The following is a 230,686-nucleotide window of genomic DNA, read 5'->3' on the forward strand; positions in this document are numbered from 1 at the left end:
TCTTATCTGTCCGATTCCCGGTCGAAGCGGGTCAAGCAATTTTCGCTTTCCAGTTCTTCGCTTTCGCGTTTCCCTTTCCGGCGAGTCCGACTCTATCAGATCCTTTCGGGCCTGATTCCCAGTCAGCGGGCCTGTCCTCCGGGCCGTTGCGGGCCCTTCCGACGTCCCAAACCCTAGCGGTTCTTCCCGGCGGCTCATAATCGGGCCTTCGAAATGAATTCCGGCACGCCGAAATTATCCCGAGTGGAAGTTCGTACAGGGTTTGGTTGCCGCTGTCCGCGGCGGGATCGGCTGTCCCGGAACCTTCCGGCTCCCTGACAACTCGGAGAACTTTACGGATCGGGGGGTGCCGTGTCAACCCTGGCCCGCGAGGCCGAGCGAGCTCGGCGACTGCACCGCCCGGGGCACTCTCGGGGGAGTCAGGAGAGGTCGGTGAGCCGGCCGTCCGCGTCCGGCTGGGCTTCCTCCACCCGGCGCAGCAGCCTGATCAGGAGATCGCTGAGGACTCCGCGTTCGCCGCCGGAGAGGTCCTGGAGGACGTCCTCCTCGAAGACGGTCGCCATGCGCATCGCCTCCAGCCACTTCGCACGGCCCTCGTCGGTGACCTCCACGATGACGCGTACCCGGTTGTTCTCGTCCCGGTCGCGGGTGACGAGGCCCTCGGCCGCCATGCGGTCGATGCGGTGCGTCATGGCGGCGGGGGTGAGTCCGAGGCGCTTGGCGAGTTCGCCGGGGCCGAGGCGGTAGGGGCTGCCGACGAGCACGAGGGTCTTGAGGACCTCCCACTCGGCGTTGCTGATGCCCAGGGCCGCGAGCTGTCTGCCGTACGCGACGTTCATACGGCGGTTGAGCCGGCCCAGGGCCGAGACAACCTGCTCGACCTGCGGATCCAGGTCGCTGAACTCGCGCTGGTAAGCGGCGATCTGCTCGTCGAGGCTCGGCTCGTCGGGATCCGGCTCGGGGGTTTCGGACATGGCGGGCAGTATCGCACGCAAGTCCACACCCTTCGAAGTCCTTCGAGGTTCATTGTTGAAGTTCTAACTTTAGTGTTAAAGTCTTCGGGTCTGTGTAGTTCGAGGGCGCACCGTGTTGCCCCGTGATCATGAGGTAGGTGAGTGTGACCAGGGAGATGGGCGCAGCGCTGCGGCGGATCCAGCTGGGAAGCGCGCTGAGCGCGTTCGGCACGGGGTTCACCGTTCCGTATCTGTACGTCTACGTGGCGCAGGTACGGGGTCTCGGCGCCGGTACGGCTGGAGTCGTGCTGGCGGTCTTCGCGATGGCAGCGCTGGTCGTCCTGCCGTTCACCGGGCGGGTCATCGACCGGCGCGGTCCGCTGCCGGTGCTCATGGGTGCCTCGGTCGTGGCGTCGGCCGGCGTCGCGTCGCTGGGGTTCGCGGGCGGGGTGACGGCGGCGGTGGCGTCGGCCGCCGTGCTCGGGGCCGGGGCCGCCGTCATGCAGCCGGCGCTGGCCACGCTGCTCGTCCGCTCCTCCACCAGCACGACCCGTACCCGCGCCTTCGCCATGCAGTTCTTCCTGCAGAACCTGGGCATGGGCATCGGCGGGCTGGTCGGCGGGCAGATCGTCGACACGGACCGGCCGGGGACGTTCACCCTGCTGTTCGTCGTGGAGGCCGTGATGTTCCTGGTGCTCGGCGCCGTCGTGAGCACCGTGCGGCTGCCGCACGTCCCCGCCGTGTCCCCTTCCGTCGACGGGGTCCGCACTGCCGCGGCCGGACCGGGTGGGCTGCGGGCTCTGGTGTCGCACCGGGCCATGGTCCAGCTCTGCGTCCTGGGCTTCGTGGTGTTCTTCGCCTGCTACGGCCAGTTCGAGTCGGGGCTCGCGGCGTACGGCACCGAGGCGGCCGGAATCGAGCCGTCCGCGCTGGGGCTGGCGCTGGCCGCGAACACCGCCGCCATCGTCGTCGCGCAGTTCGTCGTGCTGCGGCTGGTGGAGCGGCGCAAGCGCAGCCGGGTGATCGCCGGAGTCGGCCTGATCTGGGCCTTCGCCTGGGTCGTGGCCGGTTACGCGGGCCTCGGGCACGGCAGCCAGACGATGGCGACGGCCGCGATGATCTCCACGTACGCGCTCTTCGGGCTCGGCGAGTCGATGCTGTCGCCGACCGTGGCCCCGCTGGTGGCCGACCTGGCGCCGGAGTCGATGGTCGGGCAGTACAACTCGGCGTTCGCCCTGTGCAAGCAGCTCGCGCTGGCGGTCGGACCCGCCGTCGGCGGTCCGATGGGAGCCTCGCTGCACGCCCCGTACATCGTGACGTTCGTCGTGGTGTCGCTGGGGATCACGGTGCTGGCGATGCGGCTGGGCCGACGGCTCACCCCTGTGCAGGACCAGCCCTCGCTCGCCGTGCACTCTCGGGTGGTCGCGGTGTCCGTGCCGGAGAGCGCCGTCCCCGTACCGGCAACGGCCCACTGAGGTAACGGGTCCGCGCCCGTCACCGGGGCAGCGCGAACTCGCACCAGACGGCCTTGCCCCCGTCGGGAGTGCGGCGGCTCCCCCAGGACGAGGCGACCGCCGCGACGATCGCGATGCCACGGCCCGACTCGTCCCCGGGCTCCGCTCTCCGGCGGCGCGGCAGGTGGTCGTCCCCGTCCGTCACCTCGATGATCAGCCTCCGGTCGGTGCGCCGCAGTCCCAGGCGCGTCGGCGGGGTGCCGTGTTGGAGCGAGTTGGCGACCAGCTCGCTCGCGGCGAGCACCCCGCGGTCGCGCAGCTCGTCCGGGAAGCGCCAGGAGGTCAGCACCCCGGTGGCGAAGGCGCGGGCGCGCGGCGCCGCCTCCACGCCCCCGAGCAGATCGAGCGAGGCGTTGTGGAACAGCTCCGCGTCCGCTCCCTTGCGGGCGGGGTGCTGGACCACCAGGACCGCGACGTCGTCGTCGTGCTCGGCGGTCACTCCGAGGGAGCGGATCAGCCGGTCGCAGACGACCTGGGGGGACCCCTTCGCGCCGGACAGCGCCCGGCCGAGTGCGGCCACCCCCTCGTCGATGTCCTCGCTGCGGCGCTCCACCAGGCCGTCCGTGTAGAGGACGGCGGTCGAACCGGGCGGCAGCGCGATCGTGCCGGAGGTGTGGATCCAGCCGCCCGTACCGAGCGGGGGACCGGTCGGCTCCTCGGCCACGCGCACGGTCCCGTCCTCGTCGGACACGAGGATCGGCAGGTGTCCGGCGGAGGCGAACACGAGGTGGCCCTCGTTGGGGTCGTGGACCGCGTAGACGCAGGTGGCGATCTGGGTGGCGTCGATCTCGGCGGCCAGACCGTCGAGCAGCTGGAGCACCTCGTGCGGGGGCAGGTCGAGGCGGGCGTACGCGCGCACGGCCGTACGCAGCTGGCCCATGACGGCGGCGGCACGGACCCCTCGGCCCATCACGTCGCCGATGACGAGGGCGGTACGGCCGGCACCGAGGGTGATGACGTCGTACCAGTCGCCGCCGACCGCCGCGTCCGTGCCGCCGGGCTGGTAGGTGGCGGCGATCCTGAGGTCGTCCGGCTGCTCCAGCTCCTGCGGGAGCAGCGACCGCTGGAGGGTGACGGCCATCTCGCGGTGGCGTCGTTCACTGGTGCGGAGGCGTTCGGCCGCCTCCGCGTGATCGGTGACGTCGGCGGCGTGCACCAGCACCCCGCCGCGCGGTCCGCCGTCCGGGGAATCGGCGCCGTCGGTGTCCCAGGGGGCGACGGGGGTGCAGGTCACGGTGTACGAGCCGCCGCCGAGGGTCCGGCGCGACTTGACCGTACGCGGGGTGCCGCTGCGCAGGACCTGGTCCATCAGCGGCAGCACGCTGAGTTCGGCCAGCTCGGGCATGGCCTCGGCCGCGGGCGCTCCGCAGGAGCGGGGGCCGAAGGCCGCCTCGTAAGCGGCGTTGACGTACGCCACCTGGTGGTCGGGCCCCTGGAACAGCGCCACGGGCGCGGGGAGCCGGCCGAGGATCTCGCGGGCGGGCAGGTCGTCGAGGATCGGCACGGTGTCGGACGCACCGGCGGACACGCCGACGGGCGTGGTGCCGGACGGTGAGCTGCCGGACGTGGTGCCGGACGGTGAGCTGCCGGACGTGGTGCCGGACGGTGAGCCGACGGGCGTGGTGCCGGACGGTGAGCCGACGGGCGTGGTGCCGGACGGTGAGCCGACGGGCGTGGTGCCGGGAGGCGGCGGCGGGCCGGTGGGCGACGATTCGTCGGGGGTCTGCAGGACGGCGGCGTCCCCCGGCGCGGCGGCGCACTCCGACCGCGCGTACTCGGCCCGGGCGGCGGGGACGGAACCGCGGTCGGCCCGGGCCGCGGCGCGACGCTGCGTTCCGGGAAAACGGGCGCTCCAGCGCGTGAAGTTCACGTATCTCTGGCCTCGTATGTCGGTCTGGTCCGCTCGGGCTGGCTGCTTCTGCTGCATCTGCTGCGTCCGTGCTCCGCGTCCGCCACGTCGTCGGCCCTGCGGCGGTGTGCCGGTGCTCACGCGTCCGCCGCATCCGGTTCGGCGTCCTCGGCCGGGGTCAGGGGCGGGGGCGCGGCCCGGGGGAAATCACGGCAGGGCCTTGTCGTGCTGTCGATGCGACGTCGCGGGTCACCGGTGGCCGCACAGGTGCCCGCCGGGTTGGGGCCGGCGTTCACCTCTGATCGCGGTCGACCGGGTCACTCTGTGCAGATGTGGACGTACCTATGGTCACACGTCCAGTGTGACGGAGCGTACTGACAGTCGTCATTCGGCCGTCGGTACGGGTCCGCGGCACGTCCGCCCGCCCGGTGCTTCCGGACGGGGTGACGCGTGCGCCTGCCTCGGGCGTTCCGGGGCCGGACAGGGTGGCGGGCTCGTGCTCGTACCGACGCGGTAGGCGCTGGTCCGGCATCGGTACGACGTGATCTCATGCCTCCCCGGAAAGAGGGACGGCGTGGGACCCACACGTGGGGTCGGGCGGTCAGCCCGGCGGCTCGTGGGGTTCGTGGGGTTCGTCGCCGGTACCGGCGGGCCGCCGGGGAGGCGGGGTGCGGTGGGGGCCCGCGCCCCCGGCCGCCAGCTCGAACTCCGCGCGGGGATGCTCCAGCGACCCGAGGGAGACGATCTCGCGGGCGAAGAGCCCGGACAGGATCCATTCGGCAAGGACGCGCGCCTTCCGGTTGAAGGTCGGCACCCGGCTGAGGTGGTAGGCCCGATGCACGAACCAGGCGGGGTAGCCCTTGATTCTCCGCCCGAAGACGTGGGCGACTCCCTGGTGCAGGCCGAGGGAGGCCACCGATCCGGCGTACGCGTGCCGGTAGTCGGTGAGCGGGCGCCCCTCGAGAGCCGCTACGACGTTGCCCGCCAGAACCTTCGCCTGGCGGACGGCGTGCTGGGCGTTGGGCGCGGCCAGGGCACCCGGGTCCGGCACCGTGAGATCGGGGACGGCCGCCGCGTCGCCCGCGGCCCAGGCGTGCCGGGTACCGGCGATCCTGAGGTCGGCGGTGCAGCGCAGCCTGCCCCGTTCGGTGACCGGAAACCCGGTGGTGGCGATGAGCGGCGCCGGTTTCACCCCGGCCGTCCAGACGAGCGTGCGGGTGGGGAATCGGGAGCCGTCGCTCAGTACGGCCACGCGGTCCTCGCAGGACTCCAGACGGGTGTCGAGACGTACGTCGACATTCCGTCCGCGCAACTCCCGCACGGCGTAGGCGCTCATGGCCTCGCCGACCTCCGGGAGAATGCGTCCGGTCGCCTCGACGAGGATCCATCTCAGGTCGTCGGGACGGATGTTGTGGTAGTACCGCGCGGCGTAGCGGGTCATGTCCTCGAGTTCGGCGAGTGCCTCCACGCCGGCGTACCCCCCGCCGACGAAGACGAAGGTGAGAGCCGCGTCGCGGAGGGCCGGATCGCGGGTGGCCGAGGCGATGTCCATCTGCTCGAGAACGTGGTTGCGCAGCCCGATGGCCTCCTCCACCGTCCTGAACCCGATGCCGGACTCGGCGAGTCCGGGGACCGGGAGCGTCCGCGCCACGGAGCCGGGGGCGAGGACCAGCTCGTCGTACGGCATCTCGACCGCGCCGTCGCCGTGCTTGCCCGTGGCGAGGGTGCTCACGGTGGCGGTCCGCGCGGCGTGGTCGATGCGGTGCACCTCACCGATGACGATGCGGCACAGGCCCAGGACGCGGCGGAGCGGGACGACGACGTGCCGGGGCGAGATGGACCCGGCGGCCGCTTCGGGGAGGAACGGCTGGTACGTCATATAGGGGTCGGGCGTGACGACCAGGATCTCGACCTCGCCGCTTCTCAGCCCGCGCTTCAGCTTCCTCTGGAGGCGCAGCGCCGTATACATCCCGACGTAGCCTCCACCGACGACGAGAATGCGCACACCTGGCCTGCTGCCGGGGGCCGTTCCCCGGGAATCTGGAGCCATCACCACCCCATGACGCACCGGAGTCGCGGGTTTGTCCACAGGCCCCGCAAATTGTGTGACCACCAAGCTCCGGCGCGCGGGCTCACTACCCGTCAGGTAGGACGGCGTAGCCCCGCAGGTCAGGCAGGGAAGGAGGGGGCGCGCGCAAGGGCTGAAACAGGAACGATCGGGTCCTTGCTCCGATCGAGGGGCGCTCCGTGCGGAACTGCCCCTTCTGAATTGCCCCCCGCTCAACTATGTTCGTAGCCGATCGGGGTGGGGATGGGGAAGTTCGTCACTCCTCTTCTCCGGTCCACATGGTGGGGAAGTCTCCGGGGGGAGACGTCATAACCGGGGGAAGTCATGCACATTCAGGATTCGCATGGGCAGGTTGCCGTCCCGGCCTCGACCGAGGCCGTGGCACGGCTCAGCACACCGGGAGGACTCGCCGTCGTCGAGTCGTCCCGCCCGACCGGTGGAGCGGGCTCCGGCCCGGGTGCGACCGGCGGAGTCGTCGCGTCGCTCGGTTCGGTGACCGCCTCTGTGACCAGTCCGGCCGCCGGTTCGGCGACTGGTTCGGCAGGAGGTCCGGTGACCGGTGCGGTCACCGGACCGGCAGCGGGTTCCGTGACGGGTTCCGCCCTCGGGACGCCGACTCGTTCGGCGCCGCTCCGCGTGGACGCGCAGCGGAACCTGGAGCACGTCCTGCGCGCGGCGCGGGAGGTCTTCGGTGAACTGGGGTACGGCGCCCCGATGGAGGACGTGGCCCGCCGCGCGCGGGTCGGGGTGGGCACCGTCTACCGCCGGTTCCCCAGCAAGGACGTCCTGGTACGGCGAATAGCCGAAGCCGAGACGGCTCGGCTGACGGAGCAGGCACGAGCCGCGCTCGGCCAGGAGGACGAGGCCTGGTCCGCGCTCTCCCGCTTCCTCCGGACGTCGGTGGCGTCCGGAGCAGGCAGGTTGCTGCCGCCGCAGGTGCTGCGGGTCGACGCCTCCTCGAAGGCCGAAGAGGTCCTCCGCGCCGCCGGGGACGGCGGGGACGGGACGCGGGTGCCGCAGCAGCGGCAGGTCGCCGCTTTGACGGAGCTTCGCCCGGTGCCACAGCGCACGGACGCGTCGGTGGCCGAAGAGAATGCGGGAACCGGCGAGTTGCTCGACGTCGTCGGCCGACTCCTGGAGCGTGCCCGGGATTCCGGCGAGTTGCGCCCCGATGTGACGGTGGCCGACGTGCTGTTGGTGATCGCCACCTCCGCGCCCTCCCTGCCGGACCCGGCCCAGCAGGCCGCCGCCTCGGCACGGCTGCTCGACATCCTGCTGGAAGGACTGCGTTCGCGGCCTGCGTGAAGGCGGAGGTGAGGGGAGCGGGAGGGGCGTAAGCCGGCCGGTGAGCCGGTGAGCCGGTGAGCCGGTGAGCCGGTGAGCCGGCGGGTTGAACGGCCCGGGTGACGGCCCTCGGAGGCTCCGGCCGGCCGGGGGCGGAACCGTCCCGTTCGGATGACCTCTCGCGCTCCCATTCGGTCGGACACCCCGGACGAGTGGAAGGTGGGGCTGAACCAGCGCGGAGCGCAAGGGCCGTGTGGCAGTGTTGCCCGGAATCGGGTTCACGGCAGGTACGGGGGCTTCCGCGATGAGCGGTGACGGCACGCGGGAAGAGCCGCTCGACGGCGTCTCGACCGAGGGCTCCGCCGTGGAAGGGACGGTCCCGCCACCACGCCGGGCCCAGGTTCCCCCGCAGGGTGGCACGGAGAGGCTGCCCGGCAGCGGTTCGCCGGGCGCGAGTCGGCCGGGGACGGGTTCGCCGGAAACCGGTGCGCCCGGCGCACGTTCGGCAACCGTTTCCGGAGTACCGGGAGTACCGGGAGCACCGGGAGTACCGGGAGCACCAGGAGACGATGGGGAGGCTCCGGCGGGGGGCGGTTGCGGCACCGTGCTGCCGGGTCCCTGGTCCGTGCCTCCGCAGCGTACGGCGCGAGGGGCCACGACCGGGCTCACCGTGTCGGACGCCGAGCTCATCAGGGGTATGCGGTCCGGTGACGACCGGGCGTACGAGGAGTTGTTCCGGCGCCACTCCGGCGCCGTCCGACGCTACGCGCGTACCTGCTGTCGCGACGCGCACACCGCGGAGGACCTGACGGCCGAGGTGTTCACCCGGACCCTGCAGGCGGTTCGTGGCGGAAAGGGGCCCGAAGAAGCAGTCCGCGCCTATCTGATGACCGCGGTCCGGCATGTCGCCGCCGCCTGGACGAAGAGCGCGAAGCGCGAACATCTGGTCGACGACTTCGCGGTGTTCGCCGCCGGGGCGGCGCGTGCCTCCGAGCTGTCCGACGACGACACCCTCGACCCGGGCGCGGACGTCCGGGCGATGCACGAGGCCGAGCAGTCCATGGCCCTGCAGGCGTTCCGCAGTCTGCCGGAGCGCTGGCAGGCCGTGCTCTGGCACACAACCGTGGAGGAGGAGTCGCCGAGCGAGATCGCCCCGCTCTTCGGATTGTCCGCCAACGCCACGGCGGTGCTCGCGGGCAGGGCCCGGGAGGGGCTGAAGCAGGCATACCTCCAGGCGCACGTCAGCCAGGCCCTGGTGGCGGGCGGTGACTGCGCGCGGTACGCCGACCGGCTCGGCGCGTACGCGCGGGGCGGCCTGCGGATGCGGGCGGAGCGCGGACTCCGCAAGCACCTGGACGAGTGCGCCAAATGCCGGGTGGCCGCAGGTGAGTTGCAACAGGTCAACGCGGGGATTCCCGCGCTCCTGCCGATCGCCGTCATCGGCTGGTTCGCCGCCGCGTACTCGCTCAAGGCCGCAGGAGTCGTGGCGGGCGGCACGCTGGGCCTCGCCGGGGCCGGGGCGGCAGCCGCCGCGACCGGGACCGGCGCGACCGCCACCGGCGCGGCCTCGGGAGCTGCCACCGGCGCGGCCTCGGCGGGCGGTACAGCTGCGGGCGGTGCCGGTGGTGGTTCGGCGGCCGGAGGCGCTGTCGCGGAGGGGCTCGGCGCGCCGGTCAAGGTGGGCGTCGCGGCCACGGTGGCCATCGCGGCGGCGGCGGGACTGGTGTGGGCCCTGGCCGGTGACGAGCAGCCGGAGCCGGTGGCCAAGCCTCCGGTGGCGGTGGCCTCCATTCCGTCCGTCGCCCCCTCGCCCGAGCCGCCCGCCCCGACGCCACCGCCCCCCGCACCCCCGCACCCGGCGGTGCCGGAGCCCTCCCCGACGGTCGCGCCGACTCCCTCGCCGTCCCCGCCCGCCCCGAGGCCCTCCCCGAAACCCTCCGCCCCGGCCGCACCCGCTCCTCGTGCGCCGTCGCCCACCCCGCCCGTCGAGGATCCCCCTGTCCCGGAGCCCGTCCCCTCTCCCACCGAGGTACCCGCGCCGAAGGCGCCCGCGCCCGAGGTCCACCGGTTCAGCGAGCTGCGCTACGACCTCCTGGGGGACGGGTCCGGGCCCACGGTGAAGCTGCGCGGGAGCAGCCCGATCTGGCAGCGCCGGAACCTGTCGATCGCCTCCACCCCGTACACGCACGGTGTGACGGTGGGCGGCCATTCGTCGGTGGTCGTCCTGCTGGACGGGCGCTGCACCCGCTACGAAGCGATGGCCGGGATCGACGACCGGGCCCTCGGCCTGGGCGCGGTGCGCTTCTCCGTCCTCAGTGGTGAAGGCGGCGAGGGGGACGGCGCGGGCGCGGTGCTGTGGACCTCCGGGACCGTACGGGCGGGTTCCCCCGCCGTACCGGTGAGCGTGCCGCTGCACGGGCTGACGGCGGTGCGCCTGGTCGTCGAGGCCGCGTGGCCGTTCGGCGGGGTGACGATGGCCGACTGGGCCGACTCACGTTTCACCTGCGGGTGACTCGACCCGCTTTCGGGGCACCGGGTGGCGCACCGCTCACGGGACATGTCCTCCGGACACCCGCTCCCACGGCACCGCACGAGGACCCCCACACGGGGGCCGCACACGGGGGGCCGCACACGGGGGCCGCACACGAGGGCAGCCGCACGGAGGCCGCCCACGGGGCCGCCACACGGGGTCGCCACAGGGGGCCGCCGCACGGAGGCCGCGTACGGGGGCCGCCGCACGAGCGGTCCTTCGAGCGGCGGCGGCGGCCCTCACGCCTGGAGGGAACGGCGCGCGGCCGGCAGGACACCTCCCGCGACGGCACGGCTGCGCGCCGCCGTACCGGTCCAGCAGGTACCCCGGCGCCCCATCAGGCGGCGGAGCCAGAGTTCCGTGGAGGCGAGGTCCGCGAGCCCGTCGAGGGGCAGCGGTTCTCCGTCGGCGGCCGCGCGCAGCGCCTTGCGGACCACGCGGGCCTCGATCAGTCCGGCGTCGGCGAGCAGCGGAGCCTCGAACAGGTCCATCAACTCGGGCAGTGCCAGGCGGAGTCCGGTGCGGTTCGCCTCCGTCGACCGCACCAGCGACGGAGCGCCCCAGCCGGCGGGCAGTTCATGGATGCCCGCGCCCGACAGGACCCGGCGCAGAATCGCGGCGCGCGCGCCCGGCTGGACCCGGAGTGACTCCGGCAGCGCACGTGCCGCCCTGACCACCTGGTTGTCGAGGAAGGGCGCGTGCAGCCGCTGGCTGCGGATGTCGGCGGCCTGCTCCAGGATGCGGTGGCCGGCGGCGGCCCGGGCAAGGGCGGCGCCCGCTCGGGCCTCGCCCGGGCGCTGTGCGGTGGCGGGGCGGATCGCCGCCTCCTGGAGCCGGACCGCCACCTGGGCGAGCGCCTCCCCGGTGAGCCAGCGTGCGGCGGGTCCGGGCCGGGACCAGGTGAGGGCGGCCAGTGAGGCGTCGGCGGGGGTGCTGCCGCGACCGGGGCCGGCGGGGTGCCGGTTCGCCTCGGGCAGCAGCCCGGCCGCCGTCTCCAGGCCGGTGCGGTAGGAGGTGCGGGCCAGCCGGCGGGCGGCCCGGTAGACCGCGAGCGGCACGAACAGCGAGTGCCCGGAAGCACCTTCGGCCCGGGTGAGCGCCGCGACGGGTCTCAGCAGGTCGCGGCGGCGACGGTCCATGAGGAGGTCGGCCAGGCGGGCCGGGTGCGCGTCGAGCACCTGCCGGGCGCCGTACCCGACCAGGTGGTCCGCGCTGCCTGCGGCGAGCCGGCGGCGGTGGCGTTCGGCGACGACGAGCGAGGGCGACGGTTCGTCGGTGATCACCGCGTTCTCCACCGAGAGGTCCGCGTAGGGGAGGGCTTCCTCGCCCGCGGGGACCACCACGTGGTGCAGGCGCGGGTTGGCGGCGATGGCGCGGGCGCGGGCGAGTTCGTCCTCGTCGCCACGGGTGGTGAGGTCGTTGAAGGTGACGGCGAGGAGCCGCTCCCCCGCGCCGGTGCCGTGGCCGAGGACCGTACCGGGGAGGCCGGGCAGTCCGGCGGCGAGGAGGGCGAGGGTCGCGGAGGCGCTGCCGCCGGAGAGGTCGGCCCCGATGCCCGGGACCGGACCCCGGCCGCGGGCGGCCCGGCGGTCGGCGGGCCCCATGCCGGGTACGGGTCCGGGGTCCTGCGGCCCGGCCTCCGGGGCATGGCGGGGGGCAGTGAGCCGGGCTCGTACGGCTTCGACGAGGGCGTCCCGTACGCCTTCCACCGCGTGGACGGGATCGGCCTGCGGGGCGGCGACGGCGAGGGAGGCGACAGGTTCGTACCCGGTGATCTCGCGGGAGCCCTCGCGGAGGATGAGCGCGTGGCCGGGCGGGATGCGCTTCACACCGGCGTACGGGGTGCCGTCGCCGAGGGCCTCCGGGGTCTCGGGGCAGGCCAGCAGGGCGGCCAGGTGGCCGATGTCGAGCTGGGCCTCGATGAGGTCGGCGAGCGGCAGTGCGGCGGTGGCGTACGCGGTGCCGCCTGCCCAGGGGGTGTGGAAGACGGGCCGGGCGCCGGCGAGATCCCCGGCGACGGTGATGCGCCGTCCTGTCTGCACGACGACCGTGTAACTGCCGGGCCAGGCGGTGAGATGGCGCAGGGCGCCGCCGCGCGCTGAGAGGAGTCCGACGCGCAACTGCTCGTCGGTCGCCCCGCAGCAGCCGAGTACCGCGAGCCGGGTGGTGGGTGCGCCGACCGTGGTCGCGGCGTCGATGAGACGGATCTCGTCGGGGCGCCAGTCGCCGACCGCCCAGAGCGGGTCGGGGTCTCCCCACAGGAGTTGGGAGCCCACCGGATGGACCGTGCGCCCCTCGCCTCCCGCGCCGACCCCGCCCACCGTGCCGAAGCTCGCGGCGACGCTGCTCCACCCCACCAACCAACGCATCGCCGCCTCCACAGGCTGTGGACTGACGGCGCACATGGTCCGCTGGAGCGCCGCTGCGGGACATGCTGCCACGACTGCGACGGCCGGGAGGGGGTACGCGCGGCGCACGCCGGAAGAGCATGCGCCCCTGGCATGAGCCGGAAGCCTCGGACGAGGCCGTCCCGCCCAACGGAACAACACCTTCCGCTTGTTGGGAACCTGGCGGCACGACCATCGAGCCCACCGGCACAACCACCGTGGCCCGGCGACGCGACCACCGGAACCGGGACGTGCGACCGCCGCCCCCGACGGCGCGCCCCTCGCCACCGCACCACCCCGGACCGCTCCGCGCCCGCCGCTCCGCGCCCGCCGCCCCGCGCCCCTCGCCCGAGCCCCGCCGGTACCCTCCGCCGGGTCACCGGGGCGGTCCCGCCTCTGCACCCTCAGTCACATTCAAGCCACCGGAGGAGCGCTCTCGCGGTGGATTCCAACGGATCAACGACCGTCGAGAATCGGCCATTCTTAGCCGGTCCGGCGTCGGCCGGGTGTCGGTAGCGCCCCGTACCCGCACCCCCGTACCGCCGCTCCGCGCACCGCTCCGGCGCGCGTACCCGGCGCACGCCCCGGAGGATTCGCGCGTCCCCCGCGCCCGCCGGACGGCCCCCGAGGGCCCTGTCCGGCGCTCGGCCCGGGAGATGGCGCGCACCTCCCGGGCCGGTCCGCCGCCCGCGGGGAATGGGGCGGCAGTGTCCCCCAGCCCGCCGAGTCCAGTGCGGCGGGCCGACCCACGCAAGGTCCATGGAAGCGCTTCGACACCGGCCCGGCGAGAGCGCACGGCCGGGCGCACGGCCACACGGCCGGGGCACATCCGGCCCCCTCCCCCGCCCCCTCCGGCCATCCGGGCAGCCCCCGGACGACACCCGGCGCGGGCCACAATCCCGCCATCCGAACCCATGCCCCTTAACGGTAGGGATGCGGAGAACTACGCTGGGTTTACCGATGGTCCCAGCACGGCGGCATATTCCTCGGGGTTCGGCCACATGCGTGTGCGCCGGGCCTCACGGGAGTCCACCGCGAGGAGATCCCGGTACGAATGCCGCGCGCCGCCCCCGGTGACGCGGCGGCTGTCTGTGTGTCGAGGGGTGGCGCATGTCCAGGGAGCAACGCGGGCCGAACGAGAAGCTCGGCACGGTTCTCGCCCTCGCGGGAATCAGCAACGCCGGGCTCGCCCGGCGGGTCAACGACCTCGGAGCACAGCGCGGTCTGACACTTCGCTACGACAAGACCTCGGTGGCCCGATGGGTCGCCAAGGGCATGGTGCCGCAGGGCGCGGCGCCGCATCTCATCGCGGCCGCGATCGGGGCCAAGCTGGGCCGGCCGGTCCCGCTGCACGAGATCGGTCTCGCCGACGCCGACCCGGCGCCCGAGGTCGGTCTCGCCTTCCCCCGCGACGTGGGCGAGGCGGTGCGCTCCGCGACGGAGCTCTACCGCCTGGACCTCGCCGGCCGCCGCGGCGGCAACGGCATCTGGCAGTCGCTGGCGGGGTCCTTCTCGGTGAGCGCCTATGCGACACCCGCGTCGCGCTGGCTCATAACCCCCGCCGACCCGTCGGTCGCCCGGGACTCCACGGCGGCGCGGACCGCGCTCCTCGGCGGCCCGGCAGCGGCCCGCCCCGCGGCGGCTCCGGCGCCGGGCGGTCCGTTGCTGCCCGGTGGGCACGGGGCGGTCCCGGTGCAGCCGGGGCCCGAGTCCGTGGCGGACGCCTCGCCGCTGCGGGTCGGCCACAGCGATGTCGCCAAACTGCGCGAGGCGGCCCAGGACGCGCGCCGCTGGGACTCCAAGTACGGTGGCGGGGACTGGCGTTCGTCGATGGTCCCGGAGTGCTTACGGGTGGACGCGGCTCCGCTGCTGCTCGGTTCGTACAGCGACGAGGTGGGCCGTGCGCTGTTCGGCGCCTCCGCCGAACTGACCCGGCTGGCCGGGTGGATGGCCTTCGACACCGGCCAGCAGGAGGCCGCCCAGCGGTACTACATCCAGGCGCTTCGGCTCGCCCGGGCCGCGGCCGACGTCCCGCTCGGCGGGTACGTCCTGGCGTCGATGTCGCTCCAGGCGACGTACCGGGGCTTCGCCGACGAGGGGGTCGATCTCGCGCAGGCGGCGGTCGAGCGCAACCGGGGTCTGGCGACGGCCCGGACGATGAGCTTCTTCCGGCTGGTCGAGGCGCGCGCCCACGCGAAGGCGGGGGACGCCCCGGCGGCCGGGGCGGCGCTGCGGGGGGCGGAGAGCTGGCTGGAGCGGTCGCGGCCGGGGGACGCCGATCCCTCGTGGCTCGGCTTCTACTCGTACGACCGGTTCGCCGCCGACGCGGCCGAGTGCTACCGCGACCTCAAGGCGCCCCGCCAGGTGCGCAGGTTCACGGAGCTGGCGCTGTCGAAACCCACCGAGGAGTTCGTCCGCTCGCACGGGCTGCGGCTCGTCGTCTCGGCCGTCGCCGAGCTGGAGTCGGGCAACCTCGACGCCGCCTGTGCCGCCGGGACCCGTGCGGTGGAGGTCGCGGGGCGGATCTCCTCCGCCCGGACGACCGAATACGTGCGCGATCTGCTGCACCGCCTCGAACCGTACGGGGACGAGCCGCGCGTCGCCGAGCTGCGCGAGCGGGCCCGGCCGCTGCTGGTGGCCCCCGCCTGACGGCCCGGTGCGGGCCCCGTCGCGAGCCCGCCCGCCGAAATCCGCGCCACGTCCCCGCCCCGCCCGGGGTTTGATCCGGTTGTCAGCGGGTCAGTGCACTATCGGGGTGGGAGGTGGCGTGATGAGGACGCACGCGGACTACGACTGCGACGTGCTGGTGATCGGCGGCGGGATCGTCGGTCTGTCGACGGCGTACGCGCTCACGCGCGCGGCGCCGGGCACCCGGGTCACGGTGCTGGAGGAGGCGTACGACCCTGCCGACCACCTCGCGGGACCGGGCGGCGGGCTGATCCACAGCGGTGTCCACCACCGCCGGAGCTCCCTCACGGCCCGGTTCGCCGCGCGCGGCGGCGGCGAGATGACCGAGTTCTGCACCCGGCACGGCATCGCCCACACCGTCGCCGGGAAGCTGATCGTGGCGACCGACCGCTCCGAGCTCCCCCGCCTGCACGCGCTGGCGCAGCGTGGCCGGGAGCACGGGCTGCCGGTGCGCGAGCTGGGCCCGGCGCAGATCGCGGAGTACGAGCCCGGGGTGCGCGGGCAGGCGGCGATCCGGGTGTCCACCACCGGGGTCTGCGACGCGGCGGGGGTCCTCGCGGCGCTCACGGGCGAGGTCGCCGCCGCCGGGTCGGTCGTCCGGTGCGGGGCACGGGTGACCGCCGTGGACCGGCGGCCCTGGGGCGTCGCGGCCCGCACCGCGGACGGGACGGTGGTCCGCGCCCGGGTCCTGGTCAACGCCGCGGGCCCGCAGAGCGCCCGGGTGGCGCGGCTCGCCGGCGACGAGCCCGGCGTACACGTCGTACCGGTCCGGGACACGTACTACGAGCTGCGCAGACCTGAGCTGGTACGCGGAGTGGTCCATCCGGTGCCGTCCTCGGGGCACCCGTTCCTCGGGGCGCAGTCGATCGGCGGCATCGTCCGGTCCGTCGACGGCACGGTCCACGTCGGACCGGTCGGCGCGACGGCGCACGGGCGGCTCGTGCCGCCGGTCCACCCCGGCGGGCTGCTCTCCGCGCTGACCCGGCCCGCCTCCTGGCGGACCGCGCGCCGGCCGGAGGGGTACGCCCGGGACGGGGTGCCCTTCGCCGGGGCGGGTGCGGTGCTGTCGGCGGAGCGGACGGACGTGATCGGGCGGACCGCTCGGGACGGGCGTCCCTGGCAGACCGGGCGTCCCTGGCAGGCTGGGCGGGCTGCTCGGGCGGGTTCGACGAAGGCGGTGGCGGCGACCGCGCTGCGGCGGCTGCTGCCCGACGTCACCGAGGAGGACCTGGGCCCGGCCCGCACCGGGATGCGGACCCGGACGGTCCACCCCGACGGCACTCCGGTCGAGGACTTCCTGATCCACGAGGCCCCGCACACCGTGCACGTGCTCCACACCCCTGCGGACGCCGCGCTGGCCACGGCGCTGCCGGTGGGGCGGGAGATCGCCCGCCGGGTGCTGGCGCTGGCGCAGGGGGCGGGGTGGAGGCCGCCCGCCGTAGAATCGGGGCATTGTGTCTGAGCAGCCCCTGAACCCCAGTACGGAGCCCGGCGCGCGCGACGAGACCGCCGAGGCCCCCGCCATCGATGCAGCCGTGAACGCGGATGCGCACGCGGACGTGAACGCAGCCGCGAGCACCACCGAGGACACGGCCGACGTGGCGGTCTCCGGCGCGGAAGCTTCCGACGCGGAAGCCGACGCCGCCGCCCGCCGGGCCGCCTCCTTCGACCGGCAGCGCCGGTTGCGCCAGGAGCCCCGTTTCCCCGGTGGACCGGCCGCCGATCCGGCCGGCTCGCACCACGAGCGCCGCATCCGCAGCTTCCAGCCGCGCCGCAGCCGGGTCACGGTGGGCCAGCAGGACGCGCTGGAGCGGCTCTGGCCACAGTGGGGCTTCGACATCGACGGCCTGAGCGTGCTGGACCTGGACCAGATGTTCGGCGGGCTGCCGGTCGTGCTGGAGATCGGTTTCGGCATGGGCGAGGCCACCGCCCAGATGGCGGCGGACGACCCGGCCACGGGCATCCTCGCCGTCGACGTGCACACCCCGGGCCAGGGCAACCTCCTGCGCCTTGCCGACCTGGCCGGTTCGACCAACGTGCGGGTCGCCAACGGCGACGCGATCATCCTGCTCCGCGAGATGCTGAAGCCGGAGTCCCTCGACGGCCTGCGGGTGTACTTCCCCGACCCGTGGCCCAAGGTCCGCCACCACAAGCGGCGGCTGATCCAGCCGGACTTCCTGGACCTGGTGTCGGGGCGGATGAAGCCGGGCGCGGTGATCCACTGCGCGACCGACTGGGAGCCGTACGCGGAGCAGATGCTGGAGGTGCTCACCGCGCACCCCCGGTTCGAGAACACCCGGCCCGACGGCGGCTACGCCCCACGTCCCGCGTTCCGGCCACTGACCCGGTTCGAGGGGCAGGGCCTGGACAAGGGCCACGTCGTCCACGACCTGCTGTTCGCCAGGGTCTGACAGCCCGTCGGCCTCGACGGGGGCCTGACGGGAACCTCCTGGTCGTTTGTCGGTCCCGCTCGTTAGGGTCGGAACATGTCCGCCGGGCCAGAGCAGTACCAGCAGTCCCAGCCCGCCGTCCCCGTGCTCGAGGAGCAGCGGATCGGCGAGATCCTGGGCGCCGTCCCGGAGCGTGCCCACTGGCGCTACCGCCCGCGCCGCGTCGGGATGGTGTGGCGCAGCAAGGCGTTCCGCGCGGGCGCGGTGATCGTCACGCTGGCCATCTGCGGGCTGCTCATCCTCGCGCTCGTGCGCAGGGAGACCGGCACCGAGGGGTTCCTCGTGGGTCTCGGGCTCGCCGTGCTGCCGGTGCCGCTCCTGATGGCGGCGTTCCGCTGGCTGGACCGGGTCGAGCCGGCGCCCTGGCGGAATCTGCTGTTCGCCTTCGCCTGGGGTTCGTGCGCGGCGGCGCTGGTCGCGATCGTCGCGAACTCCTTCGCGACGTACTGGATAGCGAACCTCTCGGCGGACCCCTCCGGCGCCGACACCCTGGGCGCCACGGTCGTCGCGCCGATCGTCGAGGAGAGCGCCAAGGGCGCCGCCGTGCTGATGCTCTTCCTGTTCCGCAGACGGGAGTTCGGCGGGGTCGTCGACGGGATCGTGGCGGCGGGCTTCACCGCGACCGGATTCGCGTTCAGCGAGAACATCCTCTATCTCGGCAGTGCCTTCGGCGAGGACCGGCAGCTGGGGACGGTCGGAATCGCCTCGGTGACGGTCGGCACCTTCTTCGTACGGATCGTCCTGTCGCCCTTCGCGCACCCGGTGTTCACGGCGCTCACGGGCATCGGCTTCGGTCTCGCCGCCGCCGGGCGCCGCCGCAGGTTTCGCCGGATCGCGCTGCCGCTGCTGGGGCTGGTGTGCGCGATGGGCATGCACGCCCTGTGGAACGGTTCGGCGGCCTGGCGGCCGTACGGCTTCTACCTGGTCTACGGCGTCGTCATGATGCCGGTGTTCGGACTGCTGACCTGGCTGGCGATCTGGTCGCGCAGGCGGGAGCTGCGGACGCTCGCCGCCGAGTTCCCGGCGTACGCGGTGGCCGGCTGGCTCACCCCGGCCGAGCCGCTCGCACTGGGCTCGATGCGCGCCCGGGGCATGGCGCGTGACCTGGCCCGGCACTGGCACGGCGCGTCGGACCGGGCCAGGGGCCGGGCGGCGGCCCGTGCCGTCGCCGAGTACGAGTCGTTCGCGACCTCGCTGGCCGCGCTGCGGCGGGACGCCCGGCGCGGTGCGGTGGGCGCCGACTTCGCGGCGCGCGAGCAGGAGTTGCTGCACCACCTGTGGGCGCGCCGGGAGTTCGCGGCCCCCGCGCTGAGCCAGGCGGCCCGCAGCGTGTTCCGCCCGGCCGTCCGCCGCCCGGTGCCCGTCCCGTACGGCCGCCGAGCCCACGGTGGACACGGCGGTGTCCACGCGGCGCACGGAACCCACGCCGCGCACGGAGCCCACGCGGCGCACGGAGCCCACGCGGCCGGGGGCTACCCGCCCCCGGCGCCGTACGGAACCGGTCCGGCGTCCCCGTACGGCCCCGAGCCGCAGGCCTCCCCGGGCCCGGCTCCGGAGCCGCAGGCCCCCCGGGCCCGGCTCCGGCCCCCCACCAGCCGCCGCACCGGGAGTACGGGGGGCACAATCCCTATCTGCACCCGCCGCAGTAGGGCTTCTCGTCCGGATCACGCTGGGCTCGCGGGGCCCCGATCCGGCCTGGTCAAGACCGATCCGAACGAAAGACCCCGGTCCGCGCTCAGGCGGAGGCTTCGGTGAGCCGGTCCAGTTCCTGGTCGCTCAGCGCGAGGTCGGCGACCGCGAGCAGCGCGGGGAGCTGTTCGGGCGTACGGGCTGAGGCGATCGGCGCCACGACCGTGGGGCGGGACGCGAGCCAGGCCAGCGCGACGGTGGCGGTCTCGGCCCCGTGGGCCTCGGCCACGGCGTCGAGCGCGCTCAGTACCTTCTGCCCCCGCTCGGACTCCAGGTGTGCTCCGGCCTTCTCGGCGCGGGCGCTGTCCACCTGCGTGCCGGGCCGGTACTTGCCGGTGAGGAAGCCGGAGGCCAGCGCGTAGTACGGGACCGCGCCGAGACCGGTCTCGGCTGCGAGGTCCTGGGCGGGGCCCTCGTAGGTGTCGCGGGAGACCAGGTTGTAGTGCGGCTGGAGGGCGACGTACCTGGCCAGTCCCTCGCGCTCGGAGAACGCGAGCGAGGCGCGCAGGCGCTCGGGGCTGATGTTGGACGCGCCGATCTCGCGGACCTTGCCCTCCTTCACCAGCTGGTCGAGGGCGGTGACGATCTCCTCCACCGGGACGCTCTCGTCGTCGTAATGGGTGTAGTAGAGGTCGATGTAGTCGGTGTCGAGCCGCCGCAGGGACTCCTCCACCGCACTCTTGATCGTGCCGGTGGCGAGCCCCCGGTACGCGGGGTGGGCACCGACCTTGGTGGCGACGACGACGTCCGCGCGGTTGCCGCGGGCCTTGAGCCACTTGCCGACGAGGGTTTCCGATTCACCGCCCTGATTGCCCGGGACCCAGGCCGAGTACGCGTCGGCGGTGTCGACGAAGTTGCCGCCGGCCGCGGCGTAGGCGTCGAGAACCGCGAAGGACTCGGCCTCGTCGGCGGTCCAGCCGAAGACGTTGCCGCCGAGGGCGAGGGGGAAGACCTCGATGCCGGACGTGCCGAGCTTGCGGAGAGAAGAAGTCATGAGGGGTTCAACGAAACGGGCTGAGGGCCGTATTCCGGTCAGCGGCTCCGAATCGTGGCCGGTCGCCGTCCCGGGGCGCGCTCCTCGCTCGTACTCCGCGTCCGTGCTCGGGGCGCAGGGCGCCCGTGCCCGGGGCGGACGGGCAACCGTCGGCGGAGAGAGAACCGCGGGAGGAGAGAAACGAGGGTGGGCGGAGAACCGGCAGCCCTGACGTCCTGGGGGGGTAGAGCGTCAAGGCTGCCGGGGTTCAGGGGCTCGGCGATACGCCGAGCGTCAGACGGTGAGGCCCTTGCCGGTCAGCCAGGCCATCGGGTCGATGCCGGCGCCGTCCGGGGTGTGGATTTCGAGGTGGAGGTGCGGGCCGGTGACGTTGCCGGTGGCTCCGACGCGGCCGATGGTGTCGCCCGTGCTGACCTGCTGGCCGACGACCACGTCCATGGAGGACTGGTGGCAGTACCAGACCTCCGTACCGTCGTCGAGCTCCAGGACCGTGCGGTACCCGTACGAGCCCGACCAGCCCGCGGACTTGACCGTTCCACCGTGCACGGCCTTGACCGGGGTGCCGGTCGGCGCGGCGAAGTCCAGGCCGGTGTGCTGCCCGGAGGCCCACATCGTGCCGGCTTCTCCGAAGGTGGAGGTGATCGTGTACGCGGAGGTGGGGAGCGAGTAGCTGGCGGCGAGCTTGGCGAGCCTCTCGGCCTCGGCCTTCTTCGCCGCGGCCTCCTCGGCCGCCTTCTTTTCCGCGGCGGCCTTCGCCTCCGCCTCGTCCTGCTGCTTCTTCGCCTCGGTGGCGGCCTTGGTGGCGGCCGCCGCCTCCTCGGCCGCCTTCGCGTCCGCGTCGGCGGCGGACTGCTGCTGCTCGGCCTGCTGGAGGATGCGGGCGCGCAGGGCCTCGCCCGCGTCGGTGGCACCCTGCTCGGTCTCCGCCGTGGTGAGCCCGGCGGTGGTGAACGGCGCGGCCGCGGCGACCGGGGCGGGGGTGTCGTGGGACTCGACCGCGGTGATCAGAGCGCCCAGCCCGGGCACGGACGTGGCGTCGGGGAGGTTGTCCGCGAGCGCATCGGGAAGAGAGATGGAGACCGGCGGCTTGCTCTGCGCGGTGGCCATGCCGCCCGCACCGACGGCCGCGATGACGCCGACCCCGAGGACGGTGGAACTACGCGCGAGACCACGCTGCTTGGCCACGCGGTGCCGGCCGCGGACGGGGCGGAGGGAATCCTCGGTGGGGTTCCATTCCTCCCACGCCTTGTCGGAGTCGCCGGGGGAGCCGAAACCGTCGAGGGTGGCAAAGGGCGACGGGGCCTCTGGGGCAGGCTGGTTGGACGCCACGGGGGCGCACTCCTTTCCTTCCTTCTCGCCTACCGGGTTAGCTGACGGGTTCGGAGCAGGAAGGTCTCCTACGGACGCCTGACGTCTCTGATCGAGACACAGGTGTCCGATTCACCCCAAGAAGGTGGTTCCCCGGTTCCCTTGCGGAATTCGGCGCTCGCGCACGGCGCCGTCTCTGACGACGGCTGGGACGACCGCGCTGCGTTATCGAACGTTAATAGACAGACGGCTTCGATTCCAAGCCGTCCCCCTTGATCATTCCCACTTCAGGGCGGTATTTACCACCGCATATCACCACTCAACAGGGCGACTTGCGGACAATCGGTGCGCCCCGACTTTTCTGACGGTGTGTCATATGTTATCGAGCGGCACCGGTCTGCTACGGAACGTCGCCACACTCGTCCGACGCCCTCGGGGGAGGTCGGAAGGGCCTCGGGACGGCGGCCCGCACCACCGCGTCAGCCGTCCCCCCGGCCGACGATCGGCACGGTGGTCCGGCGCTCCGGCTGGTCCTCCGCCGGCCGGGCGACCGCGAGCAGCGCCAGGTCGTCCGTCGAGCGGCCACCGGTGTGCAGCCGGACGTCGTCGGTGAGCGCCGTCAGCAGCTCGTCCGGACCGGGGAAGATCCGCCCGCGCAGCCGCTCCGCCGGGTCGTAGAACACGCCCGCCCGGTCGCGCGCCTCGGAGAGCCCGTCCGTATAGGTCAGCAGGGTCGCGCCCGGCGGCAGATCCCACTCGTCCACCTGGTCCGGCCAGACGCCCAGCGCCATGCCGAGAGGGAGTGCGGGCATGCTCGGCCGCAGCACGTCCAGCTCTCCTCCGGCATGGAGCAGCAACGGTTCGGGGTGGCCCCGGTTGACGATCCGCAGAGTCGCGGAGCCCTGCGGGATCTCGGCGAGCACCGCGGTGACGAACCCCTCCACCGGGTCCAGCCCCCCGCGCCGCGCGGCGTCCCTGGCCAGCGCCCGCTCCAGCCGTTGCGCCACGCCGTCCAGCGTCTCCTCCTGCTCGGCGGCCTCCCGGAAGGCGCCGATGATCACCGCCACCGCCTCGACCGCGTCGAGCCCCTTGCCTCGTACGTCACCGAGCACGAGGCGTACGCCGTACGGGGTGTCCGCGACGGCGAAGAGGTCGCCGCCGACGTACTCGTCCGCCTGCGCCGCCTCGTACCGCGCGGCGACATGGAGCCCGCCGACCCGGTCGGCCGGCACGGGCAGCACCGCGCGCATGGCGGTCTCCGCGATGATCCGGGCGGAAGCGAGCTGCTCGTTGCCGCGCCGTACGACGCCGTTGATGACGAGCGCCAGCACAGCGGCGGTGAAGACGGTGAGCGTCTCGATGATCGGGACGATCTGCCCGATGGTGCCCACGTACACCCGCATCGCGATGACGGCGGTCAGCGAGGCGACACCGATCCGGATGGTCCCCGCCCGGGAAGCGAACGGAGCGGCGATGAGCGGGGCGGCGACGAACAGGGGCACCGCCGTGAAGCGGGGCGGCGAAGCGATGTCGAAAGCGAGTCCGCCGACGATGAGCAGGGCAGGCAGCATCCGCACGAAGCGCCGGGCACCCACACCCCCGGCCATCCAGCCATGCTCGTACAGCGGTTTCCCCACCTCTGCGCTTCTCCTGCCCTGTCCCGCCACGGCTGCGGAACCTACCGCGCCCCGCCCAGGCTGGCCCGAACCGCGCCGCGCGGCGACTCCTCGTCGTCCATAGGGGGGAGCGCGCGACTCCCCTTCGAGCGCCCCCACCGCCGGCGTACGCCGGGCGGTCAGGACCGGCGAAGCGATGGGTTCCACGCCGCGAGCCCAAGCGCGCCGCAGGCGGAACCGGCGGACCGGTTGCCCCGGCCTTCCCGGGCGCCCGCCCACGCAGGCGGTCGGACGACAACGAACCGCGCAGGCGTGCGAGACATTTCCTGGATGGACCACTTCATGCCCGGTTCGGCAGATCGTTATGCCGCAGGATCGCGTACGCGAGCGAGTCCAGGGCCGAGCGGGCGCGCGCCCACGGAAACGACTCGGGCCCGGCGCGCTGTGCGTGCCGGGCCCGGGCCTTCAGTAGCGGGGACAGGATTTGAACCTGCGACCTCTGGGTTATGAGCCCAGCGAGCTACCGAGCTGCTCCACCCCGCGTCGTTGAACACAACTCTACGCCATCCTGAGCGGGCTCTTGACCACCCCGGCGTACGACCGCCCGGGAGACGGCAGGAAGCGGGCGCCGCGGAGTCGGCTCGGGCCGGCCCGAGCCCCGCCGGGGCCACCCGGTGAGGCGTGGGGGCGACAGTGCGCGAACAGGCGCAGACCGGAAGCCCGCGGACTGCGGAGAGGTGCCAAGCCCCCTCTCCACCGCGTGGTTTGGGTCTCACGTGCCCCTGCTCCCACACCACCACGGGCGCGGAACAGCACAGTTGAGGACGACGTGTCGCAGCGCGTTGCACAACGGTGCTTCTGCCTCGGGCAGTTGCCATGCGTGCACTTCTGGCCAAGGATGTGGCTGCATCCCCCAGAACCGGCGGGCTGCCCGTGAGGACGCGTGCCCCCGAGGCGGCGGTTTTCGCCTGCCCCGGCGCCGGCCACGCGCCCCGGTCCCGCAACGCAGCCCCCTCTGGAGGACTCCGCCATGACCACCTCTGCCACTTCCACCCCTTCTGCACCTGCCCCTTCCGCTCCGCCGGAGGCATCTCTCGGGACCCGGGTACGCACGTCGGCGGCGAGCGCGATCATCGGCGGCCTCGCCGGGGCCGTGATGAGCGCGGTGGTGGTCTACTTCCTCATCGGCATGCCGGACGGCGAGGGCACCAATGCCCTGAACAACGCGATATCCGGCCTGATCAGCGGCTTCCTGGCCGGCTTCATCGGCCTGATGATCCACCAGGGCAAGGCGGCAGCGGCGACCCGCGCGGCGGCGGCCGAGGCCGTCATGACGGCTACCGCGGCGACCTCCACGACGGCCGACCCCGCGAGACCGGCGGCTGCCGCTGAGGCGGTCGCCACCGAGGCAGTCACCGCCGAAGCGGCCGAGACCAAGGCCCCGACCGTCGCCTGACGCGCGCCCCGGAGCGCGGAACGACCGCCCCGGTCCGGCCGCACGGCAGGGCGGGGGCGGCGTCACTTCCACGAGCCCCCACGTCGCACAGCAGACGCCGGCCAGCAGACGCGCGGCGCGGCGCCGGGCAGCAGCGGCCGGCAGGCAGGCGCGCGGCGCCGGGCAGCAGACACGCGGCGTCGGGCAGCAGCGGCCGGCAGGCAGGCGCAGTCGGGCAGGCAGGCAGCGCACCGTGAACTCCCCTTGCGCCACGCACGTTCGGCGCGGTGACCGGTGGCGCTCCTACGCGCGCCGCTCGACGGCGATCTCGTACGCGATCTCCCACCGCACGTCCGGCACCACGATGTCCGCGGTCTCGACCGGGCGGCCGTCGATGTCGTAGAAGGTGCGCTCCATCTCGGTGATCAGGCCTCCGATGCTGATGCCGAGGAGGTTCGCCTGCTCCTGGTCGGCACGGGCCGGGCGCGGGATCTCGACGGCGCGCACCACGACGACGCCGATCGACCGCATCCGTTCGACCACGCCGATCCCGGCGTGCGGGCCCATCTCGGGGAGCACGACCGGGGTGTCCCCGGTGATCGCCATCGGTTCCCAGCTCCTGGAGAGCTGGACGGGCAGCCCTTCCATGAGGAACTCGTAGTCGGTGACGACACAGAGGTCGCCGGGCTCGATGTCCAGCCGCTCCGCGATGCGTTCGGGCGCCGGAGTCCGTGCGGCGGACCGCGACTCCCATTTCCCCTCGTGGTCCTGGGCGTTGAGGGCCGCACGGAAGGGCGAGGTGGCGTAAGGGCGCCTGGTGCGGATCATGCGCCCGCGCTCACGCGGCCTGCGGACGTAGGTCCCGGACCCGGCGCGGCCTTCGAGGATGCCCTCGATGGTGAGTCGCTCCATGGCGCGCTGCGCGACGGACGCGCCGACCCCGTACTCCTCGGCGATCCGGGCGCGGCTGGGCAACTTGTCGCCCACGGCCCACTCGCCCGACCGAATCCGGTCGCGGAGAGCGTCGGCCACCTGAAGGTAAGGGGTGTCGCGAGGCATGTGCACAGCTCCCAGCCGTGGAAGTCGGACATTGACAAAGCTAACCCATCAGGTCGAAGCTGAATATTCAGCATCACGAACCGTGATGAACTCATCCAGGGGAGAGCCATGCCCTCCGTGCCGCCGCGGGTTGTCGCCCTTGCGGGCATGCTCGCCGCCGCGACCGGCGCCGAGCCGCAGGTGACGGAGACTCCCGGCGCCTTCCGGGTCTGCGCGCCCCTCCCCTCCCCCCTGAGCAGCGCCATCCACAGCACGATCCTCATGACGCTGGCGCACGGCGACCGCTTCGGCCACGAGGCCGGCGCCGACGGCATCGCCCGGGTGTGGGCCGAGATCGACCACCCCGCTCCGAGACGAAGGAGAACCGACATGGCAGTACCGGCCGGGGGCGCCGCCCCCGGAGACGCGGAGTACCGCACGCTGATCACGCACACCGCGGAATGCACGGCCTGCCGTTCGGAGCGGTTCGAGTGCGAGGTCGCGGCCCGCCTCAGCCGCGCATGGCGGGCGGCCCGCCGGTGATCCCCCACATCTGCGTCGACTGCGACCGTGCCATCACCGGCCCGGCCGTGATCACTGCGGAGGGCCACTCGGCCTCGGGCGCCCGCCCCGACGCCTACGCCCACCCGCAGGACTCCCCGGAGTGCCGGCCCCCGGCGGGCAGCCGTGGCCACCGCATCAGGAAGGCCCTCGCGGAGCGCCAGGTCCGGCACTGACGCGCGGCGCACCCTTCCTTGAGAGCCCGGGGCGGGCCCGGCGCTGAGAGCGGGGAGTACCCGGCCTCCGCCCGCCCACGGACCGGACTCCACCCATCCACACCGCACCCACAGGTACATAGGGTGGCCGGAGCAGTAGGCGTGCCGCATCGGGTCGCACACCACCGCTTCCAGCCATCCGGAGTCCGCCTTGCTTCGCCGCGCCCTTTTCCTCACGTTCGCCTGCACCGCCCTGCTCGCGGGGGGTTGCAGTACGTCCACCCCGGCGGACAGGTCGGGCGCGGCGGAAAGCCGCTCACCCTCGCCGGGCGCGAGCGCCGACCCCACGAAGACCGTCCTGGCCGCCCTCGACGCGACCGGCCGTACGACGGCACGCATCGCGCACCGCACGGAGATGGGCGCGGGAGAGGGCACGACGTACCTCATCTCCGGCAATGGCTCCTACGACTTCGCCCACCACCGGGGCACCACGAACGTCAGTGTGGCGTCGGCGGCCCGGTTCGACGAGGTCTTCACCGACGGGAAGCTCTACATGCGGGGCACGACCGGGGCCGAGACGATGGAGTGGACGGCAGTCGACCGGTCCGGCGTCGAAGCCCAGCACGTGCTGAGGTCCCCCGCGAACGACCCGGAGTACACGCTGGAGCAGGCCTCCATGGCCACCGACTTCACCAGAACGGGCCCGGAGCGGGTGGGCTCCGTCCCGGCCACTCACTTCCGTGGCCAACTTCCCTATGAAGCACTGACGTTGAAGCTGGCGAAGAAGCCGCTGGAGACCACGGGGAAGCTGCGCGACCTGCTGGGCGGCGAGATCTTCGTACCCGTCGACGTATGGGTGGACGGGCAGGGTCGGGCGGTCCGCATACGGATGTCCCTGCAGATGGGGGCCACCGCGTCCTCCGTCAGTACGCTGACCCTCACCGAGCTGGGACGCCCCGTCGAGGTCACGGTCCCGCACGCCGAAGTGGAGGTCGGGAGCGACGAGATGGGAATGCTCGCCTGACGGACGGACGGGGGCCCGGCCGGCCGGGGGCGGGAGACTGCCCGGAGCGAACGGCAAGACCTCGCAGGACCCTCGTACGGTACGCACGAGCGAACTCGCCGATCCTCAGGACTCCGGCAGCCCAGGAACACGGCGCACGACGACGCCACCGCGGTCTTCTGCCGGCCGCGGACCTGGTGATCAGGCGCGTACGCGGTGCCCGGAAACGACCCCCGGAGATGGCGGAGCGCCCCGACCGGCCGGAGCCGGTCGGGGCGCTTCGCTGCAGGCCGGAGGAGATCGCTCCCCGCCCTGCGATCGGTAGGCCGTGTGGGACTCGAACCCACAACCAACGGATTAAAAGTCCGCTGCTCTGACCAATTGAGCTAACGGCCCCTACCGGATCACCCACGAGCATAGCCCGCCCGGACCCGCGAGCCGATCCGGTATCCCGTGATGGGCCGCTGCGCCGGGAAAGCGGGCCGCCGGAGCACCGCAGGACGGGCGGATCGTGACCTTGTGAACGGCCGTACGGATACGGGCCCCGCACCGCAGCCCGCACCGCGGCGCCCGCAGCCCCGGCCTCGCGGCGCCCGCAGCCCGCGAGCCCGCCGGCGCCCCCGTACACGCGCCAGGGCCCGTACACCACCTCACGGTGTGTGTACGGGCCCTGGCGTCGGATCGGACGGCTCACTCGGCCGTCAGGTCGCAGGTCCGCCGGTCGGCGGTCCGGACGGCCGGTCAGCCGTTGCGCTTCCAGCGGGGCTTGTCGTCGCGGCGGCCGAAGCTGCCGGTGTTCGTGCCGGTGTTGCCGCGGTGGTCGTCACGACGGCCCTGCGGGCGGTCGCTGGTGCCACCGGCGCGGAAGCCGCCGGCCGGGCGGTCGTCACGACGGTCGCGGTTGAACGGACGGTCGCTGCCACCGGAGCGGAAGCCGCCGGAGGGGCGGTCGTCACGACGGTCGCCACCGGAGCGGAAGCCGCCCGACGGACGGTCGTCACGACGCTCGAAGGAACGGCCACCACGGTCGTCACGACGGTCGCTGCCACCGGAGCGGAAGCCGCCGGAGGGGCGGTCGTCACGACGGTCGCCACCGGAGCGGAAGCCGCCCGACGGACGGTCGTCACGACGCTCGAAGGAACGGCCACCACGGTCGCCGCCACGGTCGTCACGACGGTCACCGCCGGAGCGGAAGCCACCGGACGGACGGTCGTCACGACGGTCGCGGTTGAACGACGGACGGTCGTCACGACGCTCGAAGGAACGGCCGCCACGGTCCCCGCCACGGTCGTCACGACGGTCACCACCGGAGCGGAAGCCACCGGACGGACGGTCGTCACGACGGTCGTTGCCGCCGCGGTAGCCGCCACGGTCGCCACCGCGGTTGTCGCGGCGCTCGTAGTTGCCCCGCTCGTCACGGCGCTCCTCGCGGACCGCCGACTGCGGCTCCGGCACGGCGACGGCGGCCTCGACGGCGGCCTCCGCCTCGGCGACGGCCTCGGCCACCGCCTGCTCCGGGTCGTCGCCCCGCTCGCGCGCGGCGCGGGCCACCAGGCGGTCGGCCTCCTCGCGGAGCTCACCGGCGCGACGCTGCACGTGCTCCAGCTGCTTGGTCAGCTCGGCGACCTCGCGCTCGGCCTGCTTGGCGGCGTTGTTCGCGGAGTCGGCCTGGACCTCGGTGAGCGAACGCGCACCGGTGATCTCGGCGACCTCGGGCTCGAAGACGCCCGCGCCCTGGACGATGTGACGCGAGGCGTCGACGCCCGCGTCCTCCATCAGGCGGAAGATCTGGCGACGCTGGTGCGGGAGCGCCAGCGAGACGACGACACCGGACTTGCCGGCACGGGCGGTACGGCCCGAGCGGTGCAGGTAGTCCTTGTGGTCGCCGGCCGGGTCCACGTTCAGCACCAGGTCGATGCCGTCGACGTGGATGCCTCGGGCGGCGACGTCGGTGGCGACCAGGGCGTTGACGTAGCCCTTCTTGAAGTCTTCGAGGACGCGGGTACGGGCGCCCTGCGTCATGCCGCCGTGCAGCGCGTCGGCCTTCACGCCGGACTCGATGAGCTGCTCGGCGATGCGGTCGGCGCCCAGCTGGGTGCGGACGAAGATGATCGTGCGGCCCTTGCGGGCGGCGATGGCGGCCGTGACCGGCGCCTTGTCCTTCGGCTTCACGACGAGGACGTGGTGCGACATGGTCGAGACGTTGCCCTGGGCGCTGTCGACCTCGTGCGTGACCGGGTTGGTCAGGTAGCGCTTGACCAGGGTGCCGATCTCGTTCTCCATGGTGGCGGAGAAGAGCATCCGCTGGCCACCGCCGGGGATCTGGTCGAGCAGCTCGGTGACCTCGGGCAGGAAGCCCAGGTCGGACATCTGGTCGGCCTCGTCGAGGACGGCGACCTGGACGTTCGCGAGCGAGCAGGCGCCGCGGTTGATGATGTCGCGCAGACGGCCCGGGGTGGCGACGAGGACGTCGACACCGCGCTCCAGGGCGTAGATCTGGTTGCCCATGGACGTACCGCCGCAGACGACCTTCATCTTGAGGCCGAGCACGTCGCCGTACGGCTGGAGCGCGTCCGCGACCTGCATCGCGAGCTCACGGGTCGGCGTCAGGATGATCGCGCGGGGCTTCTTCTTCTCGGTGTGCCCACCGGCCAGCGCGGCCAGGGTCGGCAGACCGAAGGAGAGGGTCTTGCCGGAGCCGGTACGGCCACGGCCCAGGATGTCCTTGCCGGCCAGGGCGTCCGGGATGGTCGCGGCCTGGATCGGGAAGGGGCTGGTCACGCCGTTCTGCGCCAGCTTGCGGACGATGCCGTCGGGCAGGCCCAGCGAGGCGAAGGTGAGGCCCGGCTCGGCGTCCTCGCCGGACTCGGTGGAGGCGGCCTCGTCGGAGACGGCCTCGTCCGAGACGGCCTCGGTGGAAACGGCCCCGTCGGACTCGGTCTCGACGACGGGGGCGACGGCCTCGGCGGCCTTCTCCTCGGTCACCTCGGCGGCGACTGGAGTTGCCTCGGCCACGACGGCCTCGGCGGCGAGCTCGGCGTTCTGCGCGAGCTCGGTGTCCACGTCTGCGGACATGACGGTGTGGTCAGAACTGGAAATTGACATGCGAAATGCGAAACCTTCCGGAGTCTCGGCACGCGCCCGTAACTCCGTGTTTTCGCAATTTCGACCGCCTCAATGCGGTCCAGCCACGGCAAGGGAGAGTACGCGCCACACGGCGCTCTTCTGTGTCGGCGCCGGGCAATGGGATCAAACGATCTACTACCATACGCACCCTCCCCCCCATTGCGCAAACCGACCTTCTTCGGCACTCGGTCAAACCGCCTCCGACCTGCGGTGATGCCCCGCATCGGCGGCACTCGGCGGAGTGGTCATTCCGCCGGGGACGCGGCCGGCGGGGACGGGTCCTGCGGCGTGACCGGAGACGGGGCGGGCTGCCCCGGACCACCGCCCGCGTCGCCGCCCGGGGCCGGCTCGGTGGCGGCCGGCGGCGTCGGGTCGGGCGTGACGGGCGCGGCAGTGACGACGGGGCCACCGGGTCCCGCGGTGACCGCCGGTGTGACCACCACCACCGGGTCGCTCCCCCGGGGCGTCGGCAGGCCGGGTCCCTGGCCGGCCGACGAGGGACTGGGCGAGGCGGGGTCACCGGAGTGCTCCGGGTCCGGCTTCCCGTCCTTGCCCCGGTCGGTGTGGTGGCCGCCGCCGCCCGCGCCGGGGCCTGAACGGCCGGACGCGCCGGCGACCCCGCCGGTCCGCTCCTCGGCGGCCCCGGCCGCCCCGGCGGACTTCGTGGGGCGGGGGCCGGTCTTCTCCGCGTCCACGCTCACGCACCCGAGGGAGGCGCCCAGGATCAAAGCGGTGAGGACCGTCCAGCGGACGGGAACGGGGAACGGGCGCACGGGGCACCTCCGGGACGGGAACGCGGGAACGCGGGAACGGGTGCGTGGTACCCAACTCCCTGGACCCCGCCGGGGACACGCCCGCCGCGCCACCGGTGGACGACCGGCGGGCGTCAGCCCCCGAACCCGGCGCCGCCCGCCACCTCCGCACCGAGGAACACCGCGCCGAGCCCCGTCAGGACCGAGGCCGCCACGTTCGCCCCCGCGAGGAAGGCCCGCCCGGTCTCGGCCAGCCGGAGCGTCTCGTACGAGAAGGTCGAGTACGTCGTCAGCGCCCCGCAGAGCCCCGTGCCGAGCAGGGCGTACGTCGGCGCGGAGACGGCGGCCCCGGTCAGCACCCCGAGCAGCAGGCTGCCCGCCGCGTTGACCGCGAAGGTGCCCCAGGGGAAGACGTACGGCAGCCCCGCCCCGGGGTACCGCCGCACGAAACGGTCCGTCAGGTACCGCAGCGGGGCGCCCACCCCAGCGCCGATCGCCACCAGCAGCCAGTTCACCGCACACCCCCCGCCATCGTCAGCGGCCCCTTCACCGCACACCCCCGGCCCTCACCAGCGGCCGACGCCACCCCACACCCCCGGCCCTCCCCAGCGGCTGGCGCCACCGCACACCCCCGGCCCTCCCCAGCGGCCGGCGTCACCGCGCACCCCCGGCCCTCACCAGCGGCCGGCGTCACCGCGCACCCCCGGCCCTCACCAGCGGCCGGCGTCACCGCGCACCCCCGCGCGCACGCCGCGCACGGTCCACGCACGCCCGGGTCAGGGCGGCCCCCGCCCACACCCCGGCGAGCGCCACCACCACCGTGCCGGCCGCGTAGACCATGGCGGTCGGCACCTCCTGGCGGGCCAGCAGCTTCGAGACGTCGGCCGCGTACGTGGAGAAGGTGGTGAACCCGCCGAGCACCCCGACACCGAGGAACGGGCGCACCAGAGGGCGCTCGACGACGGACCGTTCGACGGTCAGCACCATGAGGACGCCGATCAGCGCGCAGCCGACCGCGTTGACGAGGAAGGTCGTCCAGGGGAAGGCCCCCACGGCGGCCGGCCGGGCCAGGGTCGCCGCGTAGCGGGCCAGCGCGCCGATCACCCCGCCGGCCGCGACCACCCCGAGCACCGCCGCCTCGCGCGGCCCGGACGCGGGGATCGCCCCGGCCCGGGCGGACCCGCCCGGCACGCCCGCACCGGAACCGCTCACGCGTACCCCAGGGCGTGCAGTCGCGCGTCGTCGATGCCGAAGTGGTGGGCGATCTCGTGGACGACGGTGATCTCCGTCTCCGCGACCACGTCCTCGCGGGTCTCGCACATCCGCAGCGTCGGCCCCCGGTAGACGGTGATCCGGTCCGGCAGGACGCCCGCGTACCACTCGCCCCGGTCGGTGAGCGGGGTCCCCTCGTAGAGCCCGAGCAACTCGGGTTCGCCGGGGTCCGGTTCGTCCTCGACGAACACCGCGACGTTGTCCATCAGCCGCGTCAGCTCCGGCGGAATCCGGTCGAGCGCCTCGCTCACCAGCTCTTCGAACTGCTCGCGCGTCATCTCCAGCACCCCGCCATTGTCACGCACCCCCGCCCCGGCGCACCCGCCCGGCCGCCACCCGCCCCGTACGCCCTCGCAAGCCCCCTAAGCCCCCGTAAGCCCCAGAAGGCGCCGGAGAGGGATCGTCCGCCCCCGGGTGCGTCCCCGTACGCGGGCAGGCACGGGTATCGCCGCATGTCCGGAGCGCGGACCGGGCATACGGGCCCAATGGCGCGTGTCCCGTTCCGTCCGTTCCGTTCCGCCTCCGACCCCGTCCGTGACAGCCGAAGCCGCACCTCCCGGACCGCCCCGATGCCGGTGCCCGCGCTCGCCGGGGCCCGGCCGCGCCCGCTGGTGCGGGTGCTCGTGATGCTCTCGGTGGTGGTGCTGGGTGCCTGGCTCGGGCTGCTGGTGGTGGGGGACGTGAAGACCCCCGTCGGCCCCATGGACACCACGATGGCCCTGCGCCCCTCGCTCACCGGGGGCACCCGGGTGGACGTCTCCCCGCTCGGCGCGCTGGAGCTGGACTCGCACGTCGCGCCCCTCCGCCTCGACGTGGACGTGGACCGCCTGGACCCCGAGCGCTCCCAGCGGCTGGTGGAGCAGCCCGCACGTTTCTCCGGGCTCCAGGACGAGGTCACCCGGGACGTCGCGGACGGCGCCCGGGAGCTGGCGGTGCGGTCGGTGGTGGCCGTGCTGACCGGGGCGACCGTGCTCGGGCTGATCGTCTACCGGCGCCCCCGCCCGGCTCTGGCCGCCGGCGGGCTCGCGCTGGTGCTGCTGGCCGGGTCGGGCATCAGCGCGTACGCCACCTGGAACCCGAAGTCGGTGCTGGAGCCGAAGTTCTCCGGACTGCTCTCCAGCGCACCGTCGGTGGTCGGTGACGCCCGCTCGATCGTCACCGAGTTCGACGTCTACCAGCAGGAGCTGGCCCGCCTGGTCACCAACGTCTCCCGGCTGTACGACGCCACCTCCACGCTCCCCGTCTACCAGCCGGACCCGGGCACCCTGCGGGTCCTGCACGTCTCCGACATCCACCTCAACCCCGCGTCCTGGCACATCGTCGCCTCGCTCGTGGAGCAGTACGGGATCGACGTGATCATCGACTCCGGCGACACCATGGACCACGGCACCACCACCGAGAACGGCTTCCTCGCCCCGATCCGGGACCTCGGCGCCCCGTACGTCTGGGTGCGCGGCAACCACGACTCGCAGGAGACGCAGAAGTACCTGCGGGGCTTCAAGAACGCGCACGTCCTGGACGAAGGAAGCGCGGTGACCGTCGCCGGGCTGCGCGTCGCGGGCACCGGCGACCCCCAGTTCACCCCCGACCGGACGCTGGCCCGGGGCGGCGGGGCGGCGGAGCGGATGGCCGGTCTCCGCCTCGCCTCCGCCCTCCGCGACCAGACCCGGGCCGGCACCCCGGTGGACATCGCGGTGACGCACGATCCGCAGGCGGCCCGGGAGACGGACGGCACGGTTCCGCTGGTGCTCGCCGGCCATGTCCACCACCGGGTCAACGAGGTGCTCCCGCTCGGCACCCGGCTGAAGGTGGAGGGCTCCACCGGCGGCGGCGGGCTGCGCGCGGTGCAGAACGAGAAGCCGGAGAAGGTGCGCGCCTCGGTCCTGTACCTGGACCGCGCGACCCGGCGGCTCCAGGCCTGGGACGAGATCACCCTGGGCGGGCTCGGCCTGACGACGGCCGAGGTGAGCCGCCATCTGCCGGAGGAGAACTCCCCCACCGCGTCGCCGTCGCCGAGCTCACCGACCTCACCGGCCGGCCCGTCACCGACCCCGGTCGGCGCCTCGTCGGACACCTCGTCCGGCGCCTCTCCCCGTACCTCGGCCAACAGGTCGCCCGGAGCGCCCGGCCCGGTGCCGTGACCCGGCCGGGAAACCGTTTTGGCGTTAGCTCCGCCATCACATATGCTTCTGACGTCCCCGACGCGCTGGAAAGCGAACCGGCGGGCCTTTAGCCCTCATCGTCTAGTGGCCCAGGACGCCGCCCTTTCAAGGCGGTAGCACGGGTTCGAATCCCGTTGGGGGCACGCATTACCGTGTGCGAGACTTGTCTCGCACATAGCTTGGTCCTGTGGAGCAGTTTGGAGTGCTCGCCACCCTGTCAAGGTGGAGGCCGCGGGTTCAAATCCCGTCAGGACCGCTGCAGTTCTCAGGAGCTGCGTGGCTGGGTAGCTCAGTTGGTACGAGCGATCGCCTGAAAAGCGATAGGTCGCCGGTTCGATCCCGGCCCCAGCCACCTCACGAAAGCCCCATCCCCGCGGATGGGGCTTTCGCCGTTTCAGCCGACGTCCGGCGTCACCCGGCCGGGTTCCCCACCGGGGTGACGCTCTCGGTCGGGGCCGCGCTGCCGGTACGGGCCGCCTCGGCGGCCTCCTCGATGGCCGAGGCGAAGGTCGCGTCCGGCTGGGCGCCCGCGAGCGGGCGGCCGTTGACCAGGAACGACGGGGTGGCGCTGGCGCCGAGCCCGTACGCCTCGGCCTGGTCCCTGCTGACCGACTCCGACGCCCCCACGCTGTCGAGGTCGGCGCGGAACTTGTCGAGGTCCTTCACACCCGCTTCCTTCGCCAGCGCGGTGAGCCGGTCGGGGCCGAACCCCTTCTCCTTGGCACCCTTGGCGTACGCGGCCCGGTGGAACTCCCAGAAGCGCTTCTGGCGGCCCGCCGCCCAGGCGGCGCGGGCGGCGGCCTCGGACTCCGCGCCGAAGACCGGGAAGTTGCGCCACTCGATGCGCAGGGTGCCGTCGCCGACGTAGGCGTCGATCAGCTCCGGCTCGGTGTCCCGGGCGAACGTGCCGCAGGAGCCGCACTGGAAGTCGCCGTACTCGACGAGGACGACGAGGGCGTCCGTACGGCCGAGGGCCAGCGGGTCGCCGGGTTCGCGGCGGGCGAGCTTCGCGGCCTCCTCGTACTCCCCCGCGTCGGGCCGGGCGGACACGCCGACCGCGGCGGGGGACGGTCCGGGGGCGGTGGCCCGGTAGGAGGCGTAACCGAGCAGAGCTGCGGCGAGGACCACGACGGAGCCGTACAGCAGGGGCTTCTTCGACCGGCTCTTCTGGGGCAGGGGCATGCGGCACTCCGGGAGCGTCGTACGGATGCGGGGCGGCGGGGAAGAGGGACCTGCGCGCGGGACGGCGGCTCTACCGGCCGGGCGCGCGGTGGGCGGCGGCTATTCGCCTGCCGGAGCCGTACTCGCGAGAAGCGGTCCGTGGTGCCGGGGACGTCGTACGGGACAAGGCGAGGGCTCCTTCCCGGACGGTCTCGGCGGTCGACTGCGGAAATGCTAAGGGGTGTCCCGCGATTCGTGGTGGACCAGTGTGCGGCGTCAGATGCGGTGCATCCCAAGGCGGAGGACTTCCCGTGTACTGGCCGTACACGGCAGGCGCCCCGTGCACGGGCGGCGCCCCACGGGAGTGGTCGGCACCACCCGGCCGGGGCGTCCGCCACGCCGGTGCCCGGCCCGGGGCGCGGTCCGCGCGAAATCGGTTCGCCACTCTCCGGGCGCGGGTGAGATCCTGGGGTCCGTATGTCTACTTCCTTCGCTGATCTCCAGTCCCAGCTCGGACAGCTCTCGCTCCGTGACGCGCACCGGCTCGGCCGGCGTCTCGAAGGAGCGCGTCGCATCCGCAAGCCCGAGGCCCGTCAGTCCGTCGTGGACGAGATCGCGGCCGAAGCGGGCAAGGCCGCCGAACGGCTCGCCACGCGCGCCTCCCGGCTGCCCACCGTGTCGTACCCGGACCAGCTTCCGGTCAGCCAGAAGAAGGACGTGATCCTGGAGGCGATACGCGACCACCAGGTCGTGATCGTCGCGGGCGAGACCGGCTCCGGCAAGACCACCCAGATCCCGAAGATCTGCATGGAGCTGGGGCGCGGGGTGCGCGGCATGATCGGGCACACCCAGCCCCGCCGGATCGCGGCCCGTACGGTCGCGGAGCGCGTCGCGGAGGAGCTCGACACCCCGCTCGGCGAGACCGTCGGCTGGAAGGTCCGCTTCACCGACCAGGTGAACCCCGAGTCGACCTTCGTGAAGCTGATGACGGACGGCATCCTGCTGGCCGAGATCCAGACGGACCGCGAGCTGCTCGCGTACGACACGATCATCATCGACGAGGCGCACGAGCGGTCGCTCAACATCGACTTCCTCCTCGGCTACCTGGCCCGGCTGCTGCCGAAGCGCCCGGACCTGAAGGTCGTCATCACCTCGGCGACGATCGACCCGGAGCGGTTCGCCCGGCACTTCGGGGACGCCCCGATCGTCGAGGTCAGCGGGCGTACCTACCCCGTCGAGGTCCGCTACCGCCCGCTCCTCGAAGAGGGCGGCGAGGACGCCGACCGCGACCAGATCACCGCGATCTGCGAGGCGGTGGACGAGCTCCAGTCCGCCGGCCCCGGCGACGTCCTGGTCTTCCTCTCCGGCGAGCGCGAGATCCGCGACACCGCCGACGCGCTCGGCAAACGCAACCTCCGGCACACCGAGGTGCTCCCGCTCTACGCGCGCCTCTCCCACGCCGAGCAGCACCGGGTGTTCCAGCGGACCCCCAGCGGCATCAGCCGCCGCATCGTGCTGGCGACCAACGTCGCCGAGACCTCGCTGACCGTCCCCGGCATCAAGTACGTGATCGACCCGGGCACCGCCCGCATCTCCCGCTACAGCCACCGCACCAAGGTGCAGCGGCTGCCGATCGAGGCGATCTCGCAGGCCAGCGCCAACCAGCGCAAGGGCCGCTGCGGCCGTACCTCGGACGGCATCTGCATCCGGCTGTACTCCGAGGACGACTTCCTCACCCGGCCGGAGTTCACCGACGCCGAGATCCTGCGCACCAACCTCGCCTCCGTCATCCTCCAGATGACCGCCGCCGGGCTCGGTGACATCGAGAAGTTCCCGTTCATCGACCCGCCGGACCACCGGAACATCCGCGACGGCGTGCAGCTGCTCCAGGAGCTGGGCGCGCTGGACCCGGCGGAGAAGGACGCGCGCAAGCGGCTGACCCCGCTCGGCCGCAAGCTCTCGCAGCTCCCGGTGGACCCGCGCCTGGCCCGTATGGTCATCGAGGCCGACCGCAACGGCTGCGCCCGCGAGGTCATGGTCATCGCCGCCGCCCTCTCCATCCAGGACCCGCGCGAGCGGCCCTCGGACAAGCAGACCCAGGCCGACCAGCAGCACGCCCGGTTCAAGGACGAGACCTCCGACTTCCTGGCGTACCTGAAACTCTGGGAGTACGTCCGCGAACAGCAGCGGGAGCGCGGTTCCGCCAGCTTCCGCCGGATGTGCAAGCAGGAGTACCTGAACTTCCTGCGCATCCGCGAGTGGCAGGACATCTACTCCCAGCTGCGCACGGTCGCACGGCAGATGGACATCAAGGTCGAGGAGCCCGCGGCGGACGCGGGCATCCCCGAGCAGGCGGTGCACACCTCACTGCTGGCCGGTCTGCTTTCGCACATCGGGCTCAAGGACACCGAGAAGAACGAGTACCTGGGAGCGCGCAGCGCCAAGTTCGCGATCTTCCCGGGCTCCTCGCTCTTCAAGAAGCAGCCCCGGTTCGTGATGTCGGCCGAGCTGGTGGAGACCTCCCGGCTCTGGGCGCGCGTGAACGCGAAGGTCGAGCCGGAGTGGATCGAGCCGGTCGCCCAGCATCTGCTGAAGCGCACCTACAGCGAGCCGCACTGGGAGAAGGACCAGGCGGCGGTGATGGCGTACGAGCGGGTCACGCTCTACGGGGTACCGATCATCGCCCAGCGCAAGATCAATTTCGGCCGAATCGACCAGGAGGCGTCCCGGGACCTCTTCATCCGGAACGCGCTCGTGGAGGGGGACTGGCGGACGCACCACCAGTTCTTCCATGACAATCGCAAACTACTGGGCGAAGTCGAGGAGTTGGAGCACCGAGCCCGACGCCGCGACATCCTCGTGGACGACGAGACGCTCTTCGATTTCTACGACCAGCGCGTCCCCGAGCACATCGTCTCGGGCGCGCACTTCGACTCCTGGTGGAAGCACAAGCGCCGGGACGAGCCGGACGCGCTGGACTTCGAGCGCTCCATGCTCATCAACGAGAAGGCCGGGGCCGTCACCAAGGACGACTACCCGGACTCCTGGCGGCAGGGGAAGCTCAAGTTCAAGGTGACGTACCAGTTCGAGCCCGGCGCGGACGCGGACGGCGTGACCGTCCACATCCCGCTCCAGGTGCTCAACCAGGTCACCTCCGAGGGCTTCGACTGGCAGATCCCGGGGCTGCGCGAGGAGGTCGTCACCGAGCTGATCCGTTCGCTGCCCAAGGCGATCCGCCGCCACTACGTACCGGCTCCGAACTACGCGGACAAGTTCCTGGAACGGGCCGTCCCGCTGCAGGAGCCGTTGCCCGCCACGCTCGCCCGCGAACTCCAGCGGATGGTCGGCGTACCGGTCACGGCGGACGACTTCGACCTGGGGCGCGTACCGGATCACCTGAAGATCACCTTCCGGATCGTCGACGAGCGGCGCCGCAAGGTCGCCGAGGACAAGGACCTGGAAGCGCTCAAGCTCCAGCTGCGCCCGAAGGCCCGCCAGGCGCTCTCCAAGGCCGCCGCGGCGACCGCGGGGCCCTCGGGCGTCTCCATCGAGCGTTCGGGCCTCACCGGCTGGTCCATCGGCACGCTGGAGCGCGTCTTCGAGACCCGGCGGGCCGGGCAGCCGGTCAAGGCGTACCCGGCACTGGTGGACCAGGGCGAGACGGTGGCCGTCCGGCTCTTCGACACCGAGGCCGAACAGCAACAGGCGATGTGGCGCGGCACCCGGAAGCTGATTCTGCTGAACATCCCGGTGAACCCGGCGAAGTTCGCCTCGGACAAGCTCACCAACCAGCAGAAGCTGGCCCTCTCGCGCAATCCGCACGGCTCGGTGCAGGCGCTCTTCGACGACTGCGCGACCGCCGCCGCCGACCGCCTGATCGCCGCCCACGGCGGCCCCGCCTGGGACGAGGCCGCCTTCAGGACCTTGTACGACAAGGTCCGCGCCGACCTGGTGGACCTCACGGTCCGCACGGTCGGCCAGGTCCAGCAGATCCTGGCCGCCTGGCAGGCCTGCGAGCGCCGCCTGAAGGCCACCAACAGCCTGACGCTGATGAACAACGTCGCCGACGTGACGAAGCAGTTGGCACGGCTCGTACCGGCCGGGTTCGTCACCGCGACCGGCCTGCGCAGGCTGCCCGACCTGATGCGCTACCTCGTCGCGGCCGACCGCCGGCTGCAGCAGATGCCGACCTCCGTCCAGCGCGACACCACGCGCATGGAGAAGGTCCACGAGATGCAGGACGAGTACGCCTGGCTGCTGGAGCAGCTGCCGCAGGGTCGGCCGGTGCCTCAGGAGGTCCTGGACATCCGCTGGATGATCGAGGAGCTGCGGGTGAGCTACTTCGCGCACGCGCTGGGGACGGCTTTCCCGGTGTCGGACAAGCGGATCGTGAAGGCGATCGACGCCGCCGCGCCGTAAAGGCCGCCCCGTGGCCGACCCTTGGCTGCCCCGTGGCTGCCCCGTGGCTGCCCCGGAATTCCTGGTGGATCGGTGCACGGCGGCGGATGCGGTCCACCGCGCGGCCGAGGGGCGTCCGCATACGGGATGTATGCGGACGTTCCGGCGTCGCCGCGCGGTGCCGTGGCCGCCGCCGCGCACCCGCCGCACACCCGCCGGACATAGCGGGACGCCCTGGGGAACGGCCTGCTCACACCCCTCGCCGGGACGTGAGCGAGCCGTCACCCCGAGTGAATTCGACCTGGCCCGCCAACCTCCTGTACAGTCCTGTTTCGCAGCCGGACGAGAGTACGGAAGCGAAGAACAACAGCAAGGTCCTGTGGAGCAGTTTGGAGTGCTCGCCACCCTGTCAAGGTGGAGGCCGCGGGTTCAAATCCCGTCAGGACCGCAGTAGTCGAAAGCCCGGATCATCCTGATCCGGGCTTTCGCGCGTTCCGGGCCGCTTCGACCGGGCTTCGGAACTCCCCCCGGGACGGCGGTCGAACACCTCCGGGGCGCGCCGGCCGGCTTCTGGGGCGCACGGGCACGGCACATCGCAGCCGCCCACGGGTACGACCCGCACCCGTCGCCCGCGGGCACAGGCGCAGGCACGGGCACAGGGACGGGCGCAGGTACGGGCACAGGTACGGGCACGGGTGCGGGCACAGGCACAGGGACGGGCACGGGTGCGCGCACGGGCACAGGCGCAGGCACGGGTGCGGGCGCGGAACGATCGGGTCCGGAACGAACGGGGCATGCCGTTCCCTTCGCCGGAGGAGGTCGCCCCGCCGGTCCCCGGCCCCGCGTCGCCTCCCGTCGGCCACCTCCACCGGCCCCCCGCACGCGCCCCCGGCGGCCACCGGCGCCTCCGGCGGCCACCGGCGGGCTCTCCGGGGCTCCGGAGCCCCGGTATCCGCCCCGGAGGCGACCCGGGGAGCCCGCCGGGCCCCGACCGGCCCCGGTTCCGGCCCCTGGGGCCGTCCGGCCCGCGAGAGCACCCCCCGCAGGGCCGCACGGGCACCCCGTCCGGGTCGGCGCGTCCGCGCGGCGGCCCCCGCAGCGCCCTCGCGGACCCCCGGGGAGGGCACGGAGGCCACCCGGGCGGAGGACGAAAGTCCCCACGGACGGTGACCACCGGCGAAGCTTTCCGGCTTCCCGAAGTGGCAGGCTGGATGTTGGCAAGCGGCAGGGAGTGTGACGGGAGTCACCAGACCAGTTTTTGGACAGGGCAGCTTTACCCTCCCCATACAACAGCCGAATTTAATATGTGCAATTGCACCTCCCTCCAGGGCTCTCACGGAATCCATCCCTCCGGTTTCTCCCGACCCGTACGGGTAGCTCCCCCGCCTCCGGACAGACTCCTTCACCGGGTCACACAGAGAACCCCACACCTGCCCACACCCCCCACCCGCACCGGCCCGGAAAGCGGCATGGCAGGCTGGACGGAGAAACCCGGGAAGCGACCGGAAAGGCACCCGGAAAGCGCCCCGACGAGGCATCCGGGGCCTGCCGGAGCGGGTCCGACGGCCGCACCGGCCGCATCCGCCGGCCGCATCCGCCGCCCGCGTGTTCCGGGCGCACACCCCGGTCGGCCATGACGGCAGCACATGCCTCCCACCCGTGCCGGCAGGGCATTCAGCGGCCGTTCGGGCACAAAAAAAGATCGCGCTGGACCCGGCGGAGTCCAGCGCGATCTTCACGACGCACCCGTGCGTCGCACAGGTATGGCGCCCGTTGGGGCGGGCGCCCGTCGTATGGAGCTATGGGTGAGCGGCTGCGGTTGGGGGGCCGTCAGCTGCCCGGTCGTGATGCGGCGACAGGGGTTTCTCAGGCCTCGCTGCGCTGCTGCGGAATACCCGCAAGCAGCGCGCGGACCTCTGCCTCGCGGTATCGGCGATGTCCACCGAGCGTACGGATGGACGTGAGCTTGCCAGCCTTGGCCCAACGGGTGACCGTCTTCGGGTCCACGCGGAACATCGTGGCAACCTCAGCCGGGGTCAGCAGCGGCTCGGCATCAGGGGTGCGAGCGGTCATGAGCGGCCTCCTCGGGAGAACCGAACCATCTCGGTTCTTTCCTCTAAATTCTGCACCTTGGCCCACGTTGCCCGAAATGGCGGACGGGGGCCGAGTCGGTTATAGGACGAACGGCTTGTCCTCGGCACTACAACTACACCATCCGTCCAGCCACGTCGGCCAAACCGATGGAATTGCCCTCCCAGGTGTTCATCAGCGACGGAAGCCGATGGACCATGCCATAGCGGACAGTCACGCGTCAGTAACGATCAGTCACAGAGCGATCAGGAGTCACTGGACCCCCCATAGTGCGCAATGCAGAGCAATCCGCCCATAGTTGGACGGACAGAGTCCTCCCCGGACTCCTTGTCCTATTTTGGCACGAGGGGTAGGGATGGACGCAAGGGCGCCCTTAGTGCCGTCCGTCACGCTTGCGGCCATTGAACCGGTTCAGGACCTAAGACCTAGGCCGAAGGGCGTAGCCTTCCGTCCCACCGGTCCCGCGGGCCTCAGGAGTCGCATCCCACGGGCCGTCAGCCGGGCGTCGATGCCCGTCCGGTCCCGCCGGATCACCTCCCGGCCCAGCACCTCTCGACCCGCCCCGTGGGTTCGCGTGCGTGCTCGCACATCTCCTCGGCGATCATCGGCTCCCTCAACCCCCTTCCGGGTCACGGCCACCCGTCCGGGCCGGCCTTCCTGGCGGAGGAGGCGGTTGGCGCACCTTGGCACGATTCCATCCGGTTGGCCTGCTTGCGACCGCCTCGGCATGAGGTTGCCCCGGTTCGGACCTTTCATGCCGTCGTAGCCCGATTCGCATCCATTGGTGGTGTGGTGCGACGACACATGTTGACGCCGGACAGCCCCTTGCCCGTTCACTTCACGAAGCCGCCGGCCCGCGGGACCCTCCGATCGCTCCGAGCCACCGGAGGGCGAGCGCCTCCGTCGGCGGGCCCCCGCCGGTCAGTTGGCGGACCGGAGGTCCCGCACAGCCCCCCACCGTTCCGCGAGCCGCCCGTACGCCACCGCGGCGCGGTCGTTGTCGCCCGCGCGCAGCGCCGCGAGGCCCTCGGCCACGTCCGCCGCCGACCGGTCCTCGGCGAGCCGGGCCGCCGGCACCGCGTGCACGAGCCCCCCGTAGTCCAGTTCGACCAGGGACCGGGGGTGGAACTCCTCCAGCCAGCGGCCCACGTCGACCAGCCCGTCCGCCAACGGGCCGTCGTCCACGGTCTCGCGCAGGGTCCGCAGCCCGCGCGCCAGCCTGCGCCGCGCCTGCGCCATGGGCGTCCGGTACCGGAGCGAGACCGGTCCGCCCGCACCGTCCGGCGCCCCGTACTCCCGCTCCTCGTCGGTGAAGAGCACGAACCAGCGGACCGGTACGTGCCACACCGCCGTCCTGATCCAGGGCCGCGCGTCGGGGTTCCGGCGCTGCCACCGTTCGTGGTCGGCGGCCTGCTGGTCCCGGACCACCGGAGGCAGCACCGCGTCCAGCACATTGGCCGGAAACAGACCCCCGAGCTCCTCCAGGGCCAGCCACCCGCGCAGCCGGGTCCGCCACGGGCAGACGCAGACCACCCCGTCGATCTCCGCGACGAAGGCGTCCGCACTCTCGTGGGGACTCACCCCGACCGGTGGCGTGGGCACCAAGTCGGCCAGTGAGCGGCGGAGTTCGTCCTGGGCCGTGGGGAACTCGGCGCGTCGCGCGTAGCGCGCCCAGTGCGCGCGCTCGGCCTCCGGGAAGGCGGCGAGGGGCTCGTACACCCGCAGATAGGACGTGTAAGGGACGAGCACTGAAGACACCACCGGCATGAAGCTGATCGTGTCACGTCCGTACTCCCTCAGGGGGTGATCCCCCGGGACGGAGGCGATCCGCGCGGGAGCAGCGCCTACGCTCTGGAACGGACGGGCCGGTCCGCCGGCCCGCCGGGGCCTTCCCACCCGCAGAAGTCCCCTTCCGCCGCTTCGTACTTGGGAGTCACCACCGTGACCGATGTGACCGGCGCGCCCGTCGACGTGCTGCGCACCCTGTTCCACTCGGACCAGGGTGGACACGAGCAGCTCGTCGTCTGCCAGGACCGGGCCAGCGGCCTCAAGGCCGTCATCGCCCTCCACTCCACCGCCCTGGGCCCCGCCCTCGGCGGCACCCGCTTCCACCCGTACGCGACCGAGGCGGAGGCCGTCGCCGACGCGCTGAACCTCGCGCGCGGGATGTCGTACAAGAACGCCATGGCCGGGCTGGACCACGGCGGCGGCAAGGCCGTCGTCATCGGCGACCCGGAGCTCGTGAAGACCGAGGAACTCCTGCTCGCCTACGGGCGGTTCGTGGCTTCGCTCGGCGGACGGTACGTCACGGCCTGCGACGTCGGCACGTACGTCGAGGACATGGACGTCGTCGCCCGCGAGTGCCGCTGGACCACCGGCCGCTCCCCCGAGAACGGCGGCGCCGGGGACTCGTCGGTGCTCACCGCGTTCGGTGTCTTCCAGGGGATGCGGGCCTCGGCCCAGCACCTGTGGGGCGACCCGACCCTGCGCGGCCGGAAGGTCGGCGTCACGGGTGTCGGCAAGGTCGGCCGGCACCTCGTCCGGCACCTGCTGGAGGACGGGGCCGAGGTCGTCGTCACGGACGTGCGCGAGGAGTCGGTGCGCCGGATCACCGACGCCCACCCCGAAGTCGCCGTCGCGCCGGACACCGACGCGCTGATCCGCACCGAGGGACTCGACATCTACGCCCCCTGCGCGCTCGGCGGCGCGCTGGACGGCACCACGGTGCCGGTGCTCACGGCGAAGGTGGTGTGCGGCGCGGCCAACAACCAGCTCGCGCACCCGGGAGTGGAGAAGGACCTCGCGGACCGCGCGATCCTCTACGCCCCGGACTACGTGGTGAACGCCGGCGGGGTGATCCAGGTCGCCGAGGAACTGCACGGCTTCGACTTCGAGCGGGCCAGGGCGAAGACGGCGAAGATCTTCGACACCACCCTGGAGCTGTTCGCACTCGCGAAGGCGGACGGGGTTCCTCCCGCCGCCGCCGCGGACCGGATCGCCGAGCGGAGGATGGCCGAAGCCCGCCGCTCCCGGCGCGCCTGAGCAGGGCGGCGGGCCGACCCGAACCGGCCGGAGTCCCGCCCCTTCCGGGGCTGCTCCGGCCGACGGGCGTGGGCACGGCACCCGCGAGACAAGACTCACGCCGGTCGGCGGGTCGTACGCCGAGAAGAGGTTAAAATCGCAGTTGACCAGCGAGGACGGAGCTCCTCCTTGGTCCTGTACCGGGGTGCAAGACGCGGGCGGCGTACCGTATGGCCACGGAAGCAGGTACCGTTGAAGCTCTACGGGCACGGGCTCTCATCCGAGGGGCCGTCCCGAAACATGAACGCGTGTCAAGACTCTGGGGCCGTCGAGCCCCGTCACCGAGGGGGTCGAGCCATGGGGCGCGGCCGGGCAAAGGCCAAGCAGACAAAGGTCGCCCGCCAGCTGAAGTACAGCAGCGGCGGAACCGACCTCACACGTCTGGCCAATGAGCTGGGCGCATCACCTTCGAGTCAGCCACCGAACGCCGAGCCGTTCGAGGACGACGACGAGGACGATGACCCGTACGCACAGTACGCGGATCTTTACAACGACGACGAGGACGAGGACGACGAGTCCGGTCCTTCGTCGCAGCGCCGCGGCGCTTGACCTCGCGCTGACACAACAACCCGGTCCGGGCCTGTCCCGGACCGGGTTCTGTGCTGTCCGGTCACGGTCGGGCCGCGCTGTTCCAAGCCGTTCTGGTCCAGGCCGTGGTGTTCGGGCCCGCCTGCGCGCGGTCCGGGTCCGGGTCGGTGCGACGGCACCGCCGGTCCTCCGCCGGGGGAGGCGACCACCGTGCGGAGCACGGACCCCGCCGGCGGGCGGGCGGACGGTCGTCGAGCCGCCCTGCCCCGCCCTGCCCCGGCGGTTTCGCGTGTGATCAGCGGGCGTAGTCGCCGGTCAGCTCGGCGCCCGTGGCGTGGTCGCCGCGGTCGGTGATCTCGCCGGCGACCCAGGAGTCGACCCCTCGGTCGGCCAGCGTCGTCAGGGCCACGTCCACGGAGTCCGCCGGGACGATCGCGATCATGCCGACGCCCATGTTCAGCGTCTTCTCCAGCTCCAGCCGCTCGACCTTGCCGGCCTTGCCGACCAGGTCGAACACCGCGCCCGGGGTCCAGGTGGACCGGTCCACGGTGGCGTGCAGCCCGTCGGGAACGACCCGGGCCAGGTTGTTCGCCAGGCCGCCGCCGGTGACGTGACTGAAGCCGTGCACCTCGGTCGTACGGGTGAGGGCGAGGCAGTCCAGCGAGTAGATCCGGGTGGGCTCCAGGAGCTCCTCGCCGAGGGTCCGGCCGAACTCCTCCACCTGGCGGTCCAGGGTCCAGCCGGCCCGGTCGAACACCACGTGGCGCACGAGCGAGTACCCGTTGGAGTGAAGACCGGACGAGGCCATGGCGATGACCGCGTCACCCTTGCGGATGCGCTCGGGGCCGAGCAGGCGGTCGGCCTCGACCACGCCCGTACCCGCGCCGGCGACGTCGAAGTCGTCCGGGCCGAGAAGCCCCGGGTGCTCGGCCGTCTCGCCGCCGACCAGGGAGCAGCCGGCGAGGACACAGCCCTCGGCGATGCCCTTCACGATCGCCGCGACACGCTCGGGGTGCACCTTGCCGACGCAGATGTAGTCGGTCATGAAGAGCGGTTCGGCGCCGCAGACCACGAGGTCGTCGACGACCATGCCCACCAGGTCGTGGCCGATGGTGTCGTAGACGCCCATCTGCCGCGCCAGGTCGACCTTCGTACCGACACCGTCGGTCGCGGAGGCCAGCAGCGGACGCTCGTAGCGCTTGAGAGCGGAGGCGTCGAAGAGTCCGGCGAAACCGCCGAGCCCGCCGAGACCCTCGGTCTCGGGGCGCTTGGTCTTCTTCACCCACTGCTTCATCAGCTCGACCGCGCGGTCGCCGGCCTCGATGTCGACGCCGGCCGCCGCGTAGGAAGCACCTGTTGTCTCAGACATTGCCCGGGATCTTTCGTGTGGGAATACGGGGCTGGTGGGAACGCAGGTCGGTCCGGATCACGGACGACGCAGCGCGTCGGCCGCCGCGGTGGCGGCGGGGCCGGCGGCCAGCTCGGTCTCCAGCAGCTGCTTGCCGAGCAGCTCCGGGTCCGGAAGCTCCATCGGGTATTCACCGTCGAAGCAGGCGCGGCAGAGGTTGGGCTTCTGGATCGTCGTCGCCTCGATCATCCCGTCGAGCGAGATGTACGAGAGCGAGTCGGCACCCAGCGACGTGGCGATCTCGTCGACGGACATGCCGTTGGCGATGAGCTCGGCGCGGGTCGCGAAGTCGATGCCGAAGAAGCAGGGCCACTTGACCGGCGGGGACGAGATCCGGATGTGGATCTCGGCGGCACCGGCCTCGCGGAGCATCCGGACCAGCGCGCGCTGGGTGTTGCCGCGGACGATCGAGTCGTCGACGACCACCAGGCGCTTGCCCTTGATGACTTCTTTGAGCGGGTTCAGCTTCAGCCGGATGCCCAGCTGACGAATGGTCTGCGAGGGCTGGATGAAAGTCCGGCCGACGTAGGCGTTCTTGACCAGGCCGGCGCCGAACGGGATACCGCTGGCCTCGGCGTAACCGATCGCGGCGGGGGTGCCGGACTCCGGTGTCGCTATGACCAGGTCCGCCTCGACAGGGGCCTCGGCGGCGAGGCGCCGGCCCATCTCGACGCGGGAGAGGTAGACGTTCCGCCCGGCGATGTCGGTGTCGGGGCGGGCCAGGTAGACGTACTCGAAGACGCAGCCCTTGGGCTTCGCTTCCGCGAATCGGGAGGTGCGCAGACCGTTCTGGTCGATGGCGACGAGTTCGCCCGGCTCGATCTCGCGGACGTAGCTGGCGCCGCAGATGTCGAGGGCGGCCGACTCCGACGCGACGACCCAGCCGCGCTCCAGGCGGCCGAGGACGAGCGGTCGGATGCCCTGCGGGTCCCGGGCGGCGTAGAGGGTGTTCTCGTCCATGAAGACCAGCGAGAAAGCGCCGCGGACCTCGGGAAGCACCTTGGTGGCGGCTTCCTCGATCGTGAGCGGTTTGCCCTCCTCGTCGGTCTGCCCGGCGAGCAGCGCGGTCACGAGGTCGGTGTCGTTGGTCGCGGCGACCTGGGTGGCGCGGCCGTCCTTGCGCGGCAGGTCGGCGACCATCTCCGCGAGCCGGGCCGTGTTGACCAGGTTGCCGTTGTGGCCGAGGGCGATCGAGCCGTGCGCGGTGGCACGGAACGTCGGCTGCGCGTTCTCCCACACCGAGGCACCGGTGGTGGAGTAACGGGCATGACCGACCGCGATATGGCCCTGGAGCGACCCCAGAGACGTTTCGTCGAAGACCTGCGAGACCAGTCCCATGTCCTTGAAGACCAGGATCTGCGACCCGTTGCTCACTGCGATGCCCGCGGACTCCTGTCCACGGTGCTGCAGGGCATACAGTCCGAAATAGGTGAGCTTGGCGACCTCTTCGCCGGGAGCCCAGACACCGAAGACGCCGCAAGCGTCCTGGGGGCCCTTCTCGCCGGGGAGCAGGTCGTGGTTGAGTCGTCCATCACCACGAGGCACGCCACCGAGTGTAGGCGAGGTCGACCACTGGTCCGAATTGGGGACGGGCCCCGCACCGGCGCCCGGAGCCGCCCGGACGTGCGCGGACGCGAAGCGGGAAGTCCGTTTCCGGGGGGTCTCGTTGATCACCGGGAGTGATCACCGCTCGATCCCGGAGAACGGCCCCTGGGCGGCCTGACCGCCGGAGCCCAGCACTGCGGCCTCTCCCGGCCGACGGGGGTGCCGCGGCGACCGTCGGCGGCCCGCCCCGTCCGTCGCTCTGGGTGAGGCGGGCCCGGAGGCGGGCGGAGGCCCACTCCGGGCGTCCGTTCCGTGGCGAGCCTCACACTGCACGGCGCCGCAGACGGGCGCCGAGGACCGTGCCGACGCTCCGAGCGGCGCTCCGAGTCCGGATAGCGGTACGCCCGTCCGTACCGCGAGACGATCATTGACACGGGCACGTCCAGACGGCAGGCTCCGGGGCCATGCAGCCCCTCGGTGATCTCTCGGTCACGCTCGTGGAGCGCCGCCACGTCGATCTGGGACGCCTGGCGAGCGCCATCTGTCGCTGCTCCTGAGCGCCCGCGCCGCCGAGCTCCTGAGTCCCCGGACCCAGGGACGCCCGGGCTCGTGAATCCCTGAGCGCGCTGCCCGCACCGCATGTGCGGGCCCCCTCGCGTACCCCTCGGCAGTGGATCCCTCCCGGGCCCACCCGTGCCGTCGGGTGTCCGCACCGCCTTCCCCCTCTGCTTCCCGCCCGCTTCCGTACGGGTCCGGGTGCGCCCGTGCGCGCCCGGCTGCCCCGCGGAGGCCCCGTGCCCGGAGTCGCCATGTCTTCCGCCCCGAACCAGAACGAGAACCAGAGCCGCAACCAGGGCCAGAACCCGGACCGGAACGCCGGTGCCGACGGGCCGTCCGGTTCGCTCTCCCGCCGCGCCTTCGGCACCGCCGTCGGCGCGACCGCCGCCACCGCGGCCGTGGGACTGTCGGCCGGACCCGCGTCCGCCGCCCCGGCCGGCGCGTCGCCGAAGCCGGACGCCGGGGAGAGGCCGTTCCGGGCGGCGCGCGGCAGGCACTCCCGCCGTCCCAACATCCTCTACATCCTCGGCGACGACCTCGGCTGGGCCGACCTCTCCTCGTACGGCGCCCCGCACATCAGGACGCCGAACCTGGACCGTATCGGCCGCCAGGGCGTGCGGTTCACCGACGCGTACGCGGGCTCCGCCACCTGCTCGCCGACCCGCTTCAGCCTCTACACCGGCCGCTACCCGGGGCGCACCGCGGGCGGGCTCGCGGAGCCGATCGCGGACCGGTCGGTGGGGCTGGAGCCGACCCACCCGACGCTCGCCTCACTGCTGCGTTCCACCGGTTACGCCACCGCGCTGATCGGCAAGTGGCACTGCGGTTACCTGCCGGACTACAGCCCCACCAAGTCGGGTTGAGACGAGTTCTTCGGCAACTTCGGCGGGGCGCTGGAGTACTACTCCAAGCTCGGCCTCGGCGGCGAGTACGACCTCTACGAGGGCGACGCCGAGTACAAGGACCTCCGCTACTACACGCGCATCCTCACCGAGCGGGCGAGCGAGTACGTCCGGCGTGACCACGACAAGCCGTGGCTGCTGAACCTCAACTTCACCACCCCGCACTGGCCGTGGATCGCGGACGGCGACACCGAGGAGAGCGCGGAGGTCGTCCGGAAGATCAAGGCGGGCAATGCCGCCGCCCTGTTCCACAACGACGGCGGGTCGGTCGAGAAGTACAAGGAGATGGTCGAGGACCTCGACCGTTCGGTCGGAAAGGTGCTCGACGCGCTGAAGAAGTCGGGTCAGGAGGAGGACACTCTGGTCTTCTTCGCCAGCGACAACGGCGGCGAGCGCTTCTCGTACCAGTGGCCGCTCTCCGGCAACAAGAGCTCGCTCCAGGAGGGCGGCATCCGGGTGCCGGCGGTGCTGCGCTGGCCGGTCCGGATCGACGCCGGACAGGTCAGCGACCTGCCGGTGTTCTCGCCGGACTGGACCGCGACGCTGCTGGAGATCGCGGGCGCCCGCCCCGCCCCCGCGTACCCGCTGGACGGCACCAGCCTCGGCGGCTATCTGCTGCGGGGCGAAGAGGTGCCGGAGCGCGAGCTGTTCTGGCGGGTGCGCGGCGAGCGCGCGGTGCGCCGGGGCGACTGGAAGTACTACCGGGGCAAGTCCGGCGGGGACCAGCTCTTCAACCTGCGCGAGGACCAGCGCGAGCAGGCGAACCGGGCCACCGAGGAGCCGGAGTTGCTGGCGGAGCTGCGGGCGTTCTGGGAGCGGACGGACGCGGAGCTGCTGCCGTACCCGGCGAGCACGGGCACCTCGCCGTTCTGATCCCGCGTCCCGGCGCACGCCGGGACCCGTTCCGCCCTCTCTCACCGGACCCGTCCCGCCGCCCGTACCTGACACCGGGCGGCGGGACGTTCCTGCCGGTCAGCCCCTCACCTGCCGCTCAGCCCATCAGCGGCAGCAGCCCCGCGAGATCGGCGCGTTCCCCGCTCGCGGAGATCCGCGCCGCGTCCCGTTCCCCGGCCCAGCCGGCCCGCCCGGTGGCCAGCCGGATCCAGGTGAGCGGGTCGGTCTCCACGACGTTGGGGGGCGTGCCGCGCGTGTGCTGGGGCCCGCCGAGGCACTGGACCACGGCGAACGGCGGGACGCGCACCTCCACCGAGCCGCCGGGCGCCCGTTCGGCGAGGGCGTCCGCGAGAAGCCGGGTGGCGGCGGCCAGGGCCTGCCGGTCGTACGGGATGTCCAGGCCGGTCGCCGCGTTGAGGTCGTCGGTGTGTGCGATCAGCTCGACGGTCCGGGTGACCAGGTAGTCGCCGAGGCGCATCGAGCCGGTGCGGGTCGGCAGCAGCCGGTCGGGGTCGGCGGGGCCCACCACTGCCTCGAAGCGGGCCGCGACCTCTCCGTACAGAGCTGCCGGTCCGGGGTGGGCGGCGGCGAGCGCGCGGACGTCCTCGTCGATCTGCTCGGCTCGCGCCGCCGTCGAGAACGGCCACTGGACCAAGGTCAGTTCCGGCTTCGCGCCGCGCGGCTCGGGCAGCTCCAGGTTCCGGCACACCGCCGAGAGCGCCTCCGTGAGGTGGACGGCCAGCTCCCGCACGGTCCAGTCGCCGAGCCGGGTGGGCAGCGCGAGTTGATCGCCGGTCAGTCCCGCGACCGCCTGCCCGACCAGCGTGAACTGGGCCAGTACGGCGGTACGGGTGCGGACGGGGTCGTAGCGGCGGGCGCGCTTGCGGGACGGCGGCATGGCAACGAGCGTACGGCTTCGAGGGGCGCCGGACACCGGCCCGCGGGGCCCGCCCTCGGACAGCGCGATGCCCCCGCCCGGCGGGCGGGGGCATCGGCGTACGTAACGCAGCAGGGAGACTCAGGCGAGGAGCGCCGGAATCGTGCCCTCGTGTGCGGTCCGCAGCTCGCTCAGCGGGATGCTGAACTCGCCCTGGACCTCGATCTCGTCACCGTCCACGACACCGATGCGGGTGACGGGCAGACCTCGCGCGCCGCACATGTCGTTGAAGCGGAGCTCCTCGCTGCGAGGCACCGAGACGACCGCGCGCCCCGCCGACTCGGAGAAGAGGAAGGTGAACGCGTCCAGGCCGTCCGGGACGACCAGCCGGGCGCCCTTCCCGCCGCGCAGGCAGGACTCGGTGACCGCCTGGACGAGACCGCCGTCGGACAGGTCGTGCGCGGCGTCGATCATGCCGTCGCGCGACGCGGAGATCAGGATCTCGCCGAGCAGCTTCTCGCGGCCCAGGTCGACCTTGGGCGGCATCCCGCCGAGGTGCTGGTGGACGACCTCGGACCAGGCCGAGCCGCCGAACTCGTCGTGCGTGTCGCCGAGCAGGTAGAGCAGCTGCCCCTCCTGCGAGAACGCCACCGGGGTGCGCCGGGTGACGTCGTCGATCACACCGAGCACGGCCACGACCGGCGTCGGGTGGATCGCGGTGTCACCGGTCTGGTTGTACAGCGAGACGTTGCCGCCGGTGACCGGGGTGCCGAGCTCCAGGCAGCCGTCCGCGAGACCGCGGGTGGCCTCGGCGAACTGCCACATGACGTCCGGGTCCTCGGGCGAACCGAAGTTCAGGCAGTCCGAGATCGCGAGCGGCTTGGCACCGGAGGCGGCGACGTTGCGGTACGACTCCGCCAGCGCGAGCTGCGCACCGGTGTAGGGGTCGAGCTTCGCGTAGCGGCCGTTGCCGTCGGTCGCCATGGCCACGCCGAGGTTGGTCTCCTCGTCGATGCGGACCATGCCGGCGTCCTCGGGCATCGCGAGCACGGTGTTGCCCTGCACGAACCGGTCGTACTGGTCCGTGATCCACGTCTTCGACGCCTGGTTCGGCGAGGAGACGAGCTGGAGGACCTGCGCGCGCAGCTCGGCGGCGTTCGCCGGACGGGCCAGCTTGCCGGCGTCGTCGGCCTGGAGCGCGTCCTGCCACTCGGGGCGGGCGAACGGGCGGTGGTAGGTCGGGCCCTCGTGGGCGACGGACCGCGGCGGAACGTCCACGATCTGCTCGCCGTGCCAGAAGATCTCCAGCTGGGAGCCCTCGGTCACCTCACCGATGACGGTGGCGATGACTTCCCACTTCTCGCAGATCTCCAGGAAGCGGTCCACGTGCTGCGGCTCGACGATCGCGCACATGCGCTCCTGCGACTCGCTCATGAGGATTTCCTCGGGCGAGAGGGAGGAGTCGCGCAGCGGCACGGTGTCCAGCTCGACGCGCATCCCGCCGGAACCGGCGGACGCCAGCTCGGACGTGGCGCAGGAGAGCCCGGCGCCGCCGAGGTCCTGGATGCCCGCGACGAGCTTCTCCTGGAAGATCTCCAGGGTGCACTCGATGAGGAGCTTCTCCTGGAACGGGTCGCCGACCTGGACGGCCGGGCGCTTGGCCGGGCCGGTCGACTCGAAGGTCTCGGACGCGAGGACCGAGACGCCGCCGATGCCGTCGCCGCCGGTGCGGGCACCGTAGAGGATGACCTTGTTGCCGGGGCCGGACGCCTGGGCGAGGTGGATGTCCTCGTGCTTCATCACGCCGATGCAGCCGGCGTTGACGAGCGGGTTGCCCTGGTAGCAGGCGTCGAAGACGACCTCGCCGCCGATGTTCGGCAGGCCGAGGCAGTTGCCGTAACCGCCGATGCCCGCGACGACGCCCGGCAGGACGCGCTTGGTGTCGGGGTGGTCGGCCGCGCCGAAGCGCAGCGGGTCGACGACCGCGATCGGGCGGGCGCCCATGGCGAGGATGTCGCGGACGATGCCGCCGACGCCGGTCGCCGCACCCTGGTAGGGCTCGATGTACGACGGGTGGTTGTGGGACTCGACCTTGAAGGTGACCGCGTAACCCTGGCCGACGTCGACCACACCGGCGTTCTCGCCGATGCCGACGAGCATCGCGTCGTTGGCGGGGACCTTCTCGCCGAACTGCTTGAGGTGGACCTTGCTGCTCTTGTAGGAGCAGTGCTCGGACCACATCACGGAGTACATGGCGAGCTCGGCGCCGGTGGGACGGCGGCCCAGGATCTCGCGGATGCGGGCGTACTCGTCCTCCTTGAGGCCGAGTTCCTTCCAGGGCTGTTCGGCGTCCGGGGTCTCGGCCGCGTGCTTGACCGTATCCAGGCTCATGCGTTGACCAGCTTCTTGATGATCGAGGTGAAGAAACCGAGGCCGTCCGTGCCGCCGGTGCCGATCAGCGGCTCGACCGCGTGCTCGGGGTGCGGCATGAGGCCGACGACGTTGCCGGCGGCGTTGCTGATGCCGGCGATGTCACGGAGCGAGCCGTTGGGGTTCACGTCCAGGTAGCGGAACGCGACGCGGCCCTCGGCCTCCAGCTCGTCGAGCGTGCGCTCGTCGGCGGTGTAGCGGCCGTCCATGTTCTTCAGCGGTACGGAGATCTCCTGGCCGTCCGCGTAGTCCGCGGTCCAGGCCGTCCCCGTGTTCTCCACCCGCAGCTTCTGGTCGCGGCAGATGAAGTGGAGGTGGTTGTTGCGCAGCATCGCGCCGGGCAGCAGATGCGCCTCGGTCAGGATCTGGAAGCCGTTGCAGATGCCGAGGACCGGCATGCCCGCCTTCGCCTGCTCGATGATGGTCTCCATCACCGGCGAGAAGCGGGAGATGGCTCCGGCCCGCAGGTAGTCGCCGTAGGAGAAGCCGCCCGCGAGGACGACCGCGTCGACCTGATGCAGGTCCTTGTCGCGGTGCCACAGCGACACGGGTTCGGCCCCCGCGACCCGGACCGCGCGCAGCGCGTCCTTGTCGTCGAGGGTGCCGGGGAAAGTGACGACGCCGATACGAGCGGTCACTTCGCGGCCTCCTCGGACTCCACCTTCACGACGAAGTCCTCGATGACGGTGTTCGCGAGGAAGGTCTCGGCGAGTTCGTTGATCCGGGCCAGGGCGGCGTCATCGACCGGCCCTTCGACCTGAAGCTCGAAACGCTTCCCCTGGCGAACGTCGGCGATTCCCTCGAAGCCGAGACGGGGCAGTGCGCGCTGCACCGCCTGTCCCTGCGGGTCGAGGATCTCCGGCTTGAGCATGACGTCGACTACGACGCGTGCCACTGGCACTCCCAATGGTGTGGTGCGGCTGGGTCTCCGGGGGGTTCCCCAGACCCCGGCGGGTCCTGTCAGCGTACCTGCCGGAAATTTCTACGCGGGTAGACAAGGATCCTCGGATCACGTACGGATATCGATCACCACTGGTTCGGGGAAAAGTCCGGGGAAAAAATCAGTACCGATTGCGGACGGACACGCGAAACAATTGAGCGGGCTTCACAATGCCGTACCACCGCTGTACAAATGATTACCGAGGAAAGCAACACGGCTCGAAGAACACCGGAAGACCGACGCCTCGGGATCGGGCCGGAGCCCGCGAGCCCGGCCTGATCCGACGACACAACCCCAGGCAGCCGGAAGGCCGGCGGCCGCGCACGTCAGACGCGCGGGCGCCGCAGGAAAGGACCGATATCCGTGGCGCAACGCGTAGTGGTCACGCTCTCCGACGACATCGACGGAGGACAGGCGGCGGAAACGGTTACTTTCGCCATCGACGGGAAGTCCTACGAGATCGATCTCAATCCCGTCAACGCGAAAAAGCTGCGGAAGACGCTGGCTCCGTACGTGGCGGCCGGCCGAAAGCAGACAAAAGCCGGAAAGCACGGCAAGACCCCCGTTTCCTATCACCACACCTCCCTCGCCCCCGACCCGGCGGCCGTCCGCGCGTGGGCGCGGTCGCACCAGCTGGACGTGCCGGCCCGGGGACGCATCCCGAAGAGGGTCTACGAGGCGTTCGAACAAGCGAGTTGAGCGAGGGGCAGAACACGGTGGCGGCACCCGGAGGTCCGCAGGGACCTCCGGGGCGACCGCTGCGGAGCGTCACCACGACATCGGCGGGGGAGCCGACTTGCGCTTCACCCCTGGAGTTCGGATAGAGTCTGGATCACGCCAAGGGGCAAGGCCGAAAGGCCCCAACCACAGCAGCGTGCGGGTGTAGTTCAGTAGTAGAACACCCCCCTTCCAGGGGGGAGGCGCAGTGTGCGATTCCTGTCACCCGCTCTGCATCGCTTTCCGACCACTCCGGTGGATCGGGTAGAGTGGTGCTCGCGCCGCCCGGTGAAAGCCGAGCGGAGGCAATGCGGACGTAGCTCAGTTGGTAGAGCGCAACCTTGCCAAGGTTGAGGTCGCCAGTTCGAACCTGGTCGTCCGCTCCAAAAGAAAGACCCCGGTCGATTTCGACCGGGGTCTTTCTCGTGTGCGCGGGATGCGTGCGCGGGGCCGGGGCCGACCCTTTTCCTTTCGGGGATCCGGTTCTCCTCGGCCGTCGTCCGTGTCCGTGCCCGTGCCCGTGCCCGTGTCCGTCATGACAGATGTCATGCGGGGGGGTGACGGCTCGCACTGCCGCCGGGCCCCCGCCCCGGCCAGCCTTGAGTGCATGACCAGAGACGACGGCCACGACGGCATGCCTGCCCCTGCCGGTACGGCGGTGATCGAGGCCCACGCGGTGCGACGGCGGTACGCGGACGGCTTCGAGGCCGTCTCGGGGATCTCCTTCTCCGTACCGCGCGGGGAGCTCTTCGCCCTGCTCGGCACCAACGGTGCCGGGAAGACCTCCACGGTGGAGCTGCTGGAGGGGCTCGCGGTGCCGGACGCCGGGACCGTACGCGTCCTCGGCCACGACCCGTACCGCGAGCGGGGTGCCGTCCGGGCCCGGACCGGGGTGATGCTCCAGGAGGGCGGTTTCCCGTCCGACCTGACGGTGACCGAGACCGTACGGATGTGGGCCGCGTGCACCAGCGGTGCCCGGCCCGTCGGGGAGGTGCTGGAGCTGGTGGGGCTGACCGGCCGCGCCCGGGTCCGCGTCAAGCAGCTCTCGGGCGGTGAGCGGCGGCGCCTCGACCTGGGGCTGGCCCTGGTCGCCCGCCCGGAGGTCCTCTTCCTGGACGAGCCGACGACCGGGCTCGACGCGAAGGGCCGGCGCGACACCTGGGAGCTCGTCAGGAGCCTGCGGGACGGCGGCACGACCGTGTTGCTGACCACGCATCACCTGGAGGAGGCCGAGGCGCTCGCAGACCGGCTGGCGATCATGCACGGTGGCCGGATCGTGGCCTCCGGGACGACGGCCGAGGTCACGGCCGGGCAGCCGGCCCGCATCAGGTTCCGGCTGCCCGAGGACGTCCCGGCCGGCCGGCTGCCCGCGGGCCCGGGGGGCCCGGACCGGACGGTGGTGGGCGGGTGGGTCGAGATCCGTACCCGCTTCCTCCAGGAGTCGCTGGGCACCCTTCTCGGCTGGGCGGCCCGTGAGGGCGTCGTCCTCGACGGGCTCGAGGCCCGGTCCGGGTCGCTGGAGGAGGCGTTCCTGGAGATCGCGCGTACCGGGGGCGGGGAGGTTCCCGGGGGCGCGGTTCCCGGGAGCCCGGAGGGAACCGGGGCACGACGGACGCAGGGGGCGGCGGCATGAGCATCACCACCACGTCGGGCATCTCCACCACCCGCACCACGGCGGGGCGGCGGCTGATCGCCCTCGCCCGAGCCGAGTTCGCACTGCTCGCCCGGAACAGGACGGCGGTCTTCGTCGCGCTCCTCATGCCCCTGGCGATGACGGTCGCCCTCAAGTCCTCGCTGGACCGGGTCGATCTCGGACCCGCCGGGATGTCCGTCGCCGGGGCCGCGCTGACCGGCGGGATCGGGGCGGCGCTGATTCAGGTCGTCCACATGAACCTCGTCTCCACGTACGTCGCCCGGCGCGAGGAGCTGGTGCTGAAGCGGCTGCGGACGGGAGAGATCCGGGACCTGGAGATCCTCGGCGGGACGGCGCTGCCCGCCGCCCTTCTGCTGCTCGCGCAGAGCGCGCTGATCGTGGCGGTCGGCGGGGCGGCGCTGGGTCTGGGGGCGCCGGAGCGGCCCGCCCTGCTGGTGGCGGGGCTGCTGCTCGGCTGCGTCCTGCTCGCCGGGCTCGCGGCGCTCACCTCGGCCGGTACCCGCACCGTGCAGACGGCGCAGCTCACCACCCTGCCGTTCTTCCTCGTCTCCGGAATGGGCTCGGGGCTCTTCGTCCCGCTCGCCGTGTTCCCGGACCGTCTCGCCGCCGCCTGCGAACTGCTGCCGCTGACCGGGGTGATGACCCTCGTCCGCGCCGGATGGCTGGGCGGCGGGTCCGGCGGTGCGCTGGTACGCGCGACGGTCGCCGCTCTGGCCTGGACCGGCTTCGCCGTGTTTGCTGGGCGGCGGTGGTTCCGATGGGACCCGCGGCGCTGACCCACGGCGGCGACGGCACGGGGGACGGAGAAACGGTGATCCGGCGTACGAGGGAATGGCGGCGCCGCTGGCAGGGGCGCGGCCGGCTCCAGCGCATCGACCTCTACCAGCGGGCGACCCTGGAGACGATGCCCTGGTTCTTCCTCCTCTCCTGGGGCCTCGCCCCGCTCGCCGCGGACCTGCGCCACGACCCGCTGCACTGGGCGCTGGGCGGCCTGTTCACCCTGGTCTGCGCCGCCCAGTGCGCGTACCTGCACCGGACCCTGCTCCCGGCCCACCGGTCCTACCTGGGCCGGGGCGCCTTCCCCGCCCGCGGTCTGGCCGTCCCGGTGGCGCTGCTCGCTGCCGGGCTCGGGCTGCTCGTGGCACTGGCCGCCACCCACGGGATCGACGGCGACGGGCTGACGATGTTCGCCCTCGACCTGCCGATCGCCTTCGTCACCCCGTACGTCCTCCTCGTGCCGGTCCGCCGCTTCCTGCTGCACTGCCTGGCGTACGCGGCGGTGAGCACCGGGCTCTTCGCCGCGGTCGGGGTGCGGGGCGGGACGCTGGCCGGGGTGGCGGGCGCGGGGCTGCTCAGCGGCCTCCTGATGCTGCTGGCGGTGCGGCCCTCCGCGTGGAGTCTGAGCGTGATGTGGCAGGCGGAGGAGGCCCGCGACCTCCAGGCACGGCTGGCGGTGGCGGAGGAACGGCTCCGGTTCGGCCGGGACATGCACGACGTGCTGGGCCGCAATCTCGCGGTGATCGCGCTGAAGAGCGAACTCGCCGTCGAGCTCGCCCGGCGCCAGAAGCCCTCGGCCGTGGACCAGATGGTCGAGGTGCAACGGATCGCCCGGGCCTCCCAGCAGGAGGTCCGCGAGGTCGTACGGGGATACCGGGAGGCGGACCTGCGCGCCGAACTCCACGGAGCTCAGGCGGTGTTGCGGTCGGCGGGCATCGACTGCGCGGTCGAGGAGGACCGGGCGGCGGCGGACCGGCTGCCCGCCGCCGCCGGATCGGCGCTCGGCTGGGTGGTGCGCGAGGCGACCACCAACGTGCTGCGCCACGGCGACCCGCGCCACTGCGTGATCCGGCTCGCGGCGGACGCGGGGACCGTGCGGCTGACGGTGGAGAACGACGGGGCGCCCGCCGCCCCTGGGCCCGGCCCTGTCCCTGCTTCCGGGGGCTCGGGCCTGCCGGGGCTGCGGGAGCGGCTCGCCGCGCTCGACGGCTCGCTGGACGCGGGGCCGGCCGGGGGCGGGCTCTTCCGGCTCACCGCCACGGTGCCGGCGGACGTGTCGGTGCCCTTGGACGTGTCGGCGCCTTTGGACGTGTCGGTGCCGGAGGGCTCGCTCATCGCGTGCGAGCCGGAACTCGTGGAGGAACGTTGACCGCCGCACCCGAATCCGCTGCTGCCGGGGCACCCGCGCCGGTGCGTCTGCTGCTCGCCGACGACGAGCATCTGATCCGGGGCGCCCTCGCGGCGCTGCTCGCGCTGGAGGACGACTTCGTCGTGGTCGCGGAGGCCGCGACCGGGCCCGAGGCGCTCGCCATGGCGCTGGCCCACCGGCCCGATGTCGCGGTCCTCGATCTCCAGATGCCGGGCGCCGACGGTGTGAGCGTGGCCACATCCCTCCGGGCCGAACTGCCCGGCTGCCGCACCATGATCGTGACGAGCCACGGCCGTCCCGGGCACCTGAAACGCGCGCTGACCGCAGGGGTGCGCGCGTTCGTGCCCAAGACGCTCAGCGCCCGCCGGCTGGCCGAGATCATCCGGATCGTGCACGGCGGAAACCGTTACGTGGAACCGGAGTTGGCCGCCGACGCGATCTCCGCCGGGGACTCGCCGCTGACCGCCCGGGAGGCCGAGGTGCTGGAACTGGCGGCGGACGGCGCCCCCGTCGCGGAGATCGCCGCGCGGGCTTCGCTCTCCCCGGGCACCGTCCGCAACTACCTCTCGTCGGCGGTCTCCAAACTGGGCGTGGAGAACCGTCATGCGGCAGTGCGTTTCGCTCGGGCTCAGGGATGGGTATAGTTGTCATCGCGCTCAGGCGCAGATGCGAACGTAGCTCAGCTGGTAGAGCGCAACCTTGCCAAGGTTGAGGTCGCGAGTTCGAACCTCGTCGTTCGCTCCACGTGAGAAAGGCCCCGGTCCTCAGGACCGGGGCCTTCTTCGTGTCCGGACGCCCCTCGGAGCCGTACCCCTTCTCCGGGGAGACGCAGTGCCGCCGCAGGGGACCAGCACAGCCGCAGGGGAGCAGCACTGCCTCGGGGGAAACGCACTGCAGGGCGGCAACGCACTGCAGGGCGGCAACGCACTGCAGGGCGGCAACGCGCTGTCTCCCGGAAGGCGCGCCGCTCCCGGACATCGCGCCGCCTCGTGCAAGTGCGCTCCCCGCCGCCCCCCGTGGTGGGGCGGCGGGGAGCGCGGGGGCGGGCTGCTTCCAGCTGCGGGGGCGGGCTACTTCCAGCTGAGGCCGGTCAGCAGCTCGTACGCCTCGATGTACTTGGCGCGGGTCGCGTCGACGACCTGCTGCGGCAGGGCGGGCGGCGGGGTCTCGCTCTTGCGGTCCCAGCCGGAGGCCGGCGAGGTCAGCCAGTCGCGGACGAACTGCTTGTCGTACGAGGGCTGGGCGTGGCCCGGCTCCCACTCGGCGAGCGGCCAGAAGCGCGAGGAGTCCGGGGTCAGCACCTCGTCGCCGAGGATCAGCTCCTCCGTGCCGTCCGCGCCGGTCGCCCAGCCGAACTCGAACTTGGTGTCGGCCAGGATGAGGCCGCGCCCGTGCGCGATGCCCCGGGCGCGCCGGTACACGTCGAGGGTGAGCTGCCGCAGCAGGGTCGCCGTCTCCACGCCGACGGTGTGCGCGACCGCCTCGTAGCTGACGTTCTCGTCGTGGTCGCCCACGGCGGCCTTCGTCGCCGGAGTGAAGATCGGGCCCGGCAGTTCGGAGCCGTCGACGAGCCCCTCGGGGAGGCCGATGCCGCAGACCGTGCGGGAGTCGTCGTACTCGACGAGCCCGGAACCCGTCAGGTAGCCGCGGGCCACGCACTCGACCGGGACCATCCGCAGCGCACGGCAGATCGTCGTGCGGCCCTCCCAGTCGGCGGGGGCGCCGGCCGGCACCTCGGTGGAGATGACATGGTTCGGCACCAGGTCGCCGAGCTGGTCGAACCACCAGAGCGACAGCGCGGTCAGCACCCGGCCCTTGTCCGGGATCTCGGTCGGCAGGACCCAGTCGTACGCGGAGATGCGGTCGCTGGCGACCATCACGAGGTCGCCCGCCTCGTTCCGGTACAGCTCACGCACCTTGCCGGTGTGCAGGTGGGTGAGGCCCGGAACCTGTACGGGCTCGGGCTTTTCTACGAAACCGGACACGCTGCCTCCGCGTAGGTTGATCCAAGGGTCGCGGGTCCGATTGTCCCGTATGCCGGTGCGGGCCCGCCGCGTGGGGCGGGCCGGAGGTGTACCCGCGGCAGGACCACACCCTGGCCCCGCCCGCCGAAGGCGCACCCGCGGCAGCCACGACACCCCGGCCCACCCGCGTCGGCGGGTCAGTCGCGCTTGCAGATCCGGTTCAGCAGGTTGGCCGTGGCCTGTTGGATGCGTGCGTCGGTGTGCCCGGGCCGGTCGAGCGCCGGCGACCAGGCGAACGTCCCGGAGGCGAAGACGAGAGCCCCGGACGGCGCCTGGTAGAGCGAGGTCTCCTGGTGGCGCCGGGCACCCTCGGAGTCCTCGTACGGCGAATGCGCGAGCAGGATGCGGCTCTCGTGCTCCGGCAGCGCCGTGCGCGGGAAGTACCGGTCGGCCTCGCCCGCCACCAGGCCGGCGATCTCCTCGCCCTCCTCGGCCCCCGTGCCCCGCCAGAGCCAGTGGTCGGCGTTGCGCACGATCAGCGGCGAGGGCTCGGGCACCCGGCCCGCGTACTGGATGCCGAGCAGCAGCTGCTCCGGTTTGTCGACCTCCCGCCAGAGCGCGGCCTTCCCCGGCCCCTGCCGCTTGCGGCAGGTGAGGAGGCGGTCGGGCACCCCGGACGGGGACGCCGAGAGCGACACCTGCCAGTACATGGTGTTGGCCGAGAGGAAGACCAGCGAGGTCCCGGTGTCCCGCGCCAGCTCCGCGGTGCGCCGCATCGGGACCGACCAGTACTCGTCGTGGCCGGGGAAGACCAGGCCCCGGTACCGGCCCGGGTCGACGCGGCCCGCGTGCAGGTCACGGGCGTCCGCGTAGGCGAGGCTGTAGTCGTACCGCTCCGCCCAGCGGATGAAGTCGTAGGCGTGGCCGACATGGAGCGGCAGCCCGGCGCCCGCGTACGGGCGGTCGAAGGAGACCGTCACCGCCGCCTCCTCCTCGCCCAGCAGTCCGCCCTTCTCGTCCCACGCGTGGTACAGGCTGGCGCCCGTCACGCCGTCCTCGGGATAGAGGTTGTACGCCTGCCACGTGATGTCCGGGAGCAGCAGCAGCAGATCGGCCGGGTGGTCGTCCCGGACCGTGAACGGGACGTGCGAACGATGGCCGTCGACGGTCGTCAGCACGGCGACATAAGCACCCACCGCCCACTCCGCCGGGATCTGCAGCCGCCAGGAAAGCCACCAATGGTGGCAGGAAACAGTCTTGTCGGCGGCGAGCGGAGCGGACTGCACGATCCCCGACTGGCGTGGCACGGTGGTGATCTTCCGGGCGCCGTCGCCGTCGTAGTGACCGATGCGGTAGATGTCGACGTAGAACGGCTGGGGCGGGTCGACCGTGATGTGGAAGTCGATCGCCTCACCGGGCGCCGCCGCCCCGGGCGACGCGAACCCCTTCACCTGCCGGCGCACGTCATCGGCGGTGCGCGGGCCGCCGCCGCTGCGCCCCAGCTCGGGATCGGCGTACCAGGGGACCACCTGCCCCGTGTCGTTGAGGTAGTTCTCGCTGTTGCGCAACCAGGGCAGCGGCCCCTGGCCGAACGGATCGCTCACGGCGTGCGCGAGGGCACCCGACTCCCAGCGGCTACTGTGCTCCGCCCCCATGACCGGCCCCTCCCTCACGTCCCCCGTACCACTCTGGCGCGCCCTGTGTCAGGGCCGATCCCAGCACATCACATAACGCATGCGCCTCGTCACCGTTCGTCGTGAATTGACGTGAACGGAACCTACCCTTCCGGGTATTGGGCCCGTACCGAAGGTCCGCACGAGCGCGCGGAAGGCGGCGTGCGCCGGGCGAGGGAGCGTGCGCGGGGCGCGAAACGGCCCCCTGTCGGCCCCGCTTGCGCGGACCGATTGCGTACACGGTGCCATATTTCCGTATACGGAGGGTTCGTTGCGACGGGCCGGGACACATTTCCGTATCCGGGGGGCGCGTTGGCTCCGCACCAGGCGCGCACACCAGCCCGAGCGCCGGGTCGCACGGTGGGCGGGAGCGCCGGGGGGCGCGGGAGCGCCGGGGCGCGGTGTTCGTCGGGCGCGGTGTTCGCCGGGGCGCAGTGTTCGCCGGGGCGCGGTGTTCGCCGGGGCGCGGTGTTCGCCGGGGCGCGGTGTTCGTCAGCTTTGTCCTGTACGGGTACGGCACGGACGTAGCTGCGCGGCTGATCGCGGATCGCGGTCAGACCAGGCGGACCGGCTTGTCCTCCCGGATGCCCAGCTCGGACAGCCAGGAGCGCAGCGGCTCCGCGTCACCGTCCTCCACCAGACTGAGCACCGGCGTGCCCAGATCCGTCCGGCGCAGCCCGTCGACCAGCAGCGCGGGGCCGTCCAGCCAGTCGAGACCGGGGGCCGCCCCGGCCGTGTCCACGGCGGCACAGCAGACCATCGCCGTGACGTGGTCGGCGAGCAGCTCCGTGCCCGTACGGGGCGGCTGGAGCGGGAAGAGCGGGAGGGGGCCGGGGCCCCAGAAGTCGAGCGGGTCCACGGTCTGGCCGCTCCCGCCGGCCGCCCCGCGGCCTGCCGAGCCGGTCGCAGCCGAGCCGGTCGCAGCCGAGCCGTTCGCAGCCGTACCCGTCGTTGTGGCGTTGGCCGCCGTGCTGTCCGCCGGGGTCGCCGCCGAGCCCTTCGCCGCGTCGGCAGCGGGAGACTTGGCCTCGGCCCGGACGGCCTCCTCCGCGGCCTCCTCGCGGGCGACCGCCGCTCCGACGGCGGCCGCGAGCTCCTCGCCGCCGCCCCGGCCCACCAGGTGGTCGATGACCCGGGCCAGCGTGGGGGCTCCGGCCTCGGCGGCCCGTACGGCTCCGTGCGCCGAGGGGCGCGGGGCGGTGTGCCCGGCGGGAGCGGGCGCGACCGGGCCGGGGGCCGCGGTGCCGAGGGCGTCCATGACACCGTGCAGCCGGGCCGCCTCCGTACGCCACTTCCGGTCGACGACCTCCTCCGGATACCGCTGCCAGTCGACCGGTGACCACTCGCCGCCCCGGGCGGGGCCGCCGTGGAAGAGCCGCGCGGCGAGCAGCGACGCCGCCTCGTCGGCCAGTCCGGGCTCCTCCAGGAGATCGCAGGCGGGGCGCTCGCCCAGGCGCGCGGCGAACCCTTCGGCGAGCCGGTCGCGCCGGGACAGCTCGGTGAGCGCGGAGACCACCCCCGCGTCCAGCCGCGCCGGCCACCGGCCCATCCGCCACGCGGGCAGCGCGACGCGGGTCAGCAGCCGGTCCCAGCCCGCATAGACGAGCCCGACCTGCTCCTGGGCGACGGCGCGTACCCCGTAGTCCACGCTCTGGGCGCGCAGCGAGGCGGAGAGCGCGACGCACCGCTCCATCTCGGCGGCGTGCCCGCGACAGCTGCGGAGCAGCAGCCGGGCGGCCCAGCCGGTGAAGGCGCGGGACATCCGGCCGAACACGCCGATCAGCGAAACGTTTGACCGCGCGGGCCCGGGCCGGGGGCCCCCGGCGTCCGCGACGACTCCGTCGAGGCCTCGGACGAACCGCCGGGCGGCAGCTATGTCGGGGTGCGCCGCGAGGCCCGTACCGGCGACGACGGGGGCGAGCACCGCGCGCAGCTCACCGACGCGCATCCACCACAGGAACGGCGACCCGATGACCAGCACCGGCGCCGCCCGTTCGCGCCGGTCCCCGGCGGCCGGCTCCTTGGCGCCGGCGCCGGTCCGCGCGGAGGGGTGGGTGCGCGCGGAGGGGTGCGTGCGGTCCTCCAGCCAGCTGTCGCAGTCGGGGGTGAGCGCTATCGCCGAAGGCGCGGGCACGTCCATGCGGTCGGCGAGCTCCCGCACGAGCCGGTAGAGGTCGGGGGCGGACTTCTCGTCGACGGCGACGGTCGGGCTGAGCGCAGGCCGGGCCCGCGCGACGGTGACGGCCACCCCGGCGGCCAGCACCAGGAACACCACGGCCGTCGCGCCCACCACCCAGCGGGCGGTGTTCCAGCCGACGCCGGCCAGACGCCCCTGCGCGGTTGCGGCGATCATGACCACGGCCACCGCCGCGGGCAGGATGGCCAGCGCCACCGCACGGCTGCGGATGCGCAGCAGCGCGAGGGCACGCGCCCGGGCGGCCCGCATGCCCAGGTCCTCAGCAGTCTCCGTACCGGACACGACCGGAAGTCACCCCCTCTGCCCCCGCGACGGTGTTGCTCACTCCCCCACTGTGGCACCGCCCTCGGACATCGCAATGCCAGTGGGCCAAGTGCCGGAATCCTTGCGCCGCACCCTAGTTGGGGGTTTCGCGGCCGTCATCCGGATGGCCCAGCCGTCACCCGATGGAATGGCTTTGGGTAAAGCTGCTGACTTATCGCCACTGATGGGCAACCCTCTCCCCCGCGCACGCAGCGCACACGCGGGAGCACGCTCCGGCGCATGGAGTGGAGAAAACGGTGGGGCGGCCGGGGTGGACGGGGGCGGCCGGGGGCGGCCGGGGCGTCGGCCGAACGGCGGGCGCGGAGGCGATGGTGCAGCGGTCCGGCCTGCGGATACGCCAGTGGCGGCCGAGGTGTCGCGCTCGGCCGCCACAGAGGGGCGTACACAGAGTGGAACTCGTCCAGCAGGTGGAAGAACCCGTCCAACAGGTGGGACCCGTCCGCAGGCGGTCGGGGATCAGACCGCGGCAGCGGCGTCCTCGGCTGCCTTCAGCGCGATGTCCGTACGGTGCTGGGAACCGTCGAGCCGGATGCGGCCGAGGGCCGCGTACGCGCGCTCGCGGGCCGTGCCGAGGTCCGGGCCGGTCGCGGTCACCGAGAGGACCCGGCCGCCCGCGCTCAGGACCGTACGCCCGTCCGCCTTCGTACCGGCGTGCAGGACGTACGCGTGCGGGGCATCCTGGGCCGCCACGTCGGCGAGACCCTCGATCGGGTCGCCCGTACGCGGGGTGTCCGGGTAGTTGTGCGAGGCGATGACCACCGTGACGGCGGCGTCGTCGAGCCAGTTCAGCGGCGGCACCTCGTCCAGCGTGCCGTTCGCGGACGCGAGCAGCAGACCGGCGAGCGGGGTCCTGAGACGGGCCAGGACCACCTGGGTCTCCGGGTCGCCGAAGCGTGCGTTGAATTCGATGACCCGCACGCCGCGCGAGGTCAGCGCGAGGCCCGCGTAGAGGAGACCGGAGAACGGGGTACCGCGTCGGCGCAGCTCGTCGACGGTGGGCTGGAGAACCGTCTCCAGGACCTCGTCGACCAGCTTCGGGTCCGCCCACGGAAGCGGGGAGTAGGCACCCATGCCGCCGGTGTTCGGGCCCTCGTCGCCGTCGAGGGCGCGCTTGAAGTCCTGGGCGGGCTGGAGCGGCACCACGGTGGTGCCGTCGGTGATCGCGAAGAGGCTCACCTCGGGGCCGTCGAGGAACTCCTCGATGACCACCCGGTCGCAGGCGAGCGCGTGGGCGCGTGCCGCCTCGATGTCGTCGGTGACGACGACACCCTTGCCGGCGGCCAGCCCGTCGTCCTTGACGACGTACGGAGCGCCGAAGGCGTCGAGCGCGGTGTCGATCTCCTCGGCGGTGGTGCAGACGTAGCTCCGGGCGGTCGGGACACCGGCCCCGGCCATGACGTCCTTGGCGAACGCCTTGGAGCCTTCGAGCTGCGCCGCCTCACCGGACGGGCCGAAGCAGGGGATGCCGGCCGCGCGCACGGCGTCGGCGACCCCGGCGACAAGCGGCGCCTCCGGGCCGACGACCACCAGCCCGGCGCCCAGTTCGGTGGCGAGGCGCGCGACGGCGTCACCGTCGAGCGCGTCCACCGGGCGCAGTTCGGCCACCTCCGCGATACCGGCGTTGCCGGGAGCGCAGTACAGAGCGGTGACCTCGGGGTCGAGGGAAAGAGAGCGGCACAGGGCGTGTTCGCGGGCGCCGCCGCCGATGACGAGGACCTTCACGGGGTGCAGCCTAACCGCCGGGGACCGGACGCCTCGACGGCCTCCGCTCCGTGGACTGTCCGCGAACCGTCCGTGGACGGCGGGGCCCGGGGCCGCGCGTTCCTTCAGGGTCCGGATCCCCGCGGTCCCCGCTACTCGTTGGTGAACTCCTCCACCACCGTGGCACCGAGCTCGCGGACGATCAGCTCGTGCCCGGAGAGCGCCGAGTCGACGAGGTCCGGGTCGTCGGCCTCAGGGGTGTCGTCCTCCGGCGCGACCGTGTGCACCGGCTCGGGCGCGGACCGCTCGTACGCCGCGGGCGCGGGTCCGGAGCCGCCCTGCCCCTGCCCGCCCTGGAACTGCTGGGGCGGCGGGGACGCCTGGGACTGGTACGGCTGCTGGGGCGGCGCGGCGGGCGGGGGGCGCTGCTCGTACGACTGCTGCGGCGGCGCCTGGTACGCGGGTCCGCCACCACCGGGGCGCCCGCCACCGCTCTGCATCGGCTGGCCACCGCCGCCGGAGGGATCGACGATCGCCTCGACGCGCCACTGGGCGTTGAACCGCTCGGCCAGCGCCTGCCGCAGCACTGCCTCGCTGCCACTGCTGGCGAACGTGTCGCGGGCACCCGCGTTGGCGAAACCGATTTGGAGCGTGGTCCCGTCGAACCCGGTGACCTGGGCATTCTGGCTGAGCAGGATCCAGGTGAAGCGGCGGTGGTTCTTCACCGCCTCCAGGATCTCCGGCCAGATGCTCCGCACCTGACCGGCGCCCTGCGCCATGTCCTGGCCCCCGGCCGGTGCGGCAGCGGGTGCCTGGGCGGCGGGAGCGGCCGGCGCGGCGGGAGCGGGAGTGGCGGGGCGGGGCGCCCCGGCCCCCGGGGCCGAGGCGGTGGGCCAGCCACCGGGACGACGGGCCTGCTCCCCGCCACCGGCAGCCGCCGGGGTGGGCCAGGCGCCGGGCCGCTGAGCGGCGGGCTCGGCCGGGGCGGCGACCGGGGGCTGTTGCCCGTACTCGGGAGACTGGGGGGCGGGGGCCTGCGGTGCGGGGGCCTGCGGTGCGGGGGCCTGCTGTACGGGGGCCTGCGGTGCGGGGGCCTGCTGCGGCGCGGCGTACGGTGCCGCGGCCGGCGGGTTGTACGGGGCGGCCGGCATCGGCGGGTGCGCCTCGGGCCCGGGTACGTACCCCAGGGCGGGCGGCGCGGCCTGGAACGCCTGCGCTCCCCCCGCTCCCCCCGCTCCCCCCGCTGCCGCCGCGAAGGCCCCGCCGCGCTCCAGGCGGTCCAGCCGCGCCTGGAACGACCGCTCGTCGTCGAAGGCGGCGGGCAGCAGCACCCGGGCGCAGATCAGCTCCACCTGGAGGCGCGGGGAGGTCGCGCCACGCATCTCCGTCAGCCCCTGGTTGACGAGGTCGGCGGCACGGCTCAGTTCGGCGGCGCCGAAGACGGACGCCTGGTCCGACATCCGCTCGACGACGTCGGCGGGGGCGTCGATGAGCCCCTTCTCCCCGGCGTCCGGCACGGCAGCCAGGATCACCAGGTCGCGCAGGCGCTCCAGCAGGTCGGCGACGAACCGGCGCGGGTCGTTGCCGCCCTCGATCACCCGGTCCACGACCTCGAAGGCCGCGGCGCCGTCGCCGGCCGCGAAGGCGTCCACCATCGAGTCGAGCAGCGACCCGTCCGTGTAACCGAGCAGCGAGGTCGCCATGGCGTACGTCACGCCGTCGTCGCCCGCACCGGCCAGGAGCTGGTCCATGACGGACATCGAGTCACGGACGGACCCGGCCCCGGCCCGCACGACGAGCGGCAGCACACCGTCCTCGACCGCGCTGTTCTCCTTGCCGCAGACCTCCGCGAGGTACGAACGCAGGGTGCCGGGCGGGACGAGCCGGAACGGGTAGTGGTGCGTACGCGACCGGATCGTGCCGATGACCTTCTCGGGCTCGGTCGTCGCGAAGATGAACTTGAGGTGCTCCGGCGGCTCCTCGACCACCTTCAGCAGGGCGTTGAACCCTGCCGGGGTGACCATGTGCGCCTCGTCGATGATGTAGATCTTGTAGCGGCTGGAAGCCGGCCCGAAGAACGCCTTCTCGCGCAGGTCACGGGCGTCGTCCACGCCACCGTGCGAAGCCGCGTCGATCTCGATGACGTCGATCGAACCCGGGCCGTTGCGCGCGAGGTCCTGGCAGGACTGGCACGTCCCGCACGGCGTCGGCGTCGGCCCCTGCTCGCAGTTCAGACAGCGGGCGAGGATGCGCGCGCTGGTCGTCTTTCCACAACCACGCGGCCCGCTGAACAGGTACGCGTGATTGACCCGGTTGTTCCGCAGGGCCTGCTGGAGCGGGTCAGTGACATGCTCCTGACCGATGACCTCGGCGAACGACTCGGGGCGGTAGCGGCGGTACAGCGCAAGGGACGACACAGTTACGAGGTTATCGGGACGCACCGACAACCGACTCCGCATCGCGCCCCGGCGACCGGGGACCCTGGTCACACCGAGGCGCAGCGCGGGCGACGAGAGGTAGATCACATGCGCGACGAATCAGCTGGGGGCGGAGTTCGAGCGCCCAGGCAAGCCTTCGGGGAACGGCACCCGAGGCGTTCGCCCCGAGGGCGAACGGACGGACCGCCGGAACGGTCCGGAAAACACAAGGGCCCCCCACGCACCCGCCAGAGCCGACCTACCCTTGCTGCCTTCCGGCCCTGGGGGAGTTCAGTCAGATAGCGCCACGTGAGGGGCTGACGCCCACCTTAGCCGATCCCCACCCCTCCGAGTCCACCCGCCCGGGTCCGGGATCTCCCCGATCCGTCCGCGACCCACCCGAGATCCGTCCGCGCGACCTCGCTCCGACGATCTTCCGGGGAACGTGTTCGCGAGCACCCCTCAACGTCTTGTATTGTTTGCGGCGGAGGATTCGCCTAGTGGCCTAGGGCGCACGCTTGGAAAGCGTGTTGGGGGCAACCCCTCACGAGTTCGAATCTCGTATCCTCCGCCATTGCTCTCACCGGGCAATACGTCGAAGGCCCCCGCAGCTCGCTGCGGGGGCCTTCGACGTTCGTAGTCTCATCTGCAGTCTCAACGAGACTCTTCGGAGCCCTCCGCGCCGCTGTCGTCAGCGTCGTTGGCCAGGATGCCGCCCGTCACGTGCTGGTACCGAGCCGCCATCGCGGTGGACGACCAGCCCATGATCTGCATCACGACCCGTTCGGGGACACCGAGGATGAGCAGAACCGTCGCCGCGGTGTGCCGGGCATCGTGCAGGCCTCCGTCCCGAACCTTCGCATCGGTCAGCAGCCGCTTCCAGGTGTCGTAGTCCGTACTACTGTAGGCACCAGCGGCTCGCCCACCGGAGAGGTGAAGACGAACCCGGACTCTCGCCAGTCCTCTCCCGCGATCGCCCGTTCGCGTGCCTGCTCTCTGCGGTGGAGCTCCAGCAGCCTCACCAGTTCGTCAGGAACACCGATGACGCGTCGGCCGGCGCGCGACTTCGTGTTGGCCGTGTCCTCGTTCTTCCTGACGCGCTTCTTGCAGAACCCCGGCTTCGTGCCGCAGTCGCCGCCGCAGCCATGCAAGTACTTCGGCCTCAGCCGGTTCTTCCTGACGCGCAGGACTCCGCTGCCCGTATTGAGGTCTGCCCACCTCAGCCCGAGCGCTTCCCCGCGCCGGAGCCCCAGAGCGAGCGCGATGGACCAGCGAGCACTGTTCCGAAGCTTGGCGGCCTCCGAGAGCAGGCGCTGCACCTCTTCGATGTCGTAAGGCTCCACCTCCTCTTCCTCGATCCTCGGCGGGACCGCGAGGGTGGCGACGTTCCGTGTGACGTGGCCGCGGCGCATCGCGCGATTCAACGCGGTACGGATCGTCCGGTGCGCCTGGTGCGCGGTGGCGGGCTTGCTGCCGTTGGCCAGCATTCGGCTATAGAAGCGCTCCAGGTGTTCGGGCTCCAGCTTGTCCAGCCGGTGAGCCCCGACGCCCGGCACGAGGTGGACCCGTACGGCCACCTCGTAACCGGCGTACGTGTTCTCTCGCACCGACGGCTTGGCAATCTCCTCGACCCAGTGCAGCAGCCACGCCTTGACGGTCCACGGCCGACCGGGCTTTCGTACCTTGCCTTCTTCCCGCTGCTTCTCCAGCGCGCGGACCTTCTTGATCACCGCCCCTTCGCTGACCTTGCTCATGACGTGTCGCCGGTCCGGCTTGCCGTCGTCACGGATTCCGACGGTCACTCGACCGTGCCAGTAGCCGTCACTGCCGAGATAGATGGATGACGCCCCGTCCGGGCGCTTGGGCCGCTTGGCCATGGATGCTCCTTACGCCGCGGCGTGGTTGATGCTGGTCTGCATGTGCTGGTTCAGGTAGTTGATGAGCGCCTGAACGGGGACTCGTCGGCTACGGCCGAACGGGACCGTCTGGACGGCTCCGTCACGGATCAGGCCGTACATCGTGGTCCGGCCGATGCTCAGGCGGCGTGCGGCTTCCTCGATCGTCACGGCGAGGAGGGTGAGATCGAGGTCCTGCGAGTTCTCTTCGTTCTTCAGCAATTCGAGCCGGGACATGGCACTCCTCGGTGCGGTCACGCGAGCTGGTGTGTGTTGAGTCCGCATTGCTGTGTGTCGCGATTCAAGCGACTCAGAGGCCGTTTCCTGGGCGGCGTGAGTCGCTTGAGTCGCGACACCGGCTATCGCCGATCGGACGGCGTGAGCGTGATGCCGGTGTACGTGGGCACCTGCCGGCCGTACGCGTCGCGGGGACGCGCCCGGTGCAGTTGCGGCACGACGGAGAGCAGATTCCGTCCGAACATCTGCTTGGTCCCGACGGCTCGTACGCCGTTGTCCTCGGCCCACTCGCGCCAGACCGCCCACAAGGTGTCGACCGGAACCTCACAGGCGGCTCCGACGGTGCAGCGCTCGCGAATGAACGCGCTCGTCGGCGAGGCTGTGTCCTGCATCGTGATGACCGCTTCCTGCGAGGAAGGCGGGTCGGTGATCCGGCCGATGCGCTGGAGACGGGCCAGCCCTTCCAGGGCCCAATTGAGAATCCCGGGCATCTCGGCGGCCAGCTTGTCGGTGAGGTTGGTGTCTTCCTTGCCGAGCCAGGACACCGTCATGTTGAGCACGATGAACCGGCGGGCGATGACACCGGAGGAGTCCCCGAAGCTCGGCAGCTCATTGGTGAGAATCATCAGCCGCGTGGGCAGTTTGCCGGTCCACGGGTCGCGGAACTTGCGGTCGATGTCGATGGTGTCCTCCCAGAGATGGTGAGAAGCCGTTCGACGACCTGCCCGCCGTCCTTGCCGGACAGACGGGCATCGGAGATGACCGCGAGCGGCTTGCCGAGCAGCGTGGACAAACCGAAGTTGCTGCCGAGCCCGGCGAGCGTCGGCCCGGCGAGATTCTCACGCCCGACCAGTTCCTTGAGGACTCGGGCGATGGTCCCTTTGCCCGAGCGGGACGGCCCCTTGATGAGCAGAACCTTCTGTTGGTCGGTACGGCCGGAGAGGACGTACCCGAACCATTCCTGCAACGCGTCCAGCGCCGCTTGGTCGTCCGGCCAGATCTGCCGCAGGAAGCGTTCCCACGCATTGGACTGCTGCCGGCTGGCCGGGGAAGATCAACTGGCACGGACGCTCGCAGACGAAGTGTTGCGCGCCGGAACGGATTTCGACGGTACAGAGCGGTCACCTATGCGGAACTCCGAAGCGCGGGTAACCCTGGGCGTCGCCGCGGCGCGCGACGGAGATCTCGAACAAGCACTCGTCTATGGCGAGCGGGCTCTACAGGGCGAGCGGCAGTCCGTCCCGTCTCTCAACATGACCAGTCGAGAACTCGCGGCCGTCATGAGACAGCGCTACAGCGCCGAACCAACGGCACAGGAATACCTGAGTCATCTGCATGAGCTGGGCAGGGAGAAGCCAGGCTTCCTACTCTTCTGATAGGTGTGCGCGTGGCATCTGGCGGGCCAGGGTCATCTGCGTCAGAACAAGTGCTTGATTGTGACGCCGTCCCAGCGCCTTGCCAGGTACTCCGCTACCAACCTACGATGGCAGCGATGCGGTTTGTCCTCGCTGCAGAGAAGCACAGCGTTGGCCAGCAATTCCTGTGGGACAGAGTCTTCGATGCTCCGCTCTTCCATAAGCCCCAGAAATCTCTCCTCATAAGTCGCCCAGTCGGCGCCATGCTTTTTGAAGTCATCCAACATGCTCTGCGTCGGCGCCAAATCGGGACGATGACTATACGCCATACCGCAAAGCTCTTCCAGGAAATACTCCAAGTCATTCCGCTTGGCGAAACCTGACAGTTGCGACACGTTATTGAGTCGAACGTCAACAAGGATTTCAGCCCCCGACGCCCGCAAGAGGTCGAAGAAGTCCTTGGCAGACTTTTTCGTGAAGCCAATCGTATGGATTTTCATACATCTGCCGTCTGATCGACAGGAAAGTCTTGGTTCACGTACGCAATTCGCTCTTCCTGGCGACTTAGCGCGTCTTCGATTCGCTCGGCCGGCGTACGGAATAGTTCAGGCTCCGCCAGCCCAAACTTAGCCATTAGACGCTCCATCGCCGAAGCATGGCTCTCACTCCACCCGTCACTGTGAACGTGCTTAACGCTCACCCCACGCTGTGTGAGCACCTGGGAAATTAGCACCGTGCGATGGCAATTCAATGGCTCCCCCTCAGTGCACATGATGGCGATCCGCTCAGCCGCTGAGCCCTTCATCAAGCGATCAATGCCATCCAAGAAGTCAGGCGTCCGCGCAAGGCGACCGTACTTTACCCGCCCGTCGACATAGCACGTGGTGTCCTTCGTTCGCGCTCCAAGCTCCTTACCTAGGTAAACATATTTGACGCCCGACTCTTTAAGCCCTTGCTCTAACGCGCCTCTATTGAACTGTGGCGCGAACTGGCTGCTAGGAGTCGATCGGACATCGGCTACTGCCGTAACGCCACTCTCCCGAAGCAGTTCGACAAACTTACTGAAGTGATGCGTGGAATGACCAATCGTCAGCATCATGATGGAGTTCACCTGTCATTTGGCTGCACTTTTGGGGCGTTCAATTATAGCCGCCACCAATTTGTAGTAGTAATCCTTCCATTCCTCGCCCAAACTAACAGTGAGGAATGATTCACCTATTTTGTGGTGCCCTACCCCTTTTGCCCTGAAGCGATCCGCATGCACACAGTCGGTCACCTTTAATACATACGGCGAATCCGCGTGCCAGAACTCGATTCGCACATCAAGTTCTCTATTCGCGTCATAGGGTCGATCCACTATAATTTTAGCGGAATCCACGTGGATAATTTTAAGGGAGTCCACTAACTCACTCGACTGGGCTACCGAGACACGATCATTCACTCCTTTTATTGTATTATCTCCGCTATTTATCCATAAGCTCGAAGGGTGTCGCTCCAGAAGGAGCAGATCATCCCACTTTACCCGCCCCAACTTGGTCCAACGTGCGGAAGAATCAATAAGCCAGTTTTCCCGTTGAAATTCATACTCATGACGCCGAATAAATTTCATCGCTATGACGTCAAGAGGCTGTGGCTCCACGCCGCCGACATATTGCCGCTCAAGTTTTGAAACCTCGTGACCCGACCGATGACTGATAGGACGAACCCAGTCCCTTGACTCAAGATCGATCCCAGCGATACATCTGCCCCCATGCTTGCGGGAATTAGCCAGGCAGATTAGTTGCTTGGTCGTTTCCACAGACCCCCCCAACACTGTCACACCCCTGTGCGCACCACGGTAGCGCAAGGGTCAACGCGCGCCAATAGGAACGGCACATCGCTGCTTCCCACCAACCAGGTTCGCAAGTACAGCTATAAATAGCTGTCCGCTTAGGTCCTGAACAGGTCAGGTGCAACGTAGCGGTCACATTCGATTTCTAGAAAGCGCGCCTGCACGACCTACTAGCACTGAACCGTCGTGTCCTTCGCCCCCACCTCTGCACTGGCACGCCTCCTGGTCGCGTCCTGACGGAGACGTCGAAACGTGATGACCTCGGGATCAGCCGAGCCAGCGCAGTCTCATCCACAGTCTCGTTCGTGTTCGTTCGCCATCGTTCAGCAACTGGTCAGCGGCGCTCTGTCCCTCCCCCTGAACGCCCCTGAACGGGCCCGGACGTGCTCCTGCAGAGTTGGAAAGCGTGTTGGGGGCAACCCCTCACGAGTTCGAATCTCGTATCCTCCGCCATTGCTCTCACCGGGCCTTCGACGTTGCTGGTCTCAGTTCTGGTCTCATTCATTTCCGACATAAGAGACATTTCATTCCGCCGACTTGCCGTCACCGGGTCGAGTCGCAGGACATCGCCTTCACTCAGAAGCGGGTTTCTGCCGACTCAGGACGCATGCGTCCCCCGCGATCCGCCATTCTGGGTCTGTGCAGGACCGATTCCGGTCGGAGACCACTGGCACTCGTCCTTGTGAGGTGTCCCCATCGGCAAGCCCAGCGGATCTACTCTGGCCACGTGGCTGAGTGATCTGGAAGTCGACCGGCTTGAGCGGGTCCTGGCAGCTCGCCCGGATGCCGTGTCCCCGCCGGAACCACGATCGTTCGGCGAACTCGCGGACCGCCTTCAGCGCCCGGCGTCGGTGGCCCCGGTGCTGCCCGGACTCGCGCTGCCACACCTGCAGGTAGCCGAGGCACTGGCAGCATGGGGGCCCGTCCCGTGTGCCGCCCTGGCCGATCTGCTGGATGCGACCGGAACGGAGAGCACTCGCGGGCTGGACGCGGCCTTGGAGGCGCTGGCCGACCGCGCACTCGTCTGGCCGGACGGCGAAGGGCTGCTGCGCATGGCGACGCCGTTGCGGCAGGCGTGGGACTCGCCGCTGGGGCTGGACGCTCCGCTCACCCGGCTACTGGCGAACACGACCTCCGAGGAACTGCGCCGCATGCTGGCGGCCCTGGGCATCTCGTCGCCCGGCACCACCAAGAAGCATCGGCTGACCGCCCTGCTGGAACACCACAGCAATCCGGAGCGGGTGGCCGCGGTGATCGCTTCGGCACCTGCGTCCACCCGGAAGCTGCTTGAGCGGCGAGCGTCTCACCAGGGTGAACAGGCTCAATCACCGGCGCGTTTGATCGCGTTCAGGGCCCCGTCGGGCGACTCCGAGCCGGGTGCGCGCTGGGCACTGGAGCGGGGGCTGCTGGTCCAGGACCGGTACTCCGGGTACGGATCCACACGCATGCCCGCCGAGGTGGCGCTCGCACTGCGCGGAGTCGGCTGGCACGCCCCCTTTGACCCCGTTCCGCCCGTCGTGAGGACGGCGTCCGTCACCTCGGCGGAAGTGGACCGGGAGGCGGCGGCAGCCGCCACGGCGTTCGCCGCACATGCCGCGTCGGTCCTGGCGACGTGCTCCGCTGCTCCGCCGGTCCTGCTGAAGTCCGGTGGGGTCGGAACACGTGAGTTGTCCCGGATCAGCAAGGCGGCGCAGTGCGACGACATCGTCGTACGCCTTGTTCTGGAGACGGCGTACGGCGCCGGGCTGCTGGCCCAGGACGGCGACCGGGTCGCGGCAACGGACGGCTACGACACCTGGGCGGAACGAGAACCGGCGGAGCAGCTCACCGCGCTTCTCCACACCTGGCGGACGCTGCCGCTCACTCCGGCCCAGGCCCGCGACGAGGACGGCAAGGTACTGCCCGCGCTCGCCGGAACACCGCCCTGCGACGGCTGTCTACAGGCCCGAGAAGGGCTCCTCGCCGCCGCAGCGGAGTTCCCGGCGCACCGGGGAGTGCACAGCCCCGCGGAACTGGGGCCGATGGTTGCCTGGCACCGCCCGCTCGCCGAACAACTCCCCCAGGACACCGCGCCCTTCGCCACCGCAATCCGGGAAGCGGAACTGCTCGGGGTCGTCGCCCGCGGCTGCCTGTCCCCCATCGGTGCCGCTCTGCGGGCCGACGACACCGAAGTCGCCAAAACGCTCGCCGCTGCCTGTGAGCGGCTGCTGCCGGCAGCCACCAGGGCAGCCCGTTTCGGCGCGGACCTCACCGCCGTCGTCACCGGCACACCGTCCGCCCGCCTCGCCGCACTGCTGGACACCGTCGCGGACAAGGAAGTCGGTGGCACGGCATCGGTGTGGCGGTTCAGCCCCACAACCGTTCGCCGTGCCCTGGACACGGGCCGCACGGCGGATGCCATCGCGGCCGACCTGGGCGCCGTCGCGGTCGGCGCCTTCCCCCAGCCGCTGGTGTACCTGATCAACGACTCCGCACGCACTCACGGCCGTGTGCGCATCGCCCCCGCTGCCTGTGTGATCCATGGCGAAGAGGCCGCCCTCCTCGCCGAACTCGTCACTCACAGAAAGCTCGCCGCCCTCGGCCTACGCGTGTTGGCACCGACCGTCCTGGTCAGCCGGACCTCACTCGACAAGACCCTCGCCGCGCTCCGGGCCGCCGGCTACGCCCCCGTCGCCGAGAGGGCCGACGGAACCGTACGCGTCGAGAAGACCCGGCGCCGACGTGCCGCCGCCCCGGTCCCGGTCCCCCCACTCCCAGGCCGGCGGCAGCGGTCCGTGCCGACGGTGACTCAGACGACTCCGGTGACCGTCGACCTGAGCGCGCTGGCCGCCAGGCTGCGGGCCGCCCCGCCGACACTCCCGGCTCCCGACCCGTTCGGCACCGGGGTCCCCTACGGCACGGACACCGAGGAGATCGTCGCCGCGTACGCGAAGAACCTGTCGTACAGCGATGTCCGCCAGCTCGCCCATGCCGTTGACGTCGGCACAGCCATCACGGTCGAGTACGTCGCCGCCTCGGGCAACCGGACCGTACGTATCCTCAGCGAGCCCGTGCTCGACCCGCCCTACCTGTACGCCTGGTGCCACCTGCGCGACGACGAACGCGTCTTCACCCTCTCCCGCATCCACGGCATCATGCCCGGGTAGCCGGGATCCGCGTCGTGGCTCGGTGTTCGGCCGGTCACTGCGGCCATGCCCCGCCACCAAGCACTGTGACGAGCCGCAACTACGATCGCCGACCATGGACTGGGTCGAGCGCACCGCGCAGTTGAGGCAGTGGACCAGGAGCGGGGCGCGGGCTCCGCACAAGCCGTTGCTGTTCCTGTACGCGCTCGGCCGGTTCCAGCAGGACGCCGACGACGAGCTGCTGTACAGCACGGTGGAGCAGGACCTGCGACGGCTGCTCGCGGAGTACGGTCCTGGGAACCGGACGACGCCCGCCTATCCCTTCCATCATCTGGTGAGTGACGGCGTGTGGGAGGTGTGCACCGAGCGCGGTCCGGGCAGCCCCGGGACCGGGGTCAGGGAGCTGCGCGCAACCGGCGCCGCTGGGCGGCTGACGCCGGAGCTACGGGCGGCGCTGCGGCGGGATCCGCCCCTGCTCGGCCGAATGACACGTGTACTCCTCGATCTGAACTTCCCGCCCTCCCTCCACGGCGAGCTGTGCGAAGCCGTCGGCCTGGAACTGGAGGAGGCCGAGACCGGACTGGTCTCGGCCAAGCGCAGGCAGCGGGACCGGCGCATGCGGGAGATGGTCCTGACGGCGTACGAGTACCAGTGCGCCTTCTGCGGGTACGACGGCAGGATCGGCACGGTGCCGGTCGGGCTTGAGGCCGCCCATGTCCGCTGGTGGGCGTTCGACGGGCCGGACGACCTCGAAAACGGGCTGTGCCTGTGCTCGCTGCACCACAAGCTGTTCGACAAAGGCGTACTCGGACTCGGCGAGGGCCGTGGCGAGGGCCACCGCATCCTGGTCTCACAGAGCTTCGTCGGCCGCAGCACCGCCGCCCGCGAGCACGTCATCACGCTCGCCGGCCGTCCGGTCATCGGCCCCCAGTCGGGCCTCCGCCCCATCGCCGCCGCCCATCGTTCCTGGCACGCCAGCCAGGTCTTCCAAGGCAGCCCACGTCCCGCCACGACCGCCTGAACGTCGACCCGGCGGTCACGAGAACGCACTGGTACGGGGTGTGATACCGAGAGTATGGTCTCTTGTATGGCCATGAAGAAGGTAACGGTGACGATTCCCGAGGATCTCCTGGAAGAGATCCGCGCGGAGGCGGCAGAACGGGGAATGTCGGCGTACGTCGCCGAAGCGCTGCGCTTCAAGCGCGACCGGGACCGGCTGCGGGAACTGTCGGACTGGCTGCAGGAGGAATACGGCCCCCTCACTGAGGAGGAGCGCACAGCAGCGTTCGAGGAACTGGAGGACCTCGACGCCGAACACGAACGCCGCCGCGCCGCTGGAAAGCACAACGCCGGAGAGGCCGCGTGAAGAAGCGTGCCACTGAGCACAGGCAGCGACCATTGCGCATCTTCGTGCTCGACTGCGAAGCCCTGTCCCTGGCTGTGCGCGGCGACCGGAAGATGATCGCCTGGCTCGACCTCGCGGCCCGGGGGGAAGCCGAAGTGGTGACGTCTCCGCTGACGCTGGTCGAGGCGTACGACGGCAGAACCACCGAGCAGCGCTGGGACTGGGTGCTCTCCCGGCTCAAGGTCGCCGACATCGGGAAGGACGAGGCCCGCCAGGCCCGCCGCCTCCTGGCCGACGCCAAGCTGCACGGCCACAAGTACGCGATCGACGCGGTGCTCGCCGTCATCGCGCGACAACAGAAGGGTCAGGTCACCGTCTTCACCTCGGACGTGGACGACCTGGAGAAGCTGGTCCCGGAGTCGATCATCGTCCTCAAGGTCTGACCCGGCTCTCCGGTCTCGGTCTTGGTCTCGTTCACCCTCGTCCAGCGCCGTCAATCACCCACCCGACGCCCCGCTCCGCCGCAGGTCAGAACGCTCCTGATCACTTCCCGCATCTCTCATCGATACCTCCGGAGATGTACTCGACTCCACACTTGATATGTCAGGGAGGCCCTCATGAGCCGGACGGTCATCGACCTGGACGACGAGCTGGTCGCGGACGTGGCGAAGTTCCTCGGGACGAGTACCAAGAAGGAGACCGTCAACACCGCCCTCCGCGAGGTACTGGAAAGCCGTCGGCGCGCTCTGGCTCTCGCTCGGCTGCGGGCTGCGGCCGGCGACGGCGGGTTCGATCTGGAGCTGTTCGAGAACAGGGGGAACTACCGGCGGTGAACGCGGCCCAGTTCCTGATCGACACCAGCGCGCTCGCCCGGTTCATGCGCGCGGATGCGGAGCAGTACGGCTGGGACCAGGCGGCGGCCGGGCTCATCGCGACCTGCCCGATCACCGAGCTCGAGTTCTTCCACAGCGCCCGGTCGGCCGCTGACCGGGCGCGCGGCATCGAGGACATGCGGCTGATCTTCGGTTGGGTCCCCGTCGACGACCGGGCCTACGACCGCGCCTGGCAGGTGCAGGAAGCGCTCACCAAGTAGGAGGACGGGCCGGTACGGCGATGGGCTCCGCAGCAAGCGAGCTGCGGGGCCCATCGCCGTAGCTGCGGGGCCGCCCATCGCCGTACCGGGTCGTGCCGCGGCCGCTATCCCACCGTGAACTTCTGCGCGGCGGAGCTGTTGCAGTCCCAGATCTGGAGCCGGGTGCCGTTGGCGGTGGCGCCGCTCGGGGAGTCGATGCAGCGGCCGCTGGTCGGGTTCTTCAGGGAGCCGTCGGACTGCTTCACCCAGGACTGGTAGCCGCCGGTGTTGCAGGTGGCGAGCTGGAGCTTCGTGCCGGCCGCGCTGTTGCCGCCGGCGATGTCGAGGCACTTGCCGAGGGTCTGGAGCGTCTGGCCGCTCCAGGTCCAGTGCTGGTCCTTGGCCGCCGCCTGGCAGTCCCAGAGCTGGACGGCGGTGCCGTCGCCGCCGGTGTCGTCACCGGCGACGTCCACGCACTTGCCGCCGGGACCGACGATCGTCGAACCGCCCGTGTTGCCGCCGCCCGAGCCGGGTGCCTTGTTGTACACGGCCACCGAGTCGATGATCAGCTTGCCGCCGGAGACCGTGGCCGCGTTCGGGCCGCCTCCGAAGGCGTCCGGGAAGCCGCCGCCGATCGCCAGGTCGTAGATGATGAAGAAGGGGTGGTCGATCGCGTCGGCCCAGGTCGTCGCGTCGACCTGGTTGGCGCTGACGGTGAAGAAGTTGTTCCCGTCGAGGTAGAACCGGACCCGCTCGGGCGAGACCGAGCGGTCGATCTCCACCGCGTAGTCGTGGAAGCCGGTCTGGCAGCCGGAACAGGCGCGCTCGCCGGAGCCGATGCCGGTCGACTCGCCGCACGGGCCACCGGGGTTGACGCCGCAGTGGATGGTGGAGAAGTCGGAGCTGCGGCCGTTGATGTCCTCCATGATGTCGATCTCGCCGGACTTCGGCCAGGTGACACCGGAGCGCAGGGGTGCGCCGAGCATCCAGAACGCCGGCCAGTAGCCCGCCCCGTTGGCGGTGGTGACGTTGGGCTGCTGGAGGACGGACTCCATGCGTACGACTCCGCCTGCCGGGGCGCCGAAGGTCGCCGCCTGGGTCTCCACACGTCCGGAGGTCCATCCGGCCCTCGGGTCGGAGCCGGAGTGCAGCGCCTGGAGGACCAGGTGGCTCTGGCCGTCGTAGTAGATGTTCGACGTGCTGTTGGTCATGGTCTCGATCTCACCGGTGCCGAAGCTGCTGCCCGGTCCCGTGTCGTACTTCCACAGGCCCTGGTCGATGCCGGTGCCGGACGCGCCGTTGAAGTCGTCGCTCCAGGTGAGGGTGAAGCCCGACGGCGGCGCCGGTACGGACGCCTCGGCGGTCGCCGTACCGCCGACGGTGAACGCCGCCGTGACCGCGACGACGGGTAGCAGCCTGAGCGCTTTGGTCCACCCGCCGCGCCGCGATTCAGCCCATGTCAAGCGCATATGTCCGACCTCCGGGGAGAAGCGTGCCTCCGCATGGCCGGCATGGCCGCTCGGGCAAGCCTGACGGGGCATCACCAGGTATGGACCTGGGATGTCATGAACACAGCTTGTCGGTGGGTCCTGCATTCGACAAGACACCTGACACGTTCTCCTTCGGGTGCATTCGCCTTCACAGGTTGAAGGGAGGCCCCCCTCGCACGGCTGCCGCCCCGGGAACGCGACCGGCCCTTCCGGGAGAACCGCGGAGGTTTCCCGGAAGGGCCGTACGGAGGGACGCGCGCCCCCGCCGACCGTGCGACGGAGACGTTGGACCGCTGCCTACCGCAGACCGGGCAGGCGCAGCGGCTCCCGCCAGTCGGTGGGCGGCGACCAGCCGCCGTGCGAGCCGGAGGCTCCCACGCCGTGGCCGCCGCCGGCCGTGACCGGCCGGTCGTCTCGGTCGGTGGACCGCAGCCCGACCGTGTAGGTCCGGGTGACCGCGCCGTCGGCCGAGGTCACCCTGATGGTGCGGGTGGTGAACCTGGAACCGGTGCCGGAACCGGAGCCGGAGGACGAGAGGACCGTGCTGCCCTCGGTGACCTTCACCTTCGCACCGGGCTGGGCCGGTACGGCGGTGACGGCGGGGGTCCTCCCGTTCTTCGCCACGTCCACCACGTACGTGGAGACCTGCGGGTCGAACCCGTCGATCGCCACGCCGCCGACCGTGATCGCGCTCGCGTCGGCGATCGCGGCCTCGGTGGCGTCGGCGAAGTTGGTCACGGTGACCGAGCCGTCCGCGTCGACGACCACCTGCGCGGCCATGGCGGCGGCCAGGTTGATCCGCTCCCAGCTCTCCTCGCCGTCACCGGTGAGGTCGAGCGGGTAGCCGGAGTCCGTGGCGGTCTGCTCGATGATCTGGGTGCGCTGCTCGGCGGTGAGGTCCGGGAAGGCCGTGATCAGCAGGGCCGCCGCGTCGGCGGGCGCCTGGAGCGCCTGGCCCGACTGCCCGACCTGGGAGAAGCCGTAGCTCAGGCGGCGCGTGTACACGTCGACCTGCTGGCCGGTGCTCAGTCCGGCGTAGGCGTCGCCCTGGCAGGCCGTGAGGGTGGTGCCGTATCCCTCCTTCGCACAACTCGCGAGCAGTACGTTCTCGATCTCGGTGTGGGCCTGGGCGAGCAGCTCCTCGAAGGCGGGGTCCGCCCAGCGGTGGGCCACGGTGGCCTGGGCGCTCATCCGGCCGCCCATGACGTCCAGGGGGTAGTGGAAGCCGAGGATGACGCGGTTGTTGCCGTACTCCGAGGCGCGGGCGAGGATCGACGGCGCCAGCTCCGGCAGGAGGGTGGCGAGGACGGTCCCGGCCTCGTAGCCGCCATAGGTGTGGCCGCTGGGGTAGGAGCCGCTGGTGGTGAGGTTGCCGTACGAACCGTCCTGCGACTCGTAAACGCGGCCTCCGTCACCGACGAAGCCGAGCCGGACGTAGGGGCGTTGATAGGCGTAGTGGTTCTTCACCGTGTCCACCTCGTCGAGTTGCGAGGAGACGCGGGAGAACAGGGCGCTGGTCTTGGGCAGTCGGCCGTCGCTCAGGGCGTCGGCGTAGATCGTGCCGAGCCGGGAGCCGAGGCCGTCGGCCATCGTGACGGTGGCGCTGTGCGTCGCGTCGACCTCGGCGCGGTCCACCTCCTTCTGGGTCGCCGCGTTGTTGATGGAGACGGCGATCCTGTCGTTCTCGGCGGTGAGCGGGGTGCCGGCGGGCACCTTGGCGTTGGCACCGCGGATGTCGGTGCCGAGATCGGCGAAGCCGTCGAGCAGGTGACGGAAGTAGTCGCTTCCGTCACCGGTCGCGGGCCACTCGTCCGACGGGTAGCTCGCGTCGAGCGTGTCCGCCGGGAAGGCGGAGGGCTCGTACGGAGCGGTCTCCGCAGCGGTGGGGACCGTGGCCTGGCCGGCGGAGGTTCCGGCCAGGGTCACGGCGGTCACCGTGGCGGTCTGCGCCTTCGCCCTGCCGTCGGTGGTGAGCAGCGCGGTGTCCGCCGTGGCGGAGAGGTGCGCGGTGGTGCCGTCGCCGAGGCGGACGGTGTAGCCGAGGACCGGGAATCCGCCGTCGGCGACGGGACGCCAGGTCACCCGGGTGTGCTTGCCCTGGGTGATCACGCCGGTCACGGTCGGCTGCTGCGGCTTGCCGCCCGCGGTCACCACGGGTGCCGTGGCGGCGCTGGGGCGCGAGGTGCCGTACGCGTTCACCGCGCGGACCCGCGCGGTGAACGAGCGGCCCGGCCGCAGCCCGGTGAAGGTGGTGCTCCGGCTGTCCGGGTCGGCGATCCGGACCTGGTGGCCGTCGTCGAGCGTGACGGTCCAGCCGGTGACGGGTGAGCCGCCGTCGTCCGCGGGGGCGGACCAGGCGACGGTGACGCTGGTGCCGGACGAGCTCGCCGAGACCGCGTCGGGCGCGGCCGATGCCGACCTGGGCCTGGTGGTGAGCGCCGGGACGGCGTGCCGGAGGGCGTCGTACCGTGCGGTGAGCGTCGCGTCCGTGGCCGCGCCGTCGGCCACGGCCGTCTTCGCCGCGGTGAGCGCGGTGGTGAACGCCTTCCAGGAGGCGTCGGTGTAGCGCGTGTTCTCCAGGGCCGAGGCGGTCTCGACCAGGTCCTCCAGGGTGAGCCGTGCCAGCGGGATCAGCTGGTTCGCCGCGAGGGTGAGGCTGCGGGCGCGGGTGTCGACTTCGAGCCGGGTCGCGTCGTCGGCGTCCAGCAGGGCGCGTGCGGCGTCGAGTTCGCGCTGGTACACCCCGAAGTCGATCGCGTCGTACCGGTCGGAGTGGTCGGCGAGGCCCTCGTACTGCTCGATCGCCTTGCGCAGCGCGGACGGGTCCGTCGCGGCGGGGGTGTCGACGTGGTCGAAGGTGATCCGGCCGAGGTTCGCCACGTACGGGTGCGCCGAGTCCGCGGTGGTCACCAGGCGCAGGTGGAGACCGTGGATGCCGGTGATGCCCTCGGGCAGCGTCAGACTCGTCGTACCGCCGGACGACCAGGCGCTCCCGGTGACGGGCAGCGGGACGACTGCGTACGGGGTCCCGGGAGCGGCGGGGTCGAAGGCGTCCAGGTAGATCTGGACGGCCGAACCGGTGCCGCAGCGTGCGGAGTTGTTGGAGTACGTGACGGTGACGGTGTTCTTCGCGGCGGAGCCGAACGTGATGTCACCGTAGTCGAGCCAGGCTCCGTCGTAGGTGCCGCCGAGGTCCGTGGTGGACCCGGCGCCGCTCCAGCCGGCCGGTTCGCTCTTGAGCCCGCCGCCGCTGTTCGAGCGGAAGGCGGTGGCGTCGACCGCCACGGGGGCGGCGGCGTCCTGCGCCAGGGTCAGTGAGTAGACGTTGGCCACGTAGGGCTGGGCGGACGTCTGGGTGGTGGACGCGAAGACCGCGTAGACGTCCTGGACGCCCTTGAAGACGGCCGGGTCGAGACGGACGGTGGTGGTGGCGAGGGTGCCCCAGCCCGGACCGGTGTAGTCGAGCGGGATGTCGGCGGCCTTCGGGCCGTCCGCCGTGCCGAGGTGCAGCTCGATGTGCGAGTCGGACGCGGCGCGCGTCTGCGGCTTGTCGTAGCTGACGGCGACGGTGTCGGCGCCGGTGCCGAGGCCGGTGGCCTTCCACTCGGCCCAGGCGCCGTTCGTCGTGTTCTCGAAGATGCCGCCGGACGTCTTGAGGGGAAGCGAACCCCCGCCGGTCGACGTGGCGTCGGCCGCGGTCAGCGTGGCCAGAGTGGTCGAGGAGGACGCGGCGACCGGGTACGGCGAGAACTGGTACCAGTCGAAGTTCGACACCCACTGCTGTCCGGCCGGGGCGTGGAACACGAAGGCCGCGCTCTTCGCGGCCAGCAGGGCGTCCGGGTCGGTGACGGTCGCCTGGACCGTGGTCCAGTACTGCCAGCCGCCGGTGCCGGGGAGCTGGGCGGTGGCGACGACCGGGCCGTCGGCTCCGCCCGCGTGGATGTCGACGCTGCTCGGCTTGGCGTTGGTCGCCTGGGAGTTGGCGTAGCGGATCGAGAGGCTGCGCGGGGCGACGCCACCGAAGTCCAGCGTGGTGTAGCGCTCCCACGAGCCCTCGGTGACGCCGCCGAGGTCGCCGTCCGAGCTGTTGCGCTCGCTGACGAGGTTCGGGCCCTCCTTCTCGTCGGGGGACTCGGCCTGGAGGACCGCGTAGCCGCCCTCGTCGATGGTGAGGGTGGTGACGGCCGAGCGCAGCGCGTCCTCGGCTGCCATGATCGTGCCGGTCGCGGAGGCGGAGTCCGCGAGGACGGTCCGCGCGCGCTCCAGCGCCGACCGGAAGAGGTTCCAGGAGCCGTCCGAGTAGTTGCCCGCGCGCACCGGGGACGCCTGGGTGACGAGTGCGCCCAGGGTCCTACGGTGCACCGCGGCGGCGGAGAGGGTGAGCGGGTCGGTCGGGGAGATCCCGGTACCGCGCACCGTGGATGCCTTCGCCCCGTGCGCGAAGGCCGCGTCGCCGAAGGTGATGCCGACGTGCGCGTCCACCTCGGCGGTGCCCTTGAGCGACACGGTCGCGGTGTGCGCGTCGGTGACCCGGAGGTCGGCGGTGACGCCGCCCGGCAGGCCGGTGACGGTGGCCGCGCCGGACGTGGTCAGGCTGGTGCCCTTGCGGGCGGCGAAGGCGGCCGGTCCGGAGAGGGTGAGCCGCACGCTGCCGTCGACGGTGCCGTCGGCCTCGGTCGCGAGGGTGGCCGGCTTCGCGGAGACGACGGTGTCCCCCTGGCCCGGGGCCGTCCCGGAACCGGTGTCACCGGCGTCGGTGTTCAGCGAGTACGCGGGCTTCGTGGCGGCGCCCCAGGTGGAGGGTTTGGCGCCCATGGTGAAGTCGAGGGTGCCGCCCGCGATGATCTGCGCGTAGTCCAGCCAGGTGTTGTCGAACTTCTTGCCGTTGAGCTTCGCGCTCTGCACGTAGTAGTTGCCCGGCGAGACGCCGTTCGCCTTCACGGTGAACGTGGCGCCGTTGGCGTAGCTGATCGTCGTCGAGTCGAAGAACGGGCTGCCGATCTGGAACTGGCTCGACCCGGCGGTCACCGGGAACAACCCCAGGGCGGCGCCGACGAACATGGTCGACATGGTGCCCGCGTCATTGTCCATGGTCGGCAGGAAGCCGTTCGGGGAGAGCTTGTAGACCTGCGTCTTCACCGGCGGGGTGAACTGGCCGCCTCCGCTCGGGGCTTCGCTGGTGGAGCCGGTCGCGAGGTACCGGTTCCAGGTGGTGCCGGTGTAGATGGAGCGCACCCACTTCTGCGTCAGGCTCGGCTCGCCGACGTAATTGAAGAGGTACGGGGCCTGCAGGTCGATCTCGTTCGCGTTGGAGTGCAGCATGGTCGAGCCGTCGTCGGCGGAGGAATCCTCGCCGAACATGTGCTCGACGGCGGCCTTGCCCGCCTTGTCGCCGCCCATGGCCTCGATGAGGCCGCCCATGTCGTACGCGTCGTACCAGTGGTACTGCCAGAGCGTGCCCTGGTAGAGCCCGGCCTCCTCGAACTTCTCGTAGTCGGCCGCCTGCCAGTCGCCGCTCGCGGCGCGCGGGGTGAGCAGGCCGACCCGGGTGCCGTCGGGAGCCTGCCAGGCGCCGGACTTCACCAGGTTGTCGATCGCCATGGTCGACTGCTCGCGCAGCTTCACCGCGTCGTCCGTCCTGCCGAGCGCACCGGCGATGACGGAGAGCGCCCACTGGTCGTAGCCGCGCTGCACGGTCGTCCCCGGGTCGCCGGCGACGTACCCCTGCCGCAGCTGCGCACCCGTGTAGTACCCGGCGTACGCCATCAGCGCGGGGTACGCCTCGTCGAGCCGGTCGAAGTTCCTGAACCCCTTCGACAGCGCGTCGGCGACCAGTACCGCCGAACGCTCCCAGCGCACGGTCGGCACCGAGTGGGTGAGGCTGCCGATGGTCTTGCCGGTGGTACGGGTGTCGGCGAAGAGCTCGATGAGCGACTGCACCATGTCCCGGTAGGTGGCCGGGTCGATGTACGCCTCGACGGAGTACTTGCGGAAGTCGTCCCAGGTGGACCAACCGTCGTAGTACGTGAAGCCGTTGGCCTGGTGCACCGCCCCGTCGGCGCCGCGGTACGTACCGCTGGTGCTGGTGGCGTTCACGGGCAGCGCGTACATCCGGTACAGGTGGGTGTAGAACTCCTTGGTCAGCGTCGACCCCGGGTCGGACGTGGCCGAGGCCTTCACGGCGACCGCGCCGAGGGCGCTGTTCCAGGCCGCCTTCGTCTGCTCGCGCGCCTGGTCGAAGGTGAGGCCGCCGACTTCGGCCGCCTGGTCGGTCACGGCCTGTTCGGCGCTGATCGGTGACACCGTGACGCGCAGTTCGATGTCGTCCCCGTGGGACGCGTCGAAGCCGAGCACCGCGCCGGTGTCGGTCCCGTCCCGCTCGGTCGCGTCGCTCAGCCTGCCGTCGCCGCCCCAGCTCTTCAGCGACGTCACGGGGACGTTCGTGGTGGCGGCGTAATACATCCGGTACGAGGCGCCGTTGAACGACCCCGCGATGATCCCGGTGATCGACGTGGTCCCGTCCGGCAGCGTCGTCGCCTTCAGGGTCGAACGGGTGCGGCTGGTGAAGTTGTTCGCCAGGTCGAGGACGAGCTCGGGCTGCGAGCCCGCCGGGAAGCTGTACCGCTCCAGCGCCGTGCGCGTGGTCGCGGCCATCTCGGCCTCGATGGTGCCCGGACCCCGCTGCACGGAGGAGGCCGTACCGGAGAGGGCGCCGAGACCCACTGTGTACGAGCCGGGGCTCGCGGACTCGTCGTCGTGGCTGTACGCGTGGGCGTACGTGCTGGTCGCGGGGCGGCTGTCGTACCGCACCGAGGTGGGCACCACGAGCAGGTCGCCACCGCCGCCCGAGCCGCCGACCCCGTCGAGGTTGGTCGCCGTGAACCCGGCGATGTGGTCCTCGTCGTAGTCGTACCCGGGGTGGTTGCGGTTCGGCGTGGTCAGCGGGTTGACTTTGGCCAGGCCGTGCGGCGCTTGCGCGCCCGGCAGGTCGTTGCCGTCGTCACCGGCGGTGGACACGAACGGGTCGACGAGCGCGGTCCAGTCCGTGCCGGACGCACCGGCGGAGGTGCTCGCGACGGGCGCGGCGACGGCCGGGCCGCCACCCGCCAGCGCGGCGGCGCCGAGCGCCCCGGCGAGCAGGAAGGCGACCGCCGCGCGCAGGGGCCGGCGCCCGGCGGGGGCCGCTCCCGCGCGTATCGCGGGAGGCAAGGGGGGATGGGATCTGATGGACACGGAACCTCTCAGGCGTCGCACTGCGCCGCACGGTTCGGCCTCACCGGAAGACAACGTTGTCAGCCCACGACACCGGGCGTGCAACCCAGAAACAGCAGGACGGAAGTGAACACCGCGATCATCCCCGCCGCGTTCACGACCGTCCACCATCAGACACGGAGAAAACGTACGAGGGGCAAACGGTTCCCGCCGGGGAGGTGGCCGGGCCCGGCGCGCGCACCCGGCATCCGGTCCGCGGGGGCGGGCGGGGGCGCCGGCAGACGACAGGGGACAACAGAAGGGCGGTACGCGCGCGGGAGGGAATGCGTGGCATGCGCGCGATCAGCTGTGTACGGTGAGCCTCTTCGGACGCGGACGCGCGAGTGAATACGGGGGACTTGGCGTCATGACGCACGAGCCGGACGGGGCACACCCGCATCCGCCGATGCCCGCACAGCCACCGAGGCCCGCACCGCAGGAGCCACCGAGGCCCGCAGCGCCGCGGCCCGCACCGCCGGAGCCACCGCGGCCCGATCACGCTCCGCCGAAGTGGTCCTGGTGGGTCGTCGGCATACTGGTGCCCGTCCTCGGGCTGATCGTCACGCTGGTCGTCCAGACGGGGAACAACACGTCCCGCGACCCTCTCGCGCCGCCGTCGGCAGCGGCCCGGGACTCGGCGGAGCCCGGATCGCCGGTCGCCCCCGGGACGTCGGAGACCGCCGCCCCGGCCGAGACGCCCGCCGACGACGTCGTCACCACGACGTCCCCTTCGCCGTCACCCTCGGAAGGCTCGGCGAAGATCCTCAGGACGGGGGAGTTCACGCTCGCCGAGGGGACCAGCGCCGACCTCGAACACGGCACGGTCGGAGCCTCGGTGGCGAGCCCGGACATGGCATGGAGCGGCGGCGGCTCGTTCTCGGCTCTGAACGGTCGAGTGGCCGAACCCTCCCAGGGCGCCACCCCGAAGGTGTGCGACCACGTGCTGCGCACCTTTCCGCAGCCCACGGGGGAGATGAACTCCGGGCTGGAGGGGACGTGGTTCTGCATGCCGACCAGCGCGAACCACCTGGCGGCCGTCGCGTGGCTGGGCCGGGGGGAGGACGGGATGCGGTTCCACTACATCGTCTGGGACACCCCCGCGCCCTCCGACGACGAGTAGGCCGACACCCGGCGACCGGTCACCGGCCCGCAGCCGGCTCCTCCGGCGCCGCCGGTACCAGGTCGGCGTGGCTCCCCGGGTCCGCCACCGGGTGCGGCAGCGCGCACACCCGGCCGGTCCGGTCGTCGCACCGCCCCTGCGGGCGTCAGCCGACGGCGTCTTCCGCGCGGGTGTGCGCGACCAGCGCGTTGGCGTGGCCGTGGCCCAGGCCGTGGGCGGACTTGAGCCAGGTGACCAGCTCCATGTGCGTGGACAGGGGTGACGCGCGGATCAGCTCCTTCCATTCCGCCACGGGGCGGCCGTACTTCTTCTCGATCGAGGGAAAGTAACTCGCGGGGCCCTGCACTGAGTTGGTCATGTCGGGGTAGACCCTTCGGCCGCCGGGAAACCATCGGCCGACGAGAGTGGCCCGCGTCACACGTGCACGGGGGTGCGGTACGGCGCGAACCCTCGTACCGCACCCCCGTGCAGGCGGTTCCCCTTACTGTCCGGCCGCGTTGAGCAGGTCGAGGACGCTCTGCTGGCAGCCGTAGTCGCTGCCGCCCGAGCCCCCGTTCCAGTGCGGGCCGTACTGGTCGAGCGCGTTGCGGTCCTTGGCGTACGCCGCGTCGGCCCAGCGGTCGAGGGCCGCCGCGTACGGGTGGTCGCTCAGCTGCGTGTCGAGCCTCCCGAGGCCGCGTGCGTACGCGCCCTTGAAGGACGGGCCGTCGCCGGTGCACTCGTCGCCCTCGCCGGGCTCCCGCAGCACGCCGTCGGTCTGGAGGCGGACGGTCGACGCGTCGGCGAGGGTGCGGGCGGTGGTCAGCAGCGCGGAGTCACCGGTGGCGCGGTACAGCTCGGTGAGACCGCCGAGGACCACGCCCTGGTTGTACGTCCAGGTGGGCTGGCCGTTGTTGGCGCAGGCGTCGGTGAGCCCGTCGTTGATCATGTGGTCGCCGTTGATCATGCCGCTCCCCCGGAACCACGACCACTCGGCCTTCGCCCGGCCCAGGTAGACCGTGTCGCCGGAAATGCGGTTGTGGAGTGCCGCGTTGAGCTGGAGGAAGAGCTCGTTGGTGATGGCGTTCTTGTACGTCGTCGTCCGGTTCCACAACACCCCGCCGCCGCAGGTCCCGTTCCAGTAGGCCTGCATGTGATCGGCGTCGGCGCGCGCGGTGTTGAGGTACCGGCTGTCGCCGGTCGCGTCGTAGGCGGCGACCCAGGCCAGGCCCCACCAGCCGGTGTCGTCCAGGTAGTCGTTGCGGAAGCTGCCGCCCTGGGCGTTGATGTTCTTGTCGTAGGTGGAGGCGATGGCGTACTGGTAGCTCGGCATGCCGCTGAGGCGCGCGTTGTCGAGGACGGCGGTGAGCGCGTTGGCGGCGGTCCACCAGCCGTTTCCGCCGAAGAGGCCCGTGCCCCGGTCGTACGACATCATCAGCCCGGTCGCGGCGGCGGTGGAGCGGCTCCAGGCGTTCCAGTTCACCCGTGCCCAGCCGGTGCAGGTGATCTCGGGGCGGTCCGCGGCCTTGCCGCAGGCGCGCAGGGCGCCGACTCCGGCGGTGTTCCAGTCGTCGACGTTGTACATCCGGGTGCGCCAGCCGTTCGATCCGGCGGGGACGGCCGTCGCGCCCAGCCTGCTCCCGGAGGCCCAGCTCCGGCCGCCGTCGAAGGAGCGGTCGATCCAGACCTCGTCCCCGGGCGAACCGTTCTCGATCGACCCCCAGCCCATGACATCGTTGTCGGAGAGGTGCAGCCGGACGCCGCGTCCGTACAGCGCGCTGCTCACCGGCGTCCGGTCGGACGTCGCGGCTGCGGGATCGCGGGCGTCGCACTGCTTGTTGCAGATGGCCGCCTCGGCGGTGGTCGCGGCTCCGGAGCCGGAGGCGGATCCGGCGGCCCGCGCGGTCGCCGCCGGGAGGGCGGTGAGCAGCAGGCTCGCGAAGAGGGCGAGGACGGCCGGGCGCCGGCCTCTGCGGGGGTAGGGCATGCGACAACTCCTTGCGGATGGTGGGGGGAAGCGTCGGCGGTCGGCCGACCCGATCAGCCGACCGGATGACCAGGTGCATGTCAATACGCCTGCACGGACGAGCCCGTCGGACAAGCCGGGGACCGGTGGGTGCCGGCCACTCGTGCGGGTGACATGCCGCGTCCCCGCCCCGGCCCCGCCCGCCGGGCCGCGAGACTGGCCGGGCCCGTAAACGCACACCGAAGGATCGTCATGGCGGAAGAGCTGTACGCGACGTTGAAGACCAACCAGGGTGACATCGAGATCCGGCTGCTGCCGAACCACGCGCCCAAGACGGTGCGCAACTTCGTGGACCTCGCGACGGGCGCGCGCGAGTGGATCGACCCGAACACCTCGCACCCCAGCAGCGCCCCGCTGTACGACGGGACGGTGTTCCACCGGGTCATCGAGGGCTTCATGATCCAGGGCGGCGACCCCCTGGGCAACGGCTCGGGCGGCCCCGGCTACAAGTTCGCCGACGAGTTCCACCCGGACCTGGCGTTCACCAAGCCCTACCTGCTGGCCATGGCGAACGCCGGTCCGGCCACCAACGGATCGCAGTTCTTCATCACCCTCGCCCCGACCACCTGGCTCACCGGCAAGCACACCATCTTCGGCGAGGTCACGAACGACGCGAGCAAGAAGGTCGTGGACGCCATCGGGGCCGCGGAGACCAACCCGCGCACCGACCGCCCGGTCCAGGACATGGTCATCGAGCAGGTCGTCGTCGAGACCCGCTGACCGCCCGGGTCCTACGGCCCGACCTCCAGGTGCCCCAGCACCGTGCGCGCGGCCCGCTCCACCGCGCGGCGGGCCGGGTCGGTGTGGTCGACCGCCTCGAAGCCGTGGCGCGCACCGGGCACGGGGATCACCTCCAGCCGGAGCTCCGTTCCCTCGGCGGCGAGGAGGAACTCCTCGACCGTGGCGTCGATCTCCGGCCGCTCCTTCTCGACCCGGCTCAGCACGAAGGGCAGCGGCCCCGCGGAGCGTACGGCCTCCACGGGGTTGAACCGCCCCGCCGTCCGGGGTCAGCTCCGCAGCGGGGCGAGCATCGGGTAGTTCGCCGCGACGCAGCGCAGCCACGCCGGGGGCGCGACCAGCCACTCGGCGGAGAGCAGCGAACCGGCGGAGAAGAACCAGAGGGCGACCCGGTCCGCGTCGACGCGCGGGTCGGCACGGACCTGGCCGACCGTCTCGGCGAGGTCGCCTGCGGCGGTGGCGAGGTCACCGACGCCGTGCATCCGGTGGTCCAGCACGGCGCCGACCACGCCCAGACCGGCGGCGTACCTGCCGTATCCGACGAACGACGGCCAGTCGCGGGGCGTGGGCCGCGCGTCGGCCGCGACCGGGCCGCCGTGGACGAACACGATCGCCGGACGCGGGCCCTCGGCGTCGGGGAGGTAGAGGTCGACGCGGCCGTGCCGCTCCCGCTCGCGTTCGGGTACGTCCAGCAGGAACGGCCCGAGGTGCTGGGGCGATCCGCCCTCCGGCGCCTCGACGCGCTGCCCCTCACCGGCCACCGCGCGCCGCAGCACGTCGGCGAGTTCGGCGGGGGCGGAGAGCATCGGCCAGTGGCCGGTGGGGAGTTCGAAGAGGGTGACTCCGGGCCGGGTGAGCGCCCGGACGCGCGGCTCCCCCATCGCGGCCAGGGAGTGGACCAGTTCGAGGGTCGATCCGTTGCGCGTGGCGAGGAGGCCCGTGTACGGGACGGAGGCGGCGGCCCCCGTCGCCGGCAGTGGCTGTACGAGCGTGGCCGCCGGGTGCGGGACCGCCCGCCGCGCCAGCAGCCGCACCGCCTCGTCGGACAGGTCGTCGGCGCCCGGCCGGCCGCGCCATTCCTCGGCGGACGGCGGGGCGACCAGGTGGGAGTCCGGCCCCTCGGGCGGGCCCGTCACGGCCGCCACCGCCCGCTCGCGCACCGCCGGGTCCAGCTCGATGACGAGGGCCGGTTCACCGTCCTGGGGCAGCCCGGCGTCCACGTTGACGATCCGGGCGACCCGCTCCGGGCGCAGGGCCGCCGCGCCGAGGACGGGAAGAATTCCGTAGTCGTGGCCGACGAGGACCACCTCGGTCTCCTCGCCGGGCATCGCGTCGACGATCCGCACCAGATCGTCGATGTGGGCGGCGAGGCTCGTCCCGGACCCGCCCGACGCGTCGCCCTCGCCCAGCCCGGTGAGGGTGACCGGGACAGCCGTGTCTCCCGCCTCACCCAGCAGCCGTGCCACGTGGTCCCAGATCCAGCCCCCGGTGAACGTGCCGGGCACCAACAGGAAAGCCGTCATCGGCCGCCTCCGCCTCCTTCTACCGCGCGGACCGGAGCACGCACGCGCCGAGCACGCCCCCGTACACCGTCAACTCCGCAGGGGTAGGAGTGAGTTCCTGTCCGCACGCGCAATCACCCGCCCGTGGCCGAGTATCCCGCGTACGGCCGGTTCAGCCCGGGTGGCGTGCGGTGATCCGACCCACCGCGTCGGCCAGCAGGTACGCGCTCCGCCCGTGCCCGGAGACCGTCACCCGGACGACGGGCGCCGGGCTGCCGGGCTCGGGCGTGATGTCGATCCGCCAGGTCTCGGGGTCCTCGATCCCGAGCCCCGTACGCGCGGAGTCCACGAGTCCGGGGAACAGCTCGTACGGGAGCGCGCGCAGGCTCATCGGGAGGGCGCCGCCGGTGGACGTGCCCTTGCTGCCCACGGCCGACATCACCTTCTCCTCGATGGTGATCCGGGTGCCCAGTTCGGTACCCATCCCCGTGACCAGAGTGTCCGCGAGCCGGCGCATCTCGCCGGGGCGGAGGGTCGAGGCGGAGGAGGCGGAGCCAGTGACCGTGGTGACGGTGGTGGTGGTCCCGCTGCTCGCTCCCGGGATCACCGTGGAGGCGGCCGAAGGGCCGGACGGGGCGGGCGCGGCGTCACCGAAACGCGAGTCCAGCTCGCTCCGAAGGGGGAGGAGCGCCAGGGCAGCCCCGGTGAGGACACCCAGCAGCACCGCCACGCACCCGGACCAGCCGGCGTCGTCGGGCTTCACCCGGGTGTGCTCGGGCGCGGTGTCGATGCGCGCGCCCGCAGCCCGGCGCGCCCACCCCTCCGTGGGACGCCGGTCCAGCTCCACCCCGGAGGGCTGTGCCTCGGGGTACGTCACCACGACGATCCGGCCCTCGGGATAGTCCGCCAGGTCGACCAGGTTGATCTGCTCGTGGACGTACACCCGGTAGGCGGGAGCGTCGTCGGGGGCCACCGTGAGGTCGAACCGCACGGGCACGTCGGCGAACTCCCCGTTCGTGGCCCGCCGGTGCTCGATCCGGGCGAGAGCGACCCGGGGCACCGGTACGGGCGCCCGCGACCGCCGCATCCGCGCGGGCACCACCACCAGCAGCACCGACACCAGCAGCCCGCCGAGACCGCCGCAGAACAGCGCGCCGTCCTTCAGCATCACGCCGACGACCACGGCGGTCAGCGTGCCGCCGGCCAAGGCGCTCACCACGATCACGGCCAGCAGGGAGAAGAGCCGCCGGGCCGCCGACCGCGTCGGGCGTGCGGACGTTTCCCCCGTCGTCACCATGGCCGCGATTGTCCACGGCCCGGGTGACGACGGGAAGACGAATGGCGGAACCTCCCGGGTTCCGCCGTACCGGCGTCCGGGTGAAACCGGCGGACCCCCGGTGCCGGACGCGGGCGCGGGCGGACCGGGTCGGCATCGTGGCCTCAGCCCGGCCCGCCCTTCCCGTCCGGCTCGCTCCGTACCGTCCGGCTCGCTCCGGCCCGTCCCCCGCATCCCGGCCCGCCCCTCCCGTACTGCCCGCCCCTGTCCCGGCCCGACCCGACCCTGCCCCGCCCCGTTCCGACCCGACCCGACCCGACCCCCAGGAGGACTCATGCTCGGCACCGACTTCCGTACCGGATCGCCCAACTGGCTCGACCTCGGCAGCCCCGACACCCGGGCCGCCGCCGCCTTCTACCGGGCTCTCTTCGGCTGGGAGTTCGTCTCCGCCGGGCCCGAGACCGGCGGGTACGGGTTCTTCCAGACCGACGGGAAGACCGCCGCGGCCATCGGCCCGCTCACCGAGGAGGGGGCCACGTCCGCCTGGACGGTCCACTTCAGGACCGACGACATCGGGGCCACCGTGCAGGCGGTCAGGGACGGCGGCGGGAGCGTCCGGACGGAGCCCGTGGACGTCATGGGCGAGGGGACGCTGGCCCAGGTCACCGATGCGCAGGGCGCCGACTTCGCGCTCTGGCAGCCCGGCAGGACCGCCGGGCTGGAGATCGCGTCCGCACCGGGCAGCCTGATCTGGGTGGAGCTGCACGTGCCCGACCCGGTGGCGGACATCGCCTTCTACCAGGGCCTGTTCGGCTGGCGGACCCAGGACATGCCGGTGCCCGGTATGACGTACCGGGTACTGAGCACCGAGGACGGCGACCTGGAGGACGCCACCTTCGGCGGGGCCGCTCCGGCGGACGACAGCAGCGGCGGCGAGCAGTCCCGCTGGGTGCCCTACTTCCACGTGGTGGACGTGGACGCCACCGTCGAGGCGACCCGGTCGCACGGGGGAACCGTGCTGATGCCGGCCGCCGACATGTCCGACGTCGGCCGGATGGCCTGGCTCGCGGACCCCTTCGGCGCGGTGTTCGCGCTGCTGAAGCCCGACCCCCGCATGTAGGAGCCCCCGGACGGACGCCCGGGGCTCATGCGGGAGGCCCGGGCGCGTGCGGGAGGCCCGGGCTCATGCGGGAGGCCCGGGTCAGTCGTCCCCGCCCTCCAGCTCGCCCTCGGTCTCCAGGAAGACCTGGCGCAGCGCCTCCAGGACGGCCGGGTCGGGCTTCGCCCACATCCCGCGCGACTCGGCCTCCAGGAGGCGTTCGGCGATCCCGTGCAGCGCCCAGGGGTTGGCCTGCTGGAGGAACTCCCGGTTCTCCGGGTCGAGTACGTAACTCTGAGTGAGCTTGTCGTACATCCAGTCGGCGACGACCCCGGTGGTGGCGTCGTAGCCGAACAGGTAGTCGACCGTGGCGGCGAGTTCGAAGGCGCCCTTGTAGCCGTGGCGGCGCATCGCCTCGATCCAGCGGGGGTTGACCACGCGGGCGCGGAAGACGCGCGAGGTCTCCTCGACCAGGGTGCGGGTGCGGACGGTCTCGGGGCGGGTGGAGTCGCCGATGTACGCCTCCGGGGCGGTGCCCTTCAGCGCGCGCACGGCCGCCACCATGCCGCCGTGGTACTGGAAGTAGTCGTCCGAGTCCGCGATGTCGTGCTCACGGGTGTCGGTGTTCTTCGCGGCGACCTCGATGCGCTTGTACGCGGTCTCCATCTCCTCGCGGGCCGGGCGCCCGTCGAGCTCACGCCCGTAGGCGTAGCCGCCCCACACGGTGTAGACCTCGGCGAGGTCGGCGTCGGTGCGCCAGTCGCGGGAGTCGATGAGCTGGAGGAGCCCGGCGCCGTACGTTCCCGGGCGCGAGCCGAAGATCCGGGTGGTGGCCCGGCGTTCGTCGCCGTGCTCGGCGAGGTCCGCCTGGGTGTGGGCGCGTACGAAGTTGTGCTCGGCCGGTTCGTCGAGCGAGGCGGCGAGCCGTACGGCGTCGTCCAGCAGGCCCACCGTGTGCGGGAAGGCGTCGCGGAAGAAGCCGGAGATGCGGAGCGTCACGTCGATGCGGGGGCGGCCCAGCTCTTCGTACCCGATGGGCTCCAGGCCGGTGACGCGGCGCGAGGCGTCGTCCCAGACGGGGCGGATGCCGAGCAGCGCGAAGGCCTCGGCGATGTCGTCGCCCGCCGTACGCATCGCGCTGGTGCCCCAGAGCGAGAGGCCGACGGAGGAGGGCCAGTCGCCGTTGTCGGTGCGGTAGCGGGTCAGCAGCGAGTCGGCGAGGGCCTGCCCGGTCTCCCAGGCGAGCTTGGAGGGGACGGCCTTCGGGTCGACGGAGTAGAAGTTGCGTCCGGTCGGCAGCACGTTGACGAGGCCGCGCAGCGGGGAACCCGAGGGCCCGGCGGGTACGAAGCCGCCGTTCAACGCGTGCACGGCGTGGGTGAGTTCGTCGGTGGTGGCGGCGAGCCGCGGCACCACCTCGGTGGCGGCGAAGGCGAGGATGTCGGCGACGGCCGGCGCCAGGCCTGCCGCGACGGCCGCGACGGCGGACGGGTCCCAGTCGGCGTCCTCCATCGCCTGGACCAGGGTGCGGGCCTGCTCCTCGATCTCGTCGGCGGCGGTACGGGTGGCGGCCGACTCGTCCAGGCCGAGCGCCTCGCGCAGCCCGGGCAGCGAGGCGGTACCGCCCCAGATCTGGCGGGCGCGGAGCACCGCGAGGACCAGGTTGACCCGGTCGTTCCCGGCCGGGGGGTTGCCCAGCACGTGAAGGCCGTCGCGGATCTGGACGTCCTTGATCTCACAGAGCCAGCCGTCGAGATGCATGATGAACTCGTCGAAGCCCTCATCCTCCGGGCGGTCTTCGAGCCCGAGGTCGTGGTCGAGCTTCGCGGCCTGGATGAGCGTCCAGATCTGGGCGCGGATCGCGGGCAGCTTCGCCGGGTCCATCGCGGCGATCTGGGCGTGCTCGTCGAGGAGTTGCTCAAGCCGCGCGATGTCGCCGTAGCTGTCGGCGCGGGCCATCGGCGGCACCAGGTGGTCGACCAGCGTGGCGTGGGTCCGGCGCTTGGCCTGGGTGCCCTCGCCCGGGTCGTTGACGAGGAACGGGTAGACCAGCGGCAGGTCGCCGAGGGCCGCGTCCGGTCCGCAGGCGGCGGAGAGCCCGGCGTTCTTGCCGGGCAGCCACTCCAGGTTGCCGTGCTTGCCGAGGTGGATCATCGCGTCGGCTCCGAAGCCGCCGTCCTCGGCGGTGGCGGCGATCCAGCGGTAGGCGGCCAGGTAGTGGTGCGAGGGCGGCAGATCGGGGTCGTGGTAGATCGCGATCGGGTTCTCGCCGAAGCCGCGCGGCGGCTGGATGAGGATCAGCAGATTGCCGCGCCGCAGCGCCGCGAGGACGATGTCGCCCTCCGGGTTCGCCGAGCGGTCCACGAACATCTCGCCGGGCGCCGGGCCCCAGTGCTCCTCAACGGCGGATCGCAGCTCGGCGGGGAGGGTGGCGAACCAGCGACGGTAGTCGGCCGCCGGGATGCGCACCGGGTTGGCGGCCAACTGCTCCTCGGTCAGCCACTCCTGGTCGTGGCCGCCCGCCTCGATCAGGGCGTAGATCAGCTCGTCGCCGTCGCCGGAGACCAGGCCCGGGATCTCGTCCACGGGCCCGAAGTCGTACCCCTCGGCGCGCAGCCGGCGCAGCAGGGCGACGGCGCTCGCGGGGGTGTCCAGGCCGACCGCGTTGCCGATGCGGGAGTGCTTGGTCGGGTACGCGGAGAGCACCAGGGCGATCCGCTTCTCCGCGTTCGGGATGTGCCGCAGGCGGGCGTGGCGGACGGCGATCCCGGCGACCCGGGCGGCGCGCTCGGGGTCGGGGACGTACGCGGGCAGGCCGTCCGCGTCGATCTCCTTGAAGGAGAACGGCACCGTGATCAGGCGCCCGTCGAACTCCGGCACCGCTATCTGGGTGGCCGCGTCCAGCGGTGAGACGCCCTCGTCGTTCTCCTCCCACGCGGCGCGCGAGCCGGTCAGGCAGAGCGCCTGGAGGATCGGTACGTCGAGCCCGGTCAGCGCGCCCGCGTCCCAGGACTCGTCGTCGCCGCCCGCCGACGCCTCGGCGGGACGGGTACCGCCCGCCGCGAGGACGGTGGTCACGATCGCGTCGGCCGCGCGCAGGGCGTCGATCAGCCCGGGTTCGGGGGTACGGAGCGAGGCCACGTACAGCGGCAGCGGGCGGGCCCCGGCATCCTCCACGGCGGTGCAGAGCGCGTCCACGAACGCGGTGTTGCCGCTCATGTGGTGGGCGCGGTAGTAGAGCACCGCCACCGTGGGCGCGGCCTCGGAAAGCTCGCGGGCGGTCCGCTCCAGCGGGCCCCAGGCGGGGGCCGGGGCGGGCGGCTCGAAGCCGTGGCCGGTGAGCAGCACGGTGTCGGAGAGGAACCGGGCCAGCTGGTCGAGGTTGTCCGGGCCGCCGTGCGCGAGGTAGGCGTGGGCCTCGGCGGCGATGCCGATCGGGACGGTGGACGCGGCCATCAGCTGGGCGTCGGGGGCCTGTTCGCCGGTGAGGACGACGACCGGCAGGCCGGCGGCCCTGACCTGGTCGAGCCCCTCCTCCCAGGCGCGCACCCCGCCGAGAAGGCGCACCACCACGAGCTCGGCGCCGTCGAGGAGCGCCGGGAGCCGGTCGAGCGGGAGCCGGGAGGGGTTGGCGTAGCGGTAGCGGACCGGGCCCTCGCAGGCGCGGGCGCTCAGCAGGTCGGTGTCGGAGGTCGACAGGAGCAGGATCATGCCGAGTCAGCCCTTCCTCGGGGTGTCCACGCCCCGGGCGGTGTCGGACGGCGGGAGTTCCTGACTCGTACGGCCGCGTCAGCGGGACGTACTCACAGTGGCGGGACCGCGCCGGAATCTCACCGGGCTTCCTCCCATGGCGCCGTCTGGCGTCGGCGGACCGAATGGTCCACCGCGAGCATCCTAAGGGCCCTGCCTCCGGCGCGGCAGGGGGCCTCCGGGGGCGGCACAGGTCACAGGTGCGCACCGGTGACCTCCTCGGGGACGTGGGTATGCTCGCCGCCATGTCCGCAACCGCCGATTCGCCCGGTTCCCCGGCCGCCGGTACCGCCCGGACCGGCGGCGACTCCTGCCCGGGAACGCTGCGGCTGCACCGTGCGGACGACGGTGCGCTGGCGCGCGTACGGATACCCGGCGGGGTGCTGACCGCCGCTCAGGCACGCACCCTGCTGGCCGCCGCCGAGCGGCTCGGCGACGGCGAACTGCACCTCACCTCGCGCGGCAACCTCCAACTCCGGGGCCTGGGCGTCGACTGCGGCGGCGAGCTCGCCGAACTCCTGCGCGGTGCCGGGATGTTGCCCTCCGACCGGCACGAGCGGGTGCGAAATGCCGTCGTCTCCCCGCTCTCCGGTCTCGACACCTCCGGGCACCCCGACATACGGTCCTGGCTCACCGGGTTGGACGCCCTGCTCTGCGGGAGCGAGCGGGCCGCCGCACTCTCCGGACGCTTCCTCTTCGCGCTCGACGACGGCCGGGGCGACGTGGACGCGCTGGGCGCCGACCTCACCCTGATCGCGGTCGACGGCGCACGGGCGCTGCTCCGGACCGGCGCGGGCGGCCCCCTCCTCCCCGTCCCCTTCGACGCGGCCCCGCGCGCCGCGCTGATCGCCGCCGAGGTCTTCCTCGACCTGGCGGCCGACCCGGGCGTCTGGCGGATCTCCGCCCTCCCCGACGCCGCCCGCGCCGCCCTTCCCGCCGAGGTCGCCCGACGCGCGGGGCTCGTGGTGCCGCCCGTCGGGGAACCGCCCGGCCCGCCGCCTCCGCGTCCTGCCCGGGCCCCTGCGCCCGGCGCCGTGACCGGTCCCGGTGGCGCGGTCGCGCTGCACCTCGGCGTACCGATGGGGCGGCTGACCGGCGCGCGGTGGCGGGCGCTCGTGGAGACCGCCGAACGCCTCGGCTCCGGCGAGCTGCGCTGCACGCCGTGGCGCGGGGTCGTCGTGCCGGGTCTGGCCGCCGGAGCCGCCCGGGAGGCCCTGGACGTACTCGCCGAAGCCGGTCTGGTGACCGGGCCCGACTCGCCGTGGGCCGGGGTCGGCGCCTGCGTCGGGCGCCCCGGCTGCGCGAAGTCGCTGGCCGACGTGCGGGCCGAGGCGGAGGCCGCGCTCGCACCCCGCCCCGTACCCGCGCTGCTGCCCGTGTACTGGTCCGGGTGCGAACGCCGCTGCGGCCACCCGCACGGGGAGTGGATCGACGTCGTCGCGACCCCGGCGGGACACCGGATCGCGCGGGTGCGGGGGGACTCCCGGGACGCCCCGGTGACCGTCCCGGACGATCCGGCCGCGCTCGCCGCAGCGGTGGCGGCGGCCCGAGGCGCCCGCACCTGACCGCCCGCGCCCCGAACACGCGTCCCACCTGACCCACCTGCCCCACGCACCCCACCCGCCCCACCGAACCGACCACGCCGCGGCACACGGCCGCCCGTGCCCGACCGAAGAAAGCGACAGCACTGTGCATCAGTACGAGAAGGACGGACCGGCGATCTACCGCCAGTCCTTCGCCACCATCCGCGCGGAGGCGGATCTCGCCGGTCTGCCCGCCGACGTCAGCCAGGTCGCGGTCCGGATGATCCACGCGTGCGGCATGGTCGACCTCGTACGCGACCTCGCCTTCTCCCCCACCGCCGTGGCCGACGCCCGCGCCGCGCTCCGGGCCGGAGCCCCGGTCCTCTGCGACGTGGCGATGGTCGCCAGCGGGGTCACCCGCAAGCGGCTGCCCGCCGACAACGAGGTCGTCTGCACCCTCTCCGACCCCTCGGTGCCCGAGCTGGCCCGCGAGCTGGGCACCACGCGCAGCGCCGCCGCGCTGGAGCTGTGGCGGGACCGGCTGGAGGACTCGGTCGTCGCCATCGGCAACGCGCCCACCGCGCTCTTCCGGCTGCTGGAGATGATCGAGGAGGGCGCCCCGCTGCCCGCCGCCGTCATCGGCGTCCCGGTCGGTTTCATCGGCGCGGCCGAGTCCAAGGAGGCCCTCGCGGCGCACGTCTCCGGCGTCCAGCACCTCGTGGTGCGCGGCCGTCGAGGCGGCAGCGCCCTGGCGGCGGCGGCCGTCAACGCCCTCGCGAGCGAGGAGGAGTGACCGGGACCGTCGCGGCGAACGAGAACGCCGCACACGCGACCGCCCCCGTGCACGCCGACGCCGCGACCGGGACCGCGGGCCGGCTCTACGGGGTCGGCCTCGGCCCCGGCGACCCGGAGCTGATGACCGTCCGCGCGGTGCGGGCCATCGCCGAGGCGGACGTGATCGCCTTCCACAGCGCCCGGCACGGCCGCTCGATCGCCCGGTCCATCGCCGCCGCCCACATCCGGCCCGACCACATCGAGGAACCGCTGGTCTACCCCGTCACGACGGAGACCACCGACCACCCGGGCGGCTACCGGGGCGCGCTGGAGGACTTCTACGCCGAGGCGGCGGCCCGGCTCGCCGTACACCTGGACGCGGGCCGCACGGTGGCCGTCCTCGCCGAGGGCGACCCGCTCTTCTACGGCTCGTACATGCACATGCACAAGCGGCTGGCGGACCGTTACCCCGCCGAGGTCATCCCCGGGGTCACCTCGGTCAGCGCCGCCGCCGCGCGGCTGGGCACCCCGCTCGTGGAGGGCGAGGAGATCCTCACCATCCTCCCCGGCACCCTGCCGGAGGAGGAGCTGACGGCCCGTCTCGCGTCGACCGACTCCGCCGTGGTGATGAAGCTCGGCCGGACCTTCCCGGCGGTGCGCCGCGCGTTCGAGGCGTCCGGGCGGCTGCCCGAGGCGCGGTACGTCGAGCGCGCCACGATGGCCGGCGAGCGCACCGGCGAGCTCGCGGAGGTGGAGCCCGGCTCGGTGCCGTACTTCGCGGTCGCCGTGGTGCCCAGCCGGATCGACGCCCCCCGGCCCGAGCCGGAGCCCGGCTCGGGCGAGGTCGTGGTGGTCGGCACCGGACCGGCCGGGCCGCTCTGGCTGACGCCCGAGACGCGCGGGGCGCTGGCCGCCGCCGACGCGGTGGTCGGCTACACCACCTACCTCGACCGGGTTCCGGTCCGGCCCGGCCAGGCCCGCCACGGCTCGGACAACAAGGTGGAGGCGGAGCGCGCCGAGTTCGCCCTCGACCTGGCCCGGCGCGGACAGCGGGTGGCCGTGGTCTCCGGCGGCGACCCGGGCGTCTTCGCCATGGCCACCGCCGTCCTGGAGGCCGCCGCGCAACCGGAGTACGCGGACCTCCCGGTACGCGTCCTGCCCGGCGTCACCGCGGCGAACGCGGCCGCCGCCCGCGCGGGCGCCCCGCTCGGCCACGACTACGCGACGATCTCCCTCTCCGACCGGCTCAAGCCCTGGGAGGTCATCGCCGGACGGCTGCGCGCCGCAGCGGCGGCCGACCTGGTGATCGCGCTCTACAACCCGGGCTCGAAGAGCCGCACCTGGCAGGTCGGCAAGGCCCGCGACCTGCTCCTCGAACACCGCTCCCCGGACACCCCGGTGGTGCTCGCCCGGGACGTCGGCGGCCCCGGTGAGAGCGTACGTACGGTGCGTCTCGCCGATCTCGATCCGGCCGAGGTGGACATGCGCACCCTGCTGATCATCGGGTCCTCGCAGACCCGCCGGGCGGACCGGCCGGACGGCGGTCACCTCGTCTGGACCCCGCGCCGCTACCCGGAGGCGTAGTCCGGCCCGAGGGCTCAGCCCCGGCCCAGGCAGGCGTTCAGCCAGGCCAGGGCCTCGGCCGGGGTCGCGGCCACCGGTACCCCTTCCGGGACCGGTGGCCGCCGCACGACCACCACCGGAATTCCGGCCTCCCGGGCCGCCGCCAGCTTCGGCGCGGTGGCCGCGCCCCCGCTGTCCTTGGTGACCAGCACCTCGACGCCGTACCGCCGGATCAGCTCGCGCTCGCCCGCCAGGGTGAACGGCCCCCGGTCCAGGAGCACCTCCATCCGCGCCGGGTACGGCGGCTCCGGAGCGTCCACCGACCGCATCAGGAACCAGAGCTCGTCCAGCCCCGCGAAGGCGGCCAGCCCCGTCCGGCCGGTGGTGAGGAAGACCCGCCGCCCCAGCGACGGCAGCAGGGCCGCGGCCTCCTCCAGGGAGCCGGCCGGGTGCCAGTCGTCGGCCGGGCCGGCCACCCAGCCGGGGCGGCGGAGCGCCAGCAGGGGAACATGGGCCGAGGCGGCGGCACGGGCCGCGTGGAAACTGATCGTTCCGGCGAAAGGATGGGTGGCGTCGATGAGCGCATTCACCCGGTGCTCCCGCAGCCACGCGGCGAGCCCCTCCGTACCGCCGAAACCGCCGACGCGGACCTCGCCCGGCGGCAGCACCGGCCGGGCCACCCGGCCGGCGAGCGAACTCGTCACCCGCAGGGGCCTGCGCCCCCCGGCCGGTATCTCCGCGTCCAGCGCCTCCGCCAGCCGGCGGGCCTCGGTCGTGCCGCCGAGCACGAGGACGTGCTCCGGGGACTCGGGATCGTCCGGCATGTCGGGCAGCGGTATCGGCACCATCGAGGGGGACCTTCCGTGAGCAGTGAGGCCACCGTCGGGGGGACCTGCCATGAGCAGTGAGGCGAAGGGCGGGCGCGAGGCCCAACTCAAACACACCGGCCTGCGCCCCGGTTGGACCACCGGTGCCTGTGCGACGGCGGCGACCACCGCCGCGTACACCGCGCTGCTGACCGGGGAGTTCCCCGACCCGGTGACCATCACCCTGCCGAAGGGCCGGACCCCCGCGTTCGCGCTCGCCGTCGAATCGCTGGTGGACGGTACCGCGACCGCCGGGGTGGTCAAGGACGCGGGCGACGACCCGGACGTGACCCACGGCGCGCTGGTCAGGTCGACGGTACGGGCACTGCCGCCGGGCTCCGGCGTGGTCTTCCGGGCCGGTCCGGGCGTCGGCACGGTGACCCTCCCCGGCCTGCCGCTGGACGTCGGCGAACCGGCCATCAACCCGGTGCCCCGGCAGCTGATGCGCGAGCACGTGGCCCGGGTCGCGGCGGAGCACGGCGGGACCGGGGACGTGGAGGTCACGATCTCCGTGGACGACGGGGAGGAGATCGCACGTTTCACGTGGAACGGTCGCCTCGGCATCCTGGGCGGGCTCTCCATCCTCGGCACCACCGGGGTCGTCGTGCCGTACTCCTGCTCGGCGTGGATCGACTCGATCCGGCGCGGGGTCGACGTGGCGCTGGCCGCCGGGCGGACCCATGTGGCCGGGTGCACCGGCTCGACCTCGGAGAAGACGGTCGTCGCGGAGTACGGCCTGCCCGAGATCGCCCTGCTGGACATGGGCGACTTCGCGGGGGCCGTGCTCAAATACGTACGCCGCCATCCGGTGCCCCGGCTCACCGTCTGCGGCGGCTTCGCCAAGCTGTCGAAGCTCGCCGCCGGGCACATGGACCTGCACTCGGCGCGGTCCCAGGTGGACAAGGGGTTCCTCGCCGGACTGGCCCGGACGGGCGGTGCGGACGAGGCGCTGGCCGAGGCGGTGGCGGGCGCCAACACCGGGCTCGCCGCACTCCAGTTGTGCGCGGCGGCCGGGGTGCCGCTGGGCGACCTGGTGGCGGTGGCCGCCCGGGACCAGGCCCTGGAGGTGCTGCGCGGGGCGCCGGTCGCGGTGGACGTGATCTGCGTCGACCGGGCCGGGACGGTGGTCGGGCGCAGCGCGGTCCGCTGAGGAGGGACCCGTGTTTCAGCAGGTGTGGCGGTCGCGCTCCGGCGAGTAGAGGTGGCTGTCGCGGAACTGCTCCGCGCCCAGGGTGCGCCCGACCAGGATGACCGCCGTACGGATCACCCCGGCGTCCTTCACCTGGCCCGCGATGGTCTCCAGGGTGCCGCGCAGGACGATCTCGTCGGGCCGGGAGGCCATCGCCACCACGGCGGCCGGGCAGTCCGCCCCGTAGTGCGGCAGCAGCTCCTCCACCACCCGGTCCGCGTACCGGGCGGCCAGATGGAGCACCAGCAGGGCGCCGCTGCGGCCGAGCGTGGCCAGGTCCTCGCCCTCCGGCATGGCGGTGGCCCGCTGCGCGATGCGGGTCAGGATGACCGTCTGACCGACCGTCGGCACGGTCAGCTCCCGCCTGAGCGCCGCCGCGGCGGCGGCGAAGGCGGGGACTCCGGGCACCACTTCGTACGGCACCCCGGCGTCGTCGAGCCGCTTCATCTGCTCGTTGACCGCGCTGAAGACGGACGGGTCGCCGGAGTGCAGCCGGGCGACGTCGTGGCCCTCGGTGTGGGCGCGGACCAGTTCGGCGGTGATCCGGTCGATGTCCAGGCCCTGGGTGTCGATCAGCCTGGCCTCCGGCGGGCAGTCGGCGAGCAGCTCGCGGGGCACCAGGCTGCCCGCGTACAGGCAGACCGGGCTGGCGGCGAGGAGCCGGGCACCGCGCACCGTGATCAGGTCGGCCGCGCCGGGTCCCGCGCCGATGAAGTACACGGTCATGAGGTCTCTCCCGAGGAGTCGTGGGGCTTGCGTACGGACCACTGGGTGACGGGCATCGCCTGGCGCCAGCCGGTGAAACCGCCGACCGGGACGGCGTGGGCCACCGCGAGCCGGACGAGTTCGCCGCCGTGGCGGCGGTAGCGGTCGGTGAGCAGCGCCTCCGACTCCAGCGTGACGGTGTTGGCGACCAGCCGGCCCCCGGCGGGCAGCGCGTCCCAGCAGGCGTCGATCAGCCCGGGGGCGGTCAGCCCGCCGCCGATGAAGACGGCGTCCGGCACCGGAAGTCCGGCGAGGGCCTGCGGGGCGCGGCCGGGGACCACCCGCAGACCGGGCACGCCGAGCCGGTCGGCGTTGCGGCCGATCCGGGCGGCTCGCGCCCCGTCGCGTTCGACGGTGACCGCGCGGCAGGACGGGTGGGCGCGCATCCACTCGACGGCGATCGAGCCGGAGCCGCCGCCGATGTCCCAGAGGAGCTCGCCGGGCGCGGGGGCCAGCGCGGCGAGGGTCGCGGCCCGCACATGGCGCTTGGTGAGCTGCCCGTCGTGCTCGTACGCGGTGTCGGGCAGCCCGGGGACGAGGCCGAGGCGGAGCGCCTCGGGGGTGGCGCGGCACTCCACGGCGACGAGGTTCAGCGGGTCGCCCGCCGGGCGGTCCCAGTCCTCGGCGGATCCCTCGTGGTGGGCCTCGGCGGCCGAGCCGAGCTGTTCGAGGACGGTCAGCCGGCTCGGGCCGAAGCCGTGCGCGGTGAGCAGCGCGGCCACCGTCGCGGGGGTGGTCGCGTCGGCGCTCAGCACCAGCAGCCGGCGGCCGTCGTGCAGGGCGGCGAGCAGCCGGGCAGCGGGGCGGCCCACCAGGGTGACGGTCTCGGTGTCCTCGGCGGGCCAGCCGAGCCGGGCGCAGGCGTACGCCACCGAGGAGGGGTGCGGCAGCACGCGCAGTGCCCCGGCGCCCAGCTCCTCGGTGAGCGCGCGGCCGATCCCGTAGAACATCGGGTCCCCGCTCGCCAGCACGGCGATCCGGCGGCCCCGGTGGGCGGCGAGCAGACCCGCGACGGCGGGCCGCAGCGGTGAGGGCCACGCCACCCGCAGGCCCGCGCAGACGGCGGGCAGCAGGCCGAGCTGGCGCCCGCCGCCGATCAGCACCTCCGCCTCCAGCAGCGCGCTGCGGGCGGGCTCCGCCAGTCCCGCCCAGCCGTCCGCGCCGACGCCCACGACGACCACCGGGAGCGCCGGGGGCACGGCGGGCGGGGGCTCGGGGGAGTCGGGGGATGCGGGCGGGGCGGTGGGCACGGCCGGACCTCGGTGTTCGGGGCGTTCGTCGGGAAGCCGGAGGGGGAGACGCTGCCGCACTCTACTGTCCGGTCCCCGGGCGACCACCGGCCGGGCCCGGCGGGCCCGCTCGCGCGGGCGGCCCGTCCGGTGTCCGATGGAGTGAAGGGCAGGGGGCGACGACGGCGGAGGTGCAGGCGTATGAAGTACCTGGTGATGGTGCAGGGCTCGCAGGCCGACTACGACGCGATGTCCGGCCACGGGTCCGCCGAGGGCGGCCCGGCGTGGGGCGAACAGGACCGGAAGGCGATGTTCGCGCACATGGAAGCGCTCAACAAGGACCTGGAGGCTTCCGGCGAGATGCTCTACTGCGACGGCCTCACCGCCCCGGACGAGGCCCGGTTCGTCACGGCGGGGCCGAACGGCGGACCCCCGGTCGTCGCCGACGCCCCGTACAACCGGACGCAGGTGCTGATCGCCGGGTACTGGGTGCTGGAGTGTCCGGGCCTGGAGCGGGTCACGGAGATCGCCGCCCGTGTCGTCGCCTGCCCGCAGCCCGCGGGCGCCCCGTACCGCGCGGTGGCGATCCGCCCGATCGGCGAGGCCCCGGAAGGGGACTGAAGTCTCCTGCCGGCAGCAGCCGGAGTCGCCGACGGCCGCGTCCGCCCCCACCATCGGCAGTATGACCACGAGCAGCAAGACCGCCGGGCAGTCCGGTGACGACGGCGGGTCCGGAGGGAACGGCGGCTCCGGAGGGAACGGCGGGTCGGGTGAGAACGGCGTCCCCGCCCTCCGGATCGCGCAGCAGCCGGAGGCGGACGAGCTGCTGGCCCGCAGCCCGCTGGCCGCCCTGGTCGGCATGCTGCTCGACCAGCAGGTCCCCATGGAGTGGGCCTTCACCGGGCCGCACTCGCTGGCCCTGCGGATGGAGTCCGACGATCTGGACGCCCGGGAGATCGCCGGGTACTCCCCCGAGGCGTTCACCGCGTTCTTCACCGACAAACCGGCCCTGCACCGCTACCCCGGCTCGATGGCGAAGCGGGTGCAGCAGCTGTGCCAGTACCTCGTGGCGGAGTACGACGGCGACGCCGGAGCGGTCTGGGCCGACGCAGCCACCGGCGCGGAGCTGCTGTCCCGGCTGAAGGCGCTGCCCGGCTTCGGCACCCAGAAGGCGCAGATCTTCCTGGCACTGCTGGGCAAACAGTTCGGCGTACGGCCGCCCGGCTGGCGGGAGGCGGCGGGGGCGTACGGGGAGCAGGGCGGCCACCGCTCGGTCGCCGACATCACCGGCCCCGAGTCGCTCGCCGAGGTACGCGCGTTCAAGCAGCGGGCGAAGGCGGAAGCCAAGGAGGCCAAGGCGGCGGCGCCCGCCAGGAAGGCCGCCCGGTGAACGCTCCCGCGCGGACCCGCCGCGCGCTGCCGCTCCCGGAGGCCGCGAAGGTCCCGGAGGGCGCGAAGGTCCCGGAGGCCGCGAAGGTCCCGGAGGGCGCGAAGGTCCCGGAGGGCGCGAAGGTCCCGCCTGTCCGCCGACGCCTGGCCCGCACGCTCGCCGCATTGTCGGGATCACCCCGGTCCCACGCCCTCGCCGCCGCCGCGCTGCTCCCCCCGCTGCTGCTGGGCGCGGCAGCCCCGCCGCCCGCCGCGGAGCCGGACCCGGCGCGGGAGGCCGCCCGGCTCTCCCGGGAGCTCGTCGCCGCCTCCTCCGCCACGGGCGCGTACCGGCATCTGCGCCGCTTCCAGGAGGCGGCCGACGCGGCGGGCGGAAACCGGGCCGCCGGATCGGCGGGCCACGACGCCTCGGCCGCGTACGTCCTCCAGCAGCTCCGCCGGGCCGGTTACGACGCCGGGTACGCGTCCTTCCCCTTCACCTGGACCGAGACCCTCGCCGAGAAGCTGGCCGTCGTCGCCCCGGAGCCCCGGGACGCGGAGGTGGAGGCGATGACGTACACCGCGTCGACCGAGGAGGGCGGGCTCACCGCCGAGCTGGTCCGGGTCCCGGTGGACACGACGACCGGCTGCGAGGCGGCCGACTACGCGGAGACCGATGTCAGCGGGCGGATCGCGCTGATCCGGCGGGGCGGCTGCTCCTTCGTGCAGAAGCAGGCAGCCGCGGCCGGAGCGGGCGCGGCCGGGGCGCTGATCTCCAACGACCTGGACGGCAGACTCACCGGCACCCTCGGCGACCCCGAAGCCGTCCGCATCCCCACCGGAGGCATCAGCCGGGCCGAGGGCGACGCGCTGGCCACCGCGCTGGACGGGGACGAACAGGTCACCGTGACCCTCGAACTCCGCCAGCGCCAGGAGAAACGCACCACCCGCAACGTCGTCGCCCAGACCCCGGGCGGCGACCCCGCGCACACCGTCATGCTCGGCGCGCACCTGGACTCCGTCCCCGAGGGACCCGGCATCAACGACAACGGCTCCGGCTCGGCCGGGCTCCTCGAAGTCGCCCTGCGACTCGCGGCGACGCACCGCACCCCGGCGAACGCCGTCCGGTTCGCCTGGTGGTCGGCCGAGGAGAGCGGACTCGTCGGCTCGGACGCGTACGTCGCCGGGCTGACCGCCACCCAGCGCCAACAGATCGCCCTCTACCTCAACTTCGACATGATCGCCTCACCCAACGGCGTCCAGTTCGTCTTCGACGGCGACGACTCCGAAGCCTCCGGCTCGGGCCCCGGCCCGGACGGCTCCGCCCAACTGGAGCGCGGGATCACCGAGTTCCTCGACCGCCGCAAGACCCCGTACGAGAGCACCGACTTCACCGGGCGGTCCGACTACGGGCCGTTCATCGAGGCCGGCATCCCGGCAGGCGGTACGGACACCGGGGCTGAGGGAATCAAGTCGGCGCCGCAGGCGGCCGAGTTCGGCGGCAAGGAAGGGATCGCGTACGACCCCTGCTACCACGCGGCCTGCGACACCCTCGACAACATCGACCCCGCCTCCTTCGAGACCAACATCGACGTGATCGCGGACGCGGTCGGCAGCTACGCGCAGGACCTGCGTCCGCTCACCGGCCCGGCCCCGGCGGCGGCGCGCACGGACCGTCACGGAAGCGGCCGGCTCCGTACCGGCCACGGCCGTGACAGGGCGTGAGGACGCTTCCTCACCGCGCGGGTCGGGCCCGTCAGGGCCCTCCGCGCGGGCCGGGGCGCGGAGGCGCGGTGCGCGCCGCTGCCCGCGCCGGGGGCCGGGGACCGCTCCCGTTCACCCCGACACCACCCACCCTCCCTCCACCGGCCACCCGAGGCGGGCGAACTCCCCCTCGTTCCAGGGGCGTCGGCGTGATGTACACCCCTTCGTCACCGCTTCTGCAGGAGATCACCCTTCCGTTTTCAGGGGATTCACTCACTTTCGACCGACATCAGGACCCCCTTCCCCGGCTGCGCACGGTGGTTGTTCCCCGGTAGGCTTTCCGTGTGATCTTCAAGCGCATCGGAAATGGGCGGCCATACCCCGACCACGGCCGGGAAAGCACCCGCCAGTGGGCCGACGTCGCGCCGCGCCCGGTTCGCCTCGACCAGCTCGTGACCACGAAGGGCGAGCTGGACCTGGAAACGCTTCTCGCCGAGGACTCCACCTTCTACGGCGATCTCTTCGCGCACGTCGTGAAGTGGCAGGGCGACCTCTACCTGGAGGACGGGCTGCACCGGGCGGTCCGCGCCGCGCTCCAGCAGCGCCAGGTGCTCCACGCCCGCGTGCTCGAACTCGGCTGACGGCACCACCCGGTGCGGCTCGGGCCGCCCCCTACCACCGCACCGCGCCGGACTCCGCACCGTCGGGCCCTTTCGAGTGTTTTCCGACGCATGCGGGTGCCATCGGTTGATCATTTAGTACGCAACATCGGCGGCCCGCACTACGCTGCGCACATGAGCATGCTCACTCCCCCCGGCATGGGCGGAAAGTACCGCATCACGGGCAACGCCTATCCCCGGATGCGCCGCCCCCGGCACCGCCGCAGGCTCGCCCTCGCCGTCGTCGCCTCCCTGGCGGCCCTCGGGCTGGCCGGCTGGGGCACGCTGCAGCTCATCGACGTCTACTCGGGCGGCGACACGAAGGCACAGGCGGCCGACCACAAGCGGGAGTGCGCGACCGTTCCGAAGCAGGCGGTGGCCGTGAAGACGCTGCCCGCGCCGAACCGGATCACGGTGAACGTCTTCAACGCGACCCCGCGCAGCGGCCTGGCCAAATCCGCCGCCGACGAGCTGAAGAAGCGCGGCTTCAAGATCGGCGAGGTGGGCAACGCTCCCGCCGCGTACGACAAGAAGGTCCCCGGCACCGGTCTGCTGCTCGGCCCGCCGACCGCCGCCGACAGCGCGTTCCCGGTCCTGGAGACCCAGCTGCCGGGCATCGCCCGGAAGACCGAGGCCCGCGAGAACGCCGAGGTGGACCTGATCCTGGGCACCCGGTTCACGGCGTTCAGCACCCCGCAGGCCGCCGCCGCCGCGCTGACGGCGCTGACGAAGCCCGCCCCCGCCCCCGCCTCCTCCGCCTGCTGAGCGGGAAGCTCGCACGGACACGACGACGGCCGGTCACCCCACCTGTGACCGGCCGTCGTCGTCGTGCGGAGGGACCCTAGTCGGCCGTGCCGTACATCCGGTCGCCCGCGTCGCCCAGACCCGGCACGATGTAGCCGTTCTCGTTGAGCCGCTCGTCCACCGAGGCGGTGACCACGGTGACCGGGGCGTCCGCCAGCTCGCGCTCCATGATCTCGACGCCCTCCGGCGCCGCCAGCAGCACGACGGCGGTGACGTCGTCGGCGCCCCGCTTGATGAGCTCGCGGATCGCGGCGACGAGCGTCCCGCCGGTCGCCAGCATCGGGTCGAGGACGTAGACCTGGCGGCCGGAGAGGTCCTCCGGCATCCGGGTCGCGTACGTCTCCGCCTGGAGCGTCTCCTCGTTGCGGATCATGCCGAGGAAACCGACCTCCGCGGTCGGCAGCAGCCGCACCATGCCGTCCAGCATGCCGAGGCCGGCGCGCAGGATCGGTACGACGAGGGGCCGGGGGTACGACAGCTTCACGCCCGCCGTCCGCGCGACCGGGGTCTCGATGTCGACCAGCTCGGTCCGCACGTCCCGGGTCGCCTCGTAGGCGAGCAGGGTGACCAGCTCGTCGGCGAGCCGGCGGAAGGTCGGGGAGTCGGTGCGCTTGTCGCGCAGGGTGGTGAGTTTGTGCGCCACCAGTGGGTGGTCGACGACATGGATCCGCATGCCGTCAACACTAACGGCCTCCCGCGCGCCGCGAGCTTCCTCCCCGGCGGAGGCGGGGACCGCCCGAGTCCGCCCGTACGCCAGCACTGGCATCATCCACTCGTTCGGGGGGAAGGTGAGGCGTACGGACCAGCCTTGGGGTGGTGTGCGGATGCCTGACCGGGAGCCGAAGCGGAACGAGCCCGCGACGCGGGGACGACTCGAAGCACGTGACGAGCGCGACGAGCGCGACGCGCCGACCAGCACGGAGCACACGCAGGAGAGTGACGCGGCCCGCCGCCGTCGCCGGGCGCAGTTCCTCCGTGAGCTGCACGAGGCGAAGCAGCTGCGGGACCGGGTCCAGCCCCGCCGGGCCCGCGCGGCCCGTATGCGCCAACAGATGCGGATGCGCACCTTCCGCTGGTGACGGGGGCTCCGACGGGCGCGTTCGCCCCCGCCGGAGTGCTCCGGAGCGGCTTCCGCCGACCGGGCCCTTGCGGAACTGATGGCCGACGCAACGTCCGAAGAGGTCTCGCTCGGCCGATGTTTCTGCCACGATGCCGATTGGGCGGGGCTCGGCGCAGTCGGACAATCGTCTGCCCTCCCGTCGGACCGATATCACCTCTGACCAGTGGGAGTGTCACGGTGTACTTCGCCGCACTGCTCGCGCGCACCGAAGACGGGTGGGAAGCGAGCGATACGGAGCTCGACGATGTGGAGGCCCTGTCCGACCTGACGGATCTGGCCCGGGACGCCTCGGTGGACGAGGACACGGTCCTCGTCTACATCGAGCAGGAGGACGCGTGGTTCGGCGTCGTCCGCGTGGATGGTGAGGAGGACCCCCGGATCTACGTCTCGGACGCCGCCGCCGCCGCCCGTTCCTCGTACGGGGAGATCCTGCTCACCGACGAACTGCTCGGCCGCGAACCGGGGGCCGAGGACGAGATCGCCGCTCTGGAGGAACTCGTCGGGCTCGAAGACGACGAGGCCGACGATCCGGAGTTCGGCCACGGAGACGACGGCGCCACCGCCCGGCGGGCCGTCGAAGCGGACGACGACCCCGATGCCGTGCCGGCGGGACCGATCGGGGACGCCTCGATCCTCGCCGACCTCGGCCTCTCCGAGCAGGCGCTGCTGACCCTGCGCACCGACGCGCTGGCGGAGATCGCCGACGCGCTGGGGGCGGACGAGGTACTGGAGAGCGTCCGCTAAGGTCCGCGGGTGACCGCGCGCCCCCCCGAAGAACCCCCGCCCCCGACTTCCCCCACACCCCTTCTCGCGTCCTACGCCGCCGATCCCGTACGGGACCCGTGGCGGGCCCCGATGCGCCACGCCCTGGACGAGGCGGCGCAGGCGGCGCTGGCCGGTGATGTTCCGGTCGGCGCGGTCGTCCTGGGACCGGACGGATCGACGATCGCCACGGGCCGCAACGAGCGCGAGGCGACCGGCGACCCGACCGCGCACGCGGAGATCCTCGCCGTACGTGGAGCCGCCACCGCCCTCGGGCAGTGGCGGCTTCACGGCTGCACGCTCGTGGTCACCCTGGAGCCGTGCACGATGTGCGCGGGCGCGCTCGTGCAGTCGCGCGTGGACCGGGTCGTCTACGGTGCGCGCGACGACAAGGCCGGGGCCGCCGGCTCGCTCTTCGACGTGGTGCGCGACCGTCGGCTCAACCACCGGCCCGAGGTGATCCACGGGGTCCTGGAAGAGGAGTGTTCGGCACAGCTCACGGCGTTTTTCCGGGCTCTGTGACAACTGATTTCTGATCCCGGGCCGTCATGGTCTAAGCTCTCTCTCGGTAGCGTGTCCGAGCGGCCGAAGGAGCTCGCCTCGAAAGCGAGTGTGGGGAAACTCACCGAGGGTTCAAATCCCTCCGCTACCGCTCTCACACCCCTCTGATCTGCGGAAACGCGATCAGGGGGGTGTTTTGCGTGCGGTGCGCACCTCGACATGCGGGCAGTCGGCAGCGGAAACGGCCGGAGGGGCGGACACAGCCTCGCCCCTGCCGCAGAAGCGACAGCACTGCATGCAGGTCACGGGGGACGCTGTGGCGACTCCGACCGTCCGGGGGCTCGACGACGCGATACACGCCCGGCTGCGCGCACGGGCCGCGCGGCACCGGTGAAAGGCCCCTGTCGCAGGACCGTTGGTCCCGGGGGGACCGGGCACCGCGTGCCGGACCTCCCGCAGCGTTCGAACAACGATCGTCCACGACCCCCGAATCCGACCAGGTGTACGGATACAATCTGCCGACCGCGCGCGGGACCGACGGGGAGGCAGGGGCTGTGGCGCAAGCGAGGAAGATCGCGCTCTACATCGTGGTGGTCTTCGTGCTCTACACGATCATCACGTCGCCCGCGAGGGCCGCCGACCTCGTCCAGGTAGGGTTCGAAGGCATCTCCAGCGCCGCCCAGGGCGTCGGGGACTTCATGTCCGAGCTGGTGAAGTAGGAGCGACCACCGATGATCCGCCACCTGGTCCTGTTCAAGCTGAACGACGGCGTCGAGCGGGACGATCCGCGGGTCGTGGCCGGTGAGAAGGCCTTCCGCGAACTGGACGGGCTCGTCCCCGAGCTGGAGTTCTGGGAGTGCGCCTGGAACATCACCGACCGGCCCATCGCGTACGACTTCGCCATCAACTCCGCCGTCGCCGACGCGGACGCGCTCGTGCGGTACATCGAGCACCCGGCACACCAGGCGGCGGCCGGACAGTGGCGCGAATTCGCCACCTGGGTCATCGCCGACTACCCCTTCTGAGCCCTGCACGCCCCGGCGCGCGGCCCGTTCACGGGTCGTGCGCGCGCCTCGGGCCCCGGTCGCACCTCGCCTTCGCGCGGGTGGCGCCGCCTTCGTACGGACGCCCCCGCGCGGTGCGGTCAAGGCCCATCGGTCGCCGGTCACAGCCCCTCGCCTCTCAGGTGGGGGGCTTTTGTTGGTTTTTAAACCCGTTTGACTCCAACACGGCTATATACGGTGCTTGCACACAGTGGACATGTCTTGTGATGCTATGACCGCTTTTGATGGATGAATTGACCGCAGTTGTCCGTCACGTTGGCTGTCAGTCGACCGTGCAGTTCGACCATGAAGCGTGACCGCGAAGTCGACCGTGAAGGGGTGGCGTCACCGTGCCGGCCAGTGCAGCGCCTCAAGTGCCTCCCCAGACCGTCCAGAAGGACCGGACCGAGCCGTCCGACGACATCCAGACGGAGACGCCCGACCCCTCCGCGCCCCCCGCCAGAACCCGGGGTGCCGACACCAGGGCGCTCACCCAGCTGCTCTTCGGGCAGCTCAAGGACCTCGCGCCGGGCACGGCCGAGCACCGCAGGGTGCGGGCCGCGCTGATCGAGGCGAACCTGCCGCTGGTGCGGTACGCGGCGGCGCGCTTCCGGAGCCGCAACGAGCCGATGGAGGACGTCGTCCAGGTCGGCACCATCGGCCTGATCAACGCGATCGACCGGTTCGACCCCGAACGGGGCGTCCAGTTCCCCACGTTCGCCATGCCGACCGTGGTGGGCGAGATCAAGCGCTACTTCCGGGACAACGTCCGCACCGTCCACGTGCCCCGCCGCCTGCACGAACTCTGGGTGCAGGTCACCGGGGCGACCGAGGACCTGACGACCGCTCACGGACGCTCCCCGACCACCGCCGAGATCGCCGAGCGGCTGCGGATCTCCGAGGACGAGGTGCTGGCCTGCATCGAGGCCGGCCGGTCCTACCACGCGACTTCGCTGGAGGCCGCCCAGGAGGGCGATGGGCTGCCCGGCCTGCTCGACCGCCTCGGGTACGAGGACCCGGCGCTCGCCGGGGTCGAACACCGCGATCTCGTACGGCACCTGCTCGTGCAACTGCCCGAGCGCGAGCAGCGGATCCTGCTGCTGCGCTACTACAGCAACCTGACACAGTCCCAGATCAGTGCCGAACTGGGCGTCTCCCAGATGCACGTGTCAAGACTTTTGGCCAGAAGTTTCGCCCGACTGCGATCCGCAAACAGGATCGAGGCCTAACCAGAACGGGTAGACCGTCTCCAAGCGGTTTTCCGGCGCCCTTCTTCCCCGCACCCCCTGCTTCCTGCGCATACGCGGCGCTGACTTATCGACATGTCACTACAGCGTGTTGCCGACATGTGACATTCTGCTGGAACCGCGTTTGCCGCAGCCTCCCCTCCGGTATTCAGGTGGAGGCTGCGTTCCTCCGATGGTCGCGGCCACCGCGACCGTCCGCGACCTCAAGGGGGTGGCATGTCCGTAGACCAGGGCAGCTCGAAGGTGCTCACGCTCACGAAGAGCGCGCCCGCGCCTGCCGTGCTCACCAGCTCGTCGGAAGCCATCGACACCCGTACGCTGTCCCGCTCCCTGTTCCTGCGGCTCGCCGCACTCGGTCCCGAGGGAACGGACAGCCCGGAGCGGGCCTACGTACGCGACACACTCATCGAGCTCAACCTCCCGCTGGTGCGGTACGCGGCGGCGCGGTTCCGCAGCCGCAACGAACCGATGGAGGACATCGTCCAGGTCGGCACCATCGGCCTGATCAAGGCGATCGACCGGTTCGACTGCGAACGGGGGGTGGAGTTCCCGACGTTCGCCATGCCGACCGTCGTGGGCGAGATCAAGCGGTTCTTCCGTGACACCTCGTGGTCCGTGCGGGTCCCCCGCCGGCTCCAGGAGCTGCGCCTGGCGCTCACCAAGACCAGCGACGAACTGGCGCAGCGGCTCGACCGCTCGCCGACCGTCCCGGAGCTCGCCAAGGCGCTCGGTGTCTCCGAGGAGGACGTCGTCGACGGGCTCGCCGTCGGCAACGCCTACACCGCCTCCTCGCTCGACTCCCCGTCCCCCGAGGACGACGGCGGCGAGGGCTCCCTCGCGGACCGTCTGGGGTACGAGGACACCGCGCTGGAGGGGGTCGAGTACCGCGAGTCCCTGAAGCCGCTGCTGGCCAAGCTCGCCCCCCGCGAGCGGCAGATCATCATGCTGCGGTTCTTCGCCAACATGACCCAGTCGCAGATCGGCGAGGAGGTCGGCATCTCGCAGATGCACGTCTCCCGCCTGCTGACCCGGACGCTCGCGCAGTTGCGCGAGGGGCTCATCACCGACTGACGGGTCCCGGCCGCCGGAGACGCGCCCACGCGCCCCCGGCGGTACCCCCAGAGCCCGGGCCGCGCCCGGACGTCCCCGGGTCGCGCCCCGGTACGTCCGGCCGGTCCGGTTCCCGGTTCCAGGCGCCGTGACGCACCTGCGCGGCGGGCCGCCGGCCGTGGGCCGTTCCCTGTGTGCCGCGCGCCACGTGCCGTGCACCGGCGCCCGGAAACGCGTCGGCGGCCCCCGCAGGACGGAGGCCGCCGCATGGCCGGACGGTGCCGCGGGTCAGCCGAGCGCGAGCCAGGCGACCGCGGCGAGGACGACGACGACCGCGACGACGGCCACGATCACCCCGGTCTTCGGACCACCGGACGGGGCGGCCTGCTGCGGCCGGCGCTGCGGCTCTCCGTCGTCGACGAAGGCGCGGAACATCTGCGTGCTGCCCGCCGGGTCGTCATTGCCCGCGGGGCCCTGCTGAGGGGCGTGGGGGTTGTGTGCCATGGGCCAGGACCCTAGCGAACTCGGGCCTTCCGCCCAACCCCTGGGGGACAGGCGGGCGCCGGTTCGTACGGACATTCCCCTCATCTCCACAACACCGCCCGCCGTCAACATGAGCACTTAGATCGACTCACCCTGTGGTGTGAGACACACAGTTGACTCACTGGAGCCACACGCTGCGGCTTTGACCGGGAGTCTACGGAGCCTTTTAGGTTCCTTTACTTATGCAAGCCTCATTTCGTTTGCCTGCAGCAACCAACGGCTTCTATGGTTGCCCTAAGCAACAAGATGCAGAGCAGAAGTCTGGGGGTGCCCCGTGGCCGCACGGAGTCAGTACGAGGAACTGGCCCGGCACCTCAGCGCCATAGGGGTCGTGAAGCGCGGTCTCTCCCGCGCTCTTCCGGCCGACTGCCCGGGCGGCTCTGCCGCGGTGCTCGCGCTCCTCGGCCAGCACGGCGAGATGCGTATCAGCAGGCTCGCCGAGCTGCTCTCCGTGGACATGTCCGTGACCAGTCGGCACGTCGCCCACGTGGCGGAACGCGGCTGGATAGAGCGGTTTCCCGATCCTTCGGACAAGCGCTCCCGCATCTTGCGGCTGACCTCCTCCGGACACGACGTGCTCGTCGACCTCAGTCGTCGGAGCACGGAAGTGTTCGCACACAACCTCGCGGACTGGTCCGACGACGAAGTCGGACAACTCGTCACCTTGCTGGCACGGCTCTGCGGCAGCTTCGCCGCCCGCACGCCCAGTGCGTGCGCCCCCGGACGGCACACCGACGACTGTCGCGCGCGGCTCACCGGACCCAGCGTCCCGAAGGGTTCCGACCTGGACGAGAAGCCCGCGGAAGGGCTCGTTCCGGTCGCCGACGGCCCGACGGACACCCGTACACCTCTGTAACAGAAGCAAAGCAAAGGACATTCATGGCTACGACCACACCAACCGGTGTGCGGGGCGGCCACGCCAAGCACGGGGGCGCGGAAGCTCCCGCCGGCACGCCGATGACTCACCGGCAGATCATGGAGGCCCTGACCGGGCTCCTGCTCGGCATGTTCGTCGCGATCCTGTCGTCGACGGTCGTCTCGAACGCCCTTCCCCACATCATCTCCGACCTCGGCGGCGGCCAGAGCGCCTACACCTGGGTGGTCACGGCCTCCCTGCTGGCGATGACCGCGACCACCCCGATCTGGGGCAAGCTCTCGGACCTCTTCTCCAAGAAGCTGCTGGTCCAGATAGCCCTGGTCATCTACGTGCTGGGCTCCTGCGCCGCCGGTCTCTCGACCAGCTCCGGGATGCTCATCGTCTTCCGCGTGGTCCAGGGCATCGGCGTCGGCGGTCTCTCCGCCCTCGCCCAGGTCGTGCTCGCCGCGATGATCTCCCCGCGTGAGCGCGGCCGGTACAGCGGCTACCTCGGCGCCGTCTTCGCCGTCGCCACCGTGGGCGGTCCGCTGCTCGGCGGTGTCATCACCGACACCAGCTGGATGGGCTGGCGCTGGTGCTTCTACGTGGGTGTGCCGTTCGCGATCATCGCCCTCTTCGTGCTCCAGAAGACCCTGAAGCTCCCGGTCGTCAAGCGTGACGTCAAGGTCGACTGGACCGGCGCGTTCTTCATCAGCGCGGGTGTCTCGCTGCTGCTGCTCTGGGTGACCTTCGCCGGCGACAAGTACGCCTGGGGTTCCTGGCAGACCGTCGTGATGCTGCTGGGCGTCGTGGTCCTCATCGCCGCGTTCGTCTTCACCGAGTCGAAGGCCCGCGAGCCGATCATCCCGCTGCGGCTCTTCCGCAACCGGACGATCACGCTGGCCTCGGTGGCCTCGCTCTTCGTCGGTGTCGCGATGTTCGCGGGCACCGTCTTCTTCAGCCAGTACTTCCAGCTGGCGCGCGGCAAGTCGCCGACGATGTCCGGCGTCATGACGATCCCGATGATCGCGGGTCTCTTCCTCTCCTCGACCATCTCCGGCCAGGTCATCACCCGCACCGGCCGCTGGAAGTACTGGCTCGTCTCCGGTGGCGTCCTGGTCACCGCGGGTCTCGGCCTGCTGGGCACGATCCGGTACGACACGACGTACTGGCACGTCGGGATCTTCATGTTCCTCGTCGGCGCCGGCGTCGGCATGATGATGCAGAACCTGGTCCTCGCCGCGCAGAACCAGGTCGCTCCCCAGGACCTCGGTGCGGCCAGCTCCGTGGTCACGTTCTTCCGTTCGCTCGGTGGCGCCATCGGCGTCTCGGCGCTCGGCGCCGTCATGGCCAACCGCGTCACCCACTACGTGACGGACGGCCTCTCGGACCTCGGTGTCAAGAGCACCGGCGGCACCGGCGGAGGCATCCCGGACCTGGCGACGCTGCCCGCCCCGATGCGTGCGGTCGTCGAGTCCGCGTACGGCCACGGCGTCGGTGACGTCTTCCTGTTCGCCGCCCCGTGCGCACTGCTCGCCTTCCTCTTCGCCATCTTCATCAAGGAGGTCGCGCTGCGGACGAACGCCGGCGGCGAGGCCGCCCCGGCTCCGGCTCCGGCCGCCGCCGTCGCCACCCCGGCGGACGCCGCCCCGGCCGCCCCGGCCGAGACCGTCGCCGCCCCGGCCGAGACCGTCGCCGCCCCGGTGGCCGCCGCTCCGGCGGTCGCCCCGACCGAGGCGCCCGTCATCCAGGGCACCCCGGTGCGCGGTGTGGTGCGCGGCGCGGACAACGCTCCGGTCGCCCGGGCCGCCGTCACGCTGATCTCGCTCGGCGGCCGTCAGCTGGGCCGTTCGGTGGCCCAGGAGGACGGCTCGTACGTCCTCGACGCCCCCGGCAACGGCAGCTACGTGCTGATCGCGTCCGCCGACGGCTGCCAGCCGCAGGCGTCCACGATCGTCGTCGGTGACGAGCCGCTCGCCTTCGACATCCTGCTCTCCGGCACCAGCGGACTGGCCGGTACGGTGCGGGCCGCCGAGGCCGGCACCCCGATCCAGGGCGCCATGGTCATCGTGACCGACGTGCGCGGCGACGTGCTCGCCACCGGCACCTCCGGCGAGACCGGCGACTTCGCCTTCGGCGAGCTGGTCCCCGGCACGGTGACCCTCGCGGTGAACGCGGCCGGATACCGTCCGCTGGCCCTCCCGGTGGAGATCGCCGGCACGGGTGTCACCCGGATCGAGGCCGCCCTCCAGGCGGGTGCTCTGGTCCAGGGCACGGTGCGCGCCGGTTCCGCCGGCAACGCCCTCACGGACGCCCGCGTCACCCTGATCGACGCGGCGGGCAATGTCGTCGCCACCTCCACGACCGGTGCGGACGGCGCGTACGCCTTCACCGACCTGGACGCCGGTGAGTACTCCGTCGTCGCGACCGGCTACCCGCCGGTGGCGAGCACCGTGACCGTCACCGGTCACGGAATCGACGGACACGACATCGAACTCGTCCACCCCGGCGAGTGACCGGGCGATAAGCCCCCTGCCGGGACAGCACTTTCAGCGGAGAGTCTGTCCCGGCCGGTGGAAATGGGCCCCGGTGGCGCGTGCGGCAGGCAGGGGACGGCCTGCCGCCCCGCCGCCGGGGCCCGACTCGTTCCATGAGTCAGCGAGTCAGCGAGTCAGTGAACAAGGAGAGAGAACGGTATGGGACTTCGCGCACAGGTACGGACGCGGGACGGCTGGGCGGTCCAGCACGCGATCGTCACGGTCACCGACATGACCGGCAACCAGATACTGCGCGCCACGGCCGACGAGGACGGAGCGACCCGCACGGACGAGCCGCTGCCCGCCGGCGCGTACACGGTGATCGTGACCGCCGTCGGTTACGCGCCCGCCGCGTCCACCGCCCTCGTCACGGCCAGCGGCCGTATCGAGGCCGGCACCGTGGTCCTGGCCCGCCAGGGCGGCGTGGAACTCCCGCCGCCCGGCGACTGGTCGCTGGACCCCGCCCACAGCTCGGTGGCCGCCTCCGCCCAGCACCTGGGCATCTCCAGCGTGCGAGGCCGCTTCACCGAGTTCAGCGGCCGGATCGTGATCGCCGAGGACGTCGCCCGCTCCCGGGTGGACGCCGTCATCGACGCGGCCAGCATCGACACCGGCAACGACATGCGCGACAAGCACCTGCGCTCGGCGGACTTCCTCGACGTGGACCGGTTCCCCGAGCTCGCGTACAACTCCACCGGGCTGACCCCGGCAGGACCGGACCGCTGGACCGTGCACGGCGAGCTGACGATGCGGGGCATCGCCCGCCCCGTCGACCTCGATCTCACCTACCTCGGTACCGGCCCCGACCCGTGGGGCGGGGTCAGGGCGGCGTTCCGCGCCACGGCCGAACTGCGCCGCGACGACTTCGCGATGAACTACAACCAGGTCGTGAAGGCGGGCATCTCCGCCATCGGCACGACGCTCCGCGTGGAGCTGGACATCCAGGCGGCGCAGGGGGACTCGCTGCCCTCCTGAGCCGTACGCCGGGCGGCCCCCGAGCCGAACGCCGGAGCGGTCCCCCGAGCCGTACGCGACGGGCCGGGCACCGGGGAAGGTACGCCTTCCGCCGGTGCCCGGCCCGTCGTGCGTCGTGGGTACTCCTGGTCAGGGCGTCGCCGGAGAAGCGGGACTTCCGGAGCACGTTCTAGGCTGGCCGCATGGCTCCCCACATCGCGACCAACACCACCGCCGACCGTGACGCGTTGCTGGAGTTCGTCCGGCCCCGCCACCGGGCGCTGCTGATCACCGCCCGGTCCGACGGCCGACCGCAGGCCTCCCCGCTGACCTGCGGGGTCGACGACTCCGGCCGGATCGTGGTCTCCACCTATCCGGAGCGTGCCAAGACCCGCAACGCCAAGCGGAACGACCAGGTCAGCGTGGTCGTCCTCTCCGACGACTGGAACGGCCCCTGGGTACAGATCGACGGCACCGCCGAGGTCGTCGACGCACCCGATTCGGTCGAGCCGCTCGTGGAGTACTTCCGCAACATCTCCGGCGAGCACCCGGACTGGGACGAGTACCGGGCCGCCATGGTCAAGCAGGGCAAGTCGATCATCCGGATCACCCCGGAACGCTGGGGCCCGATCGCCACCGGCGGCTTCCCCGCCCGGCTGGTGACCGACACCGACGCCTGAGGACCGGACCCATGACCGCCACCGCCACGACGTCCGAGGACCGCCCGGAGTGCATCCCGTGACCGCCCTGCCCGACCCCGCCCTCCTCGCCCGTGCCCGGCTGCTCACCGCCCCCGACCTCGCACCGGCGGTGCGTGACGGGCTGGCGGAGATCACCGGCCGCCCCTGGACCGCGTACCCGGAGCAGGTGACCTCCGGCGGACCGGACGGTGGACCGGACAGTGGGCCGGTCGTCTACGTCGGGGCGACGCGCCCGGCGGGCCTGCCGGAGGAGGACCTGCTCTGGTACCACAGCGTCAACGCCGGTACGGACGCCCTGCTCGCCCCCGGGCCCTGGCCCGCCGGGGCGCTGCTGACCCGGACGGTCGGCCGGATGGGCGCGCGGATCGCGCAGTACGTCCTCGCCTGGGTGCTCGCCGAGTGCCAGTCCGTACCGGAGTTCGCCGCCATGCACGCGCGCGAGGAGTGGCGGCGCATGCCGTCCGAACTCGCCGCGGGACAGCTCGCCCTGGTCCACGGCACCGGCCGGATCGGCTCGGCGGTCGCTTCGCGCCTGCGTGCCTGCGGGCTGCGTACGGTCGGTGTGGCCCGGACCGTGCCCGCCGCCCCGCCGCCCGGCTTCGACCGGGTGGTGCCGGCCGGCGGGGAGGCGGAGCGGGAGGCACTCGGCAAGGCGCGCTGGGTCGTCGCGGCGCTGCCGCTCACCCCCGGCACGGAGAACTACTTCGGAGCGGAGCGCTTCGGGTACGTACGGGGGGCCTCGTTCGTCAACGTGGGGCGCGGGGCGACGGTGGATCTGGCGGCGCTGGGCGCGGCGCTGGGGACCGGAGCCGTACGGCGTGCGGTGCTGGACGTGCTGCCGTCCGAACCGGCCGCCCCCGGCGACCCCTGCTGGCGGCTGCCACGTACGGTCGTCACTTCGCACTCGGCGGGGATCACGGCGGACGATGACGTCCTCACCGACTTCGCGGCCTGCTGGGCCGAGTTGCGTGCGGGACGGCGGCCCGCGCTGACCGTGGACGTGGGGCGCGGGTACTGACCGGCCGTCTCGCGAGCCCCTTCAGCGGTTCGGCATCTTCCGGACTGCCTGACGGCTCACGCCCGGTTCACGGGCGATGTCCGCCTGCGAGACGCCCTGGCCGATGAGTCCCCGCAGCAGAGCGCGGCGCTCGACCGCGAGCTGCCCGGCCACGCCCGCCGGGCCGGGCGGCCCGCCCCTGCCCCGTACCGCCTACCGGTCCCGCATCACCTCGATGCCCGCGATCAGCAGGTCGAGCGCGAAGGTGAAGTCCCGCTCGCGCATCTCCTCGACGGTGTCGCCGCCGCGCGCGTCCATCAGGTCCTGCGAGACGTCGACGACCTGCTTGAGGCTCGGCTCGGAGCGGTACGCGGTCATCGCCTGCCGGAAGTACTCGTCCTGGCTGACCCCGGCGGCGGCGGAGCGCCTGCGGAGGTCGCCCTCGATGGTGCCGAAGCCGTACACGAACTGGAACACCGCCGACAGCGCTCCGGTCTGCTGGTGCAGCCGCAGACCGGTCGCCCGGATCACGTCCTGCACGGCGCGGGTGAAGCGCAGGGAGTGCGGGCCGATGTTGAGGAAGCTCCCGGCGAGTGACGAGGCCCATACGTGGCGTACCAGCAGCGCCCGGTACTCGCTCGCGAGTGCGCGCAGGCGGTCGGCCCAGGGGGCGTCCTCGGGGGGCGGCGTGATCTCTCCGTGGACGGCGTCGAGGGCGAGCTCCAGCAGGTCGTCCTTGGTGTCGACGTACCAGTAGAGGGACATCGCCGTGACGTCGAGCTCGGCGGCGAGGCGGCGCATGGAGAACTTCGCGAGTCCCTCCGCGTCCAGCAGCCGGACCGTCGCGGCGGTGATCCGTTCGCGGTCGAGACCGGCGGGCGAGCCCTCCGACCTGCGGGTGCGCGAGGCCGGTCGGCGGACCAGCCACACGCTGGTCCGTACGGCCGGCAAGGACGCGTCGGCCGCCTCCGGTGCGGGCTCCTGCGCGGGGTCGGCCGCGGACACCATGACGCACTCTCCTCGTTCTCCGGGGACGGACCGGACGGGGGACGGACCGGACGGGGGACGGACCGGACGGGGCACCGTCACGGATGCCCCGGATGTCCGGTCCGATGCTATGCCGCCGAACCGGTCGGCTCCCCTGCCGTGTCCGCCTTCCCGTCCGGCGCCGGTCCGCCCTCGTCGATCGTCGCCCGCGGCGCGCGTTCCGCCCTCCGCAGCAGGAGGGCCGCGACCAGCCCGCCGGCCAGCACCGCTGCCGAGCCGACCAGTTGGCCCCGCTCCAGACCCGCCGCGAAGGCGTCGGTGACGGCGGCGCGCTCCGGGCCGTCCCCGGCGGTCGCCAGCACGGCGGGCAGGGAGGCGGCACCGGCGGCGGCGAGCGGGAGCAGGGCACTGAAGCGGGAGGTGAGGACCGCGCCGAGGACGGCGACCCCGAGGCCGTTGCCGAACTCGGCGAGCGTGCCGTTGACGCCCGCCCCCACCCCCGCGCGCTCCGGCGGGATGGCGCCCATGATCGCGGCGGCCATCGCGGGGGCCGCCAGGGCGATTCCCGTCCCCATCACGACCAGGCCGAGCAGCATGCCGCCGTACCCCTGCCCGGCGAGCAGCGCCACGGCGGCGAGACCGGCCGCCAGCAGGGACATCCCGGCAGCGATCGTGGCGGGCGTGCCCAGCCGGGGGACCAGCCGGGCGCCGAACCCGGTGAGGTTGAGCGCGACCACGGTGAGCGCCAGCGGGGCGGTACGCAGGCCCGCCTCCAACGGGCCGTGACCGAGCACGAACTGGAGGTGCTGGGTGAGCAGGAAGAGCGAGCCGCCCATCCCGAACGCCACCAGCATCGTGCCCGCCACCGCGCCGGTGAACGAGCGGTCCCGGAAGAACCGCAGGTCGAGCATCGGGGACGGCACCCGCAGCTCCCAGAGCGCGAACCCGGCCAGCACGGCGGTCCCGGCGAACGCGGTGAGCAGGACCCTCAGGGAGCTCCAGCCGTGTTCCGGGCCGGAGATGATCGCGTACACCACGGCGCTCATGCCGAGGGTGGAGAGCAACGCGCCCACCGGATCGGGGCGTTCGCCCGAAGGGTTCTTGAACTCCGGTACGAGCAGCGCCACCGCGACCAGGGCGAGGGCGGCGACGGGGAGGTTGACGAAAAAGATCGCGCCCCACCGGAAGTGGCCCAGGAGCACTCCGCCGAGGAGCGGACCGGCGGCGAACCCGAGGGAGTTGACCGTGGCCCAGAGCCCGATCGCGCGGATTCGCTCGGTCGCGTCGAAGACCTGGACCACCACGGCGAGCGTACTGGTCAGCAGGAACGCGGCACCGACGCCCATCTCCGCACGGGCCGCGACGAGTTGGCCGGGGCTGTCGGCGAGCCCCGCCGCGAGGGACCCGAGGCCGAACACGGCGAGCCCGGCGAGCAGCAGCCGCTTGCGGCCGTAGCGGTCGGAGGCGCTGCCGGCGGTGAGCAGCAGGCCGGACTGGACGAGCGAGTAGGCATTGATCATCCACTGCAGCTCGGCGCCGGACGCGCCCAACTCCTCCGTGAGGGAGGGGATCGCGACGTTGAGGACGGTGTTGTCGAGCAGCACGGTGAGCTGGGCCAGACAGATCACGCCGAGGATCAGCCAGCGCCGGGGATGACCGGTCGGGCCGAGGTCGGTGGCCGGGGTGGAGGTGTTCGCCGTCATGCGGTCTCCTTGGGCCTCTCGCGCCGCGGCGGGCCTGGCGGTGCGGTACAGGCTGGGCAGCGGCGGGAGGAGCCGATCGCCATACACCGTACGGCGATCGCTCTACGGTGTACAAGACTCGCTTCCGGCACTCATCCGAACGGGCGAACAGCCGACCGCACGGGTCGAACGGACGTACAGCCGGCCGGCGCCCCCGCCGCATCCCGGTCGGCGCGGGAGTCGTCCGCGCGGCGAACGGGCCGGGAAGGTGGGACCCATGACGACGGACTTGCGCGCATTCCTGGACCCTTACGTCGAACGGGGCGCCGTCCCCGGTGCCGTGGCGCTCGTGGCACGCGGCGACCGGGTGGACGTGGCCGCGTCCGGCTCGGCGGACACCGGCGGCAGCACACCGATGGCCCGCGACACCCTCTTCCGGATCGCCTCCCTCACCAAACCGGTCACCGCCGCCGCCACGATGGTGCTGGTCGACGAGGGGCGGCTCACCCCCGGCCAGCCCGTCGGGACCTGGCTGCCGGAGCTGGCCTCCCCCAAGGTCGTACGCACCCCGGACGGCCCGGTCGAGGACGTCGTACCGGCCCGGCGGCCGATCACGGTGTTCGACCTGCTCACCTTCCGCGCCGGGTACGGCTTCCCCTCCGACTTCGCGCTCCCGGCCGTCGCACCGCTCTTCTCCGAGCTGCACCAGGGCCCGCCGCAGCCGCAGGCGGTGGCGGAGCCGGACACCTGGATGCGGACCTTGTCCCACATCCCGTTGCTCCGCCAGCCCGGCGAGGCGTGGCTCTACAACACCTGTTCGGACATCCTCGGGGTGCTCGTCGCCCGGGTCTCGGGGCGTTCGCTGCCGGAGTTCCTGGCGGAGCGGGTGTTCGAGCCGCTCGGGATGAAGGACACCGGGTTCGCCGTACCGGCGAGGGATCTCGGCCGGTTCACCGGCTACTACCGGGCGCACCCGGACGGCGGGTTCGACCTGGTGGACCCGGCGGACGGGCAGTGGAGCACGCTGCCCGCGTTCCCCTCGGGTGCGGGCGGCCTGGTCTCCACCGCCGACGACTGGCTCGCCTTCGCCCGGATGCTCCTCGCGGGCGGTCTGACCGGCGACGGGCGGCGGCTGCTGTCGGCCGGCTCGGTGCGGCAGATGCTGACCGACCACCTCACTCCCGCCCAGCGCGAGGCGAGCGGGCTCTTCACGGAGGGGCAGGGCTGGGGGTTCGGCGGGTCGGTCGACGTGGAGACCCGGGATCCGTGGAACGTACGCGGGCGGTACGGCTGGGTCGGCGGCACCGGCACCGCCGGACACCTCGTCCCGTCGACGGGGCTGATCACCCTGCTGCTGACCCAGGTCGAGCTGGGCGGGCCGAAGCCGCCGGAGCTGATGCGGGACTTCTGGACGTACGCGGCGCGGCGCGACGCGTCGGGGGACTGAGCGGCGCCCCTCCGCGAGCACCCGGACACGACCGAGGCGGGCCCGGACAGTCGCCGGGCCCGCCTGCCCGTGGGGACGGGTGGTCATGAGGTGGTGCGGTCGCGGTGGACCGACGTCAGCTCTCGGGCTGCGTCAGGTCGTAGAAGGTGGCGCTCCCGACGGTCACCTCCTTGTAGTTGGCCTCGACCCAGGACGAGATCTTCGAGGACGTGCCGCTGTCGCCGCCGCCCATGCCCGTCCCGCCGCCGACGAAGTAGTGGATCTTCCCGTCGGCCACGTACTCCTTGAACTGGGCCAGGGTCGGGGACGGGTCGCTGCCGTTGAAACCGCCGACGGCCATCACCGGGTCCTCGGTGGCGAGCTGGTAGCCGGCGGAGTTCTGCGAGCCGATGGCCGCGGCGACCCAGGTGTAGTCGTCGGCGTTCTTCTCCAGGAGCTTCTTCGCGGCGTCGGAGACCGTGGCGCCGTTGAGCAGGCCGCCCATGCCGCCGCCCCCTCCGCCGCCGGGGCCGCCTTCACCCGTTCCGCCGCCGGGCATCCGGCCGGAGTTCTGGCCGTTCGTGCCGTTCTGCCGGTTGGTGCCCTGGCCGGGCATCTGCCCCGCCGTACCGTTCGGGGCCGTACCGGTGGGAGGCGTGCCGGTGGGAGGCGTGCCGGTGGGAGGCGTACCGCCGCCTGGGCCCTGGCTGTTCCGGCCGAAGCCCTGGCCGCCGTTGCCCTGGCCGCCGGTGGTGCCGCCCGGAGGCTGCATGCCGCCGCCGGGGCCGCCGCCACCGCCCATCGTGCTGGCGCCTGAGGGGCCGGCCGTGACGATGGAGCCCTCATGTCCGGTGTTCAGCGTGGACACGGTGTACGCGGCCGGGCCGGCCAGCGAAGCGAGGACCGCGACCGCCGCCACCACGAGCCCCAGGGGCCGGCCCAGCCGTCCCGCGAACACCAGCCATACGGCGCTGATCAGGCCGAAGAGCAGGACCGCCCAGCGCAGCCACGGGAGGTAGTCCGGCGTGCGGGCGAGAAGCACGTACGCCCAGACCGCCGTGGTCGCGACGGTGCCGCCGAGTACCGCGCTCGCCCACCAGGCGGCCCGCTCCTCCCAGAGCGCGACGGCACCGATGCCGACGAGCGCAGCGAGGTAGGGGGCGAGGGCCACCGTGTAGTACTGGTGGAAGATGCCGGCCATGAAGCTGAAGACCACCGCGGTCATCAGCAGCGAGCCGCCCCACGCGAGGAACGCGGCCCGGCGCGCGTCGGTGCGCGGTGCCTTCCGGGTGAGCCAGAGCCCGGCCAGCAGGAGGATCAGCGCGGCGGGCAGCAGCCACGAGATCTGGCTGCCGATCTCGGAGTTGAACATGCGCCCGATGCCGGTCTCGCCCCAGCCGCCGCCCTGACCGCCACCCCCACCGCCGCCGACGCTGCCGGTCTCGTCGCCGCTGATGCGGCCGAGTCCGTTGTATCCGAAGGTCAGTTCCAGGAAGGAGTTGTTCTGCGAGCCGCCGACGTAGGGGCGGGAGGAGGCGGGCCAGAGCTCGACGGTCGCCACCCACCAGCCCGCCGCGCCGACCATCGTCACGGCGGAAAGGGCGAGTTGGCCGAACCGCTTCCGTACGGGCACGGGCGCGAGCACCGCGTACACCACGGCCAGCGGCGGCAGGATCAGGAACGCCTGGAGGGTCTTCGCCAGAAAGGCGATCCCGACCGCGAGACCCGCCCACACCAGCCACCTGCTGCGGCCGTTCTCCACCGCGCGGAGCACGCAGTACACGGTGACGGTCATCAGCAGGGCGAGGAGCGCGTCCGGATTGTTGAAGCGGAACATCAGGGCGGCGACCGGGGTCAGCGCGAACGCGCCCACCGTGAGGAGGCCCGCCGCCGCGCTGAAGCGGCGGCGTACGGCCGCGTACAGCACCCCGGCGGTGGCGACGCCCATCAGCACCTCGGGCAGGAGGATCGCCCAGGAGCCGAGGCCGAACATCCGCACCGAGATCGCCATCGGCCAGAGGGCGGCCGGCGGCTTGTCGACGGTGATCGCGTTGGCCGCGTCCGAGGAGCCGAAGAAGAACGCCTTCCAGCTCTCGCTGCCGGCCTGGACGGCCGCGGAGTAGAAGGAGTTGGCGTACCCGGAGGCGCTGAGGTTCCAGAGGTAGGCGAGCGCGACCACCAGCAGCAGGCCGAGGAAGGCCGGCCGCGCCCAGGACGGGTCCTCGGGCCGGCCGCGCCAGAACCGTCCGGCCCGGCCGGCCCCGGCGGAGGGGACCGCCCGATGGGGCGCCTGCGGCGCGGCGGGCGGCACCGGGGGCGGCGGCGCGGGGTACGCGTCGGGGTGGAGAGAGGCGGTCATCGGGCGTTCCTCAGTTCGTCGTCGGCGTACGGGTCGGTGCCGGGGGCCGTGATCGGAGCCGTACGGGCGCCCCTGACCGGAGCGGCGTGCGGGGCGGTACCGAAGGCGTCGAAGGGGGCCGGGTGTCCGGCGGGGAGCACGGTGGGCCGGTCGTCGGCGGCGGGGTGCCGGGCAGGGGCCGGGTGTTCGGCGGGGAGCACGATGGGCCGGTCGTCGTCGGTGGCCGGCACCGGGGCGGTCCGGTCGCCCGGCCGCTCCGGGAAGACCCAGGCGCGCAGGAGCAGGAAGCGCAGCACGGTCGCCGCGAGGTTGGCCGCGATCAGCACGGCGACCTCCGTGGAGTGCGAGGTGGACGGGGCCGTGGTGGACAACGCGGCGAGCGAACCGCTGGTGAGCGCGAGGCCGATGGCGAAGACCACGAGCCCCTGCGCCTGGTGGCGGACCGCGCCGCCCCGGCCGCGTACCCCGAAGGTGAGGCGCCGGTTCGCGGCCGTGTTGGCGACGGCGGAGACCAGCAGGGCCCCCGCGTTGGCGAGTTGCGGGCCGACGCCCAGCCGGAAGAGCGAGTAGAGCGCGAGGTAGACGGCGGTCGAGAGCGCCCCGACCACGCAGAAACCGACCAGCTGCCGGGCCAGCCCGCGCGGTACGCCGGGCACCGTACGGTCCCGGGGGTCGTCGCCGAACGGCCGGGCCAGCCGGTCGAGGGGCAGCGCGCCGACGGCGAGTGCCCGCCCCACCCGCCAGACGCCCTTCAGGTCATCGGTGGCGGTCTTCACGATGTGCACCGTGGAGTGCGGATCGTCGATCCAGTCGACCGGCACCTCGTGGATGCGCAGCCCGGCCCGCTCTGCGAGGACCAGCATCTCGGTGTCGAAGAACCAGCCGGTGTCCTCGACCATCGGCAGCAGCCGTTCGGCCACCTCGCGCCGGATCGCCTTGAAGCCGCACTGGGCGTCGCTGAACCGGGCGGAGAGCGAGGAGCGCAGGATCAGGTTGTAGGAGCGCGACACGAACTCGCGCTTCGACCCGCGCACCACCCGCGCGCTGCGCGCCAGCCGGGACCCGATCGCCAGGTCCGAGTGGCCGGAGATCAGCGGCGCCACCAGCGGCAGCAGCGCGTTCAGGTCGGTCGAGAGGTCGACGTCCATGTAGGCGAGGACCGGTGCGCCGGACCGCGACCACACCGTGCGCAGCGCGCGCCCGCGTCCCTTCTGCTCCAGCCGGTACGCGACCACCTCCGGCAGCAGCGCTTCGAGCCGGGACGCCACCCGCGGGGTGGTGTCGGTGCTCGCGTTGTCCGCGATCGTGATGCGGAAGCGGTAGGGGAAGGTCCGGGTCAGGTGCTCGTGCAGCCGCCGGACACACGTTTCGAGGTCCTTCTCCTCGTTGTACACGGGCACGACCACGTCGAGTACGAGTACGGGCGCTCCGTGCGCGTCCACCGTCCCGGCCGGGAGATGCTGCCGGGCCGGCAGGGCACTGGTGCCGGCGCTCCAGGGGTTGTCGGTTCGCATGGTCACGACATTCGCGGGCCGCGCTGTCACGACGGTGTGCTGAGGCTGTGGTCAGGCTGTGAGTTGCCGGGAACACCTGACTGACCCTCACATGCCTTTTTCTCTAAGGTGTTTGAGGTGAACGGCGGATGTCTCGGCGCGCTTCGCACCGGGCTGCGCACCGGGTTCCGCGCAGGCCGGCAGCCGGACGGAGAACACCGTCTCGCCCGGCACCGAACGCACCGCGACGTCCCCGCCGTGCGCGGCCGTGACCGCCTGCACGATGGCGAGTCCCAACCCGGTGGAGCCCGCGTGGCGCGAGCGCGAGGCGTCGCCCCGGGCGAACCGCTCGAAGACGTGCGGCAGCAGCGCGGCCGGGATCCCCGGTCCGTCGTCCCGTACCTCCAGCGTCACCCAGGGAACCCCCGGCCCGGCGGGGCGCACGCCCGCGGTGACGGTGGTACCGGGCGGGGTATGGGTGCGCGCGTTGCCGAGCAGGTTGACCAGCACCTGGTGGACGCGGGTCGCGTCGGCCCGTACCGTCGCCGGGGTGTCCGGCAGTTCCAGCCGCCAGAGGTGGCCGCCCTCCGCCGACCGGCCGCGGTCCGCCGCGCGGGCGTCGCCCACCGCGTCCACCACGAGCGGCGAGAGGTCGGTGGGCCGGTGGTCGAGCGGGCGGCCCGCGTCGAGCCGGGCCAGCAGCAGCAGGTCCTCCACCATCCCGGTCATCCGCTCGGCCTCGGACTCGATGCGCCCCAGTGCGTGCCGGGTGTCGGGCCCGACGGACTCGCGCCCGCGGCGGGTCAGTTCGGCGTACCCGCGGATCGAGGCGAGCGGGGTGCGCAGCTCGTGGCTGGCGTCGGCGACGAACTGCCGGACCCGCGTCTCGCTCTCCTGCCGGACGGCCAGGGCCGAACCCACGTGCCCCAGCATCCGGTTGAGCGCGGCCCCGACCTGTCCGACCTCGGTACGGGGATCGGCTTCTGCCTCGGGCACCCGGACCAGCGGGGCCACCTCGCCGCTGTGGAGCGGGAGTTCGGCGACGCGCGTCGCCGTCGCGGCGACCCGGCGCAGCGGGCGCAGCGCCACCCCGACCATGGTGGCCCCCGCGATTCCGGCGGCGATGAGTCCCGCCCCGGTGACGCACACCTCCACCAGGATGAGCGCGGTGATGTCGCTGCTCACCTCCTCGCTCGGGATGCCGACGAGGAAGGTGACGCCGCCCTTCCCGGCGGCGGACTCGACGCGGTAGGAGCCGAGTCCGGGCAGCCCGACATCGTGCGTGGCGGAGTCGCCCGCCGCCCCGGAGGACTCCAGCGCCTTGGACTGGGCACCGGTCAGCGGCGTGGAGCTGGGCATGGTGTCCTCGCCGAGGTCGGCGAGGACCTTCGAGTCGAGGACCGTACCGTCCTCGGCGACGACCGCGCCGACCGTACCGATGGGCTGGCCGCCGTTGCCGATGAAGTCGAGCAGGCCGCCGCCCGGAACCCCGCGCGGCCCCGGCTCACCGGCCCCGGGGCCGAGCCCCGCCCGGACCGCGACGGAGTCCAGCTGGGCGTCGAGCTTCCCGTACATGTAGCTGTGGAAGGCGATCGCGGTCACCGAACCGATCACCGCCGCGACGACGGCGATGAGCGAGACGGCGGAGACCACCAGACGGGTCCGCAGCGTCCAGGGCCGGCCGCCCCTGCGCCCGCCACCGGCGCGGCCACGGGTGGCCGCCTGCCGGCCGGTACGGCTGCGCATGCCCGTTACTCACCGGGCTTGATGAGATAGCCCGCGCCCCGGCGGGTGTGGATCATCGGCGTGCGGCCCGCGTCGATCTTCTTGCGCAGGTAGGAGATGTACAGCTCGACGACGTTGGCCTGGCCGCCGAAGTCGTAGTTCCATACCCGGTCCAGGATCTGTGCCTTGCTGAGCACCCGGCGGGGGTTGCGCATGAGGAAGCGCAGCAGCTCGAACTCGGTGGCGGTGAGGTGGATCGAGGTCCCGCCCCGGCTCACCTCGTGGCTGTCCTCGTCGAGCAGCAGGTCGCCGACGACGAGCGTGGACTCGCTGCGGGCGCTGGTGTGCGTACCGGAGCGGCGGATCAGCCCGCGCAGCCGCGCCACGACCTCCTCCAGGCTGAACGGCTTGGTGACGTAGTCGTCGCCGCCCGCCGTGAGCCCCGCGATCCGGTCCTCCACCGCGTCCCGGGCCGTCAGGAAGAGCACCGGCACGTCGGCGTGGTCGCGGCGCAGTCTGCTGAGCACCGCGAGACCGTCCATGTCCGGCAGCATCACGTCGAGCACCACCGCGTCGGGGCGGAAGTCCCGGGCGGTCCGCAGGGCACCGGCACCGTCCCCGGCGCTCCGTACGTCCCATCCCTCGTACCTCAGGGCCATCGAGAGCAGCTCGGCGAGCGGCGGCTCATCGTCCACGACCAGCACGCGGACGGGGTTGCCGGAGTTGCGGTCGGCCCTGAGCAGTTCGGTCCGCCCCTGGGGCGAGGTCGTCGTCATCCCCCCACCCTGTGAGACCGCTCTGAGAGGGAGCTTGCCCGTTTCTGTGAAAAGCCTGAGAAACGGGTCAGGCTCTGGTCATGCAGACACCAAGACGCACCAAGACCGAACCTCACGGGGGCGGAACCAGTCAGAACTGACCGTCCGCACGCATGTCCGCGCGCTCGGACGCACACTTGTCCGCACACTTGTCCGCGCGCTCGGACACGCGCTCAGAAGAGCCCGTCCTGAACCCCGCCGCGCCCCAGGTCGTCGACCGGAACGGTCACCCCCGAGCCCCGGCCGTCGCCGCCCGCTCCGCCGGCTCCGGTGCCCGCCGCCGCCCGTACGAGCTCCCAGCCCGTCATCAGCCGGGTGTCGAGCACCACCACCGCACCGCCGTCGCCGGTCGCCAGGTGCAGATCCGGTCCGGCCGCCGCCACCAGACGCCCGGCCACCCCGCCGTCCGCGACCAGCTCCCGTACCGCCCCGACGCCCGCCCCGCCCTCAAGGCCGGACAGCCCGAACAGCCCGGCGTGGTCCACCGCCTCGTACGGCAGCCGCTCCAGCGACTCCGGCCAGCCGCGCCCTTCGAGCGCCGCCGCCCGGCCGTACAGCTCCGCCACCTCGCCTGCGCGCTCCCGGGCCCCCGGCAGCACCCCGCGGACCGCGCGCTTACGGGCGTACGGAATCCGGTCCGGCACCCCGAGCGCGGCGCGCAGCACCTCCTCGGTCCGCCGCGCCGCCATCAGCGGCCCCCGGCCCAGCCAGCTGAAGACCACGGCGCCCTGTTCCCGCAGCCGCGCGGCCCCCCGTTCCTCGGCGGTGATCCCGACCTTCACCATCGCGGGCCCGAACCAGGCGAGGTAGACCCGGTACGTACGCGGGTCGTCCGCGATCGTGTCCGCCGCCACCGAGTGCGCCCGGTCCAGCCGCGCGCACTCCGCGCACCGGGCCCCCGTACTCCGGCCGGGCACGGGCGCCGCCAGCGGGCAGGCGTTCCCCCGCGCCCCCACACAGCTCCGCTCCCCGAGGGCCCGGAAGCCGAGGTCGCTCCCGAACGCGAGAACACTCCCGCGCCGGTCCCGGCCGTTCACCCAGCCCAGCTCGGGGGCGTCCCCGGGCCACCGCAGTCCGGTGCACCGCCAACCCACGTCGAGAACCCCCGGTCGCTTTCACGCTCACCATCGGCGAGGGACCAACCCTACGGGTGGCGCACCGTGGCGATCCCGGCACGGAATTCCCGTGCCCTCACCGGGCGCCCCGGCCGGCTGCGGCACTACCATCCTGCCCATGGCACTGACCATGGACGACGTGGACCGGTTCGAGGCATCCCGACCGCGCCTGGAAGCCATCGCGTACCGCCTCCTCGGCTCCGCGAGCGACGCCGAGGACGCCGTCCAGGACACCTTTCTGCGCTGGCAGGCCGCCGACGTCGGCCGCATCGAGGTCCCCGAGGCCTGGCTGACGAAGGTCCTCACCAACCTCTGCCTCAACCAGCTGACCTCGGCCCGCGCCCGCCGAGAGACGTACGTCGGCCAGTGGCTGCCCGAACCGCTGCTCGCCGGGGACCCGATGCTCGGCCCCGCCGACACCGTGGAGCAGCGCGAGTCCGTCTCGTACGCGGTGCTCGCCCTCATGGAACGCCTCTCCCCCAACGAGCGCGTGGTGTACGTGCTGCGGGAGGCCTTCGACTACCCGCACCGCAGGATCGCGGAGATCCTCGACATCACCGAGGCCTCCTGCCAGCAGCTCTTCCACCGCGCGAAGCAGCACGTCGCGGACGGCAGGTCGCGCGCCGAGATCGACGGAGCCGCCGCCCGGCGGATCGTCCAGGAATTCCTCGCCGCCGCCACGAGCGGCCGCACCGAACCCCTCGTGGCGCTGCTCACCGGCGACGCCATCGCGGTCGGCGACGGCGGCGGCAAGGTCCCGGCCCGTGCCTCGGCGTTCGAGGGAGCCCTCGCGGTCGCGAGGTTCATGCGGGGCCTCTTCAAGCCCAGCCAGGCCAAGCGCGACCTCGTCGGCGGCTCCCCCGGGTTCTACGCCTCGACCGCCAACAACAGGCCCGCCCTGGTGGTGGTCCTCGACGGCCGGGTCATCGGGGTCGTCTGCATGGAGATCACCGCCGAGGGCATCGCCGCGTTCCGCAGCCAGGTCAACCCGGACAAGCTGGTCCGCGCGACCGAGCGGTGGGCGGCGGCGGGCGGGCACGGCGAACCCCTGGCCCGCCCGTTCTGACCCCACCTCCACACCATGTGACCTGCTTCACATCGCATCCCTGTCAGGAATCGTCGGGCTGCCCGGTTCAAGAGGCGAACCGCGCCGAGAGGCGAACCGCGCGGGACAGGACGCGAGACAGGGAGCCAGGGAAATGAAGGACCACACCGTCCGCAAGCACCGCATCATCGTCCTCGGAGCCGGCTACACCGGAGCCATCGCCGCGGGGCGCCTCGCCAGGCGGCTGCGGAGCGAGGACGTCGACATCACCCTCGTCAACGCCGAGTCCGACTTCGTCGAGCGGGTCCGGCTGCACCAGCTGGCGGTCGGCCAGGAGCTCAGGCCCCGGCCCTTCGCCGGAATGTTCGCCAACACCGGCGTGGAACTCAGGCTCGGCAGGGTCACCGCCGTCGACGCCGACCGCAGGACCGTCACCGTCACCGCCCCGGACACCGCCCCGGCCGCCACCCCAGCCGCCGAGACCGAGGAACTGGCGTACGACACCCTCGTGTACGCCCTCGGCAGCGGCTGGAACACCCACGGCGTCCCCGGCACGGCGGAGCACGCCCACGACATCGCCGGCCGCCCGGGCGCCCTCCGGCTCCGCGAGCGCCTGGCCGCCCTCGGCGCCGGACAGCCCGTGGTCGTCGTCGGTGGCGGCCTCACCGGCGTGGAGGCCGCCACCGAGATCGCCGAAGCCCGCCCCGAGCTCGACGTCACCCTCGCCGTACGCGGTGAACTCGGCGACTGGCTCTCCCCCAAGGGCCGCCGCCACCTGCGGAAGGTGAGCGACAGGCTCGGCATCACCGTGCGCGAGCACACCACCGTCGCCGAGGTGGCGGCCGGCCACGTGGTCACCGCCGACGGCACCGCCTTCCCCGCCGCCGTCACCGTGTGGACCACCGGCTTCGCGGTCCACCCGATCGCGAAGGCCACCACCCTGGAGGTCACCGGCAGCGGCCAGATCGTGGTCGACAGGACCCTGCGCTCGGTCTCGCACCCCGACGTCTACGCCATCGGCGACGCCGCCCTCGCGATGGGCCCGGGCGACAAGCCGCTCCGCATGTCCTGCGCCTCGGGCGTCCCCACCGCCTGGCAGGCCGCCGACACCATCGCGGCCCGCCTGACCGGGGACGAGCTCCCGGAGCCCACGGTCCGCTACTTCAACCAGTGCGTCTCGCTGGGTCGCAAGGAGGGCCTCATCCAGTACGTCACCGCCGACGACCGCGCCGTAGGCGCCGCCCTGACCGGCCGGCTCGCCGCCTTCTACAAGGAGCTCGTCTGCAAGGGCGCCGCCTGGGGCGTCGCCCACCCCGCCCTCGGCCTCCCGTCGCGGCGCCGGCCGGTGGTCCGCCGAGCCACCGCGCCGGTCACGGACACGCCGTCCCTGCCGGGCGCGCGGCCCGTACCGCCCGTGCCGGCGGAGTCCTGACTCCCGCCGGGCACCCGGCGGGCCGTGGCGCCGCGTCCTACGGCACCACGGCCCGTCCGTGTCAGGGTTCTCCGGGTGCTACCGCCACCGGCTCCGCCGGAGCCACTGGACCCGCTAGAGCCGCTTCAGGTTCCCGTCCAGGATCTCCCGGAGCCGGTCCACGTCCGCCGGACCCCGGGCGCCCCGCTTGGGCACCACCGCGATCCCGGCCGCACGGTCACCGGTCAGCAGCACGAAGAGCCCGGGCGTCTCCAGGTACGCCCGGTGCATGGCCCATTCCGAGCTGAAGGACCCCCGCTCACCCGTACTGACCGAGCCCGTTTCGTCGGCCACCGTGCGGCACTCCCCGTACGGCTCCGTCAGGCTGGCCATGCGGCGGGCCATGGTGCGCATGCTGCGCAGGGAGATCAAGGCCCCCCACCCGGCGGCGAGCACCACCGCAACGCTCCAGACCATCAGCGAGTCGTCGCTCAGGTACCCGACGACACCGACGGCCACAGGCAGCAACACCGGAGGCAGAAGCGCCTGGACCCTCCCCGCCGCCGACCGCCGCGCCCGCCCGCGAAGTGCCTGCTCGAAGTCCTCGGCCGTCAGCCGGTAGACGAACTCGGCGCCGACGGCCGTATCGCGCTCCGCCTCCGGCCGTGATGCTGCCCCACCCCTGGTATCCATGAGCGGTGATCGTAATGGGAGGACACAGCGCCCTGAATCCGGATTCCGGCGACGGTGGTCGGCGGCGGCCGCCGATGCACGCGGCTCGTCCGCCCACGGCACGTCAGGTCTGCTCGTCGCCCTCCGGCTCCCCGTGACCGTCGGGGGCCAAGCCCGGCACCGGACCCCGTGCAGATCCCTCAGCGATCGTGCTGATCCTCAGGCAGCCGTCGCTGCCGAACATGTCTACCAACTGCGATAAATGAGCGCGAGCCATGCTGCGTGCAGGGGCCTCCTCGGCAGTCACTGCGGTTCCCCCAGGTCCGCCCATACGATCTTGCCCCAGCGCCGCTCGTCCGTGCCCCAGCCGGTCGCCAGCGCCGCCACGAGAAACAGGCCCCGTCCTTCCTCCGCCTCCTCCCCAGACTCACACAACAGTGGAAGTGCACGGGAGAAGTCCGCGACGGCCACACGAACCGTCCGCACGGCAGTACGTTCCACCACGACGCGGATGGCCCCTCTCCGGGCGTGCCGCACTGCGTTGGCCACCAGCTCCGTCACCACCAGAGCGCAGTCGTCGGCCATCTCCTCCAATCCCCAGCAGGAAAGGGCGGCACTCGTGAGGCGACGCGCGGTGGCAGCGCTCCGGGGCTCGCGCGGCAGGGTCTCGCTGTAACCGGAGTGCCCGGTCGAACGGGCCCGAGTCGTGGGTTGCGGCATGTCGGTCTGCTCTCGGATCGGCCGAGCCCCGGGACCGTTCGTACGGTCGCCAGGGCGCTGTTCGCACCCCATGAAAGCGACATGTCGGGAACGTCAACAGGGGCGCAACGTCCCACTTTCGGCACGCTAGGGCTTTTCGTTTGGATCGGGCCGGGGCCCGGCATGATCCAACGAGGGGCCCTAAGCGTCGATCCCCAGAAACTCCGCCAACGGCCGCAGTCCCGGCGGGTGGTTGGGCAGTACCCACAGGTCACGCACGATGGCCACGGCCAACGTGTGGTGTCGCATCCACGTCGGAGCCATCCTCCTCAGGGACTCCAGGGTCTTCACCGCCCCGGAAGCGTCCCCGACGTCCGTGTGGGCCCGGGCCACGTCCAACAGCAGCCAGGTCCGCCAGGACGGCGGGATGTCCTTGCTCATCCGCATGCCCTTGGCGAGCGCCAGAGCGTCCTGCGGGTGCCCGTACTGGACCGCGAGCCGGACACGTTCGATCCGGACCGAAGACGGGCTGAATACACTGACCATGCGGTTGTCGCCGCCGTCCGGCAGTTTCGAGACCCGCGACGCCTCCCTCTCCGCCTTCTCCATCATGTCGGCGGCACGCTCGTAGTCGCCGCTCCGCGCGGCCGAGGTGGCCCCACTCATGGTCAGCGCGCCCCACGCCTTGAGGCCGTCGGCCGTATCGGTACGACCGGCGTCCGACAGGTCGTCGGCCGCACGGACGGCGATGCTCAACGCGTCCTCCAGACGCCCCTGCCGCTGATAGGTCCACGCGACGGAGTTGACGATCATGGGGAGGAGCAACGGGTCGGAGGACTGCCTCGCAGCGGCCGTCGCCCGCTCCAGGCTCGTCAGGGCAAGGTCCGTCTTGCCCATCCGTACGGATACGTGGCCGGCGAGCTGAAGTGCCTTCCCCAGGGCTGCAAATCCGGCCCCGCAGTCGCCGCCGCCCGGGCCCGGAACCGTGGCCGAGCGCGCCTCCGCGAGCAGGCCCGGCAGCGCGTCCATCACCGCGTCGAACTCGGCGGCGTGGTACCGCGACCAGCCCTCCGCGATCCGCTCGCGCAGCCGGTCCAGCGAGAAGTCCGGTCCCGGCGGCTCGGGCTCCGGACCCCAGAGCGCCGGCATGATGGCGCGGCGTACCGCGACGAACCGCGGCCCGTCGTTCTCACCGGAAGCAGAGACCGCAGGCGGGTCGCCGAGAAGCGTGGTCAGCTCCACACCGAGGCCGTTCGCCAACGCGTGCAACGTGGGGAGGCGGGCTGAGTGCTTGCGTCGCTGCTCCAGCTGACGGATCACGTCCACAGACACACTGGACCGCTCGGCCAACTCTTCTTGGGTCAGAGAGGCCAGGCGTCGCAAGCGGCGCAGAGTCCGGCCAAGGTCTTCGGTTGCCACACCGCCACGGTATGCCGCCGTACCGCCCCGCTTCTCCAGCAGCCGCAGAGCCGGCAGCTCCAGCGGGCCGGGACGATCCACCACCAACACCCGCCACGACATACGACAGAGGCCCTCAGGATTTCTCCTGAGGGCCTCTGGCCTGCTGTGCACTCGGCAGGATTCGAACCTGCAACCTTCTGATCCGTAGTCAGATGCTCTATCCGTTAAGCTACGAGTGCTTGGCGTTCCGGGCTTTTTTCTTCCCGGTCGGCGTTGCGAGAACAACATTACATGAACCGCGCCGGGACGCGAAATCCGTTAGCCAAACCCCCTCTGACCTGCGGAAACACCCCCAGAGGGTGAATCAGGACCGTTCCGGGCCCCGCTCCCGCACCCGCCCTCCCGCCGCTTCGGCTGACAGAAACCGTCCGAATGGGCCTCCGGGGCGGGGAGCCGCCACGATCCGGGCACGACTCCCTCACGATCACGACCGGGAACGGTCGGTGCCCGGCCATCAGGTGCGGTCGGCGGTCCGCGTACGACCGGGACCACGGGCACGACCGCCGCCCTGCGCGGGCCGGCAGCCGGAGTCCGAGTGGAGCCGCGATCGGAACCGGACCGGACGGGCTGGACCCGGGCCCTCGGGCCGATCACCTCGGGCCGCCGAGCCGGAAACGGGCACCCCCAGGAACGGCCACCCCCGGGAACGACCGAAGCCCCGTGCCAGCGGCACGGGGCTTCGGATGGGGCGGAGGCGGAGGGATTTGAACCCTCGATGGGTTTTAAAACCCAAACCGCATTAGCAGTGCGGCGCCATAGACCGGACTAGGCGACGCCTCCAGCACACCTCGCGCAAGCGCGAGTGGTGCGTGCAGATGATGACACAGACGAGTGCGGTGTCACCAATCGCGGCCCACGGTACTAGCCAGGTGGGCGCGAGGGCAAAGGACATACGCCCCCGATTCGGGGAAGGTCCGGCACGCCCGTGTTCCGGGCCGGCTCCTCACCGCCCACCTCCCTTCCCTTACGCCCCCGCCCGCTCCCCCGTACGCCCGGGCGTGCGCTTCTGCTTGCTCCGTGCGGCCCCGTCGGATCGCGCAACGTCGGCGCGGGAGGGACGTTAGGGACACCAGGAAGGGCCGACGTGATCCAGGGACACGAGATGGGTCAGCCGCTGCCCGCCGCCACCCGTGCCCGTGCCCCAGGACCAGGAGTCACGCAATGCTGCGCCGTCTCGCCCTCACCGCCGTCGTCTCGATCGCCGCGCTGTCCGCCGCCGCCCCCCTCGCCGCAGCCGTCGGACCGCTGCCCGTGCCCATCGAGGGGTCCGGGCCGCTCCCCGTGTCCGAGCAGTCGGGGCCGGTCGCCTCGCCCGGGCCCGCCGGTTCTCCGTACAGCGGGATGCTCCGCCCCGCGCGGAAGGGCGCCGGGCCGGCGGAGGCCCGTGGACCGCGGGACACGGACGTCCCCGCCCTCCCCGGCCGCAACAACAACGACCTGCCGGGGGACACGACCGGCCCCACCACGCTCCCGGCGCCCGTCACCCTTCCGGCACCCACCACCGGCGGGCCCACGGCAGACACGGGAGCCAAGGGAGACACCGGGGCCGAGGCCGACGCCACCACCCGGCTCACGGTGACGGTCCAGGACTCCGGGAACACCGAGTCGGGGAAGACGGGCTCCGCCGACTCCTCGGGGCGCCTCGTCCGGGACGGTTCGTACGAGCTGACGTGCGCGCCCGCCGCCGGTACCCGGTCGGGCACCCGGGGCGGGGGCGACCACCCGGAGGCGCAGGCGGCCTGCGACCGGCTCACGGAGGCGGAGGGAGCGGGCGAGGACCTGTTCCGGCCGGTCGACAAGGACGCGATGTGCACCCAGATGTACGGCGGACCGGCCACCGCCCGGATCACCGGGACCTGGCGCGGACGCCCGGTCGACACGACCGTGAACCGCAAGAACGGCTGCGAGATCGCCCGCTGGAACGCCCTGCGCCCGCTTCTCCCGGCCACCGGCCAGTAGTCCGGCCGACACCCCGGGGCGGGAGCCCGGCCGCCACCCCGGGCCAGTAGTCCGGCCGACACCCCGGGGCGGGAACCGGCCGACACCCCGGGCGGGAGCCCGCTCGACGCACAGCAGACGCACATCGGACGCACATGCGGGTCCCGAGCGCCCGCCCAGTAGGCCGAATGGGCCTTTTCCCGGCCCTTCTCGCACCCCGTGAGCCCTCCCTCGGGCTCCTGGCGTACGGCTCCGTCCAGACCTCCGGAGCCGTACGTACGGGGCGCGTTGAGGCGTTTGGGGGCTTCCGGCGTGCACCGGTTGTACAGAAGCTCGATGAGAGCTCCCCCTCATCCACCGTTCCTGCCCGCTCCGGTGCCCGTAGACTCCTCCCGTGACAGCCTGTGGCCCGAGGGGCAAGATGGGGCCCCGGGCCGGCAAGGTGCGGTAAACAGGGAGGAAGCGCGTCGTGAGCAGCAGGCCATCCCGAGGCACTGCTCGCCTCGCAGCCATACTCGACGCCCTCCCTGACGGGCTGCTGCTCGTCAACGCCAACGGCACGGTCGTCAACGCCAACACCATCGCGCTCGAAATGTTCGAGTCGCCCGGTACCGGCCTGGTGGGCCGTGGACTCCTCGATCTGCTCACCGAGTTCGACTCGCGGCTGATCCCCGGCTCGATGCGCCGGCCGGACGCGGCGGACTCCCGGGGCCGGACCAAGCCGACGCGGATGACCGCGCGCCGGACGGACGGCCAGGAGTTCCCGGTCGAGGTCACCAGCGCGAGCCTCGACAGCGGCCAGGCGGCGTACAACGACTTCCCCACCTCCTCGTTCACCGGCGACGAGCTGCTGATGCTCGTCGTGCGGGACCTCTCCGGCACCGTCGACACCGAGGCCGAACTGGCCCGTTCGCAGCGACAGACCGAGATGATCCTGCGGGCCGCCTCCGAGGGCGTGGTCGGCACGGACACCGATGGCCGGGTCGTCCTGGTCAACCCGGCCGCCGCGCAGATCCTCGGCTTCCGCGCCAGCGACCTGGGCGGCAAGGAGCTGCACCCGCTGATCCTGCACTCGCGCGCGGAGGGCGAGCCGTTCCCGTACGAGGAGTCGCCGCTCGCCGACACGCTGCGCTCCGGGCGCAAGCACCGGGTGCGCGGGCAGGTGCTCTGGTCGAAGAGCGGTGCGCGGGTCCCGGTGGACCTGACGACCGCTCCGGTACGCGACGGGGACCAGCTGGTCGGCGCGGTGATGACGTTCACCGACCGCAGGCCGTACGAGGAGCTGACCGAGCAGCACACGGCCGAGGTCGCGGAGCTGACCGAACAGCACGCCGCCGGGATCGCCGCCCTGACGGAGAAGCACGCGGCCGAGGTCGCGGAGCTGACCGAGAGCCACACCGCCGCCGTCACGGAGCTCACGGAGAGCCACACCACCGAGGTGTCCGGTCTCACCGAGAGCCACGCGTCCGAACTGGCCGACCGCACCGAACGGTACGCCTCCGAGCTGGAGGAGCAGGCCGATCACATCGCCCTGCTCGGGGCGCAGCACACGCAGCTGACGGCCGTTCTCGGCGAGTCGCTGCGCGGGCCGCTGGAGGAGCTGCGGACCGAACTCGCGACCCTCGCCTCCGACCCGGCCGGGCAGCTCTGGCCCGAGGCGAACCAGATCCTGCACCACCTGGCCGCCGGGTACGCCCGGATGACCACCCTGGTCGACAACGTCCTGGGCTACCAGCGCCTGGACTTCGGCACGGAAACGCTCGACAAGGCGCCGGCGCCGATCGACGCGGTCGTGACGGCGGGCATCGACGGCGCGGTCGAGCTGATCGGTCCGGGGCGCGCGCAGTTCGCGGTGCACGCCCCGCCGATCGAGGCCGAGGTCGACGCACGCCGGCTGGCGACCGCCCTGGCCCACCTGGTCGCGGACGTCGCCGGGATCGACTCCACCGGCAAGACCCGGATCGCCCCCGGCGGCGGTTATCTGGACTCGACCGTCGTGGTGGCCGCGGCTCAGCGCGGGGACGTCGTACGGATCGAGGTGCGCGGCCCGTTCGCCGGCGGCGACCCGGTGCACACGCCGATCGTGAGCGGGATCGTGCGGGCGCACGGAGGGGTGCTCCAGACCCACGAGATGCCCGGCATGGCGGGCAGCGCGTACGTGCTCGAAGTTCCGCTGGGTTCGGGTTCCGGCACGGTCCAGCAGCAGTCTCCGCAGCAGCAGGGCGCGGTGCCGGAGCAGGCCCCGCAGCAGGAGGTCGCGGCCTTCGAGGCCGTCGGCGCTCCCGCCGTCGTCAGCGGTGGCCGGCGCAGGGCCCGCAGGTCGTCGACGGACGCGTTCCTGGAGAGCGCGATGAGCCCGGAGGAGGCGGAGAGCCTCGCGGGCGCCGAGGGCGCGGTGCCGGTGGCGGGGGCCGCCGACGAGGGTGCAGCGGGCGTCGAGGGTGCCCCGGGTGCTCCCGTGGGCGCGTCGGACGAGACCGGCGGCGCCGGTCCGACCGGGCGGCGGCGGGCGCGGCGGGGTCCCGCGGCGGTGGAGGAACAGGCGGAGGAGGCATTCGTGCCCCGGCCGAGCGAGGGTTCGGGCCGCAGGCGCGGCCGTCCCAGCCCGGCGGAGACCGCCCCGGTTCCGGCGCAGCCGGCGGGTGCCCCGGAGTCCGTACGGTCGTCCGTACCGGTACCGGCGCAGGGCGGGCCCCAGCAGCAGCCGGCGCCCGTTCCGGCCCAGGCGGGTCCGGCGCAGGCCGGTCCCGCGCAGCAGCTCTCGCCCGCGCAGGCGCGTCCGCGCGGCGCCGGGCAGGCTCTCGCGCTCCCGGCGGCCGGTGGCGTCCCTTCGGAGGGCTCGGTCGTGACGGCGGCGGAGGGCGCCCAGGGCGCGGGCCGTCCGCAGCGCGGGCAGACCGTGCCTCCGCAGGGTGTTCCGGCAGCCCCGCAGGGGCCGGGACAGCAGGCACCGGGCGCGCAGGGCCGGCCGGCAGCCGCACCGCAGGCACCGCAGGGACGTCCGGCGCTGCCGGTGCGGTCGCCCGTGGTCCACGACGACGGCATCCCGCAGCCCGAGGCGCTCGCGCCGGAGCTCCAGCCCGCGGGCCGTCGTGCCCGGCGTGCGCTGGCTGCGGCGCAGGAGCGGCTGGCGGCCGAGAACGCGGGGCCGCGCACCCCGTTCGCGCTGCCGCCCGCCGACGCGGACCGGCCCGGCGAGCCCGGGGCGGTACCGGACCGGCACGACGCCACCGCCATGGGGCCGGACGAGGACCACACCCCGCCGCAGCCGCACCCGGTGTCCCCTTCCCCGTCCGGCCGTCGGCGGGCCCGTCCCGCCGAGGCGGCGGGTTCGCCGGAGAGCTGGTCGCTGGTCGACTCGACGGACCGGGTCGGCGGCCCGGACCCGGCCGCCCGGGCGGCGCACCACGGCCCGCTCGACGACGAGGCCGAGGGCGAGGACGACGAGGTGTCGGAGCCCGCTCTCGCGTACGCGGCACGCGCCCGCACCGCCTCCGGGGCGCCGGTGCCGCCCGCAACCGCCGTACCGGCCACCGCGCCCGCGGCCCCCGCGGGTCCGGCCCCCGCGGCTCCGGCCGTCGCCCCGGCCGCCCCGGCCGCCCCGCCCGAGCCGGTCTCCGGCGACGGGCCCACGGCGCACGCGACCGGCAGCACCCCGGTGCCGCCCGCCGCCGTGCCCGCTGCCCGTCGCCAGCCGCTGCCCGCCGAGATGCCGATGCCCGGCGGTTCGGACACCCAGGGCCGGGCCTTCAGTGTGCGGACACTGGGACAGGGCGTACCGCTGGTCCAGCATCTGGGGCACCAGCAGAACCAGACGCTCGGCGGGGCCGGCCGGCGCCGCAAGCTGTCGGCGCCCCCGGGTGCCGAGATCCCGCCTCCCGCCGCCCGGCCGCAGGGCCTTCCGCAGGTTGCGGCCCCGCAGCCCGCACGGCCCGGCACGGGTCTCCAGAAGCCGCAGAGCGCGCAGCCCGGCGCCACCGCCTCGGCCTCCGGGCAGCTCATGGCCCAGGTGGCCGAGGGCCGTTCGTACGCCATAGGAGCACCGGACGAGGGCGCCGAAGGGCCGGAGCCGCTGGACGGTCCGGGCGGCGCGGTCGAGATCGCCAACCGCCCGCAGCCCGTGCCGGTCGACGACGAGCTGCCCCCGGAGCCGCTGGACAACCCCCGGCGGCTGCTGGTCTGGCCCGCTCCCGACGTCTCGACGCAAGCGGCGCTCAGCGACCGGGGCTACCGGCCGGTGATCGTGCACTCGCGCGAGGAGGTGGACGCGCAGATCGCCGCGTTCCCCGCCGCGCTCTTCGTGGACCCGCTGACCGGGCCCATCACGCGTACCGCCCTCCAGTCGTTGCGCCAGGCGGCGGTGGCGGCCGAGGTGCCGGTGCTGGTCACGGCGGGGCTGGGCCAGGCGAGCCGGGAGGCGGCGTACGGCGCCGACCCGGCCGTCCTCCTCAAGGCGCTCGCCCCGCGCGACAGTGAGCAGCACCCGCCCCGGGTGCTCGTCATCGAGGAGCGCGAGGAGATCGCGACGGCCCTCACGCAGACCCTGGAGCGGCGGGGCATGCAGGCCGTCCGGGCGGCGACCGACAGCGAGGCGGTCGACCTGGCCGCGCGGATGCGGCCGAACCTGGTGGTGATGGACCTGATGCAGGTACGTCGTCGGCGGGCCGGGATCATCGACTGGCTGCGGGCCAACGGGCGCCTGAACCACACCCCGCTGGTCGTCTACACCTCGGCCGGACTGGACGGCCCGGAGCTGTCGTCGCTCGCTTCCGGCGAGACGGCGCTCTTCCTGGCCGAACGCTCCACCAGCGACGAGGTGCAGTCCAGGATCGTCGATCTGCTGGCGAAGATAGGGACCAACTGAGCCTGCGGTGCCGGAAGCGAGGGGCGGTACGGATCTCCGTACCGCCCCTCGCCGCACCTGTCCGCGCCGTGCGGCCCGACGTGACGGGCCGGACGCGACGGATCAGACGACGGTGACGTCCAGTTCGCCGTCCGCGTGCTGTCTGCGGATCACCTTCTTGTCGAACTTCCCGACGCTCGTCTTCGGTACCGCCGCGATGACCGTCCACCGTTCCGGGAGCTGCCACCTGGCGACGCCGGACTCGGCGAGGAAGTCCTTGAGGCCGTCGAAGCCGACGGTGGCGCCCTCCTTGAGGACGACCGTGGCCAGCGGGCGCTCGCCCCACTTCTCGTCGGGTACGGCGACCACGGCGGCCTCGGCCACCTCGGGGTGGGCCATGATCGCGTTCTCCAGCTCCACGCTGGAGATCCACTCGCCGCCGGACTTGATGACGTCCTTGGCGCGGTCGGTGAGGGTGAGGAACCCGTCGGGGCTGATCACACCGACGTCACCGGTCTTCAGCCAGCCGTCCGCGCTGAACTTGTCCTCGGGGCGCAGGTGTTCGCCGTCCGACCCGCCGTAGTACGCGCCGGCGATCCACGGTCCGCGTACTTCCAGCTCGCCGGCCGACTCGTTGTCCCAGGGCAGGTGTTCGCCGCCCGGGCCGACCAGCCGTCCCTCCACACCGGCCGGGAAGCGGCCCTGGGTGACGCGGTACGGCCACTCCTCCTCGGGGGTCAGCCCGGCGGGCGGGTTGGCCATGGTGCCGAGGGGTGAGGTCTCCGTCATGCCCCAGGCGTGGTGGAGGCGGACGCCCAGCTTGTCGTACGCCTCCATCAGCGAGGGCGGACAGGCGGCGCCGCCGATGGTGACGCGGGTCATCGAGGTGAGATCGCGCGGCCTGGCGGTGACCTCCGCGAGCAGGCCCTGCCAGATGGTGGGGACCGCGGCCGCGTGGGTCGGGCGCTCCTTCTCGATCATCTCGGCGAGGGGGGCCGGCTGGAGGAAACGGTCCGGCATCAACATGTTCACCCCGGACATGAAGGCCGCATGGGGCAGACCCCAGGAGTTCACATGGAATTGCGGGACGACGGCGAGGGTGGTGTCGGCGTCCGTCAGCCCCATCGACTCGGTCGCGTTGACCTGCATCGAGTGCAGATAGATCGAACGGTGCGAGTAGACGACCCCCTTGGGGTCCCCCGTGGTGCCGGAGGTGTAACACATGGCGGCGGCCTGGCGTTCGTCGATCTCGGGCCAGTCGAAGGTGTCCGGGCGGCCCGCGAGGAGCTCCTCGTAGTCGTGGACACGCGGTACGGCCCCGTCGAGCAGGGACAGGTCGCCGGGGCCGGCGACGACCACGTGCTCCACGGACGGCAGGTGGGGCAGGAGCGGTGCGAGCAGCGGCAGCACCGAGCCGTTGACGATCACCACCTTGTCGTCCGCGTGGTTGACGACCCAGACGAGCTGCTCGGCGGGGAGCCGCAGGTTGAGGGTGTGGAGCACGGCACCCATGGCCGGAATCGCCAGGTACGCCTCGACATGGACCGAGTTGTTCCACATCAGGGTCGCGACCCGCTGGTCGCCGTCGATCCCCAGTTCGTCACGGAGGGCGTTGGCGAGCCGGATCGCGCGGGTGCCGATCTCCGCGAAACTGGCGCGGTGCGGCTCGGGTTCGCCGGTCCAGGTCGTGACCTGGGACTTCCCGTGAATCGTCATCCCATGGGTCAGGATGCGGGTGACAGTCAGCGGTACGTCCTGCATGGTGCTCAGCACGGCGTCCTCCCGGAGGCGCTACGCGGCAGTAAGGTTCCGCTGATTCTGCGCACATACCGCGCGGTATGTCACTACTCCGGGCCCTTCCAATCGGTACGCGCCCCGGCCTGTCCCCGGCGCGGCGATCACCGCGCGGGGGTCAGCTCCGGGTCCTCGCGGAGCTTGCGGAGCGCACGGGAGACGGCGCTCTTCACCGTACCCACGGACACCCCGAGCACCTCGGCGGTCTGGACCTCGCTGAGGTCCTCGTAGTACCGCAGGACGACCATGGCCCGCTGCCGGTCGGGCAGCTTGAGCACGGCACGCCACATCGCGTCGTGGAGCGACTGGTGTTCGGCGGGGTCGGGGGCCGGGGCGGTCTCCGGCTCGGGCAGGTCTTCGCAGGCGTACTCGTCGACCTTGCGCTTGCGCCACTGGGAGGTGCGCGTGTTCACCAGGGCCCGGCGGACGTATCCGTCCAGCGCCCCGTGGTCCTCTATCCGCTCCCAGGCCGCATAGGTCTTGGCCAGCGCGGTCTGGAGCAGATCCTCGGCGTCGCTCGGATTCGCGGTGAGCGAGCGGGCGGTGCGCAGCAGGACGGGCCCGCGTGCCCTGACGTACGAGGTGAACGACGGGTAGGGCGGGGTGTGTCCGGCGGCAGCGGGGTGCCTGAGGGCGCCCGCGCAGACTGGCGTGGTCATCTCTCCAACCTAGGAGCGAAGGCCGGGCGACGGATCGGCCCCAGGTCCCGAAGACGCGTCCCCCTCAGGTTGTAGGCGCCGGGAGGCGTCCACCTCCTGGGGGTGGAGGGCGCGCGGACCGGGCTCGGGGTCGCACGTGCTCCGCGTCACCGGTCCACCGGAGCCGCGCCCCCGGTGGACCGGTGACGCATCCCTGGCCGGCGCCGGGCCTCGCACGGACGGCGAGGACGGGAAGGACGGCGAGGGCAGGGAGGACGGGAACGGCCCGCGCGACGCCCCGGAGTGCCGTCGCGCGGGCCGGCCGCCGGCTCCTCGGGGGCGGCGCGTCATCCCCCGTAGGTGTCGCGGGACCTCGCTCAGCCGAGCCGCAGGCTCTCCGGCGGGCCGAGATAGACCGGGCGCAGGCCGCCGGTGTCGACCACCAGCTTCTGGACCACCACGGTCGGGTCGATCATCCAGAACTTCAGCACGTGCTCTCCCGGCCGGGTGATGACGTGCTCGGTGGCTGTGCGGTTGACGTTGTCGGAGGTGGCGCGCGCCCACTGCACGTTCATGGTGCCGTCGTCCCCGCCGGTGACCGCCGTGACGTTCACCGTGGTCGGCACCTCGTCGTCGAAGGAGACCGCGTACTTCAGGCCGTCGCCCGGGAGCGGGTTGTTCCTCGGCGAGAGGTACGCCCAGACGGTGACCGGCCCGGTGGTGAAGAGGCTCAGCGTGTACTCGAGCCGGGGCCCCCGGCCCGCCGACTGGCGGGCCGCCGTCACCGGGAAGGGCTCCATGCCGCCCGCCGTACGGCCGACGTCGGGCAGGCGGCGCCAGCCGGCCGACCCGCTGCCGACCGCGCGGCTGTAGTGCTCGGCCTCCATCGACACGTACCCGCCGGCCTCCACGAACCCCTTGAGGCCCGACTTCGGCGTCCTGGGCCGGTCGACGACGGCGGTCACGACGACGCTCGCCCCGCCGGGGCCGCTCACCGTCACCGGTATCCGGGTGACGCCCTGCGGCGCGCGCTTCCAGTCGACGCGCAGGGTGACCCGGGTCTGCGTGGTGACCCGCCCGCGCGGCCGGTCCACCACCAGCCAGGACTTCCCGGTGGTGATCCGGTAGTCGAACGGCTCCTGCCCCCGGTTGAAGACGTCGAGGTACGGGTCGGGGCCGTTGCCGTACGGGGAGAACACCGGCAGCACCGCCTCGCCCGTGCCGCCGCCCGGCCACCAGTCCTCGCTGCCCTCGACGGCCACGCCCATCCCGGCCGCCCGGGGCAGCTCGATGCGCTTCACCGCCGGGTAGATCTCGTCGGCGAGCGCCACGTTGTTCAACTCGGGCTGTTGCCAGGGCGCGTTGGGCCCGTAGCGGTCGACGTCTCCGTACCCGATGTGCGGCTGGGTCTGGAAGCCGTCCCACTTGCCGCCCGCCACCCGGGTGTTGAACTTCTTCGCCAGGGCGAAGTCGTCCGCGAGGCGGGCCTCGGCCCGCGCGGCCAGCTCGTTGGTCAGGGCCCGGCCCTGGTCCGCGTAGAAGAGGTTGGTGAACTGCGCCTCGCGCAGCTCGTAGAGGTTGGCGGTGGCCTCGACCTCGTACCCGACGAGCTCGAACCAGGCGTCCTGCGAGGAGGCGGGCAGGCGCGTGCCGACCTCGCGTGCCTTCGCCGCGAGGGCCCGCCAGCGTCCGGTGACCCACTCCAGTTCACGGTGGTCCACGATGCTGAACGGGGTCGCCCTGTCGTCGTAGACGATCGCCGAGGCGTCGGTGGCCGGGTTCTTGGTGGGGTCCAGGGTGATGCGCCGGTTGAGCAGCTCCGGCTTGCGGATCTGCTGGAGGTGCGCGTACTCGGAGAGCACCTCGGCGATCCGATCGGCCTGCTTCTCGCCGAAGTGCTGACGGGCGTAACCGACTTCCCACTCCGGGAGGCTGTCGAGGTCCCAGCGAGCCGGGCTCCAGGCGTACTCCATGAAGAACTGCGTGGAGAGCTCGTTGCCCTTGAGGTCACCGACGTTGGTGACCCACAGGTTCCGGTTGCCGTAGGTGTAGGACTGGTTGAGCTGGTCCCACATGTTGGGCAGCGACGTGGTGTCCACCCACTTGTAGTTGCGGCCGACGCCCACGTAGTCGAAGTGGTAGTAGAGGCCGTAGCCGCCGGCGCGGTCGTCGGTGGCGAGCTGGGGCAGCTTGCGGATGTTGCCCCAGTTGTCGTCGGTGAGCACCACGGTCACGTCGTCGGGGACGCGCAGACCCCGGTCCCAGTAGCGCTGCACCTCCTTGTAGAGGGTCCACACCTGCGGGACGGACTTCTCGTCGCCGGTGACGTCGGCGATGATGGCGCGCTGGCTCGCGATGATCTCGCTCATCAGCTCGATGCCGTCGCCGTCCGGCAGGCTGGTGTCGCCGTTGCCGCGCATGCCGAGGGTGACCACGCCCTCGAAGCCCTGCTCCTTCATGCGCCGGATGCCGTCGGCCCAGTACGCCTTCAGCGCATCGGAGTTGCGCCGGAACGACCACTCGCCGGTACCGCCGTAGGGGTCGTGGCCGGGGGTGGTGATGGTGCCCGAGCTGTCGCGCACGGCGGCCACCGCGTGCCGGTTCCACTCCTCGATGCCGCGCATCATGGGGGCCTCGTGCGAGGTGCCCATGACGATCCCGTACGCCGTCGCGGTGGCGTGGTTCAGCGGGTCGTCCTCGGCGAAGGCCCGGCCCCAGACCGCCGGCCAGAGGTAGTTGGCCTTGAGGCGGAGCAGCACCTCGAAGATCCGGGCGTAGAAGTCGGCATTGAGCCCGCCCTCGAACCCGGCCGCCTTGCCGGGGCCGAAGAACTTGGGCGCCCAGGTACCGAGCGAGGGGTTCTCGTCGTTGATGAAGATGCCGCGGTACTTCACCGAGGGAGTGCCCTGGGTGTGGCGGCCGGGACGGACGTGGATCTGGTCGCGGTGCTCCGGCACCACGTCGTCCCACCAGTACCAGGGGGAGACCCCGATGCCCCGGGAGACGTCGTACGCGCCGAAGATCGTGCCGCGCTGGTCGCTGCCGGCGATCACGAACGCCCGGTCCACGCCGGGCATCGGCCGCTCGACGACCGCCTGCAGGGACGTCTCCCACTTGCCCGCGATCCCGCTCACGTCGAGCTTGCCCGCGTCCACGAGCGCGTCGATCAGCGGACTGCGCCCGATGGTGCCGACGATCGCGATCTCCCGTTGCCCGGCCCCCGCCTTCCGCACCACGGCCGGGCGCACCCCGGTGACCCGCTCGATGTCGGACTGCAGGTCGCCGACGGCCCGGATGACACCCGCGTAGTCCGCGCCGCTGACGACGAGAGGGACCGCACGGCCCGACTTCACCAGGGTGAACCCGCCGGACACCGGGGTGAACGAGAGGTAGGCACCGGGGTCGGTGGCCCGGCCCGCCGAGCCCCGCACCCCGCCCGCGGACCGCGTCCCACCGGCACCCGGGGCGCCGAGGGGCGCCGCCAGGGCGGGCGTCGCACCGCCGAGCGGGAGAAGCGGGGACGCCAGAGCGCTCAGGCCGAGTCCGAGGGCGAGGACGGACCTGCGGCCGACGCGGCCCGGAGCGGGCGCGTCCATGGCATCGGAGAGATGGGGGTCCCTCTGCGAGCCCGGAATCTGCGGGCCCGGAATCTGTGATTCCACGAATGACCTCCGATAAAAGTTTCGAGAAAAGAGTCGCCACCACGGACATGAGGAAGAGCGCGCAGGTCAGAGCCTCGAACAGCGGGAGCCTGGGCAACGGGCACCAGGATTTCACCGCTCACCGATCTCTCCCTTATCAAGCCAAGGCGCCCGAATACGAGGAATTCCGACATCGAGCCGCCCGAGCGTCCCGCGCCGGATCGAAACATTTCGAATATGTCCCCGCAATTTTCTGGAAACCTAAAGCCCGCCTTTTCCAGCGGTCAATCCCCCTGCACCAACCGATTCCGGAAAGGGCGGCACGGAAGCGGCCCGGACCACCGGGGGCGGGGCGGGGTGCCCAGAGTCACCCTCAATCCCGTTGCCTTCTTCGAACGCTTGTACGAACATGACTCCATGGCCCCCACCGACCGGCAGATCGCCACCCTGGCCCTGGCCCACGCGCTGAACGCCGCGGAGCGGGGGCTCCCCGTCATCCCGCTCACCGCCGCCCGGCTCCCCGCACTGCCGTCGGCGCACCGGGGCAGCACCGCGCGCACCGCCTGTACCGGCCTGTGCGGGCGGCCCGGTCACGGGGTGCACGACGCGACCACCGACCCGGCGGCCGTCCGCGCCCTCTTCGCCGCGGCCCCGCACGCCGCCGGGTACGGCATCGCCTGCGGCCAGGGCCCGCACCGCCTGATCGGCATCGATCTGGACGCGGAGGACGGACCCGGCCCGGCCGCCCGTACGGAAGCGGGCGCGGGCTCGGCCACCGGTACGGGGGCACGGTCGGCCGGGGCGCTGCGCCAGCTCGCCCTCCAGCACCTCTTCGCGATCCCGCCGACCCTCACCGTGCTCACCCCGGGCGGCGGCCGGCACCTCTGGCTGACCGTGCCTCCCGAGGTCGCGGTGGCCGGCTCGTCGAGCCGCCTCGCCCCCGGCGTCGACGTCCGGGGCACCGGCGGCTACCTCGTCGGACCGGGCTCGGTCACCCCGCACGGCACCTACCGCCTCGCCCCCGGCACCGCGCACCTCCCGCCGGCCCCCTGCCCGCGCACCCTGCTGCGCCTGCTGACGCCCCCGGCCCGCCGGTCACGCGGAGCGGGAAACCCGGCTGGAGCCCGTACGCCGCGCGGCCCCGAACCCGGCGAAGGGCTGGTCCACTTCGTGCTCGCCGCCCGCTCGGGCCAGCGCAACACCCGGCTGTTCTGGGCCGCCTGCCGCGCGTACGAACACGGTCTCGGCGACGCCCTCGCCCCCGCCCTCGCCGAGGCGGCCGTAAGCGCCGGCCTCCCCGCCCACGAGGCCCGTGCCACCCTCGCCTCCGCCGCCCGGCTGGCGGCGGGCCGCTCCGAGGCCGCCTGAGGCCCTGAGGCCGCCGGAGACCGCCGGAGATCGCAGGAGACCGCCGGAGACCGCCGGAGGCCGGTCGAGCGGGGAGAGTAGGGTTCTTTCCGGTCTCCGCAGCCCGCAGGACCGGTGGACGCGAACCGCGTCCCGTACACCCCGCCCCGCCCCGCAGAGATCGGCCTCCCATGTCCGCCGCAGCGCCCACCGCCCGGGGGCACGGTGACATCAGGACGGCGGACCGCACCCCACGCCGGTTCCCCGCCGGCTCCGGCCGGTACGCCCTCCTCGCCGTCGCCCTCTTCCTCTGCGTACGGGCGCTCGGCCTCGCCGCCCTGGCCGTACGCGCCGCTTCGACGGGCAAGAGCCCGCGCGTGCTGCTGTCGGAGCGCTGGGACTCCCTCTGGTACGCCCGGGTCGCCGAACACGGCTACGCCTTCACCCTGAACGCGCCGGACGGCCGCTCCCTGTCGAGTACGGCCTTCTTCCCTCTGCTCCCCTGGCTGGAGCGGTCCGTCCACGCGGTGAGCGGCCTGAGCCTGCCCGCCGCCGGACTGCTGGTCTCCGCCCTCGCCTCCGTCCTCGCGGCCTGGGGGATCTTCCTCGTGGTGCGCCACGCCCACGGCGACCGGGCCGGGGTCGTCTGCGTGGTGCTGTGGGCGGCCGTGCCGGTCGGCATCGTCCAGTCGATGGCGTACAGCGAGGCCCTCTTCACCGCCCTCGCGGCCTGGGGGCTCCTGTGCGTGCTGCGCGAGAAGTGGGTGAGCGCGGGCGTCCTGGCGAGCCTCGCGGGCCTGACCCGCCCGGTCGGACTCGCCGTCACGGCAGCCCTGTTCCTGGCCGTATGGCTCCACCACCGCAGCGGGACCGGCACTGCGGCCCCGGCCCGTACGCGAGCCGTTCTCGGCTGCCTGATCGCCCCGGCGGGCGCCGCCGCGTACATCCTCTGGGTGGGCGTCCGGCGCGGACACCTGCTGGGCTACCTCGACGTACAGAGCGAGTGGGGCAACGGCTTCGACGGCGGCTGGGCCTTCGCCCGCTTCCTGACCGGCGGCTCCGCCGCACTCGCCGTGATCGCCCTCGCCGCCCTGCTGCTCCTGGCGTACTGGCCCCACCACATCGGCGCGCGGCAGCTGCAACCCCCGCCGCTGATCGCCTACTCGGCGCTCGTCACCGTGCTCGCCGTCGGCGCCTCGGGCTACTTCGGTTCCAAACCCCGCCTGCTGCTCCCCGCGTTCCCCCTGCTGATCCCCCTCGCCGTCGTCCTCACCAGGCGCCGCCCCGCCCTCACCCGGACCGTCCTCGCCGCCCTGACCCTCGGCTCGGCGGTGTACGGGGCGTACTGGCTCACGGGATCGGGGCCGCCGTAGCCACGTGGCGGCGTGGAGCTGTCCGTACGGGACCGGAGAGGCGGAGCCGGCCGGAATCGCGGCGTCCGGCTCAGAAGGTCCTCAAGACTTCCCGCTTCGGTTCCCCCGAGCACGGGCGGGATGCGACGTTCGTCTTCCACGCCCGACGGCACACGGCCGCCCGGCGGACGACTGCCCACCGGCAGCAGAGGAGACCGACATGCTGGCAACACTGCGTCCCGGCGAAGTGATCGTCATCGTCCTCACCTTCGTCGTCCTCGCGGGCATCGGGGCACTCACCCTCCGCCGGCTCGGAGGCCGCAAGCGGTAGATAACCTCCTGAACTCGGCGGGTGCACGCGGGTGCACGGTCACGACTCCGCCCTCACGTACGGGGAATCACGAGCGCCACCGGACTCCTCCTGCCCACCGTCGCCGCCGCGCTCCTGGCCTCGGTCAGCGCCTGCAGCGCCTCCTCCGCGCCGGACGCCCCGGCGACGCGAGCGGACAGGGGCGTCCGGTGGACGACCCGGCCTCGTGGAAGGTCCGCGGCTCCCAGCCGGGCCCGAACCAGCCGGCCGGCGACGGTCCGGTGGCCTTCGGCGTGGTCACGTTCTCGGAGAGCTGCCCGAACACGACGCCGTAGCCACGAGGAGGCCGGCCGGTGTGAGACGGAATCCATGCAGAAGGGGCGCCCCTGGTGAGGAGCGCCCCTTCTGCTCGGCACGTTCGCCGAATCGCGCGGTGGGTGTGGGATTTGAACCCACGGTGACATCGCTGCCACGACGGTTTTCAAGACCGTTCCCTTAGGCCGCTCGGGCAACCCACCCCGGTCCCCGGAGCGACGGGGTCGCCGCCGGGGAACGGCCTACAGCCTAGCCGGTCAGCTGTCGCCCTTGCGCTCGCCCAGGGTGAGTTCGACGGTGGACTCCTTGCCGTCGCGCTCGTACGTCAGCGTGACCCGGTCGCCCGGCTTGTGGGTCCAGATCTCGCCGATGAGGGTCGGGCCGCTGTCGACGGGGGTGTCGTTGAACTTGGTGATGACGTCGCCCGCCTTCAGGCCCGCCTTGGCGGCGGGACCGCCCTCGGAGACGGCGGAGGTGCTGCCGGAGCCCTGGTCGGAGATGACCGCGCCCTCACCGTTCTCCGACATGGTGACCGTCGCGCCGATGACCGGGTAGACGGGCTGGCCGGTCTTGATGAGCTGCTCGGCGACGTTCTTCGCCTGGTTGATCGGGATGGCGAACCCGAGGCCGATGGAGCCGGCCTGGGTCTGGCCCGACGAGCTGCCGGTCGACTGGATGGCGGAGTTGATGCCGATGACCGCGCCGGTGGCGTCGAGCAGCGGGCCGCCGGAGTTGCCCGGGTTGATCGAGGCGTCGGTCTGCAGGGCGCTCATGTAGGAGCTGCTGCTGGAGGCGGAACCGTCGCTGGAGGCCACCGGGCGGTTCTTCGCGCTGATAATGCCCGTGGTGACCGTGTTCGACAGGCCGAAGGGGGCACCGATCGCGATCGTCGAGTCGCCGACCGCCACGTTGTCGGAGTTGCCGAGGGCCAACGGGTTCAGACCGGACGGGGCGTTCTTCAGCTTGATGACGGCGACGTCGTAGCCCTCGGCGCGGCCGACCACCTCGGCTTCGTACTTCTTGCCGTTGGAGAAGGTCGCGGTGAGCTTGCCGCTCTCCGCCGCGGAGGCCACCACGTGGTTGTTCGTGAGGATGTGGCCCTCCTTGTCGTAGATGAAGCCGGTGCCCGTGCCGCCCTCTCCGTCGCCGTTCTGGGCGTCGATCGTGACCACGCTGGGCAGGGACTTGGCGGCCACGCCCGCCACGGTGCCGTCGGCGCGCTTGAGCGCCTTGGGGGTGTCGGCGGCGCTGATCGTCGTCGAACCGGAGGAGCCGCCGTCGTTGCTGTCGGCGGCCCAGAAGCCGAGTGCGCCGCCGATGCCGCCGGCGACGAGCGCCGTCGCGGCGACCAGGGCGACGAGCCCGCCCGCCCGGCGCTTGCCGGGGCCCTTGGGAGCCTGCTCGGCGGAGGCACCCCAGACCTCGCCGCCATGACCGCCGTGACCGCCGTCGCCGCCGGCGGCGTACGCCGGGACGGCCGGCGGGGCCGGGGGCGGCCACGAACCGGCGGGCGCGGCGGTGTGCGGCGCGGGGTACGCCGGGGCGGCCTGCGGCGCCGGGTAGGCGGGCGGAGGCGTGTGCGGCGCCGGGGCGTGCGGCGGGAGGGGCTGCGTCGCGTCGGCCGCCGGAGCGTGCGCGGGCGCCTGCGGCTGCTCCTGAGCCGCGGCGTGCCCGACCGGGGCGGGAGGGGTGCCGTACGGTCCGGCGGGCTCGGCCGACGGGGAGGTGTCGTCGGCCCGGCCGTCCGCGTACGGCGGTTCCTGGGACTGCTCGGCGGGCTCGGACGGCCCCTGCGGCGCCGGAGCCGCGTCGTCCTGATGCGCCGCCGCCGGTGCCGCGGGCGCCGGAGGTACCTCCCGGCGGGGGTCCTCAGGAGCGGCGGCCGGCACGGGAGGTACTGACGGAGCGGGCGGTACGGCGGGGACCGCGGCGCCCTCGTGGCCCTCGTTCTCGGTGCTCACAGCTCTTTACTCCTCGGTTCCACTCGGCGTTCGGCAAGAGATCCGCTCTGCAGTGTCTGGGCCCAAGCTTTGCCCAGAACACGTCAGGCCACTGTAAACAGGACCTGTGCATCCGCACGCCAATCTTTACATCAGACAAATCGGCGCTCCTGGCACAAGGAACGCACAGCCGTCGCGTCGCGGTGACACCATGACGCGGTGACCGAAGCGCACCAGCCCTCCAGCCCGTCATCCATCCAGGTCGTGGCCCATCGAGGGGCCTCCGACGACGCCCCCGAACACACCCTGGCCGCGTACCGGAAAGCCATCGAGGACGGCGCGGACGCGCTGGAGTGCGATGTCCGGCTCACCGCCGACGGACAGCTCGTCTGCGTGCACGACCGGCGGGTCAACCGCACCTCCAACGGGCGGGGCGCGGTCTCCGCACTCGAACTCTCGGAGCTCGCCGCGCTCGACTTCGGCTCCTGGAAGGACCGCGAGGAGTCCCCCGACTGGGACCCGGTGCCCGGCGAGCTCACCTCCGTCCTCACCCTGGAACGCCTGCTGGACCTGGTCACCCAGGTACGGGCGGCGGGACGGCCGCTCCAGCTCGCCATCGAGACCAAGCACCCGACCCGGTGGGCCGGGCAGGTCGAGGAGCGGCTGCTGCGCCTGCTCAAGGAGTTCGGCCTCGACGCCCCGCCGGCCGAAGGCCCCTCGCCGGTCCGCGTCATGAGCTTCTCCGCCCGGTCCCTGCACCGGGTCCGCACCGCGGCCCCCACCCTGCCCACCGTCTACCTGATGCAGTTCCTCACCCCCCGCCTGCGGGACGGGCGGCTGCCCGTCGGCACGCGGATCGCCGGGCCGGGGATGCGGATCGTACGCAACCACCCCGACTACGTCCGCCGGTTGCACCGCGCCGGGCACCAGGTGCACGTCTGGACCGTGAACGAGCCGGATGACGTGGCCCTCTGCGCCGAACTGGGGGTCGAGGCAATCATCACCAATCGGCCGAAACAGGTACTTTCACTGCTCGAACGGCCGTAAGGAGCGTCGCCGCAGCGCCGTCACCCCTCTTCCCGGACCGGTCACAGGGAGTGCACCGGCGCGTGCGATGCGTGCAGCCCCGTTACGAGTGCGTCACCGGAGATGCTCCGACCGGTTTCCGGCGCAGCTCAGAAGGGCATCCCATTCGTGGCGTGGGGCAAAGGAGGTCTCGGGGGTGACGTTGGTGGTGGCACAAGAAGTGCCCACGTCGTCGAGCATGGCCGTTCCTCACGGTCCTGCGGGCGTGAGGCAGGCGCGGCACCGGATGCGCGCGCAACTACGGGACAACGGGGTCTCGGACACGGTCGTCGACGACGCGGTCCTGATCCTTTCCGAACTCCTCAGCAACGCCTGCCGGCACGGCAGGCCGCTGGGACAGCACGTGGACGTCGGTGACGGCGACGTCCGCGCCGCGTGGCACGTGGACCGCCGGGGCGGCCTGACCGTGGAGGTCACGGACGGAGGCGGGCCGACGCGGCCCATCCCCTCCACCCCCTCGGTGACGGCCCGGGGCGGACGCGGGCTGAACATCATCAGTGCCCTTTCCGAGAAGTGGGGCGTCAGGGACGACGCCCCGGGCGAGGTCACGGTCTGGGCGCTGGTGGCGGCGGAGGAACGGTTCGACGGGCTGGAAGGCCTGGACGGTCTCGCCGGGTTCCGGGCGCTGCCGGGATTCGACGGTTTCGACGGCCTGGACCTCGACGGGCTGACGGCCTAGGAGCCGCACAGCGGGTCCGCACAGCGGGTCCGTACAACGGGTCGTACAAGGGGTCCGTACAGCGGGTCCGTACAGCGGGTCCGTACAAGGGGTCCGTACAGCGGGTCCGTACGACAGTTCCGTACGGAACGTGCCGGGCGCAGCCCCGGCGGCAGAGCCGGACGACGGGGTCCGGTACCGGAGCGACGCGCCGTGATCCCCACCGCGACGGGCGGGGCGGCGCGAGGCGGCGCCGGGGGCGCGGTCGGCGGTCGGGTCGGAAGCGGGCGAGGCACTAGGCTCGCGCCTCAGACAGCACCGTCGCAACCGGGAGAATGCCGACCATGGCCAAGAAGCGCCCTCAGACGACCAAGGCCGCGAAGCCGCAGGTGAAGGACGGGGAGATCCCCGTCGTCGGGGCCCGTGAGCCCTGCCCCTGCGGTTCGGGACGCCGGTACAAGGCGTGTCACGGACGCACCGCCGCGCACGCGGTGACCGAGCTGGTCCAGCGCCCGTTCGAGGGGCTGCCCGGGGAGTGCGACTGGGTCGCGCTGCGCGAACTGGTGCCCGCCGCGACGGTCCCGCTGACGCTGAAGGACGGGCTGCCCGAGGGCGTCCCGTCCGTCACGCTGGCGACCGTGCTGCCGATGGCCTGGCCGGCGCTGCGCCGCGACGACGGCTCCATCCTGCTCGCCCTGCAGAACGACACCTCGTCCGGCGACCTGAGCCGCGGTCTGGCCGACGCCCTCCAGCAGGCGCTGGAGGCCGCGCCCGGCACGCCGATCGCCGCCCGCAGGGTCGCCGCGGACGGTCCGCGCCTGCAGGACCTGCTCGACGCCGACGCGCCCTTCGAGCCCGTCGTCCACTCCGGCTTCGAGTTCTGGGTGCCGGACGCGGAGAACGCCACGGCCGAGGTGACCGCTTCCCTGGAGCGCGCCAACGACGCCGCGATCCCGACCTCGCTGCTCTCCTCCGTAGACGCCGCGTACTGGTGCGAGACCCCGGAGAAGAACCACCTGCGCTGGGTCATGCCGCACCCCGAGGAGAAGCTCCTCGACGCGCTCGCCCGGCTGCACGCCGCCGGCACCTCCTCGCTCGGCGAGGGGACGCGGCTGGTCGGTTCGTTCCGTGCGCACGGTCTCGTCGTCCCGGTGTGGGACCTGCCGAGCGCCATGACCGCCGAGGAGTGCGAGAAGCCGGCGGCCGAGTTCGCCGGGCGGCTCTCCGAGGCGCTGGCTTCCGACGCCCCGCTGACCGCCGAGGAGCGCAGGGCGCGCGGCGGGCTCACCAACCGCCAAGTGACGCTCAGCTGACAGTGACGGAGAGCGGGTCCGATCGGTGACTCGCGTCACAACAGGACGTGCCGACGAGTAAATCCCCGCCCTCATAGGCGAGATCGAATTTGCGAACGGCAGATCTCTTGTTACGGTTCTGAAAGCCCGGTCGCTGGTGCATCCCCCGTCGCCAGCGATCGGGCGCCTCAATTCCGGGTACGGCCCGGCCCGCGGCGAAGCCGTGAGCGGCCCGCCTCCCCCTCGACGACGGGCCCGATCCCCCCTCGCACCCACCGCCCGGCCTTCCCGTACGACGGCCGCCCGGCGCCGCGCGCCACCGCGGCCCCTGAGGTGATGACGCCTCAACCCGCCTCGTGCGCCGGGTGCTTGCCACCCGCACCCCTGCCCGCGTCCCGTCGCGCCCCGTCTCCCCGCCGCCGCGCGTGCCCCGCCCCCGCAGCGGACGGCGGCTCACCCCGGCTACCGCGTACGGCAGTTGTGGTCCAGCTGTGCGCCGCCTGTGGACTCCGGAGCACCCGGCCCTTCCGGGCAGCGCGCAGAAAACGGATACGGACGGAAGTCCGACGCCGCATTCCTTATTCGAAAGATATCCAGGAACGGTCGGGGAAGGCATTCCAGAAAGGCGGTCAGGTTCGACATTCGTTCATTGATTCGCACGCGCCTCACTCCGCCCCTTACCGCTCCTGGATGCCCCGTGAATCCGTCCACGAAGGTCTGCGGGAATGCACCTGCGCGATGCTCTGCGTGACGCTCTGCGCAGGGGGCGGCCAGAACTCTCCCATCGGGTACGTCGCGACATGGCCGGATCGCCCGGATTCACATCCCGTACGCGGACGACGCGCGACCGCCCCCGGACGCCCGCCCTTCAGTAGGCGAGCCGGCTCCCGCCGCCCGGCGCCCCCGTACTGGCCTCCACGAGCGCGTCCAGGACCGTCCCGACGTCCGGCAGCCAGGGCGCGGCGCGCTTCGTCAGCGGGCGCCGCTCCCACCGCACCGGACCGTCACCCTTCCCCTCGGGCGGCACCACCAGGTAGCCGCCCTCCCCGTGGAAGCGCAGCGAACTCGGCACCCACGCCTGGGCGTGCAGCAGCTCGCCCAGGCGCTCCAGGGTGTACGGGCGGACCAGCAGCGCCCACCGGGTCGGCGTCGCGATCACCGGCCCGAGCCGCAGGCCCCGCGCGTCCAGCACCGCGAGTGCCTGCGCGCCGCTCGCCGCCGGCAGACTCACCGCGCACGGTGCCCGGCCGCCGGTGGCCAGCAGCACCGGCGCCGCGGTGCGGCCGGTCCACCACCAGCGCACCATCCGGGCGTCCGTGGTGGCCGCGAGCAGTCCGGGATCGAAGGGGTGTGCGCCGGGTACCACGCACTCGGGGTCGGGGCAGGCGCAGCCGCTCCGGACCGCGGACAGCCCCACTCCGGGGAGGACCGGCCACTGCCAGCCGATGGCGCAGGTCAGCGCCGCGTCGAGCCGGGCGGTGCCGTCCCCGCGCCGGAACAGTTTCCCGCGTCGCCTTCCGGGGATCTCGCGCATGAGCGCTCGTTCCTTTCCGTTGAACGCCGAGGTCCACGTCACCGCCCGCGCATCGCGCTGCTTCGCGTCGGCGACTCTGACTGTGCGTAAAACACTGCGTAAACCACTGCGCATGTCACTGCATGGATCAATGCGTACATCGCTGCCGCGTGCATCACCGTGCGTGCTCATCGGGCCGCTTCACGGACGCCTGGGGCGCCGGACGGAGCCGGGCCGAGCGCGATGGAGCGAAGACGGGTCGAACCGGACCGAGCCTGAGTCGAACGGCCTTACGGAGTCGAGCTGTCGAGAGCCGGGCCACGTCGTGCGGCGCCCCGGCCGCGGCGGTACGAGGAAGCGGTACCCCTCGCACGTGCCGCCCGAGCGAGGTTTCGCTGCTCCTGGGCGGGGCGTCACGGACAAGGACGCCCACTCCCGCCGCCGGGTTCCGGGGCGGACCCGACTGCTCCGCGCTCCTAGGACTACGTACCCCGCACGACCGGAATGACGCTCCACCCCGCACAACACCCCGGAGGGCACCGCCCGTCGAACTCGACCAGTCGACCGCAAATGCCAGTCGCCTGCCCCATTTTTCGGCCAAGTTAAGTATCGCGTGGACACCAGGAGCCCCGCAAGGACAATGCTGGACATCGCCTTACTTGTACGTGTACATGTGGATGCCTTGATAGTGGCGCAGAATGACAGGGGGGTTTGCGATGCTATTCGACGGAACTCGCCGGTCGGAAAGCCGGAGGCCATGAGCGCCCGACACCTGCCAAAAGTGGCTGGAATCAATCCAACAGTTCCGGTTTCAACGCACACTCCGGAGCCACTGACCAGCGTGCCGCCCGCACCGGGCGCCTTCCTCCAGGACCGGTTGGCCGGATGGGTCTCGGATCTCACCACCCTCCACGAGCTAACCGAGCGCCTCGCCGCGACGCACACGCTCGACGGCGCGCTCCCGGAGATGCTGAGCGCCGGAGCCGCTCTCGTCGGGGCGCGCCGCGGCCTCCTGGTCCTCGAACCGGCCGACGGCCGCGGCCCGCGCACCACCATCGGCCTGGGGCTCGGCCACGCCGACCTCGGCACCCTCGAAACCGTCCCGCGCGGCGCCACCCCGCAGGGCAGGATCCTCGACGGGCCGCCCGCCACCGCGGCCCCGGTGAGCAGCCCGGACCTCTTCGCCGAAGCGGACCTCGACCCCCGGCACCGCGAGGTCGCCGGGCGACTCGGCTACGCCGCCAGCTATGCCCTCCCCTTCGCCGCCCGGTCCGGTGCCCTGCTCGGCGCGGCCGTCTGGTTCTACGACGAGCCGGCCGAACCCCTGGAGCGACAGCGGCACCTGGCCGGGCTGTACGGGCGGTACGCCGCCGAGCACGTGGCCCGCCTCCTCGAACTCGAACGCGCCCGGTCCGACCTGGCGGCCGTCGCCGAGGAACTCCTGCCGAGCCGGCTCCCCCGCGTCCCCGGCGTGCGGCTGGCCGCCCGCCACCACCCCGCACCGGACGGCGGCGGCGACTGGTACGACGCCCTGCCGCTCCCGGACGGCGCGCTCGGCCTCTCGGTGGGCTCCGCCGACGGCTCCGGCCCCGGCGCGATGGCCACCATGGGACGGCTCCGCTCGGGGCTGCGCGCGTACGCCGTCATGGAGGGCGAGGACCCCGTCGCCGTCCTCTCCGACCTGGAACTGCTGCTGCGGCTCACCGAGCCCGCCCGCACCGCGACCGCGCTCTTCGCCTACTGCGAGCCGGCGCTGCGCCGGATCGTGCTGGCCGGTGCCGGGCACGCCCCGCCGCTCGTGGTCGGCGACCGGCGCACCGAGTTCGTCGAGACCACCGTCTCCGCCCCGCTCGGCATGCTCGCCTGCTGGGAGGCGCCGAGCGTGGAATTCACCCCTGAGTCGGGGGAAACCGTTCTTCTCTACACCGACGGACTGCTGCGCCGCACCGGCGACTCGACGGACCGGGCGTTCTCACGGCTGCACGCCGCCGCCGCCGGGGTGCCCCGGACCGCCCGCCGCGACCCGGAGGCGGTCGCCGACCACGTACTGCGCACCCTGCTGCCCGGGAACGGGAACATCCCCGCGGACCGCACCGACGACGTGGTCCTCCTCGCGGTGCGCTTCGACTGACCGCCCGGCCCGCCGTCCCTGCGGACGCTTCCCGGAGCCACTCCCTCCGCTTTTGGCATCCGCGCAGATCAGCCGCGCTTTCCGGGCTCCGCGCGAGGCACACGCCTCCCCGTTCGGTAAGAGGCCCTTCGCCCCTGGGCCCCCTTCCGTACGCCCGTACGATGGTGGTGCCCAGTGTCGTAGCAAGGAGAGACGAACCGTGTCCGACGAGCGCACCCCGGAGACCCCGGAAATCGAAGCGACCGAAGCGGCCGAAGAGAACGAGCCGATCAAGACCCGGAAGAACGGCCTGTACCCGGCCGTCTCCGACGAGCTCGCCGACAACATGAAGTCGGGCTGGGCCGACACCGAGCTGCACGGCCTCGCGCCGCTGCCGCAGGCCGCCCACACCGCCGACCGCCGCGCCGCGCTCTCCGCGCGCTTCCCGGGCGAGCGCCTCGTCGTCCCCGCGGGCAACCTGAAGACCCGCGCCAACGACACGGAGTACGCGTTCCGCGCCTCCTCCGAGTACGCCTACCTCACCGGCGACCAGACGCACGACGGCGTCCTCGTCCTGGAGCCGAAGTCCGGCGGCGGCCACGACGCGACCGTCTACCTGCTGCCGCGCTCCGACCGCGAGAACGGCGAGTTCTGGCTCGACGGCCAGGGCGAGCTGTGGGTCGGCCGCCGCCACTCCCTCACCGAGGCCGAGCAGGTGCTGGGCATCCCGGCGAAGGACGTCCGCGAGCTCACCGCCGCGCTGAAGGAGGCCACCGGCCCGGTCCGCGCCGTCCGGGGCTACGACGCCGGCATCGAGGCGGCCCTGACCGACAAGGTCACCGCCGAGCGCGACGAGGAACTGCGGGTGTACCTCTCCGAGGCGCGCCTGGTGAAGGACGCCTTCGAGATCGCCGAGCTCCAGAAGGCGTGCGACATCACCGCGCGCGGCTTCGAGGACGTCGTGAAGGTGCTCGACAAGGCCGAGGCGACGAGCGAGCGCTACATCGAGGGCACGTTCTTCCTGCGCGCCCGCGTCGAGGGCAACGACATCGGCTACGGCTCCATCTGCGCCGCCGGCCCGCACGCCACCACGCTGCACTGGGTCCGCAACGACGGCGCCGTCCGCGCCGGCGAGCTGCTGCTGCTCGACGCCGGCGTGGAGACCAACGACCTCTACACCGCCGACGTGACGCGGACCCTGCCGGTCAACGGGACGTTCTCGCCGCTCCAGCGGAAGATCTACGACGCGGTGTACGCGGCGCAGGAGGCGGGCATCGCCGCCGTGAAGCCCGGCGCCGACTTCCGCGACTTCCACGACGCCGCGCAGCGTGTGCTCGCCGAGCACCTCGTCGCGTGGGGCCTGCTCGGCGACCTCACCGTCGAGAAGGTCCTGGAGCTGGGGCTCCAGCGCCGCTGGACCCTGCACGGCACCGGCCACATGCTCGGCATGGACGTCCACGACTGCGCCGCCGCGCGCACCGAGACGTACGTCAACGGCACGCTGGAGCCGGGCATGTGCCTGACGGTGGAGCCCGGTCTGTACTTCCAGGCCGACGACCTGACGGTGCCGGAGGAGTACCGCGGCATCGGCGTCCGGATCGAGGACGACATCCTCGTCACCGAGGACGGCAACCGGAACCTCTCCGACAAGCTGCCGCGCAGCTCCGGCGAGGTCGAGACCTGGATCGCCGGTCTCAAGGGCTGACGCCCGCCGCACGGAAACCGCGCCGGGGGCGCGCCGCTCAGGAAACCATGAGCAGCGCGCCCTCGCGCCATTTCAGGATCTTGTCGAAACTCACCACGGTCCCGCGTCCCGGCCGGTTGCCGATGTGGACGTGGTCGGCGAGCTGTTCGATGAGTCCCAGGCCACGGCCGCTCTCGGCCACGTCCCAGGGGTCGGTGGCGCAGTCCGGCTTCGCCGCCGGTGCGCCACGGGTATCGGAAGGATGTGCTGCGGGGCGAAGGGTTCGCCGGCTGGGAAAGCCCGGTCCGGAGTCCGCTACCTCGATACGGCACGTCTCGCCGTCCAGATACGCGGTGACCCGGTACTGACCACAGGCGCCCGCGTACCGGTCCTTACCGGCCCGGCCGGAGGCGGTGCCCCCGTGGTCGCCCTGGTCGGCGGCACCGTCCCCGCCGTGTTCGACGGCGTTGGCACAGGCCTCGGTGAGCGCCACCGACAGGTCGTAGGAGATGTCCGGATCCACTCCCGCCGTCTCCATGCTGCCGAGGAGAAATCGACGGGCGAGCGGAACGCTCGCGGCTTCGCGCCGCAAATGGAGTGACCACCACATGCTCATGCTCCAGCCTCCTGGCTGCGGCTCGACATACCGATACGTATTGCCGTGGAGAGCACCCCGTAAGCACGGTTCTGCCGTGATGGCCCTCATTCGGCGGACGCGAATATTCCGCTTGCCGGTGTATGTCCGGACCCGAGAGCCCGGGGCACCTCTGTCACCAGCTACAACGACCGTCACACCCGTCACGTTCTGCACCCCCCGCAACAGTTCCGCTTCCCGTACAACGTGCCCCGAACCGTACGGATGATGACCTTCCGGACCTGCCGCCCCACGGACGGGGGCTCAGTGCGATGATGGCTCGGCCATGTCTACGCCTGACGCACGGTCCGTCACACGCGCCGGAGCCGGTCTGCGGCTCCTGAGGGCCTCGGTGTTCGCCGCGGTCTGCGTCGTGCTGTCCGCGGCGGGACATGCCATCGCCTCCGCCTCGGCCGTGCCCTGGTGGGCGTTGCTCTGCGGGTTCCTCCTCGTGCTGGCGGTGGTGACCCCGCTCGCCGGACGCGAACGCTCGCTGCTGTCGATCGCGGCGGTCCTGGCCGGCGGACAGCTCGCGCTGCACACGCTCTTCGGACTCGCCCACCCCATGACGGCCGCCGCCATGGGGACGGGCCCCGCCTCCGCGGCCCCGGCGTCCGGGGACGCGTCGCTCGTCCGGTTCGCCGCCTCGCTGGTCTGTGGGGACACCCCGGGCTCGATCAGCCTCGCCCAGGCCCACCGCATCGTCACGGACGCGGGCGTGGACCCGGCGGCCGTGACGGGCTCCCACGTCCACCTCGCGGCCTCCGCCGCGTCGGGTGGCGCGACGGGAATGCTGCCCGGCCTCCCCATGCTCCTCGGCCACCTGCTGGCCGCGCTCGTCACGGGGTGGCTGCTGCGCAGGGGCGAGATCGCGCTGTTCGCGGTGGCGCGGCTCTCCGCGCAGGGCGGCCGTGAACTCGCCGCCGCCGCACGGCTGCGCTCGCTGCGCGCCGCGCTCGCGCTCGTACGGGTGCTGAGCGCGGGGCTCCCGGGTGCCCCGACGGCCGGGCCGCGCCCGGCCCGAACCCCCGTGGACGCACCGGTCCCGGCCACCGGTGATCCACTCCAGCATCTGGTGATCAGGCGCGGGCCTCCCGCCGCGTACGCCCTCGCAGCCTGACGCGACATCCTCCCCCGCGCCGTACGCGGCGTGACGGCGGTGTCGCGATGCCGTCGCGCACCCGCGCGCCGGACCACCTTCCTGCGCTCCGTGGAGTGATCACTGCCATGAACGTTTCCCGTATCGCCGTCGCGGGCGGCATCGCCGCGACCACCGTTCTGCTGCTCGCCGGTCCCGCCTCCGCGCACGTCAGCGTGCAGCCCCAGGGCGAGGCGGCCAAGGGCGGTTACGCCACCATCAACTTCAAGGTCCCCAACGAGCGCGACAACGCCTCGACGGTGAAGCTCGAAGTCAACTTCCCCACGGACCACCCGCTCTCCTCGGTCAGCCCGCAGGCCGTGCCGGGGTGGAAGATCGACGTCACCAAGGCCACGCTCGCCAAGCCGCTCGACGTCCACGGCAAGAAGGTGACCGAGGCCGTCTCCAAGGTCACCTGGACCGCCGACGCCTCCGCCGCGATCAAGCCCGGGTACTTCCAGCAGTTCCCGCTCTCGGTGGGCCAGCTCCCCGACGACGCCGACCAGCTCGTCTTCAAGGCCCTCCAGACGTACAGCAACAAGGAGATCGTCCGCTGGATCGAGGAGACCCCGGCGAGCGGCGAAGAGCCCGAGAACCCGGCGCCGGTCCTGACCCTGACCGACGCCGCGGCGGACGCCCACGGCGCCGCCGCGTCCGACTCCGCCTCCTCGGACGACAAGAGCACCGGCACCGAAGCGGCCGGTCACACCACCGAGGCCGCGGAGGACTCCGGCTCGGCGAGCGACAGCACCGCCCGGGTCCTGGGCGTGGTCGGCATCGTCATCGGCATCGCGGGCGTCGCGTTCGGCGTGCTCGCCCGCCGTCGTACCGTCTGACCCGACCAGGCCGTGTTCTGAAAGTCCTTCGGAACACGACCCAGTCCTCACGTCCCGGCCGCGCCGGGACCGGGCCGGGTGCACACGCGCCCGTCCCGGTCCCGGAACGCCCCGGGCCACCCACCGCACCACAGACCAGGAACACATCCTTCATGCGCACCAAGAAACTGGCGTCGGCCGTGGCGTTCGCCGCGGCGGCGGCACTGGCCCTGACCGCCTGCGGCTCGAACGACGACTCCGCCGCCAAGCCGGTGGCCGACGTCTCCACGTCCCCCACCACCAAGGCCGCCACCGTCCTCGACCAGCCGTTCACCAAGCCGGACCTCGTCCTGACGGACACCCACGGCAAGACGTACGACCTCCGCAAGGAGACCAAGGGCAAGCCGACGCTCATCTACTACGGCTACACCAACTGCCCCGACGTCTGCCCGCTGACCATGAGCAACATCGCGCTCGCCAAGCGCGCGCTGCCCGCCGCCGAGCAGGCCGAGCTCAAGGTCGTCTTCATCACCACCGACCCCGAGCGGGACACCCCGGCCTCGCTGGGCTCCTGGCTCAAGGCCCAGGACCCCGACTTCATCGGCCTCACCGGTGATTTCAAGACCATCCAGGCGGGCGCCCGGTCGATGGGCATCGGCATCGACCCCGCGACGACGGAGAAGGACGGCACCGTCGTCTCCATGCACGGCGCCCAGGTCATGGCGTTCTCCCCGAAGACCGACGCCGGGTACGTCATCTACAGCGAGGACACCACCGCCGACGACTACACCGCGGACCTCCCCAAGCTCATCGAGGGGGCGAACCCGTGACAGGCCGGGCGGCCCTCGCCGGCGGACTGGCCCTCGTCACGGGCCTGACCCTCGCGGGATGCTCCGCCGGAAGCTCCCCCGAGCTGAAGGTCGTCGGGGCCTTCATGCCGCAGCCCGTCAGCGACATCGCGGCGGCGTTCCTCGTCGTGGAGAACAAGGGCGGGGCCACCGACCGGCTGACCTCCGTGACCAGCCCGATCTCCGACCACGTCACGATCCACGAGACCGAGGGACAGGCCATGCGGATGGTCTCGTCCTTCGAGGTACCCGCGCGCGGCGAACTGGACCTCGAACGCGGCGGCAGCCACATCATGTTCAGCGCACTCAAGCGGCAGCCGAAGCGGGGGCAGAAAATCTCCGTGGAACTGCACTTCGAGAAGACCGGCCCGATCACGGTCGAGCTTCCCGTCGAGGAGACGACCTACAACCCGGCGAAGCAGTGAGGGACTGATCCATGACAGCCACCGCCCCGCGCGCAGGTCGTGTCCGGCCTTTCCCGACAGGCCGGCCGCTCACCGCGTCCGCGCTCCTCGCCACGCTGATCGGCCTGCTCCTCGGCCTGATGCTGGCGGGCGCGTCGCCCGCGTCCGCGCACGCCGCCCTCACGGGAAGCGATCCGCAGGACGGGGCGGTGGTCGACGCCGCACCCCGGGACGTCACCCTCTCCTTCTCCGAGTCCGTCTCGCTCAGCGACGACGCGATCCGGGTGCTCGACCCGTCCGGCAAGCGGGCCGACACCGGCGCGCCCCGCGCGGTGGGCGACGGCAAGGCCGCGCGGTACGCCGTCACCCTCCACACCGGGCTCCCCGACGGCACCTACACGGTGGCCTGGCAGGCGGTCTCCGCCGACAGCCATCCGGTCTCGGGCGCCTTCACCTTCTCCATCGGAGCGCCGTCCACCACCACCGTCGCACTGCCCGCCCAGGCAGCGGGCGGCGGACTGGTGGGCACGCTCTACGGCATCGCGCGCTACGCCGCGTACGCCGGTTTCATCCTGCTCGCGGGCGGCTCCGCGTTCGTCCTCGGGTGCTGGCGGGGCGGCGCCTCGGCCCGCCCGCTGCAACGGCTCGTGCTCGCCGGCTGGCTCACCCTCACGGCGTCCACCCTGGTGATGCTGGTGCTGCGGTACCCGTACACCGGCAGCGGGAAGCTCTCCGACGCCTTCGACCTCTCCGGCCTCCAGGCGTCGCTGGACACCAAGCCGGGGGCCGCGCTGGTCTCCCGGCTGCTCCTGCTGGGAGCCTCCGCGCTCTTCGTCGCCGTGCTGTTCGGTACGTACCCGCGCCGCGAGGACGAGAAGGAGCGCAAGGACCTCACCTTCGGTCTCTCGCTCGGCGGCGCGGTCGTCGCCACCGGCATCGCGGGCACCTGGTCACTCGCCGAACACGCCTCCGTCGGTCTCCAGGCGGGCATCGCCATGCCGGTCGACATGGCGCATCTGCTGGCGGTCGCGGCCTGGCTGGGCGGTCTGGCGGCCCTGCTGACCGCCCTGTACCGCGTTCCGGACCTGCCCGCCGCAGCCGTACGCCGGTTCTCCCGGACGGCCTTCTGCAGCGTGGTGGTGCTCGCCGCGACGGGGCTCTACCAGTCCTGGCGTCAGGTCGGCTCCTGGTCCGCGCTGACCGGGACCGCCTACGGCCGGCTGCTGCTGGTCAAGGTCGGACTGGTCGCGGTTCTCGTGGGCGTCGCCTGGATCTCCCGGCGCTGGACCGGCCGGCTGACGGGCGGGGAGTCGGTGGCGGTGCCGGTGGCGGGGCCGGAACAGGCGGTGGCGGAACAGGCGGTACCGGAGCAGGCGGTGACAGTGGAGGCGGAAGCCGGCCTGGTGCCCGCCGTGGCCGCCGGGCCGGCCGCCGGTACGGACCCCGTCCCAGCTCCTGCCACGGATTCCGGCGCGGACCCCGTCACGCCCCCAGTGACGGGCCTCGTCCCGGATCCCGAGCGGGCCGCCCAACTGGCGCGCCAGCGGGCCGCGCTGACGGCGACGAAGGAGCGGAAGGCCCGCGACGCCGACCCCGGCCGCTCCGGGCTGCGCCGCTCGGTCCTCGTCGAGACCGGCATCGCCGTGATCCTGCTGGCCGTCACCACCATCCTCTCCTCGACCGAACCGGGCCGTACGGAGGAGGAGGCGGCACGCACCAGCACCGTCGCCGCCCCGGCGGTCGCCCAGCCGGTCACCGTGAGCCTGCCCTTCGACACCGGCGGCCCCGACGGCAAGGGCACGGTCCAGCTGGACATGGACCCCGGCCGGACCGGCTCCAACGACGTGCACCTGTGGATAGCGGACGACCAGGGCACGGCGCTGGACGTACCCGAGGTACGGATGGCGCTGACGCTGGAGGCGAAGGACATCGGCCCCCTACCGGTCGTCCCCGACCGGCTCGCCGAGGGCCACTGGGCCGCGAGCGGCGTACAGATCCCGATGGCGGGCGAGTGGAAGCTCGCGGTCACCGTCCGCACCTCGGACATCGACGAGACCACCGTCACCAAGAACGTGAAGATCGGCTGACCGGCGTGAGCAAGCGGAACACGAACGTGCAGAGCCCCCGGGAAAGTGCCGGGGCGGACACCGGGAGCACCCCCCGGGGTTCCACCGGGAGCACCTCCTCCAGCGGTGCCCCGGGCGGGGTCTCCCGGCGGAAGCTGCTCGGGGGCGCCGGGGCGGCCGGTGCCGCCGGACTGGTGCTGGGCGCGGCGGGGGGTGCCACCGGGTACGCCGCGACGCGCCCCGAAGCGCCCGCGGCGCTCGCTTCGATCGGTTCGACCGAGGCGATGTTTCACGGGAAACATCAGCCGGGGATCACCACTCCGCTCCAGGCCAGTGGGCATCTCGTCGCCTTCGACCTCACGGCGGGCGCCGGACGTACCGAGGCGGCCGCACTGATGCGGCGCTGGTCGGTGCTGGCCGAGGAGTTGATGGCGGGCAGCTCCGCGGGGTCCGGTGGGTCCGGCGGTGACACCGGAATCGCGCTGGACGCCGGACCGTCCTCGCTGACGCTCACCTTCGGCTTCGGGCGGACCTTCTTCGACCGCACCGGGCTGCAGGGGCGGCGGCCGGCCGGGCTCGACCCACTGCCCGCGTTCTCCTCCGACCACCTCGACCCGGGGCGGTCGAACGGCGACCTCTGGGTGCAGATCGGCGCCGACGACGCGCTCGTCGCCTTCCACGCGCTCCGCGCGGTCCAGCGGGCCGCCGGATCGGCGGCACGGGTGCGCTGGCAGATGAACGGCTTCAACCGCACCCCGGGCGCGACCGCCCGCCCCATGACGGCCCGCAACCTGATGGGCCAGCTGGACGGGACCAACAACCCCAAGCCCGCCGACGCCGACTTCGACACCCGGATCTTCGTGCCCGCGCCAGCCGGCTCCGCCGCCGGCGAACCGGCGCAGGACTGGCTCGCGGGCGGCTCCTACGCGGTCGTGCGCCGCATCCGGATGCTGCTGGACGACTGGGAGAAGCTCTCCGTCGCACACCAGGAGCGGGTCATCGGCCGGCGCAAGGACACGGGCGCCCCGCTCAGTGGCGGCAGCGAGACCACCGCGATGGATCTGGACAAGCCCGGCGCGGACGGCAAGCCGGCGATCCCGTCCAACGCCCACGCCCGGATCTCCTCGCCCGGGAAGAACGGCGGGGCGGCGATGCTGCGGCGCCCGTTCTCGTACCACGACGGCATCGACCCGGACGGGACACCGGACGCGGGGCTGCTCTTCGTGTGCTGGCAGGCGGACCCGTTCCGGGGCTTCGTGCCGGTCCAGCGCAAGCTCGACCGGGGGGACGCGCTCTCGCCGTTCATCCGGCACGAGGCGAGCGGTGTCTTCGCGGTGCCGGGCGGCGCCGCGAAGGGGGAGTACGTGGGACAGCGACTGCTGGAGTCCTGACCGTCCCGGGCCGGTCCGGCGGACCCCCGCCCGACCGGCCCGGGGCGGTGGGGGTCCGCCGGACACCGCCTAGAGTGACCGTATGTCCGCCACGCGTTACGCCTACCTCGGCCCCGAGGGCACCTTCACCGAGGTGGCGCTCCGTACGCTCCCGGAAGCCGCCACCCGCGAACTCGTCCCCATGGTCTCCGTACCGGCGGCACTGGACGCGGTACGGAACGGGGAGGCCGCCGCCGCCCTCGTACCGATCGAGAACTCGGTCGAGGGCGGGATCACCGCGACCCTGGACGAACTGGCGGTGGGCGCGCCGCTGATGATCTACCGCGAGGTGCTGCTCTCCATCTCGTTCGCGCTGCTGGTGCGGCCCGGTACCCGGCTGGAGGACATCAAGTCCGTCACCGCGCACCCGGCCGCACAGCCGCAGGTACGCAACTGGCTGGCCGCCCACCTCCCGGGGGCCGTGTGGGAGTCGGCCGCGTCCAACGCGGACGGTGCCCGGCTGGTCCGGGACGGACGGTACGACGCTGCTTTCGCCGGGGAGTTCGCGGCGGCGACCTACGGGCTCGTGCCGCTCGCCACCGAGATCCACGACGCGGTGAACGCGCAGACCCGCTTCGTCCTCGTCGGCCGCCCGGCCCGGCCCGCCGCGCCGACCGGCGCCGACAAGACCTCCGTGGTCCTCTGGCTGGGCGAGGACCGTCCGGGCGCCCTGCTCGAACTGCTCCAGGAGTTCGCGGTGCGCGGGGTGAACCTGATGCTGATCCAGTCCCGGCCGACCGGCAAGGGGATCGGCGACTACTGCTTCGCGGTGGACGCGGAGGGACACATCTCGGACCGGCGGGTGGGTGAGGCGCTGATGGGGCTGAAGCGCATCTGCCCGAACCTGCGCTTCCTCGGCTCCTACCCCCGGGCCGGAGTGGACCCGGAGGACGTGAGCCCGCTGCGCGTGGGCACCTCGGACCCGGACTTCGCCGCCGCCTCGGACTGGCTGGCCCGCAGCCAGGACGGACGCGTCTGACAGGCGGATCGACAGGCGCGACCCGCACATTTGCGCGGGCGCATCCACCGATGGTCGTTTACCCACAGAGTTATCCACAGGGCGCCGGTCGAACCTGGGGACAAGTCGACACCGGCGGTCGACATCATCGACAAATCGCCCCAGGTGATCCCATGGGGGCGCGAAGCCCTCCAGGGCTGCCCATGATCCTCATCCAGCCCGTTCGGCCCAATTACCTTGATCAACGACACAGAATGACGAATTACCACTCGAATGAGTGCCCGAAAGGCGGTTTGAACGATGAATCCATGAGCCCGGGACCCGCCGGAGCCTCTTCTGGATGGCCGACTTCGCGCATCCACAGATTTTCCACACAGCCTGTGGATAACTGATCCGGAGCGGCCCACCCTGTGGACAACCCCGGACGGGGCTGGCCCCCAACTCCCCGTCAGGACAGGGTGGTACGTCACGGCCGGAGCGGCTTTCCACCCGATTCGAGGCAATGGACCCGCCTCTATCGACACGGACGCCGGTGCCCCGCCTCCAGCCCCCTTCGCTCGCGCCCGCCCCAGGATCTCCCCTCGGATTCCCGTCGCACCCGTGTTCGCGCCACCGGACGAATACCGGCGGACGCGCCTCCCGCCCGGCCCCCGGTCCGCCTCCCTCGCGGAATCGCGGGATTCCAGGATTCCCCCCAGAGATACCATTCACGGCAATTCGGGCATAGTGACACGCTTGTCACTATCGATTCGAGTAGCCGAAGTCCCACCGGTAGCCTGGTGGGGTGATTGACCTTCGCCTGCTCCGTGAGGACCCCGACCGTGTTCGCGCCTCCCAGCGCGCCCGTGGAGAGGACGTCGCGCTCGTCGACGCCCTGCTCTCCGCCGACGAGCTGCGCAGGTCGTCCGGCGTCCGCTTCGACGAACTCCGCTCCGAGCAGAAATCGCTCGGCAAGCTGATCCCCAAGGCCTCCCCCGAGGAGCGGACGGAGCTGCTGAAGCGCGCCGACCAGCTCAAGGCGGACGTCCGTGCCGCCGACGCCGCGCAGAACGAGGCGGACGCGGAGGCCAAGCGCCTGCTGCTGCAGCTCGGCAACATCGTCCAGGAGGACGTGCCGGTCGGCGGCGAGGAGGACTTCGTCGTCCTGGAGACGCACGGCACCATCCGCGACTTCGGTGCCGAGGGCTTCGAGCCCAGGGACCACCTGGAGCTCGGCGAGGCGCTCGGCGCCATCGACATGGAGCGCGGTGCCAAGGTCTCCGGTTCGCGCTTCTACTACCTGACGGGCATCGGCGCCCTGCTGGAGCTCGCCCTCGTCAACGCGGCCATCGCGCAGGCGACCGAGGCCGGTTTCATCCCCATGCTCACCCCCGCGCTGGTCCGCCCGCGTGCCATGGAGGGCACCGGCTTCCTCGGCCAGGCCGCCGAGAACGTCTACCACCTGGAGAAGGACGACTTCTACCTGGTCGGCACCTCCGAGGTCCCCCTCGCCGCGTACCACATGGACGAGATCATCGAGGCCGACAAGCTGCCCCTGCGGTACGCCGGCTTCTCGCCCTGCTTCCGCCGCGAGGCCGGTACGTACGGCAAGGACACCCGGGGCATCTTCCGCGTCCACCAGTTCGACAAGGTCGAGATGTTCTCGTACGTCGACCCCGCCGAGGCCGAGGCCGAGCACCGCAGGCTGCTGGAGTGGGAGAAGCAGTGGCTGACCGGGCTGGAGCTGCCGTTCCAGGTGATCGACGTGGCCACCGGCGACCTCGGGGCCTCGGCCTCGCGGAAGTTCGACTGCGAGGCGTGGATCCCCACCCAGGGCAAGTACCGCGAGCTGACCTCCGCCTCCAACTGCGACAGCTTCCAGGCCCGTCGCCTGTCGGTGCGCATGCGGGACGGCAAGAAGGTCCAGCCGCTGGCCACTCTGAACGGCACGCTCTGCGCCGTACCGCGCACGATCGTGGCGATCCTGGAGAACCACCAGCTCGCGGACGGCTCCGTGCGCGTGCCCGAGATGCTCCGTCCGTACCTGGGCGGGCGCGAGGTCCTGGAGCCGGTCGCCAAGTGACCTTCCCCTTCAGGCTCGTCGCCACCGATCTCGACGGCACGCTGCTCCGCGACGACCACACGGTCTCCGTACGGACGCGCGAAGCGCTGGCCGCCGCCACCGAGGCGGGTGCCGCGCACATCGTCGTCACCGGCCGGGCGGTGCCGTGGACGCGGCAGATACTGGACGACCTGGGCTACGACGGCCTCGCCGTCTGCGGCCAGGGCGCGCAGGTCTACCACGCGGGCGAGCACAAACTGCTCACCTCGCTCACGCTGGACCGGCAGCTGGCCGGGCTCGCGCTCTCCAAGATCGAGGCGGAGGTGGGCCCGCTGCTCCTCGCGGCGAGCCGTGACGGGCTGGACGGCGAGGTCCTGGTCGGCCCCGGTTACCGGGTCCACGAGGGCCCGCTGCCGGTGGTCCACGTCGAAGACGCGAACGAGATGTGGACCGCGCCGCTGAACAAGGTCTACATCCAGCACCCCGAGCTCGACGACGACCGGCTCACCGCCGCCGCCCGGGCGGTCGTGGGCAGCCTCGTCAACATCGTGATGGCGGGCCCCGGTGTCGTGGAGATCCTCCCGCTCGGCCTCAGCAAGGCGACGGGTCTCTCGCTCGCCGCGCGCCGGCTCGGCGTGAAGGCGGCGGACACCATCGCCTTCGGCGACATGCCCAACGACATCCCGATGTTCGGCTGGGCGCGGCACGGCGTGGCCATGGCCAACGCGCACGACGAGCTCAAGGCCGTGGCGCACGAGGTCACCGCCTCCAACGACGACGACGGCATCGCGGTCGTCCTGGAGGAACTCCTCGCCGGCGGAACGCGGTAACGACGCCCGCCGTCGTCGCCGGACGACCTCGTCCCCGTACGACCGACTGCCCGCGGCCCGCGAAGGCCGCGGGCAGTCGTGTGTCCGCCCCCGTTACGGTTCGGGCCTCAGCTCCTTCAGCCGGTGCGCCACGTCGCCCAGCCGGGCGTCGACCCGCCGTACCTCGTGCGCGACGTCGGCCAGCCGGACGCTCATCGCGCCGACGGCCTCATGGGTCGCCCCCGGCTTCCGGTCCAGGCTGTCGAACCGCTCCGACATCCGGCGCAGGACCGGTCCGAGCTCCTGGAGGGCCGAACCGACTCCGGCCAGGCAGCTCTCGATGCGGGTGACCCGGAAGTCGTCGACGCGCACCATCTGCTCGACGCGCAGCGCGCGGGATTCGAGCAGGGCGACTTCCGTGGGCATGAGCATGCCTTCCGTACGCCGGAACACCGGGGGACGGCCCTCTCCCGGGCTTCAGGGGCGGAGGTCGCTCACGGCTGCCACGTGCTCGATGGCCGGCTTCCACGGTGCTCACGCACCGGGGCCGGCATTCCCCGGGGCCGGCATTCCTCTGCTTCACGTACGCGTCGTCGTCACGGATTCCAGTTGCCTCCACGCATCCGGCCCAACGACCCGGCACATGCGCGGTCACGCGAGGGGAACGGTCGCTCACGGGGCTGCCCTCCGGGGCAGCCTGCCGACGGGGCCGGAGAACACGACAACCCCCGTCCGTCGGACGAGGGTTGTCCCGCGCGGGGCCGCCTCACGGGCCGGCCTGCCGCCTCACTCCTCGCCGGCCAGCTTGAGCGTCCGCAGCTTCTGGCCCGCGTACCAGGTGGCTCCGACGGTCACCACGACCAGCAGCACGGTGGCGAGCGGGAGTTGGACCTCGGCGGTGATCGCGCCCTCCGCGCCGGTCTTCTCGGCGACGGCGAGCGCCCACTGCTGCACGCTCAGCGTGCGCGCCCCGGGCACCTGGCTGCCGAAGAGGGCCTCCCACACCAGCGCGTAGACCAGGCCGAGCACGACCGCGTGCCGGCTGACCGTACCGAGCAGCAGGAAGAGCGCGCTGTACGCGATCGAGGCGACCAGCGCCCCGACGGTGTACGCCACCGCGATCTGCTGTCCGTTGCCGTTGAGGATGAGCCCCGCGATCAGGGTGGGCAGCGCGGAGAAGACCATCGTCACGGCGATCGCGACGATCAGTTTGGTGAAGATGATCGTGGGGCGCTTCACCGGCTTCGCCAGCAGGTAGACGATCGAACCGTCGTCGATCTCGGGGCCGATGGCCCCCGTGCCCGCGATGACACCGATCAGCGGGACCATCACGGCGAGGGCGAAGCCGCCGAGGACGTCCGACGTGATCTGGTCGTCGGCTCCCGCCAGGACCCGTACGGCAAGGGCGATCGCGATCAGCAGCGCGGGCAGGACGAACAGGATGGCGGCCCGGCGCCGGCCGAGCAGGGCCCGGTAGGTGAGCCGGGCGACTGTGGGGTCGTACATGACGCTTCACAGCTCCTTTCTGGCCACTACTCAGGCCGATACGAGGTACGAGAAGACCGATTCGAGGGACTCGTCGGACGGCGAGACGGCCAGCAGCCGGATGCCGCGCTCCTGCGCCACCCGCGGCAACAGCGTGGTGAAACGGCCGAAATCGACCGCCTGGATCAGCAGCGCGCCCTCCTGGTGGTCGACCTCGATCCCGGCCGTCGACGGGTCGGCGATCAGGGCCGCCGCCAGCGCGCGGTCGTCGCTGGAGCGCACGAGATAGCGGTGCGGGCGGTCCGTCATCAGCCGGCGGATCCGCCGGAAGTCGCCGGAGGCCGCATGCCGGCCGGCCACGATCACCTCGATGTGCGAGGCGAGCTGCTCGACCTCTTCGAGGATGTGGGAGGAGAAGAGCACGGTGCGTCCCTCCGCGCCCATCCGCCGCAGCAGATCCATCAGCTGCATCCGCTGGCGGGGGTCCATGCCGTTGAACGGTTCGTCCAGCAGCAGAACCGAAGGGTCGTGGACGAGCGCCGAGGCCATCTTCACGCGCTGGCGCATGCCCTTGCTGTACGTCTGGATCTTGCGGTCCTGCGCGTACTCCATCTCCACCGTGGCCAGCGCGCGCGCCGCCTGCGCGGCGCCCAGACCGTGCAGTTCGGCGTTGGCGACGACGAACTCGCGGCCGGTCAGGAAGTCGTACATGCCCTCCCGCTCGGGGACGATGCCGATCTCCTGGTAGACCGGCTCGTTGCGCCAGATCGGGCGCCCGTCGAGCGTGACCGTGCCCGTGGAGGGAGCGAGAAATCCGGCCATCAGGTTGATCAGTGTGGACTTGCCCGCGCCGTTGGGTCCGAGCAGCCCCGTGACCCCCGGGCCGATCGTCATGCTCACGTCGTTGACGGCGACGACGTTCCCGAACCAGCGGGAGGCGTGGTCGATCTCGATGGTGGTCACAGCCCGACCCTCCGGTAGCGGCGCAGCAGAGCGGCGTACGAGCCGGCGATGAGCGCGAGGACAACGAACAGATAGACCACGCCCAGCGCGGCCCCCGGGCCCTCTCCGCCGGGGAAGGCGGAGGTGGCGCCGAGGAACGCGGTCTGCACCCCGTCGATGAGCGTGATCGGGGAGAACAGCCCGAACCAGGCGACGGCCCCGTCGGTCCCGGTCGAGTAGGCGATGGCCTGGATCGTGGAGACGGCTCCGTACGTGATGGTCAGCACGGCGATCACCGCCGCCACACCGAAGCCGCGGCGCGGGGTCACCGCGGCCACCACCAGCGCGAGCGCGGCGAACAGCACGGACAGCAGGGCCACCGACACCAGTCCCTGGGCGAACCAGCCGGTCTGGTCGCCGAAGTCGAACTTCGCGAGCAGCGAGCCCGCGTAGAGGATGAGCAGCGGCGTCCCGGTGAGCACGAAGACGGCGGTCGCCATCGCCGCCAGCTTCGCCAGGACGTAGTCGGCGTGCGCGATCGGCCGCGAGAAGTACAGCGGAACCGTCCGGAACCGCAGGTCCCGCGAGACGCTCTGCGGGGCCTGCGAGGCCACGAACAGACCGATGACGGCCTGCAGGAAGATCGCGTACGAGGTGTACTTCACGACCAGCTTCGTGGCGCCGGGCGCGGCCATCGACACGGCCACGATGATCGCCGCGACCAGGCACATCACCGCCAGCATCAGCAGCGGCAGGACCTTGGACTTGGCCGACCGCCCGAGCCCGAACGCGCCCTTGAGGGACTGGACGTAGAGCGAGCGGCGGGCGTACGACCGCCCCAGCCTCGGGCCGTCGTACGAGCGGTAGCCGATGTCGTGGATGCGGGAGGCGTCGCCGGGCAGCGCGCCTCCGGCCCTGGTCTCAGTGCTCATCGGGACCGCTCCCCTTCTGCTGTACGGCCCCGGGTGCCGGAACCTGATGGACGGACCCGGGTGCCGGGATCCCGGACTGGGCCTGCGGTACGACTCCGGGGGCCGGGCCGGACGCTGCCGCGGCGACCGCCGGGACCGGGTCCGGCTGAGCGTTCTCGCCCGCGCGGAAGACCTCGGCGATGTGGTGGCGGCGCTGCTCCATGCGGACGAGCCCGAGACCGAGACCGGCCACGCTGTCGCGCACCAGGTCGTACGTCTCCTCGCCGGTCGCCTCGACGAGCAGGATGTGACCGGCGCCCGGCAGGCCGCCGGTGTCGACGCCGTCGCTCCCGATCAGCTTCACACCGGCCCCGAGGAGCTCGCGGCGCAGCGCGTCGGTGCCGTCCGGGTGGGTGTCGCTGTCGGTGACCTCGATCCCGAGAGTGGTGGTGGTCTGCGTGAACTCGCTGGTGGAGCTGGACCGGAGCAGCGTGCCGCCGTCGATGACGACGACGTGGTCACAGGTGCGCTCCAGCTCGCCCAGGAGGTGCGAAGTGACGAGCACGGAGATACCGAAGTCGGTGTGCACCCGGCGGATGAGCCCGAGCATCTCGTCGCGGCCGACCGGGTCGAGGCCGTTCGTCGGCTCGTCGAGCAGCACCAGCCGCGGGTCGTGGACCAGCGCCTGGGCCAGCTTCACGCGCTGCTTCATGCCGGTCGAGTAGCCCCCGATGGGGCGGTAGCGCTCCTCGTAGAGCCCGACGTGGCGCAGGGTGTCGGCGGTGCGTTCCCGGGCCGCCGTCGGCGGCAGGCCGGACATCCGCGCCATGTGGACGACGAATTCGGTCGCCGAGACGTCCGGCGGCAGGCAGTCGTGCTCCGGCATGTACCCGACCCGTTCCCGGATCGCGGCACCGTGCGTGGCGACGTCCAGCCCGAGTACCGAGGCAGAGCCCTCGGTGGCGGGAGAGAGGCCCAGCAGGATCTTGATCAGGGTGGACTTGCCGGCCCCGTTGGCACCCACCAGGCCGGTCACGCCCGGTCCGATGTCCAAGGAGAGCCGGTCAAGAGCGGTCACCCGTGGGTACCGCTTGCTCAAGGCGTTCAGCGCGATCACAGTCACCTCGACGACGGTAGTGGCGCGGGCATCCCAGGTCGTCAGACCTGACGGTCGCATACACGTCACACTTGAGTTGTAGAGACCCGTAGGGGCGTCGGGCGGAGGAGTGACCCGGGTCCACGGGCGGTGGAACGGCCGACGGGTCTCGGCGAGCGGTGCGGTGGGGCGACCCGCGGGAATCGGCGTGCGCCTCGGCGGACCGACGGCCCCCTCCGCCTTCCGGTTCTCCGCGGGCGGTTGTCCACGGGCCGTTGTCAACGGACGTTTTTTCACGCGCGGTTGTCAACGGGCGGTTGTCCACGCGCGGTTGTCCACAGACGGTTCTCCACAGGCGGTTCTCCACAGGCGGGGCTGCCCCCTTGACCCTTCGGCCGGCCTGGTCACATTCTTCAGTGTCACGTTACTGGCGCGTACAGCTCGCCGAGTGCGCTGCCCGGACGTCGGGTCCGGGCAGCCGGGGCCGAGGAAGACGGGCGGCGCACGAGCGGCGCCCGACCGAGGAGAGGTGGCGGGATGCAACTGCCGGGAGCGCGCGAGCGCTGGGTACGCACGGGCGGCATCGAGCTCTGCGTGGCCGAGCTGGGCAATCCGGACCTGCCCACCGTGGTGCTGGTGCACGGCTATCCGGACAGCAAGGAGGTGTGGTCGCGGGTGGCTCCGGCGCTGGCCGAGCAGTGGCACGTGGTGCTCTACGACGTACGCGGCCACGGCCGTTCGAGCGCGCCGAAGCCGCTGCGCGGCGGTTTCACGCTGGAGAAGCTGACCGACGACTTCCTCGCCGTGCTGGATGAGGTGAGTCCTGGCCGGCCGGTGCATCTGGTGGGCCACGACTGGGGTTCGGTGCAGTCCTGGGAGTTCGCCACGGTCGAGCGGACCAAGGGCAGGATCGCCTCCTTCACCTCGATGTCCGGGCCGTCGCTGGACCACTTCGGCCACTGGATCCGGAGCCGTATGACCCGGCCCACCCCCCGGCGGGTGGTCCAGCTCGCCGGACAGGGCGCCAAGTCCTGGTACGTCTACCTCCTGCACACCCCCGTCCTGCCCGAACTCGCCTGGCGCGGACCGCTGGGGCGCCGGTGGCCACGCATCCTGGAGCGCCTGGAGAAGGTGCCCGCGGGCGACTACCCCACCGCCTCGCTGCCCCGGGACGCGGCCCACGGCGCCTGGCTCTACCGCGACAACGTCCGTACCCGGCTGCGCAGGCCGCGCCCGGACGCGTACGCGCACGTACCGGTGCAGCTGATCACCCCGACCGGTGACGCCTTCCTGTCGGAGTACCTCTACGACGACCTGGAGCAGTGGGCTCCGCGCCTGGTCCGGCGCCGGCTCCCCGCCCAGCACTGGGTTCCGCGAACCCGTCCCGACCAGCTCGTCTCCTGGATCTCGGAGTTCGTGGCCGCCAACGAGCCCTCGGCGAAGGCCGCCCGTACACCGTCGGCGGAGCCGGTGGGGCCCGGCCGGTACGCGGACCGGTTCGCCGGCCGGCTTGTGCTGGTGACGGGCGCGGCCGGCGGGATCGGACGGGCCACCGCCCTGGCGTTCGCCGGGGCCGGGGCGCGGGTGGTGGCCGTGGACCAGGACGCGGCGGGCGCCGCCCGTACGGCGGAGACGTCGCTGCTCGTCGGGGCACCGGCCGCCTGGGCGGAGACCGCCGAACCGGGCGACGAGCAGGCGATGGAGAAGCTCGGCGCGAAGGTGGCGGCGGAGTACGGCACCGTCGACGTGCTGGTCAACCTCGCGGGCGAGGCGCCCTCCGGGCCCTTCCTGGAGACCACGTCCGAGGAGTGGCGGGGCCTGCTCGACGCGGGGTTCCTGGGGGTCGTCCACAGCTGCCGGGTGTTCGGCGGGCCGATGGCCGAGCGCGGGCAGGGCGGCCACATCGTCAACGTGCTCCCGAGCATCCCCGGCCCGGCGCGCCGGGCACCGGGGGCCGCCACGTACGGCACGGCACAGGCGGCCGTCCTGGCTCTCAGCCAGGGACTGCGGGCCGAACTGGCGCCGCGTACCGTCTCGGTGAGTGCGGTACGGCCGGGAGCGGTCTGCGCCGGGGCCGGCGAAGCCGGGGCGCGTGCGGGAGCGGGTGTCGCGGCGGGCGCCTCGACAACGGGCGCGGCATCCAACGGCGTTGACGCGGACGCTGTCGCCCCGTCACGCCGTTCTCGCGGCCGTACGCCGGAGCAGGTCGCCGAGGCCGTGCTGGAAGCGGTGGCCCACGACCGGGCTCTCGTCCTGGTCCCCGGACGTCCGACAGGTCTCCGCCGCCTGTTCCGGGGCGGTACGGAGTCACTCCGCAAAAACCGCTGAGCGAGGCCGAGTCGGGTGAGTCACCCCCGCTCGTCCGGTGGGCGCCGGGCCCGTGACCGCAGGACCGGGGTGCGGGCTACCGGCGCCTTCGGTGGCGGACTTGGCTTCGTGCCGGGTCATCCGAGCTGCGAGGGGGACGAGTTCGGGGTCTTCGGTCGTCACCAGACGCCTCGCACGACCGGAACCGGCCGAGCGGCTCGCCCGCCTCGGGCGAGCCGCGTGGCTGGGACGGGCCGTGGTGGAGACCACGACCCCGGGATGCGGCTTTCCCCAGGCGTGGACGGCATCCTGTGGACAGAACGGCGTTCAGACTATGAGCTGTTCGCCGCGATGAAGCTGATCCGGGCGTTGTCCACACGGCGGGCGCGCCAGGAGCACGTCACCGGCGAGCAGGACGGAAGGAACGGTTCCTCCCTTCGCGCAAGCGGCTTGTGCTGCATGGCACGTGGTCGCACTCCGGAGCCGGCGCTTTGACGGGGAGTCCAGAACTGGAGTCGTGGAGATACCCTTTTGCTGACAAATGGGATATCTAGCCTATTCAGTAATCTAGTTGACCAAAGGCGTCACTCCGCAAGTCCGTTGTCCACAGATTCGCCAAATACCCTGTGGATAAGTCAAGTTGCTTGTGGATCAAACACCGGCGGACTCACCAGTTTCCGGCGCTCGGAAAATCCGGATGCACCGGCGGAAGGGGCCGGGCACTCTGGCGGGATGGACGACAGACGCACCGTGAAGGTGTCGAAGTACCTATCCAAGCACCTGCGGCATCAGCCGGAACGCATCGGGCTGACACTCGACCCGAACGGATGGGTGGATGTGGCGAAGCTGCTGGCAGCCGCGGCCCGTCACCACTTCCCGATCACCCGGGCCGAACTCGAACACGTGGTGGCGGTGAACGACAAGCAGCGCTTCACCCTGGAGGGGGACCGGCTGCGCGCCAACCAGGGTCACACCGTCGCCGTCGACCTGGACCTGCCCCCGGCCGAGCCGCCGCCGTTCCTCTACCACGGCACGGTGGCCCGGTCCCTGGCGGCGATCCGGACCGAAGGGCTGCGTCCGATGGCCCGCCACCACGTCCACCTCTCACCCGACCGGGAGACGGCCACCCGGGTCGGGGCACGGCGCGGCAGGCCCGTGGTGCTCTCCGTGGACGCGGCGGCGATGCGCCGCGCCGGTCACGTCTTCCGCGTCAGCGCCAACGGGGTGTGGCTGGCGGATTCCGTCCCGCCGGAGTACCTGCGCTTCCAGGGCTGACGGGCGAGAGGCGAAGGGAGCGGGCGCACGCAGCGCCTGCCCGGACTCGGGGGCCGTGCCGGCCACCGTCCGCAGCCCGTACGGCCGCCTCCGTGGACCGGCCCCCCGCACCGGCCTCCGTACGACCGCCCACGCACAACGGCTCCCGTGCACCGGCCGCCGGTCAGCCCAGCTGGGCGAGGGCCTCGGTGGCGATCCGCTCGAAGACGGCCGGGTCGGTGGCGAAGTCCGAGTCCGGGATCGGCCAGTGGACGACCAGTTCGGTGAAGCCCAGCTCCTGGTGGCGGCCGGCGAAGTCCACGAAGGCGTCGACCGACTCGAACGGGCGGTTGCGGTCCGGGGTGAACGCGGTGAGCAGGATCTTGTCCAGCTCCGCGACGTCCCGCCCGGTGTCCACGCACGCCTTGCCGAGCTTCTCGATCTGGCCGCGCAACGCCTCGACCGACTGCTCGGGCGTGCCGTCCTCGAACAGCTTCGGGTCGCCCGTGGTCACCCACGCCTGGCCGTACCGGGCGGCCAGCTTCAGCCCGCGCGGTCCGGTCGCGGCGACGGCGAAGGGCAGCCGGGGCGACTGGACGCAGCCGGGGATGTTCCGGGCCTCCTCGGCCGTGTAGAAGGTGCCCTGCTGCGAGACCGCGCCTTCGGTGAGCAGTCGGTCCAGCAGCGGTACGAACTCGCCGAAACGGTCGGCCCTCTCGCGCGGCGTCCACGGCTCCTGCCCGAGCGCCGTGGCGTCGAAGCCGTTGCCGCCCGCGCCGATCCCGAGGGTGACCCGGCCGCCCGAGACGTCGTCGAGCGAGATCAGCTCCTTGGCCAGCGTCACGGGGTGGCGGAAGTTCGGCGAGGTCACGAGGGTGCCCAGGCGCATGGTCCCGGTGACCACGGCCGCCGCCGTCAGTGTCGGGAGCGCCCCGAACCAGGTCTCCTCCCGGAACGAACGCCAGGAGAGGTGGTCGTAGGTGTACGCGGCGTGGAAACCGAGCTCCTCGGCGCGCTGCCACTTCGCACGGCCCCCCTCGTGCCAGCGGTCGACAGGGAGGATCACGGTACTCAGGCGCAGGCTCATGGGCCGAGCCTACGTCCCCCGCCCCGGCCCCACCGGGTCGAGGCCGCCCGGTGGGGACCGCCCCCGCCGGCCCACCACCGGATGCGCCACGTGCTCTCGCCCCCCGGCCGGTCCGACGGCCCAAACCCACCGCATCGGGCCGCTCCCGCCTGCTCAAGCCCGCAGGCCCCCGCCAAGATCGCGGCCCGTCGCCTTGGCATATGCCAACGGCCTATCCCGCAGTTCAGAGGCGCGCGTCTCTCATATGTGCGCCCACCCGCACGCCCGTGCGCCGAATGCGGGAGAATGGACCGGTGACCACGCCTACCGAAGCACCGCCTGTCGCCGTGCCGCGGCTGATAGCCACCGATCTGGACGGCACCCTGCTGCGCGACGACAAGACCCTGTCGTCGCGCACGATCGCCGCGCTCGCGGCGACCGAACGGGCGGGCGTGCACGTCCTCTTCGTCACCGGGCGCCCGCCCCGCTGGATGGACGCGGTGGTGTCCCATCTGCCGGGGCACGGGACGGCGATCTGCGCGAACGGCGCCGCCGTGGTCGACCTGAGCGCCGGCGGCCGACTGATCAAGGTCCACCCGCTCGGCCGGGCGGAGGCGCTCGACGTCGCGCACCGGGTACGGGCCGCCGCGCCCGGCACCTCGTTCGCGGTGGAGTTCACCACCGGCTTCCACCACGAACCGCTCTACCCGCCGTTCCGCCAGGACCCCGGGGCGGTGGTCGCCCCCGTCGAGAAGCTGCTGGCCGAGCAGACACCGGGCACGGGCGCCCCGGTGCTGAAGCTCCTGGCCCACCACACCGCGATCGCCCCCGACGCGTTCCTCGCCCTGGCCCGCGAGGCTGCCGGGGACCGGGTGTCCTTCACCCGGTCCAGCCCCTCCGCCCTGCTGGAGGCCGGCGGTGCGGGCGTCTCCAAGGCCCGCACGCTCGCGGAGTACTGCGCGGAGCGCGGGGTGCTCCCCGAGGAGGTCGTCGCCTTCGGGGACATGCCGAACGACGTCGAGATGCTGAACTGGGCCGGCACCTCGTACGCGATGGCCAACGCCCACCCGGCCGCGGTCTCCGCCGCGTCGGGACGGACGCTCACCAACGAGGAGGACGGGGTGGCGGTCGTCCTCGAACGCCTCCTCGCCTCCGGCTGAAGCCCGCGCCCGCCGGAGCCCTGGCCGCCGGCCCCGCCGACCCCGTACGCGCCGACCCCGTACGCGCCGACCCCGTACGCGCCGGCCCCGCCGACCCCGTACGCGCCGGCCGAGTCCCCCGGGCCCTTCAGAGGGGAGCCTCCCAGGTCACCGACGTGCCGCCGCCGCCCTCCCCGAGGCCCGGGCCGAACCAGCTGGCTCCGCCCAGCGACTCCGCCCGGCGGGCCAGATTGCGCAGCCCGCTCCGTCGACCGCCCTCCGGGATGCCGACCCCGTCGTCGGAGACGGTCAGCCGGACGGCATCCCGCCCGTCCGGCAGGGTGGCCGTGGCGTCGACGACCACGTCGATCACCGAGGCCCGGGCGTGCCGGAAAGCGTTGGAGAGGGCCTCGCGCAGGGCGGCGATCAGGTTCTTCCCGGTGGACTCGCTCACCAGGGTGTCGATCGCCCCGAGGAAGCGGTGCGAGGGCGTGAAGCCGAGAGGGACCGCCGCCATGTTGAGCTCGCGCAGCACCCGGACACGCAGTCCGGACGGCGCCTCGGCCGGCTCCTGCTGGAGGGCGAAAATGGCGGTGCGGATCTCCTGGATGGTGGTGTCCAGCTCGTCCACGGCGCGGCCGACGCCCTCCCGTACCTCCGGCACCACCGAACGGCGCTGGGCACTCTCCAGCATCATCCCGGTGGCGTACAGCCGCTGGATGACCAGGTCGTGGAGGTCCCGGGCGATCCGGTCGCGGTCCTCGTACACCGCGAGGCGCTCCCTGTCGCGCTGCGCCTCCGCCATCATCAGGGCGAGCGCGGCCTGCGCGGCGAACTGCGCGGCGAGGGTCCGTTCCGCCTCGCTGAACGGGCGCTGCCCCTGCTTCCGGGGCATGGAGAGGGCGCCGAGCATCCGGCCGCCGCTGCGCATCGGCAGCAGCATGTTCGGGCCGTACCGTTCGGACGCGCGGCTGATCAGGCGCGGGTCGGTGGCGGCGTCGTCGACGAAGACGGGCTCCCCGGCCAGCAGCGCGGAGATGACCGGGCTCTCGGGGCCGATGATCACGCCCAGCGAGGTGGACGGATCGTCCGAGGCGACCGCCACGACCTCCAGTCCGTCGGCCCCGTTCCTTCCCACCGGCAGCAGTACGGCGCCGGCGGCCGATTCGGCGAGTCTGCGGGCCTGTTCGGCGACGACGCTCAGGGCGTCGTCCGCGTCCCCGCCGGCGAGCAGGGCCGTGGTGACAGCGACCGATCCGTCGATCCACCGTTCGCGCCGGCGGGCGGCCTCGTAGAGGCGGGCGTTGCCGATGGCGATGCCCGCCTCCGTGGCGAGTACCCGGACCATGTGCAGGTCGTAGTCGTTGAACGTGCCGCCGTGGTGCTTCTCGGCAAGGTACAGATTGCCGAAGATCTGCCCCTGGACGCGGATGGGGACGCCCAGGAAGGTGCGCATCGGGGGATGGCCCGGCGGGAATCCGGCGTACCGCGGATCGGTGGTCAGATCGGTCAGCACCACCGGAGCCGGCTCGTGGATGAGCGCCCCGAGGAGTCCGGTGTGCCCGCTCGGAGGCCGCCCGATCCTGCGCGCCTGCTCCTCCGACATGCCGTGGGTGACGAAGTCGAGGAGCCCGTCGACGGACTCGTCCACGACGCCGATCGCGGCGTACCGGGCGTGGGCCAGTTCGGCGGCGGTCTCGCAGATGCGGTCGAGCGTGGAGTGCAGGTCCAGCCCGGTACCGACCGACCGCATGGCCTCCAGCAACTGCGGCACGCGGGCGGTGAGCTCCGGGGAGAGGCCCCCCAGATCGCTGGCGGCCCGGGCGGCGGCTTCGAGGGCCTCGGGATCCCACGCGCTCCGGCTCGGCCCGTCCCCGTCCCCGTCCGCCCCGCCCCGGCTCCCCGCGCCCTGGTGCCCCTGCCGCTCTGCCATGCGTCGAGCGTACGGAGGGACCCCGCGCACGGAAAGTCGGGATTGCCTCGTTTCTCCGGTCCGGGTACGCCGGTCCCGGCGCTTCTCAGACGTGGGCCGTTCGGGCCGGTTCCGGCGGGCGGACCACGCGGAGGCCGACCTCGCGTTCGCGCTCCAGCATCCGGAGCAACGGTCCGTCCACCGCGGCGAGCTCGGCGTACGCACCGCGCTGGACCACCCGGCCGCCGTCCAGCACCAGGATCTCGTCCACCGCGTCCAGGCCCGCCAGGCGGTGGGTGATGAGCACGGTGGTACGTCCCCGGGTGACGTCGAGCAGGTCCTCGGTCAGGGCGTCGGCGGTGGCGATGTCGAGATGCTCGGCGGGCTCGTCGAGTACGAGGACGGGGAAGTCGGCGAGGAGGGCGCGGGCGAGCGCGAGGCGCTGCCGCTGACCGCCGGAGAGCCGGGCGCCGTGTTCGCCCACCAGGGTGTCGAGGCCGTCCGGCAGCGAGTCGGTCCAGTCGAGCAGCCGCGCCCCGGCGAGCGCGTCCCGCAGGTCCTCCTCGGTGGCGTCGGTGCGGGCGAGCCGCAGGTTCTCCCGCACCGAACTGTCGAAGACGTGCGCGTCCTGGGCGCAGAGCCCGACGTACGTACGGACCGTGTCGCCGTCGAGCGCGGAGGCGTCCGTGCCGCCGAGCCGGTAGGTGCCGCTCTCCGCGTCCAGGAAGCGGAGCAGGACCTGCGCGAGGGTGGTCTTGCCGGAGCCGGACGGGCCCACGACCGCGATCCGGCGCCCCTGCTCCAGGGTCAGGTCGACCGCCTCCAGGGCGGGCCGGTCCGCGTCGGGGTAGCGGGCCGTCAGGCCCCGTGCCTCCAGCGGGAACGGGGTCGCGGGGGCCGGGGCGGGGGCGGGGGGTTCGCGTACCGGTACGGGGGCGTCCAGCACCTCGTACACCCGCTCCGCGCTCCGGCGGGCGCGTCGGCGGTACTGCACGGCGAGCGGCATCCCGTTCACGGCCTCGAAGGCGGCGAGCGGGGTGAGCAGGACGACCGCGAGCTCCAGGCCGCCGAGCCGGCCGTCGTGCACGGCGGGCAGCGCCACCAGCGCGGAGGCGACCACGGTCAGCCCGCAGAGGAGCGAGGAGAGGCCGCCGCCCAGGGCCGTGGCGGAGGCGGCACGGGCGGCGATCCGGGTGAGGACCCCGTCCGCCTCCCGCACCCGCGCGGTGCGCGAGGGCAGGGCACCGGCGACGGTCAGTTCGGCGGTTCCGCCGAGGAGGTCGGTGACCCGGACGGCGAGGTCGGCGCGGGCCGGGGCGAGCCGGCGTTCCGCCCGGCGGGCGACCGCGCCGCTGACCAGCGGCACGCCCGCTCCGGCGAGAAGCAGGCCCACGGCGAGGACCACGCCCGCCTCCGGGAGGAGCAGCCCGAGGAAACCGGCGGAGGCCGCGCCGACGACCACGGCGGTACCGGCGGGGAGCAGCCAGCGGAGCCAGTAGTCCTGGAGCTCGTCGACGTCCGCCACCAGCCGGGTGAGCAGGTCGCCCCGGCGGGTGGTGCGCAGTCCGGCGGGCGCGACGCGCTCCAGTCCCCGGTAGACGGCGACCCGCAGTTCGGCGAGGAGCTGGAGCACGGTGTCGTGGGAGACGAGGCGTTCGGCGTAGCGGAAGAAGGCGCGGCCGATACCGAAGGCGCGGGTCGCCGTGACGGCGACCATGAGGTAGAGCACCGGGGGCTGTTCGGAGGCGCGGGAGATCAGCCAGCCGGAGACCGCCATCAGCCCCACCGAGGAGCCCAGCGCGAGACTGCCCAGCAGCAGGGCGAGGGCGAGGCGCCCGCGGCGGGCGCCCGCCGCCTCGCGGATGCGGGCGAGCACCTTGCCCGTGCGGGCAGGGGTCTCCCGGAGCGCCGCAGGAGCCCTGGTCGCCGTGGCGGGGGCGGGCGGGCGCACGGGGCCCGGGACGGCCCGTCGGGGCGCCTCCGCCCGACCGGTCTGCGGTCCGGCCGCGGCCGGTGCCGGCGTCACGGCAGGTTCCAGCGTCACGACCCGGTCGGCCAGCGGCAGCAGTGCGGGGCGGTGGGCGACCAGCAGGACGGTACGGCCCTCGGCCAGCCGCCGTACGGCCTCCACGATGCCCGCCTCCGTCCCGCCGTCCAGGCTCGCGGTCGGCTCGTCGAGCAGCAGCACCGGACGGTCGGCGAGGAAGGCGCGGGCCAGGGCGAGACGCTGGCGCTGCCCGGCGGAGAGCCCGGCGCCGTCCTCTCCGAGGAGGGTTCGCTCGCCCTCGGGCAGCGCGGTGACGAACCCGTGGGCGCCCGCGTCCCGCAGGGCGGCCTCCACGGCGGCGTCGTCGGCGTCCGGCCGGGCGAGGCGCACGTTCTCCGCGACGGTTCCGGCGAAGAGGACCGGGCGTTGCGGGACCCAGGCGATGCGCTCGCGCCAGCGTTCGGGCGAGACGGTGGCGAGATCCACGCCTCCCACCCGTACGGTCCCCTCGTCCGGCGCCGTGAACCCGAGGACCACGTCGAGGAGCGTGGACTTGCCGGCCCCGCTCGGGCCGACCAGTGCGACGGTCTCCCCCGGCGCCACCACCAGCGAGACACCGGCCGGCGAGGGCTCGCTCCGGCCCGGGCGCCGGACGGTCACCCCGTCCAGCTCGATACGGAGCGACTCCGGCACGTCCGCCGTACCGACCGCCGGACGCTCGGTCTCCAGCACCGCGAAGATCTCCTCCGCGGCCGACAGTCCCTCGGCCGCCGCGTGGAACTGCGCGCCGACCTGGCGGATCGGCAGATACGCCTCGGGGGCGAGGATCAGTACCAGCAGGCCGATGTACAGGTCGAGTTCGCCGTGGACCAGCCGCATGCCGATGGTGACGGCGACCAGGGCCACCGAAAGGGTGGCCAGCAGCTCCAGCGCGAAGGAGGAGAGGAACGCGATCCGCAGGGTTCGTACGGTCGCCAGCCGGTACTCCGAGGTGATCCTCCGGATCGACTCGGCCTGGGCCTTGGCCCGGCCGAAGACCTTGAGCGTGGGAAGCCCGGCGACCACGTCCAGGAAGTGGCCGGAGAGCCGCGAGAGCAGCCTCCACTGCCGGTCCATCCGGGACTGGGTGGCCCAGCCGATCAGCATCATGAAGGCGGGGATGAGCGGCAGCGTGACCACGATGATCGCGGCCGACACCCAGTCCTCGGTGACGATGCGCGCGAGGACGGCGACGGGCACCACCACCGCGAGGCCGAGTTGCGGGAGATAGCGCGCGAAGTAGTCGTCGAGCGCGTCGACGCCCCGGGTGGCGAGGGCGACGAGCGATCCGGTGCGCTGTCCGTCCAGCCACGCAGGACCGAGCTGTGCGGCCCGCTCCAGGAGCCGGCCGCGCAGCTCGGACTTGACCGCCGCACTCGCCCGGTACGCCGCCAGCTCGGTGAGCCAGGCGACCAGCGCCCGGCCCGCCGCGACGGCGGCCAGCAGGACCAGGGGCGTACGGAGACCGGAGACACCCAGCCCGTCCTCGAACCCACCGACCACGATCTCGGCCACCAGCATCGCCTGAGCGATGACCAGCACCGCACCCACGGCGCCCAGAGCCACCACGGCGACGAGGAAGAAGCGGGTGGCACGGGCGTACCGGAAGAGACGCGGATCGATCGGTTTCACGTGAAACATCCCCTGAGGTCGGTGCCGCCGGTTCGCCGGGCGACCGGTGGCGACGCGTACTCGGAGACCGTGCCCGGCGGCGACCGGTCGGGCCGCCGCCGGGCAGGGCTCTCAGTGCGTGTCGGCGATGTGCTGGGTGCCTATGCGCTTGCGGAACACCCAGTACGTCCAGCTCTGGTAGAGCAGGACCAGGGGCGTGGCGATCCCCGCGCACCAGGTCATGATCGTGAGCGTGTAGGGCGTGGACGAGGCGTTGGTGACGGTGAGACTCCACGCGCTGTTCAGCGAGGACGGCATGACGTCCGGGAAGAGCGCCAGGAAGAGCATCGCCACGGCGGCCGTGATGGTGAGACCCGAGAGCGCGAACGACCAGCCCTCACGTCCCGCCGCGATGGCCGCGATCGCGCCGGCCAGCGCCAGGACGGCGACGACCGCCGCGAGCAGCGACCAGCCGTCTCCGGTACGCGCTTGCGTCCAGATCAGGAAGCCCAGCGCCAGCACCGCGGTGAGGAACCCCAGCCGCAGGGCGAACCTCCGGGCCCGGACGCGGATCTCCCCGACCGTCTTCAACGCCGCGAACACCGCGCCGTGGAAGGTGAAGAGAGTGAGCGTCACCGCCCCGCCGAGCAGCGCGAACGGGTTGAGCAGGTCCCAGAACCCGCCCACGTACTCCATGTGCGCGTCGATCTTGACGCCGCGCACGATGTTGCCGAAGGCCACGCCCCAGAGGACGGCGGGGATCAACGAGGTCCAGAAGATCGCGTGTTCCCAGTTGGTCTGCCAGCGCTCCTCCGGTCGCTTCGCCCGGTACTCGAAGGCGACGCCCCGCAGGATCAGGCAGAGCAGGATGACCAGCAGCGGCAGGTAGAAGCCGGAGAAGAGGGTGGCGTACCAGTCGGGGAAGGCCGCGAAGGTGGCGCCTCCGGCGCTGAGCAGCCAGACCTCGTTGCCGTCCCAGACGGGCCCGATCGTGTTGATCAGGACCCGCCGCTCCTTGCGGTCGCGGGCCAGCACCTTGGTCAGGACCCCGATGCCGAAGTCGAAGCCCTCCAGGAAGAAGTAGCCGGTCCAGAGGACGGCGATGAGGACGAACCAGACGTCGTGGAGTTCCATCGTTCCGCTCCTTCCTCTCAGTACGAGAAGGCCATCGGCCGGTCGGCGTCGGCGGCGTCGTGGCCGCCGATCGTGGCGGGCGGGTTCAGGTCGTCCTCACTGAGCTCCGGAGGGCCGGCCTTGATGTACTTCACGAGCAACTTGACCTCGACCACCGCGAGGATCGCGTAGATCAGGGTGAAGGCGATCAGGGAGGCGATGACCTCGCCCTGCGAGACCCCGGGAGAGACGGCGTCCTTGGTCTTGAGGACCCCGAAGACGACCCAGGGCTGCCGCCCGGTCTCGGTGAAGATCCAGCCCCAGGAGTTGGCGATCAGCGGGAAGAGCAAGGTCCAGAGCGCGACCAGCCAGTACAGCCTGGTGAACCTCGGGCTGAGGGCCTTGTTCTTGAAGAGGACCAGATGCGGCACCTCGTCGTCGCCGGTCCGCATCGCCGGCGGCAGCATGAACTTCTTCCGGGTCAGCCAGAGTCCGAGGATGCCGAGGCCGAAGGAGGCCATCCCGAAGCCGATCATCCAGCGGAAGCCCCAGAAGGCGACCGGGATGTTGGGCCGGTAGTCCCCGGGCCCGTACTTCTCCTGCATCTGCTGGTTCAGCTCGTTGATGCCCGGAATGTACGAGGTGAAGGTGTCGTCGGCCAGGAAGGAGAGCACTCCGGGGACCGAGATCTCCACGTCGTTGCGGCCCTCGGAGACGTCGCCCACCGCGAAGATCGAGAACGGCGCGCCTTCCTGGCCCTCCCAGAGCGCCTCGGCCGCCGCCATCTTCATCGGCTGCTGCTTGAACATCACCTTGCCGAGCACGTCGCCGCTGATCGAGGTCAGCAGGCCGGCGACGACCACGGTGATCAGCCCCAGCCGAAGCGAGGTCCGCATGACCGGGATGTGCTTCTTCCGTGCCAGGTGGAATGCGGCGATCCCGACCATGAAAGCACCGCCGACGAGGAAGGCGGCCGTGATGGTGTGGAAGAACTGGGCGAGCGCGGTGTTCTGCGTCAGCACCTGCCAGAAGTCGGTGAGTTCGGCACGGCCGCGCTTCCCGTTCATGCGGTAGCCGACCGGGTGCTGCATCCAGGAGTTGGCCGCCAGGATGAAGTACGCGGAGAGGATCGTGCCGAGCGAGACCATCCAGATGCAGGCCAGGTGGATCTTCCGGGGCAGCTTGTCCCAGCCGAAGATCCAGAGACCGATGAAGGTGGACTCGAAGAAGAAGGCGATCAGCGCCTCGAAGGCGAGCGGCGCACCGAAGACGTCACCGACGAACCGCGAGTAGTCGGACCAGTTCATGCCGAACTGGAACTCCTGGACGATGCCGGTGACGACACCCATCGCGATGTTGATCAGGAAGAGCTTGCCCCAGAACTTGGTGGCCTTGAGGTACTTCTCCTTGTTGGTCCGGACCCATGCCGTCTGCAGCCCCGCCGTCAGTGCGGCGAGGGAGATCGTCATGGGGACGAAGAGGAAGTGGTAGACGGTCGTAATGCCGAACTGCCAGCGCGCCATCGTCTCGGGCGCCAGAGCAAGTTCCACGTCGTCGTCTCCTTACGTCGCCGTAGTGACAGCCGCGGTTCGCCCGCTTGGTCCCTCCCATTACGGGATCAAACGGGTGCGCTTGTGAACGCGTTCACATTCACAAGCAAGAGTATGGCGCACACGCTTCCGGATCTTCGAACGGGGGGTCCCCTGAGAGCGGCGACCCCGAGGAGCTGTGGTCGACGGGCAGCCGGCCGGGTTTTCCACTCCGAAGCTGCCCACCGGGCGCCGAGCAGAACCGGAGCACCGACACTTTTCGGACAGTGACGGGGAGCGACAGGCAGCGGAACGGGACGAGTGGGATCCCTCACACCCGTGGCCCCGGCTCCGCGGAAGAGTCCGGGAGCCGGGGCCATGGGGGCGGAAGGTGCGCTCCTCACCGCGCCCGCAACCGTGCCCGCGGCTGCGCGCAAGGACTGTGCGCAGCCGCGGACACGAGGCCGCACGGTGCAGGGTCGCACCGCACGGGTCGCACCGCACGGGGTCACACGACACCGAGGTCACACGGCACCGGGGTCACACGGCGCGAGCCCCGCTACAGCTGCGCGCGGAACGTTTCCGCCGCCTTCAGGAAGAGGTCGTTGGCCTCGTCCTCGCCGATCGTGACCCGTACGCCTTCACCGGCGAACGGCCGAACGACCACGCCCGCCCGCTCGCAGAAGGCGGCGAAGTCGCCCGTACGCTCGCCGAGCCGGAGCCAGACGAAGTTGGCCTGGCTCTCCGGCACCGTCCAGCCCTGCGCGATCAGTCCGCGGTGCACCCGGTTCCGCTCGGCCACCAGCGAGCCCACCCGCCCCAGCAGTTCGTCCTCGGCCCGCAGCGAGGCGATCGCCGCGTCCTGGGCGATCCGGCTCACACCGAAGGGCACGGCCGTCTTGCGCAGCGCCGCCGCCACCGGCTCGTGTGCCACCGCGAACCCGACCCGCAGTCCGGCCAGCCCGTACGCCTTCGAGAAGGTGCGCAGCACCGCGACGTTGGGCCGGTCGCGGTAGATCTCCAGGCCGTCCGGCACGTCGGCGTCACGGACGAACTCCTTGTACGCCTCGTCGAGCACCACCAGCACGTCGGAGGGCACCCGGTCGAGGAAGCGCTCGAGTTCGGCCCGGCGCACCACCGTCCCGGTCGGGTTGTTGGGGTTGCAGACGAAGATCAGCCGCGTCCGGTCCGTGACGGCGTCCGCCATCGCGTCCAGATCGTGCACGTCCCCGTCGGTCAGCGGCACCTTCACCGAGGTCGCCCCGCTGATCTGCGTGATGATCGGATAGGCCTCGAAGGAGCGCCAGGCGTAGATCACCTCGTCGCCGGGGCCGGACGTGGCTTGAAGCAACTGCTGCGCCACGCCCACCGATCCGGTACCGGTGGCAAGGTGCTCCAAGGGCACGCCGAACCGGTCGGCCAGCTCGTCCATCAAGCCCGCGCAGGACATGTCCGGGTAGCGGTTGAGCTCCGAGGCGGCCGCCATCGCGGATTCCAGCACCCCGGGCAGCGGCGGATAGGGGTTCTCGTTGGAGGACAGCTTGAAGGCGACCGGCCCGTCCTGGGAGGCCGCCCTGCCCGGCACATAGGCGGGGACGCCATCCAGCTCGGGGCGCAGCTTGGGGCTTTTCTCGCTCACCACAGGTCCTCCTCGACCATCGACGCACAGAATCGACGCACAGATATGCGTCTCAGCTTATGAGAGCCGTCCGGAGCGACCTGCCGCTCGGGCCCCTCCGCGGGACTCGTCCGGGACGCCCGTCGACGGGGCCGTCCACGGGGCCGGTCGGCACGCGTCTCCACCGGCCTCTCCACCGGGGGCGCACGTACGTATCGTCGCGCGCCGGTGGCTCGCGCCGTAGCGCGCGTCCCTCGAAGTGGTGAGTTGAGGGCTCCTCCCGCCACCACTCCGTGACCAGACTCAGCCCGATGGATACATGACACATCCGGCAGGTCGCCGCCAACTTCCTTGTTTTGCAAGGTAATCGTTCCTCTATGACCTTGCAGAAACGTGTCTGTCAACAGTTGCATATGCGTCCGGCCCACCAGGCCTCCTGAGCCCTACTATCGGCTCGCCATGACAGCAGCAGGGAAGCACCAGGTGAGCCGGACGGAGACCCCCCGGCGCAGCGGCCGGCCAGGACGCGCGGGAATCCGCGACGTGGCCGCCGCCGCGGGGGTCTCGATCACGACCGTCTCCGACGCGCTCAACGGCAAGGGCAGGCTCCCGGACGCCACCCGCCGCCACGTCCGCGAGGTCGCAGAGCGCCTGGGCTACCGCCCTTCGGCCGCGGCCCGCACGCTCCGCACGGGCAAGTCGGGCCTGATCGGCCTGACCGTGACCACGTACGGGGATGAACCTTTCACCTTCACCGAGTTCGCGTACTTCGCGGAGATGGCGAGGGCCGCGACCTCGGCCGCGCTCGCCCGGGGGTACGCCCTCGTGATCCTGCCCGCCACCTCGCGCCACGACGTCTGGTCCAACGTGGCCCTGGACGGAACCGTGGTGATCGACCCCTCGGACCAGGACCCGGTGGTCACCGAACTGGTCCGGCAGGGCCTGCCGGTCGTCTCCGACGGACGGCCCGCCGGATCGCTCCCGGTCACCGCCTGGGTCGACAACGACCACCGCGCGGCCGTGCTCGACCTCCTCGACCACCTCGCGGCGGCCGGCGCCCGGCGGATCGGGCTGCTCACCGGCACCACGACCGACACGTACACCCGGCTCTCCACCACCGCGTACCTGCACTGGTGCGAGCGCGTGGGCCAGGATCCGGTGTACGAGTCCTATCCGGCCCACGACCCGTGCGCCGGTGCGGTCGCCGCCGACCGGCTGCTCGCCCGCCCCGACCGGCCGGACGCCGTCTACGGCCTCTTCGACCCCAACGGCACCGACCTGCTCGCGGCGGCACGCCGGTACGGCCTGCGCGTCCCCGAAGACCTGCTGCTGGTCTGCTGCAGCGAGTCCACGGTCTACGCCACCACCGAGCCGCCCATCACGACGCTCTCGCTGAAACCGCGCCGTATCGGGACCGCGGTGGTGCAACTCCTCATCGACGCGATCGAGGGTGTCGAACACGACGGTCCGGTCGAGCAGGTGATACCGACCGAGCTCATCGTCCGGACCTCCTCGCAGCGCCGGCCGCCCCGCACGACGGTCAGCGCGCCACGCTCTCCGAGCAGGGACTGAACGGATTAATCCGGACCAATGGACAGGTGAACGGCGCACCCGCCCGGATTCACCGCCCCTGGTGCGTCACACGGGGCGATCCGCGTTCCTATGATGGGCGCACGACACCGCGGACCACCTCTACCAGGCAGGGCCCGTCAGGTGTACGGCGGCGCGACGGTGGTGGAGGGGTCGATGACTCAGGGGGCCGGTCAGGAACCCGTGGTGCGTACGGCGACGTTGCGCGACTTCCGCGTTCCGCCGTACGCACGAACGCCCATGTCCGGGGGGGAGCCGCATCCGGAGGGTGCGCTCGTGTATCCCGGGAACGCGCATCCCGGCGACGTACACCCCGGCGACGCGCTGCCGGACGGCGGCGTGCCGGAGGGCTACACGCCGACCGAGCGCGACCTGCCCGTGATCACCCCGGCCGGGGTACCCGTCGTCGCCCCCGTCCCGGACACGGGCCCCGGCGGTGCGGACGGGCTCGGGCCGCTCTACGTCGTCGGCGACGTGCACGGCTACCTCGACGAGCTGAAGGCCGCCCTCGCCGACCAGGGTCTCATCGACGTCAACGGCAACTGGTCGGCGGGCAACGCCCGGCTCTGGTTCCTCGGCGACTTCACGGACCGGGGCCCCGACGGCATCGGGGTCATCGATCTGGTCATGCAGCTCTCGGCCGAGGCCGCCGCCGCGGGCGGCTACTGCAAGGCGCTGATGGGCAACCACGAGCTGCTTCTCATCGGCGCGAAGCGGTTCGCGGACACCCCGGTGAACTCCGGCGCCGGCACCGCCACCTTCCAGGCCGCGTGGCTCCTCAACGGTGGCCAGAAGCACGACATGGAGCGGCTGCACGACGTCCACCTGCAGTGGATGTCCCGGCTGGACGCGGTCGTGGAGGAGGACGGACATCTGCTGATGCACTCCGACACGACGGCGTACCTCGACTACGGGGCGACCATCGAGGACGTCAACGACACGGTCCACGCCATCCTCACCCGTAACGACGCGGACGAGTGCTGGGACCTGTTCCGCAAGCTCACCAAGCGGTTCGCGTTCCGGGACGACGGCGGCGCGCAGGCGGTACGCGAGCTGATGGCCGCGTACGGCGGCCGTCGGGTCGTCCACGGCCACAGCCCCATTCCGTACCTCCTGGGCGAGGTCGGGTCGGAGGACGGCGAGAACGGCGCGGGCCCGGTGGTGCACGGACCCCACGTGTACGCGGACGGACTGGCCATCGCCATGGACGGCGGCGTGACCATGGCCGGAAAGCTACTGGTCGCCCAACTCCCCCTGCATGACTGACGGTCCACCGGGTAGGGCTCCGTCGATCTGATCGTTCGCGGTCGGCGGGCCTTTTTCCGGAAACAACCTGTCATCCCTCGCCCTGGGCGCTCTACCATCGGCGTATCAGTAGCAGGCTCTCCTCCGTTCCGTCCGGAATGCCCCGTCATGTGCGGGTGATCGGGCGCCACGGAGCATCGGGGGATGCAGATGACAAGCGCTCCGCACCTGCTGGCCGAAGACAGGCCCGAGTACGAGCGGATCCTCGGCGACGCACTGCGCCACGCGCACGAGCGGCCGGATCTGGACGGAGTCGGCGAACGCCTCAACCGGGAGCAGCTGCGGACCATGGCGCTGAGCGCCACCGCGCTGATCACCGCGGCCGCCGCCACCGAGTACGAGCACTACGTGAAGGCGCGCGGTGAGCTCCGTGTCCCCACCGGCGACGCCGACCAGGACACCGACGAGGTGCCGGTCCCGCCGGGAGCGACCGGCGAGAGCGTGGGGGTCGGCGCGGTCGTCACCGTGCTCGCCCCGCTCCTCGCGGGCTCCGCAGCGGTGATCTTCCTGGTGGTCGGCTATCTCCTCCAGGCGGTGAGCTCCTCACTGGCCGTCGCGGGCCCGATGGTCACCGCGGGCTGGCTCTTCGCGGCGCTCACCGCGCTGGCGATCCTCGCAGCCGCCGTCGGGCTGCTGGTCACGGCGCTCCGCAACGGCACCGACGACCCGGCCGCCGACCTGGAGGAGGACGAGACCGTGCCGGAGGAGGTCGCCCGGGCCAGGGAGGCCTGGCGCCATGCCCTGCTGGAACGCGGCATACTCCCGTTCCTCCGCGACGCACTGGACGACCCGACCGCCGCCCCGGCCGCCCGCACCCCCCGGCCGTCACCGAACCGCATCCCGAAGATCGGGTACAGCAGCCCGGACTTCTCGACCCCGCAGGACGGCTCGCGCCGAAGTCCCCGGCCGTCCTTCACCAGCCCCGACTTCAGCAGCCCCGATTTCAGCAGCCCGGACTTCGACGGTCCGGGCTTCGAAGGCCCGGGCTTCGGGAGTCCGGACCGGGACGGCTCCGCACCCTGAGATCGGCCCACCAAACGTGCACCTGCCGCCCCGGGTGGCGCCGGCCCCGTGAAGGCCGGCGCCGTCCGGCTCAGTCGGCCAGCGGCAGATAGACCCGCCCGCCGGACGCGGCGAACTCCTTCGACTTCGCCAGCATCCCCGCCTCGATCTCCTCCTCGGAGGCGGACGGAGCCAGGTCCGGCGCGAACTGTTCGGTGATGCTCCGGCTGATCTTCATCGAGCAGAACTTCGGCCCGCACATCGAGCAGAAGTGCGCCGTCTTGGCGGGTTCGGCGGGCAGCGTCTCGTCGTGGAACGCGCGGGCCGTGTCCGGGTCGAGCGCCAGGTTGAACTGGTCCTCCCAGCGGAACTCGAACCGGGCGTCCGACAGCGCGTCGTCCCACTCCTGCGCGCCCGGGTGGCCCTTGGCCAGGTCGGCGGCGTGGGCCGCGATCTTGTAGGTGATGACCCCGGTCTTCACGTCGTCCCGGTCGGGCAGCCCCAGGTGCTCCTTGGGTGTCACGTAGCAGAGCATCGCCGTGCCCCACCAGGCGATCATCGCCGCGCCGATCCCGGAGGTGATGTGGTCGTACGCCGGCGCGACATCGGTGGTCAGAGGGCCGAGGGTGTAGAACGGCGCCTCCTCGCAGATCTCCTGCTGGAGGTCGATGTTCTCCTTGATCTTGTGCATCGGGACGTGCCCCGGGCCCTCGATCATCGTCTGCACGCCGTACCGCTTGGCGATGGTGTTGAGCTCGCCGAGGGTACGCAGTTCGGCGAACTGCGCCTCGTCGTTGGCGTCGGCGATGGAACCGGGCCGCAGCCCGTCCCCGAGCGAGTACGTCACGTCGTACGTCGCCAGGAGCTCACAGAGCTCCTCGAAGTTCTCGTGGAGGAACGACTCCTTGTGGTGCGCGAGGCACCAGGCCGCCATGATCGAGCCGCCCCGGGAGACGATGCCGGTCTTGCGGCGCGCCGTCAGCGGGACGTAGGGCAGGCGCACGCCGGCGTGCACCGTCATGTAATCCACGCCCTGCTCGGCCTGCTCGACGACCGTGTCCTTGTAGATCTCCCAGGTCAGCTCCTCCGCCCGGCCGTCGACCTTCTCGAGTGCCTGGTAGAGCGGGACGGTACCGATGGGCACGGGGGAGTTCCGGAGCACCCACTCACGGGTGGTGTGGATGTTGCGGCCGGTGGACAGGTCCATGACCGTGTCGGCGCCCCACCGCGTCGCCCAGGCCATCTTGTCCACCTCCTCCTCGATGGAGGAGGTCACGGCCGAGTTGCCGATGTTGGCGTTGACCTTCACCAGGAACCGCTTGCCGATGATCATCGGCTCGATCTCCGGGTGGTTCACGTTGGCGGGCAGCACCGCCCGGCCGGCCGCGATCTCCTCACGTACGACCTCGGGGTCGACGTTCTCGCGAATCGCGACGTACTCCATCTCCGGGGTGATCTCCCCCCGCCGGGCGTACGCGAGCTGGGTGACGGGGCGGCCGTCGCGGCTGCGCCGTGGCGCGCGGGAGCCGCCGGGGAAGACCGCGTCGAGGTTGCGCAGCCCGCCGCGCGAGGCGGGCGAGCGGCCGTCGTCCTCCGGACGGACCGGGCGCCCCTCGTACTCCTCGGTGTCCCCCCGGTCCTCGATCCAGCCGCCGCGCACGGAGGCGAGACCCTGGCGGACGTCGGTGGTGACGGTGGGATCGGTGTACGGACCGGACGTGTCGTAGAGCGTCACGTCCCTGCCGTTGGTCAGGTGCACCTGACGGACCGGCACCCGGAGGCCGGGGCGCGAGCCCTCGACGTATCCCTTGTGCCAGCCGATGGACTTTCCCGCCCCGACGCTCTCGTTCGTCGTGGAGGCAGGCGTGCGTGCGTCCGATGTGGTCATGAGACCTACTCCCTACGCCGGCATTACCCGGTAACAGGTTCAGCGGTCGGCGCAGCGTGTCCCGTGAGGATTCACGAGGTCAGCGCCCTCTCAGCCCGGTGCTCCGAGCTCCCGCGTGTGCAAAGGTGCCACCACGCTAACGCCCGCCCGGCCGTGCTGACCAGGGGGCCTCCCGCGTTCTTGCGATGATCGCCCGGTGACCTCCTCCCAGGACCATCCCGAACCTCAGGACCACTCACACGGCCATACGCACAGCCATGGCCCCGCGGCACCCGTCTCGACCCATCTGCGCAAGGTCATCGCATGCGTGCTGATCCCCTTCGCCGTAGCGGTGGTCGTCGGCCTGGCGGTGCTCTGGCCCGGCGGCACTCCCGCGCACGAGCGCACCGGTGTGGGTTTCGACCGGCAGACCGAGCAGGGCGAGGTGGTGAAGGTGGAGCGGGTGAACTGCGCGGACGTCAACGCCGCCCAAGTACCCGCCACAGGGGGTGGGTCGACGGGCTCCGGGCCGGGTGCGGCGGCCGGGGAGACCGGCGACTGCAAGAAGGCCACCATCGAGGTGACCAGCGGCAAGGACAAGGGCCGCACCTTCGGCGAGATCGTCCAGCCGGAGGCGTCACGCCAGTTGAGCGAGGGCCAGGGGGTGGTGCTGGCGTACGCGCCGGACGCCCCGCACGACCTGCAGTACTCGGTCACCGACGTGGACCGGAAGCTGCCGATGGCCCTGCTGGCCGGCATCTTCGCCGTCGCCGTCGTGGTGGTGGGACGGCTGCGCGGGGTGATGGCGCTCGTGGCACTCGCCGTCTCCTTCGCCGTGCTGACCCTGTTCATCCTCCCGGCGATCCTGCAGGGGTCAAACCCGTTGCTGGTGGCGGTGGTCGGGGCGAGCGCGATCATGCTCATCGCGCTGTACACCTGCCACGGAGTGACGGCGCGAACCTCGGTGGCGGTGATCGGCACGCTGATCTCGCTGGTGCTGATCGGGCTGCTGGGCTCGGTCTTCATCGACTGGGCGGGGCTGACCGGCAACACCGACGACAACACCGGCCTGATCCACGGCCTCTATCCGGACATCGACATGAGCGGTCTGCTCCTGGCCGGTGTCATCATCGGTTCGCTCGGGGTCCTCGACGACGTGACGGTCACCCAGACGTCGGCCGTGTGGGAGCTGCACCAGGCGAACCCGACCATGGGGGCGCGCGGGCTCTACGGAGCGGGCATCAGGATCGGGCGCGACCACATCGCCTCGGTGGTCAACACCCTGGTGCTCGCGTACGCGGGCGCGGCGCTGCCCCTGCTGCTGCTGTTCTCCATCGCGCAGAGCAGTGTGGGCACGGTCGCCAACAGCGAGCTGGTAGCCGAGGAGATCGTCCGCACACTCGTCGGCTCGATCGGACTGGTCGCCTCGGTGCCCGTCACGACGGCGCTCGCCGCTCTGGTGGTGTCCGCGGACCGCACAGGGCTCGGCGCGGAAGCCGGAGCTCCTGCACCCGTACGGACCGGGAGGGGCCGCCGCCGCAGGAAGTGAGCGCGGAAGCGGGCTGGAGGGCCCAAAAGTCAGCGGGCTGACAGCCTGTCAGCCCGCGTTCTGCTCCTCGGCGAGGATCCTTCCGAGCGCCTCTTCGAGGTTGCCGTCGAAGTCACCCTGCGTGTGCTCCTGCCCCAGTGGCACCAGCTTGTCCGTCCGGTCGAGAAACGCCACGAGTGGCGCCGTGCCGGCCCGGAACAGCGCCCGGTCCGCCCCGACCTGCAGCCGGATGTGCACGTCACAGAGCCCCTCGGGTTCGGTGGGACCGATGTGCACATCACCGTCGCCGCTGGGACTGTTGAGGCCGTCGAGCAGCAGCTCACGGCCAAAAGCCCAGGTGACCGGGGCATCACCCGGCAGGTGGAAGGTCATACGGATCGCGTACGGATCGCTCACCTCGTAACGGAGCTCCACCGGAATACGGAACGAGAGCTCCTCCGAAACGAGGAAACTCATCATGACCTCTGCTTGAACCGACTCGCGCATCGTTCAACCCCGCAGTAGATGAATCTGGCCAGGAATGATCCCCCATGGCCCTATTGACGCCATCGTGGTGCACGCGATAGCAGATCACAAGGAGTGATTTTTCAGATACTGATAGAGAACACGAACGAACGCAAGAGCCGGGCCACTTCGCCACGTAGTTGTTCGACTGCGGGGAGCAACTGGTCCTGGCGGTCCCAGGGTAGAGAAATGGCCATCGCGGCGACGGCCGAACCTGCGGTGATGGGGATGGCGGCGCAGACCGTTCCGAGTGCGTACTCCTGTCGCTCAATGACAGGTTTCATACGCTCCATCGAACGCAATCGCTCAAGTAGGACCGGGCGATCTCGCACTGAGTAACGGGTCAGCGGACGCACCGGATGGCGGAGCAGGTGGTCCTCCCGCGCCTTCTCGTCGAGCTGTCCGAGCAGGCACTGACCCAGCGCGTGGGCATGCCCGGTCTCGCCGAAGGGGGCCCACTCGTCGACGGCGGGCGTCTCGGCGGAGTCCGCCACGGCGACCAGCTCGATCTCGCCCTCCCGGTAGACGGCGCAGTACACCGGGGCTCCCAACTCGTCGCACCAGCGCGCGAGGGAGTCGTTGAGCCTGCCGCGCCTGCTCTCCTCGGCCGCCCGGCCGGACATCCGCTCGGCGGCGGCGCCGAGCACGAAGACACCGTTCTCCCGCCGGAGGTAGCCCTCGTGGGCCAGGGTGCGCAGCAGGTGATAGGCCGTCGGCAGCGGCAGTCCCGCTTCCCGCGCGAGCTGCTTGGCGGGAGCGCCGTCCTGATGGGCGCCCACCGCCTCCAGCAGTCTCAGGGCCCGCTGGACCGAACCGATCAGCGTCGGGACAGTGGTGGTCGATGCCGTGGTCACGGTCACCCCCAGGCATGGTGACGGGCGGTCAGCCCTCCCGTGGAGGCCGCCCCCACGGGCGTGCCGCGAGCCCGGGCGCGCATTCGACTGTCGCGGAACCATTGGTCAGGATGGTGACGGACAGTTACTTACCCGGGCGGCGGCAGCGAACCGTCACTGTAGCCGCAGGGGCCATTCGTGGGGCGATTTCGGGCCTCGCTTAGCTCTGCCGGGCTAATCCGCGCCACTCTCCGTGATCAGCGGACCGACGCGGTCTCCTCGGCGGGCGGTAGGCCGGGAGATGCCGCGCCGCCGGGTTGGCGGTTCGCCGGGTTGGCGGTTCGCCGGGTTGGCGGTTCGTCGGTTCACGGTTCGCCGGTTCACGGTTCGCCGGTCCGCGCCTACCAGTCGCGCCGGGAATCCGAGGAGGACGAGAAGAACTTCCGTACGACGAAGATCAGACCGCCGACGAGGATGACGAACAGCAGCAGCTTGAAGAGCAGAGTGACCACGAAGGTCACCACGCTGGCGATCAGCCCGCCGAACACGGCGATCGCGATCACCGGCACCGCGATCCACTTCACCCACCAGGGCATTCCCGCGAATATCTCCCGGACCGCCATCGTCCTACCTCGTCTCTCGTGTCCCCGTCCCGTCGGACCGGGGGCTCCCGGTCCCGGCTCCCGGCCTCCCGGTTGCCGACACCGATGCTAGAGCGGGGAGAGTGGCGACGGACGGTCCGCATCCCCCGGACTCCCCTGATCGTTCCCCTAGGGTCTTCCGTTCGGACCTGGCCTGGGCAGGTTGCGGCCTTCGCCTCAGGACTCAGGACTCAGGACTCAGGACTCAGGACTCAGGACTCCGGCGGAGAGAAGACCACCATGACGCGGAGGTCCTCGGTGATGTGGTGGAACTTGTGGGCCACACCGGCCGGTACGTACACGACGCTTCCCCGGCCCACCTGGGTCGTCTCCATGCCGACCGTGATCGACGCCCGCCCGCTGACGACGAGGTACACCTCGTCCTGACCGTGCGGGCTCTGCGGATCGAGGGAGCCGGCGTCCAGCGCGTACAGCCCCACGGACATGTTCCGCTCGCGGATGAACTGCAGATAGGCGCCGTCGTTGGCGGCTCGTTCCGCTTCCAGCTCGTCGAGCCTGAATGCCTTCATACCGGTGCGCCCCTCGTGTCGTCCGGGGTGGCCGTACGGACGGTGTACCCCGTGCTCGGTGTCTGCCACGATCAGACACATGAAGAATTTCGTAGTCAAGACGACCGCCAACGCGGCCGCTCTGGCCGTGGCCATCTGGCTGCTTCAGGACATCACGCTGACCGGTACGGGCACCGGCCGGAAGGTTCTCAGCCTCGTCCTGGTCGCGCTCCTCTTCGGCTTGGTCAACTTCCTCGTCAAGCCGGTCGTCAAGCTCCTCACGCTGCCGCTCTTCATCCTCACTCTGGGTCTGATCACCCTGGTCGTCAACGCCCTCATGCTGAAGCTGACTTCGTCGCTGGCCGGAGCGGTCGACCTGAACTTCCACGTGGACGGCTTCTGGACGGCCGTGCTGGGCGGCCTGATCGTCTCCGTCGTCTCCTGGGCTCTGCACGTCGTCCTCCCCGACGAGGACTGAGACGCTCCGACGGACTTCGCTCCCGGGCTGAGAAAGTGCATACGAGCACCGGCGACGGCCCGGGAAGGAAGCAAGGAGCGCACCATGAGCACCATCGGCGACGGAACGCGGGCGGTAAGGGCGGGTCTCCCCGAGCCGCAGCAGTACGAGCCCACTCTTCCCGGACCGGTCTTCGCCGCGCATTTCCACCTCTCGGGAGAACCGGTCGGGCCGTACACCTACGGCCGGGAGACCAACCCGACGTGGACGCATCTGGAGAAGGCCATAGGTGAGCTGGAAGCGCCGGGGGAGGAGGTCGTGACGACCGTCTTCGCCTCCGGCATGGCCGCCATCTCGGCCGTCCTGTTCTCCCAGACCCGCGCCGGCGACGTCGTCGTCCTGCCGAGCGACGGCTACCAGGCGCTGCCGCTCGTACGGGAGCAGCTGGAGGCGTACGGCGTGGAGGTCCGCACCGCGCCCACCGGCGGCGACGCCCAGCTGGCCGCTCTCGAAGGGGCCAAGCTGCTCTGGATCGAGACCCCGTCCAACCCGGGCCTCGACGTCTGCGACGTCCGAAAGCTGGTCGAGGCGGCCCACGCCAACGGGACGCTGGTGGCCGTCGACAACACCCTCGCCACCCCGATCGGCCAGCGGCCCCTGGACCTGGGCGCCGACTTCGCGGTGGCCAGCGACACCAAGGGCATGACCGGCCACGGCGACATCCTGCTCGGCCACGTGACCTGCCGCGACGCCGACCTCGCCGCGGGAGTCCGCCGCTGGCGCAAGGTGGTCGGCGCGATCCCCGGCCCCATGGAGGCCTGGCTCGCGCACCGCTCGCTCGCCACGCTCCAGCTGCGCATCGAGCGCCAGTGCGCCACCGCCCTGACCCTGGCCGAGGCGCTCACCAAGCGGTCCGAAGTGACCGGGCTGCGCTACCCGGGGCTCCCCTCAGACCCCTCGTACCCGGTCGCCGTGCGGCAGATGCGGCGCTTCGGCTCCGTGGTCTCCTTCGAGCTGGCCGACCGGGAGACCGCCGAGCGCTTCCTGGAGGCGCTGCGGCTGGTCGACGACGCCACGAGCTTCGGCGGTCTGCGGTCCACCGCGGAGCGGCGCGGGCGCTGGGGCGGCGACGCGGTGTCCGAGGGCTTCGTCCGCTTCTCGGTCGGCGCCGAGGACCCGGAGGACCTGCTCGCCGACGTGGCGCAGGCCCTGGACTCGGCCACCCGCTGACCGGCCTACGGGCCTACGGGTCGGCCGGCCGACGGTCACACCGACCCGGGCTCCGGGGCGCACGGAGGGACGTCTCCGTGCGCCCCGGAGCCTTTTCGGTCTCGGTGAGCGCGTGGACGTGATGACTCCCAGGACCGCGCGGGTGCGTCCGGACGGCGGGCGGACGCTGCTGTCCGCCGTACGGGCAGCGGGCCGCGGGGAGTTTCAGAAGGGTGTCGGCGGGCCACTCTCTTGCCATGACCGAACGCCCTGTGGTCAAGCGCACCGCACGCGCCATCCTGCTGGACGGCGACCGCCTCGTCCTGATCAAGCGGACCAAGCCGGGAGTCGACCCCTACTGGGTGACACCCGGCGGCGGAGTCGAACCCGAGGACGCGACCGTCGTCGACGCCCTGCACCGCGAGGTCGACGAGGAACTGGGCGCCAAGATCGTCGACGTGGTGCCCTGCTTCGTCGACACCGTCGAGCACATCGCGGACGACGGGGCGGCGGGGGTGAAGGTCCAGCACTTCTTCGTCTGCCGGCTGGCCTCCATGGACCTCTCGAAACGCCATGGCCCCGAGATCGAGGCCCCCAGCGGGGAGTACGAGATCGTCCGGATCCCCTTCAGTCGGGTCGGGATCGCCGCCGTCCACCTCGTCCCCCTCTCCCTCCGCCACTACCTGGACGGCAACATCGAGGGCGTACGGGCCATGCACGCGCCCGACCTGGGCTGATTCAGACCGGCCCGGGCAGCGCCAACTCCTCGACCGGCTCGTGGTGAATACGCGCCGCCGGGAGGCCCGCGTCCCGCAGGGCCCACACCCCGCTACGGATCACGCCGGGCGGTCCCGCCAGACAGGCATCCCGTTCGTTCCGCGGTCCCGTCTCCCGTACCGCTTCCAGGACCTCGCCGGTCCGGCCGCGGGTCGGGCCGGCGGCGACCCCCGGGTGCACGGCGAGCCAGGGATGGTTTCGCTGGAGCCGCAGCATGGCGTCGAGGCCGTAGAGGACGCGTTCACCGCGGGCCCCGCCGAAGACGTCGACGCGTCGGCGGTCGCCGTCATGATCTGCGAGATGGCGGTGTAGGCCCGTACCCGTGCCGTCCTGCCGAGGAGGGGCGGGGCGTGGAGAGCGAGCGGTCCGCCGTCGGCGGGGCCGCGGAGGTGCGGTGGGTGGCTGCGGAGATTTGGCAGCCGGATCTCTGGTCGGAGCGTCCATGACTGTGCCTCGTCTCGAACTGTGCCTCGCATCGAACTGTCTCTCGGTCGGCTGGCTGGCCCGACACGGTTCGCGGCTCCCCGCGCCGCAGCCTGCCGGATCCTGCGACACAACGGGCGCATGACGGGAAATCCGGTACGCCCCATCGACGGCGGCGTGGGCGGGTGCGTGTTTCACGTGAAACACGGGTCACGGGCCGACATGGCACGGGACCCGTACGTTCCCACGCCGACGCCCGGCCGAGTATCGGAAGGCGTACGGACGGCGAGCCATCCGGAACAGGCGCGGAAAACCTTGGCGAAGGAAGCGACAAAACGGTGGACGGGCCGCCTCGGCGTCGGAGAGCCTGGCTCCCATGCCCACCATCCGGCACGGCCTGCCCGACGACCTGCCCATCCGGCACCTCACACGGGGCGACCTGGTCGCCTGTGCCGATCTCAGCGAGGACCGGGGCTGGCCCCGGGACGAACACCGCTGGGGGCTGCTCCTCGGGGCGGGTACGGCGTACGGCATCGACGACCCCGCCGGGAAGGGACTGGCGGCCGCCTGCGTGGTGACCTCCTACGCGCCGTCGCACGCGGCGCTCGGCATGATGCTGGTCGCGGAACGGTTCGCACGGCAGGGTCTGGGCCGCCGTCTGCTCCTTCATGTCCTCGCGGAACACGGAGAGACACCGCTGACCCTCTTCGCGACGGATCAGGGCCGGCCCCTCTACGAAGAACTCGACTTCGCCGTCGTCGGAAGTGTGGAGCGGTCCGTCGGACGGTTCCTGCCGGAGAACACCCCGGCGCAGGTGCCCGAAGGGGCTCACGGTTCGTCCGCCCCGACGACGCGTCGGGCGACGGCCCGGGATCTCCCGGCGATCATCGCGCTCGATGCCCCGGCCTTCGGGGCCGAGCGGACACACATGCTCGCCCGGCTGCCCGCTTTCTCGGACCACTTCCGGGTCGCCGAGCGGGCCGGCGCGCTGGTGGGGTTCGCCGCACTCTGGCCGAGCGACGGGAGCCATGTGGTCGGGCCTCTCGTCGCACCGGACACGGACACCGCGAAGGTGCTGGTGACCTCGCTCGCGTCGGAGACGGACCTCGTGCTGCGGACGGAGATCGACACCCGCCACACCGAACTGCGCGGCTGGCTCGCCGCACACGGCTTGGCTGCCGTGTCCCGTACCACGGTGATGACCCGAGGGTGCCCGGACGTGCCCGGCGACTGGAGCCGCAGGTTCGCACCACTGACGGTCGCGACCGGCTGACGCGACGGCCGCCGCTCTCCGGGTGCCGACAGCGGTCCTGCGGGTGCCGCCACGGAGGGACGCCCTGCGGCCGCACGGGCAGCGGGGCGTCCGGGAGAAAACCGTCAGACCAGTGAGGCGACGGCGCCCGCGGCGAAGCCATGGTCCTGCTCGGGGGCACCGCCGCCGACACCCACGGCACCGATCAGCTGACCGTCGCGGTGCACCGGCACGCCGCCCGCGATGAAGAGCAGCGGACGGTCGAGCGCGGTGGTGAGCGAGTGGAAGATCCCGCCCGGCTGGACGGCGTCCACGAGGTCGGCCGTGGGGGAGTTCAACTGCAGCGCGGTGTAGGCCTTGCGGGTGCTGGTCTCGCCCGCGATGAGAACCGCGCGGTCGTCCCGGCGGAAGGCGAGCAGGTTCCCGCCGGCGTCGAGCACGGTGACGGCGGCGGCGACACCGGCCGCCTCGGCGGCGGTACGGGCCGACGCGATCAGAGTCTCCGCGTCTTCGATGGTGAGCGGGGCGACGGCGGTGCGGGTGGGGGTGCTCATGGTGTTCTCCTGCGTGATCCGTGGTGGCGGTGGGGAGGCGGGCGGCCGTGGGGACAGCCCGCACGGGGGTGGGTCAGCACCGGGCCGCGGTCGCGGCGGCCGGTTCGGGGGTGTGGGAGGCGACGATCCGGCCGTCCCGTGCCTGGCGGCGCTCCAGCAGGCTGGACATCACGGCGAGGATCAGGGCGGCTCCCGCGAGTGCGGCGCCGACCCAGTTGGGTGCGGTGTAGCTGAAGCCGGCCGCGATCACCATGCCGCCGAGCCAGGCGGAGAGCGCGTTGCCCAGGTTGAAGGCGCCGATGTTGACCGCCGAGGCCAGCGTCGGAGCACCCGAAGCCTGGTCCAGCACCCGCTTCTGCAAGGGCGGCACGGTGGCGAATCCCAGGGCGCCGATGAGGACGACGGTGACGGCTGCGGCAGCCTTGTTGTGCGCGGTGACGGTGAACAGGGCGAGCACGACCGCGAGCGCCCCGAGCGTGACGAACAGCATCGGCATCAGATGCCGGTCCGCGAACTTCCCGCCCAGCAGGTTACCGACCACCATGCCGACGCCGAAGAGGACCAGTAGCCAGGTGACCGACGACGGCGCGAAGCCGGCGATCCCGGTCATCATCGGGGTGATGTAGGTGATCGCGGCGAAGACGCCGCCGAAGCCCAGCACGGTCATGGCCATGGCCAGCAGGACCTGCACGTTCCGGAAGGCCGCCAGCTCATGACGGAGCCGTACACCGTAGGGGCGGGGCTGCTCTGGTACGAGCTTCGCCACGCCGAGCAGGCCGAGCACGCCGAGGACGGCGACGACGAGGAAGGTGACCCGCCAGCCGGCGGTCTGGCCGATGTACGTACCCAGCGGAACACCGACCACGTTGGCGACGGTGAGTCCGGTGAACATCATGGCGATGGCACCGGCCTTCTTCTGCGGGGCCACCAGATCGGCCGCGACGACCGAACCGATGCCGAAGAAGGCTCCGTGGGCGAGCGAGGCGATCACGCGTCCGACGATCATGACGCCGAAGACCGGGGCCAGCGCCGATACGACATTGCCGATGATGAAGAGGCCCATCAGCAGCATCAGCATGCGTTTGCGGCTGACCCTGGTGCCCAGCAGCGTCATGAGGGGGGCGCCCACGACCACACCGAGCGCGTACCCCGTGACCAGGAAGCCCGCGGTCGGGATGGACACCTGGAAGTCCGCGGCCACCTCGGGGAGCAATCCCATGATCACGAACTCGGTGGTCCCGATTCCGAAAGCCCCGATGGCGAGGGCTAGAAGCGCCAGCGGCATGGATTCACCTCTCCTGAAGATTGCGTCTGCGCCTTACAAGCGTCAACAATAATTGCAGACGCTGGTTAATTGCAAGCGCGGGCTATTGCGTGCGTCCCCTATCCTGGAGGCAAGCAGCTCCCGTACGGAGGAGAGACGATGACCGCGACGGACCCCGCCCTGACCGCCCTGTCCCAGGGCTGGTGCGCTCTTTCCCTGCTGCACGGAAGGATCGAGGCGCACATCGAGCGGGCCCTCCAGACCGGTCACGACCTCAGCGTCCGCGAGTACTCGCTGCTGGACGTCCTGAGCCGGCAGCACCAGGGCCCGGGCGGCCATCTCCAGATGAAGCAGGTGGCCGACGCGGTCGTGCTGAGCCAGAGCGCCACCACGCGCCTGGTGACCCGCCTGGAGGACAGGGGACTGCTCACCCGGTACCTCTGCGACACGGACCGCCGGGGCATCTACACCGACGTGACGGAAGCGGGCCTCGCCCTGCTCACCGAGGCCAGGCCCACCAACGACACCGCCCTGCGGGCCGCCCTGGACGAAGCCGCAGAGCACCCCGAACTGGCGCCGCTCGTCAGGGCGGTCGAAGGGCTCAAGGTCCCGGCGTAGGCGCTCTCCGGACGAGCGGGAGTACCGCCCGGACGGGGAGCCACGGCACGCGCTGCGTAGGGTGCCGATCATGACGGAACTGCTGATACGGCCCGCGACCTTGGCCGACGTCCCGGCCATCGTCTCGATGCTCGCCAATGACCCCTTGGGCGCGCAGCGCGAGTCGCCCGACGACCTCTCACCGTACGAGAAGGCGTACCGCAGGCTCGCGGACGACGCGAACCAACATCTGATGGTCGCCGTACGGGGCGACCGGGTGGTGGGCACGGCCCAACTCACCATCATCCCCGGCCTGTCGCGGCGGGGCGCCACCCGTTCCGTCATCGAGGGGGTCCGGGTGCACAGCGAGGAGCGCGGCAACGGACTCGGCACCCGGTTGATCCAGTGGGCCGTGGACGAATCCCGGCGCCAGGAGTGCCAGTTGGTCCAGCTGACCTCCGACGCGACCCGGACGGATGCGCACCGCTTCTACGAACGTCTCGGTTTCACCCCGAGTCACGTGGGCTTCAAGCTTGCTCTCTGAGTCCGCCGTTCACCGCTTGCCCCGTCCGGTCCGGTGCGTTTCACGTGAAACGCACCGGACCGGACGGGGCGGACGCGGCTCTCAGCGAGCCAGCCCTCGCCAGCCCTCCGGGTCCACGCCTCCGGGGATGGCGGCCGTCGGGTCGTAGGGCTCACGGGTGAAGACGAAGGAGCCCAGGTCCAGATGGGCCACCGACCCGTCGGCGTTCCGCGCGATCCGCAGCCGCTCCCCCGCGTGGTACCCGCTGAGTCCGGTCCAGCTGCCGTCCGGCTCGGCCCGGAGCTTCGCCCCCCGGCCGGTCCCCGCCAGCGGAGCCAGCTCCAGACAGCGGTCGTCGAGCAGCTTCACCACGTACCGCTGGGTGCCCCAGTACCAGGGCCCGGTCAGGGCCAGCAGGTCCTGGTCGACCTCGGGCAGCGGGCGCCAAGGCTCCGGGATGCGGGGCTCCGCCTCCGCGACGATCCGCACAAGGTCCTGGGCCACCTCGGTGACGGGGGGCCCTGAGGTCGCATTGGTGAGCACGACGGCGGCCACGTCGTCCTCCGCGCACACCCAGAGGCAGGCCAGGAAGCCGGGCAACGAGCCTGAGTGCCCGAAGAGCGTGCGACCGTCCCGCCGGACGACTTGAAGCCCGAGCCCGTACGTACCCGTCCAGTCACCGCTTTCGAGCGGCACCGCGGGAGCCCGCATCTCCCGGACGGAGGCGGCGCTCAGGACCCGGTCGTCCCCCTCGGCGAGGAATCGCGCGAAGGTGAGGAGGTCCCCCACGGTCGACCAGAGCTGCCCGGCGGGGGCCATCAGCCCCAGGTCATGGCTCGGCTCAGGCAGCATCACGTCGGCCCACGGGTGCACGGCCCAGCCCCCCGCGTGCGGAGCCAAGGGCCCTGAGCTGGTACGACGCATCCCCAGCGGCTCCAGAACTTCGCGCCGCAGCACCTCCTCCCAGGAGTCCCCCCGTACGGCCTCGACGAGGGAACCGAGCACGGTGTAACCGGGGTTCGAGTAGTGGTGGCGGAGACCGGCCGGGTGCCGGAAGGGCTGCTCGCCGAGGACGGCGGCCAGGTCAGGTCGGGTGTCCCCGGGCGTCCGCTCCCACCACGGGGACGGTGTCTCGGCGCTGAGTCCGGCGCCGTGACCCAGGAGCTGACGGATGCTCACTCCCCCGACGCCCGAGCCCGGCAGGTGCTTCTCCACCTGGTCGTCCAGATCGAGCAGCCCCTCGTCCCTCAGGCGGAGCACCAGGATGGCCGTGAAGGTCTTGGTGATCGAGCCGATTCGGTACTGCGTGTCACTGTCGGGCTCGTGTCCGTCGACACAACTGCGCCCCCCACTCCACCCGACCCGCCCGTCCCGGAGCACTCCGGCCACCATCGAGGGGGTACGACCCTCCCGCTGGGCGGTGGCGGTGCGGTGCAGCAGGGCCCGGCGGGTGGTCGGCAGCAGTTCTTCGTTCCATGACGTCATGGAACGAAGAATGGTCGAGAACGGCGCCGCCCCGCGACCCCATTCCGTATCGAAGCACCCGGGTCCGGTACGCCCGTCAGGGCGCGTACACGGTCAGGGCGCGGCGGAACCCTCGCGGGCATAGGTGGCGGTGATGAGCCCGGTCAACGAGGTACGCGCCTCCGACAGCGCGGAGATCCGGTCGTCCAGACCCCGGAGGTGGTCCTGAAGGGTCTCCAGCCTGCAGCCGTCGACCGTGCCGTCCACGCCGACGCACGGCAGAAGCTCCCGGATTACCCGGGTCGGCAGGCCGGCGTCCAGGAACGAGCGGATGCGGCGGACCACGACGGGGGCGCCGTCCTCGTAACGGCGGTGGCCGCTCGCGAGCCGGTGGGACGCCAGGAGGCCCTGCTCCTCGTAGTAGCGCAGCAGGCGGACAGAGGTACCCGTCACCTCGGACAGCTCGCCGATCTTCATGTGACGCTCCTCACAACCGCTTGAACCTCACATCGATGAGAGATCCTAGTGTCGCGTCCATGACGAACACGGCCCACCCCATCGCCCTCTACGGATTCCTCCGGCCCCGGCCGGAGCGCGCGGACGATGTCCGGCGCATCCTCCTCTCCTTCGTGGCGCCCACCAGGCAGGAACCCGGCAACCTGCAGTACCACCTGCACGAGCACGAGGACGGGCGCTTCTTCCTCTACGAGGTCTGGCGCTCCCAGGAAGACCTCGACCGCCACAACGCGACACCCCCGCTGCGCGCCTTCCTGGAAAACCTTCCGGCCTACCTGGAGGGACCCTCGGACGGCTTCTTCAACACCATGATCAGCCCGTACGAGGAGGGTGTACCGCTCCCCGCGTGAAAGGACGGCGAGGGGCCCGGTCCGGGCACCGGCGGACGGGCCCGGGCGGTCAGTGGCTCCGGCTGTAGAGGCCGCCACCCGTGGTCACCGCGAAGAACACCATGTCGTGCGCCATCTCAGCATGGTGGCAGCAGGCCGGGGCGAGCGCCCGCCCCGTCCGAGAAGCTGTTCTCCGTCCCGTGTCCTGGTGGCCACGTTCCATCGCCGATGGAACGTGGCCACGCGTCCCGGGAACCCGCGAAAGCGTCGGATCAGGTCTGCGCCATGTCCACGAAGCGGGAGTAGTGGCCCTGGAAGGCCACGGTGATCGTCGCGGTGGGACCGTTACGGTGCTTCGCGACGATCAGGTCCGCCTCGCCGGCACGGGGCGATTCCTTCTCGTACGCGTCCTCACGGTGCAGCAGGATGACCATGTCGGCGTCCTGCTCGATGGAACCGGATTCACGGAGGTCGGAGACCATCGGTTTCTTGTCCGTCCGCTGCTCGGGACCTCGGTTCAGCTGGGAGAGCGCGATCACCGGGAGCTCCAGCTCCTTCGCGAGCAGCTTGAGGTTTCGGGACATGTCCGAGACCTCCTGCTGGCGGCTCTCGGCGCGCTTCGCGCCACCGGACTGCATCAGCTGGAGATAGTCGATGACCACCAGCTTCAGGTCGTTGCGCTGCTTCAGACGACGGCACTTCGCCCGGATTTCCATCATGGAGAGGTTGGGCGAGTCGTCGATGTACAGCGGGGCAGCCGACACGTCCGGCATGCGCCGGGCCAGCCGCGTCCAGTCCTCGTCCGTCATCGTGCCCGAACGCATGTGGTGCAGCGCCACCCGTGCCTCCGCCGAGAGCAGACGCATCGCGATCTCGTTCCGCCCCATCTCCAGGGAGAAGATCACGCTCGGAAGGTTGCCCTTGATCGAACAGGCCCGGGCGAAGTCCAGCGCCAGGGTCGACTTACCCATGGCGGGTCGGGCGGCGATGACGATCATCTGACCGGGGTGCAGACCGTTGGTCAGCGCGTCGAGATCGGTGAACCCGGTCGGAACACCGGTCATCTCCCCGCTGCGGGAGCCGATCGCCTCGATCTCGTCGAGCGCCCCCTCCATGATGTCGCCGAGCGGCAGGTAGTCCTCGCTGGTGCGCTGCTCGGTGACGGCGTAGATCTCGGCCTGGGCGGAGTTGACGATCTCGTCGACGTCCCCGTCGGCCGCGTAGCCCATCTGTGTGATCTTCGTACCTGCTTCGACCAGGCGGCGCAGGACGGCACGCTCATGGACGATCTCGGCGTAGTACGAGGCGTTCGCCGCGGTCGGCACCGACTGGACGAGCGTGTGGAGGTACGGGGCGCCGCCGACCTTGGTGATCTCGCCGCGCCGGACCAGTTCGGCGGCGACCGTGATCGGGTCGGCCGGCTCGCCCTTGGCGTAGAGGTCGAGGATGGCCGTGAAAACGGTCTCGTGGGCGGGGCGGTAGAAGTCGTGCCCCTTGATGACCTCCACGACCTCCGCGATGGCGTCCTTGGAGAGCAGCATGCCGCCGAGCACCGACTGCTCGGCGTCCAGGTCCTGCGGGGGAACTCTCTCGAACCCCGGGGAGCCTCCGTCCCAGCCGCTGTCGCGGCCGCGGTCGTGCTGGTCGTCCCGTCCGCCGCGCTCACCGCGCTCACCACGACGCTGGCGGGAGACAGGCAGCCGGTCACTGGGACCGACGTCGGCCCAGGGCTCGTCCAAAGGCTCGGGAATGCTCACCGGGCCACCTCCTCCCGTCCGCTTCGCGGACCTAGCCATGCCACTCTTTCTTACGGCACGGCACCGACAAACAGGACACCCGACTCCGCTTCCGGCGCTTCGATTTCAACGCGTTCGCGAGCACGGTCGGAGTACGGGCGACGGTCCACGGTAGGCCGCTCAGCACCGTCAGCCAATCTGGTTATCCACAGGGCATGTGGACGACCGACCCGATGCTGTGGAGAAGTCCGCTGTTCCTGTGCACGGAGCGGGGGACAGCACTGTGGACAAACTCATAGCAACGGCGTCGCCACGGCTGTGACCTGGCCTTTTTCCGTCCACTGACTGTGGGGGAGAAAAACTTTCCCGCATCGCTCAAGATCATCGCGAACGGCGCGTGGCCCCGCGCACCGGCTCCGCCAAAGTAAGGATCACAAAGGGCTTGTGTGTATTACCTGTGGAAGATTGGATTGGCCCCATGACCAAGGCCCCCGCGACAACCGCATCCGGTCGACGACGGCACGACCGGGAGATCATCGCGCTCGCCGTGCCCGCCTTCGGCGCACTCGTGGCCGAGCCACTCTTCCTCATGGTGGACAGCGCGATCGTGGGCCACCTCGGCACCCGGCAACTGGCCGGGCTCGGGGTGTCCGCCGCTCTCCTGTCCACCGCTGTCAGCGTCTTCGTCTTCCTCGCCTACGCCACCACCGCCGCCGTCGCCCGCCGCCTCGGCGCGGGCGATCTCGCGTCCGCCATCCGACAGGGCATGGACGGCATCTGGCTCGCCCTGCTCCTCGGCGCTCTGGTGGTCGCCGCCGTTCTCCCCACCGCGCCATGGATCGTCGACGTCTTCGGCGCTTCCTCGACGGCCGCCCCGTACGCGACGACCTACCTCCGCATCTCGACGCTCGGGATACCGGCCATGCTCGTCGTGCTGGCGGCGACCGGGGTGCTGCGCGGACTCCAGGACACCCGAACCCCGCTCTACGTCGCCATCGGCGGCTTCTCCGCCAACGCGATCCTCAATACGGTCCTGGTCTACGGCGCCGGCCTCGGTATCGCGGGGTCCGCCTGGGGCACCGTGATCGCGCAGATGGGCATGGCTGCCGCCTACCTGGCCGTGGTCGTCCGCGGAGCCCGGCGGCACAAGGCGTCACTCCGCCCCGACGCGGCGGGCATCCGGGCGAGCGCCCAGGCGGGTGTCCCTCTGCTGATCCGTACGCTCTCCCTGCGCGCGGTACTGGTCATCGCCACCGCAGTCGCCGCCCGCCTCGGTGACGTGGACATCGCAGCTCACCAGATCGTCCTCTCGCTCTGGACCCTGACAGCTTTCGCCCTGGACGCCATCGCCATCGCCGGCCAAGCGATCATCGGGCGGTATCTCGGCGCCGACGACGCGAAGGGCGCACGCGAGGCGTGCCGCCGGATGGTGGAGTGGGGCCTCGCCGCAGGGGTGGTGCTCGGCGCGCTCATCGTCCTCGCCCGGCCCCTCTTCATCCCGCTCTTCACCAGCGACCCGTCCGTACGCGACACCCTGCTACCCGCGTTGCTGGTGGTGGCCGTCTCCCAGCCGATCGCCGGCGTGGTCTTCATCCTGGACGGCGTACTCATGGGTGCCGGGGACGGGCGTTATCTGGCGCTGGCCATGATCGTCACTCTGGCCGTCTTCGCCCCGGTCGCCCTGTTGATTCCCACCCTCGGCGGGGGGCTCACCGCACTCTGGTGGGCCATGGACTTGATGATGGCCGTCCGGCTGATCACTCTCTGGCTGCGAGCCCGCTCGGGACGCTGGGTCGTCACTGGCGCCATCCGCTGATCCGGCCCAGGAGGATCAGGGGCTCACGGCTCAAGGGCTGCTCACGGGGTCAGGAAATCGAAGACGAATAGCCATGTTTCACGTGAAACAGCTGGGCCTTCCCCAGAAGCTCATGTTTCACGTGAAACGGCGTCACCGGAATCGACCTCACGTGAAACGACGAAGGGCCGTACCCCGCGGGGTACGGCCCTTCACCTAACTCGTACGAGCACTGCCTCAGGCAGCGACAACCTCGACGCCGAGCTGCGCCGCAACCTCAGGGTGCAGGCGCACGGACACCTGGTGTCCGCCAAGGGTCTTGATCGGCGAACCGAACTCGACACGACGCTTGTCGACCTCCGGGCCACCGGCGGCCTTGATCGCCGAAGCGACGTCGGCCGGGGTGACGGAGCCGAAGAGGCGGCCGGCGTCGCCGGAGCGAACAGCCAGACGGACCTTCACGGACTCGAGCTTGGCCTTGATCTCGTTGGCCTGCTCGATCGTCGCGATCTCGTGGATCTTGCGGGCGCGGCGGATCTGCGCCACGTCCTTCTCGCCGCCCTTGGTCCAGCGGATGGCAAAGCCACGCGGGACCAGGTAGTTGCGAGCGTATCCGTCCTTGACGTCGACGACGTCGCCGGCGGCACCGAGGCCAGTGACCTCGTGGGTGAGGATGATCTTCATGTTTGCGTCACCCTTCCCTTATCGCGCGGTGGACGTGTAGGGCAGCAGCGCCATCTCACGGCTGTTCTTGACTGCCGTGGCGACGTCACGCTGGTGCTGCGTGCAGTTGCCGGTAACGCGGCGGGCACGGATCTTGCCGCGGTCGGAAATGAACTTCCGCAGCATGTTCGTGTCCTTGTAGTCCACGTACTGGGTCTTGTCCTTGCAGAACGCGCAGACCTTCTTCTTAGGCTTGCGCACAGGCGGCTTCGCCATGGTGTTTCTCCTGTGTGATCAAGAAGTGGGGGTACGAGCCGGACCTAGAAAGGAGGCTCGTCCGAGTAGCCGCCGCCGCTGGAACCGCCGGAGCTTCCGCCCCAGCCGCCCTGGCCCCCGCCCTGCTGGCCGCCGGAGGGTGCGCCGGTTGCCCACGGGTCGGCGTCGGGAGCGCCGCCGCCGCCCTGCTGGCCACCGCCACTGGGACCGCCGCCCCAGTTGCCGCCACCCTGCTGGCCGCCGCCGTATCCACCCTGGCCGCCCTGGCCGCCCTGACCACCGCGACCTGCGGTCTTGGTGACCTTGGCCGTGGCGCTCTTCAGGCTGGGGCCGACTTCGTCGACATCCAGCTCGTAGACCGTGCGCTTGACGCCCTCACGGTCCTCGTAGGACCGCTGCTTCAGCCGGCCCTGCACAATGACGCGCATGCCTCGCTGAAGCGACTCCGCGACGTTCTCCGCCGCCTGACGCCAGACCGAGCAGGTGAGGAACAGGCCTTCGCCGTCCTTCCACTCATTGGTCTGCCGATCGAAGATGCGGGGTGTGGACGCGACACGGAACTTCGCGACCGCCGCACCGGACGAGGTGAAGCGCAGCTCGGGGTCGTCGACGAGATTGCCGACGACCGTGATGACGGTCTCGCCTGCCATGGATGAACCTCTCGGCGGGGATTGCTTGCTGCTTGCTGCTACTCGGACCCGATGACCGCTGAGCTAGATGCTCAGTGGGTCTCGGGACGGAGGACCTTGGTCCGGAGGACCGACTCGTTCAGGTTCATCTGGCGGTCGAGCTCCTTGACGACCGCAGGCTCGGCCTGCAGGTCGAGGACCGAGTAGATGCCCTCGGGCTTCTTCTTGATCTCGTAGGCGAGCCGACGACGGCCCCAGGTGTCGACCTTCTCAACCTTTCCGTTGCCCTCGCGGACGACGGAGAGGAAGTTCTCGATCAGGGGAGAGACAGCGCGCTCCTCCAGATCGGGGTCGAGGATGACCATCACCTCGTAGTGACGCATGTGGAACCCACCTCCTTTGGACTCAGCGGCCACGGTCGTTCCGTGGCAGGAGGGTCGTGATGCGTACGCATCGGTGTCCGTCGGGTGAAACAGCGGACTCGGCGGGCTCCTCGGAGGGAGGACCGCCGGGCAGGCTCAAGGCAGACACCGGTGCAGACCGTACAGACTACCTGCCATGGGCCCCCGGGTTGAAATCCAGGGCCAAGGCTGCGCAATCTGTACATATCGGATGTGATCGGCGTCTCAGTACGCCGCCCCTTCGGCAGGAGGCGACTTTCATGGCCCAGGTAGCGCACACCCGCCCGCAGAACCGCCCCACCGGCTCCCTCTTCGCCACGGACGGCAGGCCCCATCCGCTCCAGGACACCCTGATGGTGGTGACCGGGGTGCTCGGCGTCCTCGCCTTCGTGACGGCCATGTTCCACAACCTGCACCTGCTCAGCTCATGGGCCGGGCTCGTCGGCATCCTGGTCGGCGGCTACGGGATGTGGATCTCCAGGACCACCTGGGAGCGGTTCGCCCTGATCATGGGCATCGGCTCCGCCGCGGTGGGCTTCTACCTCGGAATGGCCCACGGGGGGCTGTTCGGCGGCGTGATCAGCTGACCACCGCGTTCCCGTCCTCGGACGGTCCGGCCCACTCTCGTCAGGGCCCCGGCGGCAACCCGCCGGGGCCCTCGCGTCACCGGTCGGCGGCCAAGTGCCGTACGGGCCAGAACGGGCACTCCCCGCTCACAGTAGGCTTCGGCGCGAGAGCCGGAGCCCCTGACCGATGGGGACACACCTGCCGAGGAGCGCCCCGCATGAGCCTGACCCTGAGGACCATCAGCCGCGAGCAGCATCTGGCGTACATCCAGAGCCTGCCCGCGGCCAGTCACTGCCAGGTCCCGGCGTGGGCTGACGTGAAGACGGAGTGGCGGTCGGAGAGCCTCGGCTGGTTCGACAAGACCGGTCAGATCGTCGGCGCCGGACTGGTGCTGTACCGACAGCTCCCCAAGATCAAGCGGTACCTCGCGTACCTCCCCGAGGGCCCGGTCATCAACTGGTACGCGCCCAACCTGGACGAGTGGCTCCAGCCGATGCTCGCCCACCTCAAGCAGCAGGGCGCCTTCTCGGTGAAGATGGGCCCGCCCGTCGTCATCCGCCGCTGGGACTCCACCGCCATCAAGGCCGGCATCCAGGACCCGGACGTGAAGCGTCTGCGGGACGTCGAGGCGACGGTCATCGAGCCGCGGGCGTTCGAGGTCGCGGACCGGCTGCGCAAGATGGGCTGGCAGCAGGGCGAGGACGGCGGCGCCGGCTTCGGTGACGTCCAGCCCCGCTTCGTGTTCCAGGTGCCGCTGGCGAACCGCTCCCTGGAGGACGTCCTCAAGGGCTTCAACCAGTTGTGGCGCCGCAACATCAAGAAGGCCGACAAGGCCGGCGTCGAAGTCGTCCAGGGCGGCTACGAGGACCTCGCCGAGTGGCAGCGGCTGTACGAGATCACGGCCGTGCGCGACCACTTCCGTCCGCGCCCCCTCTCGTACTTCCAGCGCATGTGGTCCGTCCTCAACTCCGAGGACCCCAACCGGATGCGGCTGTACTTCGCCCGCCACAACGGGGTCAACCTCTCGGCCGCGACCATGCTCGTCGTCGGCGGGCACGTCTGGTACTCCTACGGCGCCTCCGACAACATCGGGCGCGAGGTCCGTCCCTCCAACGCCATGCAGTGGCGCATGCTGCGCGACTCGTACGCGATGGGCGCGACCGTCTACGACCTGCGCGGCATCAGCGACTCGCTCGACGAGACCGACCACCTCTTCGGCCTGATCCAGTTCAAGGTCGGCACCGGCGGGGAAGCCGTCGAGTACGTCGGCGAGTGGGACTTCCCGCTCAACAAGCTCCTGCACAAGGCGCTCGACATCTACATGTCGCGACGCTGAGGCGGCGGACCCGGCGAACGACCGGGTCCGACCGCTCCGTTGGATCCCTCCGTACGTTCTGCGATCTGAGACACACCGCAGCCACCAGAAAGGTTCCGGGCCGGCCATGGCGCTCTCCCTCTACGTCGACACCGCGCGCTGGCGGGCGCACCAGAAGTCCGTGATCGATCAGTTCCCGGGGCTCGTGCCGGTCTGCAAGGGCAACGGTTACGGCTTCGGGCACGAGCGGCTGGCGGACGAGGCCATCCGCTTCGGGTCGGACATGCTGGCGGTCGGGACGACCTACGAGGCCGCCCGGATCAAGGACTGGTTCAGCGGGGACCTGCTCGTCCTCACTCCGTTCCGGCGGGGGGAGGAGCCTGTTCCGCTGCCCGACCGCGTGATCCGCTCGGTCTCCTCCGTGGACGGGGTGCACGGACTCGTCGGCGCCCGGGTCGTCATCGAGTGCATGAGTTCGATGAAGCGCCACGGGGTCAAGGAGGAGGAGCTGGGGCAGCTCCACGCCGCCATCGAGGACGTACGTCTCGAGGGCTTCGCGCTGCACCTCCCGCTGGACCGCACCGACGGTTCGGACGCGGTGGAGGAGGTCATCGGCTGGATGGACCGGCTGCGCAACGCCCGGCTGCCGCTGCACACCATGTTCGTCAGCCACCTCAAGGCGGCGGAGCTGGCCCGGCTGCAGCAGCAGTTCCCGCAGACCCGCTTCCGTGCCCGCATCGGCACCCGGCTCTGGCTCGGTGACCACGAGGCCACTGAGTACCGCGGCGCCGTGCTGGACGTGACCCCCGTCGTCAAGGGCGACCGTTTCGGCTACCGGCAGGGCAAGGCCGCATCGGACGGCTGGCTGGTGGTGGTCGCCGGCGGTACCTCGCACGGGGTCGGCCTCGAGGCCCCCAAAGCCCTGCACGGCGTGATGCCGCGCGCCAAGGGCGTCGCGCGGGCCGGGCTGGCCACGGTCAACCGCAACCTGTCGCCGTTCGTCTGGTCGGGCAAGCAGCGCTGGTTCGCCGAGCCGCCGCACATGCAGGTGTCGATCCTGTTCGTGCCGTCGGACGCGCAGGAACCGCGGGTCGGCGACGAGCTCGTGGCCCATCTGCGCCACACCACGACGCAGTTCGACCGTCTCGTCGAGCGCTGACGGAACCCCTGGCCGGGGCCGGCCGGCGTCAGTCGCCGGCCCCTTCGCCGCGTACCGCTCCCCAGCTCGCCGGCTCGCCCCAGAACTCCTCCTCGTCGAGCTCCCGGGTGCCCATGGGGGCCAGTACGAACACGTCCGGCGCCCCGTCGAGCACACCGCCCGAGGGGTCGTCCGAGCCGTCCTGCCGCACCATGTCCCGGTCCGGCCGCACGATGTCCCGTACGACCAGGGCGACGAGGTAGAGCGTGCCCAGCAGGTGCAGGACGACGGCGAGCTGGTAACCGTCCTGCGGCAGCCCCTGGTGCTTGTCCCCGCTGCTCGAATAGGCGAGGTACATCCAGATCCCGAGGAAGTACAGCACCTCGCACGCCTGCCAGATCAGGAAGTCCCGCCAGCGCGGACGTGCCAGCGCGGCGAGCGGGATGAGCCAGAGCACGTACTGCGGTGAGTAGACCTTGTTCGTCAGGACGAAGGCGGCCACCACGAGGAACGCGAGCTGGGCGAACCTCGGCCGGTGCCGTCCCGCGAGCGCCAGCGCCGCGATGCCGAGGCAGCAGAGTCCCATCAGTACCACCGAGGCCATGTTCACCACGGAGACCTCGATGGGCCGTTCGAGGCGCTGCGAGAGGACCAGCCAGAACGACCCGAAGTCGACGGAGCGTTCCTGGCTGAACGTGTAGAACTTCTTCCACCCCTCGGGGGCGTACAGCATCACCGGCAGGTTCACCACCAGCCAGGCCGCCGCGGCCGAGAAGGCGGCGACGAGGAACGGCCGCCACTTCCCCGCGCGCCAGCAGAGCAGCAGCAGCGGTCCGAGCAGCAGGACGGGGTACAGCTTCGCCGCCGTCGCCAGGCCGATCAGGACACCGAACGCCACCGCCCGCCCGCGCGACCACATGAGCATCGCCGCGGCGGTCAGGGCGACGGCCAGCAGGTCCCAGTTGATCGTGGCGGTGAGCGCGAAGGCGGGCGCCAGGGCGACCAGCAGCCCGTCCCAGGGCCGGCGGCGGTGGGTGCGCGCGACGCACACGACCGCCACGGCCGCACAGATCATCAGCAGGCCCGCGTTGACGAGCCAGTACATCTGCTCGCGCTGCATCATCGGGTCGCTGTCCGGGGTGAGCGTGAGCCAGGAGGCGACCTGCATGAACAGCCCGGTCAGGACCGGGTATTCGAGGTACTGCATGTCCCCGCCGAGCCGGTCGAAATACGGCAGCAGCCCGTCCGCGAAGCCCCGGCCGACGAACAGGTGGGGAATGTCGGAGTAGCAGGCGTGCGTGTACTGCGAGCTGGCGCCCCTGAACCAGGCCCAGTTGTAGCAGGGGAGCTTCTGCACCATGCCGAGCGCGAACATCCCGATCGCCACCAGGGCGACCACACGCACGGCCGTCAGCCCTCCGCCGCCGAATCGCGCGAACCGGCCCGCCGGTCCGCCGATCAACTCGCTTCCCGCAGCGGCGATCTCGTCCCGTCGCGTGGGTGCGACGGCCCGCTCCTGGTCCTCGAAGGTCTCTTCTGCGCTTGGCATGCGCCACATCCTGCCGTACAGGGCTGTGCGGAAGGCGGGGGACCGCCGGACACGGCGGAGGGCCGTCCGCACCTCGCCAGGTGCGGACGGCCCTCGGAGACGGCCCGGATCGGGGGGGGCGGTGGTTCGGCTATCCGTTGCCGTTGCCGTTGCCCCGGCTCGTACCGAAGATGTCTCCTACGTCGTCGGCTTCGTCCGTGGGCGTGGCGCTGGGATCGGTGCCACTGGTAGTGCCGTCGGTGTCGTTGCCGGCCGCCGCTCCGGCCGTGTCCGCGCCTGCCGCCGCTCCGGCGTTGGTCCCGTCCGGGAGGCAGGTGCTCCAGCCCCAGGTCTTGCAGGTCTCGGTCGGCGTCGGAGTGGTGGGGGGCGCGGTCGTCGGCGTGGGCTCCTCGGACGGCTCCTCGGACGGCGTGGGCGACGCGCTGGGGGTCGGCGAGGGCGACGGGCTCGGGCTCGCGCCGCCGCCGTAGACCTTCTCGCCGATGGGGCCGGGGGCGGGGAACTCCTCGACCTTCGTGCCCTTCACCGCGCCGACCATGTAGTCGTGCCAGACCTGCGCGGGGAACGACGCACCGTGGATCTTCTCCTGCCCGCCCGTGCCGTACATCTCCTTGAAGCCGCGGTCCGCGTGCTTCTCGTTGTCGTCCATCCGGAACATGCTGA

General features: G+C 72.0%; 181 protein-coding genes, 14 tRNA genes, 1 other RNA gene, 4 pseudogenes and 3 riboswitches (1 of these 203 cut by a window edge). Of the genes and pseudogenes, 102 read left to right on the forward strand and 98 right to left on the reverse strand.

The annotated features are described in order from the left end of the window. Positions 1-419: 419 nt before the first annotated feature. A complete protein-coding gene (locus ACFZAX_RS23280) occupies positions 420-974 on the reverse strand; it encodes a MarR family transcriptional regulator (protein WP_390963896.1) in 555 nt (184 codons plus the stop codon). A gap of 155 nt (positions 975-1,129) precedes the next feature. Here ACFZAX_RS23280 and ACFZAX_RS23285 point away from each other — a divergent pair, with 155 nt between their 5' ends. Then, positions 1,130-2,428: an MFS transporter gene (locus ACFZAX_RS23285; RefSeq protein WP_390964086.1), complete on the forward strand. Its 1,299-nt coding sequence runs from the start codon at positions 1,130-1,132 to the stop codon at positions 2,426-2,428. Between the two features lie 19 nt (positions 2,429-2,447). Here the strand turns inward: ACFZAX_RS23285 and ACFZAX_RS23290 are convergent, their stop codons facing one another. Continuing rightward, positions 2,448-4,337 (reverse strand): SpoIIE family protein phosphatase, encoded by a 1,890-nt coding sequence (locus ACFZAX_RS23290; RefSeq protein WP_390963898.1) that lies wholly within the window; start codon positions 4,335-4,337, stop codon positions 2,448-2,450. Between the two features lie 580 nt (positions 4,338-4,917). Further along, the gene (locus ACFZAX_RS23295; RefSeq protein WP_390963899.1) at positions 4,918-6,366 is read right to left on the reverse strand and encodes an FAD-dependent oxidoreductase; all 1,449 of its coding nucleotides are present in this window, start codon (positions 6,364-6,366) and stop codon (positions 4,918-4,920) included. Positions 6,367-6,936: 570 nt separating this feature from the next. On the opposite strand from ACFZAX_RS23295, the gene ACFZAX_RS23300 reads away from it, so the two are divergent. Both ACFZAX_RS23300 and ACFZAX_RS23305 read left to right on the forward strand, forming a co-directional pair. Then, a complete protein-coding gene (locus tag ACFZAX_RS23300) occupies positions 6,937-7,689 on the forward strand; it encodes a TetR family transcriptional regulator (protein WP_390963900.1) in 753 nt (250 codons plus the stop codon). Between the two features lie 283 nt (positions 7,690-7,972). Further along, positions 7,973-10,180, forward strand: coding sequence for a sigma-70 family RNA polymerase sigma factor (locus ACFZAX_RS23305; protein WP_390963901.1), 2,208 nt, complete (start codon positions 7,973-7,975; stop codon positions 10,178-10,180). 257 nt (positions 10,181-10,437) lie between these two features. On the opposite strand, the gene ACFZAX_RS23310 is transcribed toward ACFZAX_RS23305, so the two are convergent. Then, the gene (locus ACFZAX_RS23310) at positions 10,438-12,567 is read right to left on the reverse strand and encodes an asparagine synthase-related protein (protein ID WP_390963902.1); all 2,130 of its coding nucleotides are present in this window, start codon (positions 12,565-12,567) and stop codon (positions 10,438-10,440) included. 1,128 nt (positions 12,568-13,695) lie between these two features. On the opposite strand from ACFZAX_RS23310, the gene ACFZAX_RS23315 reads away from it, so the two are divergent. From ACFZAX_RS23315 to ACFZAX_RS23330, 4 genes are all read left to right on the forward strand, one after another. Next, a complete protein-coding gene (locus tag ACFZAX_RS23315; protein WP_390963904.1) occupies positions 13,696-15,234 on the forward strand; it encodes a sporulation protein in 1,539 nt (512 codons plus the stop codon). Between the two features lie 121 nt (positions 15,235-15,355). Then, positions 15,356-16,735, forward strand: a complete 1,380-nt coding sequence (locus ACFZAX_RS23320) for an FAD-dependent oxidoreductase (RefSeq protein WP_390963905.1) — start codon at positions 15,356-15,358, stop codon at positions 16,733-16,735. Then, entirely contained in the window at positions 16,728-17,684 is a 957-nt protein-coding gene (gene trmB / locus ACFZAX_RS23325) for a tRNA (guanosine(46)-N7)-methyltransferase TrmB (RefSeq protein ID WP_390963907.1), read from the forward strand. The genes ACFZAX_RS23320 and trmB overlap by 8 nt, the downstream gene beginning before the upstream one ends. A gap of 75 nt (positions 17,685-17,759) precedes the next feature. Next, entirely contained in the window at positions 17,760-19,478 is a 1,719-nt protein-coding gene (locus tag ACFZAX_RS23330) for a PrsW family glutamic-type intramembrane protease (protein WP_390963908.1), read from the forward strand. On the opposite strand, the gene ACFZAX_RS23335 is transcribed toward ACFZAX_RS23330, so the two are convergent. The 4 genes from ACFZAX_RS23335 to ACFZAX_RS23350 all read right to left on the reverse strand — a co-directional run bounded on the left by ACFZAX_RS23335 (position 19,459) and on the right by ACFZAX_RS23350 (position 23,873). Then, positions 19,459-20,406, reverse strand: a complete 948-nt coding sequence (locus ACFZAX_RS23335; RefSeq protein WP_390963909.1) for an aldo/keto reductase — start codon at positions 20,404-20,406, stop codon at positions 19,459-19,461. The genes ACFZAX_RS23330 and ACFZAX_RS23335 overlap by 20 nt on opposite strands. A 273-nt stretch (positions 20,407-20,679) precedes the next feature. Then, the gene (locus ACFZAX_RS23340; protein WP_390963910.1) at positions 20,680-21,735 is read right to left on the reverse strand and encodes a peptidoglycan DD-metalloendopeptidase family protein; all 1,056 of its coding nucleotides are present in this window, start codon (positions 21,733-21,735) and stop codon (positions 20,680-20,682) included. Between the two features lie 11 nt (positions 21,736-21,746). After that, a riboswitch (cyclic di-AMP (ydaO/yuaA leader) is annotated at positions 21,747-21,901 on the reverse strand. A gap of 292 nt (positions 21,902-22,193) precedes the next feature. Next, entirely contained in the window at positions 22,194-23,321 is a 1,128-nt protein-coding gene (locus tag ACFZAX_RS23345; protein ID WP_390964087.1) for a SpoIIE family protein phosphatase, read from the reverse strand. A 478-nt stretch (positions 23,322-23,799) separates the two neighbouring features. Further along, a tRNA-Met gene (locus tag ACFZAX_RS23350) sits at positions 23,800-23,873 on the reverse strand. A gap of 487 nt (positions 23,874-24,360) precedes the next feature. Between ACFZAX_RS23350 and ACFZAX_RS23355 the strand changes: the two genes are divergently transcribed. Next, complete coding sequence (locus ACFZAX_RS23355) at positions 24,361-24,786, forward strand: hypothetical protein (RefSeq protein WP_390963911.1); 426 nt, start codon at positions 24,361-24,363, stop codon at positions 24,784-24,786. 282 nt (positions 24,787-25,068) lie between these two features. Here the strand turns inward: ACFZAX_RS23355 and ACFZAX_RS23360 are convergent, their stop codons facing one another. Further along, positions 25,069-25,824: a GntR family transcriptional regulator gene (locus ACFZAX_RS23360; RefSeq protein ID WP_390963912.1), complete on the reverse strand. Its 756-nt coding sequence runs from the start codon at positions 25,822-25,824 to the stop codon at positions 25,069-25,071. A gap of 108 nt (positions 25,825-25,932) precedes the next feature. On the opposite strand from ACFZAX_RS23360, the gene ACFZAX_RS23365 reads away from it, so the two are divergent. The 3 genes from ACFZAX_RS23365 to ACFZAX_RS23375 all read left to right on the forward strand — a co-directional run bounded on the left by ACFZAX_RS23365 (position 25,933) and on the right by ACFZAX_RS23375 (position 27,543). Continuing rightward, positions 25,933-26,346 carry a hypothetical protein gene (locus ACFZAX_RS23365; RefSeq protein ID WP_390963914.1) on the forward strand — a complete coding sequence of 138 codons (414 nt, stop codon included), beginning with the start codon at positions 25,933-25,935 and terminating at the stop codon, positions 26,344-26,346. Further along, the gene (locus ACFZAX_RS23370) at positions 26,343-26,540 is read left to right on the forward strand and encodes a hypothetical protein (protein ID WP_390963916.1); all 198 of its coding nucleotides are present in this window, start codon (positions 26,343-26,345) and stop codon (positions 26,538-26,540) included. Before ACFZAX_RS23365 ends, ACFZAX_RS23370 begins: the two co-directional genes overlap by 4 nt. Positions 26,541-26,730: 190 nt before the next feature. Beyond that, positions 26,731-27,543 (forward strand): hypothetical protein, encoded by an 813-nt coding sequence (locus ACFZAX_RS23375; protein ID WP_390963918.1) that lies wholly within the window; start codon positions 26,731-26,733, stop codon positions 27,541-27,543. A gap of 301 nt (positions 27,544-27,844) precedes the next feature. On the opposite strand, the gene ACFZAX_RS23380 is transcribed toward ACFZAX_RS23375, so the two are convergent. From ACFZAX_RS23380 to ACFZAX_RS23405, 6 genes are all read right to left on the reverse strand, one after another. Then, positions 27,845-27,918, reverse strand: a tRNA-Lys gene (locus ACFZAX_RS23380). 345 nt (positions 27,919-28,263) lie between these two features. Beyond that, complete coding sequence (locus ACFZAX_RS23385) at positions 28,264-30,627, reverse strand: DEAD/DEAH box helicase (protein ID WP_390963920.1); 2,364 nt, start codon at positions 30,625-30,627, stop codon at positions 28,264-28,266. 266 nt (positions 30,628-30,893) lie between these two features. Beyond that, positions 30,894-31,421 (reverse strand): hypothetical protein, encoded by a 528-nt coding sequence (locus tag ACFZAX_RS23390; RefSeq protein WP_390963921.1) that lies wholly within the window; start codon positions 31,419-31,421, stop codon positions 30,894-30,896. Positions 31,422-31,534: 113 nt separating this feature from the next. Continuing rightward, positions 31,535-31,915, reverse strand: a complete 381-nt coding sequence (locus tag ACFZAX_RS23395) for a CrcB family protein (RefSeq protein ID WP_390963922.1) — start codon at positions 31,913-31,915, stop codon at positions 31,535-31,537. A gap of 211 nt (positions 31,916-32,126) precedes the next feature. After that, on the reverse strand, positions 32,127-32,612 hold the full coding sequence (gene crcB / locus ACFZAX_RS23400; RefSeq protein ID WP_390963923.1) for a fluoride efflux transporter CrcB: 486 nt from the start codon (positions 32,610-32,612) through the stop codon (positions 32,127-32,129). Further along, a complete protein-coding gene (locus tag ACFZAX_RS23405) occupies positions 32,609-32,959 on the reverse strand; it encodes a metallopeptidase family protein (RefSeq protein ID WP_266706241.1) in 351 nt (116 codons plus the stop codon). The genes crcB and ACFZAX_RS23405 overlap by 4 nt, the downstream gene beginning before the upstream one ends. A gap of 198 nt (positions 32,960-33,157) precedes the next feature. Between ACFZAX_RS23405 and ACFZAX_RS23410 the strand changes: the two genes are divergently transcribed. The 4 genes from ACFZAX_RS23410 to ACFZAX_RS23425 all read left to right on the forward strand — a co-directional run bounded on the left by ACFZAX_RS23410 (position 33,158) and on the right by ACFZAX_RS23425 (position 35,186). Next, positions 33,158-34,813: a metallophosphoesterase gene (locus ACFZAX_RS23410; RefSeq protein ID WP_390963924.1), complete on the forward strand. Its 1,656-nt coding sequence runs from the start codon at positions 33,158-33,160 to the stop codon at positions 34,811-34,813. A 91-nt stretch (positions 34,814-34,904) separates the two neighbouring features. Continuing rightward, positions 34,905-34,977, forward strand: a tRNA-Glu gene (locus ACFZAX_RS23415). 38 nt (positions 34,978-35,015) lie between these two features. Beyond that, a tRNA-Asp gene (locus ACFZAX_RS23420) sits at positions 35,016-35,090 on the forward strand. 22 nt (positions 35,091-35,112) lie between these two features. Next, positions 35,113-35,186, forward strand: a tRNA-Phe gene (locus tag ACFZAX_RS23425). 59 nt (positions 35,187-35,245) lie between these two features. Here the strand turns inward: ACFZAX_RS23425 and ACFZAX_RS23430 are convergent. Then, on the reverse strand, positions 35,246-36,016 hold the full coding sequence (locus ACFZAX_RS23430; RefSeq protein WP_390963925.1) for a thioredoxin domain-containing protein: 771 nt from the start codon (positions 36,014-36,016) through the stop codon (positions 35,246-35,248). Between the two features lie 456 nt (positions 36,017-36,472). Here ACFZAX_RS23430 and hrpA point away from each other — a divergent pair, with 456 nt between their 5' ends. Both hrpA and ACFZAX_RS23440 read left to right on the forward strand, forming a co-directional pair. After that, on the forward strand, positions 36,473-40,414 hold the full coding sequence (gene hrpA / locus ACFZAX_RS23435; RefSeq protein WP_390963927.1) for an ATP-dependent RNA helicase HrpA: 3,942 nt from the start codon (positions 36,473-36,475) through the stop codon (positions 40,412-40,414). Positions 40,415-40,766: 352 nt separating this feature from the next. Next, positions 40,767-40,841, forward strand: a tRNA-Asp gene (locus tag ACFZAX_RS23440). 1,418 nt (positions 40,842-42,259) lie between these two features. Here ACFZAX_RS23440 and bldC read toward each other — a convergent pair. Further along, positions 42,260-42,466, reverse strand: a complete 207-nt coding sequence (gene bldC / locus ACFZAX_RS23445; RefSeq protein ID WP_003949541.1) for a developmental transcriptional regulator BldC — start codon at positions 42,464-42,466, stop codon at positions 42,260-42,262. A 939-nt stretch (positions 42,467-43,405) separates the two neighbouring features. Further along, positions 43,406-44,251, reverse strand: a complete 846-nt coding sequence (locus ACFZAX_RS23450; protein ID WP_390963928.1) for a hypothetical protein — start codon at positions 44,249-44,251, stop codon at positions 43,406-43,408. A 174-nt stretch (positions 44,252-44,425) separates the two neighbouring features. Here ACFZAX_RS23450 and ACFZAX_RS23455 point away from each other — a divergent pair, with 174 nt between their 5' ends. Together ACFZAX_RS23455 and ACFZAX_RS23460 are read left to right on the forward strand one after the other, a co-directional pair. Then, complete coding sequence (locus tag ACFZAX_RS23455) at positions 44,426-45,526, forward strand: Glu/Leu/Phe/Val dehydrogenase dimerization domain-containing protein (RefSeq protein WP_390963930.1); 1,101 nt, start codon at positions 44,426-44,428, stop codon at positions 45,524-45,526. A gap of 336 nt (positions 45,527-45,862) precedes the next feature. Beyond that, positions 45,863-46,114 carry a DUF3073 domain-containing protein gene (locus ACFZAX_RS23460; RefSeq protein ID WP_327176660.1) on the forward strand — a complete coding sequence of 84 codons (252 nt, stop codon included), beginning with the start codon at positions 45,863-45,865 and terminating at the stop codon, positions 46,112-46,114. 274 nt (positions 46,115-46,388) lie between these two features. Here the strand turns inward: ACFZAX_RS23460 and purM are convergent, their stop codons facing one another. Further along, complete coding sequence (gene purM, locus ACFZAX_RS23465) at positions 46,389-47,462, reverse strand: phosphoribosylformylglycinamidine cyclo-ligase (protein ID WP_327176661.1); 1,074 nt, start codon at positions 47,460-47,462, stop codon at positions 46,389-46,391. A gap of 57 nt (positions 47,463-47,519) precedes the next feature. Beyond that, a complete protein-coding gene (gene purF / locus ACFZAX_RS23470; protein WP_390963932.1) occupies positions 47,520-49,046 on the reverse strand; it encodes an amidophosphoribosyltransferase in 1,527 nt (508 codons plus the stop codon). A 464-nt stretch (positions 49,047-49,510) separates the two neighbouring features. On the opposite strand from purF, the gene ACFZAX_RS23475 reads away from it, so the two are divergent. Both ACFZAX_RS23475 and ACFZAX_RS23480 read left to right on the forward strand, forming a co-directional pair. Beyond that, positions 49,511-49,603, forward strand: coding sequence for a putative leader peptide (locus ACFZAX_RS23475; protein ID WP_327269069.1), 93 nt, complete (start codon positions 49,511-49,513; stop codon positions 49,601-49,603). A 252-nt stretch (positions 49,604-49,855) separates the two neighbouring features. Then, a pseudogene (locus ACFZAX_RS23480) lies at positions 49,856-51,379 on the forward strand (sulfatase). A 118-nt stretch (positions 51,380-51,497) separates the two neighbouring features. Here the strand turns inward: ACFZAX_RS23480 and ACFZAX_RS23485 are convergent. The 4 genes from ACFZAX_RS23485 to purS all read right to left on the reverse strand — a co-directional run bounded on the left by ACFZAX_RS23485 (position 51,498) and on the right by purS (position 55,602). Then, positions 51,498-52,298 (reverse strand): sterol carrier family protein, encoded by an 801-nt coding sequence (locus ACFZAX_RS23485; protein WP_390963934.1) that lies wholly within the window; start codon positions 52,296-52,298, stop codon positions 51,498-51,500. A 120-nt stretch (positions 52,299-52,418) separates the two neighbouring features. Further along, positions 52,419-54,668, reverse strand: a complete 2,250-nt coding sequence (purL, locus tag ACFZAX_RS23490) for a phosphoribosylformylglycinamidine synthase subunit PurL (protein ID WP_390963936.1) — start codon at positions 54,666-54,668, stop codon at positions 52,419-52,421. Further along, a complete protein-coding gene (gene purQ / locus ACFZAX_RS23495; protein ID WP_390963937.1) occupies positions 54,665-55,345 on the reverse strand; it encodes a phosphoribosylformylglycinamidine synthase subunit PurQ in 681 nt (226 codons plus the stop codon). The genes purL and purQ overlap by 4 nt, the downstream gene beginning before the upstream one ends. Then, positions 55,342-55,602 carry a phosphoribosylformylglycinamidine synthase subunit PurS gene (gene purS, locus ACFZAX_RS23500; protein ID WP_266706271.1) on the reverse strand — a complete coding sequence of 87 codons (261 nt, stop codon included), beginning with the start codon at positions 55,600-55,602 and terminating at the stop codon, positions 55,342-55,344. The genes purQ and purS overlap by 4 nt, the downstream gene beginning before the upstream one ends. Positions 55,603-56,010: 408 nt before the next feature. Between purS and ACFZAX_RS23505 the strand changes: the two genes are divergently transcribed. The 8 genes from ACFZAX_RS23505 (at position 56,011) to ACFZAX_RS23540 (ending at position 60,908) form a co-directional block, all read left to right on the forward strand. Then, entirely contained in the window at positions 56,011-56,346 is a 336-nt protein-coding gene (locus tag ACFZAX_RS23505) for a histone-like nucleoid-structuring protein Lsr2 (RefSeq protein WP_390963938.1), read from the forward strand. Between the two features lie 177 nt (positions 56,347-56,523). Then, positions 56,524-56,595, forward strand: a tRNA-Gly gene (locus ACFZAX_RS23510). Positions 56,596-56,674: 79 nt separating this feature from the next. Then, positions 56,675-56,750: transfer RNA gene (locus ACFZAX_RS23515), tRNA-Gly, on the forward strand. Between the two features lie 221 nt (positions 56,751-56,971). Next, entirely contained in the window at positions 56,972-57,997 is a 1,026-nt protein-coding gene (locus tag ACFZAX_RS23520; RefSeq protein ID WP_390963939.1) for an ATP-binding cassette domain-containing protein, read from the forward strand. Next, complete coding sequence (locus tag ACFZAX_RS23525; protein ID WP_390963940.1) at positions 57,994-58,794, forward strand: ABC transporter permease; 801 nt, start codon at positions 57,994-57,996, stop codon at positions 58,792-58,794. The genes ACFZAX_RS23520 and ACFZAX_RS23525 overlap by 4 nt, the downstream gene beginning before the upstream one ends. Continuing rightward, positions 58,776-60,164 (forward strand): histidine kinase, encoded by a 1,389-nt coding sequence (locus tag ACFZAX_RS23530; protein WP_390963941.1) that lies wholly within the window; start codon positions 58,776-58,778, stop codon positions 60,162-60,164. Before ACFZAX_RS23525 ends, ACFZAX_RS23530 begins: the two co-directional genes overlap by 19 nt. Further along, positions 60,161-60,808, forward strand: coding sequence for a response regulator (locus tag ACFZAX_RS23535; RefSeq protein WP_390963942.1), 648 nt, complete (start codon positions 60,161-60,163; stop codon positions 60,806-60,808). Before ACFZAX_RS23530 ends, ACFZAX_RS23535 begins: the two co-directional genes overlap by 4 nt. A gap of 24 nt (positions 60,809-60,832) precedes the next feature. Beyond that, positions 60,833-60,908: transfer RNA gene (locus ACFZAX_RS23540), tRNA-Gly, on the forward strand. Between the two features lie 326 nt (positions 60,909-61,234). Here ACFZAX_RS23540 and ACFZAX_RS23545 read toward each other — a convergent pair. The 6 genes from ACFZAX_RS23545 to ffs form a co-directional block, all read right to left on the reverse strand. Then, positions 61,235-62,149 carry a phosphoribosylaminoimidazolesuccinocarboxamide synthase gene (locus ACFZAX_RS23545; protein ID WP_390963943.1) on the reverse strand — a complete coding sequence of 305 codons (915 nt, stop codon included), beginning with the start codon at positions 62,147-62,149 and terminating at the stop codon, positions 61,235-61,237. A gap of 176 nt (positions 62,150-62,325) precedes the next feature. Then, positions 62,326-63,783, reverse strand: a complete 1,458-nt coding sequence (locus tag ACFZAX_RS23550) for a N,N-dimethylformamidase beta subunit family domain-containing protein (RefSeq protein ID WP_390963944.1) — start codon at positions 63,781-63,783, stop codon at positions 62,326-62,328. Between the two features lie 571 nt (positions 63,784-64,354). Continuing rightward, positions 64,355-66,280, reverse strand: a complete 1,926-nt coding sequence (locus ACFZAX_RS23555) for a hypothetical protein (protein ID WP_390963946.1) — start codon at positions 66,278-66,280, stop codon at positions 64,355-64,357. A 498-nt stretch (positions 66,281-66,778) separates the two neighbouring features. Beyond that, on the reverse strand, positions 66,779-68,044 hold the full coding sequence (purD, locus tag ACFZAX_RS23560) for a phosphoribosylamine--glycine ligase (RefSeq protein ID WP_390963947.1): 1,266 nt from the start codon (positions 68,042-68,044) through the stop codon (positions 66,779-66,781). A gap of 131 nt (positions 68,045-68,175) precedes the next feature. Continuing rightward, positions 68,176-70,440 (reverse strand): DNA polymerase III subunit gamma and tau, encoded by a 2,265-nt coding sequence (locus ACFZAX_RS23565; protein ID WP_390963948.1) that lies wholly within the window; start codon positions 70,438-70,440, stop codon positions 68,176-68,178. A gap of 225 nt (positions 70,441-70,665) precedes the next feature. Beyond that, an RNA gene (gene ffs, locus ACFZAX_RS23570) (signal recognition particle sRNA small type) lies at positions 70,666-70,762 on the reverse strand. 164 nt (positions 70,763-70,926) lie between these two features. On the opposite strand from ffs, the gene ACFZAX_RS23575 reads away from it, so the two are divergent. Continuing rightward, positions 70,927-71,014, forward strand: a tRNA-Ser gene (locus ACFZAX_RS23575). A gap of 80 nt (positions 71,015-71,094) precedes the next feature. On the opposite strand, the gene ACFZAX_RS23580 is transcribed toward ACFZAX_RS23575, so the two are convergent. From ACFZAX_RS23580 to ACFZAX_RS23605, 6 genes and pseudogenes are all read right to left on the reverse strand, one after another. Then, a complete protein-coding gene (locus tag ACFZAX_RS23580; RefSeq protein WP_390963949.1) occupies positions 71,095-71,217 on the reverse strand; it encodes a hypothetical protein in 123 nt (40 codons plus the stop codon). Further along, a pseudogene (locus tag ACFZAX_RS23585) lies at positions 71,218-71,313 on the reverse strand (site-specific integrase); the annotation flags it as partial. Then, positions 71,307-72,317 (reverse strand): tyrosine-type recombinase/integrase, encoded by a 1,011-nt coding sequence (locus tag ACFZAX_RS23590; RefSeq protein WP_390963951.1) that lies wholly within the window; start codon positions 72,315-72,317, stop codon positions 71,307-71,309. The pseudogene ACFZAX_RS23585 and the gene ACFZAX_RS23590, both read right to left, overlap by 7 nt. Before the next feature lie 9 nt (positions 72,318-72,326). Further along, on the reverse strand, positions 72,327-72,572 hold the full coding sequence (locus tag ACFZAX_RS23595; RefSeq protein WP_390963952.1) for an excisionase family DNA-binding protein: 246 nt from the start codon (positions 72,570-72,572) through the stop codon (positions 72,327-72,329). Positions 72,573-72,694: 122 nt separating this feature from the next. After that, entirely contained in the window at positions 72,695-73,198 is a 504-nt protein-coding gene (locus ACFZAX_RS23600) for a primase-like DNA-binding domain-containing protein (RefSeq protein WP_390963953.1), read from the reverse strand. Continuing rightward, positions 73,198-73,539: a hypothetical protein gene (locus ACFZAX_RS23605; RefSeq protein WP_390963954.1), complete on the reverse strand. Its 342-nt coding sequence runs from the start codon at positions 73,537-73,539 to the stop codon at positions 73,198-73,200. Before ACFZAX_RS23605 ends, ACFZAX_RS23600 begins: the two co-directional genes overlap by 1 nt. A gap of 160 nt (positions 73,540-73,699) precedes the next feature. Between ACFZAX_RS23605 and ACFZAX_RS23610 the strand changes: the two genes are divergently transcribed. After that, positions 73,700-73,948 carry a hypothetical protein gene (locus ACFZAX_RS23610; protein WP_390963955.1) on the forward strand — a complete coding sequence of 83 codons (249 nt, stop codon included), beginning with the start codon at positions 73,700-73,702 and terminating at the stop codon, positions 73,946-73,948. Positions 73,949-73,989: 41 nt separating this feature from the next. On the opposite strand, the gene ACFZAX_RS23615 is transcribed toward ACFZAX_RS23610, so the two are convergent. The 3 genes from ACFZAX_RS23615 to ACFZAX_RS23625 are packed head-to-tail and all read right to left on the reverse strand — an operon-like array spanning position 73,990 to position 75,725. Next, the gene (locus tag ACFZAX_RS23615) at positions 73,990-74,427 is read right to left on the reverse strand and encodes a DUF488 family protein (RefSeq protein WP_390963957.1); all 438 of its coding nucleotides are present in this window, start codon (positions 74,425-74,427) and stop codon (positions 73,990-73,992) included. After that, positions 74,424-75,026 carry a DUF488 family protein gene (locus tag ACFZAX_RS23620; RefSeq protein ID WP_390963958.1) on the reverse strand — a complete coding sequence of 201 codons (603 nt, stop codon included), beginning with the start codon at positions 75,024-75,026 and terminating at the stop codon, positions 74,424-74,426. Before ACFZAX_RS23620 ends, ACFZAX_RS23615 begins: the two co-directional genes overlap by 4 nt. A gap of 15 nt (positions 75,027-75,041) precedes the next feature. Next, positions 75,042-75,725 (reverse strand): hypothetical protein, encoded by a 684-nt coding sequence (locus tag ACFZAX_RS23625; RefSeq protein WP_390963960.1) that lies wholly within the window; start codon positions 75,723-75,725, stop codon positions 75,042-75,044. A gap of 728 nt (positions 75,726-76,453) precedes the next feature. Between ACFZAX_RS23625 and ACFZAX_RS23630 the strand changes: the two genes are divergently transcribed. The 6 genes and pseudogenes from ACFZAX_RS23630 to ACFZAX_RS23655 all read left to right on the forward strand — a co-directional run. Beyond that, a complete protein-coding gene (locus ACFZAX_RS23630; RefSeq protein WP_390964088.1) occupies positions 76,454-78,904 on the forward strand; it encodes a helicase-associated domain-containing protein in 2,451 nt (816 codons plus the stop codon). Positions 78,905-78,998: 94 nt separating this feature from the next. Further along, the gene (locus tag ACFZAX_RS23635; RefSeq protein WP_390963962.1) at positions 78,999-79,904 is read left to right on the forward strand and encodes a phosphorothioated DNA-binding restriction endonuclease; all 906 of its coding nucleotides are present in this window, start codon (positions 78,999-79,001) and stop codon (positions 79,902-79,904) included. 66 nt (positions 79,905-79,970) lie between these two features. Next, the gene (locus ACFZAX_RS23640; protein ID WP_390963964.1) at positions 79,971-80,249 is read left to right on the forward strand and encodes a CopG family transcriptional regulator; all 279 of its coding nucleotides are present in this window, start codon (positions 79,971-79,973) and stop codon (positions 80,247-80,249) included. Next, positions 80,246-80,671, forward strand: coding sequence for a PIN domain-containing protein (locus tag ACFZAX_RS23645; RefSeq protein WP_390963965.1), 426 nt, complete (start codon positions 80,246-80,248; stop codon positions 80,669-80,671). The genes ACFZAX_RS23640 and ACFZAX_RS23645 overlap by 4 nt, the downstream gene beginning before the upstream one ends. 174 nt (positions 80,672-80,845) lie before the next feature. Further along, a complete protein-coding gene (locus ACFZAX_RS23650) occupies positions 80,846-81,061 on the forward strand; it encodes a type II toxin-antitoxin system VapB family antitoxin (protein WP_390963966.1) in 216 nt (71 codons plus the stop codon). Continuing rightward, a pseudogene (locus ACFZAX_RS23655) lies at positions 81,058-81,318 on the forward strand (PIN domain-containing protein); the annotation flags it as partial. The gene ACFZAX_RS23650 and the pseudogene ACFZAX_RS23655, both read left to right, overlap by 4 nt. Positions 81,319-81,425: 107 nt before the next feature. On the opposite strand, the gene ACFZAX_RS23660 reads toward ACFZAX_RS23655, so the two are convergent. Together ACFZAX_RS23660 and ACFZAX_RS23665 are read right to left on the reverse strand one after the other, a co-directional pair. After that, positions 81,426-82,769, reverse strand: a complete 1,344-nt coding sequence (locus ACFZAX_RS23660) for a ricin-type beta-trefoil lectin domain protein (RefSeq protein WP_390963967.1) — start codon at positions 82,767-82,769, stop codon at positions 81,426-81,428. A 318-nt stretch (positions 82,770-83,087) separates the two neighbouring features. Next, on the reverse strand, positions 83,088-89,999 hold the full coding sequence (locus tag ACFZAX_RS23665) for a glycoside hydrolase domain-containing protein (protein ID WP_390963968.1): 6,912 nt from the start codon (positions 89,997-89,999) through the stop codon (positions 83,088-83,090). Positions 90,000-90,579: 580 nt separating this feature from the next. Here ACFZAX_RS23665 and ACFZAX_RS23670 point away from each other — a divergent pair. Next, positions 90,580-91,161, forward strand: coding sequence for a hypothetical protein (locus ACFZAX_RS23670; RefSeq protein ID WP_390963969.1), 582 nt, complete (start codon positions 90,580-90,582; stop codon positions 91,159-91,161). Positions 91,162-91,306: 145 nt separating this feature from the next. On the opposite strand, the gene ACFZAX_RS23675 is transcribed toward ACFZAX_RS23670, so the two are convergent. Continuing rightward, positions 91,307-91,519 carry a DUF4287 domain-containing protein gene (locus tag ACFZAX_RS23675; RefSeq protein WP_390963970.1) on the reverse strand — a complete coding sequence of 71 codons (213 nt, stop codon included), beginning with the start codon at positions 91,517-91,519 and terminating at the stop codon, positions 91,307-91,309. A 123-nt stretch (positions 91,520-91,642) separates the two neighbouring features. Further along, complete coding sequence (locus tag ACFZAX_RS23680; RefSeq protein ID WP_390963971.1) at positions 91,643-93,127, reverse strand: glycoside hydrolase family 76 protein; 1,485 nt, start codon at positions 93,125-93,127, stop codon at positions 91,643-91,645. Between the two features lie 231 nt (positions 93,128-93,358). Here ACFZAX_RS23680 and ACFZAX_RS23685 point away from each other — a divergent pair, with 231 nt between their 5' ends. Next, positions 93,359-93,886, forward strand: a complete 528-nt coding sequence (locus ACFZAX_RS23685) for a peptidylprolyl isomerase (RefSeq protein WP_390963972.1) — start codon at positions 93,359-93,361, stop codon at positions 93,884-93,886. Between the two features lie 11 nt (positions 93,887-93,897). Here the strand turns inward: ACFZAX_RS23685 and ACFZAX_RS23690 are convergent, their stop codons facing one another. The 3 genes from ACFZAX_RS23690 to ACFZAX_RS23700 form a co-directional block, all read right to left on the reverse strand. Then, positions 93,898-94,146, reverse strand: coding sequence for a hypothetical protein (locus ACFZAX_RS23690; protein WP_390963973.1), 249 nt, complete (start codon positions 94,144-94,146; stop codon positions 93,898-93,900). Positions 94,147-94,173: 27 nt separating this feature from the next. After that, a complete protein-coding gene (locus ACFZAX_RS23695) occupies positions 94,174-95,427 on the reverse strand; it encodes an alpha/beta fold hydrolase (protein ID WP_390963974.1) in 1,254 nt (417 codons plus the stop codon). Between the two features lie 151 nt (positions 95,428-95,578). After that, positions 95,579-96,703 carry a hypothetical protein gene (locus ACFZAX_RS23700; RefSeq protein WP_390963975.1) on the reverse strand — a complete coding sequence of 375 codons (1,125 nt, stop codon included), beginning with the start codon at positions 96,701-96,703 and terminating at the stop codon, positions 95,579-95,581. A gap of 313 nt (positions 96,704-97,016) precedes the next feature. On the opposite strand from ACFZAX_RS23700, the gene ACFZAX_RS23705 reads away from it, so the two are divergent. Next, positions 97,017-97,802, forward strand: a complete 786-nt coding sequence (locus ACFZAX_RS23705; RefSeq protein ID WP_390963976.1) for a VOC family protein — start codon at positions 97,017-97,019, stop codon at positions 97,800-97,802. Between the two features lie 81 nt (positions 97,803-97,883). On the opposite strand, the gene cobN is transcribed toward ACFZAX_RS23705, so the two are convergent. Further along, positions 97,884-101,492, reverse strand: a complete 3,609-nt coding sequence (gene cobN, locus ACFZAX_RS23710) for a cobaltochelatase subunit CobN (RefSeq protein ID WP_390963977.1) — start codon at positions 101,490-101,492, stop codon at positions 97,884-97,886. A 47-nt stretch (positions 101,493-101,539) separates the two neighbouring features. Further along, positions 101,540-101,656, reverse strand: a riboswitch (cobalamin riboswitch). Positions 101,657-101,764: 108 nt separating this feature from the next. Between cobN and cobG the strand changes: the two genes are divergently transcribed. The 3 genes from cobG to ACFZAX_RS23725 all read left to right on the forward strand — a co-directional run bounded on the left by cobG (position 101,765) and on the right by ACFZAX_RS23725 (position 105,412). Beyond that, positions 101,765-103,096, forward strand: a complete 1,332-nt coding sequence (cobG, locus tag ACFZAX_RS23715; RefSeq protein ID WP_390963978.1) for a precorrin-3B synthase — start codon at positions 101,765-101,767, stop codon at positions 103,094-103,096. 124 nt (positions 103,097-103,220) lie between these two features. After that, complete coding sequence (locus tag ACFZAX_RS23720; RefSeq protein WP_390963979.1) at positions 103,221-103,847, forward strand: precorrin-8X methylmutase; 627 nt, start codon at positions 103,221-103,223, stop codon at positions 103,845-103,847. 47 nt (positions 103,848-103,894) lie between these two features. Then, on the forward strand, positions 103,895-105,412 hold the full coding sequence (locus ACFZAX_RS23725; protein ID WP_390964089.1) for a precorrin-2 C(20)-methyltransferase: 1,518 nt from the start codon (positions 103,895-103,897) through the stop codon (positions 105,410-105,412). A gap of 14 nt (positions 105,413-105,426) precedes the next feature. On the opposite strand, the gene ACFZAX_RS23730 is transcribed toward ACFZAX_RS23725, so the two are convergent. Beyond that, positions 105,427-106,239: a cobalt-precorrin-6A reductase gene (locus tag ACFZAX_RS23730; RefSeq protein WP_390963980.1), complete on the reverse strand. Its 813-nt coding sequence runs from the start codon at positions 106,237-106,239 to the stop codon at positions 105,427-105,429. A 49-nt stretch (positions 106,240-106,288) separates the two neighbouring features. Between ACFZAX_RS23730 and ACFZAX_RS23735 the strand changes: the two genes are divergently transcribed. Beyond that, positions 106,289-107,407, forward strand: coding sequence for a cobalt-precorrin-5B (C(1))-methyltransferase (locus ACFZAX_RS23735; protein WP_390963981.1), 1,119 nt, complete (start codon positions 106,289-106,291; stop codon positions 107,405-107,407). Between the two features lie 15 nt (positions 107,408-107,422). Here ACFZAX_RS23735 and cobM read toward each other — a convergent pair whose 3' ends face one another. After that, positions 107,423-108,172, reverse strand: coding sequence for a precorrin-4 C(11)-methyltransferase (gene cobM, locus ACFZAX_RS23740; protein ID WP_390963982.1), 750 nt, complete (start codon positions 108,170-108,172; stop codon positions 107,423-107,425). Then, a complete protein-coding gene (gene cbiE, locus ACFZAX_RS23745) occupies positions 108,169-109,392 on the reverse strand; it encodes a precorrin-6y C5,15-methyltransferase (decarboxylating) subunit CbiE (RefSeq protein WP_390964090.1) in 1,224 nt (407 codons plus the stop codon). The genes cobM and cbiE overlap by 4 nt, the downstream gene beginning before the upstream one ends. A 249-nt stretch (positions 109,393-109,641) precedes the next feature. Between cbiE and ACFZAX_RS23750 the strand changes: the two genes are divergently transcribed. The 5 genes from ACFZAX_RS23750 to ACFZAX_RS23770 all read left to right on the forward strand — a co-directional run bounded on the left by ACFZAX_RS23750 (position 109,642) and on the right by ACFZAX_RS23770 (position 113,936). Continuing rightward, complete coding sequence (locus ACFZAX_RS23750; protein WP_390963984.1) at positions 109,642-110,061, forward strand: YciI family protein; 420 nt, start codon at positions 109,642-109,644, stop codon at positions 110,059-110,061. Between the two features lie 61 nt (positions 110,062-110,122). Further along, positions 110,123-110,830, forward strand: a complete 708-nt coding sequence (locus tag ACFZAX_RS23755) for an HhH-GPD-type base excision DNA repair protein (protein ID WP_390963985.1) — start codon at positions 110,123-110,125, stop codon at positions 110,828-110,830. Positions 110,831-110,994: 164 nt separating this feature from the next. Further along, entirely contained in the window at positions 110,995-112,533 is a 1,539-nt protein-coding gene (locus ACFZAX_RS23760; RefSeq protein WP_390964092.1) for a M20/M25/M40 family metallo-hydrolase, read from the forward strand. 323 nt (positions 112,534-112,856) lie between these two features. Continuing rightward, entirely contained in the window at positions 112,857-113,153 is a 297-nt protein-coding gene (locus tag ACFZAX_RS23765; protein WP_266706381.1) for a type II toxin-antitoxin system VapB family antitoxin, read from the forward strand. Between the two features lie 177 nt (positions 113,154-113,330). Continuing rightward, a complete protein-coding gene (locus ACFZAX_RS23770) occupies positions 113,331-113,936 on the forward strand; it encodes a LytR C-terminal domain-containing protein (RefSeq protein ID WP_390964093.1) in 606 nt (201 codons plus the stop codon). Positions 113,937-114,012: 76 nt separating this feature from the next. On the opposite strand, the gene upp is transcribed toward ACFZAX_RS23770, so the two are convergent. Then, positions 114,013-114,648 carry a uracil phosphoribosyltransferase gene (upp, locus tag ACFZAX_RS23775; protein ID WP_390963987.1) on the reverse strand — a complete coding sequence of 212 codons (636 nt, stop codon included), beginning with the start codon at positions 114,646-114,648 and terminating at the stop codon, positions 114,013-114,015. Positions 114,649-114,799: 151 nt separating this feature from the next. On the opposite strand from upp, the gene ACFZAX_RS23780 reads away from it, so the two are divergent. From ACFZAX_RS23780 to ACFZAX_RS23820, 9 genes are all read left to right on the forward strand, one after another. After that, on the forward strand, positions 114,800-115,054 hold the full coding sequence (locus ACFZAX_RS23780) for a hypothetical protein (RefSeq protein ID WP_390963989.1): 255 nt from the start codon (positions 114,800-114,802) through the stop codon (positions 115,052-115,054). A gap of 218 nt (positions 115,055-115,272) precedes the next feature. Further along, positions 115,273-115,839 carry a hypothetical protein gene (locus ACFZAX_RS23785; protein ID WP_390963990.1) on the forward strand — a complete coding sequence of 189 codons (567 nt, stop codon included), beginning with the start codon at positions 115,273-115,275 and terminating at the stop codon, positions 115,837-115,839. Between the two features lie 111 nt (positions 115,840-115,950). Further along, entirely contained in the window at positions 115,951-116,379 is a 429-nt protein-coding gene (gene tadA / locus ACFZAX_RS23790; RefSeq protein WP_390964094.1) for a tRNA adenosine(34) deaminase TadA, read from the forward strand. Positions 116,380-116,424: 45 nt separating this feature from the next. Further along, a tRNA-Ser gene (locus ACFZAX_RS23795) sits at positions 116,425-116,509 on the forward strand. 144 nt (positions 116,510-116,653) lie between these two features. Beyond that, positions 116,654-116,752: a hypothetical protein gene (locus ACFZAX_RS23800; protein ID WP_390963991.1), complete on the forward strand. Its 99-nt coding sequence runs from the start codon at positions 116,654-116,656 to the stop codon at positions 116,750-116,752. A 160-nt stretch (positions 116,753-116,912) separates the two neighbouring features. Continuing rightward, the gene (locus tag ACFZAX_RS23805; RefSeq protein WP_266706389.1) at positions 116,913-117,077 is read left to right on the forward strand and encodes a hypothetical protein; all 165 of its coding nucleotides are present in this window, start codon (positions 116,913-116,915) and stop codon (positions 117,075-117,077) included. A gap of 12 nt (positions 117,078-117,089) precedes the next feature. Then, on the forward strand, positions 117,090-117,383 hold the full coding sequence (locus ACFZAX_RS23810; protein WP_390963992.1) for a Dabb family protein: 294 nt from the start codon (positions 117,090-117,092) through the stop codon (positions 117,381-117,383). Positions 117,384-117,751: 368 nt separating this feature from the next. After that, positions 117,752-118,630, forward strand: coding sequence for a SigB/SigF/SigG family RNA polymerase sigma factor (locus ACFZAX_RS23815; protein ID WP_390963994.1), 879 nt, complete (start codon positions 117,752-117,754; stop codon positions 118,628-118,630). Between the two features lie 234 nt (positions 118,631-118,864). Continuing rightward, positions 118,865-119,719 carry an RNA polymerase sigma factor SigF gene (locus tag ACFZAX_RS23820; RefSeq protein ID WP_266706395.1) on the forward strand — a complete coding sequence of 285 codons (855 nt, stop codon included), beginning with the start codon at positions 118,865-118,867 and terminating at the stop codon, positions 119,717-119,719. A 267-nt stretch (positions 119,720-119,986) separates the two neighbouring features. On the opposite strand, the gene ACFZAX_RS23825 is transcribed toward ACFZAX_RS23820, so the two are convergent. Beyond that, complete coding sequence (locus tag ACFZAX_RS23825; RefSeq protein WP_266706397.1) at positions 119,987-120,202, reverse strand: hypothetical protein; 216 nt, start codon at positions 120,200-120,202, stop codon at positions 119,987-119,989. Between the two features lie 313 nt (positions 120,203-120,515). Here ACFZAX_RS23825 and ACFZAX_RS23830 point away from each other — a divergent pair, with 313 nt between their 5' ends. From ACFZAX_RS23830 to ACFZAX_RS23850, 5 genes are all read left to right on the forward strand, one after another. Continuing rightward, positions 120,516-121,097: a MarR family transcriptional regulator gene (locus tag ACFZAX_RS23830; protein WP_390963995.1), complete on the forward strand. Its 582-nt coding sequence runs from the start codon at positions 120,516-120,518 to the stop codon at positions 121,095-121,097. A 23-nt stretch (positions 121,098-121,120) separates the two neighbouring features. Then, on the forward strand, positions 121,121-123,613 hold the full coding sequence (locus ACFZAX_RS23835; protein ID WP_390963996.1) for an MFS transporter: 2,493 nt from the start codon (positions 121,121-121,123) through the stop codon (positions 123,611-123,613). A 180-nt stretch (positions 123,614-123,793) separates the two neighbouring features. Further along, positions 123,794-124,609 carry a YceI family protein gene (locus tag ACFZAX_RS23840; protein WP_390963998.1) on the forward strand — a complete coding sequence of 272 codons (816 nt, stop codon included), beginning with the start codon at positions 123,794-123,796 and terminating at the stop codon, positions 124,607-124,609. Between the two features lie 182 nt (positions 124,610-124,791). Then, positions 124,792-125,268, forward strand: a complete 477-nt coding sequence (locus tag ACFZAX_RS23845) for a TIGR03618 family F420-dependent PPOX class oxidoreductase (protein ID WP_390963999.1) — start codon at positions 124,792-124,794, stop codon at positions 125,266-125,268. 67 nt (positions 125,269-125,335) lie between these two features. Further along, on the forward strand, positions 125,336-126,307 hold the full coding sequence (locus ACFZAX_RS23850; RefSeq protein WP_390964095.1) for an NAD(P)-dependent oxidoreductase: 972 nt from the start codon (positions 125,336-125,338) through the stop codon (positions 126,305-126,307). Between the two features lie 192 nt (positions 126,308-126,499). Here the strand turns inward: ACFZAX_RS23850 and ACFZAX_RS23855 are convergent, their stop codons facing one another. Together ACFZAX_RS23855 and ACFZAX_RS23860 are read right to left on the reverse strand one after the other, a co-directional pair. Continuing rightward, positions 126,500-127,294: a TetR/AcrR family transcriptional regulator C-terminal domain-containing protein gene (locus ACFZAX_RS23855; RefSeq protein ID WP_390964000.1), complete on the reverse strand. Its 795-nt coding sequence runs from the start codon at positions 127,292-127,294 to the stop codon at positions 126,500-126,502. A 107-nt stretch (positions 127,295-127,401) separates the two neighbouring features. Further along, complete coding sequence (locus ACFZAX_RS23860) at positions 127,402-128,976, reverse strand: MFS transporter (RefSeq protein WP_390964001.1); 1,575 nt, start codon at positions 128,974-128,976, stop codon at positions 127,402-127,404. Between the two features lie 256 nt (positions 128,977-129,232). Between ACFZAX_RS23860 and ACFZAX_RS23865 the strand changes: the two genes are divergently transcribed. Continuing rightward, positions 129,233-130,402 carry a serine hydrolase gene (locus ACFZAX_RS23865; protein WP_390964002.1) on the forward strand — a complete coding sequence of 390 codons (1,170 nt, stop codon included), beginning with the start codon at positions 129,233-129,235 and terminating at the stop codon, positions 130,400-130,402. A 115-nt stretch (positions 130,403-130,517) separates the two neighbouring features. Here ACFZAX_RS23865 and ACFZAX_RS23870 read toward each other — a convergent pair whose 3' ends face one another. The 5 genes from ACFZAX_RS23870 to ACFZAX_RS23890 all read right to left on the reverse strand — a co-directional run bounded on the left by ACFZAX_RS23870 (position 130,518) and on the right by ACFZAX_RS23890 (position 137,867). Beyond that, positions 130,518-132,740 carry a glycosyltransferase family 39 protein gene (locus ACFZAX_RS23870; protein ID WP_390964003.1) on the reverse strand — a complete coding sequence of 741 codons (2,223 nt, stop codon included), beginning with the start codon at positions 132,738-132,740 and terminating at the stop codon, positions 130,518-130,520. Beyond that, complete coding sequence (locus tag ACFZAX_RS23875) at positions 132,737-134,254, reverse strand: glycosyltransferase (protein ID WP_390964004.1); 1,518 nt, start codon at positions 134,252-134,254, stop codon at positions 132,737-132,739. The genes ACFZAX_RS23870 and ACFZAX_RS23875 overlap by 4 nt, the downstream gene beginning before the upstream one ends. Positions 134,255-134,341: 87 nt before the next feature. Further along, positions 134,342-135,979 (reverse strand): ATP-binding protein, encoded by a 1,638-nt coding sequence (locus ACFZAX_RS23880; protein WP_390964006.1) that lies wholly within the window; start codon positions 135,977-135,979, stop codon positions 134,342-134,344. A 5-nt stretch (positions 135,980-135,984) separates the two neighbouring features. Beyond that, complete coding sequence (locus ACFZAX_RS23885) at positions 135,985-136,734, reverse strand: response regulator (RefSeq protein WP_390964007.1); 750 nt, start codon at positions 136,732-136,734, stop codon at positions 135,985-135,987. A gap of 212 nt (positions 136,735-136,946) precedes the next feature. Continuing rightward, entirely contained in the window at positions 136,947-137,867 is a 921-nt protein-coding gene (locus ACFZAX_RS23890) for a DUF2797 domain-containing protein (RefSeq protein WP_390964008.1), read from the reverse strand. A 139-nt stretch (positions 137,868-138,006) separates the two neighbouring features. On the opposite strand from ACFZAX_RS23890, the gene sigJ reads away from it, so the two are divergent. Continuing rightward, positions 138,007-138,954, forward strand: a complete 948-nt coding sequence (gene sigJ, locus ACFZAX_RS23895; RefSeq protein ID WP_390964009.1) for an RNA polymerase sigma factor SigJ — start codon at positions 138,007-138,009, stop codon at positions 138,952-138,954. Positions 138,955-139,087: 133 nt separating this feature from the next. Beyond that, entirely contained in the window at positions 139,088-140,365 is a 1,278-nt protein-coding gene (locus ACFZAX_RS23900; protein WP_390964010.1) for an FAD-dependent oxidoreductase, read from the forward strand. A gap of 114 nt (positions 140,366-140,479) precedes the next feature. On the opposite strand, the gene ACFZAX_RS23905 is transcribed toward ACFZAX_RS23900, so the two are convergent. The 5 genes from ACFZAX_RS23905 to ACFZAX_RS23925 form a co-directional block, all read right to left on the reverse strand. Next, positions 140,480-141,037: a hypothetical protein gene (locus ACFZAX_RS23905; RefSeq protein ID WP_390964011.1), complete on the reverse strand. Its 558-nt coding sequence runs from the start codon at positions 141,035-141,037 to the stop codon at positions 140,480-140,482. A 282-nt stretch (positions 141,038-141,319) separates the two neighbouring features. Further along, entirely contained in the window at positions 141,320-141,679 is a 360-nt protein-coding gene (locus ACFZAX_RS23910) for an ATP-binding protein (RefSeq protein WP_390964096.1), read from the reverse strand. A gap of 237 nt (positions 141,680-141,916) precedes the next feature. Continuing rightward, positions 141,917-143,236, reverse strand: a complete 1,320-nt coding sequence (locus ACFZAX_RS23915) for a helix-turn-helix domain-containing protein (protein ID WP_390964012.1) — start codon at positions 143,234-143,236, stop codon at positions 141,917-141,919. Between the two features lie 46 nt (positions 143,237-143,282). Further along, positions 143,283-143,355: transfer RNA gene (locus tag ACFZAX_RS23920), tRNA-Arg, on the reverse strand. A 510-nt stretch (positions 143,356-143,865) separates the two neighbouring features. After that, positions 143,866-143,956 (reverse strand) — tRNA-Ser (locus ACFZAX_RS23925). A gap of 381 nt (positions 143,957-144,337) precedes the next feature. On the opposite strand from ACFZAX_RS23925, the gene ACFZAX_RS23930 reads away from it, so the two are divergent. Both ACFZAX_RS23930 and ACFZAX_RS23935 read left to right on the forward strand, forming a co-directional pair. After that, complete coding sequence (locus tag ACFZAX_RS23930) at positions 144,338-145,135, forward strand: SSI family serine proteinase inhibitor (protein WP_390964013.1); 798 nt, start codon at positions 144,338-144,340, stop codon at positions 145,133-145,135. A gap of 448 nt (positions 145,136-145,583) precedes the next feature. Beyond that, the gene (locus tag ACFZAX_RS23935; RefSeq protein ID WP_390964014.1) at positions 145,584-149,978 is read left to right on the forward strand and encodes a PAS domain-containing protein; all 4,395 of its coding nucleotides are present in this window, start codon (positions 145,584-145,586) and stop codon (positions 149,976-149,978) included. A 102-nt stretch (positions 149,979-150,080) separates the two neighbouring features. Here the strand turns inward: ACFZAX_RS23935 and ACFZAX_RS23940 are convergent, their stop codons facing one another. The 3 genes from ACFZAX_RS23940 to ACFZAX_RS23950 all read right to left on the reverse strand — a co-directional run bounded on the left by ACFZAX_RS23940 (position 150,081) and on the right by ACFZAX_RS23950 (position 155,985). Beyond that, positions 150,081-151,730: a long-chain-fatty-acid--CoA ligase gene (locus ACFZAX_RS23940; protein WP_390964015.1), complete on the reverse strand. Its 1,650-nt coding sequence runs from the start codon at positions 151,728-151,730 to the stop codon at positions 150,081-150,083. A gap of 125 nt (positions 151,731-151,855) precedes the next feature. Further along, on the reverse strand, positions 151,856-152,410 hold the full coding sequence (locus ACFZAX_RS23945; protein ID WP_390964017.1) for a SigE family RNA polymerase sigma factor: 555 nt from the start codon (positions 152,408-152,410) through the stop codon (positions 151,856-151,858). 356 nt (positions 152,411-152,766) lie between these two features. Further along, positions 152,767-155,985 (reverse strand): glycosyl hydrolase 115 family protein, encoded by a 3,219-nt coding sequence (locus ACFZAX_RS23950; RefSeq protein WP_390964097.1) that lies wholly within the window; start codon positions 155,983-155,985, stop codon positions 152,767-152,769. 462 nt (positions 155,986-156,447) lie between these two features. Between ACFZAX_RS23950 and ACFZAX_RS23955 the strand changes: the two genes are divergently transcribed. After that, on the forward strand, positions 156,448-157,398 hold the full coding sequence (locus ACFZAX_RS23955; protein WP_390964019.1) for a bifunctional DNA primase/polymerase: 951 nt from the start codon (positions 156,448-156,450) through the stop codon (positions 157,396-157,398). Between the two features lie 170 nt (positions 157,399-157,568). After that, the gene (locus ACFZAX_RS23960; RefSeq protein ID WP_390964020.1) at positions 157,569-158,750 is read left to right on the forward strand and encodes a glycosyltransferase family 39 protein; all 1,182 of its coding nucleotides are present in this window, start codon (positions 157,569-157,571) and stop codon (positions 158,748-158,750) included. 720 nt (positions 158,751-159,470) lie between these two features. Here ACFZAX_RS23960 and ACFZAX_RS23965 read toward each other — a convergent pair. After that, positions 159,471-159,557: transfer RNA gene (locus ACFZAX_RS23965), tRNA-Ser, on the reverse strand. Between the two features lie 54 nt (positions 159,558-159,611). Continuing rightward, entirely contained in the window at positions 159,612-161,315 is a 1,704-nt protein-coding gene (locus tag ACFZAX_RS23970) for a trypsin-like peptidase domain-containing protein (RefSeq protein WP_390964021.1), read from the reverse strand. A 198-nt stretch (positions 161,316-161,513) separates the two neighbouring features. On the opposite strand from ACFZAX_RS23970, the gene ACFZAX_RS23975 reads away from it, so the two are divergent. The 3 genes from ACFZAX_RS23975 (at position 161,514) to ACFZAX_RS23985 (ending at position 164,351) form a co-directional block, all read left to right on the forward strand. Continuing rightward, a complete protein-coding gene (locus tag ACFZAX_RS23975) occupies positions 161,514-162,341 on the forward strand; it encodes a glycerophosphodiester phosphodiesterase family protein (RefSeq protein WP_390964022.1) in 828 nt (275 codons plus the stop codon). Positions 162,342-162,429: 88 nt separating this feature from the next. Further along, positions 162,430-163,059, forward strand: coding sequence for an ATP-binding protein (locus ACFZAX_RS23980; RefSeq protein ID WP_390964023.1), 630 nt, complete (start codon positions 162,430-162,432; stop codon positions 163,057-163,059). A gap of 323 nt (positions 163,060-163,382) precedes the next feature. Next, positions 163,383-164,351: a DUF5926 family protein gene (locus tag ACFZAX_RS23985; RefSeq protein WP_390964024.1), complete on the forward strand. Its 969-nt coding sequence runs from the start codon at positions 163,383-163,385 to the stop codon at positions 164,349-164,351. Between the two features lie 847 nt (positions 164,352-165,198). On the opposite strand, the gene ACFZAX_RS23990 is transcribed toward ACFZAX_RS23985, so the two are convergent. Then, positions 165,199-165,864: a bifunctional DNA primase/polymerase gene (locus tag ACFZAX_RS23990; RefSeq protein ID WP_390964025.1), complete on the reverse strand. Its 666-nt coding sequence runs from the start codon at positions 165,862-165,864 to the stop codon at positions 165,199-165,201. 619 nt (positions 165,865-166,483) lie between these two features. Between ACFZAX_RS23990 and ACFZAX_RS23995 the strand changes: the two genes are divergently transcribed. Both ACFZAX_RS23995 and ACFZAX_RS24000 read left to right on the forward strand, forming a co-directional pair. Continuing rightward, positions 166,484-167,974 carry a SpoIIE family protein phosphatase gene (locus tag ACFZAX_RS23995; protein WP_390964026.1) on the forward strand — a complete coding sequence of 497 codons (1,491 nt, stop codon included), beginning with the start codon at positions 166,484-166,486 and terminating at the stop codon, positions 167,972-167,974. A gap of 199 nt (positions 167,975-168,173) precedes the next feature. Continuing rightward, positions 168,174-169,658, forward strand: coding sequence for an aminopeptidase P N-terminal domain-containing protein (locus ACFZAX_RS24000; protein ID WP_390964027.1), 1,485 nt, complete (start codon positions 168,174-168,176; stop codon positions 169,656-169,658). Positions 169,659-169,695: 37 nt separating this feature from the next. On the opposite strand, the gene ACFZAX_RS24005 is transcribed toward ACFZAX_RS24000, so the two are convergent. Next, positions 169,696-170,253, reverse strand: coding sequence for an ATP-binding protein (locus tag ACFZAX_RS24005; RefSeq protein ID WP_390964028.1), 558 nt, complete (start codon positions 170,251-170,253; stop codon positions 169,696-169,698). Between the two features lie 304 nt (positions 170,254-170,557). On the opposite strand from ACFZAX_RS24005, the gene ACFZAX_RS24010 reads away from it, so the two are divergent. From ACFZAX_RS24010 to ACFZAX_RS24050, 9 genes are all read left to right on the forward strand, one after another. Beyond that, the gene (locus ACFZAX_RS24010; protein WP_390964029.1) at positions 170,558-171,391 is read left to right on the forward strand and encodes a hypothetical protein; all 834 of its coding nucleotides are present in this window, start codon (positions 170,558-170,560) and stop codon (positions 171,389-171,391) included. Between the two features lie 107 nt (positions 171,392-171,498). Next, positions 171,499-172,245, forward strand: coding sequence for a DUF1775 domain-containing protein (locus ACFZAX_RS24015; protein WP_390964030.1), 747 nt, complete (start codon positions 171,499-171,501; stop codon positions 172,243-172,245). A 152-nt stretch (positions 172,246-172,397) separates the two neighbouring features. Continuing rightward, positions 172,398-173,054, forward strand: a complete 657-nt coding sequence (locus ACFZAX_RS24020) for an SCO family protein (protein WP_390964031.1) — start codon at positions 172,398-172,400, stop codon at positions 173,052-173,054. After that, positions 173,051-173,497 carry a copper chaperone PCu(A)C gene (locus ACFZAX_RS24025; RefSeq protein WP_390964033.1) on the forward strand — a complete coding sequence of 149 codons (447 nt, stop codon included), beginning with the start codon at positions 173,051-173,053 and terminating at the stop codon, positions 173,495-173,497. The genes ACFZAX_RS24020 and ACFZAX_RS24025 overlap by 4 nt, the downstream gene beginning before the upstream one ends. A gap of 11 nt (positions 173,498-173,508) precedes the next feature. Next, entirely contained in the window at positions 173,509-175,563 is a 2,055-nt protein-coding gene (locus ACFZAX_RS24030) for a copper resistance protein CopC (RefSeq protein ID WP_390964034.1), read from the forward strand. Between the two features lie 134 nt (positions 175,564-175,697). Continuing rightward, positions 175,698-176,933 carry an iron uptake transporter deferrochelatase/peroxidase subunit gene (gene efeB / locus ACFZAX_RS24035; RefSeq protein ID WP_390964098.1) on the forward strand — a complete coding sequence of 412 codons (1,236 nt, stop codon included), beginning with the start codon at positions 175,698-175,700 and terminating at the stop codon, positions 176,931-176,933. An 82-nt stretch (positions 176,934-177,015) separates the two neighbouring features. Further along, positions 177,016-177,951 carry a prephenate dehydratase gene (pheA, locus tag ACFZAX_RS24040; RefSeq protein ID WP_390964035.1) on the forward strand — a complete coding sequence of 312 codons (936 nt, stop codon included), beginning with the start codon at positions 177,016-177,018 and terminating at the stop codon, positions 177,949-177,951. A gap of 763 nt (positions 177,952-178,714) precedes the next feature. Next, positions 178,715-179,992, forward strand: coding sequence for a serine--tRNA ligase (gene serS / locus ACFZAX_RS24045; protein WP_390964036.1), 1,278 nt, complete (start codon positions 178,715-178,717; stop codon positions 179,990-179,992). Beyond that, entirely contained in the window at positions 179,989-180,801 is an 813-nt protein-coding gene (locus ACFZAX_RS24050; RefSeq protein ID WP_390964038.1) for a Cof-type HAD-IIB family hydrolase, read from the forward strand. The genes serS and ACFZAX_RS24050 overlap by 4 nt, the downstream gene beginning before the upstream one ends. 93 nt (positions 180,802-180,894) lie before the next feature. On the opposite strand, the pseudogene ACFZAX_RS24055 reads toward ACFZAX_RS24050, so the two are convergent. The 5 genes and pseudogenes from ACFZAX_RS24055 to ACFZAX_RS24075 all read right to left on the reverse strand — a co-directional run. After that, positions 180,895-181,140 (reverse strand): annotated as a pseudogene (locus ACFZAX_RS24055) (hypothetical protein); the annotation flags it as partial. Between the two features lie 426 nt (positions 181,141-181,566). Beyond that, positions 181,567-182,286 carry an ABC transporter permease subunit gene (locus ACFZAX_RS24060; RefSeq protein ID WP_390964039.1) on the reverse strand — a complete coding sequence of 240 codons (720 nt, stop codon included), beginning with the start codon at positions 182,284-182,286 and terminating at the stop codon, positions 181,567-181,569. A gap of 30 nt (positions 182,287-182,316) precedes the next feature. Then, entirely contained in the window at positions 182,317-183,228 is a 912-nt protein-coding gene (locus tag ACFZAX_RS24065) for an ATP-binding cassette domain-containing protein (RefSeq protein WP_390964040.1), read from the reverse strand. Next, the gene (locus ACFZAX_RS24070; RefSeq protein ID WP_390964041.1) at positions 183,225-184,139 is read right to left on the reverse strand and encodes an ABC transporter permease; all 915 of its coding nucleotides are present in this window, start codon (positions 184,137-184,139) and stop codon (positions 183,225-183,227) included. Before ACFZAX_RS24070 ends, ACFZAX_RS24065 begins: the two co-directional genes overlap by 4 nt. Then, positions 184,129-185,196 carry an ATP-binding cassette domain-containing protein gene (locus ACFZAX_RS24075; protein WP_390964099.1) on the reverse strand — a complete coding sequence of 356 codons (1,068 nt, stop codon included), beginning with the start codon at positions 185,194-185,196 and terminating at the stop codon, positions 184,129-184,131. The genes ACFZAX_RS24070 and ACFZAX_RS24075 overlap by 11 nt, the downstream gene beginning before the upstream one ends. A gap of 555 nt (positions 185,197-185,751) precedes the next feature. Here ACFZAX_RS24075 and ACFZAX_RS24080 point away from each other — a divergent pair. Continuing rightward, positions 185,752-187,542: an SDR family oxidoreductase gene (locus ACFZAX_RS24080; protein WP_390964042.1), complete on the forward strand. Its 1,791-nt coding sequence runs from the start codon at positions 185,752-185,754 to the stop codon at positions 187,540-187,542. A gap of 711 nt (positions 187,543-188,253) precedes the next feature. After that, the gene (locus ACFZAX_RS24085; protein WP_390964043.1) at positions 188,254-188,796 is read left to right on the forward strand and encodes an RNA 2'-phosphotransferase; all 543 of its coding nucleotides are present in this window, start codon (positions 188,254-188,256) and stop codon (positions 188,794-188,796) included. A gap of 163 nt (positions 188,797-188,959) precedes the next feature. Here the strand turns inward: ACFZAX_RS24085 and ACFZAX_RS24090 are convergent, their stop codons facing one another. Then, positions 188,960-189,862, reverse strand: coding sequence for an LLM class flavin-dependent oxidoreductase (locus tag ACFZAX_RS24090; RefSeq protein ID WP_390964045.1), 903 nt, complete (start codon positions 189,860-189,862; stop codon positions 188,960-188,962). 275 nt (positions 189,863-190,137) lie between these two features. On the opposite strand from ACFZAX_RS24090, the gene ACFZAX_RS24095 reads away from it, so the two are divergent. Continuing rightward, positions 190,138-191,001, forward strand: a complete 864-nt coding sequence (locus tag ACFZAX_RS24095; protein WP_390964046.1) for an HAD hydrolase family protein — start codon at positions 190,138-190,140, stop codon at positions 190,999-191,001. Positions 191,002-191,128: 127 nt separating this feature from the next. On the opposite strand, the gene ACFZAX_RS24100 is transcribed toward ACFZAX_RS24095, so the two are convergent. From ACFZAX_RS24100 to hisC, 5 genes are all read right to left on the reverse strand, one after another. Further along, positions 191,129-192,913 carry a GAF domain-containing protein gene (locus tag ACFZAX_RS24100; protein WP_390964048.1) on the reverse strand — a complete coding sequence of 595 codons (1,785 nt, stop codon included), beginning with the start codon at positions 192,911-192,913 and terminating at the stop codon, positions 191,129-191,131. 85 nt (positions 192,914-192,998) lie between these two features. Beyond that, complete coding sequence (gene cydD / locus ACFZAX_RS24105) at positions 192,999-196,550, reverse strand: thiol reductant ABC exporter subunit CydD (protein ID WP_390964049.1); 3,552 nt, start codon at positions 196,548-196,550, stop codon at positions 192,999-193,001. 111 nt (positions 196,551-196,661) lie between these two features. Further along, on the reverse strand, positions 196,662-197,663 hold the full coding sequence (gene cydB / locus ACFZAX_RS24110) for a cytochrome d ubiquinol oxidase subunit II (protein WP_390964050.1): 1,002 nt from the start codon (positions 197,661-197,663) through the stop codon (positions 196,662-196,664). Positions 197,664-197,680: 17 nt separating this feature from the next. Then, a complete protein-coding gene (locus tag ACFZAX_RS24115; RefSeq protein WP_390964052.1) occupies positions 197,681-199,192 on the reverse strand; it encodes a cytochrome ubiquinol oxidase subunit I in 1,512 nt (503 codons plus the stop codon). Positions 199,193-199,730: 538 nt separating this feature from the next. Then, positions 199,731-200,810: a histidinol-phosphate transaminase gene (gene hisC / locus ACFZAX_RS24120; RefSeq protein ID WP_390964053.1), complete on the reverse strand. Its 1,080-nt coding sequence runs from the start codon at positions 200,808-200,810 to the stop codon at positions 199,731-199,733. A 438-nt stretch (positions 200,811-201,248) separates the two neighbouring features. Here hisC and ACFZAX_RS24125 point away from each other — a divergent pair, with 438 nt between their 5' ends. From ACFZAX_RS24125 to ACFZAX_RS24135, 3 genes are all read left to right on the forward strand, one after another. Then, positions 201,249-202,361 carry a substrate-binding domain-containing protein gene (locus tag ACFZAX_RS24125; RefSeq protein ID WP_390964054.1) on the forward strand — a complete coding sequence of 371 codons (1,113 nt, stop codon included), beginning with the start codon at positions 201,249-201,251 and terminating at the stop codon, positions 202,359-202,361. A 159-nt stretch (positions 202,362-202,520) separates the two neighbouring features. Then, positions 202,521-203,645 (forward strand): metallophosphoesterase, encoded by a 1,125-nt coding sequence (locus ACFZAX_RS24130; RefSeq protein WP_390964101.1) that lies wholly within the window; start codon positions 202,521-202,523, stop codon positions 203,643-203,645. A gap of 183 nt (positions 203,646-203,828) precedes the next feature. Continuing rightward, complete coding sequence (locus ACFZAX_RS24135) at positions 203,829-204,707, forward strand: hypothetical protein (RefSeq protein WP_390964055.1); 879 nt, start codon at positions 203,829-203,831, stop codon at positions 204,705-204,707. 70 nt (positions 204,708-204,777) lie between these two features. On the opposite strand, the gene thiC is transcribed toward ACFZAX_RS24135, so the two are convergent. Beyond that, a complete protein-coding gene (gene thiC / locus ACFZAX_RS24140) occupies positions 204,778-206,574 on the reverse strand; it encodes a phosphomethylpyrimidine synthase ThiC (RefSeq protein WP_390964056.1) in 1,797 nt (598 codons plus the stop codon). Continuing rightward, a riboswitch (TPP riboswitch) is annotated at positions 206,567-206,699 on the reverse strand. Its footprint overlaps the gene before it by 8 nt. A 71-nt stretch (positions 206,700-206,770) precedes the next feature. On the opposite strand from thiC, the gene ACFZAX_RS24145 reads away from it, so the two are divergent. Continuing rightward, entirely contained in the window at positions 206,771-208,102 is a 1,332-nt protein-coding gene (locus ACFZAX_RS24145) for a YibE/F family protein (RefSeq protein WP_390964058.1), read from the forward strand. Positions 208,103-208,150: 48 nt separating this feature from the next. Here the strand turns inward: ACFZAX_RS24145 and ACFZAX_RS24150 are convergent, their stop codons facing one another. From ACFZAX_RS24150 to ACFZAX_RS24165, 4 genes are all read right to left on the reverse strand, one after another. Further along, positions 208,151-208,588, reverse strand: a complete 438-nt coding sequence (locus ACFZAX_RS24150) for an SsgA family sporulation/cell division regulator (protein ID WP_266706557.1) — start codon at positions 208,586-208,588, stop codon at positions 208,151-208,153. A 101-nt stretch (positions 208,589-208,689) separates the two neighbouring features. Next, complete coding sequence (locus tag ACFZAX_RS24155) at positions 208,690-209,460, reverse strand: helix-turn-helix domain-containing protein (RefSeq protein ID WP_390964060.1); 771 nt, start codon at positions 209,458-209,460, stop codon at positions 208,690-208,692. Between the two features lie 380 nt (positions 209,461-209,840). Further along, positions 209,841-210,062, reverse strand: a complete 222-nt coding sequence (locus ACFZAX_RS24160) for a DUF5326 family protein (RefSeq protein WP_390964061.1) — start codon at positions 210,060-210,062, stop codon at positions 209,841-209,843. 230 nt (positions 210,063-210,292) lie between these two features. Next, on the reverse strand, positions 210,293-210,610 hold the full coding sequence (locus tag ACFZAX_RS24165; protein WP_390964062.1) for a cupin domain-containing protein: 318 nt from the start codon (positions 210,608-210,610) through the stop codon (positions 210,293-210,295). A gap of 79 nt (positions 210,611-210,689) precedes the next feature. Between ACFZAX_RS24165 and ACFZAX_RS24170 the strand changes: the two genes are divergently transcribed. From ACFZAX_RS24170 to ACFZAX_RS24185, 4 genes are all read left to right on the forward strand, one after another. Then, positions 210,690-211,067, forward strand: a complete 378-nt coding sequence (locus ACFZAX_RS24170; RefSeq protein WP_390964063.1) for a phage holin family protein — start codon at positions 210,690-210,692, stop codon at positions 211,065-211,067. A gap of 84 nt (positions 211,068-211,151) precedes the next feature. Further along, positions 211,152-212,276, forward strand: coding sequence for a cystathionine gamma-lyase (locus ACFZAX_RS24175; protein WP_390964064.1), 1,125 nt, complete (start codon positions 211,152-211,154; stop codon positions 212,274-212,276). Positions 212,277-212,512: 236 nt separating this feature from the next. Then, the gene (locus ACFZAX_RS24180) at positions 212,513-212,992 is read left to right on the forward strand and encodes an NUDIX domain-containing protein (protein ID WP_390964065.1); all 480 of its coding nucleotides are present in this window, start codon (positions 212,513-212,515) and stop codon (positions 212,990-212,992) included. A gap of 839 nt (positions 212,993-213,831) precedes the next feature. Next, the gene (locus tag ACFZAX_RS24185; protein ID WP_390964066.1) at positions 213,832-214,728 is read left to right on the forward strand and encodes a GNAT family N-acetyltransferase; all 897 of its coding nucleotides are present in this window, start codon (positions 213,832-213,834) and stop codon (positions 214,726-214,728) included. A gap of 104 nt (positions 214,729-214,832) precedes the next feature. Here ACFZAX_RS24185 and ACFZAX_RS24190 read toward each other — a convergent pair whose 3' ends face one another. Next, positions 214,833-215,261 (reverse strand): heme-binding protein, encoded by a 429-nt coding sequence (locus ACFZAX_RS24190; protein WP_390964067.1) that lies wholly within the window; start codon positions 215,259-215,261, stop codon positions 214,833-214,835. Between the two features lie 73 nt (positions 215,262-215,334). Next, positions 215,335-216,546, reverse strand: a complete 1,212-nt coding sequence (locus ACFZAX_RS24195) for an MFS transporter (RefSeq protein WP_390964068.1) — start codon at positions 216,544-216,546, stop codon at positions 215,335-215,337. Positions 216,547-216,684: 138 nt separating this feature from the next. Between ACFZAX_RS24195 and ACFZAX_RS24200 the strand changes: the two genes are divergently transcribed. Next, positions 216,685-217,143, forward strand: coding sequence for a MarR family transcriptional regulator (locus ACFZAX_RS24200; protein ID WP_390964069.1), 459 nt, complete (start codon positions 216,685-216,687; stop codon positions 217,141-217,143). Between the two features lie 70 nt (positions 217,144-217,213). After that, on the forward strand, positions 217,214-217,666 hold the full coding sequence (locus ACFZAX_RS24205) for a GNAT family N-acetyltransferase (RefSeq protein ID WP_390964070.1): 453 nt from the start codon (positions 217,214-217,216) through the stop codon (positions 217,664-217,666). 81 nt (positions 217,667-217,747) lie between these two features. Here ACFZAX_RS24205 and ACFZAX_RS24210 read toward each other — a convergent pair whose 3' ends face one another. Continuing rightward, positions 217,748-219,130 carry a serine hydrolase gene (locus ACFZAX_RS24210; protein ID WP_390964072.1) on the reverse strand — a complete coding sequence of 461 codons (1,383 nt, stop codon included), beginning with the start codon at positions 219,128-219,130 and terminating at the stop codon, positions 217,748-217,750. 93 nt (positions 219,131-219,223) lie between these two features. After that, positions 219,224-219,586, reverse strand: a complete 363-nt coding sequence (locus ACFZAX_RS24215; protein WP_390964073.1) for a MerR family transcriptional regulator — start codon at positions 219,584-219,586, stop codon at positions 219,224-219,226. A 59-nt stretch (positions 219,587-219,645) separates the two neighbouring features. Here ACFZAX_RS24215 and ACFZAX_RS24220 point away from each other — a divergent pair, with 59 nt between their 5' ends. Next, positions 219,646-219,975, forward strand: a complete 330-nt coding sequence (locus tag ACFZAX_RS24220) for an antibiotic biosynthesis monooxygenase (protein ID WP_390964075.1) — start codon at positions 219,646-219,648, stop codon at positions 219,973-219,975. A gap of 251 nt (positions 219,976-220,226) precedes the next feature. Here the strand turns inward: ACFZAX_RS24220 and dnaB are convergent, their stop codons facing one another. Further along, a complete protein-coding gene (gene dnaB / locus ACFZAX_RS24225; RefSeq protein WP_390964102.1) occupies positions 220,227-221,693 on the reverse strand; it encodes a replicative DNA helicase in 1,467 nt (488 codons plus the stop codon). A 475-nt stretch (positions 221,694-222,168) separates the two neighbouring features. On the opposite strand from dnaB, the gene ACFZAX_RS24230 reads away from it, so the two are divergent. After that, positions 222,169-223,506 (forward strand): MATE family efflux transporter, encoded by a 1,338-nt coding sequence (locus ACFZAX_RS24230; protein WP_390964076.1) that lies wholly within the window; start codon positions 222,169-222,171, stop codon positions 223,504-223,506. A 216-nt stretch (positions 223,507-223,722) separates the two neighbouring features. On the opposite strand, the gene rplI is transcribed toward ACFZAX_RS24230, so the two are convergent. From rplI to rpsF, 4 genes are all read right to left on the reverse strand, one after another. Next, the gene (gene rplI / locus ACFZAX_RS24235; RefSeq protein ID WP_266706586.1) at positions 223,723-224,169 is read right to left on the reverse strand and encodes a 50S ribosomal protein L9; all 447 of its coding nucleotides are present in this window, start codon (positions 224,167-224,169) and stop codon (positions 223,723-223,725) included. A gap of 18 nt (positions 224,170-224,187) precedes the next feature. Next, on the reverse strand, positions 224,188-224,424 hold the full coding sequence (rpsR, locus tag ACFZAX_RS24240; protein WP_003967857.1) for a 30S ribosomal protein S18: 237 nt from the start codon (positions 224,422-224,424) through the stop codon (positions 224,188-224,190). 44 nt (positions 224,425-224,468) lie between these two features. After that, positions 224,469-225,074 carry a single-stranded DNA-binding protein gene (locus tag ACFZAX_RS24245; RefSeq protein ID WP_390964077.1) on the reverse strand — a complete coding sequence of 202 codons (606 nt, stop codon included), beginning with the start codon at positions 225,072-225,074 and terminating at the stop codon, positions 224,469-224,471. Between the two features lie 71 nt (positions 225,075-225,145). After that, the gene (gene rpsF, locus ACFZAX_RS24250; RefSeq protein WP_266706588.1) at positions 225,146-225,436 is read right to left on the reverse strand and encodes a 30S ribosomal protein S6; all 291 of its coding nucleotides are present in this window, start codon (positions 225,434-225,436) and stop codon (positions 225,146-225,148) included. A gap of 278 nt (positions 225,437-225,714) precedes the next feature. Here rpsF and ACFZAX_RS24255 point away from each other — a divergent pair, with 278 nt between their 5' ends. From ACFZAX_RS24255 to ACFZAX_RS24265, 3 genes are all read left to right on the forward strand, one after another. Further along, entirely contained in the window at positions 225,715-226,041 is a 327-nt protein-coding gene (locus ACFZAX_RS24255) for a hypothetical protein (RefSeq protein WP_390964078.1), read from the forward strand. A 197-nt stretch (positions 226,042-226,238) separates the two neighbouring features. Further along, positions 226,239-227,357, forward strand: coding sequence for a peptidoglycan bridge formation glycyltransferase FemA/FemB family protein (locus tag ACFZAX_RS24260; protein ID WP_327176794.1), 1,119 nt, complete (start codon positions 226,239-226,241; stop codon positions 227,355-227,357). Positions 227,358-227,463: 106 nt separating this feature from the next. Then, on the forward strand, positions 227,464-228,495 hold the full coding sequence (locus ACFZAX_RS24265; protein WP_390964081.1) for an alanine racemase: 1,032 nt from the start codon (positions 227,464-227,466) through the stop codon (positions 228,493-228,495). A gap of 28 nt (positions 228,496-228,523) precedes the next feature. On the opposite strand, the gene ACFZAX_RS24270 is transcribed toward ACFZAX_RS24265, so the two are convergent. Further along, positions 228,524-230,023 carry a glycosyltransferase 87 family protein gene (locus tag ACFZAX_RS24270; protein WP_390964082.1) on the reverse strand — a complete coding sequence of 500 codons (1,500 nt, stop codon included), beginning with the start codon at positions 230,021-230,023 and terminating at the stop codon, positions 228,524-228,526. 130 nt (positions 230,024-230,153) lie between these two features. Beyond that, positions 230,154-230,686 carry the end of a transglycosylase domain-containing protein gene (locus ACFZAX_RS24275; protein ID WP_390964083.1) on the reverse strand. The gene runs 2,197 nt beyond the window's last position, so only the last 533 of its 2,730 coding nucleotides appear in the window; the start codon falls outside the window, past its right edge; its stop codon occupies positions 230,154-230,156.

Origin of the sequence: Streptomyces sp. NPDC008125 (genome assembly GCF_042957125.1) — a bacterium.
Lineage (GTDB): Bacteria > Actinomycetota > Actinomycetes > Streptomycetales > Streptomycetaceae > Streptomyces.

Excerpts from the sequence above, each read along its gene's own strand:
- ACFZAX_RS23280 (WP_390963896.1), bottom strand. The coding sequence starts at position 974 with ATGTCCGAAACCCCCGAGCCGGATCCCGACGAGCCGAGCCTCGACGAG.
- ACFZAX_RS23285 (WP_390964086.1), top strand. The coding sequence starts at position 1,130 with ATGGGCGCAGCGCTGCGGCGGATCCAGCTGGGAAGCGCGCTGAGCGCG.
- ACFZAX_RS23295 (WP_390963899.1), bottom strand. The coding sequence starts at position 6,366 with ATGGCTCCAGATTCCCGGGGAACGGCCCCCGGCAGCAGGCCAGGTGTG.
- ACFZAX_RS23305 (WP_390963901.1), top strand. The coding sequence starts at position 7,973 with ATGAGCGGTGACGGCACGCGGGAAGAGCCGCTCGACGGCGTCTCGACC.
- ACFZAX_RS23310 (WP_390963902.1), bottom strand. The coding sequence starts at position 12,567 with ATGCGTTGGTTGGTGGGGTGGAGCAGCGTCGCCGCGAGCTTCGGCACG.
- ACFZAX_RS23315 (WP_390963904.1), top strand. The coding sequence starts at position 13,696 with ATGTCCAGGGAGCAACGCGGGCCGAACGAGAAGCTCGGCACGGTTCTC.
- ACFZAX_RS23320 (WP_390963905.1), top strand. The coding sequence starts at position 15,356 with ATGAGGACGCACGCGGACTACGACTGCGACGTGCTGGTGATCGGCGGC.
- ACFZAX_RS23330 (WP_390963908.1), top strand. The coding sequence starts at position 17,760 with ATGTCCGCCGGGCCAGAGCAGTACCAGCAGTCCCAGCCCGCCGTCCCC.
- ACFZAX_RS23335 (WP_390963909.1), bottom strand. The coding sequence starts at position 20,406 with ATGACTTCTTCTCTCCGCAAGCTCGGCACGTCCGGCATCGAGGTCTTC.
- ACFZAX_RS23345 (WP_390964087.1), bottom strand. The coding sequence starts at position 23,321 with ATGGCCGGGGGTGTGGGTGCCCGGCGCTTCGTGCGGATGCTGCCTGCC.
- ACFZAX_RS23355 (WP_390963911.1), top strand. The coding sequence starts at position 24,361 with ATGACCACCTCTGCCACTTCCACCCCTTCTGCACCTGCCCCTTCCGCT.
- ACFZAX_RS23360 (WP_390963912.1), bottom strand. The coding sequence starts at position 25,824 with ATGCCTCGCGACACCCCTTACCTTCAGGTGGCCGACGCTCTCCGCGAC.
- ACFZAX_RS23365 (WP_390963914.1), top strand. The coding sequence starts at position 25,933 with ATGCCCTCCGTGCCGCCGCGGGTTGTCGCCCTTGCGGGCATGCTCGCC.
- ACFZAX_RS23385 (WP_390963920.1), bottom strand. The coding sequence starts at position 30,627 with ATGTCAATTTCCAGTTCTGACCACACCGTCATGTCCGCAGACGTGGAC.
- ACFZAX_RS23410 (WP_390963924.1), top strand. The coding sequence starts at position 33,158 with ATGGCGCGTGTCCCGTTCCGTCCGTTCCGTTCCGCCTCCGACCCCGTC.
- ACFZAX_RS23430 (WP_390963925.1), bottom strand. The coding sequence starts at position 36,016 with ATGCCCCTGCCCCAGAAGAGCCGGTCGAAGAAGCCCCTGCTGTACGGC.
- hrpA (WP_390963927.1), top strand. The coding sequence starts at position 36,473 with ATGTCTACTTCCTTCGCTGATCTCCAGTCCCAGCTCGGACAGCTCTCG.
- bldC (WP_003949541.1), bottom strand. The coding sequence starts at position 42,466 with ATGACCGCTCGCACCCCTGATGCCGAGCCGCTGCTGACCCCGGCTGAG.
- ACFZAX_RS23450 (WP_390963928.1), bottom strand. The coding sequence starts at position 44,251 with ATGCCGGTGGTGTCTTCAGTGCTCGTCCCTTACACGTCCTATCTGCGG.
- ACFZAX_RS23460 (WP_327176660.1), top strand. The coding sequence starts at position 45,863 with ATGGGGCGCGGCCGGGCAAAGGCCAAGCAGACAAAGGTCGCCCGCCAG.
- purM (WP_327176661.1), bottom strand. The coding sequence starts at position 47,462 with ATGTCTGAGACAACAGGTGCTTCCTACGCGGCGGCCGGCGTCGACATC.
- ACFZAX_RS23475 (WP_327269069.1), top strand. The coding sequence starts at position 49,511 with ATGCAGCCCCTCGGTGATCTCTCGGTCACGCTCGTGGAGCGCCGCCAC.
- ACFZAX_RS23485 (WP_390963934.1), bottom strand. The coding sequence starts at position 52,298 with ATGCCGCCGTCCCGCAAGCGCGCCCGCCGCTACGACCCCGTCCGCACC.
- purL (WP_390963936.1), bottom strand. The coding sequence starts at position 54,668 with ATGAGCCTGGATACGGTCAAGCACGCGGCCGAGACCCCGGACGCCGAA.
- ACFZAX_RS23520 (WP_390963939.1), top strand. The coding sequence starts at position 56,972 with ATGACCAGAGACGACGGCCACGACGGCATGCCTGCCCCTGCCGGTACG.
- ACFZAX_RS23525 (WP_390963940.1), top strand. The coding sequence starts at position 57,994 with ATGAGCATCACCACCACGTCGGGCATCTCCACCACCCGCACCACGGCG.
- ACFZAX_RS23530 (WP_390963941.1), top strand. The coding sequence starts at position 58,776 with ATGGGACCCGCGGCGCTGACCCACGGCGGCGACGGCACGGGGGACGGA.
- ACFZAX_RS23550 (WP_390963944.1), bottom strand. The coding sequence starts at position 63,783 with ATGGGGGCGGAGCACAGTAGCCGCTGGGAGTCGGGTGCCCTCGCGCAC.
- ACFZAX_RS23590 (WP_390963951.1), bottom strand. The coding sequence starts at position 72,317 with ATGGCCAAGCGGCCCAAGCGCCCGGACGGGGCGTCATCCATCTATCTC.
- ACFZAX_RS23595 (WP_390963952.1), bottom strand. The coding sequence starts at position 72,572 with ATGTCCCGGCTCGAATTGCTGAAGAACGAAGAGAACTCGCAGGACCTC.
- ACFZAX_RS23600 (WP_390963953.1), bottom strand. The coding sequence starts at position 73,198 with ATGATTCTCACCAATGAGCTGCCGAGCTTCGGGGACTCCTCCGGTGTC.
- ACFZAX_RS23610 (WP_390963955.1), top strand. The coding sequence starts at position 73,700 with ATGCGGAACTCCGAAGCGCGGGTAACCCTGGGCGTCGCCGCGGCGCGC.
- ACFZAX_RS23615 (WP_390963957.1), bottom strand. The coding sequence starts at position 74,427 with ATGAAAATCCATACGATTGGCTTCACGAAAAAGTCTGCCAAGGACTTC.
- ACFZAX_RS23620 (WP_390963958.1), bottom strand. The coding sequence starts at position 75,026 with ATGATGCTGACGATTGGTCATTCCACGCATCACTTCAGTAAGTTTGTC.
- ACFZAX_RS23635 (WP_390963962.1), top strand. The coding sequence starts at position 78,999 with ATGGACTGGGTCGAGCGCACCGCGCAGTTGAGGCAGTGGACCAGGAGC.
- ACFZAX_RS23640 (WP_390963964.1), top strand. The coding sequence starts at position 79,971 with ATGGCCATGAAGAAGGTAACGGTGACGATTCCCGAGGATCTCCTGGAA.
- ACFZAX_RS23650 (WP_390963966.1), top strand. The coding sequence starts at position 80,846 with ATGAGCCGGACGGTCATCGACCTGGACGACGAGCTGGTCGCGGACGTG.
- ACFZAX_RS23660 (WP_390963967.1), bottom strand. The coding sequence starts at position 82,769 with ATGCGCTTGACATGGGCTGAATCGCGGCGCGGCGGGTGGACCAAAGCG.
- ACFZAX_RS23675 (WP_390963970.1), bottom strand. The coding sequence starts at position 91,519 with ATGACCAACTCAGTGCAGGGCCCCGCGAGTTACTTTCCCTCGATCGAG.
- ACFZAX_RS23680 (WP_390963971.1), bottom strand. The coding sequence starts at position 93,127 with ATGCCCTACCCCCGCAGAGGCCGGCGCCCGGCCGTCCTCGCCCTCTTC.
- ACFZAX_RS23685 (WP_390963972.1), top strand. The coding sequence starts at position 93,359 with ATGGCGGAAGAGCTGTACGCGACGTTGAAGACCAACCAGGGTGACATC.
- ACFZAX_RS23695 (WP_390963974.1), bottom strand. The coding sequence starts at position 95,427 with ATGACGGCTTTCCTGTTGGTGCCCGGCACGTTCACCGGGGGCTGGATC.
- ACFZAX_RS23700 (WP_390963975.1), bottom strand. The coding sequence starts at position 96,703 with ATGGTGACGACGGGGGAAACGTCCGCACGCCCGACGCGGTCGGCGGCC.
- ACFZAX_RS23705 (WP_390963976.1), top strand. The coding sequence starts at position 97,017 with ATGCTCGGCACCGACTTCCGTACCGGATCGCCCAACTGGCTCGACCTC.
- cobN (WP_390963977.1), bottom strand. The coding sequence starts at position 101,492 with ATGATCCTGCTCCTGTCGACCTCCGACACCGACCTGCTGAGCGCCCGC.
- cobG (WP_390963978.1), top strand. The coding sequence starts at position 101,765 with ATGCTCGCCGCCATGTCCGCAACCGCCGATTCGCCCGGTTCCCCGGCC.
- ACFZAX_RS23730 (WP_390963980.1), bottom strand. The coding sequence starts at position 106,239 with ATGGTGCCGATACCGCTGCCCGACATGCCGGACGATCCCGAGTCCCCG.
- ACFZAX_RS23735 (WP_390963981.1), top strand. The coding sequence starts at position 106,289 with ATGAGCAGTGAGGCGAAGGGCGGGCGCGAGGCCCAACTCAAACACACC.
- cobM (WP_390963982.1), bottom strand. The coding sequence starts at position 108,172 with ATGACCGTGTACTTCATCGGCGCGGGACCCGGCGCGGCCGACCTGATC.
- ACFZAX_RS23750 (WP_390963984.1), top strand. The coding sequence starts at position 109,642 with ATGAAGTACCTGGTGATGGTGCAGGGCTCGCAGGCCGACTACGACGCG.
- ACFZAX_RS23755 (WP_390963985.1), top strand. The coding sequence starts at position 110,123 with ATGACCACGAGCAGCAAGACCGCCGGGCAGTCCGGTGACGACGGCGGG.
- ACFZAX_RS23770 (WP_390964093.1), top strand. The coding sequence starts at position 113,331 with ATGGGCGGAAAGTACCGCATCACGGGCAACGCCTATCCCCGGATGCGC.
- upp (WP_390963987.1), bottom strand. The coding sequence starts at position 114,648 with ATGCGGATCCATGTCGTCGACCACCCACTGGTGGCGCACAAACTCACC.
- ACFZAX_RS23780 (WP_390963989.1), top strand. The coding sequence starts at position 114,800 with ATGCCTGACCGGGAGCCGAAGCGGAACGAGCCCGCGACGCGGGGACGA.
- tadA (WP_390964094.1), top strand. The coding sequence starts at position 115,951 with ATGCGCCACGCCCTGGACGAGGCGGCGCAGGCGGCGCTGGCCGGTGAT.
- ACFZAX_RS23800 (WP_390963991.1), top strand. The coding sequence starts at position 116,654 with ATGCAGGTCACGGGGGACGCTGTGGCGACTCCGACCGTCCGGGGGCTC.
- ACFZAX_RS23810 (WP_390963992.1), top strand. The coding sequence starts at position 117,090 with ATGATCCGCCACCTGGTCCTGTTCAAGCTGAACGACGGCGTCGAGCGG.
- ACFZAX_RS23820 (WP_266706395.1), top strand. The coding sequence starts at position 118,865 with ATGTCCGTAGACCAGGGCAGCTCGAAGGTGCTCACGCTCACGAAGAGC.
- ACFZAX_RS23825 (WP_266706397.1), bottom strand. The coding sequence starts at position 120,202 with ATGGCACACAACCCCCACGCCCCTCAGCAGGGCCCCGCGGGCAATGAC.
- ACFZAX_RS23835 (WP_390963996.1), top strand. The coding sequence starts at position 121,121 with ATGGCTACGACCACACCAACCGGTGTGCGGGGCGGCCACGCCAAGCAC.
- ACFZAX_RS23840 (WP_390963998.1), top strand. The coding sequence starts at position 123,794 with ATGGGACTTCGCGCACAGGTACGGACGCGGGACGGCTGGGCGGTCCAG.
- ACFZAX_RS23845 (WP_390963999.1), top strand. The coding sequence starts at position 124,792 with ATGGCTCCCCACATCGCGACCAACACCACCGCCGACCGTGACGCGTTG.
- ACFZAX_RS23855 (WP_390964000.1), bottom strand. The coding sequence starts at position 127,294 with ATGGTGTCCGCGGCCGACCCCGCGCAGGAGCCCGCACCGGAGGCGGCC.
- ACFZAX_RS23860 (WP_390964001.1), bottom strand. The coding sequence starts at position 128,976 with ATGACGGCGAACACCTCCACCCCGGCCACCGACCTCGGCCCGACCGGT.
- ACFZAX_RS23865 (WP_390964002.1), top strand. The coding sequence starts at position 129,233 with ATGACGACGGACTTGCGCGCATTCCTGGACCCTTACGTCGAACGGGGC.
- ACFZAX_RS23870 (WP_390964003.1), bottom strand. The coding sequence starts at position 132,740 with ATGACCGCCTCTCTCCACCCCGACGCGTACCCCGCGCCGCCGCCCCCG.
- ACFZAX_RS23875 (WP_390964004.1), bottom strand. The coding sequence starts at position 134,254 with ATGCGAACCGACAACCCCTGGAGCGCCGGCACCAGTGCCCTGCCGGCC.
- ACFZAX_RS23880 (WP_390964006.1), bottom strand. The coding sequence starts at position 135,979 with ATGCGCAGCCGTACCGGCCGGCAGGCGGCCACCCGTGGCCGCGCCGGT.
- ACFZAX_RS23885 (WP_390964007.1), bottom strand. The coding sequence starts at position 136,734 with ATGACGACGACCTCGCCCCAGGGGCGGACCGAACTGCTCAGGGCCGAC.
- sigJ (WP_390964009.1), top strand. The coding sequence starts at position 138,007 with ATGGCACTGACCATGGACGACGTGGACCGGTTCGAGGCATCCCGACCG.
- ACFZAX_RS23900 (WP_390964010.1), top strand. The coding sequence starts at position 139,088 with ATGAAGGACCACACCGTCCGCAAGCACCGCATCATCGTCCTCGGAGCC.
- ACFZAX_RS23905 (WP_390964011.1), bottom strand. The coding sequence starts at position 141,037 with ATGGATACCAGGGGTGGGGCAGCATCACGGCCGGAGGCGGAGCGCGAT.
- ACFZAX_RS23915 (WP_390964012.1), bottom strand. The coding sequence starts at position 143,236 with ATGTCGTGGCGGGTGTTGGTGGTGGATCGTCCCGGCCCGCTGGAGCTG.
- ACFZAX_RS23930 (WP_390964013.1), top strand. The coding sequence starts at position 144,338 with ATGCTGCGCCGTCTCGCCCTCACCGCCGTCGTCTCGATCGCCGCGCTG.
- ACFZAX_RS23945 (WP_390964017.1), bottom strand. The coding sequence starts at position 152,410 with ATGACCACGCCAGTCTGCGCGGGCGCCCTCAGGCACCCCGCTGCCGCC.
- ACFZAX_RS23950 (WP_390964097.1), bottom strand. The coding sequence starts at position 155,985 with ATGGACGCGCCCGCTCCGGGCCGCGTCGGCCGCAGGTCCGTCCTCGCC.
- ACFZAX_RS23955 (WP_390964019.1), top strand. The coding sequence starts at position 156,448 with ATGGCCCCCACCGACCGGCAGATCGCCACCCTGGCCCTGGCCCACGCG.
- ACFZAX_RS23960 (WP_390964020.1), top strand. The coding sequence starts at position 157,569 with ATGTCCGCCGCAGCGCCCACCGCCCGGGGGCACGGTGACATCAGGACG.
- ACFZAX_RS23985 (WP_390964024.1), top strand. The coding sequence starts at position 163,383 with ATGGCCAAGAAGCGCCCTCAGACGACCAAGGCCGCGAAGCCGCAGGTG.
- ACFZAX_RS23990 (WP_390964025.1), bottom strand. The coding sequence starts at position 165,864 with ATGCGCGAGATCCCCGGAAGGCGACGCGGGAAACTGTTCCGGCGCGGG.
- ACFZAX_RS23995 (WP_390964026.1), top strand. The coding sequence starts at position 166,484 with ATGCTGGACATCGCCTTACTTGTACGTGTACATGTGGATGCCTTGATA.
- ACFZAX_RS24005 (WP_390964028.1), bottom strand. The coding sequence starts at position 170,253 with ATGAGCATGTGGTGGTCACTCCATTTGCGGCGCGAAGCCGCGAGCGTT.
- ACFZAX_RS24010 (WP_390964029.1), top strand. The coding sequence starts at position 170,558 with ATGTCTACGCCTGACGCACGGTCCGTCACACGCGCCGGAGCCGGTCTG.
- ACFZAX_RS24015 (WP_390964030.1), top strand. The coding sequence starts at position 171,499 with ATGAACGTTTCCCGTATCGCCGTCGCGGGCGGCATCGCCGCGACCACC.
- ACFZAX_RS24020 (WP_390964031.1), top strand. The coding sequence starts at position 172,398 with ATGCGCACCAAGAAACTGGCGTCGGCCGTGGCGTTCGCCGCGGCGGCG.
- ACFZAX_RS24030 (WP_390964034.1), top strand. The coding sequence starts at position 173,509 with ATGACAGCCACCGCCCCGCGCGCAGGTCGTGTCCGGCCTTTCCCGACA.
- pheA (WP_390964035.1), top strand. The coding sequence starts at position 177,016 with ATGTCCGCCACGCGTTACGCCTACCTCGGCCCCGAGGGCACCTTCACC.
- ACFZAX_RS24060 (WP_390964039.1), bottom strand. The coding sequence starts at position 182,286 with ATGTACGACCCCACAGTCGCCCGGCTCACCTACCGGGCCCTGCTCGGC.
- ACFZAX_RS24070 (WP_390964041.1), bottom strand. The coding sequence starts at position 184,139 with ATGAGCACTGAGACCAGGGCCGGAGGCGCGCTGCCCGGCGACGCCTCC.
- ACFZAX_RS24080 (WP_390964042.1), top strand. The coding sequence starts at position 185,752 with ATGCAACTGCCGGGAGCGCGCGAGCGCTGGGTACGCACGGGCGGCATC.
- ACFZAX_RS24085 (WP_390964043.1), top strand. The coding sequence starts at position 188,254 with ATGGACGACAGACGCACCGTGAAGGTGTCGAAGTACCTATCCAAGCAC.
- ACFZAX_RS24090 (WP_390964045.1), bottom strand. The coding sequence starts at position 189,862 with ATGAGCCTGCGCCTGAGTACCGTGATCCTCCCTGTCGACCGCTGGCAC.
- ACFZAX_RS24095 (WP_390964046.1), top strand. The coding sequence starts at position 190,138 with ATGCGGGAGAATGGACCGGTGACCACGCCTACCGAAGCACCGCCTGTC.
- ACFZAX_RS24100 (WP_390964048.1), bottom strand. The coding sequence starts at position 192,913 with ATGGCAGAGCGGCAGGGGCACCAGGGCGCGGGGAGCCGGGGCGGGGCG.
- cydB (WP_390964050.1), bottom strand. The coding sequence starts at position 197,663 with ATGGAACTCCACGACGTCTGGTTCGTCCTCATCGCCGTCCTCTGGACC.
- ACFZAX_RS24125 (WP_390964054.1), top strand. The coding sequence starts at position 201,249 with ATGACAGCAGCAGGGAAGCACCAGGTGAGCCGGACGGAGACCCCCCGG.
- ACFZAX_RS24135 (WP_390964055.1), top strand. The coding sequence starts at position 203,829 with ATGCAGATGACAAGCGCTCCGCACCTGCTGGCCGAAGACAGGCCCGAG.
- thiC (WP_390964056.1), bottom strand. The coding sequence starts at position 206,574 with ATGACCACATCGGACGCACGCACGCCTGCCTCCACGACGAACGAGAGC.
- ACFZAX_RS24150 (WP_266706557.1), bottom strand. The coding sequence starts at position 208,588 with ATGCGCGAGTCGGTTCAAGCAGAGGTCATGATGAGTTTCCTCGTTTCG.
- ACFZAX_RS24160 (WP_390964061.1), bottom strand. The coding sequence starts at position 210,062 with ATGGCGGTCCGGGAGATATTCGCGGGAATGCCCTGGTGGGTGAAGTGG.
- ACFZAX_RS24165 (WP_390964062.1), bottom strand. The coding sequence starts at position 210,610 with ATGAAGGCATTCAGGCTCGACGAGCTGGAAGCGGAACGAGCCGCCAAC.
- ACFZAX_RS24170 (WP_390964063.1), top strand. The coding sequence starts at position 210,690 with ATGAAGAATTTCGTAGTCAAGACGACCGCCAACGCGGCCGCTCTGGCC.
- ACFZAX_RS24175 (WP_390964064.1), top strand. The coding sequence starts at position 211,152 with ATGAGCACCATCGGCGACGGAACGCGGGCGGTAAGGGCGGGTCTCCCC.
- ACFZAX_RS24180 (WP_390964065.1), top strand. The coding sequence starts at position 212,513 with ATGACCGAACGCCCTGTGGTCAAGCGCACCGCACGCGCCATCCTGCTG.
- ACFZAX_RS24185 (WP_390964066.1), top strand. The coding sequence starts at position 213,832 with ATGCCCACCATCCGGCACGGCCTGCCCGACGACCTGCCCATCCGGCAC.
- ACFZAX_RS24190 (WP_390964067.1), bottom strand. The coding sequence starts at position 215,261 with ATGAGCACCCCCACCCGCACCGCCGTCGCCCCGCTCACCATCGAAGAC.
- ACFZAX_RS24195 (WP_390964068.1), bottom strand. The coding sequence starts at position 216,546 with ATGCCGCTGGCGCTTCTAGCCCTCGCCATCGGGGCTTTCGGAATCGGG.
- ACFZAX_RS24200 (WP_390964069.1), top strand. The coding sequence starts at position 216,685 with ATGACCGCGACGGACCCCGCCCTGACCGCCCTGTCCCAGGGCTGGTGC.
- ACFZAX_RS24205 (WP_390964070.1), top strand. The coding sequence starts at position 217,214 with ATGACGGAACTGCTGATACGGCCCGCGACCTTGGCCGACGTCCCGGCC.
- ACFZAX_RS24210 (WP_390964072.1), bottom strand. The coding sequence starts at position 219,130 with ATGACGTCATGGAACGAAGAACTGCTGCCGACCACCCGCCGGGCCCTG.
- ACFZAX_RS24215 (WP_390964073.1), bottom strand. The coding sequence starts at position 219,586 with ATGAAGATCGGCGAGCTGTCCGAGGTGACGGGTACCTCTGTCCGCCTG.
- ACFZAX_RS24220 (WP_390964075.1), top strand. The coding sequence starts at position 219,646 with ATGACGAACACGGCCCACCCCATCGCCCTCTACGGATTCCTCCGGCCC.
- ACFZAX_RS24230 (WP_390964076.1), top strand. The coding sequence starts at position 222,169 with ATGACCAAGGCCCCCGCGACAACCGCATCCGGTCGACGACGGCACGAC.
- rplI (WP_266706586.1), bottom strand. The coding sequence starts at position 224,169 with ATGAAGATCATCCTCACCCACGAGGTCACTGGCCTCGGTGCCGCCGGC.
- rpsR (WP_003967857.1), bottom strand. The coding sequence starts at position 224,424 with ATGGCGAAGCCGCCTGTGCGCAAGCCTAAGAAGAAGGTCTGCGCGTTC.
- ACFZAX_RS24245 (WP_390964077.1), bottom strand. The coding sequence starts at position 225,074 with ATGGCAGGCGAGACCGTCATCACGGTCGTCGGCAATCTCGTCGACGAC.
- rpsF (WP_266706588.1), bottom strand. The coding sequence starts at position 225,436 with ATGCGTCACTACGAGGTGATGGTCATCCTCGACCCCGATCTGGAGGAG.
- ACFZAX_RS24255 (WP_390964078.1), top strand. The coding sequence starts at position 225,715 with ATGGCCCAGGTAGCGCACACCCGCCCGCAGAACCGCCCCACCGGCTCC.
- ACFZAX_RS24260 (WP_327176794.1), top strand. The coding sequence starts at position 226,239 with ATGAGCCTGACCCTGAGGACCATCAGCCGCGAGCAGCATCTGGCGTAC.
- ACFZAX_RS24265 (WP_390964081.1), top strand. The coding sequence starts at position 227,464 with ATGGCGCTCTCCCTCTACGTCGACACCGCGCGCTGGCGGGCGCACCAG.
- ACFZAX_RS24270 (WP_390964082.1), bottom strand. The coding sequence starts at position 230,023 with ATGCCAAGCGCAGAAGAGACCTTCGAGGACCAGGAGCGGGCCGTCGCA.